Source organism: Salibacterium lacus (assembly GCF_042684865.1).
In the GTDB taxonomy this organism is placed as follows: Bacteria; Bacillota; Bacilli; order Bacillales; family Marinococcaceae; genus Salibacterium; species Salibacterium lacus.
On sequence record NZ_JBHUML010000002.1, the window covers coordinates 501,594 to 730,288 of the forward strand.

238 protein-coding genes, 1 tRNA gene, 1 other RNA gene, 1 pseudogene and 1 riboswitch (2 of these 242 cut by a window edge) are annotated in these 228,695 nt (G+C 49.3%); of the genes and pseudogenes, 70 read left to right on the forward strand and 171 right to left on the reverse strand.

Annotated features, from left to right (window positions below; all coding sequences use genetic code 11):
- The 3 genes from ACFSUB_RS03385 to ACFSUB_RS03395 form a co-directional block, all read right to left on the reverse strand.
- Positions 1-694, reverse strand: partial view of a DUF2777 family protein gene (locus tag ACFSUB_RS03385; RefSeq protein ID WP_380711770.1) — the 5' portion only. The gene continues 299 nt to the left of window position 1, outside the view; the window shows 694 of its 993 coding nt (coding positions 1-694); its start codon is at positions 692-694; its stop codon lies off the left edge, out of view.
- Positions 695-783: 89 nt separating this feature from the next.
- Positions 784-1,728: a hypothetical protein gene (locus ACFSUB_RS03390; protein ID WP_380711771.1), complete on the reverse strand. Its 945-nt coding sequence runs from the start codon at positions 1,726-1,728 to the stop codon at positions 784-786.
- A gap of 27 nt (positions 1,729-1,755) precedes the next feature.
- Positions 1,756-2,805, reverse strand: coding sequence for a toxic anion resistance protein (locus tag ACFSUB_RS03395; protein WP_380711772.1), 1,050 nt, complete (start codon positions 2,803-2,805; stop codon positions 1,756-1,758).
- Between the two features lie 189 nt (positions 2,806-2,994).
- On the opposite strand from ACFSUB_RS03395, the gene ACFSUB_RS03400 reads away from it, so the two are divergent.
- The 5 genes from ACFSUB_RS03400 (at position 2,995) to kapB (ending at position 11,074) form a co-directional block, all read left to right on the forward strand.
- Positions 2,995-3,408 carry a DUF2203 domain-containing protein gene (locus ACFSUB_RS03400; protein ID WP_380711773.1) on the forward strand — a complete coding sequence of 138 codons (414 nt, stop codon included), beginning with the start codon at positions 2,995-2,997 and terminating at the stop codon, positions 3,406-3,408.
- Between the two features lie 15 nt (positions 3,409-3,423).
- A complete protein-coding gene (locus ACFSUB_RS03405) occupies positions 3,424-4,212 on the forward strand; it encodes an NRDE family protein (protein WP_380711774.1) in 789 nt (262 codons plus the stop codon).
- A 215-nt stretch (positions 4,213-4,427) separates the two neighbouring features.
- Positions 4,428-9,023, forward strand: coding sequence for a glutamate synthase large subunit (gene gltB / locus ACFSUB_RS03410; RefSeq protein ID WP_380711775.1), 4,596 nt, complete (start codon positions 4,428-4,430; stop codon positions 9,021-9,023).
- A gap of 39 nt (positions 9,024-9,062) precedes the next feature.
- The gene (locus ACFSUB_RS03415) at positions 9,063-10,547 is read left to right on the forward strand and encodes a glutamate synthase subunit beta (RefSeq protein WP_380711776.1); all 1,485 of its coding nucleotides are present in this window, start codon (positions 9,063-9,065) and stop codon (positions 10,545-10,547) included.
- Entirely contained in the window at positions 10,508-11,074 is a 567-nt protein-coding gene (gene kapB / locus ACFSUB_RS03420; protein WP_380711777.1) for a sporulation phosphorelay system protein KapB, read from the forward strand. The genes ACFSUB_RS03415 and kapB overlap by 40 nt, the downstream gene beginning before the upstream one ends.
- A 145-nt stretch (positions 11,075-11,219) precedes the next feature.
- Here kapB and ACFSUB_RS03425 read toward each other — a convergent pair whose 3' ends face one another.
- Entirely contained in the window at positions 11,220-12,929 is a 1,710-nt protein-coding gene (locus ACFSUB_RS03425) for a PucR family transcriptional regulator (protein WP_380711778.1), read from the reverse strand.
- 160 nt (positions 12,930-13,089) lie between these two features.
- On the opposite strand from ACFSUB_RS03425, the gene ACFSUB_RS03430 reads away from it, so the two are divergent.
- The 6 genes from ACFSUB_RS03430 to ACFSUB_RS03455 all read left to right on the forward strand — a co-directional run bounded on the left by ACFSUB_RS03430 (position 13,090) and on the right by ACFSUB_RS03455 (position 20,838).
- Entirely contained in the window at positions 13,090-14,304 is a 1,215-nt protein-coding gene (locus tag ACFSUB_RS03430) for a cystathionine gamma-synthase family protein (RefSeq protein WP_380711779.1), read from the forward strand.
- A 20-nt stretch (positions 14,305-14,324) separates the two neighbouring features.
- Positions 14,325-15,551 (forward strand): M20 metallopeptidase family protein, encoded by a 1,227-nt coding sequence (locus ACFSUB_RS03435; RefSeq protein WP_380711780.1) that lies wholly within the window; start codon positions 14,325-14,327, stop codon positions 15,549-15,551.
- Entirely contained in the window at positions 15,551-16,591 is a 1,041-nt protein-coding gene (locus ACFSUB_RS03440) for a homoserine dehydrogenase (RefSeq protein ID WP_380711781.1), read from the forward strand. The genes ACFSUB_RS03435 and ACFSUB_RS03440 overlap by 1 nt, the downstream gene beginning before the upstream one ends.
- 27 nt (positions 16,592-16,618) lie before the next feature.
- A complete protein-coding gene (locus tag ACFSUB_RS03445) occupies positions 16,619-18,061 on the forward strand; it encodes an aldehyde dehydrogenase family protein (protein ID WP_380711782.1) in 1,443 nt (480 codons plus the stop codon).
- 81 nt (positions 18,062-18,142) lie between these two features.
- Positions 18,143-19,354 carry a M24 family metallopeptidase gene (locus ACFSUB_RS03450; RefSeq protein WP_380711783.1) on the forward strand — a complete coding sequence of 404 codons (1,212 nt, stop codon included), beginning with the start codon at positions 18,143-18,145 and terminating at the stop codon, positions 19,352-19,354.
- A 116-nt stretch (positions 19,355-19,470) separates the two neighbouring features.
- Positions 19,471-20,838 carry a TRAP transporter large permease subunit gene (locus ACFSUB_RS03455; RefSeq protein ID WP_380711784.1) on the forward strand — a complete coding sequence of 456 codons (1,368 nt, stop codon included), beginning with the start codon at positions 19,471-19,473 and terminating at the stop codon, positions 20,836-20,838.
- Between the two features lie 44 nt (positions 20,839-20,882).
- Here ACFSUB_RS03455 and yidD read toward each other — a convergent pair whose 3' ends face one another.
- Positions 20,883-21,134 carry a membrane protein insertion efficiency factor YidD gene (gene yidD, locus ACFSUB_RS03460; protein WP_380711785.1) on the reverse strand — a complete coding sequence of 84 codons (252 nt, stop codon included), beginning with the start codon at positions 21,132-21,134 and terminating at the stop codon, positions 20,883-20,885.
- A 120-nt stretch (positions 21,135-21,254) separates the two neighbouring features.
- Positions 21,255-22,142, reverse strand: a complete 888-nt coding sequence (dapA, locus tag ACFSUB_RS03465) for a 4-hydroxy-tetrahydrodipicolinate synthase (RefSeq protein WP_380713171.1) — start codon at positions 22,140-22,142, stop codon at positions 21,255-21,257.
- A gap of 143 nt (positions 22,143-22,285) precedes the next feature.
- A riboswitch (Lysine riboswitch) is annotated at positions 22,286-22,469 on the reverse strand.
- Between the two features lie 212 nt (positions 22,470-22,681).
- Between dapA and ACFSUB_RS03470 the strand changes: the two genes are divergently transcribed.
- The 6 genes from ACFSUB_RS03470 to ACFSUB_RS03495 all read left to right on the forward strand — a co-directional run bounded on the left by ACFSUB_RS03470 (position 22,682) and on the right by ACFSUB_RS03495 (position 27,018).
- Positions 22,682-22,954, forward strand: a complete 273-nt coding sequence (locus ACFSUB_RS03470) for a hypothetical protein (RefSeq protein WP_090925935.1) — start codon at positions 22,682-22,684, stop codon at positions 22,952-22,954.
- A gap of 49 nt (positions 22,955-23,003) precedes the next feature.
- Positions 23,004-23,399, forward strand: a complete 396-nt coding sequence (locus tag ACFSUB_RS03475) for a type II toxin-antitoxin system PemK/MazF family toxin (RefSeq protein ID WP_090925936.1) — start codon at positions 23,004-23,006, stop codon at positions 23,397-23,399.
- Positions 23,400-23,524: 125 nt separating this feature from the next.
- On the forward strand, positions 23,525-24,280 hold the full coding sequence (nfsA, locus tag ACFSUB_RS03480) for an oxygen-insensitive NADPH nitroreductase (protein ID WP_380711786.1): 756 nt from the start codon (positions 23,525-23,527) through the stop codon (positions 24,278-24,280).
- A gap of 179 nt (positions 24,281-24,459) precedes the next feature.
- A complete protein-coding gene (locus ACFSUB_RS03485; RefSeq protein WP_380711787.1) occupies positions 24,460-25,629 on the forward strand; it encodes an alpha/beta hydrolase in 1,170 nt (389 codons plus the stop codon).
- 263 nt (positions 25,630-25,892) lie between these two features.
- Positions 25,893-26,585 (forward strand): hypothetical protein, encoded by a 693-nt coding sequence (locus ACFSUB_RS03490; protein WP_380711789.1) that lies wholly within the window; start codon positions 25,893-25,895, stop codon positions 26,583-26,585.
- 121 nt (positions 26,586-26,706) lie between these two features.
- Positions 26,707-27,018, forward strand: a complete 312-nt coding sequence (locus tag ACFSUB_RS03495) for a hypothetical protein (RefSeq protein ID WP_380711790.1) — start codon at positions 26,707-26,709, stop codon at positions 27,016-27,018.
- Positions 27,019-27,054: 36 nt separating this feature from the next.
- Here the strand turns inward: ACFSUB_RS03495 and ACFSUB_RS03500 are convergent, their stop codons facing one another.
- Together ACFSUB_RS03500 and ACFSUB_RS03505 are read right to left on the reverse strand one after the other, a co-directional pair.
- A complete protein-coding gene (locus ACFSUB_RS03500; RefSeq protein ID WP_380711791.1) occupies positions 27,055-28,395 on the reverse strand; it encodes a YjiH family protein in 1,341 nt (446 codons plus the stop codon).
- Between the two features lie 146 nt (positions 28,396-28,541).
- Positions 28,542-29,321 (reverse strand): HAD family hydrolase, encoded by a 780-nt coding sequence (locus tag ACFSUB_RS03505; protein WP_380711792.1) that lies wholly within the window; start codon positions 29,319-29,321, stop codon positions 28,542-28,544.
- 482 nt (positions 29,322-29,803) lie between these two features.
- Between ACFSUB_RS03505 and ACFSUB_RS03510 the strand changes: the two genes are divergently transcribed.
- From ACFSUB_RS03510 to ACFSUB_RS03540, 7 genes are all read left to right on the forward strand, one after another.
- Complete coding sequence (locus ACFSUB_RS03510) at positions 29,804-32,644, forward strand: 2-oxoglutarate dehydrogenase E1 component (protein WP_380711793.1); 2,841 nt, start codon at positions 29,804-29,806, stop codon at positions 32,642-32,644.
- Between the two features lie 13 nt (positions 32,645-32,657).
- Positions 32,658-33,947 carry a 2-oxoglutarate dehydrogenase complex dihydrolipoyllysine-residue succinyltransferase gene (odhB, locus tag ACFSUB_RS03515; RefSeq protein WP_380711794.1) on the forward strand — a complete coding sequence of 430 codons (1,290 nt, stop codon included), beginning with the start codon at positions 32,658-32,660 and terminating at the stop codon, positions 33,945-33,947.
- 301 nt (positions 33,948-34,248) lie between these two features.
- A complete protein-coding gene (locus ACFSUB_RS03520) occupies positions 34,249-34,560 on the forward strand; it encodes a hypothetical protein (RefSeq protein ID WP_380711795.1) in 312 nt (103 codons plus the stop codon).
- A gap of 261 nt (positions 34,561-34,821) precedes the next feature.
- Positions 34,822-38,328 carry a helicase-exonuclease AddAB subunit AddB gene (addB, locus tag ACFSUB_RS03525; RefSeq protein ID WP_380711796.1) on the forward strand — a complete coding sequence of 1,169 codons (3,507 nt, stop codon included), beginning with the start codon at positions 34,822-34,824 and terminating at the stop codon, positions 38,326-38,328.
- Positions 38,321-42,004: a helicase-exonuclease AddAB subunit AddA gene (addA, locus tag ACFSUB_RS03530; RefSeq protein WP_380711797.1), complete on the forward strand. Its 3,684-nt coding sequence runs from the start codon at positions 38,321-38,323 to the stop codon at positions 42,002-42,004. Before addB ends, addA begins: the two co-directional genes overlap by 8 nt.
- On the forward strand, positions 42,001-43,164 hold the full coding sequence (locus ACFSUB_RS03535) for an exonuclease SbcCD subunit D (protein ID WP_380711798.1): 1,164 nt from the start codon (positions 42,001-42,003) through the stop codon (positions 43,162-43,164). Before addA ends, ACFSUB_RS03535 begins: the two co-directional genes overlap by 4 nt.
- Positions 43,164-46,574 (forward strand): AAA family ATPase, encoded by a 3,411-nt coding sequence (locus tag ACFSUB_RS03540; protein WP_380711799.1) that lies wholly within the window; start codon positions 43,164-43,166, stop codon positions 46,572-46,574. Before ACFSUB_RS03535 ends, ACFSUB_RS03540 begins: the two co-directional genes overlap by 1 nt.
- 359 nt (positions 46,575-46,933) lie before the next feature.
- Here the strand turns inward: ACFSUB_RS03540 and ACFSUB_RS03545 are convergent, their stop codons facing one another.
- On the reverse strand, positions 46,934-47,266 hold the full coding sequence (locus ACFSUB_RS03545) for a hypothetical protein (RefSeq protein WP_380711801.1): 333 nt from the start codon (positions 47,264-47,266) through the stop codon (positions 46,934-46,936).
- Between the two features lie 325 nt (positions 47,267-47,591).
- On the opposite strand from ACFSUB_RS03545, the gene ACFSUB_RS03550 reads away from it, so the two are divergent.
- From ACFSUB_RS03550 to ACFSUB_RS03580, 7 genes are all read left to right on the forward strand, one after another.
- Positions 47,592-48,026 carry a hypothetical protein gene (locus tag ACFSUB_RS03550; RefSeq protein WP_380711802.1) on the forward strand — a complete coding sequence of 145 codons (435 nt, stop codon included), beginning with the start codon at positions 47,592-47,594 and terminating at the stop codon, positions 48,024-48,026.
- Positions 48,027-48,305: 279 nt separating this feature from the next.
- Positions 48,306-48,794, forward strand: a complete 489-nt coding sequence (locus ACFSUB_RS03555) for a hypothetical protein (RefSeq protein ID WP_380711803.1) — start codon at positions 48,306-48,308, stop codon at positions 48,792-48,794.
- Between the two features lie 373 nt (positions 48,795-49,167).
- A complete protein-coding gene (locus ACFSUB_RS03560) occupies positions 49,168-50,385 on the forward strand; it encodes a NupC/NupG family nucleoside CNT transporter (protein ID WP_380711804.1) in 1,218 nt (405 codons plus the stop codon).
- A 101-nt stretch (positions 50,386-50,486) separates the two neighbouring features.
- On the forward strand, positions 50,487-50,930 hold the full coding sequence (locus tag ACFSUB_RS03565) for a GNAT family N-acetyltransferase (RefSeq protein WP_380711805.1): 444 nt from the start codon (positions 50,487-50,489) through the stop codon (positions 50,928-50,930).
- Complete coding sequence (locus ACFSUB_RS03570; protein ID WP_380711806.1) at positions 50,927-51,130, forward strand: DUF6501 family protein; 204 nt, start codon at positions 50,927-50,929, stop codon at positions 51,128-51,130. The genes ACFSUB_RS03565 and ACFSUB_RS03570 overlap by 4 nt, the downstream gene beginning before the upstream one ends.
- Positions 51,131-51,185: 55 nt before the next feature.
- Positions 51,186-51,578: a hypothetical protein gene (locus ACFSUB_RS03575; RefSeq protein ID WP_380711807.1), complete on the forward strand. Its 393-nt coding sequence runs from the start codon at positions 51,186-51,188 to the stop codon at positions 51,576-51,578.
- 243 nt (positions 51,579-51,821) lie between these two features.
- Positions 51,822-52,655, forward strand: a complete 834-nt coding sequence (locus ACFSUB_RS03580) for a S1C family serine protease (RefSeq protein WP_380711808.1) — start codon at positions 51,822-51,824, stop codon at positions 52,653-52,655.
- A gap of 69 nt (positions 52,656-52,724) precedes the next feature.
- Here the strand turns inward: ACFSUB_RS03580 and ACFSUB_RS03585 are convergent, their stop codons facing one another.
- A complete protein-coding gene (locus ACFSUB_RS03585) occupies positions 52,725-54,326 on the reverse strand; it encodes an ABC-F family ATP-binding cassette domain-containing protein (RefSeq protein WP_380711809.1) in 1,602 nt (533 codons plus the stop codon).
- A gap of 209 nt (positions 54,327-54,535) precedes the next feature.
- On the opposite strand from ACFSUB_RS03585, the gene ACFSUB_RS03590 reads away from it, so the two are divergent.
- The 3 genes from ACFSUB_RS03590 to ACFSUB_RS03600 all read left to right on the forward strand — a co-directional run bounded on the left by ACFSUB_RS03590 (position 54,536) and on the right by ACFSUB_RS03600 (position 57,844).
- Positions 54,536-55,417 (forward strand): TetR/AcrR family transcriptional regulator, encoded by an 882-nt coding sequence (locus ACFSUB_RS03590; RefSeq protein ID WP_380711810.1) that lies wholly within the window; start codon positions 54,536-54,538, stop codon positions 55,415-55,417.
- Positions 55,418-55,436: 19 nt separating this feature from the next.
- Positions 55,437-56,849 carry an MDR family MFS transporter gene (locus ACFSUB_RS03595; protein ID WP_380711811.1) on the forward strand — a complete coding sequence of 471 codons (1,413 nt, stop codon included), beginning with the start codon at positions 55,437-55,439 and terminating at the stop codon, positions 56,847-56,849.
- Between the two features lie 188 nt (positions 56,850-57,037).
- Positions 57,038-57,844 (forward strand): uroporphyrinogen-III synthase, encoded by an 807-nt coding sequence (locus tag ACFSUB_RS03600; RefSeq protein ID WP_380711813.1) that lies wholly within the window; start codon positions 57,038-57,040, stop codon positions 57,842-57,844.
- Here the strand turns inward: ACFSUB_RS03600 and mobA are convergent.
- The 3 genes from mobA to modA are packed head-to-tail and all read right to left on the reverse strand — an operon-like array spanning position 57,835 to position 59,889.
- A complete protein-coding gene (mobA, locus tag ACFSUB_RS03605; protein ID WP_380711814.1) occupies positions 57,835-58,416 on the reverse strand; it encodes a molybdenum cofactor guanylyltransferase in 582 nt (193 codons plus the stop codon). The genes ACFSUB_RS03600 and mobA overlap by 10 nt on opposite strands.
- Positions 58,417-58,429: 13 nt before the next feature.
- The gene (modB, locus tag ACFSUB_RS03610) at positions 58,430-59,092 is read right to left on the reverse strand and encodes a molybdate ABC transporter permease subunit (protein WP_380711815.1); all 663 of its coding nucleotides are present in this window, start codon (positions 59,090-59,092) and stop codon (positions 58,430-58,432) included.
- Positions 59,092-59,889 (reverse strand): molybdate ABC transporter substrate-binding protein, encoded by a 798-nt coding sequence (gene modA, locus ACFSUB_RS03615; protein ID WP_380711816.1) that lies wholly within the window; start codon positions 59,887-59,889, stop codon positions 59,092-59,094. Before modA ends, modB begins: the two co-directional genes overlap by 1 nt.
- 208 nt (positions 59,890-60,097) lie before the next feature.
- On the opposite strand from modA, the gene ACFSUB_RS03620 reads away from it, so the two are divergent.
- From ACFSUB_RS03620 to ACFSUB_RS03640, 5 genes are all read left to right on the forward strand, one after another.
- On the forward strand, positions 60,098-63,424 hold the full coding sequence (locus ACFSUB_RS03620; protein WP_380711817.1) for an ATP-binding protein: 3,327 nt from the start codon (positions 60,098-60,100) through the stop codon (positions 63,422-63,424).
- A gap of 2 nt (positions 63,425-63,426) precedes the next feature.
- Positions 63,427-64,125 (forward strand): response regulator, encoded by a 699-nt coding sequence (locus tag ACFSUB_RS03625; RefSeq protein WP_380711818.1) that lies wholly within the window; start codon positions 63,427-63,429, stop codon positions 64,123-64,125.
- A 126-nt stretch (positions 64,126-64,251) separates the two neighbouring features.
- On the forward strand, positions 64,252-64,398 hold the full coding sequence (locus tag ACFSUB_RS03630) for an anti-repressor SinI family protein (protein WP_380711819.1): 147 nt from the start codon (positions 64,252-64,254) through the stop codon (positions 64,396-64,398).
- A 165-nt stretch (positions 64,399-64,563) separates the two neighbouring features.
- Positions 64,564-64,923 (forward strand): hypothetical protein, encoded by a 360-nt coding sequence (locus ACFSUB_RS03635; RefSeq protein ID WP_380711820.1) that lies wholly within the window; start codon positions 64,564-64,566, stop codon positions 64,921-64,923.
- A gap of 54 nt (positions 64,924-64,977) precedes the next feature.
- Positions 64,978-66,237: an ArgE/DapE family deacylase gene (locus ACFSUB_RS03640; RefSeq protein WP_380711821.1), complete on the forward strand. Its 1,260-nt coding sequence runs from the start codon at positions 64,978-64,980 to the stop codon at positions 66,235-66,237.
- Positions 66,238-66,271: 34 nt separating this feature from the next.
- On the opposite strand, the gene ACFSUB_RS03645 is transcribed toward ACFSUB_RS03640, so the two are convergent.
- The 3 genes from ACFSUB_RS03645 to ACFSUB_RS03655 form a co-directional block, all read right to left on the reverse strand.
- Positions 66,272-66,778, reverse strand: a complete 507-nt coding sequence (locus tag ACFSUB_RS03645; RefSeq protein ID WP_380711822.1) for a cupin domain-containing protein — start codon at positions 66,776-66,778, stop codon at positions 66,272-66,274.
- Between the two features lie 48 nt (positions 66,779-66,826).
- Positions 66,827-67,135, reverse strand: coding sequence for a hypothetical protein (locus tag ACFSUB_RS03650; protein ID WP_380711823.1), 309 nt, complete (start codon positions 67,133-67,135; stop codon positions 66,827-66,829).
- A gap of 105 nt (positions 67,136-67,240) precedes the next feature.
- Positions 67,241-67,501: an HPr family phosphocarrier protein gene (locus ACFSUB_RS03655; protein WP_380711824.1), complete on the reverse strand. Its 261-nt coding sequence runs from the start codon at positions 67,499-67,501 to the stop codon at positions 67,241-67,243.
- A gap of 402 nt (positions 67,502-67,903) precedes the next feature.
- Between ACFSUB_RS03655 and ACFSUB_RS03660 the strand changes: the two genes are divergently transcribed.
- The 3 genes from ACFSUB_RS03660 (at position 67,904) to ACFSUB_RS03670 (ending at position 70,815) form a co-directional block, all read left to right on the forward strand.
- Positions 67,904-68,800, forward strand: coding sequence for a 5'-3' exonuclease (locus ACFSUB_RS03660; protein WP_380711825.1), 897 nt, complete (start codon positions 67,904-67,906; stop codon positions 68,798-68,800).
- The gene (locus ACFSUB_RS03665; RefSeq protein ID WP_380711826.1) at positions 68,800-69,651 is read left to right on the forward strand and encodes a CvfB family protein; all 852 of its coding nucleotides are present in this window, start codon (positions 68,800-68,802) and stop codon (positions 69,649-69,651) included. The genes ACFSUB_RS03660 and ACFSUB_RS03665 overlap by 1 nt, the downstream gene beginning before the upstream one ends.
- Positions 69,652-69,720: 69 nt before the next feature.
- Complete coding sequence (locus ACFSUB_RS03670) at positions 69,721-70,815, forward strand: NAD(P)/FAD-dependent oxidoreductase (protein ID WP_380711827.1); 1,095 nt, start codon at positions 69,721-69,723, stop codon at positions 70,813-70,815.
- A 65-nt stretch (positions 70,816-70,880) separates the two neighbouring features.
- Here ACFSUB_RS03670 and ACFSUB_RS03675 read toward each other — a convergent pair whose 3' ends face one another.
- The gene (locus ACFSUB_RS03675; RefSeq protein WP_380711829.1) at positions 70,881-72,443 is read right to left on the reverse strand and encodes an FAD-dependent oxidoreductase; all 1,563 of its coding nucleotides are present in this window, start codon (positions 72,441-72,443) and stop codon (positions 70,881-70,883) included.
- A 74-nt stretch (positions 72,444-72,517) separates the two neighbouring features.
- Positions 72,518-73,267, reverse strand: a complete 750-nt coding sequence (locus ACFSUB_RS03680) for a sulfite exporter TauE/SafE family protein (protein ID WP_380711830.1) — start codon at positions 73,265-73,267, stop codon at positions 72,518-72,520.
- Positions 73,268-73,453: 186 nt separating this feature from the next.
- Here ACFSUB_RS03680 and ACFSUB_RS03685 point away from each other — a divergent pair, with 186 nt between their 5' ends.
- The 3 genes from ACFSUB_RS03685 to ACFSUB_RS03695 all read left to right on the forward strand — a co-directional run bounded on the left by ACFSUB_RS03685 (position 73,454) and on the right by ACFSUB_RS03695 (position 76,162).
- A complete protein-coding gene (locus ACFSUB_RS03685) occupies positions 73,454-75,505 on the forward strand; it encodes a catalase (RefSeq protein ID WP_380711831.1) in 2,052 nt (683 codons plus the stop codon).
- 122 nt (positions 75,506-75,627) lie between these two features.
- Positions 75,628-75,834, forward strand: coding sequence for a hypothetical protein (locus ACFSUB_RS03690; protein ID WP_380711832.1), 207 nt, complete (start codon positions 75,628-75,630; stop codon positions 75,832-75,834).
- A 172-nt stretch (positions 75,835-76,006) separates the two neighbouring features.
- Entirely contained in the window at positions 76,007-76,162 is a 156-nt protein-coding gene (locus ACFSUB_RS03695) for a hypothetical protein (protein WP_380711833.1), read from the forward strand.
- A gap of 150 nt (positions 76,163-76,312) precedes the next feature.
- Here the strand turns inward: ACFSUB_RS03695 and ACFSUB_RS03700 are convergent, their stop codons facing one another.
- The 3 genes from ACFSUB_RS03700 to ACFSUB_RS03710 all read right to left on the reverse strand — a co-directional run bounded on the left by ACFSUB_RS03700 (position 76,313) and on the right by ACFSUB_RS03710 (position 78,879).
- Positions 76,313-77,149: a protein-glutamine gamma-glutamyltransferase gene (locus tag ACFSUB_RS03700; protein WP_380711834.1), complete on the reverse strand. Its 837-nt coding sequence runs from the start codon at positions 77,147-77,149 to the stop codon at positions 76,313-76,315.
- Between the two features lie 98 nt (positions 77,150-77,247).
- Entirely contained in the window at positions 77,248-77,790 is a 543-nt protein-coding gene (locus tag ACFSUB_RS03705; RefSeq protein WP_380711835.1) for a phosphoribosyltransferase family protein, read from the reverse strand.
- Between the two features lie 12 nt (positions 77,791-77,802).
- Complete coding sequence (locus ACFSUB_RS03710) at positions 77,803-78,879, reverse strand: NCS2 family permease (RefSeq protein ID WP_380711836.1); 1,077 nt, start codon at positions 78,877-78,879, stop codon at positions 77,803-77,805.
- 237 nt (positions 78,880-79,116) lie between these two features.
- On the opposite strand from ACFSUB_RS03710, the gene ACFSUB_RS03715 reads away from it, so the two are divergent.
- The 9 genes from ACFSUB_RS03715 (at position 79,117) to ACFSUB_RS03755 (ending at position 88,665) form a co-directional block, all read left to right on the forward strand.
- On the forward strand, positions 79,117-79,569 hold the full coding sequence (locus ACFSUB_RS03715) for a MarR family winged helix-turn-helix transcriptional regulator (protein WP_380711837.1): 453 nt from the start codon (positions 79,117-79,119) through the stop codon (positions 79,567-79,569).
- A 117-nt stretch (positions 79,570-79,686) separates the two neighbouring features.
- Entirely contained in the window at positions 79,687-80,301 is a 615-nt protein-coding gene (wrbA, locus tag ACFSUB_RS03720) for an NAD(P)H:quinone oxidoreductase (RefSeq protein ID WP_380711838.1), read from the forward strand.
- Between the two features lie 280 nt (positions 80,302-80,581).
- Positions 80,582-82,447, forward strand: coding sequence for an assimilatory sulfite reductase (NADPH) flavoprotein subunit (locus ACFSUB_RS03725; protein ID WP_380711839.1), 1,866 nt, complete (start codon positions 80,582-80,584; stop codon positions 82,445-82,447).
- A 23-nt stretch (positions 82,448-82,470) separates the two neighbouring features.
- Complete coding sequence (gene cysI, locus ACFSUB_RS03730; protein ID WP_380711840.1) at positions 82,471-84,192, forward strand: assimilatory sulfite reductase (NADPH) hemoprotein subunit; 1,722 nt, start codon at positions 82,471-82,473, stop codon at positions 84,190-84,192.
- Positions 84,193-84,286: 94 nt separating this feature from the next.
- A complete protein-coding gene (locus ACFSUB_RS03735; protein ID WP_380711842.1) occupies positions 84,287-84,478 on the forward strand; it encodes a YfhD family protein in 192 nt (63 codons plus the stop codon).
- Positions 84,479-84,610: 132 nt separating this feature from the next.
- Entirely contained in the window at positions 84,611-84,877 is a 267-nt protein-coding gene (locus tag ACFSUB_RS03740) for a hypothetical protein (protein WP_380711843.1), read from the forward strand.
- A 149-nt stretch (positions 84,878-85,026) separates the two neighbouring features.
- Positions 85,027-86,559 (forward strand): BCCT family transporter, encoded by a 1,533-nt coding sequence (locus ACFSUB_RS03745; RefSeq protein WP_380711844.1) that lies wholly within the window; start codon positions 85,027-85,029, stop codon positions 86,557-86,559.
- Between the two features lie 95 nt (positions 86,560-86,654).
- The gene (locus ACFSUB_RS03750) at positions 86,655-87,851 is read left to right on the forward strand and encodes an MFS transporter (RefSeq protein ID WP_380711845.1); all 1,197 of its coding nucleotides are present in this window, start codon (positions 86,655-86,657) and stop codon (positions 87,849-87,851) included.
- Positions 87,852-88,050: 199 nt separating this feature from the next.
- The gene (locus tag ACFSUB_RS03755) at positions 88,051-88,665 is read left to right on the forward strand and encodes a cell wall hydrolase (protein ID WP_380711846.1); all 615 of its coding nucleotides are present in this window, start codon (positions 88,051-88,053) and stop codon (positions 88,663-88,665) included.
- Between the two features lie 89 nt (positions 88,666-88,754).
- On the opposite strand, the gene ACFSUB_RS03760 is transcribed toward ACFSUB_RS03755, so the two are convergent.
- On the reverse strand, positions 88,755-88,964 hold the full coding sequence (locus tag ACFSUB_RS03760) for a small acid-soluble spore protein Tlp (RefSeq protein ID WP_380711847.1): 210 nt from the start codon (positions 88,962-88,964) through the stop codon (positions 88,755-88,757).
- Between the two features lie 145 nt (positions 88,965-89,109).
- Between ACFSUB_RS03760 and ACFSUB_RS03765 the strand changes: the two genes are divergently transcribed.
- Positions 89,110-89,751: a LysE family transporter gene (locus tag ACFSUB_RS03765; RefSeq protein WP_380711848.1), complete on the forward strand. Its 642-nt coding sequence runs from the start codon at positions 89,110-89,112 to the stop codon at positions 89,749-89,751.
- Here the strand turns inward: ACFSUB_RS03765 and ACFSUB_RS03770 are convergent.
- Positions 89,748-91,085, reverse strand: coding sequence for an amino acid permease (locus ACFSUB_RS03770; protein WP_380711849.1), 1,338 nt, complete (start codon positions 91,083-91,085; stop codon positions 89,748-89,750). The two genes, ACFSUB_RS03765 and ACFSUB_RS03770, sit on opposite strands and share 4 nt — an antisense overlap.
- A 185-nt stretch (positions 91,086-91,270) precedes the next feature.
- Here ACFSUB_RS03770 and ACFSUB_RS03775 point away from each other — a divergent pair, with 185 nt between their 5' ends.
- Both ACFSUB_RS03775 and ACFSUB_RS03780 read left to right on the forward strand, forming a co-directional pair.
- Positions 91,271-91,954 (forward strand): DUF421 domain-containing protein, encoded by a 684-nt coding sequence (locus ACFSUB_RS03775; protein ID WP_380711850.1) that lies wholly within the window; start codon positions 91,271-91,273, stop codon positions 91,952-91,954.
- Positions 91,955-92,038: 84 nt separating this feature from the next.
- Complete coding sequence (locus tag ACFSUB_RS03780; protein WP_380711851.1) at positions 92,039-92,470, forward strand: cupin domain-containing protein; 432 nt, start codon at positions 92,039-92,041, stop codon at positions 92,468-92,470.
- Between the two features lie 752 nt (positions 92,471-93,222).
- Here the strand turns inward: ACFSUB_RS03780 and ACFSUB_RS03785 are convergent.
- The 7 genes from ACFSUB_RS03785 to ACFSUB_RS03815 form a co-directional block, all read right to left on the reverse strand.
- The gene (locus ACFSUB_RS03785) at positions 93,223-93,714 is read right to left on the reverse strand and encodes a metal-dependent hydrolase (protein WP_380711852.1); all 492 of its coding nucleotides are present in this window, start codon (positions 93,712-93,714) and stop codon (positions 93,223-93,225) included.
- Between the two features lie 42 nt (positions 93,715-93,756).
- Positions 93,757-96,228 carry a DNA topoisomerase IV subunit A gene (gene parC / locus ACFSUB_RS03790; protein ID WP_380711853.1) on the reverse strand — a complete coding sequence of 824 codons (2,472 nt, stop codon included), beginning with the start codon at positions 96,226-96,228 and terminating at the stop codon, positions 93,757-93,759.
- A gap of 3 nt (positions 96,229-96,231) precedes the next feature.
- Positions 96,232-98,196, reverse strand: a complete 1,965-nt coding sequence (gene parE / locus ACFSUB_RS03795) for a DNA topoisomerase IV subunit B (protein ID WP_380711854.1) — start codon at positions 98,194-98,196, stop codon at positions 96,232-96,234.
- 196 nt (positions 98,197-98,392) lie between these two features.
- Entirely contained in the window at positions 98,393-98,815 is a 423-nt protein-coding gene (locus tag ACFSUB_RS03800; RefSeq protein WP_380711855.1) for a CoA-binding protein, read from the reverse strand.
- 25 nt (positions 98,816-98,840) lie between these two features.
- Complete coding sequence (locus ACFSUB_RS03805; RefSeq protein WP_380711856.1) at positions 98,841-100,373, reverse strand: ABC transporter permease/substrate-binding protein; 1,533 nt, start codon at positions 100,371-100,373, stop codon at positions 98,841-98,843.
- Entirely contained in the window at positions 100,374-101,438 is a 1,065-nt protein-coding gene (locus ACFSUB_RS03810) for an ABC transporter ATP-binding protein (protein ID WP_380711857.1), read from the reverse strand.
- Between the two features lie 126 nt (positions 101,439-101,564).
- Complete coding sequence (locus ACFSUB_RS03815; RefSeq protein WP_380711858.1) at positions 101,565-103,079, reverse strand: carboxypeptidase M32; 1,515 nt, start codon at positions 103,077-103,079, stop codon at positions 101,565-101,567.
- 120 nt (positions 103,080-103,199) lie between these two features.
- Here ACFSUB_RS03815 and ACFSUB_RS03820 point away from each other — a divergent pair, with 120 nt between their 5' ends.
- Positions 103,200-103,505 carry an iron-sulfur cluster biosynthesis family protein gene (locus tag ACFSUB_RS03820; RefSeq protein WP_380711859.1) on the forward strand — a complete coding sequence of 102 codons (306 nt, stop codon included), beginning with the start codon at positions 103,200-103,202 and terminating at the stop codon, positions 103,503-103,505.
- A gap of 2 nt (positions 103,506-103,507) precedes the next feature.
- Here the strand turns inward: ACFSUB_RS03820 and ACFSUB_RS03825 are convergent, their stop codons facing one another.
- The 10 genes from ACFSUB_RS03825 to ACFSUB_RS03870 all read right to left on the reverse strand — a co-directional run bounded on the left by ACFSUB_RS03825 (position 103,508) and on the right by ACFSUB_RS03870 (position 112,917).
- Positions 103,508-103,699, reverse strand: a complete 192-nt coding sequence (locus ACFSUB_RS03825) for a hypothetical protein (RefSeq protein ID WP_380711860.1) — start codon at positions 103,697-103,699, stop codon at positions 103,508-103,510.
- A 62-nt stretch (positions 103,700-103,761) separates the two neighbouring features.
- The gene (locus ACFSUB_RS03830) at positions 103,762-104,901 is read right to left on the reverse strand and encodes a THUMP domain-containing class I SAM-dependent RNA methyltransferase (protein ID WP_380711861.1); all 1,140 of its coding nucleotides are present in this window, start codon (positions 104,899-104,901) and stop codon (positions 103,762-103,764) included.
- A gap of 100 nt (positions 104,902-105,001) precedes the next feature.
- Positions 105,002-105,390: RNase P RNA component class B (gene rnpB, locus ACFSUB_RS03835), an RNA gene on the reverse strand.
- Between the two features lie 73 nt (positions 105,391-105,463).
- Positions 105,464-105,865 (reverse strand): reverse transcriptase-like protein, encoded by a 402-nt coding sequence (locus ACFSUB_RS03840; RefSeq protein ID WP_380711862.1) that lies wholly within the window; start codon positions 105,863-105,865, stop codon positions 105,464-105,466.
- Between the two features lie 21 nt (positions 105,866-105,886).
- Positions 105,887-106,210 (reverse strand): cell division regulator GpsB, encoded by a 324-nt coding sequence (gene gpsB / locus ACFSUB_RS03845; protein WP_380711863.1) that lies wholly within the window; start codon positions 106,208-106,210, stop codon positions 105,887-105,889.
- Between the two features lie 96 nt (positions 106,211-106,306).
- A complete protein-coding gene (locus ACFSUB_RS03850; protein ID WP_380711864.1) occupies positions 106,307-106,870 on the reverse strand; it encodes a DUF1273 domain-containing protein in 564 nt (187 codons plus the stop codon).
- Positions 106,871-107,035: 165 nt separating this feature from the next.
- A complete protein-coding gene (locus ACFSUB_RS03855) occupies positions 107,036-108,280 on the reverse strand; it encodes a ribonuclease H-like domain-containing protein (RefSeq protein WP_380711865.1) in 1,245 nt (414 codons plus the stop codon).
- Positions 108,264-110,561 carry a DEAD/DEAH box helicase gene (locus ACFSUB_RS03860; protein ID WP_380711866.1) on the reverse strand — a complete coding sequence of 766 codons (2,298 nt, stop codon included), beginning with the start codon at positions 110,559-110,561 and terminating at the stop codon, positions 108,264-108,266. The genes ACFSUB_RS03855 and ACFSUB_RS03860 overlap by 17 nt, the downstream gene beginning before the upstream one ends.
- Positions 110,562-111,033: 472 nt before the next feature.
- Positions 111,034-111,945, reverse strand: a complete 912-nt coding sequence (locus tag ACFSUB_RS03865) for a chemotaxis protein (protein WP_380711867.1) — start codon at positions 111,943-111,945, stop codon at positions 111,034-111,036.
- A gap of 165 nt (positions 111,946-112,110) precedes the next feature.
- A complete protein-coding gene (locus ACFSUB_RS03870) occupies positions 112,111-112,917 on the reverse strand; it encodes an ABC transporter ATP-binding protein (RefSeq protein ID WP_380711868.1) in 807 nt (268 codons plus the stop codon).
- A gap of 352 nt (positions 112,918-113,269) precedes the next feature.
- Here ACFSUB_RS03870 and ACFSUB_RS03875 point away from each other — a divergent pair, with 352 nt between their 5' ends.
- Positions 113,270-114,202: a glycine betaine ABC transporter substrate-binding protein gene (locus ACFSUB_RS03875; protein ID WP_380711869.1), complete on the forward strand. Its 933-nt coding sequence runs from the start codon at positions 113,270-113,272 to the stop codon at positions 114,200-114,202.
- Between the two features lie 407 nt (positions 114,203-114,609).
- Here ACFSUB_RS03875 and ACFSUB_RS03880 read toward each other — a convergent pair whose 3' ends face one another.
- The 14 genes and pseudogenes from ACFSUB_RS03880 to ACFSUB_RS03945 all read right to left on the reverse strand — a co-directional run.
- A complete protein-coding gene (locus ACFSUB_RS03880; protein WP_380711870.1) occupies positions 114,610-115,479 on the reverse strand; it encodes a dipeptidase in 870 nt (289 codons plus the stop codon).
- A gap of 409 nt (positions 115,480-115,888) precedes the next feature.
- Entirely contained in the window at positions 115,889-116,227 is a 339-nt protein-coding gene (locus ACFSUB_RS03885; RefSeq protein WP_380711871.1) for a cyclic-phosphate processing receiver domain-containing protein, read from the reverse strand.
- A gap of 98 nt (positions 116,228-116,325) precedes the next feature.
- Positions 116,326-119,997, reverse strand: a complete 3,672-nt coding sequence (locus ACFSUB_RS03890) for a dynamin family protein (protein ID WP_380711872.1) — start codon at positions 119,995-119,997, stop codon at positions 116,326-116,328.
- 66 nt (positions 119,998-120,063) lie between these two features.
- Complete coding sequence (locus tag ACFSUB_RS03895; protein WP_380711873.1) at positions 120,064-121,281, reverse strand: EAL domain-containing protein; 1,218 nt, start codon at positions 121,279-121,281, stop codon at positions 120,064-120,066.
- A 93-nt stretch (positions 121,282-121,374) separates the two neighbouring features.
- On the reverse strand, positions 121,375-122,283 hold the full coding sequence (gene metA / locus ACFSUB_RS03900) for a homoserine O-acetyltransferase MetA (RefSeq protein WP_380711874.1): 909 nt from the start codon (positions 122,281-122,283) through the stop codon (positions 121,375-121,377).
- Positions 122,284-122,419: 136 nt separating this feature from the next.
- On the reverse strand, positions 122,420-122,932 hold the full coding sequence (locus ACFSUB_RS03905) for a DUF4352 domain-containing protein (RefSeq protein ID WP_380711875.1): 513 nt from the start codon (positions 122,930-122,932) through the stop codon (positions 122,420-122,422).
- A 75-nt stretch (positions 122,933-123,007) separates the two neighbouring features.
- Positions 123,008-123,832, reverse strand: coding sequence for an ammonia-dependent NAD(+) synthetase (gene nadE, locus ACFSUB_RS03910; protein ID WP_380711876.1), 825 nt, complete (start codon positions 123,830-123,832; stop codon positions 123,008-123,010).
- A 51-nt stretch (positions 123,833-123,883) separates the two neighbouring features.
- Positions 123,884-124,201, reverse strand: a complete 318-nt coding sequence (locus ACFSUB_RS03915) for a hypothetical protein (protein WP_380711878.1) — start codon at positions 124,199-124,201, stop codon at positions 123,884-123,886.
- Positions 124,202-124,276: 75 nt separating this feature from the next.
- Positions 124,277-124,693 (reverse strand): acyl-CoA thioesterase, encoded by a 417-nt coding sequence (locus ACFSUB_RS03920; protein WP_380711879.1) that lies wholly within the window; start codon positions 124,691-124,693, stop codon positions 124,277-124,279.
- Positions 124,694-124,712: 19 nt separating this feature from the next.
- Entirely contained in the window at positions 124,713-127,043 is a 2,331-nt protein-coding gene (locus ACFSUB_RS03925; RefSeq protein WP_380711880.1) for an AAA family ATPase, read from the reverse strand.
- A 57-nt stretch (positions 127,044-127,100) separates the two neighbouring features.
- A complete protein-coding gene (locus tag ACFSUB_RS03930) occupies positions 127,101-127,607 on the reverse strand; it encodes a VanZ family protein (RefSeq protein ID WP_380711881.1) in 507 nt (168 codons plus the stop codon).
- Positions 127,608-127,808: 201 nt separating this feature from the next.
- Positions 127,809-130,547 carry an aconitate hydratase AcnA gene (acnA, locus tag ACFSUB_RS03935; RefSeq protein WP_380711882.1) on the reverse strand — a complete coding sequence of 913 codons (2,739 nt, stop codon included), beginning with the start codon at positions 130,545-130,547 and terminating at the stop codon, positions 127,809-127,811.
- 141 nt (positions 130,548-130,688) lie between these two features.
- On the reverse strand, positions 130,689-132,119 hold the full coding sequence (gene selA, locus ACFSUB_RS03940) for an L-seryl-tRNA(Sec) selenium transferase (protein WP_380711883.1): 1,431 nt from the start codon (positions 132,117-132,119) through the stop codon (positions 130,689-130,691).
- An 80-nt stretch (positions 132,120-132,199) separates the two neighbouring features.
- Positions 132,200-132,391: pseudogene (locus ACFSUB_RS03945) on the reverse strand (Rdx family protein); the annotation flags it as partial.
- Between the two features lie 158 nt (positions 132,392-132,549).
- Here ACFSUB_RS03945 and selD point away from each other — a divergent pair.
- Positions 132,550-133,602 (forward strand): selenide, water dikinase SelD, encoded by a 1,053-nt coding sequence (gene selD / locus ACFSUB_RS03950; RefSeq protein WP_380711884.1) that lies wholly within the window; start codon positions 132,550-132,552, stop codon positions 133,600-133,602.
- Between the two features lie 172 nt (positions 133,603-133,774).
- Here the strand turns inward: selD and phnC are convergent, their stop codons facing one another.
- The 5 genes from phnC to selB form a co-directional block, all read right to left on the reverse strand.
- The gene (gene phnC, locus ACFSUB_RS03955) at positions 133,775-134,524 is read right to left on the reverse strand and encodes a phosphonate ABC transporter ATP-binding protein (protein WP_380711885.1); all 750 of its coding nucleotides are present in this window, start codon (positions 134,522-134,524) and stop codon (positions 133,775-133,777) included.
- Between the two features lie 23 nt (positions 134,525-134,547).
- Positions 134,548-135,309 (reverse strand): phosphonate ABC transporter, permease protein PhnE, encoded by a 762-nt coding sequence (gene phnE / locus ACFSUB_RS03960; RefSeq protein WP_380711886.1) that lies wholly within the window; start codon positions 135,307-135,309, stop codon positions 134,548-134,550.
- A 30-nt stretch (positions 135,310-135,339) separates the two neighbouring features.
- Positions 135,340-136,272, reverse strand: a complete 933-nt coding sequence (gene phnD, locus ACFSUB_RS03965; protein ID WP_380711887.1) for a phosphate/phosphite/phosphonate ABC transporter substrate-binding protein — start codon at positions 136,270-136,272, stop codon at positions 135,340-135,342.
- Positions 136,273-136,396: 124 nt separating this feature from the next.
- A complete protein-coding gene (locus ACFSUB_RS03970; RefSeq protein WP_380711888.1) occupies positions 136,397-137,422 on the reverse strand; it encodes a glycosyltransferase in 1,026 nt (341 codons plus the stop codon).
- On the reverse strand, positions 137,406-139,322 hold the full coding sequence (gene selB / locus ACFSUB_RS03975; RefSeq protein ID WP_380711889.1) for a selenocysteine-specific translation elongation factor: 1,917 nt from the start codon (positions 139,320-139,322) through the stop codon (positions 137,406-137,408). Before selB ends, ACFSUB_RS03970 begins: the two co-directional genes overlap by 17 nt.
- Before the next feature lie 136 nt (positions 139,323-139,458).
- On the opposite strand from selB, the gene ACFSUB_RS03980 reads away from it, so the two are divergent.
- Together ACFSUB_RS03980 and ACFSUB_RS03985 are read left to right on the forward strand one after the other, a co-directional pair.
- Positions 139,459-139,554: transfer RNA gene (locus ACFSUB_RS03980), tRNA-Sec, on the forward strand.
- A 212-nt stretch (positions 139,555-139,766) separates the two neighbouring features.
- Positions 139,767-140,792 carry a tyrosine-type recombinase/integrase gene (locus tag ACFSUB_RS03985; protein ID WP_380711890.1) on the forward strand — a complete coding sequence of 342 codons (1,026 nt, stop codon included), beginning with the start codon at positions 139,767-139,769 and terminating at the stop codon, positions 140,790-140,792.
- Between the two features lie 56 nt (positions 140,793-140,848).
- Here ACFSUB_RS03985 and ACFSUB_RS03990 read toward each other — a convergent pair whose 3' ends face one another.
- The 29 genes from ACFSUB_RS03990 to terL all read right to left on the reverse strand — a co-directional run bounded on the left by ACFSUB_RS03990 (position 140,849) and on the right by terL (position 163,943).
- Positions 140,849-141,598 (reverse strand): hypothetical protein, encoded by a 750-nt coding sequence (locus ACFSUB_RS03990; RefSeq protein ID WP_380711891.1) that lies wholly within the window; start codon positions 141,596-141,598, stop codon positions 140,849-140,851.
- Between the two features lie 130 nt (positions 141,599-141,728).
- Positions 141,729-141,938, reverse strand: a complete 210-nt coding sequence (locus tag ACFSUB_RS03995; protein WP_380711892.1) for a hypothetical protein — start codon at positions 141,936-141,938, stop codon at positions 141,729-141,731.
- Positions 141,939-141,968: 30 nt separating this feature from the next.
- Positions 141,969-142,757: an N-acetylmuramoyl-L-alanine amidase family protein gene (locus tag ACFSUB_RS04000; protein WP_380711893.1), complete on the reverse strand. Its 789-nt coding sequence runs from the start codon at positions 142,755-142,757 to the stop codon at positions 141,969-141,971.
- Between the two features lie 90 nt (positions 142,758-142,847).
- The gene (locus ACFSUB_RS04005) at positions 142,848-143,069 is read right to left on the reverse strand and encodes a hypothetical protein (RefSeq protein WP_380711894.1); all 222 of its coding nucleotides are present in this window, start codon (positions 143,067-143,069) and stop codon (positions 142,848-142,850) included.
- Positions 143,070-143,178: 109 nt separating this feature from the next.
- A complete protein-coding gene (locus ACFSUB_RS04010; protein WP_380711895.1) occupies positions 143,179-144,198 on the reverse strand; it encodes a S8 family peptidase in 1,020 nt (339 codons plus the stop codon).
- Between the two features lie 46 nt (positions 144,199-144,244).
- Positions 144,245-144,637 (reverse strand): hypothetical protein, encoded by a 393-nt coding sequence (locus ACFSUB_RS04015; RefSeq protein ID WP_380711896.1) that lies wholly within the window; start codon positions 144,635-144,637, stop codon positions 144,245-144,247.
- Positions 144,631-145,176 (reverse strand): DUF4376 domain-containing protein, encoded by a 546-nt coding sequence (locus ACFSUB_RS04020; protein ID WP_380711897.1) that lies wholly within the window; start codon positions 145,174-145,176, stop codon positions 144,631-144,633. Before ACFSUB_RS04020 ends, ACFSUB_RS04015 begins: the two co-directional genes overlap by 7 nt.
- A 20-nt stretch (positions 145,177-145,196) precedes the next feature.
- Complete coding sequence (locus ACFSUB_RS04025; protein WP_380711898.1) at positions 145,197-146,078, reverse strand: DUF7483 domain-containing protein; 882 nt, start codon at positions 146,076-146,078, stop codon at positions 145,197-145,199.
- 21 nt (positions 146,079-146,099) lie between these two features.
- Complete coding sequence (locus ACFSUB_RS04030) at positions 146,100-146,675, reverse strand: putative phage tail protein (RefSeq protein ID WP_380711899.1); 576 nt, start codon at positions 146,673-146,675, stop codon at positions 146,100-146,102.
- Positions 146,662-147,747 (reverse strand): baseplate J/gp47 family protein, encoded by a 1,086-nt coding sequence (locus ACFSUB_RS04035; RefSeq protein WP_380711900.1) that lies wholly within the window; start codon positions 147,745-147,747, stop codon positions 146,662-146,664. The genes ACFSUB_RS04030 and ACFSUB_RS04035 overlap by 14 nt, the downstream gene beginning before the upstream one ends.
- Positions 147,747-148,187, reverse strand: coding sequence for a DUF2634 domain-containing protein (locus ACFSUB_RS04040; protein WP_380711901.1), 441 nt, complete (start codon positions 148,185-148,187; stop codon positions 147,747-147,749). Before ACFSUB_RS04040 ends, ACFSUB_RS04035 begins: the two co-directional genes overlap by 1 nt.
- The gene (locus ACFSUB_RS04045) at positions 148,187-148,642 is read right to left on the reverse strand and encodes a DUF2577 family protein (RefSeq protein ID WP_380711902.1); all 456 of its coding nucleotides are present in this window, start codon (positions 148,640-148,642) and stop codon (positions 148,187-148,189) included. Before ACFSUB_RS04045 ends, ACFSUB_RS04040 begins: the two co-directional genes overlap by 1 nt.
- Positions 148,642-149,691, reverse strand: coding sequence for an XkdQ/YqbQ family protein (locus tag ACFSUB_RS04050; RefSeq protein ID WP_380711903.1), 1,050 nt, complete (start codon positions 149,689-149,691; stop codon positions 148,642-148,644). The genes ACFSUB_RS04045 and ACFSUB_RS04050 overlap by 1 nt, the downstream gene beginning before the upstream one ends.
- Positions 149,691-150,395 (reverse strand): LysM peptidoglycan-binding domain-containing protein, encoded by a 705-nt coding sequence (locus tag ACFSUB_RS04055; RefSeq protein WP_380711904.1) that lies wholly within the window; start codon positions 150,393-150,395, stop codon positions 149,691-149,693. The genes ACFSUB_RS04050 and ACFSUB_RS04055 overlap by 1 nt, the downstream gene beginning before the upstream one ends.
- Before the next feature lie 3 nt (positions 150,396-150,398).
- Positions 150,399-152,501 (reverse strand): hypothetical protein, encoded by a 2,103-nt coding sequence (locus ACFSUB_RS04060; RefSeq protein ID WP_380711905.1) that lies wholly within the window; start codon positions 152,499-152,501, stop codon positions 150,399-150,401.
- A gap of 167 nt (positions 152,502-152,668) precedes the next feature.
- Positions 152,669-153,076, reverse strand: coding sequence for a phage tail assembly chaperone (locus ACFSUB_RS04065; RefSeq protein ID WP_380711906.1), 408 nt, complete (start codon positions 153,074-153,076; stop codon positions 152,669-152,671).
- Positions 153,077-153,134: 58 nt separating this feature from the next.
- Entirely contained in the window at positions 153,135-153,578 is a 444-nt protein-coding gene (locus ACFSUB_RS04070; protein WP_380711907.1) for a phage tail tube protein, read from the reverse strand.
- 29 nt (positions 153,579-153,607) lie between these two features.
- On the reverse strand, positions 153,608-154,678 hold the full coding sequence (locus ACFSUB_RS04075; RefSeq protein WP_380711908.1) for a phage tail sheath subtilisin-like domain-containing protein: 1,071 nt from the start codon (positions 154,676-154,678) through the stop codon (positions 153,608-153,610).
- Positions 154,679-154,744: 66 nt separating this feature from the next.
- The gene (locus ACFSUB_RS04080; RefSeq protein WP_380711909.1) at positions 154,745-155,236 is read right to left on the reverse strand and encodes a hypothetical protein; all 492 of its coding nucleotides are present in this window, start codon (positions 155,234-155,236) and stop codon (positions 154,745-154,747) included.
- Positions 155,237-155,241: 5 nt separating this feature from the next.
- A complete protein-coding gene (locus tag ACFSUB_RS04085; RefSeq protein ID WP_380711910.1) occupies positions 155,242-155,628 on the reverse strand; it encodes an HK97 gp10 family phage protein in 387 nt (128 codons plus the stop codon).
- 21 nt (positions 155,629-155,649) lie between these two features.
- Positions 155,650-155,967, reverse strand: coding sequence for a hypothetical protein (locus ACFSUB_RS04090; RefSeq protein WP_380711911.1), 318 nt, complete (start codon positions 155,965-155,967; stop codon positions 155,650-155,652).
- A 15-nt stretch (positions 155,968-155,982) separates the two neighbouring features.
- Entirely contained in the window at positions 155,983-156,363 is a 381-nt protein-coding gene (locus ACFSUB_RS04095) for a hypothetical protein (protein WP_380711912.1), read from the reverse strand.
- A gap of 17 nt (positions 156,364-156,380) precedes the next feature.
- Positions 156,381-156,605, reverse strand: coding sequence for a hypothetical protein (locus tag ACFSUB_RS04100; RefSeq protein ID WP_380711913.1), 225 nt, complete (start codon positions 156,603-156,605; stop codon positions 156,381-156,383).
- 14 nt (positions 156,606-156,619) lie between these two features.
- A complete protein-coding gene (locus ACFSUB_RS04105; protein WP_380711914.1) occupies positions 156,620-157,369 on the reverse strand; it encodes a hypothetical protein in 750 nt (249 codons plus the stop codon).
- Between the two features lie 362 nt (positions 157,370-157,731).
- The gene (locus tag ACFSUB_RS04110) at positions 157,732-158,766 is read right to left on the reverse strand and encodes an SU10 major capsid protein (RefSeq protein ID WP_380711915.1); all 1,035 of its coding nucleotides are present in this window, start codon (positions 158,764-158,766) and stop codon (positions 157,732-157,734) included.
- A gap of 83 nt (positions 158,767-158,849) precedes the next feature.
- Positions 158,850-159,581 (reverse strand): phage scaffolding protein, encoded by a 732-nt coding sequence (locus tag ACFSUB_RS04115; RefSeq protein WP_380711916.1) that lies wholly within the window; start codon positions 159,579-159,581, stop codon positions 158,850-158,852.
- Positions 159,582-159,663: 82 nt separating this feature from the next.
- Complete coding sequence (locus ACFSUB_RS04120; protein ID WP_380711917.1) at positions 159,664-160,623, reverse strand: phage minor capsid protein; 960 nt, start codon at positions 160,621-160,623, stop codon at positions 159,664-159,666.
- Positions 160,623-162,269 (reverse strand): portal protein, encoded by a 1,647-nt coding sequence (locus ACFSUB_RS04125; protein ID WP_380711918.1) that lies wholly within the window; start codon positions 162,267-162,269, stop codon positions 160,623-160,625. Before ACFSUB_RS04125 ends, ACFSUB_RS04120 begins: the two co-directional genes overlap by 1 nt.
- Positions 162,270-162,281: 12 nt before the next feature.
- Positions 162,282-163,943, reverse strand: coding sequence for a phage terminase large subunit (gene terL / locus ACFSUB_RS04130; protein ID WP_380711919.1), 1,662 nt, complete (start codon positions 163,941-163,943; stop codon positions 162,282-162,284).
- Between the two features lie 210 nt (positions 163,944-164,153).
- On the opposite strand from terL, the gene ACFSUB_RS04135 reads away from it, so the two are divergent.
- Entirely contained in the window at positions 164,154-164,705 is a 552-nt protein-coding gene (locus ACFSUB_RS04135) for a site-specific integrase (protein WP_380711920.1), read from the forward strand.
- Between the two features lie 645 nt (positions 164,706-165,350).
- Here ACFSUB_RS04135 and ACFSUB_RS04140 read toward each other — a convergent pair.
- The 8 genes from ACFSUB_RS04140 to ACFSUB_RS04175 all read right to left on the reverse strand — a co-directional run bounded on the left by ACFSUB_RS04140 (position 165,351) and on the right by ACFSUB_RS04175 (position 169,386).
- Positions 165,351-165,509, reverse strand: coding sequence for a hypothetical protein (locus ACFSUB_RS04140; protein ID WP_380711921.1), 159 nt, complete (start codon positions 165,507-165,509; stop codon positions 165,351-165,353).
- A gap of 19 nt (positions 165,510-165,528) precedes the next feature.
- Complete coding sequence (locus tag ACFSUB_RS04145; RefSeq protein WP_380711922.1) at positions 165,529-165,936, reverse strand: phBC6A51 family helix-turn-helix protein; 408 nt, start codon at positions 165,934-165,936, stop codon at positions 165,529-165,531.
- A gap of 141 nt (positions 165,937-166,077) precedes the next feature.
- Complete coding sequence (locus ACFSUB_RS04150; RefSeq protein ID WP_380711923.1) at positions 166,078-166,215, reverse strand: hypothetical protein; 138 nt, start codon at positions 166,213-166,215, stop codon at positions 166,078-166,080.
- Between the two features lie 21 nt (positions 166,216-166,236).
- Positions 166,237-166,659 carry a hypothetical protein gene (locus ACFSUB_RS04155; protein WP_380711924.1) on the reverse strand — a complete coding sequence of 141 codons (423 nt, stop codon included), beginning with the start codon at positions 166,657-166,659 and terminating at the stop codon, positions 166,237-166,239.
- 383 nt (positions 166,660-167,042) lie between these two features.
- Positions 167,043-167,840 (reverse strand): hypothetical protein, encoded by a 798-nt coding sequence (locus ACFSUB_RS04160; RefSeq protein WP_380711925.1) that lies wholly within the window; start codon positions 167,838-167,840, stop codon positions 167,043-167,045.
- A 138-nt stretch (positions 167,841-167,978) separates the two neighbouring features.
- Positions 167,979-168,506 (reverse strand): hypothetical protein, encoded by a 528-nt coding sequence (locus ACFSUB_RS04165; RefSeq protein WP_380711926.1) that lies wholly within the window; start codon positions 168,504-168,506, stop codon positions 167,979-167,981.
- 116 nt (positions 168,507-168,622) lie between these two features.
- Positions 168,623-169,003, reverse strand: coding sequence for a hypothetical protein (locus ACFSUB_RS04170; RefSeq protein WP_380711927.1), 381 nt, complete (start codon positions 169,001-169,003; stop codon positions 168,623-168,625).
- Positions 169,000-169,386, reverse strand: coding sequence for a sigma factor-like helix-turn-helix DNA-binding protein (locus ACFSUB_RS04175; protein WP_380711928.1), 387 nt, complete (start codon positions 169,384-169,386; stop codon positions 169,000-169,002). The genes ACFSUB_RS04170 and ACFSUB_RS04175 overlap by 4 nt, the downstream gene beginning before the upstream one ends.
- A gap of 139 nt (positions 169,387-169,525) precedes the next feature.
- Between ACFSUB_RS04175 and ACFSUB_RS04180 the strand changes: the two genes are divergently transcribed.
- Together ACFSUB_RS04180 and ACFSUB_RS04185 are read left to right on the forward strand one after the other, a co-directional pair.
- Entirely contained in the window at positions 169,526-169,678 is a 153-nt protein-coding gene (locus tag ACFSUB_RS04180; RefSeq protein WP_380711929.1) for a hypothetical protein, read from the forward strand.
- Positions 169,678-169,845, forward strand: a complete 168-nt coding sequence (locus ACFSUB_RS04185; protein ID WP_380711930.1) for a hypothetical protein — start codon at positions 169,678-169,680, stop codon at positions 169,843-169,845. Before ACFSUB_RS04180 ends, ACFSUB_RS04185 begins: the two co-directional genes overlap by 1 nt.
- Here ACFSUB_RS04185 and ACFSUB_RS04190 read toward each other — a convergent pair.
- Positions 169,842-170,096, reverse strand: a complete 255-nt coding sequence (locus tag ACFSUB_RS04190) for a hypothetical protein (protein ID WP_380711931.1) — start codon at positions 170,094-170,096, stop codon at positions 169,842-169,844. The two genes, ACFSUB_RS04185 and ACFSUB_RS04190, sit on opposite strands and share 4 nt — an antisense overlap.
- A 143-nt stretch (positions 170,097-170,239) precedes the next feature.
- Here ACFSUB_RS04190 and ACFSUB_RS04195 point away from each other — a divergent pair, with 143 nt between their 5' ends.
- Entirely contained in the window at positions 170,240-170,611 is a 372-nt protein-coding gene (locus ACFSUB_RS04195; RefSeq protein ID WP_380711932.1) for a hypothetical protein, read from the forward strand.
- Here ACFSUB_RS04195 and dcm read toward each other — a convergent pair.
- From dcm to ACFSUB_RS04355, 32 genes are all read right to left on the reverse strand, one after another.
- Positions 170,589-171,782, reverse strand: a complete 1,194-nt coding sequence (gene dcm / locus ACFSUB_RS04200) for a DNA (cytosine-5-)-methyltransferase (RefSeq protein WP_380711933.1) — start codon at positions 171,780-171,782, stop codon at positions 170,589-170,591. The two genes, ACFSUB_RS04195 and dcm, sit on opposite strands and share 23 nt — an antisense overlap.
- Positions 171,783-171,807: 25 nt before the next feature.
- Positions 171,808-172,365, reverse strand: coding sequence for an AAA family ATPase (locus ACFSUB_RS04205; RefSeq protein ID WP_380711934.1), 558 nt, complete (start codon positions 172,363-172,365; stop codon positions 171,808-171,810).
- On the reverse strand, positions 172,344-172,547 hold the full coding sequence (locus tag ACFSUB_RS04210; protein WP_380711935.1) for a hypothetical protein: 204 nt from the start codon (positions 172,545-172,547) through the stop codon (positions 172,344-172,346). Before ACFSUB_RS04210 ends, ACFSUB_RS04205 begins: the two co-directional genes overlap by 22 nt.
- Positions 172,544-173,086 (reverse strand): hypothetical protein, encoded by a 543-nt coding sequence (locus tag ACFSUB_RS04215; protein WP_380711936.1) that lies wholly within the window; start codon positions 173,084-173,086, stop codon positions 172,544-172,546. The genes ACFSUB_RS04210 and ACFSUB_RS04215 overlap by 4 nt, the downstream gene beginning before the upstream one ends.
- Before the next feature lie 21 nt (positions 173,087-173,107).
- Entirely contained in the window at positions 173,108-173,602 is a 495-nt protein-coding gene (locus ACFSUB_RS04220) for a 3D domain-containing protein (RefSeq protein ID WP_380711937.1), read from the reverse strand.
- Positions 173,595-174,272 carry an FAD-dependent thymidylate synthase gene (gene thyX, locus ACFSUB_RS04225; RefSeq protein ID WP_380713172.1) on the reverse strand — a complete coding sequence of 226 codons (678 nt, stop codon included), beginning with the start codon at positions 174,270-174,272 and terminating at the stop codon, positions 173,595-173,597. The genes ACFSUB_RS04220 and thyX overlap by 8 nt, the downstream gene beginning before the upstream one ends.
- A 66-nt stretch (positions 174,273-174,338) precedes the next feature.
- Positions 174,339-174,536 carry a Lar family restriction alleviation protein gene (locus ACFSUB_RS04230; protein ID WP_380711938.1) on the reverse strand — a complete coding sequence of 66 codons (198 nt, stop codon included), beginning with the start codon at positions 174,534-174,536 and terminating at the stop codon, positions 174,339-174,341.
- Positions 174,537-174,639: 103 nt separating this feature from the next.
- Positions 174,640-175,317 carry a dUTP diphosphatase gene (locus tag ACFSUB_RS04235; protein ID WP_380711939.1) on the reverse strand — a complete coding sequence of 226 codons (678 nt, stop codon included), beginning with the start codon at positions 175,315-175,317 and terminating at the stop codon, positions 174,640-174,642.
- A gap of 345 nt (positions 175,318-175,662) precedes the next feature.
- A complete protein-coding gene (locus ACFSUB_RS04240; protein ID WP_380711940.1) occupies positions 175,663-176,328 on the reverse strand; it encodes a PhoH family protein in 666 nt (221 codons plus the stop codon).
- Between the two features lies 1 nt (position 176,329).
- A complete protein-coding gene (locus tag ACFSUB_RS04245) occupies positions 176,330-176,623 on the reverse strand; it encodes a hypothetical protein (RefSeq protein WP_380711941.1) in 294 nt (97 codons plus the stop codon).
- Between the two features lie 15 nt (positions 176,624-176,638).
- Entirely contained in the window at positions 176,639-177,622 is a 984-nt protein-coding gene (nrdF, locus tag ACFSUB_RS04250; RefSeq protein ID WP_380711942.1) for a class 1b ribonucleoside-diphosphate reductase subunit beta, read from the reverse strand.
- Complete coding sequence (gene nrdE / locus ACFSUB_RS04255) at positions 177,610-179,703, reverse strand: class 1b ribonucleoside-diphosphate reductase subunit alpha (RefSeq protein WP_380711943.1); 2,094 nt, start codon at positions 179,701-179,703, stop codon at positions 177,610-177,612. Before nrdE ends, nrdF begins: the two co-directional genes overlap by 13 nt.
- The gene (nrdI, locus tag ACFSUB_RS04260; RefSeq protein WP_380711944.1) at positions 179,700-180,065 is read right to left on the reverse strand and encodes a class Ib ribonucleoside-diphosphate reductase assembly flavoprotein NrdI; all 366 of its coding nucleotides are present in this window, start codon (positions 180,063-180,065) and stop codon (positions 179,700-179,702) included. The genes nrdE and nrdI overlap by 4 nt, the downstream gene beginning before the upstream one ends.
- Positions 180,062-180,301, reverse strand: coding sequence for a hypothetical protein (locus tag ACFSUB_RS04265; RefSeq protein WP_380711945.1), 240 nt, complete (start codon positions 180,299-180,301; stop codon positions 180,062-180,064). The genes nrdI and ACFSUB_RS04265 overlap by 4 nt, the downstream gene beginning before the upstream one ends.
- On the reverse strand, positions 180,288-180,464 hold the full coding sequence (locus ACFSUB_RS04270) for a hypothetical protein (RefSeq protein ID WP_380711947.1): 177 nt from the start codon (positions 180,462-180,464) through the stop codon (positions 180,288-180,290). The genes ACFSUB_RS04265 and ACFSUB_RS04270 overlap by 14 nt, the downstream gene beginning before the upstream one ends.
- Before the next feature lies 1 nt (position 180,465).
- Positions 180,466-180,660 carry a hypothetical protein gene (locus ACFSUB_RS04275; protein WP_380711948.1) on the reverse strand — a complete coding sequence of 65 codons (195 nt, stop codon included), beginning with the start codon at positions 180,658-180,660 and terminating at the stop codon, positions 180,466-180,468.
- The gene (locus tag ACFSUB_RS04280) at positions 180,661-180,816 is read right to left on the reverse strand and encodes a hypothetical protein (protein WP_380711949.1); all 156 of its coding nucleotides are present in this window, start codon (positions 180,814-180,816) and stop codon (positions 180,661-180,663) included.
- A 1-nt stretch (position 180,817) separates the two neighbouring features.
- Positions 180,818-181,321, reverse strand: a complete 504-nt coding sequence (locus ACFSUB_RS04285) for a crossover junction endodeoxyribonuclease RuvC (RefSeq protein WP_380711950.1) — start codon at positions 181,319-181,321, stop codon at positions 180,818-180,820.
- A gap of 14 nt (positions 181,322-181,335) precedes the next feature.
- Positions 181,336-181,497 carry a hypothetical protein gene (locus tag ACFSUB_RS04290; RefSeq protein WP_380711951.1) on the reverse strand — a complete coding sequence of 54 codons (162 nt, stop codon included), beginning with the start codon at positions 181,495-181,497 and terminating at the stop codon, positions 181,336-181,338.
- 1 nt (position 181,498) lies between these two features.
- On the reverse strand, positions 181,499-181,687 hold the full coding sequence (locus tag ACFSUB_RS04295) for a hypothetical protein (protein ID WP_380711952.1): 189 nt from the start codon (positions 181,685-181,687) through the stop codon (positions 181,499-181,501).
- 1 nt (position 181,688) lies between these two features.
- Positions 181,689-181,844 carry a hypothetical protein gene (locus ACFSUB_RS04300; RefSeq protein ID WP_380711953.1) on the reverse strand — a complete coding sequence of 52 codons (156 nt, stop codon included), beginning with the start codon at positions 181,842-181,844 and terminating at the stop codon, positions 181,689-181,691.
- The gene (locus tag ACFSUB_RS04305) at positions 181,845-182,504 is read right to left on the reverse strand and encodes a hypothetical protein (protein ID WP_380711954.1); all 660 of its coding nucleotides are present in this window, start codon (positions 182,502-182,504) and stop codon (positions 181,845-181,847) included. It lies immediately after the preceding gene.
- Positions 182,505-183,179 (reverse strand): hypothetical protein, encoded by a 675-nt coding sequence (locus ACFSUB_RS04310; RefSeq protein WP_380711955.1) that lies wholly within the window; start codon positions 183,177-183,179, stop codon positions 182,505-182,507.
- A 371-nt stretch (positions 183,180-183,550) separates the two neighbouring features.
- Entirely contained in the window at positions 183,551-183,961 is a 411-nt protein-coding gene (locus ACFSUB_RS04315) for a hypothetical protein (protein ID WP_380711956.1), read from the reverse strand.
- Positions 183,962-183,965: 4 nt separating this feature from the next.
- On the reverse strand, positions 183,966-184,172 hold the full coding sequence (locus ACFSUB_RS04320) for a hypothetical protein (RefSeq protein ID WP_380711957.1): 207 nt from the start codon (positions 184,170-184,172) through the stop codon (positions 183,966-183,968).
- Positions 184,173-184,184: 12 nt separating this feature from the next.
- Positions 184,185-185,063: a DHH family phosphoesterase gene (locus tag ACFSUB_RS04325; protein ID WP_380711958.1), complete on the reverse strand. Its 879-nt coding sequence runs from the start codon at positions 185,061-185,063 to the stop codon at positions 184,185-184,187.
- Positions 185,064-185,067: 4 nt separating this feature from the next.
- A complete protein-coding gene (locus ACFSUB_RS04330; RefSeq protein ID WP_380711959.1) occupies positions 185,068-187,878 on the reverse strand; it encodes a DNA polymerase in 2,811 nt (936 codons plus the stop codon).
- Between the two features lie 33 nt (positions 187,879-187,911).
- On the reverse strand, positions 187,912-188,304 hold the full coding sequence (locus ACFSUB_RS04335; protein WP_380711960.1) for a hypothetical protein: 393 nt from the start codon (positions 188,302-188,304) through the stop codon (positions 187,912-187,914).
- Between the two features lie 2 nt (positions 188,305-188,306).
- Entirely contained in the window at positions 188,307-189,800 is a 1,494-nt protein-coding gene (locus ACFSUB_RS04340; RefSeq protein ID WP_380711961.1) for a hypothetical protein, read from the reverse strand.
- 66 nt (positions 189,801-189,866) lie between these two features.
- Positions 189,867-190,670: a single-stranded DNA-binding protein gene (locus tag ACFSUB_RS04345; RefSeq protein WP_380711962.1), complete on the reverse strand. Its 804-nt coding sequence runs from the start codon at positions 190,668-190,670 to the stop codon at positions 189,867-189,869.
- Positions 190,671-191,100: 430 nt separating this feature from the next.
- The gene (locus ACFSUB_RS04350) at positions 191,101-191,673 is read right to left on the reverse strand and encodes a hypothetical protein (protein WP_380711963.1); all 573 of its coding nucleotides are present in this window, start codon (positions 191,671-191,673) and stop codon (positions 191,101-191,103) included.
- Positions 191,674-192,119: 446 nt separating this feature from the next.
- Positions 192,120-192,593, reverse strand: coding sequence for a hypothetical protein (locus ACFSUB_RS04355; RefSeq protein ID WP_380711964.1), 474 nt, complete (start codon positions 192,591-192,593; stop codon positions 192,120-192,122).
- Between the two features lie 295 nt (positions 192,594-192,888).
- Here ACFSUB_RS04355 and ACFSUB_RS04360 point away from each other — a divergent pair, with 295 nt between their 5' ends.
- Complete coding sequence (locus ACFSUB_RS04360) at positions 192,889-193,104, forward strand: helix-turn-helix domain-containing protein (protein WP_380711965.1); 216 nt, start codon at positions 192,889-192,891, stop codon at positions 193,102-193,104.
- Here ACFSUB_RS04360 and ACFSUB_RS04365 read toward each other — a convergent pair.
- The 23 genes from ACFSUB_RS04365 to ACFSUB_RS04475 all read right to left on the reverse strand — a co-directional run bounded on the left by ACFSUB_RS04365 (position 193,088) and on the right by ACFSUB_RS04475 (position 206,336).
- The gene (locus ACFSUB_RS04365) at positions 193,088-194,053 is read right to left on the reverse strand and encodes a toprim domain-containing protein (RefSeq protein WP_380711966.1); all 966 of its coding nucleotides are present in this window, start codon (positions 194,051-194,053) and stop codon (positions 193,088-193,090) included. The genes ACFSUB_RS04360 and ACFSUB_RS04365 overlap by 17 nt on opposite strands.
- A gap of 114 nt (positions 194,054-194,167) precedes the next feature.
- Entirely contained in the window at positions 194,168-195,487 is a 1,320-nt protein-coding gene (locus ACFSUB_RS04370) for a DNA helicase (protein ID WP_380711967.1), read from the reverse strand.
- Positions 195,488-195,609: 122 nt separating this feature from the next.
- On the reverse strand, positions 195,610-196,206 hold the full coding sequence (locus tag ACFSUB_RS04375) for a hypothetical protein (RefSeq protein ID WP_380711968.1): 597 nt from the start codon (positions 196,204-196,206) through the stop codon (positions 195,610-195,612).
- A gap of 20 nt (positions 196,207-196,226) precedes the next feature.
- The gene (locus ACFSUB_RS04380; RefSeq protein WP_380711969.1) at positions 196,227-196,499 is read right to left on the reverse strand and encodes a helix-turn-helix transcriptional regulator; all 273 of its coding nucleotides are present in this window, start codon (positions 196,497-196,499) and stop codon (positions 196,227-196,229) included.
- Between the two features lie 44 nt (positions 196,500-196,543).
- Positions 196,544-196,747, reverse strand: coding sequence for a hypothetical protein (locus tag ACFSUB_RS04385; protein ID WP_380711970.1), 204 nt, complete (start codon positions 196,745-196,747; stop codon positions 196,544-196,546).
- Positions 196,748-196,770: 23 nt separating this feature from the next.
- The gene (locus ACFSUB_RS04390; protein WP_380711971.1) at positions 196,771-197,568 is read right to left on the reverse strand and encodes an ATP-binding protein; all 798 of its coding nucleotides are present in this window, start codon (positions 197,566-197,568) and stop codon (positions 196,771-196,773) included.
- 6 nt (positions 197,569-197,574) lie between these two features.
- Positions 197,575-197,880 (reverse strand): hypothetical protein, encoded by a 306-nt coding sequence (locus ACFSUB_RS04395; RefSeq protein ID WP_380711972.1) that lies wholly within the window; start codon positions 197,878-197,880, stop codon positions 197,575-197,577.
- 396 nt (positions 197,881-198,276) lie between these two features.
- Positions 198,277-199,188: a hypothetical protein gene (locus ACFSUB_RS04400; RefSeq protein ID WP_380711973.1), complete on the reverse strand. Its 912-nt coding sequence runs from the start codon at positions 199,186-199,188 to the stop codon at positions 198,277-198,279.
- Position 199,189: 1 nt separating this feature from the next.
- Positions 199,190-199,414, reverse strand: coding sequence for a hypothetical protein (locus ACFSUB_RS04405; protein WP_380711974.1), 225 nt, complete (start codon positions 199,412-199,414; stop codon positions 199,190-199,192).
- A complete protein-coding gene (locus tag ACFSUB_RS04410) occupies positions 199,408-199,824 on the reverse strand; it encodes a hypothetical protein (protein ID WP_380711975.1) in 417 nt (138 codons plus the stop codon). Before ACFSUB_RS04410 ends, ACFSUB_RS04405 begins: the two co-directional genes overlap by 7 nt.
- Positions 199,811-200,047, reverse strand: a complete 237-nt coding sequence (locus ACFSUB_RS04415) for a hypothetical protein (protein WP_380711976.1) — start codon at positions 200,045-200,047, stop codon at positions 199,811-199,813. Before ACFSUB_RS04415 ends, ACFSUB_RS04410 begins: the two co-directional genes overlap by 14 nt.
- Entirely contained in the window at positions 200,044-200,232 is a 189-nt protein-coding gene (locus tag ACFSUB_RS04420; protein ID WP_380711977.1) for a hypothetical protein, read from the reverse strand. The genes ACFSUB_RS04415 and ACFSUB_RS04420 overlap by 4 nt, the downstream gene beginning before the upstream one ends.
- Positions 200,233-200,676 (reverse strand): hypothetical protein, encoded by a 444-nt coding sequence (locus tag ACFSUB_RS04425; RefSeq protein WP_380711978.1) that lies wholly within the window; start codon positions 200,674-200,676, stop codon positions 200,233-200,235.
- A gap of 238 nt (positions 200,677-200,914) precedes the next feature.
- Positions 200,915-201,274, reverse strand: a complete 360-nt coding sequence (locus ACFSUB_RS04430) for a hypothetical protein (RefSeq protein ID WP_380711979.1) — start codon at positions 201,272-201,274, stop codon at positions 200,915-200,917.
- 138 nt (positions 201,275-201,412) lie between these two features.
- Entirely contained in the window at positions 201,413-201,694 is a 282-nt protein-coding gene (locus ACFSUB_RS04435; RefSeq protein WP_380711980.1) for a hypothetical protein, read from the reverse strand.
- A gap of 16 nt (positions 201,695-201,710) precedes the next feature.
- Positions 201,711-202,118 (reverse strand): hypothetical protein, encoded by a 408-nt coding sequence (locus ACFSUB_RS04440; RefSeq protein ID WP_380711981.1) that lies wholly within the window; start codon positions 202,116-202,118, stop codon positions 201,711-201,713.
- Between the two features lie 4 nt (positions 202,119-202,122).
- Positions 202,123-202,539, reverse strand: coding sequence for a hypothetical protein (locus tag ACFSUB_RS04445; protein WP_380711982.1), 417 nt, complete (start codon positions 202,537-202,539; stop codon positions 202,123-202,125).
- Between the two features lies 1 nt (position 202,540).
- Positions 202,541-202,855: a hypothetical protein gene (locus tag ACFSUB_RS04450; RefSeq protein WP_380711983.1), complete on the reverse strand. Its 315-nt coding sequence runs from the start codon at positions 202,853-202,855 to the stop codon at positions 202,541-202,543.
- A 73-nt stretch (positions 202,856-202,928) separates the two neighbouring features.
- Positions 202,929-203,261 (reverse strand): hypothetical protein, encoded by a 333-nt coding sequence (locus tag ACFSUB_RS04455; protein WP_380711984.1) that lies wholly within the window; start codon positions 203,259-203,261, stop codon positions 202,929-202,931.
- Positions 203,262-203,282: 21 nt separating this feature from the next.
- Positions 203,283-203,957: a hypothetical protein gene (locus tag ACFSUB_RS04460; RefSeq protein WP_380711985.1), complete on the reverse strand. Its 675-nt coding sequence runs from the start codon at positions 203,955-203,957 to the stop codon at positions 203,283-203,285.
- 21 nt (positions 203,958-203,978) lie between these two features.
- Complete coding sequence (locus tag ACFSUB_RS04465) at positions 203,979-204,833, reverse strand: hypothetical protein (protein ID WP_380711986.1); 855 nt, start codon at positions 204,831-204,833, stop codon at positions 203,979-203,981.
- Positions 204,834-205,105: 272 nt separating this feature from the next.
- Positions 205,106-205,471, reverse strand: a complete 366-nt coding sequence (locus tag ACFSUB_RS04470; RefSeq protein ID WP_380711987.1) for a helix-turn-helix domain-containing protein — start codon at positions 205,469-205,471, stop codon at positions 205,106-205,108.
- 430 nt (positions 205,472-205,901) lie between these two features.
- A complete protein-coding gene (locus ACFSUB_RS04475) occupies positions 205,902-206,336 on the reverse strand; it encodes a YueI family protein (RefSeq protein WP_380711988.1) in 435 nt (144 codons plus the stop codon).
- 136 nt (positions 206,337-206,472) lie between these two features.
- Here ACFSUB_RS04475 and ACFSUB_RS04480 point away from each other — a divergent pair, with 136 nt between their 5' ends.
- Positions 206,473-206,901, forward strand: coding sequence for a DUF2621 domain-containing protein (locus ACFSUB_RS04480; protein ID WP_090926106.1), 429 nt, complete (start codon positions 206,473-206,475; stop codon positions 206,899-206,901).
- A gap of 39 nt (positions 206,902-206,940) precedes the next feature.
- Here ACFSUB_RS04480 and ACFSUB_RS04485 read toward each other — a convergent pair whose 3' ends face one another.
- From ACFSUB_RS04485 to ACFSUB_RS04515, 7 genes are all read right to left on the reverse strand, one after another.
- Positions 206,941-207,444, reverse strand: coding sequence for a CcdC family protein (locus ACFSUB_RS04485; RefSeq protein ID WP_380711990.1), 504 nt, complete (start codon positions 207,442-207,444; stop codon positions 206,941-206,943).
- Positions 207,445-207,628: 184 nt separating this feature from the next.
- Complete coding sequence (locus ACFSUB_RS04490) at positions 207,629-207,853, reverse strand: YneF family protein (protein WP_380711991.1); 225 nt, start codon at positions 207,851-207,853, stop codon at positions 207,629-207,631.
- A 117-nt stretch (positions 207,854-207,970) separates the two neighbouring features.
- A complete protein-coding gene (sirA, locus tag ACFSUB_RS04495; protein ID WP_380711992.1) occupies positions 207,971-208,399 on the reverse strand; it encodes a sporulation inhibitor of replication protein SirA in 429 nt (142 codons plus the stop codon).
- A 226-nt stretch (positions 208,400-208,625) separates the two neighbouring features.
- A complete protein-coding gene (gene tkt / locus ACFSUB_RS04500; protein WP_380711993.1) occupies positions 208,626-210,623 on the reverse strand; it encodes a transketolase in 1,998 nt (665 codons plus the stop codon).
- A 197-nt stretch (positions 210,624-210,820) separates the two neighbouring features.
- A complete protein-coding gene (locus tag ACFSUB_RS04505) occupies positions 210,821-211,060 on the reverse strand; it encodes a DUF896 domain-containing protein (RefSeq protein WP_090926034.1) in 240 nt (79 codons plus the stop codon).
- 131 nt (positions 211,061-211,191) lie between these two features.
- Positions 211,192-211,863, reverse strand: coding sequence for a YneB family resolvase-like protein (locus ACFSUB_RS04510; RefSeq protein ID WP_380713173.1), 672 nt, complete (start codon positions 211,861-211,863; stop codon positions 211,192-211,194).
- Between the two features lie 4 nt (positions 211,864-211,867).
- Entirely contained in the window at positions 211,868-212,077 is a 210-nt protein-coding gene (locus ACFSUB_RS04515) for a hypothetical protein (RefSeq protein ID WP_380711994.1), read from the reverse strand.
- Between the two features lie 163 nt (positions 212,078-212,240).
- On the opposite strand from ACFSUB_RS04515, the gene lexA reads away from it, so the two are divergent.
- Positions 212,241-212,864: a transcriptional repressor LexA gene (gene lexA, locus ACFSUB_RS04520; protein ID WP_380711995.1), complete on the forward strand. Its 624-nt coding sequence runs from the start codon at positions 212,241-212,243 to the stop codon at positions 212,862-212,864.
- A gap of 503 nt (positions 212,865-213,367) precedes the next feature.
- Here lexA and glnA read toward each other — a convergent pair.
- The 5 genes from glnA to ACFSUB_RS04545 form a co-directional block, all read right to left on the reverse strand.
- Positions 213,368-214,714 (reverse strand): type I glutamate--ammonia ligase, encoded by a 1,347-nt coding sequence (gene glnA / locus ACFSUB_RS04525; protein WP_380711996.1) that lies wholly within the window; start codon positions 214,712-214,714, stop codon positions 213,368-213,370.
- A 75-nt stretch (positions 214,715-214,789) separates the two neighbouring features.
- Positions 214,790-215,188 carry a MerR family transcriptional regulator gene (locus ACFSUB_RS04530; RefSeq protein ID WP_380711997.1) on the reverse strand — a complete coding sequence of 133 codons (399 nt, stop codon included), beginning with the start codon at positions 215,186-215,188 and terminating at the stop codon, positions 214,790-214,792.
- 92 nt (positions 215,189-215,280) lie between these two features.
- Positions 215,281-216,555 (reverse strand): methionine gamma-lyase family protein, encoded by a 1,275-nt coding sequence (locus ACFSUB_RS04535; protein ID WP_380711998.1) that lies wholly within the window; start codon positions 216,553-216,555, stop codon positions 215,281-215,283.
- Between the two features lie 16 nt (positions 216,556-216,571).
- Positions 216,572-217,819, reverse strand: coding sequence for a GTPase HflX (gene hflX, locus ACFSUB_RS04540; protein WP_380711999.1), 1,248 nt, complete (start codon positions 217,817-217,819; stop codon positions 216,572-216,574).
- A gap of 4 nt (positions 217,820-217,823) precedes the next feature.
- On the reverse strand, positions 217,824-218,738 hold the full coding sequence (locus tag ACFSUB_RS04545; RefSeq protein ID WP_380712000.1) for an AAA family ATPase: 915 nt from the start codon (positions 218,736-218,738) through the stop codon (positions 217,824-217,826).
- Between the two features lie 130 nt (positions 218,739-218,868).
- On the opposite strand from ACFSUB_RS04545, the gene ACFSUB_RS04550 reads away from it, so the two are divergent.
- On the forward strand, positions 218,869-219,864 hold the full coding sequence (locus tag ACFSUB_RS04550) for a tyrosine-type recombinase/integrase (RefSeq protein ID WP_380712001.1): 996 nt from the start codon (positions 218,869-218,871) through the stop codon (positions 219,862-219,864).
- Between the two features lie 84 nt (positions 219,865-219,948).
- Here the strand turns inward: ACFSUB_RS04550 and hfq are convergent, their stop codons facing one another.
- From hfq to miaB, 7 genes are all read right to left on the reverse strand, one after another.
- Complete coding sequence (hfq, locus tag ACFSUB_RS04555) at positions 219,949-220,203, reverse strand: RNA chaperone Hfq (protein WP_380712002.1); 255 nt, start codon at positions 220,201-220,203, stop codon at positions 219,949-219,951.
- Positions 220,204-220,234: 31 nt separating this feature from the next.
- Positions 220,235-221,182 carry a tRNA (adenosine(37)-N6)-dimethylallyltransferase MiaA gene (gene miaA, locus ACFSUB_RS04560; protein WP_380712003.1) on the reverse strand — a complete coding sequence of 316 codons (948 nt, stop codon included), beginning with the start codon at positions 221,180-221,182 and terminating at the stop codon, positions 220,235-220,237.
- Positions 221,183-221,536: 354 nt separating this feature from the next.
- Positions 221,537-223,408 (reverse strand): DNA mismatch repair endonuclease MutL, encoded by a 1,872-nt coding sequence (gene mutL, locus ACFSUB_RS04565; RefSeq protein WP_380712005.1) that lies wholly within the window; start codon positions 223,406-223,408, stop codon positions 221,537-221,539.
- Between the two features lie 15 nt (positions 223,409-223,423).
- Positions 223,424-226,036, reverse strand: coding sequence for a DNA mismatch repair protein MutS (mutS, locus tag ACFSUB_RS04570; RefSeq protein ID WP_380712006.1), 2,613 nt, complete (start codon positions 226,034-226,036; stop codon positions 223,424-223,426).
- 100 nt (positions 226,037-226,136) lie between these two features.
- On the reverse strand, positions 226,137-226,703 hold the full coding sequence (gene cotE / locus ACFSUB_RS04575; protein WP_380712007.1) for an outer spore coat protein CotE: 567 nt from the start codon (positions 226,701-226,703) through the stop codon (positions 226,137-226,139).
- 295 nt (positions 226,704-226,998) lie between these two features.
- The gene (locus tag ACFSUB_RS04580; protein ID WP_090926049.1) at positions 226,999-227,430 is read right to left on the reverse strand and encodes a RicAFT regulatory complex protein RicA family protein; all 432 of its coding nucleotides are present in this window, start codon (positions 227,428-227,430) and stop codon (positions 226,999-227,001) included.
- A protein-coding gene (miaB, locus tag ACFSUB_RS04585) for a tRNA (N6-isopentenyl adenosine(37)-C2)-methylthiotransferase MiaB (protein WP_380712008.1) crosses the window boundary here: on the reverse strand, positions 227,430-228,695 show its 3' portion. It continues 354 nt past the right edge of the window; 1,266 of the gene's 1,620 nt are visible here — the last part of the coding sequence; its start codon lies beyond the right edge, outside the window — the gene reads right to left on this strand; the stop codon is at positions 227,430-227,432. The genes ACFSUB_RS04580 and miaB overlap by 1 nt, the downstream gene beginning before the upstream one ends.

A 228,695-nucleotide genomic window follows, 5' to 3' on the forward strand; every position in this document is an offset into this window, starting at 1 on the left:
GGGATGGATGTTCCAGTTCATTCAAAAGAATGGTGAAAGGCTGGAACTGCTCGGTGTGAATACGGACATTGTCCCCTTCATTCAAAGTGACCGAAGCTCCCGTTTCGTCTTTGAACGTGAAGTTCCGGCTGTGGGAGACTGGATGCCATTTGCCTTGAATCTTCACTTCGAATTCAAACGGGCATCCTTCCAGTTCCAGTTCATCTCCATAAATGGGTTCATAAAGAAACGGATGGTCCTGCTGTTTTTTTATACGGTACGTGACATAGGCAGGTGCCTGTTCTTCATTTTCCTGGTTATTTTCCACAGGTGTTACCGGTTCTTCTTCAAATGATGCTTTCACTTCTTTCCATGTTTCTGCTTCAGATGTAAAAGCAGCGGCCGCGGCATGAAGATCTTCGATAACCTGCTTTAAAGCAGTCTTAACGGTGGAATCAAAATTCTCTTCCGGTTGGTCTTTGCTGGTGTCAATTTTACTGCCGGGCACGACTATGCTTTGTTCTTTCATTTGCAAAATAACGTCAGATCGATGAACAGCAGGTACTTCAAACAGGCCTGTAATGGTCACTTTTCCGGACCATGTCTTTTTCGGCGGCGTCTGGACTTCTTCCAGTCTGCCGTAATACACCCCGTCTTCTCCCTGGTCTACGATGACCGTGCTGCCTATATGCTTGGAAGCTTCTTGGCGATTCATGGTACCCCTCACTTTAATAGTAACTTTTCGTTCGATATCTATCTTTATTATACGCAATCGAGTGCAGATTCAGCAAGCCTGACAACCGTTTATTCCGAAGGGTTGTTCTTTCTTTGTACTGGATATCTGCGTTCATTCAGTTCAATAAGCTGTTCCATCTGCTCCACTTTTGTGTGCTCGGTTTTTTCCCGCAGCTTTCCTACGTTCACTTCCATTTTGACGAGAGCTTCATAAAGCTGTTCTGTCTGTTTTCCCCGGTTATCGGAGGAAAGAGATAAAAAGGTGTCCACCAAAGAGGGGATATCTTTGGTGAGCATACGTTTTATGGTGTATCTGTCTTCGACATCAAGTGTATCAAACAAATCACCTGTACGCCGTATTTCTTCCATAAGACTGGAGAGGCGGTTATTGATTAAGGCGGGCAGTTCCTGCCATGATTCGGTCTTCTTCTTTTCAAGCTCCATCAATTGATGAAATGGTTCCTCACCGGAGTGAATAAAATCTTTTTCTCCCGATGGTTCGCCGTCTTTGTGTTCTGCGGCGCCGGCTGCAGGGCTTTGATTTTGAATCAGATCCCCGAGCAGTGCATCATCGAGCTGCTCGAGCTTATCAAAAATACCCTGGAAATACGTGGATTGCTGAATGCTGCGGACAAAAGTCTGTCCGTTTTTAATATACTGCACCGTTGCCTCTTTACATCGTTTCTGCCGGTTTTTGGGAAGGTAGGATTTACGGAAATATTCAATAACGATTCTCTTCTTAATGGCAGCCTTGGATTTATGGTTTTCGTAACTTAACAGCTTCATCCGTTTCTGATTCACTTTGAGACGGAAATGAAATGTGTCTCCGTTTTTTTTGAAATTCTGAGACGATTTAATCTGCCTGCCGTATTCAATTAAACGATCCAGAGCTCCCTCCGTTTCCTGAACGATGACAAGACCGTGCGCATCAGAAAAAATATGATCATCCACCGGCCGCATGCGGTCCGGCAGAAACCGTTCCAGCCATGGATGCAACAGCCAGTCTTTAGCCAACTTGAATCACCTTTTTCGTATAAACTGTTATTCGAGTAACTTTGTTCTCATTTCTTCATTAAGTTCATCGAGTTCCTGGATGAATTTCTTACCGGACTGTACGATACGTTCGTTGGATTGTTCTGTCATTTCAATAGCGGCGTTAACGTCCTCGTAGGCTTTACGGAATGTTTCAATCGCAACAGCCGGTTCCTCAAGAGTTTTCAGGGTGTCTTCGGTATTTGATTTCAGCATTTCAGCATTGCTTAAAATCATGTTTTCCGTCGCTTCGTTGACGTTCTGGACCGCATTGATTACTTTCCGCTGGTTGCCGAGGGCAAGCTGAATGGAAGCTGTCACTGTGATAATATTTTTGGTCATTGTAATGGCATTGAAAATCGCTTCTTCCAGCTTTTCATTATTATCAAGAATCAGATCAACGGAAGCAAGGGACTGCTGCAGCACCATAACTGCCTGATGCATGTTTTTGACCCGTGTTATTACTTTTTCCTGGCCTTTCTGCAGCGGGGAGGGATTATCTTTCCACTCGTCTTTGGTCATTTCCTGCTCCAGCATTTCATTAAGCTGGTTGCCCGTTTCAATCTGTTTTTGGAGTTCTGTAATTCGTTCTTTCGCCGTTTCTTTCAGCTGTTCGAGCATCACATTGTCTTCCTGGAGCTTATCACGGCCGGAAAGCAGAGCTTCGATAATGTTTTCCACCTGCGCTTCCACCGTTTCGTATTTTCTGGCGTATTGCTCCATTGGACTTCTTCCGAGCAGTTTATTCCATGTTTTTTTCAGGCGGCCTTCTTTGAGGTACTCCGGTTCAAGTTCGCTGACCATTCCTTTCAGCTCATGGAGTTTCTCCGGAAGTTCATTGTCTTTTTGATTCATCATTTCCCGGACCGGCCGCTTCAGTGCATCAAGAGATTCACCGGCTTTTTTCTGTTCCGTCTCGCCAATGCTTCCAATGGAGGAAAGCAGATCGTCGGAGTCTTTCTCCTGTTTGAAGCGTTCCAGGTATTTTTCCGCTTCATTCACGGTTTCTTTGGCACTTTCGGATAAAACAGAGTTATTCTGTTCATTTTCACTGGTCATAGGGCTTCCCTCCTGACAAAGAATCGATTGGATTCTGTTTTCCGATCATTGATTATGCTTATGTCTATATTATATCATTTTTTGACGATCTTCGTAGCACATTGCTTTTCATTCCTCCATAATTTGTGTACGATAACATTTACAATTAGATTCAACATTACAGTATTTAATCGTAGAAAGGAGGTCAGAATGTTCAGGAAATATTACGGCTTAAGGGAAGCCAATGCTGTTCTTCCGGATGTTCGGGAAGACATTGTCCATCTGCAGCATCTGCAGCATGAATACAAAACCAGTTATCATCACCTTCAGGCTGTAAAAAAAGGGAGACTGCAGGAAGGTATGAAGTACAAGGAAGACATTTTTGTACTCGAAACCACCATTGATTTTATGGAAATTCAGGCTCTTCAGTTGATACACCAGCTGGAGTCCTCAGGCATCTATATAAAAAGTATTGAAAAGGGCATTGTTGATTTTCCAGCACGCCTTCAGGGAAAATCTATTTTTCTATCATGGAAACAGGGGGAAGAATATATCTCCAACTATTATGAGTGGTCCGAATCGATCGAACATCGAAGAACTATTGGTGAAACCGACGATGACTGACAGGAGGCAGGACAGATGTGTCTGATAGGAATAGGATACCGGGTTCATCCTGATTATCCATTGATTGTTGCAGCAAATCGTGATGAGTTTTTTGACAGACCGGCCGCTCCCCTGCATTCCTGGCCTGATTCACCAATTATGGCGGGAAAAGACCTGCAGCAGGGTGGTACCTGGATGGGGGTGACAAAGAGCGGACGATTTGCTGCTGTAACCAATGTGAGAGATCCGGGAGAAACAAAAGCGCCCAAATCCCGTGGTGAAATGGTGAAGAACTTTCTCGAAACAGATCATCCGGACCATTTTTTTGAAAGCCTGCAGCAAAACCGGCACCAATACGGCGGGTATAATATAGTAGGCGGCAGTCCGGCCGGTGTCTGCTATGCGACAAACCAGACACCGGACAAAAAAACGGACCTTTCCCCGGGAATTCACGGGTTAAGTAATGCATTTTTAAACACACCATGGCCGAAAGTGGAAAAAATCAAGTCGGATTTCTCCAGACTGCTGAAGACGTCCGGTTCATCGCTTGGAACGGAAGATTTTTTTAAGGTGTTATCCAACTCAGATGAAGCAGATGCCGGTCAGCTTCCGGACACAGGGGTGGGTGATACCCTTGAAAAAAAATTGTCACCACTGTTCATAAAAATGGAAGGGTATGGAACACGTTCCCAGACAGTGTTTATGCTGTCGAAGAAGGGAGATGCTGTTTTGGAAGAAAAGACATACCTTGAAGATGCTGAAATATCGGAACATACAAGATTTGAATGGAACGTGGAAGAGAGTCATGCGAAGAGAAACGATTGAATATTTTTTCTTCATATATTATAATTATGCATACTCATTTCCGTGTTTTGGTTAGTTGAAACACAGCAGTGACGCAAAGAAACCGTTTACAAAGACACAGATCTTTGTTATATAATTTGCCGAAATGTCAGAAAAATGATATGCTTTTGTATATTACTTTTTAAAAAGAGAGAGCTGCCAACGGTCAGCAAGATTTGAAAGAGGTGGAGAAGGTAATGACACAGCCTTATATCTCACAGAGAACAGGCCTTTATAGTCCCGATTTTGAGCGTGACAACTGCGGGATCGGGTTTTTAGCCAATATAAAAGGGAAAAAATCACATGATATAGTAGAGAATGCCCTGACGATCCTGGCAAACCTGGAACACCGGGGTGGTCAGGGAGATGAACCGAACACAGGAGACGGAGCGGGGATGCTGCTGCAGCTGCCCCACCAGTTTTTCCAAAAGTGGGAGGCGAATTTGTCGTTCACCCTTCCGGAAGAAGGGAATTACGGCGTCGGTATGATGTTTCTTCCGGCCGAAGAAACAAGGCTCCGCCGGAGCATGGAAGAAATAAACACTATTATTGAAGAAGAACAGGGACTGCTCGGCTGGAGGGAAGTCCCGGTAAATGACAGCATGATCGGAAATGCTGCGCTGAAAACGAAACCGGCTGTGTTTCAGGTGTTCATCGAACGTGTTGGAGCGGAACTGTCACAGGATGACTTTGAAAGAAAGCTCTATGTTATCCGCAAGCGGATAGAAAATGAAGCTGGAAACGCCGTAGAAGAAGGGGATTCTTTTTATTTTGCGAGCCTTTCTTCACGTACCATTGTATATAAAGGTATGCTCACTACCGAGCAGCTGCCGCAGTTTTATTATGAACTGCACGATCCGGCGTTTGAAACGTCTGTGGCTATGGTACATTCCCGTTTTTCAACAAATACGTTTCCAAGCTGGGAAAGAGCGCATCCAAACCGCTACCTGATTCATAACGGGGAAATTAACACGATAAAGGGTAATGTGAACTGGATGCATGCCCGGGAAGCTGTCGTACGTTCCGAGAAATTTAAAGAGGACCTGGATAAAGTTCATCCGATTATTGATCATCACGGCAGCGATTCCTCGATGTTTGACAATACATTTGAATTTCTGACGCTGGCCGGACGTTCCATGCCTCATGCGGCGATGCTTATGATTCCGGAGCCGTGGCAGAATAATGATCACATGCCTGAGGATAAAAAAGCGTTTTACAAGTTTAACAGTACGCTGATGGAACCATGGGACGGCCCGACGGCGATTGCCTATACAGACGGCCGGAAAGTGGGAGCCTGTCTGGACCGGAACGGGCTTCGTCCGGCACGTTATTACGTCACAAAAGATGATCATATTGTCATGTCGTCTGAAGTCGGTGTCCTGGACCTCGATCCCGAAGATATCCTTTACAAAGAACGACTTCATCCCGGCCATATGCTCGTTGTAGATATGGAAGAAGGACGTATCGTTCCGGACGAAGAGATTAAGCACGATATTGTGACTCAAAACCCATACAAAGAATGGGTGGAAGAGTGCCTGACAGATCTTGAAGATGTTATGGAGAGTCGTGAAGTATACAACACGGATTTTGATCATTTGAAAGAGAGACAGATCGCGTACGGATATACGTATGAGGAACTCGATAAATTAATCAAGCCTATGGCTGCCGGCGGTCAGGATCCGGTAGGTTCGATGGGATATGACTCTCCGCTTGCTGTTCTATCGGAGAATCCCCAGCTTCTTTATAACTATTTCAAGCAGCTGTTTGCCCAGGTAACGAACCCTTCCATAGATGCCATTCGTGAAGAACTGGTTACTGCCGTAGGTACAACGATTGGAACAGAGGGAAATCTTCTTCATCCGGAACCGGAAGGCGCCCGTCACCTGTATCTGAAAACGCCGGTTTTGAATAATGAAGATTTTGCCAAGCTTCGTTCTAATAAGATTGAAGGATTTCAATCCGTAACCCTCCCGATGGTCTTTGATGCATCCGAAGGGAAAGGGGCTCTTGGTCCTGCACTTGAAAGTTTGTTTGCGTCTGCAGATAAAGCTGTGGATGAAGGTGCGACACTTATTATTCTCAGTGACAGGGATGTAGACAGCAGCCGGGCGCCTATTCCGGCGCTGCTCGCTGTCGGAGGCCTGCATCACCACTTTATCCGTAACGGAATGCGGACCCAGGTAAGTATTGCAGTGGAAACGGCGGAACCACGGGAAGTCCACCATTATGCAGTGCTGCTCGGTTACGGGGCGGAAGCAGTAAATCCGTACCTGGTATTTGACAGCATTGATGAAATGATCAGGGACAACTGGCTTGAAGACACTTCTTATGTAGAAGCTGTGCAGGATTATATTAAATCGGCAACCAAAGGAATCATGAAAGTATTATCGAAAATCGGTATTTCAACGATTCAGAGTTACCGCGGCGCTCAGATTTTTGAAGCAGTCGGAATTGCTCCGGAAGTAGTGGACAGGTACTTCACCTGGACTCCTTCGCGCATCGGCGGTGTCACACTGGATATGATTGCTGAAGAAGTCCTGATCCGTCACGGCAAAGCCTATACGGAGCAGGAAGGCGCAGACAGGACCCTCGAGCCGGGTGACGATATGCAGTGGAGACGAAACGGGGAACCTCATCAATACAACCCGCATACCATCCACATGCTTCAGCATGCGGCAAAACAGAATGATTATGAGCTTTTTAAGAAATATTCAAAAGCGATCAATAAACAGGAGGACAAACAGACGACCCTGCGCGGGATGCTGGAATTTGAAACCGAAGGAAGAAACCCGGTATCTCTGGATGAAGTAGAATCGGCCGAAGATATCGTCAAACGGTTTAAGACCGGAGGTATGTCTTTTGGTGCCATTTCCGAAGAAGCGCACGAAGCCCTGGCGGTTGCGATGAATAAAATCGGCGGAAAATCCAATTCGGGTGAAGGCGGGGAAGATCCGGACCGGTTTATACCGGATGCCAATGGAGATTCAAGACGCAGCTCGATTAAACAGATTGCATCCGGCCGCTTTGGGGCGACAAGTCATTATTTGGTTAATGCAGATGAAATTCAGATAAAAATCGCCCAGGGGGCGAAGCCGGGAGAAGGCGGCCAGCTCCCCGGAAACAAAGTATATCCCTGGATTGCCAAAGTCCGTGGTACAACCGCGGGAGTGGGGCTCATTTCACCGCCGCCGCATCACGACATTTATTCCATTGAAGACCTGGCACAGCTTATTCACGACTTGAAAAATGCCAACCCGTCCGCGACGGTCAGTGTGAAACTGGTATCGGGAACCGGGGTCGGAACCATAGCCGCAGGAGTGGCGAAGGGACGCGCCGACGGTCTGGTCGTGAGCGGCTATGACGGCGGAACCGGAGCAGCGGCGAAAACGAGCATTAAACACGCTGGTCTGCCTTGGGAAATAGGGTTGTCGGAAACGCATCAGACCCTTGTGGAGAACAACCTTAGAAACCGCATTAAAGTTGAAACTGATGGTAAATTGATGACCGGCAGAGACGTGGCCGTTGCTGCACTGCTTGGAGCAGAAGAGTACGCTTTTTCGACAGCGCCGCTCGTTGTACTCGGCTGTGTGATTATGCGTGTATGCCACCTGGACACCTGTCCTGTAGGGGTCGCAACACAGAATCCGGAACTGCGGAAGAAATTCATGGGCAGTCCGGACCACGTGGTCAATTTTATGCACTTTGTTGCTGAAGAGCTTCGTGAAGTGATGGCGGAGCTTGGATTCACAAATCTGAATGAGATGGTTGGAAGAACCGACATGCTGAAGCAGAAAGACAGCGTGAACAACTGGAAAGCCAATGCTGTAGATTTAACCAATCTCCTGTACCGTCCGAAGAAGCTGGATCAGTCCAAACACTTCGGACACCGGGAACAGGACCATCAGCTTGAAGAATCTCTGGATGCCACGACACTTTTGAAGGCAGCAGACAATGCTATTCAGAATAAAGAACCGGTATTTGGCGAATTTGCCATCCGCAATACCGATAGAGTGACCGGAACCATTGTAGGAAGTGAAGTAACCAAACGTTACGGTGTGGAAGGTCTTCCGGAAGATACTATCCGGTTCACGTTCCGGGGATCCGCCGGTCAGAGTTTCGGCGCTTTCCTTCCAAAAGGAATGACGCATACCCTCGTCGGCGATGCCAATGATTATTTCGGCAAAGGATTATCCGGAGGAAGAATTATCGCCTTTCCTCCTGAAAATTCAACATTTGCTCCGGAAGAAAGCATTTTGATTGGAAATACAACCTTTTACGGCGCTTCTTCCGGTGAAGCCTATATACGCGGAGTAGCAGGAGAACGCTTTGCCGTCCGTAACAGCGGTGCTGATATAGTCGTGGAAGGACTCGGTGATCACGGCTGCGAATATATGACAGGCGGAACTGTCGTTAATCTTGGAGCCACCGGTAAAAACTTTGCCGCCGGCATGTCAGGCGGAACGGCCTATGTTCTGGACCGGGACGGGACACTTGCTTCGTTTTGCAATCAGGGAATGGTGAACCTGGAACCGGTCGAGCAGGAAGAAGATATAAAACGTCTGAAAAGTATGATTGAACGTCATGTTTCGTATACAGAAAGTTCTCTGGCAGAAAGCATACTGCAGCAGTGGAAGAACATGCTTCCAAAATTTGTGAAGGTTATTCCATATGACTACAAGCACATGCTGGCCTCTATCGAAAACGCCAAAAAAGAAGGGCTGACGGAAGAAGAAGCCATCATGAGCGCGTTTAACGAAACGAAGACAGCTGCAGCCCGCGTGGGAGGAAAATAACAGACGGCATCAAGATTTATTACGTTTGGAGTGAAAGATATGGGAAAAACGACAGGTTTTATGGAGTATGAAAGGGAAGCTCCTCCGAAAGTAAAACCGATGGAGCGTATAAAAAACTGGCAGGAATTTCAGCTTATCATGCCCGAAGAGAAACTGCAGGAGCAGGGTGCGCGCTGCATGGACTGCGCGATCCCTTTCTGCCAGGCCGGAACTACAATGGAAGGATCAGGCGAGATTGGCTGTCCGGTCTATAATCTGATTCCGGAATGGAATGATCTTGTATACCGCGGGCAGTGGAAAGAAGCATTGGCCCGCCTGCATAAGACAAACAACTTTCCGGAATTTACCGGAAGAGTCTGTCCGGCGCCGTGTGAAGGATCCTGTACAGTAGCTTTGAACGATGATCCTGTAACCATCAAATCCATCGAGTTTAATATCGTGGAAAGAGGATTTCAGGAGGGCTGGATCACCGCGGAACCACCTAAAAAACGGACCGGAAAGAAAGTCGCGGTTGTGGGTTCCGGACCTGCCGGCCTTGCAGCTGCCGCCCAGCTTAATAAAGCCGGTCACCAGGTTACTGTTTTTGAAAAGGATGACCGTATCGGCGGTCTGTTGACATACGGCATTCCGGATGTCAAACTTTCCTACCATATTATTAAGAGACGACTTGATATAATGGAAGAAGAAGGCGTTGAGTTTGTCACAAATGCGGATATCGGATTGAATTATCCGGAAGAAGATTTAAACCGGGATTTTGATTCTGTCATTCTATGCACCGGAGCACAGGTACACCGTGATGTGCCTGCAGAAGGCAGAGGTCTTGACGGTATTCATTATGCCATGGATTTTCTGCGCTCAAACACAAAATCACTGCTTGATTCCGAGCATGAGGATGACGACTACATCTCTGCCGAGGGCCGGGATGTCATTGTCATCGGGGGCGGTGACACTGGTGTGGACTGTATTACGACGTCCATCCGGCATGGTTGTAATTCTCTGATTCAATTTGATATTCACCCGGAAAAAGGAGCCGCACGTCCTGAAGACAATCCATGGCCGTTATATCCGATTGTCTACGGCCGGGAAGAAGGCCATAAAGAAGCAGAAGCTGTTTTTGGTGATGATCCCCGTACGTACAAAGTCATGACAAAGAAATTCGTCGGTGACAAGAATGGCCGGGTGAAAGAGCTGCACACGGTGGATGTAGACACAGTATATGAAGACGGGAAAAAAGTCAGAAAAGAGATCCCGGGGACCGAACGTGTATGGAAAGCAGATCTTGTATTTCTCGCCGTAGGTTTCACCGGCCCGGAGCAGGACCTGCTTGAAAAAATGGAAATTGAAACAGACGAGCGGAGCACGGTGGATGCAGAATACGGAGTGTACCAAACCAGCAAAGATCATATATTTGCTGCCGGAGATAACAGAAGAGGGCAGAGTCTGGTTGTATGGGCGATTCACGAAGGTCGTGAAGCAGCACGTGAATGCGACAGACATCTTATGGGCACGACAAACCTGCCGTAGAAAAAGGGACGGGCGCCAAGCCCGTCCCTTATTACAAACATCTAAAAATTTCACGTACCGTAATTATATTAGAAAAAACAGAGACAAAAATGTTAAACTATAAGGGAAATATAGTGAAATACATAGAAAAAAGGAGCAATTTCATGACAAATTCTTTTATAAAAGCTTCTTACAAAACAGGGGTTTATGCTGGAGAGAAGATAGATGAAAAAAATGATAAAACGCTGATGAAGGTTGCTGCCGTATTAAAACACCCGATGCAGGGCGATCTTCATCAGCCCAGACAAGTCGATGTCCCGCTTTTTCACGAGAGAAAAGCTCTGTCTGAATATGAAAAAGTGTGGGTTCCAACCCCGAATGTAAAAGCTTTCGATGAAGAAATTCCACCATATCGTGAGTCTTTAATTAAAGCCGTTGGAGAACTGGAAAACGATCTTGCACGCAGGAACGATCATTATTCAGCCAAATCACTTGAAACGCTGAAAGAGCTGAAACGGGACTACCGCATCGAGCAGGATGAAAGATGAGAGTAATAGGAAACGAACATAGCAGCACCATTGATAAAAAAACGCTTCCGATTACCTGAAAAGGCAGTCGGAAGCGTTTCTTTTTAAGATGTCTTTATCAACAGACAGTCCCCTGATTAACGATTGAAGATTTTCCAATCGTTTTTCATTTATCCGCAGGCTTTTTTTCGGAGGCGGCACTTATATTATAGAGACGGATGGAGAGATCGATTAAAAACCAGTCATCGGAATCATCAAGACTGCAGCTGGTCATTTTTTCAATCTTTCTCAGACGATAGGTTAAAGACTGCCGGTGCAGATTTAAGTCTCTTGCGGTCTGACTTATGTTTCCTTTGTTCCGGTTAAATACAAGGAGCGTGTGAACAAGATCAATCCCGCGCTGGCGGGAGTAGTTTAGAATCGGTGCAATAATTGCTTCTGTAATACTGCGGAGTTCTTCATTTTCGGTAAGGGCGAGAAGGGCACGATCAAATCGTGTGTTGGCATATGTTGTAACAAAACCGGTGCCTTTTTGGCGGCGGCCGATATCAAGAGCCGAACGTGCCTCATTATATCCTTCGTGAAAAAAGTCATCTCCAAATGTTTTCGCAATACCCCAGGACATTTCAAGAACCGGGTGTACCTGCCGCATCCGGTATTCCAGCAATTCGATAAATGGATACGCTGTTTCGACTCCTTTTTCCGTGTGGGTTTCTACGAATATGATCAACTCTTCTTTCTGGAAGGTGGTCATCGTCCCGACATGAAGCATTCGTCCTGTATGGTACACTTCTTCTTCCAGCCATTCTCCCAGCTGCCTGACCCAATTTTCAAAAGAGGTCACGGATGGTTGTTGTTGATCGTAAAGGTAATCCAGCTGCTCCGGTCGGGCAATGATACATAAATAAGGGACGTTTAAATGGTACCCGAGGGATTTAGCCCTCGATAATGCCGCATCTCTCGATTCAAATGTTCCTTCAGCCAGGCTCCATACAAAATCATTTTTCAGTCTCATTTCTGTTTCCACAGCGGCCTGATCATGCAGAAAACACAGTGCCGAGGTTGTGACAGCATGTTCAAGAAGGATTAACATATTCTCCTCATAGATATCATCTTCAGGGAGCTGTTCGGGCCATTCGATTAAGATGAAGCCCTGGATTTCTCTGGCACCCTGCACTGTAAGCTGCAGGGCTTTGTTTTGGTCCATATGAACCCAGTGCATCTTGTTCGGAAGTGCTCCTGTATCATAAGCTTCTTCCATCTGAAAGAAAAGGGGGTCTCCGTGCTGTTGAAGATGGGACCTCCAACTATCTTCAAGGTTTTGTGCTCCGCTCGTTTTGGCTTTCAGACCTCCCCGACGATCCGCGATAAGAGCCGGCATCCTTAGACGCCGGGAAAGGTAAGCTGCGATCTCTGCTGTTCCTTCTCCATTCAATATAATCTCCAGAAGTTCTCGTCGAATTCTATCGGAATACTCCACAAAACTTCGCTCCTGCTGATGCAGAGCTGTTGATATGGCATGGCTGACATCTGCAAAGCGGACTTCCCATGGCAGCTCAACAAGAGGAAACCCCCGGGACTGGCAGTGTTCAATAACAAGGGAGGGGATTTCCATTAAATACCGCCCTGTAGCAATAATAAGTGCCGCCGCATTGGAATTCATGACTTCTTCTGCAAAGGAGAGAAGTTTCTTTTCATCATGTTCGCACCCAAATGCGGCTGTCAATACAACTTCATTGATGCGTACAAAGTCTTCAACCGGGAGCTCGATAATAGATACCCATTCCACCGGATTGTTCAATGCGGCTGGTGTTTCTGTTTTCGTATCTGCGCTTCTGAGAACCGGAAGTTCAAGCATTTCCTGTACACTGAACATATTGACACCTCCCGTTCGACCAATGTGAGAAAATATGTTGTGCATTATGGTGAAACAGCACGAATTACTTTTATACAACTTGGTGAATGGAATCTTTTCCTTTCTATCGTATGATAAAAATAGGTAAAAAGAAAGTATGACGTGAAAGGAAGTGCGAGCCATGAGAAACGAACAGAACCGGATCATTCAACAGTCAACCAAAGCCGTGTGGTCCGGCGAGAAAGAATATAGAGCCTACGGAGCAACACAGGTGCCTGTGGTACACAGTGTCGCTTATTCCTATGATGATCTGGATCACTGGTACGATGTGGCTGTAGGACGTGAAAAAGGTCATATCTACGGTAGAAACACGAACCCGACAGTGGAATCGTTTGAACAGAAAATACGGGATCTTGAAGGAGCAGAGGCTGCGACGAGTTTTTCCACCGGAATGGCAGCCATAAGCAACTCCCTGTCTACGTTTTTAACTCCAGGGGACCGGATTGTCTCCATGAATGACACGTACGGCGGGACAAATAAAATATTCAGTGAGTTTCTCCCCCGGCTTGATATTGATGTCAGCCTTTGTGAAACAGGTAATCATGAAGAAATAGAAAAAGAAGTACGTAAAGGATGTAAGATTCTTTATTTGGAAACGCCGACGAATCCAACCGTTAAAATCACAGATATGCAAAGAATGGTACGGGCAGCCCGGGAAGTTGGTGCCATGGTCTTTGTTGACAATACATTTGCTACTCCAATCAACCAGAATCCGCTGGAATATGGGGTGGATCTCGTTATTCACAGTGCGACAAAATTCCTCGGTGGTCATGCCGACGCCCTTGGAGGAGCTGTGTGCGGCAGTCGTGATCTCGTAGAAAAGATTTTTCATTACCGTGAAATTAACGGGGCGACAATGGATCCGATGTCGGCCTACCTGCTGTTAAGAGGAATGAAAACACTTCATCTTCGTTTGAAACAGTCCTGTGATTCCGCGATGACCATTGCCCGGTACCTGAAAAACCATGACTTGGTGGACGATGTCTTTTATCCAGGCTTAAAAGACCACCCGGGACACGATATCGCCGCCCGTCAGATGAAACAGTTCGGCGGCATGCTCAGCTTTTCCATGAAAGGCGGAATGGAAGCAGTCCGGGATTTTCTGCCGAAGCTGCAGTACGCCAACCGCGCAGCCAATCTAGGTTCTGTCGAAACAACAGTCGGCCCGGCAAGAACGACAAGTCACGTCGAAAATACACCGGAAGAACGGGCGGAACTCGGAATTCCGGAAAGTCTCGTCCGGTACTCTGTCGGCATTGAAGACCCAGATGATTTGATAGCAGACCTGGAAGCGGCTTTTGATTCTTTAAAAGAAACAACTGCTCCAAAAGAGTAACAGATAAAGGGGGCTGCATCATGCATTCCGAGCATTATCTCTACCAGAAAGCAGCATCGATGCAAAGCGAGCTTTCCTCATGGCGGCAGCATTTTCACAAATACCCTGAACAAAGTTTTCAGGAAGAAAATACAGCAGCCTTTGTCGAGAAAGAACTGCGCAGAATCCCCGGAATGGAGGTTTTTTCCGGAGAAAAGGGAACCGGGCTGAAGACCGGAGTGGCCGGGGTTCTTAAGAAAGGAAGCGGGCCGGCAGCTGCACTTCGGGCTGATATGGACGCTCTGCCGATTCAGGAGGATAATGACACATCTTACCGGTCGGTTCATGATGGCGTGATGCATGCCTGCGGACATGACGCCCATACTGCCATGCTGCTCGGTGCTGCCCGTATTCTGGCAGAAGAAGACAGTTTCGGGGGTACGGTGAAGTTTATTTTTCAGCCTGCGGAGGAAATGACAGATAGAAACAAAAAATCCGGGGCTCCCTACATGATTCAACACGGGATACTTCAGGACGTCTCTGTTGCTTTTGCCCTTCATATGGACCCGGAATACCTTCCCGGCACTGTCCGTCTGCACGAAGGGCCGAGCATGGCAAATGTAGATACCTTTCAGGCGGAAATACTTGGAACAGGAGGGCACGGGGCTTATCCGCATCTTGGGACGGATCCTCTCTGGATGTTGTCTTTTGTCATACAGGCTGTGCAGGGGATAACTTCGAGAAAAACGTCCCCGCTTTCTCCATCGGTCATCAGCATCGGTGAAGTGAATGCTGGATCTTCTACCAATGTGATCCCGGATCAGGTGAGGATGCAGGGAACGATAAGAAGCTACGATCAGGAAACGCGCCTACACCTGGAGCAGGAACTGGAACAGGCCTTCTCGATTGTTGAAGCAATGGGCGGGACGTACCATCTCCAAGTGGATAAAGGGGAACCTGCTCTGCAGAACGATAAAATGGCTGTTCAACTGTTTGATGAAACGTTACAGAATATATTTCCCCATTATTCTATTTTACGGCAGCCGTACGGTCTGGGGGGCGAAGACTTTGGTTACATGGCTGAGAATGTGCCGGCTGCCATGCTTTTTCTGGGTGCAGGTTTTGAAAACAATCAGCAGAGGGGTCTGCACATGCCTCGTTTTGACCTGGAAGAAGAAATGCTGCCGGTCGGTGCTTCCCTTCTTGCAGGCACAGCGCTTCAGTATTTTCAACACAACGCAAAGAATGAGGAAGGGAGTGGAATGTAATGGCACATAAACTGGCTTTTATCGGATTCGGCGGTGTCGGCCGGGGGCTTGCTCAAATCATCCAGGAGAGGGAAGCTTCTCTGAAGAAAAAATACGGAACGGATTTTCAGATGGTCTCTATCGCCGATTTATACAAAGGATCATTGCATCACCCGGATGGTTTGAATATACAAGCTGTGTTCGATTCCCTTGAAAAAGACGGAACCCTTCATCATTATCCGGATCAGGAAGGATTGATCAGGGGTTGGGATAGTCTCACTACAATTGAACGATCAAACGCGGATACGATGGTTGAAATCACATTCACCGACATCCAAACAGGACAGCCGGCCATCGATCACTGCAAAAAAGCGTTTGCCGCGGGGAAAAATGCCGTCATGACAAATAAGGGACCTGTTGCTTTAGCTTATTCAGAACTACAGGAAATGGCGGCGCAGCATAATGTCCAGTTTAAGTTTGAAGGCACGGTTATGAGCGGAACCCCCGCGATCCGAATGCCTCTCACCTCTCTGGCCGGAAACGAGATCAGCGAAATACGGGGCATATTTAACGGTACCACCAACTACATCCTTTCGCGTATGGAAACCGGAATGGCGCTCGACGATGCACTGAAAGAAGCGCAGGAGAAGGGATATGCAGAAGCGGACCCGACAAGTGACCTGGAAGGTTGGGATGTTCTCTACAAAGTTATTATTCTGGCCAATGTTGTCATGGAGGCCGGATTATCTAAAAAGGATGTATTCTGTGAAGGCATCACCGGACTGTCCCCGTCTGATGTTCAGCAGGCAGCTTCTGAAGGTAAAAAGTGGAAGCTTATCGGCAAAATCAAAAACGAAAAGGGCACCGTTTCGGCTTCCGTTTCACCTGAAAAAGTGCCGCAGGATGATCCTCTCGCCGGGATATCGGGATCTCTGAATGCCGTCACGTATGACTGTGACCTGTCAGGTCCGGTAACGCTGATGGGAGCGGGGGCAGGTATACCTGAAACCGGTTTTGCCTTATTAATTGATTTAATCAATATAGAACGTAACCATGTCTAACACTTCACATGAAAGGTGGCGGGTAACATGGCAGAACAAATAGGGAAACAAAAAATGCTGCTGGCAGGAGAATGGGTGGAAAAATCGGAGGAGATTGAAGTACGGAACCCTGAGAACAATGAAATCATCGGTACGGTTCCGGCCGGTTCCGCTTCCGATATGAAACAGGCAATCGAACTTGGCCGGGAAGGTGCACAGACAGCTGCCGATTTATCGGTCCGGGATAGAATGGACATCCTGACGAAGGCGGCTGATTACATTGAAGCACATCTTGATACGTTTGCTTTAACCATTGCTATGGAAGGAAGCAAAACTATCAATGAAGCCAGAAGTGAGACGACAAGAGCAGCGGAAACGATCCGAATCAGCGCTGAAGAGGCGAGACGTCTCACCGGAGAATCCATCAACTTCGACCAGATGCCTGGTAATACAGACCGGATGGGGTATTATTTCCGCTTTCCAGTTGGAATTATTGCGGCGATTACACCCTTCAATGATCCGCTGAACTTAATCGCTCATAAAATCGGACCTGGTATTGCAGCAGGCAATGCCGTCATTATTAAACCGGCAACGCAAACGCCGTTAAGTGCCGTTAAGATGGCGGAAGCATTTATGAGTGCCGGTCTACCGCCTAAAGTGCTGAGTGTAATTACCGGCCGGGCGAGAGATATCGGAGATGTCCTTATTGAAAGCCCGGACGTTAATATGATCAGCTTTACAGGCGGAATGGAAACCGGAGAAAGCATCGCCAAAAAAGCAGGATTAAAACGGTTGTCCATGGAACTTGGCTCCAATTCTCCAGTTATTGTAAGGGCGGATGCCGACCTGGATGCCGCAGCAGCATCCTGTGCAGATGGCGCTTTTGCAGCTGCGGGGCAAAACTGCCTTTCGGTGCAGCGGATTTATATCGAAGAAGAAGCTTATGATTCTTTTCGGTCCCGTTTTCTTCAGGAAACAGCTGACGTAAAAACCGGCAGTAAATTGTCGGAAGATACAGACGTGGGGCCGCTGATTAATGAGAAAGAAGCCAAACGAGTGGAGCGTTGGATAGAGGAGGCAGTGGAAGCCGGGGGTACCATTGCTGCAGGCGGTACCCGCAGCGGAGCTTACGTGGATCCAACTGTCCTGGAAAATGTTCCGGACGACGCTCTTATTGTTAAAGAAGAAGTATTCGGCCCGGCCGTGCTGCTTTTTAAAGTGAAGCATCTTGATGAAGCGATAAAACGTTCCAATGATGTCAACTACGGTCTGCAGGCCGGGATTTTTACAACCAATATCAATGCCGCCCTGAAAGCTTCGAAAAAACTTCATGTCGGGGGCGTTATGATTAATGACAGCAGTGACTTTCGTATTGATGCCATGCCATTTGGCGGTGTAAAAGGTTCCGGCCTTGGACGCGAAGGCGTAGAATATGCAATAAAAGAAATGTCAGAAGAACGAATTGTCGCCTTTAAATGGACGGACGAATAAAATAACAGGTGGGAACGGCGGTCTATCAGTCCGCCCTCTTTGTCACATGTTGAAATGAACAGTCGGGAAAGGGGTGGAAATGTGTTTTCCAATGAAGAATATTTAGTGAGAATGAATCAAACGAAACAGAAGATGATGGAATATGGTATTGAAGTGCTTCTCGTATCCAACCCGTCCAACATGTTTTATCTGACCGGTTATAATGCCTGGTCTTTTTATGTACATCAAATTCTTGTTGTTATGATTGATGAAGAACAGCCGATCTGGATCGGCAGGGAAATGGACGCCCACAGCGCCCAGGTTACAACTTGGCTCGATGACAATCATATCATTCCGTATCCTGATGAATTTGTACAGTCAACGATTAAACACCCTATGGATTTTGTTGCAAACATTCTGACCGAAATCGGACAGGGCAATCGAAAGATCGGTCTTGAAATGGACGCTTTCTATTTCACGGCGATGTGTTACGAACGAATCATGCAGGGGCTTCCAAATGCTGAATTCCGGAATTTCAGCACACTTGTAAACTGGGTGAGACTTATTAAATCCGACACGGAAATCGAATGCATGAAAAAGGCATCCAGAATTCTGGAAAACGCAATGAATGCAGCATATGATACAGTAGATATCGGTATTCGCGAAAATGATGTAGCTGCCGCCATCTACCAGGCCCAGATCAGCGGCACTTCAGATTTTGGCGGGGATTATACATCCATTGTTCCAATGATACCGTCAAATGAAAATACAGCCAGTCCGCATTTAACCTGGACGGATAAACGATATCAATACGGAGATTACATGACCATTGAAATAGCCGGCGCCTACAAACGTTATCACACTCCTATGGCAAGAACGCTTGCTATAGGAGAAGCACCGGATAAAGTACAGGATCTCGCCGATGTTGTCGTAGAAGGAATAGAGACAACGATGGAACATATTAAACCGGGGATTACGGCTGAAGAAGTAGAAGATATCTGGAGCAAAACGATTGCAAAACGAGGCTATTTCAAAGAATCACGGCTGGGATATTCCATCGGGTTAAGTTATCCGCCCGATTGGGGAGAGCACACGGTCAGTTTCCGGAAAGGAGACCGGACGATGATGCAGCCGAACATGACATTTCATCTAATGCCGGGCATCTGGCTTGATAATTACGGGGTGGAAATCACAGAATCCATCCGTATCACGGAAAATGGCTGTGAAACATTCGCCGATGTCCCAAGAGATCTTCATATAAAAAAACCATCCCAGGTTAGTTCGTTTACCTCGGAGAAAAACCAGACGACGTAAACTTATCTGCTCTGCAGGCCAACGGCACTGCAGAGTTTTTTTTCGCAGAGCCGATGGTGGAAACAGGAAGAGCATGATACGATAGGTGTGGATGGTACACGAAAGAAGGGAAAGTCATGAAAAATAACTACCTCGGGACGACTTCCTTTGCCGCGGTCGTTTTGTATCTGTTTTATGTATTTGTTTCCGCAGCAGCCGTTCAATATATATTCAGCGGTGTGGCAGCTGTGCTTTTGTTTTTCTCCTTATTTAAAATGAGTCCGCTGAACCGGAGCGTTGTTCTTCTCCTTCTGCTTATTGGAAGCAGTCTTTTTTATTTCTATGACACTACGTATATCGAAGTATTAACAAGCTTCGGTGAAAATATGAATCTGCTTGCTCTGTTTCTGCTTATACCATTACTCGGTATTCTTATGTCGGAATCGGGATACCTGCAGGCACTGCAGGCTTTTTTTCTGGAACGGGAAAAACGTCACGCTTCCCACCCTTACCGAATGGGATTTTTATTGACCGCCTCCATGGGGTCGATCTTAAATCTAGGGTCGATGCCGCTCGTTTATAACATAGGATATGAAAGTTTCTCTTCATTTGAAAACAAACGGTTTGTGATGATGCTGCTCAGGGCCTTTGGCTTCTGCATGTTGTGGTCTCCCTATTTTATTAATGTCGGATTAATCCTGAGTCTGTATGATCTATCCTGGACCCGTATCGGCGGTCCGGGTTTGGTACTGGCTCTTATTTATGCAATGTGTATCCCGCTGTTTTTCCGTCAAACAGTATTTTCGGATGAACGAAAGATAATAAATCAACAGCCTGAGGTTGCGGATACAAAGACAGTGAAACATCGTTTAGTCATGCTGGGAGGTTTTGTTCTGGTTCTGCTCATTCTCTCGTTTGCGGTGGAATCCACATTTTCTATCTCGATGCTTGCTTCTGTATCTCTTATTGCGCTTTTTTTACCGATTATCTGGTCGGCTTGTACAGGAAACAGTCGTACATATATTCAATCTGGAATGCAGCATGTCAGGAATTCTTTCGGGCGGCTGTATAATGAAATAGGCATTTTTATAACGGCCGGCTTCTTTGGCGAGGCGCTGTCATTGAGCGGGGCGGGGGAATGGTTGTCTACGATGATGCTGAAAGGGTCCGGAGGAATTATTCCGGTTTTGATCCTGATGCTGATCGCAACGGCTGTGGCTCTGGCTTTTGTTGGGATCCATCCGGTTATCATTGTCCTTGGGTTCGGAAGTTCCCTGCACCCGGTACATTTTGGAGTGGAGCCGGCATTCATGGGACTCATGCTGCTGACGGCATGGATGATGGCGGTGCAGCTCTCTCCATTTTCCGGATCCGTGTTAATGGCATCCAATCTCATGAATGAGACACCTTGGAGTGTCATTCGTAAAAACGTACCGTTTATCGCAGTTATGACTGTAGTCATGACAACGGTACTCAGTGTTATGGAGTGGTCCGGCCTGCTGTGACAAGAAGGTTATATGGGCTTTTTCTCCTGAGTGACAAAAAACCCTCACTCTGATCCTTTGATGTCGTGCTCCTTCCGGTTTTTTGGCGGAGGTACCGGATCGAAACCACCCGGATGGAAAGGATGGCACTTACTTATCCGTTTTACCGTCAACCACAACCCTTTCCACGCACCGTGTGTTTGAACAGCTTCCATCCCGTACTGGGAACAGCTTGGAAAGAAACGGCAGGAAGGGGGAGTGAAGGGAGATATAAATGTACGGTATCCTTTAATGAAAAGAAGCAGCATTTTTTTCATTTACAGACCTCCTTTTGCATAAAGAAACTGCGGTTCCGTAGCAACGGGGACCGCAGTTTCTTCTGATTGGCGTACTGTATCCAGGCACCACCGGCCATAAAACACTCTTGTAATGAAGTATCAGCTCACAAAGAATGTCGTTTTCGGCTGCAGGGAAGACCGGAGGACGTTTAGTTCTTCCTCTTTGAGACGTATCATAGGGAGCCGGACGTCTGCAGAAATAACGCCCTGAAGCTCCAGTGCCGCTTTAATTGGGGCCGGACTTGGCGCAATCGTGAAGGTTTTCATCCTTGGAATCAGTTCACGGTGGCACTTCGACGCATATTGGGGATACCCATTCACAAAGCTTTGGACCATATCCTGCATTTCGTTGCCGAGAACGTGTGATCCAACGGAAACAACTCCTGTGCCTCCGATCGACATGATAGGCAGCGTCAACGTATCATCGCCGCTGTATACATGAAAATTATCGGCCGTGTTTTCGATAATATGGGCAATGGCGTCCAGGTCGCCGCTTGCTTCTTTTACGGCAGTAATATTGTCGATGCGGGATAGTTCAATAATGGTTTCCGGATCAAGACCTGCGGCACTGCGGCCCGGGATATTGTAGAGCATAACAGGAAGGTGCGTAGACTCTGCGATTTTTTTGAAATGAAGGTACATTCCTTCCTGAGACGGCTTGCTGTAGTAAGGAGTGACAAGCATAACGGCGTCTATGCCCGTTTTTTCAGCGTACTTTGTAAGCTCAATTGATGCTTTGGTATTGTTACTTCCCGTGCCGGCAATGACCGGGACACGTCCATTTACTGTTTTGGCAGTGTGTTCAAAGAGTGTCAATTTTTCTTCGGTCGATAATGTCGGAGATTCTCCGGTTGTTCCTGCAATCACCAGGCTGTCCGACCCATTTGAAATCAGGTGGTTCACAAGTTTTGTTACAGCGCTGTAGTCCACTTCCTCCTGTTCATCAAAAGGAGTAACCATAGCGGTGCTTATTCTTCCAACGTTCATTGTATCCATCACCCTCCGCATGAGATTGAAGTAGTTCGATTATGACAGACGGATGAGGGCCGTTCCCGCAAACTGCTTTCGCACATGAAAAAAGCAGCAGTGGGAGGGTTCCCATTGCTGCATGAACGTTTTAAACCGTTTATGCGTGAGATAGCCCTCCATATAACGCGAGACGCATTATATGACAGTTACGTATTTGTTCAATACATAACCAGCTGCAAGCTTATGAGAAGCCTTCAGCTTCGGCGGATTCCCCTTTCAACGGGTTCACAGGATCTCATACTCCTCCAACCGCATACTGATGGTTTCCGCACCTCTAACCTCACTTCTCTTATAGAAGCAGGAATTTTATTAAACTACAGTAACCTTAACAGATTTTCTATCTGACTGCAATCTATTTTTGATTACTGCCATTTCGACAGCTGAAAATACATGATAACCAGAAAATCTACATTTTTTTTAAAAATACTTTTATTTTAAGACAAGATTGCTTTATAATGATGAGTGGGAATAAACCATCCATGGGGGGCTGTCTGGATATGTCTCAACTTCAGCAGATTGCACTGGAGCTTCCAGAAGATTTATATTCTGAAATAGAGCATTTAAGTGAAGAAGAGAAAGATTCCTTCTTTCAGGAAGTGCTGCAGGAAAAGATCGACCAGCGGAAATCTACGGATTTTCATTACCAAATGAAACAGGGATACTTGGAGATGGCTCAAATTAATATGCAGCTTTGCAGGGAATTTGAAGAAGCGGAAGAGGAAGCTCTCCTTGAAGGGGAGAAATTAATTTATTCAGACGATGATGAATAAAACATTCCTTTTCGGCATATCCTGTAAACGGGACCGGTGAAGGAGGTGAATGGATGATTTGAGCGATACGAGTCATAATCATCACCAAACCAAAAAAGTAGTAAAGCGTGGAGACGTTTTTTTTGCTGACCTTTCACCGGTGGTAGGATCGGAACAAGGCGGTGTAAGACCTGTGCTGATTATACAAAATGACATCGGCAACAGGTTCAGCCCAACCGTCATTGTTGCGGCCATTACAGCACAGATAAAGAAAGCAAAACTTCCAACCCACGTGGAAATCGACGCAAAAAAACATCGGTTTGACCGGGACAGTGTTATTCTGCTGGAACAGATACGTACTATTGACAAACAGCGGTTAACAGACAAAATCACCCACCTGGATGATGATACGATGGAACGGGTGAAAAAAGGAATTGCAATTAGTCTCGGCGTAGAAGAGATGTAACTTATCAGGCTTCATGAATAGTCATACATAATGCAGAAAGAGAGCATGCTTTCCGTTTTCGGGGAGCATGCTCTCTTTGGTACAATGATGACGACAATGGATGACGAGAAAAGAGGGAATAAGAGATGAATGATGTAATACAAACCATTCTGGGTCATCGTTCCATACGCCGGTTCAAAAATGAGCCATTGACGCAGGAAGAAACAGATCAGATTATCAGGGCAGCTCAGGCAGCCTCCACATCAAGCTTTTTACAGGCTTTCTCCATTATAGGGGTGACAGATAAATCCAAAAAAGAAGAGATTGCCGCATTGGCAGGAAATCAGAACTACGTCGCAGAGAATGGTTTCTTCGCCGTATTCTGCGCTGATTTTTCCAGACATCAAACCGCCGCATCGCTGCACGAACAGGACATCCAGGAAGCGGTCGAAAGCACGGAAGGATTCATGGTGGCGGTTATTGATGCTGCACTTGCCGCCCAGAATGCAGCCATAGCTGCCGAATCCATGGGGCTTGGCATCTGTTATATAGGAGGACTGCGTAACAATCTGAAATCTGTCAGTTCGCTGCTTGAAACGCCGTCTCACGTTCTTCCTCTGTTTGGTATGGCAGTGGGACGTCCGGCAGAGCAGCACGAACAGAAACCGAGACTTCCCCAGCAGATGGTGTATCATGAAAACACATACAACCTGGATAGTGATGAACTGAAGAAGCAGCTCAAGAACTATGATGAAACGATTCTTCACTACTACCGCGCCCGTTCATCCGGCAATAAAGAAATTACCTGGACCAGCCAGGCAGCATCCACTCTGGCTCACTCCAAACGACTGTATCTGAATGCTTTCACAAAAGAAAAAGGATTTTTGAATGGACGTCCATAGAACGTCGCCGCCAAAAAAGCGTGCTCCCAAAAGAAACACCCGCATATACCTGCAGGTGTTTCTTTTTTTGTCTAATGATAAGAAACTGTGAAATAATATGATGGAATGTAAAGATTATTTTAAGAATGTAGTTATAATTAATATACAGCTGACTGTTGCATCAGGAAGGAACGATAATCATGTGGAAAAAGGGACTGAAGACCGTCGTTATCTTTATGCTGTGTTTTGCTGTGGTAACGGTTTGGTCCGTGGAGAAATGGTCTCAAACCGTGCAGGGGGATCTGCCTTCCAAAACTGCCGTTATTTTGCATGCTGTAAATCATAATCTTGTCTCTCTGGACACCAACATTACCGTGCCCGATTTTCTCACTCCCGGAAGTTCAAAAAATGACGGGGTGACGATGGAGCGCGAGGACACCACGATAGCTGCCGGTAGTAATGCCGAGATTCCAGTAAGAGTGTACAGCTATTCCAATACAGAAAATGCTCCAGTCATTGTTTACTATCACGGCGGAGCTTTTTTAGAAGGGTATGGCAGCCTGGAAACCCACGAGAATATCATCCGCTCCCTTGCGGCCAGAACCGGAGCTGTCGTAATCAGTCCGGAGTACCGTGTGGCCCCGGAATATGAATTCCCGACTGCTGTTGAAGATAGTTATAAAACGCTGCAGTGGGCCGGGCGCCATGCTGCTGAATACGGGGGGGACCCTGATAAGATTGCTGTTGCAGGGGATAGTGCCGGAGGAAATCTTGCGGCTGTGACTGCCATGAAAGCAAGGGATGAAAATGGTCCGGATCTGTTTGCACAGCTCCTGTTTTATCCGCTGACCACCTTCCGGGATGTAAATTTTGAATCGAGAATCACGTATGACAGTGGGTATTATCTTCTTTCCCGGCAGGTGATGTTAAAAGCAAGAGAAGAATATACACCGAAGCAGCAGATGTGGGATAACCCTTACACATCCCCGCTTCATGCAAAAGATTTAAGCGGCCTGCCTCCGGCCTATATCATCACAGCAGAGTACGACCCGCTGCGCGATGAAGGGGAAAAGTACGGCGAAAAACTTCATAAAGCAGAAGTTCCTGTCCAAGCCGTAAGATACCGGGGAACGATGCACGGCTTTATATCATTCTTTCAGATTATGAGCAGGGGGGATCGTGCACTGAATAAATCAGCCGCTTTTCTCAATAAAGCATCTTCCGGCGATGTTGCGCATCAGAAGACGTATACCGTCTCCAAGTATAACGGCCCCTCCGGACTGACATGGTTCCAGGAAGAAGCAGAGGCCCTTGCGATAGGGGCATTTCTAGTAGGGAAAAGCACGCTTAACCGGGTGATGAATAAGTAAAAAGGGAGGTGTCAAAAAACGGACACCTCCCTTTTTTCATTCCCTCTATTTCATTCTCAACAAACATCAGAAGGTATTTGAAAGCCTGAATCCCGTTCAGGAAGGAAGAGACCTGAATACATCAAAAATAATTAGAAAAACTTTTAAATACTCGGTTTTATTTTTAATCCTGGTATGATACACTCATTTTTGGAAATCGACAGAACGGTTTTGTGACCGCTGTGTCAGGTATAGAGAAAATAAGAGTGGAGGGAGGCTTTCAAATGTTGAAGGCAGTAAAAGAAAAGGTTGCCCACCAAAATCTTGTCCGGGCAGAAGGAACAGCTCAACGCATGGAAACGTTCACAGAAAAGCAGAAACAGCAGGCACGCCTTAGAATCAAAGAAGAAGAAAAATGGAACCACTTTCTTCATCAGGAAATAAAAACGTACCTTTACACTATTCATCCATCGTTTCTACTTCATCCTGATGCTGCCCGGGCTCTTCAAAATAGATTGCTTGCCCGCTCGGAAGAAAAACGGATGATCTCACTGCACGTCACGAGTGAAGTGCACCTGGCGCTGGATTTTTATCAATCTGATTTGGTTTTCTTTATTCAGGATCTTGAAACGAAAGGCTTTCAGCTTTCGGGAAACGAAGAACGTTTTATGAAGGCTCTGCATAATAAGTTGAGCGAAAACAATTACCACATCTATTTTGAACGTTTCGGAGACTTTGCAGCACAGGCCCCAACCCTGGAAGAAGCACTGCTTTGCTATCTGGATACCGCCGGTTCTCAAAACAAATACGGAAGCGGGAGAATGGATTTTCTCGTGAAATATTTAATCAATAAAGAACTTCTCGTTCCTGAAATGAACCATAAAAAGATGAGAAAACTGATAAAGTCACTGGAGCACAGTTATTCCGGAAAAACCAGGAAAATTTCTTCGAAAAAAAGCACAAGCCGTATCAGCTGATAAAACAGGCAGACCCGTGCCGCTTTGGGGTCTGCTTTTTCAGGACAGAAATATCTTTTCGTCTAATCCGCGTTATGGGAAAATAAGATTAAATACGAAATACACGGGAGGAGGGAGAACTATGCAGCAGCCGACGTCTGAATTTTTTTCAGAAAAACTCCAGGAGACCAAGGAGCAGTTTGAACGGACCATAGACTGTAAACACACAGAATTTGATGATCTGTACCCGTATATGAACGAGCAGCCGCAGTTCTTTTGGTATAAACGGTATGTCGCCTGGCAGGATCTTCTTACTATTGTCCGTATGGCAGAGGAGCTTGACATAGACTGGCAGCACCAATTTCAGAACAGCCAGGTCTCCTTTATCAAAAATAAAGTTCTCGATGCCAAAGTTCTTGATGAATGGTATGGTAGAAAACGAACAGAAGCGTAAAAAACCCGGATGCCGATGGAGGCATCCGGGTTTAGTTTAAAAGATAAGGTGGGCGCAGCCGATAATAATCGGCAGAGTGATAATGGTGCGTTCCAAAAAGATGAGCACCAGATCGGTAAAGCTGATCGGGAGTTTAGAAGCGAGCAGAAGACCGCCGACTTCCGACATGTAAATCAATTGCGTCACAGAAAGCGCAGCAATAACAAAACGTGTTAATTCGCTTTCGATCTCCGCTCCAAGAATGGAAGGAAGCAGCATGTCAGCAAAACCGACAAGCAGTGTTTCAGACGCCTTTGCAGCTTCAGGAACCTGCAGAAGATCAAGAAGCGGAACAAACGGAGATCCAATGATAGCGAAGAACGGTGTGTTCTCTGCAATGACAACGGCTATGGTACCAAGAGCCATCACAACCGGTAGAACACCGATCCACATATCAAGGACGTTTTTCACGCCCCCTGATAAAATCGAAGAAACTTTATTCCGGGCAGCTTTACGGGACGCTTCTTGAAATCCGTACTGAAACACATTCATCGATTGCGGACGCGTCTGCTCCTTGGAAACCGAACTCCCATCAGCGTAAAGATCCTTTTTCCGGGACAAAGGCGGTATTCTCGGCATAATCAATGCTGCGGCAAAACCTGCCACTACAATCGTCACGTAGTAAGGGATGATATAGGAAGTCAAATTCATATCGGACAAAATGACGATACTGAACGTAATGGATACAACGGAAAAGGTTGTTCCAATGACGGCGGACTCCCGCTTCGAATAGTGTCCCTGTTCGTACTGCTGATTCGTTAACAGAACGCCGATCGTCCCATCACCCAGCCAGGACGCTGCACAGTCAATAGAGGACCTGCCGGGCAGCGTGAACAGAGGACGCATGATAGGTGATAACACCGCGCCGGAGAATTCCAGCAGGCCGAATTGAAGCAGTAACGGCAGAAAAAGCCCGGCAAATAAAAACACCGTAATCAAAAGAGGGATGAGAGATTCAAGCATCAAACCACCGGTAGCCCCTGATATGAGCCATTCCGGGCCTAAATCAAATACCACAATGACAGACAGAATAAAACCAAGGATACGAATAAACAGCCAGGTGCGGTCGACAGCGAACAGTGATTTCATGAAATCACTTTCCGGAGGCCGCACCGCAGCAATCAGCGAACCAACCACCGCAATCCCTATAAAAAGAGAAGCAGCAACGGGAAGAACCGGTCCGGCCCATCTTTCCAGCAAACCGGCCAGGGCAGCTACCGGAATGGTGATCTCTCCGTCAATCCGCATCGGAATCATAAAGAGGAAAATACCAACCGCTGAAAACAAGAGAAAGCGTAAAGGTGACGTTTCTTTTTGTGTATGTGTGTTATTGTTCATTTCATGTTCCACCTCTTACTTTATTAGCGTTGTTATTGTATAAATACATATCACAATGTATAAAATTACAAACGTAATTATATAGGAGGTGGGAACGGTATACAATAGGAAATATAAATTTCAAACAATTACTGTGCGAAGTTACATTACAAGACAGTAGAAAGATCTGTGAGAGACTGAATTTCATGGTCGAAATGAATACCATGCTCAGGTTCTTTTTCTGTGCGGTTGAGCCATACGCTTCGTATGTCCGCCTTATTGGCGCCGTCGATATCGGTCAAAAGGTTGTCACCGATCATGACTGCATCTTCCGGTGCGGCATCGAGCAGTCTTAAAGAGTGTCTGAAGATGGACGGATCCGGTTTGCCAAAACCAAACGCCCCGGAGACAACAATATAGTCAAAATAGGGGACAAGCTGCGGGGTCATTTCCAGTTTGGTGTTCTGAAGCGAAGGCGCCCCGTTTGTAAGAAGCAGCAGATGATAGTCTTTTTTAAGCTCTGCCAGCATTTCAAATGTATCCGGATAAACATAGGGAAGGTGCCTGCGGTGATAAGGGAACCGCACCGCGAGACGGCTTCCAAGTTCTGCATTCTCGATACCGTGCCGGCGCAGGGATTCGATCCATGTTCTTTGTTGATAATCAGGCATTTCGCTGTTCATTTTGCGGAACCCTTTGTCTATTTTATCCGGGAATGTCCCCCAGAGACCTTCAAATGGGTTGATTCCGATTTGTTGAGTGAATGAGTAGGATTCGTATTCTGCATACAGCTGCTCTGCCGTTTCCCGTACAGTATTTTCAAATACTGCTGGATCTACACCGGTTATCTCTCCGGCTTCCATACAGACCGCCCTTAATGCTTCCTTCACGCTTTTTTTATCCCACAGCAGAGTGTCATCCAAATCAAATAATAGAGCATTTGCCATGATAGACTCTCCTTTCTTATTCTTTGTGTTATTATAACCTCCGAAGTCGGTTCAAGCATCAAAGAATTTTGACAGGGGTCTTTTCATATAAAGGAAATGATGTACAATTATGATTAGACATTTGCCAGCTTCGGAATGCCTGATACTGTAAAAAAGCAGAAGAAGTTTCTTTCGATTGGCAGCAGAACTGGATTAACGGATGTGTATCCGGTTACCCAAAAAATTTTTTGTACAAAATTACACCTGGTTTCTTCATATTTATCTACGTGGACGATGTGACCTTATTATTAACTGCACAGCTTTTGAGAAGCCTTTACCCGCATGTTAAAATAAATTGTAGCGTTAAAGAAAGAAATGAAGCAGGTTTGTAACTAGTGAGAGGGGGGAGTGGAAAACATCCGCCTTGTATACTGTCATCATGCCAAATCATCTACATATTTTTCAAAATCCAACTATCACGTACCATTTGGAGGTAGAGCCAGATGAGCAAAAACGAAGCCAGGCAGGAACCATGGGAAGAATTTTTTGGTCCGAACCTGGGCTACTTAATGGACCTTTATGAACAATACAAAGAAAACCCGGAGTCAGTTGATGAAGAAACACGGAAGTGGTTTGACACCTACGGAGCTCCTAAAGAACAAACCATGCATACGAATGAAGCAGTCATGCCGGCATCTTCTGACTCAACAGCGTCGGAAAGAGACATCATCAATAAAACAGCAGCTGCTGTAAAACTGGCAGATAATATCAGAATCCACGGGCATCTTTCAGCTGATGTTAATCCACTTCAGGAACCCGGCGGTGAGACATCATTTCTGAAAAGTGAAGAATACGGCTTATCGGAAGAAGATCTCGAGCGGATGCCTGCTGATTTATTCTGTCCGGATGCACCTGACCATATTGAAAACGGACTGGAAGCGGTGAACCACTTAAAGAGAATGTACACGAGATCGATTACGTTTGAATTCGATCATGTTCATGACGTGGAAGAACACCAGTGGCTGAATAAGCAGGTGGAATCAGGCGGGATATATCAATCCCTTTCTGAGGAAAAACGGAGAAAAGCGCTACAGAGTCTCACCAATGTAGAAAGTTTTGAACAGTTCGTCCACAAAACATTTACAGGACAGAAACGTTTTTCGATTGAAGGGTTGGACACTCTCGTTCCCATGCTGGATGATTTTTCTGAAGATACCATTAAGGACGGAGCCCAGGATGTGATGATCGGCATGGCCCACCGCGGCCGGCTGAGTGTACTTGCTCACGTTCTCGGTAAACCTTATGATCTTATTTTTTCAGAGTTTCAGCATGCACCGAATAAAGATCTTGTTCCGTCCGAAGGGTCTATCGGAATCAATTACGGATGGACAGGGGATGTAAAATACCATCTCGGTGCCCACAAAAAAGTGGAGCAGGAAACGTTTGAATCCCGAATCACTCTGGCTAACAATCCGAGCCACCTTGAGTTTGTCAATCCGGTGGTTGAAGGGTATGCCCGGGCTTCCCAGGATGACAATTCCCGTCCCGGCTTCCCGCAGCAGGATACTTCAAGAGCAGCAGCTGTGCTGATTCACGGCGACGCTGCGTTTCCGGGAGAAGGCATTGTGACAGAAACACTGAATATGAGCCGTCTGAAAGGATACCAGACAGGAGGTACCCTGCACATTATTGCCAACAACCAGCTTGGTTTTACCACAGATACTCATGATTCCAGATCAACAACTTATGCCAGTGACCCTGCAAAAGGTTTTGAAATTCCTATCGTTCATGTCAATGCAGATGATCCTGACGCCTGTATGGCAGCTGTGAAGCTGGCTTATGAGTACAGAGATCGTTTCAGCAAAGATTTTCTGATTGATTTAATCGGCTACCGCAGATTCGGCCACAATGAAATGGACGAGCCGGCATCGACACAGCCGCATATGTACGAGGTGATTAAACAGCATCCAACCGTACGGAAAGTCTATGCGGATGAACTCGAAAAAGAAAACATCATGAGCAGCGAAGAAGCCGACAAAATGAAAGAGGATGCCCAGCAGTTCTTATCCTCCCAGTATGAAAAAGTAGCTGACGCCATGCAGGGAGAGCCTCAGGAAGAAGAGATTCCAGAAGAAGTGGAACGCAGACTTCCTGCTGTTGATACCTCGTATGATGCTGACGAACTGAAACAGATTAATGAAGAACTGATTACATGGCCGGAAGGATTCAGTGTCTTCCCGAAACTGAAAAAAATACTGGAACGCCGCCATGGGCAGCTTGAAGAAGGCGGAAAAGTTGACTGGGCCCATGCAGAAACACTTGCGTATGCCACTATTATTGCCGACGGGACGCCGGTACGCCTCACCGGACAGGATACCCAGCGCGGAACATTTGCACAGCGCCATCTCGTGCTGCATGACTACAAAAACGGAGATATTTATTCGCCGCTTCACACACTCTCTAAGGCGGATGCCTCCTTTGCGATTTACAACAGCCCGCTTTCCGAGGCTTCCATTGTCGGTTTTGAATACGGATATAATGTTCACGAACCGAGCTCCCTTGTTTTGTGGGAAGCGCAGTTTGGGGACTTTGCCAATGCCGCTCAGGTAATTTTTGATCAGTTCATTTCCGCCGGCCGTGCAAAGTGGGGACAGAAATCCGGCATTGTATTTCTGCTTCCGCATGCCTATGAAGGGCAGGGCCCGGAACACTCCAGCGCGCGGCTGGAACGTTTCCTGACACTGGCTGCTGAGAACAACTGGAATGTAGCAAATCTTACAAGTTCAGCTCAGTACTTCCATCTCCTGCGCCGGCAGGCTGCGACACTTGGAACAGAAGAAATGAGACCACTCGTGCTTATGACACCAAAGAGCCTTCTTCGGAACCAGAATGTTGCGTCTGCACCGGAAGAATTGACCAATGAATCCTTTCATCCGGTAATGGAAGAACCACTGACCGGAAAAGACAAAGACAGCGTGAAGCGGATTATTTTTGCTTCCGGTAAAATAGCTGTCGATCTTCATGAAGCAATAGATGAAGATAACGTCCCGGACTGGGTGCACATTATCCGGGTGGAAGAATTGTATCCTTTCCCAGAAGAAGAAATACAGCAAATTCTGGCACGATATCCGAATGTCAAGGAGATACGCTGGGTACAGGAAGAACCAAAAAACATGGGAGCCTGGAGTTATATTCAGCCGTTTCTGCGCGGTATCGCACCGGAACATGCAGAAACCGGTTATATTGGAAGAAAAAGACGCTCCAGTCCGTCTGAAGGCGATCCAAAAGCACACAAGAAAGAACAAAGCCGTATCATTAACAATGCCCTGACAGGAAAAGAATAAGGAGGACTCATTCATGGCGGAAATTAAAGTACCAGAGCTTGCGGAATCCATTACCGAAGGAACAATTGCAGAATGGCTGAAACAGCCGGGCGATGCAGTCGAAAAAGGTGAAAACATTGCTGAGCTTGAAACCGACAAAATCAATGTGGAGATAACATCCGAATATACCGGTGTCATCCAGGATTTGTCCAAAGAAGCAGGTGAGACGGTGGAAGTAGGCGATGTTATCGGTCACATCGATGAAAACGGACAAGCATCCGGATCTGCCGGAAGCAGTGCTGCGTCTGCAGAAGAAAGTGCACCGGAGAAAGCTCCGGAAAAAGCAGCAGAACCGGCCGAAACAACATCAGCAGCAGAAGAAGAAAGCAGTGACGAACCGGATGACAATTCCGGAGAACGCCCTGTAGCATCTCCTGCAGCACGTAAAATGGCCAGAGAAAAAGGTCTGGATTTAAATGCAGTACCGACGAAAGATCCTATGGGACGGGTCAGAAAAGAAGATGTAGAAAACTATGAAAGCAATAAAGCCGCAGCTTCTTCCGCCAAACAGCAGACATCAGCCAAGGAAAGCGCTCCGGCACCAAAAGATGAATTTGATGGAAAACCGGTGGAACGCAAAAGAATGTCAAGACGCCGTCAGACGATTGCCAGCCGGCTTGTTGATGTGCAGCAGAATACAGCAATGCTCTCCACATTTAATGAAATTGATATGAGTGCCGTCATGGATATCCGTAAGCGCTGGAAAGAAACATTCCAAGAGCAGCATGACGTCCGGCTCGGTTTCATGTCTTTCTTTACTAAAGCAGTGATCGCCGCCCTTAAACAGTTCCCGCTTCTCAATGCCGAAATTGACGGCAATGAAGTTATTGAAAAGCAGTTCTATGACATTGGTATGGCTGTCTCCACTGAAGATGGTCTCGTTGTGCCTGTTGTAAGAGAAGCGGACCGTAAGTCGTTTGCTGAACTGGAACAGGAAGTCATGGATCTTTCTCTGAAAGCACGCGACAATAAACTGGGACTGAAAGACCTGCAGGGAGGTTCCTTCACGATTACAAACGGCGGTGTGTTTGGATCACTGCTCTCGACGCCGATTTTGAATGCTCCGCAGGTTGGTATACTCGGCATGCACAAGATTCAATGGCGCCCGGTAGCCATCGATCAGGAAAACATGGAAAACCGGCCGATGATGTACATCGCGCTGTCTTATGACCACCGTATCGTAGACGGTAAAGAAGCCGTCAGCTTCCTTGTTAAAATCAAAGAACTTCTTGAAAATCCGGAATCCCTTATGCTCGAAGGCTGATATATCCCAAAAAGAGCTGTCCTGAAATGGGCAGCTCTTTTTTGTTGAATGCTTTTTCACAGCATACTTGGGGCGGGGAAACGAGTGGTGTTTCCATTCACCCATGACTATTTTTCAATCTATATCAATCTTTTATATAAGTGACATATATCGATGAAAAGCCACATCACTCGATGAATGGATAATACATAAAAATAAATTAAAATTACTCCTTGTATCTATTGATAAATACGTGTATCTCTGTGTTATAATCATAGTACACAAATCATTTGAGACGATTTACAAGGGGGAGGTCCTGAAAATGAACCGCATTAATTTGGACAAAAAATCGGCAGCATGGATAAGTAAAAATGGTGGTGTAGTGTGCTTGTATCCATTTTATCCTTTCAGTCATAATAAAGAGCGCGGACCTCTGGACGTTATGATGTCATTTGAAAGTCCTGTAACAGAAATGGATTATGAAGCAAAGACCTGCCACAGCGGGGCCGTACTTTATATTCATCGTGATCTGGAGATTAAACGGGAGCTTCGCATCAGAATCAACGGATTCGGACCGTTTCAACATCTCAGCTGTTCAGGGATCAAGCATTTCAAGAAGAAATCAGGAGCCTGAAAATTGTTAAAAAACAAAGATTTCTGATTCCAGGCGGAAATCAGAGGGGATGTTGTCTCGGTTATTCCCTCGTGAAAAAGACTGTTCCTGCATAGGCGGGGGCAGTCTTTTTTTACGCGGCCGGCAGTACCATACAGCAGCGTGATTCCGTCCTTCATACGTCAAGACTTTATCTTTCCTTCATATTTGTATAAAATAAAAAAAGCGAACATATGATTTCCGTTGGTGTTATAATACCTCAAGAAGTCAGGGGGAAAAATCATGACCGTGCGTTTTTTTACTGGAAGAACAGGGACAGGGAAGACGTCCGCCATTCACAGTGAGATGATTCATTCATTGCAGAACAAAACGGCACCGGATGCGTCTATTATCTATCTTGTGCCGGATCAGATGACCTTTCAGGCAGAACAGAATCTCGTTTCAGCATTAGGTGACGGATTTACCAATCTAAAAGTGCTGAGTTTTTCCCGTATGGCCTGGAACGTACTGCAGGAAACCGGCGGCATCACCCGCACGTATCTGCAGCAGCACGGGATTCATGTACTGATTCGTAAGATTATTGAAGAAAATAAAGAAAAATTCCGTCTGTATGAGTCCGCTGCCGGCAAATCCGGCTTTATCGAGCAGATGGAACAGTTTATAACTGAATGCAAACGACAGATGGTATCCATGCCGGGACTTTATGAAAAATTGGAGGAACTCGATAACAAAGAGGAAAAAACCGGCCGGGACAACGTGCTTTCCGATAAAATTCACGACATCCTGACCATCTGGGAAAATACCGAGGAAGTTCTCAAAGGACAGTATGCCGGTGCAGAAGATTACCTGCAGCTGCTGGCGGAAAAGGTGAAAGACGCTGCGTTTCTGCAGGATGCCGATATTTATATTGACGGCTTTCATTCCTTTACACCACAGGAATACAACGTATTGCAGTCTCTTTTTCAATCTTGTTCCCATATGACCATCGCGTTGACGATGGACCGGCCTGAGCCTGAGCAGACACCGTCGATGCTTGACTTGTTTTATCAACCAGAGCGTACCTATCAAAAATTGTCGGCCCTGGCCGGGGAGATAATGTCGGACGAAGGGCAGACCATTCATTTTTCTGTGAACCGGAAACACCACAGCAGAGGACTTTTTCATCTGGAACAGGCCTTTGAAAAAAGACCCGTACAACCGAGTGTGGCCGGTAACGACATTCATCTTGCAACAGCGGTAAACCGGCGGACAGAAATCGAAGCCGCTGCTCGTGAAATTAATGAGCTCGTCCGAAGCGGATACCGTTATAAAGACATTGCCGTTGTGAGCCGCAATTCGATGGACTACAGCGAAATGATGCAGTCTGTATTCCGCGATTACGATATTCCTTTATTCATGGATGAAAAACGCCCGATGCTCAACCATCCGGTGGTCGAATGCCTTCGTTCCTCCCTGGAAGCCCTGTCGCTTCGATGGAGATACGAACCATTGTTCCGGGTATGGAAAACGGATATGTTTTTTGACTTGGATGAAGACTGGAGGCAGGCAAAAGAAGAGCTTGATCGTCTGGAGAATTATGTTCTGGCATACGGTGTTCAGGAAAAACACTGGAAGCAGGAAGAAGACTGGTCCTATACGAAAGCACAAACCACTTCAGAAGAAGGTGCTAAAGCCGTGCAGGACGTTTCTGCGGAAGAGCAGTTGAACCACTCCAGAAGACGCTTCGCATCCCCGCTTTTAAAGCTTGAAAAGGAGATGAAAAAAGCTAAAACAGTAAAAGACTACTGCGTCGTCCTGTATACCTTTATGGAAGAGCTTTCGATTGCTGAGAAAATTGAAAAGGTACGGGATGAGGATCTCGCAAAACAGGACCTGTCCAAAGCGGGCGAACATGATCAGGTTTGGAACGCGGTCATGGATTTACTCGATCAGATGGTGGAAATGGCAGGAGAGGAGAACGTTTCATTTGATACATTTTATCAAATGATGGAAACCGGTTTTCATTCCATGTCTTTTGCGATTGTTCCTCCAGCGGTCGACCAGGTGACCGCCGCTGACATGGAACGTTCCCGTGTAGGAGACGTCCGTGTCTGCTTCATTCTCGGAGTGAATGAGGGGATTCTGCCCGCCTCCTTTGAAGAAGAAGGTCTATTATCGGATGAAGAGCGGCAGTGGTTTGCTCGCGAAGGTATAGAACTTGCTGATGATGCGGGAACAAGACTGTTGAATGAATCTTTTCTCATTTACCGGGCCCTCACCCTTCCTCGTGAGAAACTGTATATCAGCCGGCCGCTGGCAGATGAAGAAGGGCAGTCGCTGCAGACGTCGAGACTCATCACTCAGCTCCAGAGCCTGTTTCCCGAGCTTGAAGATAAGCTCCTCTATAATGAACCACAGGAGTATCCGGAAGAGGAACAGGAGGCTTTTGCCGGCGCCAACCGGAAAACCCGCTCCTTTTTGACGTACCAGCTGCAGCGCTGGAAACAGGGCTATCCTGTAGCTCCTGTCTGGTGGGAGGTTTACAACTGGTTCACTGCCAATGCCGGTCGTTCCTCTGTCCAGATGATGGTCAACAGCTTGTTTTTTACGAATAAAGCAGAGCCCGTTCCCCCGCAGTTGACGAAGCAGCTCTACGGTGAGACGCTGAAAACAAGCGTTTCAAGGTTCGAACAGTTCGAGTCCTGTGCGTTTGCCCAATTTGCATCCTACGGCCTTCGTCTTCGGGAACGTGAACTGTACAAACTGGAAGCCCCTGACATCGGGCAGTTATTTCACGGAGCACTGAAAGAAATGAGCGAACAGGTCCAGAAATCCGGACAAGAATGGGGCAGCCTCTCGAGAGAAGAATGCCGCTCCTATGCAAAACAGTCTGTCGGACGTGTTGTACCATCGATACAAAAAGAAATCCTGCTGAGCAGCAGCCGCTACCGTTATCTGCAGCAAAAGCTTGAAAACACCGTCGTCCGGGCGGCTGATATTCTGCGGCAGCAGGCCGGCGTGTCAGGGTTCACACCGATGGGACTGGAACTTGGATTTGGTCCGGGAGAAACACTGCCTCCGCTCAGCTTCACCTTATCAGACGGCACGAAAATGGAAGTCGCGGGCCGCATCGACCGTGTGGATGGCGCCGAAGGAGAAGACGGCTTCTATGTCCGGATTATCGACTATAAATCCGGAGCCAAGGATATCCGCCTGTCTGAAGTGTATTACGGTCTGGCGCTGCAGATGCTCGTGTATCTCGATGTGGTGCTTTCCTTTTCGGAAGAATGGATCGGCCGGGACGAACTGAAACCAGCTGGTGTGCTTTATTTTCATATTCACAATCCATTTCTGCAGGCATCCGGGAGAATGGATCCGGATGAGCTGGAACAGGAATTTTTTAAACGGTTTAAAATGAAAGGTCTGCTTATGGCTGAAGAAGAGCCGGTACGGCTGATGGATACTTCTCTTTCCACCGGGTATTCGAATGTGGTGCCGGCAGCAATCAAAAAAGATGGTTCGTTTTACAGCAATTCCTCTGTTCTTCAGGGTGGGGAGTTTGAGGCTATGCGCACATTTATCCGCTCCAAACTCCAACAGGACGGCGAAGCGATCATGGGAGGAGCTGTGGACATTCAACCATTTAAAAGCGGACAGGCAACGGCCTGCATGTATTGTCCCTTTAAACCGGTTTGTCAGTTTGACACGTCATTTGAATCAAACAGTTACCGACAGCTTCGTACCAATCAGGAGGAGATTGTGTCCCATCTTTTCTCCCTGGAGAAGGAGGATGATGTAGAAAATGAATAAACCTGAAAAGCCGCTTCATTCCGGCTGGACAGATGCCCAGTGGGAAGCTGTGTCTGCATCCGGAGCGGATATGCTCGTTTCGGCAGCGGCCGGAAGCGGAAAAACCGCAGTGCTCGTCGAAAGGATCGTTCATAAAATCACGGATCCCGCACAGCTTGCTGATGTAGACCGGCTGCTTGTTGTTACCTTCACAAAAGCAGCGGCGGCCGAAATGAAAGGGCGGATTTCGACAGCACTCGGCCGGGAACTAAACAAACATCCCGGATCCCTTCATCTTCAGCGCCAGCTCTCCCTTGTAAACCGGGCTCAGATCTCCACTCTGCATTCATTTTGTATGAGTGTCATCCGCAAATACTATTATAAAATAGACATCGACCCCCAATTCCGCATTCTCGATGAAACCGAAGGCGAATTAATGCGGGATGAAATAATGGATGAAATTCTGGAAGAAAAGTTTCACGAACCGGACAACGAAGCGTTTCTCGAGGCGGTGGAGCGATTCAGCAGCGACCGCAGTGACGAAGGAGTGCGCCGCGTCATCCGCCAGCTCTTCCAGTTTTCAAGAGCTCATCCGGATCCTGATCAGTGGCTCTTTCAAACCGCCGGGAATTATAAAATTCCGCCGGAAACCAGCTTAGAAACGACGGAGTGGGGCAGGGAGATACTCGAAGATGCCTCCGTCCGCCTCCGTTCCTCTGTGGAAAAGCTTGAACAGGCGGAAGTCCTCTGCCGGCAGCCGGGAGGCCCCGCCGGCTACCTTGCCAACCTGGAAGAGGACAGGCAGATGCTCCAGCGTTTCCTTGATACACCGGACTGGACAGGTTTATACGAAGAACTTCAGGCTGCGGCATTTTCCAAACTGAAGACGATAAAGAAAAACGAAGACGTGGAGGAAGACATCCAGACCCGTGTCAAAACGCTCCGCGATGAAGTAAAAAAAGAAATCCGCGCCCTGCAGAATGAAGCGTTCTCCCGGGCACCGGAAGATCTTCGCAACGATATTCATGATATGGCCGGTTCCATCTCGGTGCTGACGCAAATGGTCAAGGAATTTGCCGAAAAGTATCAGGAAGCAAAATCGGCGAAAAACGTCGTCGATTTTGCCGATCTGGAACATTTATGCCTCCGCATCCTCCGCATGGAAGGATCAGAAGCAGCAGAGGAGTACCGGCATTGGTTTGACGAGATTATGGTCGACGAATACCAGGACACCAACCATACCCAGGAAGCCATTCTGCGGCTCATCGCAAAAGGACGCAATCTGTTTTATGTCGGGGATGTGAAACAGAGTGTCTACCGGTTCCGCCTGGCTGATCCCGGCCTGTTTCTGGAAAAATACAACACTTATACACGCAGCGGTGACGATCCGGGCCGGCTCGTTCATCTGGATCAAAACTTCCGCAGCCGCAAAGAAGTCATTCAGGCTGTCAATTTTGTGTTCCGCCAGCTTATGGACGCTTCCACAGGTGAAATGGATTATGATAAAACAGCGGAGTTGAAAACAGGAAATCAAGATTATCCGGATACTGCAGCGGCACCGGAACTTGCACTCATTAATAAAGGAACCCCGCTTTCCGAAAACGCTGAAACCGATACAGAAGAAATGGAAGACCTTGAAACGGCTCAGCTGGAAGCAAGGTGGACCGCACAGAAAATCAAACAGATGCTTGACGAAGGGTATCAGGTGCTTGATAAGGAAACCAAACAGATGCGGACCATGACGTTCCGGGATATTGTTATTTTGATGCGCTCCATGAGCTGGGCCTCCACTTTCATGGAAGAATGCAGGCACGAAGGCCTTCCGGTTCACGCAGAACTAAGCGGCGGCTATTTTGAAGCAGTAGAAATTAATATTATGCTGTCGCTGTTAAAAGTGATTGATAATCCCAGACAGGATATTCCTCTTGCTTCAGTTCTCCGCTCGCCGATTGTCGGTATGAAAGAAGAAGATCTTGCCGCGGTGCGGACGACCGACAAACAGGGGAATTTTTACGATGCTCTTACAAAAGCCGCTGTTTCCCCGGCGGACTCGGTCTGGAAAGACAAAGCTGCATCCTTCCTTGAAAAACTCCAGGACTGGCGGGAACGCGCCAGAGGTGAAGCATTGTCGGAATTTATCTGGGATCTGCTGCAGGAAACCGGCTATTATGATTTTGCCGGCGGACTCCCGGGCGGCAGGCAGCGCCAGGCTAATCTGCTGGCCTTATATGACCGTGCCAGAACATATGAAAAAACATCGTTCCGGGGTCTTTTCCGGTTTCTTCGTTTTATCGAACGCATGCAGGAGCGCGGGGATGATCTTGGGACGGCACGTGCGTTGAGTGAACAGGAAGATGTCATACGGCTGATGACGATTCATAAAAGCAAAGGGCTTGAGTTTCCAATTGTGATACTGGCAGGAATGAACAAAATGTTTAATTTTCAGGATTTAAATCAGCCTGTGCTTTTTCATAAAGAGCTCGGAATCGGCACCCGTCATATCGACCCCGAGAACAGGGTCATGACAGAAGCGGTCCCCCGTCTTGCTGTTAAAATCAGAAATCACAAAGAAAGTATTGCGGAAGAAATGAGGATTCTCTATGTCGCGATGACACGAGCACGGGAAAAATTAATCATGACCGGCACATTGCGTAAGGCAGAAAAAACAATCGACGAATGGGCGGCCGGATACAATCATGATCAAACCGTGCTTCCGGAATGGAAACGACGGAAGGCAAAATCATTCCTGGACTGGGTCGGGCCGGCTGTCTTCCGGCACCGCGCTGCGGCGGACTATCATCCCGGACCATCAGAAGAAGCGCACCAGGAACTGTATCATGACCCTGTCCCCTGGAACATTCAATTGGTGGAGCGGGCAGAACTTCCATCTCAGGAAGAGGACGCTCCGGAAGCGGACCAAGCGGTGGAAGACGCTTTATTCAACATGGAAGCCGTGCCGATGTCATCAGACCTCCAGCACCGGGTGGATGAGCGTTTATCATGGAAGTATCCATACCAAAGTGCTCTTTGGACCCGTTCCAAGCAGACGGTCAGCGAGTTCAAAAAGTCCGTGCAGGATGAATACAGTGAACCGGTGTATCAACCGGCGTTTCATTCGCAGTACGCGCGCCGCCCCTCGTTCATGCAGGAAAGCGACCTCCGCCCGGAAGAAAAAGGAACAGCCCTTCACACCATGATGCAGCATCTTCCGCTCGATAGAGAGTTGACTCCGGCATTCTGCCGCACGTTCGCTGAACAGCTCGTTGAAAACGAACTGTTAACCGAAGAACAGGCAGCTGTCATTCATACCGACGAAGTGGCCGCTTTCTTTCAGACGGTAATCGGCCGGCGGATGCAGGAGGCACCTCGTGTTTTCCGGGAAACAGCTTTCACCTACGGCAAACATGGGACTCCCGAACACGATCTTGTTCTGCTGCAGGGTGCGGTGGACTGTATTTTTCAGGAAGAGGATGGCACAACCGTTCTTCTGGATTATAAAACAGATGCGCACGCCGGACGGTTCCCCGGCGAGCCGCAGAAAGCAAAAGCAAGGATGAAACAAAAATATCAGTCCCAGATCGACCTTTATCTTGAAGCTGTGTCAACCATCTTGGACACACCGATTCAGGAAGCATACATTTATGCCTTTGATGGAGGGGAATGGATCGATATGAAAGAACAGGAGTCCACGCTATGAGAATACTCCATACAGCCGACTGGCACATTGGGCGGACGCTGGAGGGAAGAAACCGTCTGACAGAACATACCGCCTTTCTCGAAGAACTCGAAGTCATTATCCGGGAGGAAAAAGCAGACGTGCTTCTCGTTGCCGGAGATGTTTTTGACTCGGTCAATCCGCCTGCCGACGCAGAAAGCTTGTTTTATGAAAAAATGGCGGCCATCAGCAGCCGCTGCGGTATTCCCATCGCGGTCATTGCCGGAAACCACGATCATCCGGAACGGCTGGAAGCACCGCGCCGGCTGGCTGCCGCGCAGAATATCCATATTCTCGGATATCCCGGCCGAAAGCCGCTTATGATTCCAGTGCAGGAGGAGATTCTTCAGCTGGCGGCCCTGCCGTATCCATCCGAAGCCAGGATGAAAACGTTATTTACAAGCGACCCACAGGAGTCGAAAATACGACAGGCCTATCAGAAAAAGGTACGGGAACTGTTTGATGCGATGACAGCTTCTTTCCACCCTGGACACATCCGTATGGCAGTAAGCCACGTGTTTGCCGCCGGCGGAACAGAAAGTGAATCCGAGCGGCCGATCGAAGTAGGGGGGGCTTACACGCTCTCCTCCGGTGCATTCCCCACCGATGTGCAGTACACGGCGCTCGGCCATCTGCACCGTCCGCAGAATATTCACCATCCTGATTATCCGGTTCGTTATGCCGGATCGCCGCTTGCCTTCAGCTTTTCCGAAGCCGGTCATCAAAAGTCGGTCACGATAGTGGATGTTCAGGCGGGCGAGCAGATGGCTGATATTCGCGAGATTCCGCTCTCCAGCGGGAGCCCGCTCGTTCAATGGAAAGCCGAGGGCGGGATGGACCAGGTGAAACAATGGATAGAGGAGAAGAAAGACCGGGATGCATGGGTGGAACTGCAGCTTCATCTGGAAGACACCCCATCTATGGAAGATATTCAGCTTATACGGAAACATCATCCCGGGATTGTGCATATTCACCCTGTTTTTCCGGAGAAACAGGCTGATTCGCCAACCGAAAACAGGAGCAGTCTGCCGATAGATGCCCTTTTTCAAAAGTTTTATGAAAAACAGACAGGGGGAGCGTCGCCGGACGAGGAATTGGTTCAACTATTTATGGAATTGGTTGAGGAAGGAGACGAAGAGTAATGCGTCCGCTGGAATTATCACTAAAGGGTCTGCACAGTTTCCGGGAAAAACAGACGGTTGACTTCACCAGTCTTACCGAGGAAGGAATTTTCGGCATTTTCGGTCCGACCGGCAGTGGAAAGTCTTCCATTCTGGATGCGATGACACTGGCATTATACGGTAACGTTGAAAGAGCGCCGAATAATACAAACGGTATTATCAATCAGGGGGAAGATGAGCTGTATGTTTCTTTTACGTTTCAGCTCGGGAACGGAGCTGATCACTCCGTATTGAAAGTAGAGCGGAGCTATAAACGTTCCGGCGGACACCATGTCAAAACAGCTTCAGCCCGCCTGCATGATTTGACCGGGACTCCATTAATACTTGCGGATAAAGCTAGTGATGTGAATAAAGAAGTAGAAAAACTGCTCGGATTATCTATTGATGATTTCACGCGTGCCGTTGTACTTCCTCAAGGGAAATTTTCCGACTTTCTAACACTTCGGGGCAACGAACGAAGATTAATGCTGCAGCGCATCTTTCAACTCGAAAAATATGGGGATCAATTAATTAAGAAGGTAAAAACAGGCTTGCAGAATGCCGTTCACGGCAGGGAAAAAATAGAATCCGAGCAGCAGGGGCTCGGCATGGATGCCGCAGCCCTGAAGCAGGCGGAAAAGGAAGCAGATTACTGGGATGAACGGATGCAGTCGGTACTGGCAGCAAGAGAAGTATTGGAAGAAATGTGGAAGGAGAGCAGCCAGCTCCGGGAATGGGAACAGGAATGGAAAGAAAGCGTCCGCAACATCGAAGAACTTCTCGCCGAAAAAGACGCAGTAGATGAGCAGCGCAGACAGCTTGAACTTTCCGAAAAAGCGGACATACTGGTGCCTTACGCAGATAGTGTCATCGAAGCATCGTCGGAAAAACAAAAATGGATAGCAGAAGAAAAAGAAACCCGAAGCCGCCGCGATCAAGCCCGCGTGCAGTATGAAAACATCTCGCAGGAAATGGAAACGTTCAAAACGGAAAAAAATCAGGCCGACGAACGGCATCGTCAGCGCGAAAACGAAGTGGATAAAGCAGAGGAACTACAGCGGAACACAGCTGATTCCAAAAAACAGGAAGAGTCCCTTCAAAAGCAAAAAACAGACATAGACAAACGGCTCCATGCCCACAAAGCAGAAGAAGAACAAATGCAGCAGGATCTGGAGAAATATGAACAGGCCGTGCGGCGTTTTCAGAATGAGCTGGAGCAGCTGGACAAGACCATGGAAAATCCCTATACACTGATGGAAGCGAAAGATGCCAAACAGCATATCGTTCAGCTCGAGCATCAATACGAGACCCACTCCAGCGAAAAGCAGGAGGAAAACAAACAGGAACTTTCTCTGAGCAGTGCATTAAAAGAGAAAAACCGAGAGACGATAAACGCCCAGAACCGGCTTCTGGAACGGTCCGGGCAGCTGCTCTACTGGTACAATAAATGCACGGATGAACGGCATTGGCTCGAACAGACGATCCATCATCTCGGTAAGTGGTCCGATTCCTGCCGCAGGGAAGCAGATCATATTCAAAACCAGGCGGCAGCAGCCGATCTTGCGCTGCAGTTAGTGTCCGGTGAAGCATGTCCGGTCTGCGGCTCTGCTCATCATCCCGATCCGGAACAACATGGAAGCACCGAAAAAGATGTACAGCCTGTACTGGAACAAAAGAACAATCTGGATGACTGGATCCAGCGTCTGAAATCGATGGAAGTACAATGGAGAAACCGGCAGCACCTGCTCCAGCAGTTATCCGCACAAACAGCCGGCATGATGCTCACCCCGGTACACAAAGCAGAAGCGGCGCAACGCCGGGAAGAAGACTTTTTCCTTCCTGTAATAGAGCAAAATAACAACTGGGAGCAGAACTTACAAAAGAAGATGCAGGAATGGGAACGGGAAGAAGACACGATAGCATTCATCCAGCGGGATATAGAAGCGAAAAAGAATGAACTCCAGCAGCTCTCTGTCGAAAAAAGGGAACTCCACCACCAATGGAAAGCAGCAGGTACCTCCCTTCAGAAAAAACTCGATCAGGCCGATGCGCTCTGGAATCAGATTCAGGAAAAGAAAAAAGAATGGCACCAGACGTATCCCCGGTTTGACTATGAAACCGTGGAAGAAAAGCAGCGTGAACGCATGAAGCAGGATGAACAGAGACAAGCACTTCAAAAAAGAGTGGAAGAAGGGGCAGCCTACGTACAGAGCCATCAGCAGAAACTCCAGGAAAAACGAAATGCTCTTCATACTGCCACAGTAGAACAGAAAGAAACAGACACAAAGCTTGAACAGGTATCGTCGTATATCCGCCAGCAGGAACAACAGATTTATCAGTGGCTGCAGGGCGAATCTGTCAAAGATGCACGCGCTTCCCTTGAACACGAAGAACAGAAATGGAAAGAGCAGGAGCAGCACCTCTCCAAAAGACTGGAACAGACAGCTTCTGAAAAACAGGAAGCAGAAAATGCTCATTCCATCGCTCTTCATGCCGTCCAGGAAGCAGAAAAAAGAGAAGAAAACAACACACGGAAATGGAAAGAGCAGACGGCGCTTTACGAGGAAATGCCAAATGATCCGTCCAGTATTAAAGAGTACGTACTGCCCGAAGATGAAAAAACAAACATCGAGAAAAGAATCAAAAACCATGATCATTCGCTCCATTACTGGAGAAAAGCCAAGGAAGAGCTAGAACCGAAAATTTCCGGCCGGACAGTCTCCGATGAAAACTGGAGGAAACTTGATCACGCAAGAAACAGTGCGGTCGAACTGGTCGATTACACACGGGAAAGACGGGCCGCCGCTCACGAAACAATGAAAACGATAAAACAGAAAAAAGAACGTTATGAAGCTTTGGAGAAAAAGCGGAAAGAATGGGAGGCAGAAGCGGAAAAATACCGCAGACTGGACCATGTTTTCCGCGGAAAAGGATTTATTGATTTTCTCGCCGAAGAACAATTGGAGCAGGTAACCCGGACAGCATCTGAGTGGCTGCGTCAGCTGACCAGGGGAAGGTACACCGTAGAACTTGACGAACAAGGAGCATTCATCATCCGGGATGAAACAAATGCTGGTTTAACACGACCTGTTTCCTCGTTATCCGGTGGCGAAACATTTTTGACAAGTCTTGCGCTTGCTCTTGCATTGTCTTCATCCATCCAGTTAAAAGGGCGCTATCCGCTTGAATTCTTCTTTTTGGATGAAGGATTCGGCACGCTTGATCAGGAACTGCTCGATACCGTCATGACAGCACTCGAAAAACTACAGATGAATAATCTTGCGGTCGGCATCATCAGCCACGTGCCGGATATTCAGGAACGCCTTCTTCATAAATTGATAGTGAAAGAAGCACAGCCCGGCGGACAGGGAAGCAGAATCGAAAAAGTTTAAGTCATAGATATAAATGCATATAGTTTACTGTAATTTAATTATGTAAACTTAAAAACTCAAACTATCTGTTATTTAGAAACCGGCTGTATATTCATGCAGCCGGTGAGGATGAATACAGGGGGGCACTGTATCACAAATTATGGGCGGATTGAATAATTTATATAAGACAAAGGGGAGAACACACATGGATAATAACAAATTGGAGAAAAGGCTGGCTGTCGTTTGCCTTGTCGCTGCCATTCTGCTGCTCCTCTCCCTTATTCGCAGCTTTCCGGGCCTTTTTTGAAATCTTCCTGACTGTGTAATGAGCAGCATAACAATACCATTCAACCGCCTTATTCTGCGGAAAACTTTCGATATCACTCAAAATACAGGGAATAATGATACCGGCATCCAGGATTGAAGGGGGCACCGCAGGACGGGCACTGATATCCGCTTTCCAGATAATCTCGTATGGGCAGGCGTGCGGCACATATCCCGCACAGTACAGCTTCCAGATGAAACTCTTCCCGCGGCCATCGCTGCGGCGCCGTGTGGCACAGTTCCTGATGACACTCATAACAACAGTAATAAGACTTACAGCAGTAACACTTCACAGCGATCACATCGTGATGCTCGTGATAGTGGGTGCACCTTGTTTCATGATCCATGTCGACTCCATATACGATCTCATCTTTTATCATGATTTTCATAAAAACCTCCTGCAGCAATGTTATTGAAGGTTTAACGATTTAAAATAAGGGTAATATAATTAGGCAAAATACACAATGGCGTACGTTTTCCAGCCTGGAATTTTTATAAAAAATTGTTGACCTGCTGGATTAAGTAAATTATTATGTAAAGGTAGACACATTTACCCCTTTAATATGTGACAAAAGTTAGAATTTTTGTTCAATTAATCGACAATGTTTCTCAACTGTGCTATAGTACAGATGTGACACATTGTTCAGAATTTACAAAACCCCCGTTTCAATCGCAGATATATCTGGTGTAACGCAATAATTAAGGAGGGATACGATGCCTGTTAAAGAGAATCAGGAAACGCTCGTACGTACGAAAGCAAGAGAGCTCTGCAGTGCAATGGAGCTTAGAGGATGGGCAAGTACAAAGTTTGTACCGACTCCTCCTTATGGATACACACTGATAAGCACAACGGGATGCCGCGCATGGTTCGGTAAACGGTGGGGAATGATCTGCGACGATAGGGAAGACCATCTCAAAGTTGTACTGGATGTTCCACGGGGTAAAGTAACAGAAGCGGAGTTGAGCCAGAGAACCGCTTTACCGATCACTGGAGAAAAAGAAGACATCAGCTCGGTTGAGATTATTGACAACAGGGACCGGGATACTATTGTCCTTTACCTTTACGTCTCTGAACTCAAAAATCTTGAGTTCAAAAATAGTGAAATAATGGAGATTGTCAGTGATGTGCGCCGCTGGGCATGCCTTTAATTCCTTTAACCATGCGTCACCCTTTCATGGGTGCGCTTATTTTTTGTTATATGCTGCTTCAACAAAACTTTTCTCCTGTAGATGACAGGAAAGCTTAAAATGCGGAGGGCGTGATTTCCCCTTATGCCCTGAAGAACACAGGACACAAATAATGCATCCGGTCTTCAACTGTTCAGGGCACCCGCGCTTTTCTTATGAAAAGAGTAGGAAACTGTTTTTAAACATGTTACAATAATTTAAACTGTACTTTTAGACAAAAATCGAAAGACGGGGTGCGGAATGAAAGCGTATCGTCGTAAATTTTTCTATTTAGGAGTAAACAATAAAACACTGGAACCTATGAGCATGGATAGAATCCGGCAGGCCGGATTTGATTTAACGGTCAGCAAAACAGATCTCCCTTACATGATCAGTTTCTGCAGAGAATGGCGCGGTTTTTTTGAAGAAGCTGCCCGCGGCGTCCATCCGCTGTACCGGCCCTATATTGAAGAGGCTGCTTCCTTTTTTGATGAACAGGTGGAACAGATGACGCTGTGCACAGCCCCCCACCACGATTCCACGTCGTATATCCTTCCATTCACTGATCTTGTGGCATCGCTTATGCTTGCCTATAACGTTTTTGACAAAGTGCTGGAAGAATACGAAAACATGCCTGCTCATTTTGAAACAGCGTTGAAGTACTACAGGCAGTTTGCCGTGAAATCAGACTCCGATAAATCCCAGTTTATTTTGAACAATCTCCCGGATCTCCGCCTGAGTGTTGAATGATTTCCGGCCGGCCTCTGATCTAATCAGAGGCTTTTTTTTATAGGGGAAAAATCAATGTAAAAAGAAATGGAAGGAGGTGGTGAGGTGTCCGCCCGAAACCAAAAGGGGAGATTGGAAGGTGGAATATTCTTATATTTCAGCATCTTTCTTTTTTCATAGAATGAAAGAAATTTTTACGAATTCATATGATTTTCCCGATTTAAATTCCGCATTCCATACCAATTGCTTAAAATGGTGAAGTTTTCTCCCGTTCCTTTTTCCTATATATTATTTACTTTTTCGTGGAAATTTGATAAGTTATCTATGTCCTTTCAAAAAGAGGGAAAGCGTTTCCTCATGCGGGGAGGATAATTAAATAAAGAGGGGTGAAACAATGAATTTTTTATGGGGACTTATGGGTATTGCTTTCATTCTATTTCTGGCATTCCTTTTTTCCGACCGTAAAAAATCAATAAGTCCACGTACCATTCTCGGCGGACTGGCTTTCCAGCTGTTTTTTGCTTTCATCGTGCTGCAGTGGGAGTGGGGACGTAAAGCGCTGGAAGGTTTGACAAAAGGGGTGCAGGCTGTCATTGACAGTTCTAACGAGGGAATTACCTTCCTTGTCGGCGATCTGCTCGCGTTGGATAATGTCGGCAGTGTATTCGCTTTTGAAGTGCTGCCTATCATTATTTTCTTCTCGTCCTTGATAGCGGTTCTTTATTATATCGGTGTGATGCAGATCTTAATTAAGATTATCGGCGGATTCTTATCTTATGTACTGGGGACCAGTAAAGCAGAATCGATGTCGGCAGCGGCTAACATTTTCGTCGGCCAGACGGAAGCTCCGCTTGTTGTACGCCCGTACCTTTCTGATATGACCCGTTCCGAGCTTTTCGCGGTCATGACCGGCGGTCTGGCCTCCGTTGCCGGTTCGGTACTGTTCGGTTATCATGCGCTCGGTATACCACTTGACAACCTTCTTGCCGCAAGCTTTATGGCAGCACCGGGCGGTCTGATTATGGCAAAAATCATGTTGCCGGAAACAGAAGTGTCAGCAACGAGTGACACCATCACAATCGAAAAAGACACCGAATCCCAGAACGTCATCGACGCGGCGGCGCGCGGGGCTTCCACCGGTGTGCAGCTTGCGTTGAACGTCGGTGCAATGCTGCTTGCGTTCATCGGACTGATTGCTGTTATTAACTTGATTGTCGGCCTGCTCGGCAGTGCAGTCAATATTGATAATCTGACGCTGGAAATGATTCTTGGTTATATATTCGCCCCGGTTGCCTTTATGATCGGCATACCTTGGGGAGAAGCTCTCCAGGCCGGAAGCTTTATCGGACAGAAACTGGTCGTAAACGAATTCGTTGCTTACGCCAGCTTCGCTCCACAAATCGATTCATTTACTGAAAAATCACAAGTCGTCATCACCTTTGCGTTGTGTGGTTTTGCGAACCTTTCCTCAATGGCAATCATTCTCGGCGGATTTGGGTCTCTCGTTCCGGAAAGACGAAACGAACTCGCCCAGCTGGGACTGAAAGCGGTACTTGCAGGGGCTCTTACCTCTCTTCTCAGCGCCGCGATTGCCGGAATGTTTGTTGTATAAAAATCTGACCGCAGCAGCGCCTCTACGGAGAGCGCTGCTTTTCTTGCCAAAAGATTTGATTCCTGATATGCTTTTAGAAAATCGACTGGAGGGATCACCCTTTGGAAGAGCTTTTTGATGAAGATGATGTGCGCGGTGTTTTCTTTCTTATCCATCAGCTGCGTCCCCGGCTGCACGAAGAAAAGTACATACAAGCGGTCCGCCGGATGCAGCAGGAAGGATACCGCCTTTTCGCATGGAAGGAAGAGGGAACGTTCACCGCAACGGCAGGGCTCAGATTTCAGGAGAATTTATATAACGGCCGGCATGTGTGGCTTGACGATTTTGTTACAGATGAACGAAAGCGGTCCCAGGGTATCGGCAGAAAAGCTCTGGCGGACATTGAATCGTTTGCTGCGTCGCACGGGGCTGAGCGCGTCGTATTATCTTCCGGGCTGCAGCGGACCCTGGCGCATTCGTTTTACGAGGATAAAATGAATTACGGGAAGAAAAGCTTTGTATTTGCTTCCCCGTGCCTGGACGAAAAGGGGGGAGACCAGCGATGATCCATCTAAAATGGACGGAAACAGAAACGATAAAGCAATTGCGCTGCAGACACGTTAACGCAAAGAAATATCAAGTGAACAATGTCCTGACTCCGGGGGAGGTATATGACGTTAAAAATGAAACGGAAGAGTTTTATTTCATTATAGACGATACCGGAAAAATCGGAGGATTCGAAAAATACTATTTTGAAGAAATCTGAAATGATGAACATAGGATGTTTTGAACAAACTTATAAATGAAAAAGGTTGATGTAGATGAGTGTCTGGTACAAAATCAGCAGAATCTTCAAGCCGAGAGAAGAAACATCCGAAGAACCTAAACACCAGGGGTTGAAAACAAGGTATTACGCCGCGACGTTCAACAGAATCTTTCGAAACCTGGAACAGCTGCCGGAAACGAGCGGGAAAATCAGCAAAGTCATAAAAGCAGACCAGGAACGCGGGGAACTTTTTCTGGAAGCCGCCGAGGGGAGAGACCGGTTTGATGTGATTATCACCATCGTTCAGGTCGGCCCAAATGAAACGGCCGTGGATATTGTATCTTCCATCCAGAAAAAATCGGGGGACCGCGGGAAGAACTATCCGGTTATCCAACATGTTCTTCAAAAGCTCGATCAGTCGTTTCCTTCTATCAAAAAGACAAAATAAAAGACACGGTGAAAAGCTGTCCTGCAATCAACAGGACAGCTTTTTTGTGCGGACCCCGCAAACCCTTATATACCAGGTGTTTCACAACTGTGTACTTCTCAGAGAGACACATATATACTATATGATATATCGGTATAACGATATTATAATATATTTACTATACTGATATATAAATGAAAGAAGGTGTCTGGACGGCCTGTTGTGTTGTATAGTGGAGACAGGGAAAGAACAAAGGAGAATAGCATGAAAAAAAGACACAAAGATACGTTGGAAGAGATGCATGATAAAGCATTTGAAGATCTTTCCTATGAAGAATTTCAGGAGGCGCTTGAAGAAGAGCCGAAACAGCGTACGATAGAAAAACGAAAGCGCAGGAAAAAGCATAAAGGCATAAAATGGACAGCTTTTGTTATTGCAGTTATGCTCATTTTTCAGACATCCGCGATGTTATTTGATACATTCCGTCTTGATGTTTTCAGCTTCCTGCAAACGTCTTACCGGCTGTCACAGGATGAACAGATTCAGGACTGGAAAGAATCGGTCGTCACAGTGCAGGGAGATGGGAAATATATCCGGACGCAGGGGACAGGGTTCTTTATTTCTGAAGACGGCCTGGCATTGACGAATCACCATGTGATTGAAAACCAGGATGCCATCGCGGTAAGCGCCCAGGGCGGGGAGATACACGAAGGGGAACTTCTGGCTGCTGATGCCAAAAAGGATCTCGCGCTTCTCGATATAGAAGGAAACGGATTTTCCCCGCTTCCACTTCAGGAAAAAAACGATACTCCGGGAGACCATATCTATGTCATAGGGAACCCGCTCTCTTTTACAAAAATCGCGAATGAAGGTAAGGTATTGACTCCACAGGAAACCGGAGGTGATAAGATGGGGCTTTCCGCACCTATTTATCAAGGGAACAGCGGAAGTCCGGTTATCACCGGAGAAGGAAAGGTCAGCGGGGTCGTGTACGCTAAAAGAACCGGCGCCGGTACTGAGCAGGATACAATCGGACTGGCGGTTTCTGCTGAGGAAGTGAATGCTTTTCTTGAGGAACATGATGAACATCTGGAGTAAGGATATGAAACAACGTAAAAAGGCTGTCTCCCCCGTTATCTGCAGGGGAGACAGCCTTTTTTGCAGCAGTTATTTTTTCTGAAGCTTATGGTCTTCAATATATTCATCATACGTCGTCTGCTTATCGATTACGCCGTCCGGGGTAAATTCAATAATCCGGTTTGCAATCGTCTGGACAAACTCATGGTCGTGGGAGGAAAACAGAACCGCGCCGTTAAAGTTGATAAGCCCTTTGTTCAATGCCGTGATGGATTCCAGATCCAAATGGTTGGTCGGCTCATCCATAATCAGCACATTGGCGCCGCTCAGCATCATTTTAGAAAGCATGCAGCGTACTTTTTCTCCCCCGGACAGTACTTTGGCTTTTTTGAATACTTCCTCACCGGAAAAGAGCATTCTGCCAAGAAAGCCGCGGATGAACGTTTCGGTTTGATCATTGGGGGAGTACTGACGAAGCCAGTCCGCAAGATTCAAATCCACCCCATCGAAATATTCCGAGTTGTCTTTTGGGAAATAGGAAATCGAGGTCGTCAGTCCCCATTTATAGGAACCGCTGTCGGGCTCCATTTCACCGGAAATGATTTTAAACAGCGTTGTCTTTGCTATTTCCTGATCTCCAACAAAAGCAGCTTTTTCGTTACCCCGCAGCGTGAAATTGACGTTGTCAAGAACTTTCACCCCGTCAATTGTTTTGCTGAGGTTTTCCACGACCAATAAATCTTTCCCGACTTCCCGGTCCGGCTTGAACTGAATAAACGGGTAGCGCCTCGAGGAAGGCTTAAGATCATCGAGTGTGATGTTATCAAGCATTTTCTTTCTTGATGTCGCCTGCTTTGACTTTGATTTGTTCGCACTGAAACGTTCGATAAACTCTTTCAGTTCTTTAATCTTTTCTTCTTTTTTCTTGTTTTCTTCTTTTGCCATCTTCTGGGCGAGCTGACTGGATTCATACCAGAAGTCATAGTTTCCTATATACAGCTCGATTTTACCGTAGTCAATATCTGCAATATGCGTGCAGACCTGGTTTAAAAAGTGACGGTCGTGGGAAACAACGATGACCGTGTTTTCAAAGTTGATTAGAAACTCTTCGAGCCACTGCACCGCCGCGATATCGAGGTTGTTGGTCGGCTCATCAAGCAGAAGAATGTCCGGGTTACCGAACAGGGCCTGGGCCAGCAGGACTTTTACTTTTTCAGAGCCGGCCAGTTCCGACATTTTCTTATCGTGGAGATCTTCGCCTACACCAAGACCACGCAGGAGCTGAGCAGCTTCTGTTTCGGCTTCATAACCACCGAGTTCGGCGAATTCGCCTTCGAGTTCGGCCGCTTTCATTCCGTCTTCATCGGAAAAATCCGGCTTCATGTAAATCGCATCTTTTTCCTCCATCACTTCATGAAGGCGGGCGTGTCCCATGATGACAACATCCATCACCCGTTCTGATTCATAAGCAAACTGATCCTGTTTCAAAACGGCGAGCCGTTTTCCTTTTTCCATTTGAACATGGCCGCCCGTAGAATCAATTTCGCCGGAAAGTATCTTAAGAAACGTCGATTTTCCAGCGCCATTTGCGCCTATGATTCCGTAGCAGTTTCCGGGAGTGAACTTAATATTTACGTCTTCAAACAGTTTTTTATCTCCAAAACGGAGCTCTACATTCTGACAGTTAATCAACAGCATTCATCCTTTTCATTAAACTAATTGTTATGATAACACATTTCCACCCGGGAATACGAAGGGGGAGAACAAGATTACCTTGTCCATTTTCAAACTCATGTTTTGACATGCGGAAAATGGACCTATAGAATATAATAGGTTGTTGAACTGATCAGTACTTAAATGACTATACGGTCAGCGCAAGTAAGAAAGGGAGCAATGTGCAGATGGATAAGCATGAAGCCATTATACAGACAGCGCTGCAGATGTTTTCGGAGAAGGGGTATTTTTCCACGTCCGTCCAGGAAATTGTCTCCTCCTGCGGGATATCAAAAGGCAGTTTCTACAATTATTTTGCCTCCAAGGAAGATCTTTTAATTGAAGTCTTCCGCTACAATCATCAGCAGATATTAAAAAAAGCGGAAAACCTTCATATGGATGAGACCCTCTCCGTGAAGAAGCAGTTAATCAAAATGATCAGTATGGAACTGGAAGGGATGGCCGACAACCGCGAGTTTTTTCTTCTTCTTCAAAAAGTGGTATCGGTGCAGGAACACAAAAAGCTGATGCCGCTCATGAAAAGGACAAAAGCAGCGATGATCAGCCTTCATAAAGACTGGCTTCTGAAAGTTTACGGAGAAGATATCCGGACACAGATATGGGATCATGTGCTGTTTTTGCAGGGAGCGATGAAAGAATATATAACACTGCTGAAAGAGCACGATACATCTTTCGACCCGGAAAAGTTTGCCGGCGGAATCATCTCAAAATTGGACATTCTGGTTAAATACGGAAATAATCTGGATCCTATTTTAACAGATGAATGGATGAGCGAATACGTAAAGATTGCCGAGCATCCGGATATGAAGACATCAGAAGAAAAACGTGAAGATCAGCTGACTTCCGTAAAAACCCAGATTCATCATTTGTCTGAAAGCAAGAGCATTAAAGAAGAACTCACAAACGCTGTTCTTCTTCTCGAAGAAGAATGGAAGACTCCGGAGCCCCGGTCCTTTTTGATGAACGCTCTTTTTGATTTTTTAACCCGGCCGGGGCTGGAGAAACAGGTGAAAACACTAAAAGACTTTTATCATCCCACACAAAATTAGAGTAAAGAAGGAAGATAGTATGACGAATCAACATGAAGAAAACAGCCAACAGGGAATGAAAAAAATTCCCATTATGGCCGTCCTTCTGGTTGGAGCCTTTGTGGCTATATTGAACCAGACACTGCTGGCGACCGCTCTGCCTCCGATTATGGAGGACTTGAACATTACTGAGAGCACGGCGCAGTGGCTGACGACCATTTTCATGCTTGTAAACGGAATTATGATCCCTATCACGGCATTTTTAATTGAAACATTTACAACAAGACGCTTGTTTATTACAGCTATTTCTACGTTTGCTGTCGGAACACTGATCTGCGGCATTGCACCGAACTTTTCGATTTTAATGGTCGGGCGGGTTGTTCAGGCTTCTGCTGCAGGTATCATGATGCCGTTGATGCAGACGGTAGTTCTGCTGATTTTCCCCGTTGAAAAAAGAGGGCAGGCGATGGGATTTCTCGGCCTCGTTATTGCTTTTGCGCCCGCTATCGGCCCGACATTGTCCGGATTCATGGTCGACCATTATCACTGGCGGACCCTCTTTTATATTGTGTTCCCGATTGCAGTTATTGATATTTTCGTGGCATATTTCGTTTTGAAAAACGTCACCGAGCGTCATTTCCCGAAAGTGGACGTTATGTCGATTCTTTGGTCCACCCTAGGGTTTGGAGGTATTTTGTACGGCTTCAGTACTGCCGGAAACACAGGTTGGGTGAGCGCCCCCGTTATCGTTTCCATGGCAGTCGGCGTGGTGGCATTGATCATCTTCGGATCCAGACAGCTGAAACTGGAAGAACCGATTCTTGAGATCAGGGTGCTCCGCTACAAAATGTTTACGCTCACGACAGCAGTCGGTATGCTTGTCTTTATGGCCATGATCGGTGCAGCCACGGTTCTTCCGATTTATATGCAGAATTACCGTGATTTTACCGCCACCGAATCCGGGTTGATGATGCTTCCCGGCGCTGTGCTGATGGGACTGATGTCCCCCATCACCGGGCGTATTTTTGACAAAGTGGGAGCGAAATGGCTTGCCATTACCGGCCTGCTGCTTGTCACAGTATCCAACGTCATGTATACCGTGCTTTCCACAGAAACGTCCTTTGTTTACATGACCACATTTTACGCCATGCGGATGTTTGGTGTGGCAATGGTTATGATGCCGGTAACAACAGCCGGACTGAATGTACTGCCGCGGGATTTGATTCCGCACGGTACGGCGATGAACAATACGCTGAGGCAGGTAGCCGGATCCATCGGTACCGCACTTCTTGTTACGGTTATGAGTACCGCAGCACTGAATCAGGGCGGATCAGCACCGAATATGGAAGGATTGATTCACGGAGTCAACGTGGCATTCTGGGTGGCTTCCATTCTAGGGGCCCTTGGTTTTGTCCTCAGTTTCTTTATCAAGCACCAAACAGCATCCGAATAAGTATACCAGTACACAAAGAGCCGGTCTCCACAGAAAGACCGGCTCTTTGTGTATCCATATTTATAAACCATGGCAGGAAATCTGAAACCACAAGATGGTATAATAGAAACATGCATCCTGAAACCTATAAGGCGTCCTGATCGTTACTTATCGTGACGCTTCCAACGTTTGATCAAGGAGGAGATACCATGGCGGAAAAACTGAGAGACAAAAAGATAATGCTTGCCGCTTCCAGAAAAACAGAAGAAATGACGGCACTGATTGAAAAGCAGGGGGGAGAAGCAGTCGTCTGCCCGCTACAGGGAACAACATTTCCAGCAGAAGACGAAGTCCGGCCGGTGCTGCAGAATGTGATGGAGAAAAAACCGGACTGGTTTATTTTCACGACAGGGATGGGAACCAACAGTCTGTTCGAATTCGCAGAGAAAGCGGGGGAGAGGGAGGCATTTGCCACCTCTGTCAAAAGAGCTTACGTGGCCGCAAGAGGATATAAAACAGCTTCCGCCCTGAAACAGATCCAGCTTGTCCCGGACGTACGGGATGATGATGGCACGATAGACGGGCTTATCCGGGCGCTTGAACCAATGGATTTCCACGGCAAGACAGCGGCAGTTCAACTGCACGGTATCGCGTCACCGAAACTGAATGCGTTTCTTTATAATAAGGGCGCAGCAGAGATCGTGGAAGTATACCCATACAAATATGCCGCTCCGGAGGAAGCTGTCCTAGAGACGGCACTTACCAGCATTCTGGCAGGATCATATGATGCGGTTTGTTTTACAACACAGATGCAGGTCCACTCCCTGTTTTGCTATGCCAAACAGCACCATAAAGAAACGGAGCTTGCCGGCATGTTGAGGAACACCACCGCTGCGGCAGCTGTTGGAAAAGTGACGGCAGAAGCGTTAAGAGAAGAGGGAGTGACAAGAATTGTGGCGCCCGAAAATGAACGAATGGGAGCAATGATCATGGAACTCGGCTCGTTCTATTCCTGAGAATGGTTCCAGTCCGTTTTCCTGTTAATATTAATAAACGCAGGTTCCGTGTCAGAAAAAGAAAGATAGAATGGACGGATCCGCTCGAGAAGCGGCTGCATGCTTCGCTCTCCTTCCTGCAGCACACGCTCTGCCTGTGCATATACATGACGGTGGTAAATGCCGTGGACAGGGTGGATGCGTCCGCCCGAGACAGGGATAAGGGCATGATAGTCCGGCATCCTGCGGGAAGCGTGCCAAAGCATGTGCCTCACAAATCCGGTATGAACCCAGGGAACATCGGCGGGCAGCATAAAGATGGATTCAAACGCAGGAAGCATTTCTATCGAGCTGTACAGGCCGTATAACGGTCCTTGATATTGCTCCTTTTCAACGAGAATACGCGCAGCCGGTTCCGTCGGGAAGAGAGGGGAAAGTATCTTATTGGTCAACAGATACGCCGGCAGGCCCGCCGACAAAAAGGGGTTTAGACTCCGTTCATACAGGTACTCCCCCTGAAACGTTTCAAAGATCTTCTGCGTGCCGTAACGAGACGATTTCCCGCCGCACAGTACCACCCCTGCTATTTTCATGCGGTACCCCTCCTTAGATGCTCCATTTTCTCAGTACAAACAATAATGAAAATGAAAGAACCACTACCGACGCCACCCAGGCCCATGCCAGGGTCATTTGATTTGCTTCCATTGCTGTAAAAACGGCAATCGGCACGGTCCGGGTGACGCCGGGAAGGTTCCCGGCAAACATGAACGTCGCCCCGAATTCACCAAGCGCTCTCGTGAAACTGAGAATCACGCCGGAGAGCACCGCCCGGAAACTGAGCGGCAGGGAGATATAAAGAAACACCTTCCACTCACCGGCGCCGTCGGTCCGTGCCGCATGTTCAATATTTTCATCCACCTGCTGAAGCCCGGTTTTTACGGATTGATACATAAAGGGGAAAGCTACAACAGCTGCTGCGAGTACCGCAGCCCACCACGTAAACATCAGGGACTGATTAAACAGAGTTTCAAAGATACGCCCGACAGCATGCTGGTTTCCAAAAATAATAATAAGCAGAAATCCCGTCACCGTCGGGGGAAGGACCGTTGGCAGTAAAAAGATAGTCTCAAGAAACGTTTTACCGAAAAATGTTCTGCCTTTCATGAGGCCGGCTGCAGTAATGCCTCCAAGCAGCACAACAACCAGAGCAGCAGCTGCAGTTTGAAGGGAAAGGAGCACGGGGTCCCAAAAAGAAATCATATACAGCATTAGTTCATCGTCTCCGTTTCAAATCCGTACTCCGAGACAATGGCCGGTATTTTACCACCGGCCAGAAAAGCAAGAAGTTCCTGCGATGCTTCTTTCTGTTTCGTCCCCGTCACAATACCTGCCGGATAAATAATCGGCGTGACCGCGCCCTCTTTTATTTCTTTCACTACCTGTACCTTGCTGGACAGAAGGGCATCCGTCTTATAAACAAAACCCGCATCTACATTTCCATTTTCCACGTAGGTTAAAACCTGGCGGACATTTTTCGCCCGCACAAGCTTATCTTCGATTTCGTTCCATATCCCGTAATACTCGAGTGTCTCTTTAGCGTAAGCACCAGCTGGAACACTTTCCGGAACGCCGGCAGCTGTTTTTAAGCTGCCGGCTGTCAGATCCTTCACTCGGGTAATAGACGAAGAATCTTCTGCCGGAGTGATGAGCACCAGTCGGTTTTTCATCATATTCTGTGTATCTGCTTGTCTCATCCGGCCCTCTTGAATCAACTCTTCGACGTGCTCTGCAGAAGCCGATATAAACATATCGACAGGTGCTCCGCGCGCAATCTGCTGTTTCAGCGAGCCTGACGATCCAAAGTGAAAAGTGAGTTCAACATCGGGATGATCGTTCTCAAACGCTGCTTCTATGTCTTTCGTCACATCCTGCAGGCTGCTTGCTGCTGCGACCACCAATTCCGTCTGACCATCCCCCTGTGCCGGTTCCCCGTCCCGGCAGGCGGAAAGCATCATCAGGATCCCCGGCAGAAACAGAGCATTTCTTAACAATCGTCTTCCAGCCAATGGTGAACCTTCTTTCCTCCGGATTTTTCTAAACGTTGTTCTATATCTAATCATATCTATCAGCATGTTTCAACCCCAGGCCCCCGTTGAAAAGGCTTTACTAAATAAAAAATTCACAAATAGTGTGATTATTTATCAAATGTAACTACATTTTCGGCCGGGGATTTAGTATGATTTGAATATACATCGCAGGAAGGGAGGAAGTAAAATGGCAAAAAAGCCTGTCATCATTATTTCTATCCTCCTTTTCAGTCTGTTTTGGACAGGCAGCAGTGCAGCAGCAGTTGAGCTGGAAGAGGGAAAAGACCGCTATGACATCCCGGGCGATATGGAAATCCTCGAAGACGAAGACGGAGAGTGGACGATGGAAGACGTCACTTCAGCGCCGGCTGCAGAGAAGTTTAAAGACAATACGGCAGCCATACCAAATTACGGTTACACCGATTCAAATTACTGGGTTCGTTATGAGGTGTACAATGCATCCGGGAACACAGACTGGGTACTGGAAATCGCCTATCCTCCGCACGACTCCATCTCCTTGTACGAAGCAAAAGGAGGAAGGGCCCGCCTGATTGAAAAGGGAGGCGATCTTCAGCCGTTCCATGACCGTTCCCGCGACCATCGCAGTTTTGCGTTTGATCTATCGGTTCCTTCGGGTTCCAGTGCCGTCTACTATCTGAAATTTGACACTCAAGGGGCGATGCAGCTTCCCATTACATTGTGGGAAAAGGACGCTTTCGCCGAAAAGAGCCAGATGGAATACCTGATTCTCGGGTTATATTACGGGCTGGCCTTCGTCATGATTTTATATAACCTTTTTTTATATTTGTCCCTGCGCTTTCACAGCTATTTATGGTACGTCCTGTTTATTTTAAGTCTTGTTTTTACTCATTTGACGCTGAACGGGACCGCCTATCAGTTTCTGTGGCCGGAAAGCAGCTGGTGGAACAACCGGGCCATCGTGTTTTTCATGGGGGCCTCGCAGGCGTTTGCCCTGCTGTTTGCTAAAAGCTTTCTCAATGTAAAAGAATCGATGCCGCGGCTCAACACGCTGCTATCAGTCACGGCTGTATCTCAGTTTATGATTCTCGGTCTGTTGATGATAAGTTATACGCTGGCGTTGAACCTCATCATTTTCTCTGCGGTGCTGCTTGTGATTATCGTATTGACAACCGCGGGAATACGCTGGAAGCACGGGTACCGTCCCGCCCGCTTCTTTTTTATCGGATGGGTCATCTTTTTGATAGGGGTAATGATCTCCTCGCTTGCTGATGCCGGTATGATACCCGTGACCTTTTATACAAAATATGCGTCCCAGATCGGAGCGGCGCTGGAAGTAGTGCTGTTCTCCCTTGCCCTTGCCGATAAATTCAATACGCTCCGGACAGAAAAAGAGAGAGCCGAACGGGAAGCCAGGGAAAGCCGGGAAGAAGCGGTGGAACAGTTAAAAAAAGCAAATCGGCTGAAGGATGAATTTCTGGCTGATACGTCCCACGAGCTGCGAACTCCTCTGCACGGTATAATAGGAATTGCTGAATCGATATATGAGGGAGCCGCCGATACCTCCACCACTGGACTGCAGCGGCACGTATCCATGATCATCCGAAGTGGAAGACGCTTGTCCAGCCTCATTGACGATCTGCTGGATATGAGCAGACTGCGGCATAAAGAAATGGACATTCACCGCGTCCCGGTTTCGTTATATGATACTGTGCAGGTGGTACTTTCCATATCCGAACCGCTCCTGCATGGAAAGCGTGTCTCCGTCATTCATCGTATTCCAGAAGGTCTCCCTCTCGTTTATGCCGATGAAAACCGGCTGCAGCAGATTCTTCATAACATCATCGGCAATGCCGTGAAATTTACGGAAGAGGGAACGATTACCATCAGCGCGGTGAAAAGTGGCACCAACATCAAGTTAACGGTTCAGGATACCGGAATCGGCATGACAGAAGAAGAGACATCGAACGTGTTTCAGGAATTTGAACAGGGCGCTTCAACCCGGGAACAGCATCCCGGGGGTACTGGTCTGGGGCTTAGCATTACAAAAAAACTGGTGGAACTGCACGATGGTTCGATCCATCTGGATTCAAAGAAAAACATAGGGACGACCGTCACGGTTTTTCTTCCGCTATCCCGTGAATCCGGCTCCGTGCCTACTGTCCGTAAATCTCCTGTGCTGCCCGCAGGAGAGGCCGGCGCCGCCTCTTTTACAATGACCCATTCTGTTCCACTGGAAAAAGGCCGTATTCTCATTGCCGATGATGAGCCCGTTAACCTTCAGGTGCTCTGGAATCAGCTTACCGCGGACGGTTACCAGGTAACAGCAGTGAAAAACGGGCGGGAGGTCATGGAAATAATGGAAGCGGACAGCCGTTATGATTTACTTATTCTTGATGTAATGATGCCGGAACTGTCCGGGCTGGAAGTCACGCACCGGCTGCGTGAACGTTTTGGTCTCACAGAAATGCCGATCCTCATTCTTACCGCCCGCAGCCAGCTGGAGCATCTTGTTGCAACGTTTGCCGCAGGCGCCAATGATTACCTGGCCAAACCGTATCATAAAGAAGAATTAGCGGCCAGAGCGGAGACACTGGTGGTTCTCTCCCAGGTTATGAAAGAAGTACAAGAGAAACAGGCTTCACTCAAACAGGTGAATGAAGAATTGGCTGGTTTGAATCTGGAACTGGAATACCGGGTGAAACGAAGAACCGTCGAGCTGGAACATAAAACCGATGAACTACTGCGTATGGAACAGTCACGCCGCCATCTCTTAACCAATATTTCTCATGAACTCGGCACGCCGATGACGTCACTGCAGGGATATGTCAAAGCAATGATGGACGGCGTTATTGCTGCGGGGGACCCCAGGTATTTAAAGCTGATATATAAGAAAACTTTATTTCTTGACCGTCTGATTCAGGACTTATATGATTTATCAAAACTGGAAGCCAGACAGGTCCGTTTCCACTGGGACTGGATCAGTATCCCGGTGTTCATTTCCAGGTTTTTATCAACATTCAAAGAGGAAGTGGAATCCCGCCGGCTGATCTTTTCCCTCGAGGACAGAACGGATGATTTTAATAAGCAGGACTACCTGTTTACGGATCTGGATCGTCTTGAACAGGTGATGCTCAATCTAATTCAGAATGCCGGGAACTATACCGAAAAAGGGGACTCCATCCGCGTTGAAATCATGCCGTCGGTCTGTTTTACCACCGGCAGCAGTGATACAAAGCGGAGCCGGCCGGAATGGGAAAACCGACAGATAATCATTGGCATCCATGACAGCGGACACGGCATTGCACCGGAATCGCTCCCCTATATCTTTGAACGTTTTTTCCGCGGCGAACCATCCGGAAATAAAAGCAGTGGAAGTACCGGCACCGGCCTTGGTCTTGCTATATCCAAAGAAATCATCGAGTATCATAATGGAAGGATCTGGGTCCAAAGCCGGGAAGGGGAAGGAAGTTCCTTTTTCTTTATGCTTCCTCTGTATCCCGGCCCAATGACAACATATGAAAAGGATGGGTAGCGATGGAGAGGAAAAAGATACTGATTGTAGAGGACGAAGAGGACATCCGCAATTTAATTACACTGTATCTGGAAAGCCGGTATGAAATAATCAGCACTTCCAGCGGCAGCGGCGTTCTTTTGCTGCTGGAGGACCACCACCCCGATTTGATTCTCCTGGATGTCATGCTTCCCGGCAAAAGCGGCATGGAAATCTGTGAAGAAATACGGGAAACGGACAGGGAGACCCCGATATTGTTTTTAAGCGCGAAACGGGAATTTGAAGATAAAATCCAGGGGCTTGAAACCGGAGCCGATGATTACATTACCAAACCTTTTGATCCCGGAGAGTTAATGGCAAGGGTGCAGGCTCATCTCCGCAGAAATGACATCAATAATCAGCAGGGCAGCCAGTCGGATCATATACTAAGCACTGGGAGTCTCGAAATTGACCTGAACAGTTATACACTGAAACGAAAGGGAGAAATCCTGCACCTTTTTGCAAAAGAAATGCAGCTCCTGCTTGTGCTCGCCCGCCACCCAAACCAGGTATTCAGCATCGAACAACTGTATGACAACGTATGGGGCACCGACCGTTTCGGTGATTTAAAGACCGTCTCCGTTCATATCAGCAGGTTAAGAAAAAAAATTGAAGAAGATCCGTCCCGTCCGGTATATATTAAAACGGTCCGTGGATTCGGATACAAGTTTCATAAACCGTGAGAAAAATTTAAATTTTTCCTGCTGTTTTACCCCATTTTAACCTGTTCTCTTTATTATTAGATTGAGAGAAAAGAGAGCTTCGTGAAAAAACAGCAGGACAGAATTTATCATTCGGAGGAGATAGAAATGAGCCAACCACATTATCATACTCCTTTAGACAGGGAATGGGTGGAATTAATGAAAATGGCAAAAGACGCCGGCATTACGAAAGAAGAAGTACAAATCTTCCTGCAGAAACAAGGTGCCTCCCGGAAAGCATCCACCGTCCGGTAACATACGTTTCCTGCTGATTTTTAGAATCCTCAGGACTGCTGCGTCAAGGGATTTCTTTATGCCTGGAGAAGGGTTGGACGGACTTGTGTCCGCCCGCCGTTTTTTTTTTGATTAAAACGGAACACATAAGGGTATAGCTTCTGTAATGAAAGGAGGAGTTCTCTCATGACTACAAGCATGCAGGCCTATTTTTTTACAGAGAATGACGCCGAAGATGTCCGGATGAAACTTCAGAAATTAAAAGTTCAACAGGTGATGGTGGATGAAATTCCGGGGCACACGGATTATAATCTGCTCATTCCGCTTCAAAGCGGAAGCACCGGTTCCGGAGGCGGCAGTGTCATTCCGGGAGCTGTGCCGTTTAAAGAAGGCGGAGATGAAGAAACGGATCCCGCTGCCGGCAGCAGGAAGTTGAACCATATCGTTGAATTTGAGGTGGATGACAGTGAAATCGAGGACGCTTTGACTGTCATTCAGGAAAACAACGGGTACATGGACAAAAACACCATTCCGGGCGCTGAATGATATTTCAGCGCTTCTTTTTATTTACAATTGAACGAGAAGTAAAGGGTGATAAAAGTGGAAAAGCAGAAGCATATGCTGACAACAGAAGAATGGGTCGACCACCTTTGGGAAGAGGAGAAAACCTTTCTTCAGGAAATAGGAAGAATCCCAAGCGAAAGCGGCAATGAAAAGAGACTTCAGCTGTTTTTGGCGGATTACCTGGAAAACGAGCTGGGAATGGAGACGGCATGGTTCACCCCCGATATAAAGAAATTGTCCCGCCATCCCGGATTTTCCCCGGTGGAATGGGGGTATGAGGGAAGTCCGAACGTCATCGGCACAGTGCGGGGAAAAGCCCCTTCAAAAGGAAAAAGTTTAATCTTTCAGGGCCATGTTGATGTCGTCAGTCCGGATCCGGTTTCGATGTGGTCCTGTGATCCGTGGGGGGCGCTTCAAAAAGATAACAAAATGTATGCCCGCGGCATTCTCGATATGAAAGCCGGAGTAACAGCCATGATTTTTGCCTATAAAGCTCTTCAAGCCGCCGGCTGTGAACCAGCATCTGATTTCATGATTCAGTGTGTCGTGGATGAGGAACGAACCGGCAACGGCGCTCTGGCCGCTCTGGAGGAAGGATACACAGCTGATGCGGCACTCATCCCCGAACCGTTTGGTCAAAACGCGTCGACAGCGCAGCTGGGCAGCATCTGGTTCCGGATTACGCTGGAGACTGCTGAAGAAGTGAATGTGGCTGAAAAAGGCATGCTTTTTATGCAAACCCTGGAAGCGTATGAAAACGAAATCAACCAACGCCGCAGACCAGCTTCTTTCAGTGACCATGAAAAACCGGTGGAAGTATGCATCGGCACCTTTAACTCTGGTGATTTCCCTTCCAACGTACCTAAAAAAGCTGTTCTTGAATGCCGCTGCGGAGTCTTTCCGGGTCATGATCCGGCAGACATGAAGGAGGAAGTGAAAGAGCGGATACTCACAGCAGCCCGGAAAGATTCCTGGCTTCAGCAGCATCCGCCGGATATCACTTTTTTCGGTTTCCATGCTGAAGGAATGGAAATAGAAAATGACCAAACCCATTTTTTCCATACTCTGGATGATGTTCACGAAAAAGTAACGAACACTCCTGCAGGCAGACAGGCCCTTCCCGTCACGACGGATGCCCGTTTTTTCAACCTCTATTATGATATCCCCGCCGTCTGTTACGGGCCGGACGGAGGTAATATTCACGGTGTGGATGAATGGGTTGATTTAGACACCATGAAAGAAGTGACAAAAGTGTATGCTGCATTTCTTGCAGACTGGTGCGGTGTTGTCAAATAAGAAGGAGAGCGGCAGATAACTTCCGCTCTCCTTCTTATTCTTCATGCCACACCTCCAGTAAAGGACCTTCTGTTCCAAATACAGGATCCTGATCAGGAAGCGGCACCTCCTCGATGTCTTTCAGGACGCCGGGGCGCTCTTCCGGTGCTCCTATTTTCAGGTTGTAATCCATTCCGAATGGATAGGCCCCGACCATTTCAAACTCAAAACTCGAACTCATTTCTTTGTGCCCGGTTCCGGCCGGCAGAACAACCACATCTCCTTTTTCAAGGTCAAATGTTGTGCCGTCTCTGCCGCCGAGTTTGATGGAAACTTGTCCATTCAGCACACCAAGAACTTCATGGGCGTTGCTGTGATAGTGATGATAGTCAAATACGCCGCCCACCCAGCTGTTTGTCCAATTATGGCGTTCAAACGCGGGACGGATATCGTTTGGGTCTTCGGCGAATACGCCGGAATAAAGAATAACGGGGAGGTGCTCATTGTTGGGAATTTCCCCGTCATCTTTAAACCGCATCGGTGTCACTTTTTGGTGCTTCATTGTTTTCTCTCTCCTTAAGAAAATAGTTCACAGGGACTATTTCCTGTTTCACCGTGCATCAAACGGGTTATTTTTTGTATAACGGGATGCCGTATGAGCGAGGTCATCGTTTCCATATAAGGAGAGCACACCAAATAAGGTATCATCAGCAATCGTTTCAGATTCTTCTTTCGGAACGGTTAACGCCAATGCTTCTTTTAAAAGGGGATTGTCTTTCTGCTCCGGATACGTCTTTGTATAGAGATCCAAAGCATCCAGATCCTTATTGACACACCACTGGGCAAAGACAAGAATCATCATTTTTTCGTCTTGTTTATAGCTTTCTATGATCTGCTCTTCCATATCTTCGGGTTTCATGATAGGACTCCTTTTTCTTCAGCATAACAGCTGCAGTGCCGTACCGCCAGCATGAAGAAAAAGCAATAAAAAAAGCAGCGCGGCAGCTGCTTTTTTCTGTAGACTTTACGCATGGGTGAATAAATGTTTGATATCCTGCACGGCCTGTCTGGAATCGTGTCCAATGGCGCGGAGTGTTACATTTTCGGAAGGACTCAGAAAAGAGGATAACCCTAAAATGCTTTTGCCGTTGACCGTTTTGCTCTCTGACTCCAGCACAATGTAACTTTCGTATCGGTTGGCCCGGCTGGCTACCATTTTTACGTTGTCGAAATACGTCTTTTCCTCCAGCTGGATGGTGGCCGTGGATTCCAGTTTATTACTCATCGTATCACCTTTCTTTTGTGTGATTTTTCAGGAAGGACGACCCTTCCATTGTTCAGGAAAATACCACCAGATACCGCAGGAAACGTTTCGACAATTACATGGTGATCCCTCCTTTATCTGCACGCATACGACAGACGATATGCTTTATCTCCGGCATGTAGAATCAAAAAGGAAATGCACCCTTTTGTTCTTCTTATTATATAACAGAGCTTTTTCTTTATCTGCTTTGTTGTCACATAACCTTCCATAAAAACAAAGAACCGGAAGATTTTTTCTCATAATACTCGTTTGTTTGAAGAGGTTATGTGACAAAAGAAAAACGGAAATAAAAGAAAGCTGCTGTATTCATTTGGCGGAATACTTTTGTTCTATGCTATGATCAAGGAGATGGGAGAGGAGAAAATGAAAAATAACCACGTTCTGCTTATAGACGGCATGGCTCTTTTATTCCGAAGTTTTTATGCCACGTCGGTGTATGGAAATTATATGTATAACAACGAAAATGTTCCGACAAACGCCGTTTTCGGGATGCTGAAACATTTTCTGAAAGCGGTGGAGACGTTTCAGCCCAGCCATATCGTCTGCTGCTGGGATATGGGGAGTACGACGTTTCGAACCTCTATGTATCCCGACTATAAGGCAAACCGCTCCAATCCGCCGGAGGAACTGATTCCACAGTTTGATATGGCAAAACAGGCGGTATCTGCTTTTAATGTTCCCAACATGGGAGTTCGTTCGTTTGAGGCTGATGACTGTATCGGCACGCTTGCCAAGCAGGCGGCACCTTCATCTAAGGTTACTGTTCTCACAGGCGACCAGGATCTTCTGCAGCTGATCGGTCCGTCTATCGACATTGCCGTCATGAAAAAAGGGCAGGGGCATTACGCTATGTTCAATGAAAACAATATGATGGAACAAAAAGGGTACCGGCCTGAACGTATCGTTGAGATGAAAGCTCTGATGGGAGATACTACCGATAATTACCCGGGTGTGAAAGGAATCGGCGAAAAAACGGCTCTGAAACTTCTGAACGAATATGGTACACTTGACACCCTGCTCGAACAAAGGGATGAACTGCCTCAAGGAATCAAAAACAAAATAGAAACTCATCTGGACATGCTTCACCTTTCGAGAGAACTGGCCTCGATTCGTACGGATGCTCCAGTGGAATACAAAGAAAAGGAAGCCCTCTGGACGGCAGAGAAGGATCAGGCTGCTGCTGTTTTAACAAAAATGGGAGTAAACCTGTCCGTGGATGCTGCGTTTTTAGAAGGGCAAAGAAAGCAGGTTGAAAATTGATGAAACATGGAATCATTGCAACAGCTTACGTAAGCAGAAAACAACAGAACGGTTATCTCGTGGAAGTGGAGGGAGCCGCGCTTGAACTTCCCGCTGCACAGGCCGTGCGCAGTCTTTCTGCCGGAGAGCATACCGACATTTTTATATATACCGATAAAAAAGGGCAGCCGGCTGCTACCATGCACCTGCCGGAGGTTACGGCGAACACGTATGGATGGGCTGCGGCAGCCGAGGTGGTGCCCGAGCTTGGGGTGTTTGTGGACTTGAATCTTCCTCACGATATTCTCGTACCCAAAGATGATCTGCCGTTCATGAAAAATGTATGGCCGGAGGCCGGGGATCACCTGTATGTCATACTGAGCACAGATAAGCAGGGAAGGCTGCTGGCCAGAACCGCGGGAGAAGAGACGATGCTCGAAACGGCCGCCCCGGCGCCGGAGTCTCTTATCAATCATAACCTTACCGGATGGGTATATCGTGCGGGCAAAGCAGGATCTTTCATCCGGACCGAAAACGGACACCGTGCGTTTTTACATCCTACTCAGCGGATGAAAGAACCAAGAATGGGAGAACGGGTGGAAGTCCGTGTCGTTGACGTGAAGGAGGATGGAACCATCAATGTGTCCATGTTTCCTGCCGCAGCAGAAAGCATGGACAAAGATGCCCATGCCATCATGCTGCATTTATCCAGAAACCGGGGAGAGATACCTTTCAGTGATAAAAGCAGCCCGGAAGACATACAAAACACGTTTCAAATCAGCAAAGCGGCGTTCAAACGAGCCGTGGGACAGCTTTTAAAACAAGGATTGATTGAACAAACCGATCAGGGTACAATCCGGACCAAAGAATGAACATCAAAACATTTCATAAAAACCTCCAGGTATCAAATACTGACTAAAAAGAGTACCTGGAGGGATCGTATGAAGATTGCCATTATGGGGGCGGGACTGTCCGGTTTAGCTTGTGCCTCCACGCTGGAGAAAAACGGCCTCACCGCCGATATTTTCGAAAAACGAAACCACGTTGGCGACCGATTCATAAACGGGGAAGCCTTTATGTCTTTTCTGACAAAACCGGTTGATGATGTCGTCCGGTATCTATCTGAAGAATTTCACTTGTATGTGAAGCCGGTTTCGGCTATCAGCCGTTTGTCCTTTTATTCCGAGAGGCAGAGCGCTGTGATAGAGGCGCACAGTGGATTCATTACTCTGCGCGGCAGACACCGGCATGCGCTTGAACAGCAGCTGGCAGAACAGGTGAGCTCACGGGTGCATTATCACTCCGAACGAACGTATGAAGCCTTGCAGCAGGACTATACCCACGTCATTCTCGCCACAGGTGATGCTTCTTATGCAGCGAACCTCCGTAATTTCCAGGAGTATTTGTCGGTCTCTTTACAGGGATCCATTCTAAAAGGAAATTTTGAACGGGACCACGTACGGATCTGGCTTGATAACAACATAGCACCGCAGGGGTATGCTTATCTTCTGCCGATTTCGTCAACAGAGGCCAACCTTGTCATGGCTTACCCGGATGCCGCTGCCGGATCGAAAGAACAGACCGAAAAACAATGGCAGCTGCTCCAGGATGCTGCCGGACAAGCATTACAGCAGTCTCTCCACATTGAAGACCAATTTCAGATCAAAAACTACAAAATAGGGATGTGCCACTCCCCACGAATTGGTAATACGTTTTTTGCCGGTAACTGCTTTGGTTCCATTATGCCGTTTTTAGGTTTTGGACAGTTTGAATCCATTCTTACCGGTATATACGCGGCCTTCGATTTATGCGGATACGGAAGATACGAGGAGTTCACGAAGCCGTTACGAAAAAGTTTTCACGACTCCATGGTCCTCCGGCAGGGAATGGAGACACTAAGCAACGACGGCCTTGACTTTATCGTGAAACAATTGAACAGCAGCATAGGAAAACGACTGTTCACCTCCAACCTTAATGTTATCCGGGCCGCAAGTATGCTGCTCCGTCCGTTTACCGGTGGACGAATCCGGAGATGACAATGCCTTTTCTGCTCTTTAGTCATTAAATAAGGCACCTCGATATCAAGGTGCCTTCGTACAGGTTAATATCCGGAATTTTCACTGGTCCAATTGTCGAGCATTGTATGAGGATGCTTTTGCAGCGGTTTTTCGGCAGGTCCTTCAATCACTTCGCCGGTGCAGGAAAAACGGGAGCCGTGACAGGGGCAGTCCCACGTGCGGTCCCCATGGTTCCATTCCACTTCACATCCCATATGCGTACACGTTGTATCGACAATGAAAAGCTCCCCATCTTTATCTTTGTAGGCTCCTTTCCGCTGCCCGTCTGCCATGAACACGGCGGCATCATCCCTTTCCAGCCCCTCGATGGAAGCAGAAGGCATCTCCAGTTTTCCCTTTATCAGATGTTTTGCAACATCCACGTTTTCTTTCAAAAAGTGCTTAATACTTGGATCAGCATAAAATCGTGCCGGAGTATACAGTTCACTATAGGGATTTTCTTTTTTCAGCACGAGATCCCTCAGGAGAAGGGCGGCGCTGGTGCTGTTGGTCATGCCCCATTTGTTGAATCCGGAAGCGATGTACACGTCCGGCCGGGACGTTGTCACTTCGCCGACGTAAGGAACGTTATCTATTGTCGTTAAATCCTGGGCGGACCAGCGGTACAAAATCCGGGGATGATCAAAAAGATTTCCGGCAAACTGCTGGAGCGCCCGGTAATGATCAAGAGTGTTTCCACCCTGACCGCTTTTATGGTTTTCACCACCGATTAAAACCATTTCTTTTCCATCCATGGAGGCAGAGCGCAGGGACCGCACAGGGGCTCCTGCGCTTAAATACATACCTCCGGGGTACGTTGTATCAGTTTGGACAGCGAGTACGTAGGAGCGGTCCGCATGCATCCGTCCCGAATAAAAGCCTGTGCCTTCATAAAAAGGGAAGTGGGAGCAGCAGACAATCGAATCAGCGGTAACATGGCAGTCATTTTCTGTAATAACTGCTTCCTTCTGCTTTTCACGTGCAATGTTAACAGCTGTCGTTTGTTCGTAAATCCGGCCGCCGTGCTTCACGATTTCCTGAATAAGGTGCTTTACGTACTGTAAAGGGTGAAACCGGGCCTGTCCCGGCATGGCCAGAGCACTCTGCACGTTTAGTGATAACGGGATGCTGTCCTTCATGTCCGTGTCGATATGAAGCCTCCGGCAGGCATCGTATTCTTTCTCAAGTCTGCGTGCGTCCTGGTCGGTTTCGGCATACAGGTACGCGGTCTCTGTCTGAAAATCACAGGTGATCTGCTGCTCTTTGATATTTTGTTTAATAAGCTCTAGCGCCTCGATCTGGGATTCATAATACAGCCGTGCCTTTGTTTTTCCCATGTGGTGGGTCAGTTCGTCATAAATCAGTCCGTGCTGGGCCGTGATCTTAGCGGTGGTACGGCCGGTCGTGCCGTTTAATACATAACCGGCTTCCAGTACAACAACGTCCAGTCCTTCCTTTATTAAAAGGGAAGCGGTAGTCAGCCCGGTTATTCCACCACCGACGACCACCACATCGGCAGCGGTATCTTCTTTCAGCTTCCCAAACGAAGGAAGGTCGGTATCATCTCTCCAGTAAGACTCTGTATGCTCCGGCAGCTGTGCAGCCATGTTCCATCCCTCCAGTTTCTGTTCTGCTTTTAGTTTGGCAGAGAGGGGAAGGTTTTATGCCGGATACCCCGATGTTAAGCAATTAACAGCCGGATACCGCCAAATACCGTCAACAGCATAATAATAACTCGAAACACCTGCTGCGGAATAAGGGGCAGAAACTTGATACCAAGAAACGTTCCTATCAGAATAGGGGGAACAAGCCAAAGGTTAAAGGTGAGCGATTCCACCGTAATCAATCCCAGGGCAGCATACATAGGAACCTTGATCAGGTTCACTGATATGAAAAACCATGCACCTGTCCCGATAAATTCCTGCTTTGGCAGGGCAAGCGCCAGTAAAAATATCGCCATTACGGGACCTGAGGCGTTACCAATCATCGTCGTAAAGCCGGCAAGGGTGCCCATTACCGCAACAAACCAGGTCGACTGTGGTATTTTGTCCGCCCAGGAGGTTTTCTGCCTGTCCCCGTAGAACTGAAGACTGATTAACAGCAGAATAAGAATGCCTAGTACGATTTCGAGCGGACGGCCCGTCTGCACATAAAACAGCATGATAAAGCCGGCAGCAAGTCCACCCAGCACCCACGGAAACATGTACAACAGCGTTTTCCAATTGACGCTCCGTCTGTAATACATGACCGCTATGATATCGGCAGTGATCAGCATCGGCAGCACGATGCCCAGGGATTCCCTTGCGGGGAAAATAGAAGCCATGACAGCCACTACAAAAATCCCCATCGTCGGAAGTCCCGTTTTGGAAATTCCGATAAAAATGGAACAAATAATGACAACGATTATAGCTGTTACACTTAAGTCAAACATATGTATCCTCCTCCGACCGTTTATTTTACTACTGCAGCAGAAATCCGGAAAGCAAAAAGGATAAGCAGGGAACAGATTTGTCATAAAACGTTTTCATTTGTTGGAATATTTAAAATTAATTGTTTTGCATGCATCATGCAACGGGTATATGGTGATAGACCATATTAGTTAAGGAGGCTGCACATAATGAGCAACGACCGTAAGTCGACCAGCAACCGTAAAGATGAACAGCTGGAAAATTACCGTACCTACGACCAGGGAAAAAAGATGACGACCAATCAGGGACAGAAGGTATCCGAAGATGAATTTTCGCTGAAAGCCGGGGAACGTGGGCCGACGTTAATGGAAGACTTTCATTTCCGTGAAAAAATGACCCATTTTGATCATGAGAGAATTCCGGAGCGGATTGTTCATGCGCGGGGATACGGGGCCTATGGTGATTTTCATGTGTATGATGATTCCATGAAAGAGTTCACGAAGGCTGATTTTTTAACAGACCCCCAAAAAACGACACCTGTGTTCGTCCGTTTTTCCACGGTGCAGGGCTCAAAAGGGTCCCCGGATACGGTTAGGGACGTACGTGGTTTTGCGACAAAGTTTTATACCGATGAAGGAAACTTTGACCTTGTCGGTAATAACATTCCGATTTTCTTTATTCAGGACGCTATGAAATTCCCGGACCTGGTTCATGCCGTGAAACCCGAACCCCATAATGAGATGCCGCAGGGCGGATCTGCGCATGACACGTTCTGGGATTTTGTTGCGAATAATCAGGAAGCGGCACACATGTCGATGTGGGCAATGTCAGACCGCGGGATTCCGAGGAGTTTCCGCATGATGGAAGGATTCGGTGTCCACACCTTCCGCCTTGTAAACGAAAGAGGGGAAGCACACTTTGTGAAGTTCCACTGGAAACCAAAACTCGGCGTTCATTCGCTTGTTTGGGATGAAGCACAAAAACTTTCCGGAAAAGATATAGACTTCCACCGCCGTGATTTATATGAAGCGATTGAAAATGGTGATTATCCGGAATGGGAGCTCGGCCTTCAGATTATCCGGGAAGACCAGGAATTCGACTTTGATTTTGATATTCTCGATCCGACCAAAGTGTGGCCGGAAGAAGACGTGCCGGTGCAGATTGTCGGCAAATTAATGCTGAACCGGAACGTGGATAACGTATTTGCAGAAACTGAACAGGCAGCGTTTCATCCCGGACATGTAGTCTCCGGTATTGACTTTTCGAACGATCCGCTGCTGCAGGGAAGACTTTTCTCGTACACGGACACCCAGATATCAAGACTTGGCGGACCGAACTTCCATGAACTTCCGGTCAACCGTCCGGTCTGTCCGTTTCATAACAATCAGCGGGACGCTATGCATCGCACGACGATTAATACCGGTCAGGTCAGTTACCACAAAAACTCGCTTGCAGACAATACACCGGAGCCAGCCAGTGAAGAAGAAGGCGGTTATGTTCATTATCAGGAGAAAGTAGAAGGGCATAAAATCCGGGCCCGGAGTGAAAGTTTCAAAGACCACTTCTCGCAGGCGGTGTTATTTTGGAACAGCTTGAGCGATGTAGAAAAAGAACACACGATCAGCGGGTACAGTTTTGAGCTTGGTAAATGTGAAAACCGTTCGGTGCAGCAGCAGATCGTTGATATGCTGACCAACATTTCTCTGGATCTGGCCCGGCCGGTAGCAGAGAACCTGGGTATAGAAATGCCGCAGGAAGGCGGATCAAACATCACAAAATCATCCCCGGCCTTGAGCCAGAAGAATACATCGTTTAAAGCGGAAACACGGAAAGTCGGTGTTATTGTTGGTGATGGCTTTAACGGAAAAGAAGTGAACGATGTCATTGCCGGCCTGAGAAAAGAAGGACTCCATCCGGAGATCATCAGCAGCGCACTTGGCACCTGTAAAGCGGCCGACGGACCTGAACTGGAGGTGCAGCACACCTTCCTGACAGCAGATTCCCTGTTGTTTGATGCACTGTACTGCGCAGGCGGCCAAAATACAGATGAAGCGTTCCGTAAAAAAGCAAAAGACTTCATTAATGAAACATTCTTCCACTGTAAACCAATTGGCGCTACCCATGAAGGAAAAGCCTGGGTTGAGGAGCAGGGAATCGACACGGCGCCCGGGGTGATAAAAGGGGAGGAGCCCGATGCCTTTACCCCGGGCTTTATTGAGGCCGTCGCCTGTCACCGTTTCTGGGACAGACAAGTCATCTGATAAAAAATATGTAGGAACACCGCTCCCGCAGGCGGTGTTCCTTTTTATCGAAATGTGTTATCCTTCATAAAGCAACCTGATAGCATCTGCTAGCAATTTGCTAGCTTTAGCAGGGAAAGAAGGTGAAGACTGTGCCGGAAGACAATAGAATCCAGTTGAACGTACGGGTGGAAAAAGATACGGCCGCAAAATTAGATGAGCTGACCGCGTACTATCAGAAACACACAAAGTACGGCAAAGTTTATAAAGGAGATGTAGTAACCGACATCATCGAAAAATCCTATGAAATGATGGAAAAACAGGTTTCCATGGAGAAGCGTTACAAATAACAGCGAATCTTAACACCTAAAAGAAACAGCGAAGGAGGGTCCTTATGTCCCGCTCATCTTTATCATCGGATCTGGTGCTGTCCTGTGGTTCTTTAACTGGTTGTCAGGGTACCGGAAAAATGTGATATCGTTCACCCTGAATCACCGTTATGATCAGTTGGAGGAATACGGGATGGTAGTGGAACGAGAGCTCACCAGAAGAGGATATGATGCGGTGTATGAAGGAAATAGATATTTTCTTATAGACGGCCGAAGCTATCTGCTCCAGGGCTGTACCCTGCCGATGGGTGGAGTTCCCATGCAGCGAACTGTTTTAAAACCAATGTAAGGAGCTGTATCAAAAGTCTACTACCAGCCAATAAATGTTTCGCTAACGTGCTGGGCATGCGCTACAGGCGGACGCTTTCCGCTCCTGCCCGTGATTATATTCTTTTTATCACAGACAGGGGCTGTACCTTTTGATACAGCCCCATTGCTGCTAATGAAGATAGCTCTGATATCGTTTATATGATATGGATGTTTCATTGTGCTGGATGACGATAACGGAAGGTTTTTGAATCCAGCTGTTGTTCCGGACCGTTGTTTGTGAACGTCTGTAGAGACGGCGGGTGTCAGCTCTGGTGACGACGTTGGTGATATAAGCACTCTGCTCACTGCCCGGTTGACGCAGCTCATTTAAGACCCGGATCATCCCGGCCGCTGTTGTTATCCCGATACCGTGCCCGAAAAACAAATCATTCATTAAAACGACAGCATTTTCGCCCTGCCACTGCGGAGAATCGGAATGAAAATCCGGATTGTTAAAATACACGACGTCGCCCGGGATGTAGAAATCCGTTTGTACGGACTGCAGCCCAAGATCTGTGTCCATATGCCAGCTGTACAAATAAAGATTCGGAAAAAGCCGGTTGAACGCCGTCTGTCCAATTGTCTGCAACGCAGCATAATAAAAAACGATGATCATGGCTGTCGCACATTCAAATCCATAGGCACCGCCGTTGCGGTAAATATCCTGAAGAGCTTCGGCAGGAGAAATGCCGTACCGCAGACGGAGACCACCGGCACTGGTCACATCCCAGTAATCCGGATCAGCATAAGTATCTGCGAACACCTCAAACGATGCCCCGCTCTCCTGTAAAGCTTCCGCTGCATCAATGGTATACCTGCGGTAACGAATGTCAAACCGTAATTCTTCAGGGGAGTTGTAAGAATGGGAGGCAGCATCCTGCTGAAGGTATTCGAGAATCTTTTGTTCTACTTCGTCCAACACCCATCCGGCAGGAGGGTGGAACGGCTCACCGGAAATAACAATCATTCCGTTCCCTCTTTTCTCTGACCCAATTACTACATTCTATGGAACACCATGACCCCGCATGCAGAAAAAGTTCCCGGCTGATTGCGGACTCCGTTCCTTTACTGCGGTGTAAATAAAGGCAGTTTTTCTAAAAAGGTAATGCCGGGCATGTCTGCTGCATTTCCTTCGGCCAGAATGGCTGCTTTCGTCTTCACGTCACCGCCTGCTTTCTCTACAAGGGTTTCAAGTGCCTCCAGCGATTCTCCGGTACTGATCACATCATCGACAAGAGCGATGCGTTTTCCCTGCAGCAGCGCGGCATCGTTTTCATCAAGCACAAGCTGCTGTTCTTTCTGGGTGGTGATCGAGGTGGCGGCGGTGATAAGCGGTTCATTCATATAGGGTTTCACACTTTTTCTTGCTACCACACAGCGGTTCATCCCAAGTTGCTTGGAAAGCTCATGAACAAAGGGGATACCTTTTGCTTCTGCTGTGACAAGCATATCCACTTCAGGAAGTTTTGAGGCCAGCAGCGGCGCGGCTGCTGTGATCATTTCCGTATCTCCCAACACGACAAAACTCGCGATACTCACCTCAGGCGAGACCTGAATGACAGGAAGTTCCCTCGTCAAACCGGCCACCCTCAACGTATACGCAGACATACAATCTCCTCCTTAAAAGCCGAATATTCCAATCAAAAACTCTATAATAATTCCTGCCAGCATACCGAGAAATGGATCTGTTATCGCAGTAACAACCATCGTCATGCCTCCGACAACACCGGTGCCGGCTCCTTCTCCGGCCAGCGCAGCTGCTGCATTGGAAGGCAGCGTGACAATAGCCCCGAGAACAAATAAAAAGCCCGAAATAGAGGCGCTGGGAACATATCGTCCAATTTTGGGAAGCCATCCGGCAAATAGAATAACAGCCATCAGTCCCATCATGAGAACCCCCGACCAAACAGCGTGAGGGGCACTTGCTGTTGCCGAAATAATCACTTCCACCGGAGCTCCCCCAAACAGAGAGGACGCCATGTCGGCAAGGCTGCTGATGATCGTAAGTGTATCAATATCAACGTCCATGCCAGCGATGTCCTGATTAATCCGTCCGAACGCGATATTGGCCCCAATATTCAGACAGACCATGGCCAGCGCCCCGCGGAGCACCATCGGACTGAAAATGATCTTCTGCATGGTAAATCCTTCATTGGGAAAAGTTTCTTCTTTGGCAGCACCTGCATTCCGTTTTTGAAAATACGACACTATACTGGCGAGAATGACAGAGACGGTAATCGTATACACTAAATCCTGAAGTGCCATGTATACCATCAGCGCACTGACAAATGAAACAGTACCTGCGAGGCGGTCGTTTTTTGCCATGTCCCAGGCCACTTTGGAAAGCATAATGCCGACCCCGGCCATCATTCCATTGGTAATTACCGGGCCGATCCAGTCGATCACCCATTCGAGCACGCCCAGCAGTCCAATGACAAGCAGAATGGCAGCTCCTATAAAAATCATGGACAGCCGTTCCCGCATACTGCGGCCCATTGTTCCTGCGACTGCAATCGACTCCGCCTGATAGGAAATGACCGCGGCATTGCCGGCTGCGGCACTTCCGGCAGCTCCAACGACAAATGCCAGAGCTGTCGGAACGGATGCAAATCCAAACGCAAGGGCGAGCAGACCCTGCGGAAGACCATTCAGCACGCCGCTGACTGCAGCCAGGATATCCTTGAAAATCTCAAGCATGTTAAATCTCCTTTCTCTCTAAATAATTGTTCGGTTTTCACGGAACATTTTCCGTAATATAAAAATAAAAGTACGTCATTTGATAAAATATCACACTTTAATTCCTTCGACAATATTCGGAGAAAGAAAAACGGAAGGATCCAAGAAGTAATTCTTGAAAAGTAAGGTTTCATTATATTATAATATATTCAATTAAAGATATTTTAATTTGAAATATTATTAAAGGTGATGGTACAAATGAGTCACCCCGAAAACAACATTGACGTTTCCTTGAAAACGATGGTTGTATTATCCAAAGCTTACCATTCCATAGAGAAGACCCTTGCGCAGGATATGAAAAACCATGGATTGAATCCCAATGCCTTTGCAGTGCTTGAGCTGCTGTATCATAAGGGGAGTCAGCCGATTCAACATATCGGCAAGCGTATCTTAATGACAAGCGGCAGTATGACGTATGTCATCGATAAACTTGAAAAGCAGGAGCTTCTCTCAAGAGAGCGCTGCCCAAACGACCGGCGGGTTATTTATGCCGTGATTACACAGGAAGGGAAAGCATTGATGGACCGCATTTTCCCAAAACATGCGGCACGCATCCAGGAATTGTTTTCTGCTTTATCCGATGAAGAAAAGGAACAGCTTATCCCGATGCTGAAAAAATTGGGAATGGCTGCGGAAGATCACTCTGTATAGGAGGTGATACATACTACACCGGTTGGAAGAAGATCATAAAGCATTCCATTGAGGAGGACACAAATAACTACCATGGGATTATTTGATATGTTTAAAACGAAAAGGAGCGATGAAACAATGACAGCAGTTAACATAGCCATCGTATATTACAGTTCCACAGGTACAAACTACCGGATGGCCAAATGGGCCGAAGAAGCTGCCAAAGAAGCCGGTGCCAACGTTTATCTTGCGCGTACAACAGAACTTGCACCGCAGGCAGCCATTGATTCCAATCCGGCATGGAAAGCCCATCTTGAAGAAACGAAAGACGTACCGGAAGCAAAACCGGAAGACCTCGACTGGGCGGACGCGATTCTTTTCAGCATGCCGACCCGCTTTGGAAACGTACCGGGACAAATGAAACAGTTTCTTGATCAGACCGGCGGGCTATGGGGAGAAGGAAAACTCGTTAATAAAGTCGTCAGCGGCATGAGTTCTGCCATGAACGACCACGGCGGACAGGAAGCTACCGTAAAAAGCCTGTACACAACGATGATGCATTGGGGTGCGATTATCGCAGCACCTGGGTACAGTGATCCGGTCACTTTCAGCACCGGCGGCAACCCGTACGGTACATCGGTAACGGTTGACGGCGAAGGCCAAATGAAACTGGACATCGAGCCTGCTGTGAAACACCAGACGAGAAGAACCATTCAGGTAGCATCCTGGGTGAAAAACGGTCAGGAGCAATAAACGTCTGAACCACCGAAGCACCGCTTTCCTGAGGGATGGCGGTGTTTTTTTATGCAGGTACAGCAGACGGTGTATCATTTATTAATTTTTGCTATAAGTTTATTTATAACTTTAAATAGAAGGAATTTCGGCAAAGCCCGAAAACCAACTTGACAGATAGGGATAATGGATATAGCATGAACACTAATCAAATGGCGGCTATCATAGTATTTCCCTTTCATATATACATAGTGAAAGAAAAACTGGGTTACCCATTAATCCTTTGTGAGGTGAATAATCATTGGATCTTCAAGTAAACAACAGCCCGTTCAACCAAGATCAAATCGATCTCTTAAACCGTCTGCTGCCAACTCTCACTGAACAGCAGAAAATCTGGCTCAGCGGTTATATCGCAGCTGCACCTTCCGCGCTGTCCACTGAAACAACCGCTGCGGCGCAGGCTCCGGCTGCCCAAGCGCCTCTGCAGGCCGAGCCGCAGGAGCCTGAGGTATCAAAAGAGGTGACTATTTTGTTTGGCTCCCAGACCGGCAACGGTCAGGGGATTGCCGAAGAACTTTCCGGAAAGCTGGAAGCCCGGGACTACAATGTTACCCTTTCTGCGATGGATCAATTTAAAACAAATGCACTGAAAAAAGTGGAGAACCTCTTTATCATTGTCAGCACACACGGAGAAGGAGATCCACCTGACAACGCCATTTCGTTTCATGAATTCCTACACGGCCGGAAAGCACCGAAACTGGAAAATGTCCATTATTCGGTTCTGGCGCTCGGCGACACATCGTATGAGCATTTCTGTCAGACCGGCAGGGAGTTTGATAAGCGTCTGGAGGAACTTGGCGGCGACCGGCTGTATGACCGGGTCGAGTGCGACGTCGATTTTGATGAAGATGCTGCGGAATGGGTCGAAGGTGTCGTTGAAACATTAAATAAGGAAGTGGAACAAAGTAAAACACAGGTTTCTCAAGCCGTCCCCCAACCGGTGGGCGCAGGTGCTCCGGCACCGGCTGAATCGAAGCCGGCCCATTCCAGAACCAATCCTTTTCAGGCCGAACTGCTTGAAAATATCAATCTGAGCGGCAGAGGATCCAATAAAGAAACGAGACATCTGGAACTGTCACTCGAAGATTCCGGTCTTGAATTTGCTCCCGGCGACAGCGTCGGGGTGTATCCGGAGAATGAACCGGAGCTCGTGGAAAAGCTCATGGATGAAATGAGCTGGGATCCGGATGAACTCGTTGTTGTCAACAAAAAAGGAGATACAAAAACGGTCCGGGAAGCTCTTACAGGTACGTATGAAATTACCGTCCTCACGAAACCGCTTCTTGAAAAAGCAGCACCGCTTTCAGATAATGAAAAGCTGCATGACCTGGTGAAAGAAGGAAACGAAGATGCATTGCGCGAGTATATTTACGGAAGGGATTTAATAGACCTTGGAAGGGACTTTATGCCTTGGAATGTGCCGGTCAGCGAGTTCCTCCCGATTCTCCGCAAAATTCCGCCGCGCCTTTATTCCATTGCAAGCAGCAGTGAGGCCAACCCGGAAGAAGTGCATTTAACGATTGGAACTGTTCGGTATGATGCCCACGGCCGCAGTCGGACAGGAGTCTGCTCCGGACAATGCGCAGAGAGGGCTGCAATTGGGGAAAAACTCCCTGTCTTCATCCAGAAAAATCCGAATTTCAAACTTCCGGAAGATACGGATACGCCGATTATTATGATTGGTCCGGGAACCGGAGCGGCACCGTTTCGAGCATTTCTTGAAGAGCGGGAGGAACAGGAAGCACAGGGGAAATCATGGTTCTTTTTTGGAGAACAGCATTTCTCGACGGATTTTCTGTACCAGGTGGAGTGGCAGCGCTGGCTGAAAGAAGGCGTATTGACAAAAATGGACGTAGCATTCTCCCGCGATATGGAGGAAAAAGTGTACGTGCAGCACCGCATGCTTGAAAAGAGCCGGGACTTCTATGCCTGGCTCATGGATGGCGCGATTGTGTACGTGTGTGGAGATGAAGAATATATGGCAAGTGACGTGCACGAGGCGATGAAAACCATTCTGCAGCAGGAAGGCAGTATGAGCGAAGAGGATGCAGACGCCTATCTGGAAGATCTGCAGCAGCAAAAACGCTATCAGCGTGATGTATATTAATCAGTGAGGGAAGGAGAACCACCATGGAAAACAAACAGACAACTCCGATCCAGCAGGGCCCGCCCAGTGACAATGAACGAATAAAACGGGAAAGTAATTACCTCCGCGGTACGATCGAAGAGTCTCTGGCCGATCCTCTCACGGCTGATATATCGGCTGATGACGCCCAGTTAACAAAGTTTCACGGCAGTTACATGCAGGATGACCGGGACCTTCGAAACGAAAGACGCAGACAAAAGCTTGAACCAGCCTACTCCTTTATGGTGAGAGTGCGGCTTCCAGGAGGGACGGCCACGCCGGATCAGTGGCTCACGATGGACCGTATTGCACATGACTACGGAAATGGTACGCTTCGGCTGACAACACGGCAAACCTTTCAGATGCACGGCATTCTGAAGTGGAACATGAAAAAGAACATGCAGGCCATGAATGACGCCATGCTCGATACGATTGCAGCCTGCGGCGACGTAAACCGCAATGTGATGGCTGCTCCTAATCCATATGAGTCCGATGTTCATGAAGAAGTACAGGAAGCTGCCAAAAACATCAGCGAACATCTTCTTCCGCAGACAAAAGCGTATCACGAAATCTGGCTCAATGAAGAAAAAGTGGTGGACAGCTCAGAAGAAACGGAGCCATTGTACAAAGACGTATACCTGCCGCGTAAATTTAAAATCGGCATTGCCGTGCCGCCGTCTAATGATATTGATGTATTTTCACAGGACATTGGTTTGATTGCCATTGTCGAAAATGGAGCCCTGCAGGGTTTTAATATCGCTGTCGGAGGCGGTCTTGGCATGACACACGGAGAAACAGACACCTACCCGCAGCTGGGACGGGTGATTGGATTCTGTCCGGCGGACCATATCGTGGAGGCATGTGAAAAACTGCTGACGATCCAGCGGGATTACGGCAACCGCTCCAACCGTAAAAATGCACGGTTTAAATATACGATCGATGCACGGGGGCTCGAATGGCTGCAAACGGAATTAACGGAGCGGCTCGGCTGGAGTCTGGAAGAGGAGCGTCCGTATCATTTTGATTCAAACGGGGACCGCTACGGCTGGATGAAAGGAAGCAACAACCGCTGGCACTTGACGCTCTTCATTGAAAACGGTCGTATTAAAGACACAGAAGAGTATCAGCTCATGACAGCCCTTCGGGAAATCGCCAAGGTTCATACCGGTGAATTCCGTCTCAGTCCCAACCAGAACCTTATCATCGGGAACGTGACGAGCCAGAAAAAGAAAAAAATTAATGAACTCGTCGAGCAGTACGGTCTATCCGACGGAGAGAGAGACTCAGCTCTGCGCCGAAACGCCATGGCATGTGTAGCATTCCCGACATGCGGGCTTGCAATGGCCGAATCCGAACGGTATCTCCCGTCCCTTCTTGAAAAACTGGAAGCGACGATGGATGAAGCCGGGATCAGGGATAATGAAATCACGATCCGCATGACCGGCTGTCCGAACGGCTGCGCCCGGTCCACCCTTGGAGAAATCGGCTTTATCGGGAAAGGTCCCGGCAAATACAATTTGTATCTCGGCGGCGGTTTTGCCGGGGAACGTCTGAATAAACTGTACCGGGAAAATATCGGCGAAGAAGAAATATTGAATATTCTCCAGCCGATGCTGCGTGAATATGCTACAGAACGCCAGGATGGCGAACCTTTCGGCGATTATGTCATCCGCGCAGCATACATTGACGCTGTGGAGGACGGACTTCAATTTCATGCTTCTTCCTGATTCGTTAATGGTTACAGGGTTCCAGATGGAGCCCTGTTTTTTTGTATAGCAGACATCGAAGCGGAAAACCTAATATCAAAAGGAGGTTGTGCATATGACAAGAGGACAGACAAGAAACAATCAGCATAAATCGAAGGCCAAATTATCCCAGACACCGCAGAAGGATATTAAGCAGGATGGCATAGATGTGGAATTCTCAGAAGAAACAGCGGATCTTGAAGACAAAGAATCCCAGCAGCGATCCCGTGCCGCAGATCAGCGTGCCCAACAACATGATCATTCTTAAGTCTGTTTTAAAAAGCAGCAGAAGCCGATCATGGCAATATAAGGTATGATAATCTCACGGTCCCCTGTTCAAACTACAGATGTGGGGACCAATTCTCCATGCTTCACTTCGAAGAAAAAGGGGAATAAAAGCATGTATAACTTTCGCTGGAATGTTCCTTTCATGCAGATGGGCCGCCGACGAGGCTTTATGGGATGGAACAATCGAAGAAACCGAAACTGGGGAAGATGGAGCATGTTCATGACATTGCTCGGTGCCGGCGCGGGGGCAGCCTGGTTCGGTCTGACCCGCCAGGAACAGGCCGATGGTGAAAAAACGGTACAGGAACGATTCACAGACATTCCCGACCGTACAGAAACAGCTTTTGCACGTGAATTCATGACAGATGAATCAGAGTAATAAGGGAAAAGGAACAGAGATCAGGAACAACTTCCTGATCTCTGTTTATTTACAATCATTTTATTATGTTAATTAAAATTGTGGCACGTAATCAAGGTATAAATGTGGAAACAAAAAACATAATAACAAAAAGGAAGGAGGAAGGAGAAATGAAGAATAGTGCCGTCGGGTGGGTTTTTTATATAACAATCGGTATTTTGGTTTTGGCGGTCATTCTGGGGGCGGCAGCACCTCATGTGCTTGAAGGTGTAACAGCATCGGCCCAGGCTTTTATATCGGAACGCTTCGGCTGGTATTATTTGATTGTTGTTTCTCTATTTGTCCTCGTATGTCTGTATATTATTGTAAGCCCCTATGGGAAGATAAAGCTTGGAAAACCAGACGATAAACCGGATTATAATATGGTTACGTGGTTTGCGATGTTATTCAGTGCAGGCATGGGGATCGGGCTTGTGTTCTGGGGAGCAGCGGAACCGATACACCACTATGCGGTGAATTCTCCTACAACCGATGTAAAAACGCCCGAAGCCATCAAAGAGGCGATGCGGTTTACTTTTTTCCACTGGGGCATTCATGCCTGGGCTATTTACGCGGTTATCGCGTTATGTCTTGCGTATTTTAAATTCAGGCGGGGTGCAAGCGGAACCGTGAGCTCTTCCTTAAATGTTTTGATGAATACAGACGGAGCACTTGGTAAAAGCATTGATATTATCGCTGTCACAGCAACGGTAACCGGTGTGGCTACGACACTTGGGTTCGGAGCCGTGCAGATCAATGGAGGCCTGTCGTTTATCACCGATCTTGGCATCGGGTTTTGGATTCAGTTTGCCATTATTGCGGTTGTCACTGTTTTGTTTCTGATCTCTGCCTCGACCGGACTGAACAAGGGAATACGCATATTAAGCAACACCAATATGGTTCTTGCCCTGCTGTTATTCGTCTTTATTCTGATTGTCGGGCCGACATTGTATATGCTGAACTTATTCACGAATACACTTGGAACATACATTCAAACCCTGCCGGCCATGAGTTTCCGCATTGCACCGTTTACAGAGAACGCAAGAGAATGGATCAACGACTGGACGATTTTTTACTGGGCATGGTGGATCGCCTGGTCCCCTTTTGTAGGTACATTTATTGCGCGGGTTTCAAAAGGCAGGACCCTGCGGCAGTTTACAGCCGGTGTGCTGTTGGTACCTCCTCTTGTCACCTTTTTGTGGTTTTCGGTATTTGGAGGTGCTTCGATTTTATTGGAATCAGAAGGCACAGCGGCCATCTCCGAATTGGCTGAAGAAGAAGCATTATTCGGGGTCTTCGAGCATTATCCTTATGGCATTGCAATGTCCATCCTGGCGATGGGATTGATCAGCGTCTTTTTTATCACATCAGCTGATTCGGCTACATTTGTACTCGGAATGCAGACTTCAAACGGAACCATGAATCCTGCCGTCAAAGTCAAATTCACATGGGGAATTATGTTATCCGCCACAGCTGTCATTCTGCTTTATTCCGGCGGGCTGCAGGCACTTGAAAATACAATGATTGTCGCTGCTTTCCCTTTTTCCATCATTATGATCATGATGGTGCTGTCGTTACTTAAGGCATTAAAAGAAGAAAAACCCGCACTGCAGGCCGAAAAAGAGAGAAAAAAGAGCAGAAGAAATAAAGAAAATAACGAATAAAAGAGAATCTTTTGTATTATAAGGTTCGTACATTTATCCTTTCCTTCTTCAAAGAACAGGGCTGAGGGTTGAAGGAAGAGAGGTGGAGAAATAAGATGGAAGATAAAAAATGGGACTTGATGGCACTGGCCTCCATTCCTTTCATGATGACGCTGGGAAATTCAATGTTCATCCCGGTTCTGCCGGTCATTGAGCGTGAAATCAATATCACTGCGTTTCAATCCAGTTTAATCATATCGGCATATTCTATTACAGCCATTCTCTGTATTCCGGTATCGGGGTACCTTTCGGATAAATGGGGCAGGAAAAAAATAATGGTTCCGAGTCTGCTGGTGGTTGCTGCAGGTGGGGCAGTATCGGCTTTTGCTGCCTGGCAGCTGGATAAGCCTTATCTCCTTATTCTGCTCGGGCGGATCGTGCAGGGAGTTGGTTCAGCCGGTGCATTCCCGGTCGTTTTACCTACTGTGGGTGATATATTCAAGGAGGAAGAGCAGGTAAGCCACGGACTGGGAATAATTGAAACAGCGAATACACTCGGAAAAGTATTAAGCCCTATCATCGGAGCACTGCTGGCTGTCCTGGTGTGGTATATGCCTTTTATGTCTGTGCCGGTGCTTTCCATGGTCTCGGTTCTACTCGTCTGGTTTCTGGTGAAAGTTCCCCAAACGAAGCAGAAAGAGGATAAACCTTTCTCCGTTTTTCTCACAGGTATTAAAAAAACCTTTCATTTTAACGGGCGCTGGCTGTATACTGTTTTTTTCATCGGCGGCATATTGATGTTCGTTTTATTTGGCGTGCTGTTTCATTTATCTTCTCTGTTGGAAGATCAATATTACATAAAAGGTGCTGTTAAAGGCTTGCTGCTGGCCGTTCCGCTTCTCTTTTTATGCTCGATTTCCTATTTAAGTGGAAAACTGATCGGGGAAAACAAACAAAAAATGAGAGGATTTATCCTAATCGGCGCTGCTCTTACGACCATTTCTTTGGTTTTTGTAAAGGAAGACATGAGCTTAATATGGCTTCTGGCTCTTTTATCTTCTGCCGGCATCGGGATTGGAATGGCTCTGCCCTGTCTTGATGCGCTTATTACTGAAGGGATTAAAAAAGAAGAAAGAGGCCTCGTAACTTCCTTTTACAGCAGCATGCGGTTTGTTGGAGTAGCTGCCGGCCCGCCGGTCACCGCCTTACTGATGAAGCATCAATCTGATGTCATTTATTTTGTTCTGGGCGCCGCTTCCTCCCTTATCATCGCTGCCGCTTTTGCCGGGATCAGACCATCAAAAAACTCATAATTTCCCTGACAGGCGAATGTACTAAATGCCTTCAGCCGGGAATTCGTTTTACAATTGGACCGCTTCTTTTCCTATCGGTTCTTAGGAACAGCAGAACGCATAATATGAGACTCGCTTCTTATTTTTTGCTTCTGTATCCAAATTCATGTTTATGAATAATGCAAAAGGGGGAGATGGGGTAGCGAAGGAGGTTGATGATATGAAAAAAATCATTGCTGCAGGTTGGACTATTTTATTATTATTCGTTTTTGTCCCGCAGGTGGAAGCACAGGAAGGTTTACTGCAGCAAGAGGAAGAAGGTCCTAAGGTGACGGAGCTGCAGCAGTCATTAGTTCATATGGGATATTTACATACCAATCCCACTGGTTATTACGGTCCCTTAACAAACAACGCGGTACAGGAGTTTCAAAGCGACTTTGGTCTGGCTGTCGACGGGAAAGCCGGGGAGAATACCCTGCAAAAATTAAATGAAGTAAATAAATTGGCCCGGGTCGTTCACGGGGAAGCCAGAGGTGAAACGTTTAAAGGTCAGGTGGCTGTGGCTGCTGTCATTCAAAACCGGATTCAATCCTCTGAATTTCCAGGAACAATAGAAGAAGTGATTAAAGAAAAAAACGCGTTCACGGCAGTGCAGGATGGCCAGTATAATTTAGCACCCGACCGCACCGCTTATCGTGCTGTGAAGGAAGCTTGGAACGGTTATGATCCATCTAAAGGGTCACATTACTATTACAACCCTGTCCTGGCTACGTCAGATTGGATTTGGACGCGGACCGCAAACCTGCAAATTGGAAAACATGTATTTGCTGATTGACACCGAGACACAGGAAAGAAAGGTAATACTTCTTTCCTGTGTCTTTTTTTCTTCATTTTACCAGGTTTGAATAAGTACTCCTGGATTTTTCATTCCTCATCGTTCACGGACTGCTCCATATTCTCGATATTTTCTCTACGATGTTCATTTTTCTCATTAATATTCTGTTTTTCCTCTTCACTCAACGCTTCTCCGTGTTCTTCCGCGAATTCTTCTGTTGTGTGCAGATTCTCTTCTGTCTCATTAATGTTCTTTTCCACTGTTTCTTTTCTTCCGGCAGTGCGTTTTGATTCAGCCATTTGTCTTTCCCTCCTTTTATCTTCACTCGTAGTATGTGAAAAAACAGAGAAGCTATATACCATGTAAAAAGAAAAAAGTAGTCGTACAAGCTTCCATTCCTAAATATACTCTAAATAAACACTGTATAGAGTAGGAGATGCTCCAATGAGTGTATTCTTTAGTTATATTTTATTAGGGATAACGCTGGCGGCTCCTATCGGCCCGGTAAATGCAGCTCAATTAGACAAAGGGATTAAAAGTGGGTTCTGGCATGCCTGGGTTGTTGGAGTAGGGGCTATGATTGCCGATGGATTGTACATGCTTTTCGTTTACCTGGGAGTTGTTCATTTTTTAGAAGTCCCGATGGTGAAAACATTTCTCTGGTTGTTTGGATTTTTTATTTTGGTGTATATCGGAGCAGAAAGCGTAAAAGGGGGGAGTGGGGCGCTCACGGTTACGACCCGCCGAAGCAGTCCACCCCTGATCCATTCTTTCAGCTCTGGTTTTTTTATGAGCTTATGCAACCCATTGTCCATCGTTTTCTGGATCGGAATTTACGGTTCCATTGTGGCAAAAACGTCAGCTCATCAAAGCATTGAACAACTTTGGCTGTACAGCGCTGCCATTTTTATCGGTGTATCCTTATGGGATGTCACGATGGCAGGGATGGCCAGCGGTTTTCGAAAATATTTGTCGGAACGTATGCTGGGTTTGATTTCAACCGCCTCAGGCATATGCTTGATTTTGTTCGGTATTTATTTTGGGTGGGAAGGAGTGAAAGCCTTGCTGGAATTTCGCCGTCATTAAAAAGGGGAAGGAGATTGACGGGCCCAGATTCTTTTCATGATTAGTACCACCACGGCAAGAATGATCAGAAACCCCAGGCTGACAAAAAAACCAGGACGGCTGGATTTATCCAGCAGCGTTCCGGTGACTGCGCAAAGGATGAGAGCAAGTCCGCCCAAACGCTGTACATGGCTGAACCCTTTTATAACAACCAAGCGGTTTGCATACAGTAGAATGAAAAACCAGTTGTATAGAAGCATCAACCCGGCGGCAGTGGTCATATATTCGTATATTTTTTCAGGCAGAAGTAGAGAGAAAAAAATGGATACAAGCATCCCGGCGACAGTCAATCCCAGGGCAGGCAGATGAAGATCTATCATATGCTGCCCCTTTTTTTGAAAGAAAGAAGGGGCATCACCATCCTCTGCAAGGGTGACAAGCATGCTCGTTACGGCAAACAGGGAGGCAGCCATAGTGGAGAAGCCGGCTATGATTAACGCTCCGTTAATCACATCTGCAACATACGGAAAATTATACTGATCCAGAGCAGTAACAAACGGGCTTTCATCAGCATGGAACGCGTTCGAAGAAGTTAAAAGCAGAGCCATTCCCAGTGATATGATATAAATCGAAGTAATAACTGCCAGCATAATTTTCCCTGATTTAGGAGCTTCCTTTTTATCGTTCAGCCGGACCGCCATCATACTCATAATTTCAATACCTCCAAAGGCGTAAAAGGCATAAATCAGAGAAGCCCAGAGACCTTTTTTGCCATGTGGGATAAATTGCTGCCCTGTTTGAGGAAAGAAAAGCGGGTTCTGACTGCTGTGAAATGAGCTGAATATGGCAATTGCAGCCACAACAATAAACATGAGAATCGCTGCAATTTTCACCACTCCAAAGATATTTTCGATCCGGTCAAATCCTTTCGCTCCCGTTAGGACGACAAGGATTCCAAGAAGAGAGTAACCCGCGGCAAATATCCATAATGGAACACCGGGAAACCAGTATCTCGAGAAAATAGATACAGCTGTCATTTGACTTCCCATGATCAGCATTTCAGCTCCCCAATACACCCATCCGGAACTGAATCCCGCCCAGCGCCCATAAGCTTTTCTTGCATATGTATGAAAGGCTCCTTTTTGCGGATCCTTTCTCATAAGTGCCGCCAGAAAATGATACACCGAATACGTGCCAAAACCAGCCAGCACAAAACTAATAAGGACAGCCTGTCCTGCCATGGATATAGCCAGACTTGCTCCTAGAAAATACCCTGTTCCGATCGTACAGCCGACACCAATCAGCGATAGTTGCCACCATGTCAGGCCGCTTTCTTCTTTGTTCTTCATTGTCATGTTTCCTCCTTCCCCGTCCACTGATATTAGTGTTGATGTTTTGTGATTCTTTATTCGATTTTGTTTGGAATAAGAAAAGCAGCACCATTTCATTGTTTTCACACATAAATTTGCTATTTTAGAGTCAATCTAGTAAAAGAACGACATTCATTTTTCATCTTGAAGCTGATGTAAAAGGTGGTTGTATGCTTTCTTTTATTGGATCCCTGCTATTTTTATTTTTTACAGCGATTCTGGTTGTCCGACTTATGGGAAAAACAGCGCTTGCCCAATTCACGCCTCATGATTTCACAGCTATATTTTTCATCATTGCCATGGCAATGAACCCAATTGATGCTGACAGCATAGGGAAAGCCCTTGTTGGTATTCTACTCATCATCACCCTTCATCTTTCTTTTGCGAGGTTGAGTTTATACAACCACCTTAACCGTTTTCTTATCGGAGAGCCTGCGATATTGATCAAGCACGGGAAGCTGGATCGTTCGAATCTAAAAAAAAGCCGATTTTCCCTTGCTGAACTGCTTTCGAGCGTACGAAGTCAGGGGTACAAAGATTTAACCACCATTCAATACGCCATTCTTGAGCCAAACGGCGCCATCAGCGTGCTCCCAAAAGAGAATGCGGCGCCGGTTACAAAACAGGACATACGTATGGAACCGGAGTACCAGGGATTCCCCGTAGCAGTGATTGTGGAAGGAGATATTCAGCATGAACATTTAAAAATGATTCATAAAGACGAAACATGGCTGAAACACGCGGTAAAAAAAGCAGGTTTTGGCAGTATCCGACACGTGTTTTTTGCCGTCGTTAAGGATCCGGAACATTCCTTAATTATAGATGATGGACACGGAGTGATCAGGAAGTATTAATCACGCTGAAATAAGAACCTCCATGCACTCTCCCTGGGCGTGCAGCATATGATATAGAGACTGCCGAAAAAGGGAGGGCTCAATATGTACTCTTATAGATATCCGCATGATTATGGATCCAATCCATATATCGTTAATATCAAAGAAGCAGCGATACAAAATCGAACATTCCGGACAGCACTGTGGACAGGAGATCATCTACAGGTGACGGTTATGAGTATCCCAGCTGGAAGCAGCATCGGTCTGGAAGTACATTCTGAAGTGGACCAGTTTTTAAGGATTGAAGACGGGGAAGGCCTTGTCCGGATGGGGAATTCAGCGGACAATATTTTTTTCCAGCGGAGAGTATTTGATGATGACGCTGTTATGGTACCAGCAGGTGTATGGCATAATTTGATCAATACAGGATATAAACCGTTAAAACTTTATACCATTTACGCGCCGCCTGAACATCCATTCGGAACCATTCATAACACGATAAACGATGCCGCTGCAGCTGAAAAAAATCATGACTGATACAAAAGACGGCAGGAATGTGGTATTTAATATCCGTTCCTGCCGTTCAACAAAATAAGTGTATAGGGAGGCAGGGGAATCGAAAGAACAAAGCACCTCTCTTCAGCATCTGTTTTTAGTTTACATAATATATATTATAGGAAGTTAAATAGAAAAAGTTTCTTTTGTATCAAAATATAAGATGACTTCAGTTTTTGAGACGAAACCAATTTTTCAGGATACGGATCAGGGTTTACATACTATTCTTCTGCTGCTAAGGTTTTTTTCAACCATTCGGCTCCAAATATTACGACCTTTTTAGTTTGTTCCCTGATGTCATGATGCCCAAAGGCGATATGCTGTCCACTTCTACAGGTATCTGGGAAAGATTGATATGTATTATGAGAATAATGATCTTCATCATACGTGTCTCCAATAAGCAGTTGAAAGAAAGTTGTCTCCTCCTCCCTTTTCTCTGTCCGATCTAAACCGAACAAAGTTCTTCAAGCGTTTCGTTTCCCCTTATCGTTCACACCAAATTGAAAGGACGACATAGATAATTCTTCCATCTTCTCCCCTTCTTCATAAACATTCATGATCTATCGTTGTTCACTGTCTGTCCGTTCTTTATGATAACGTTTTGCAGCAGAAGAACGAGGCAGACGTAACCTGCGGCAAAACACGGTGAGCACCGACGGACCGATAAATACCGCCCTCGCACGCCGGATTTCAAGCGTACAAGGGCGGTAAAGTAAACCGGTCTCCACAATACATTAGATAATATGCATGCCGGAATATACAATCCAGCAGAGCATGAGAAATGAGATGGTCCCTTCTCCGGTAATTGACCCTGTTTTCGTCGTAAGCGGGAAAGAAATTTTCTGCTTTACCGGATACAGAATATGGATGCCCTGCGGGGTCATCATATCAAGCAGCAGATGACTGACTGCACCGGTGGTGATCCCGTACTGAACAGCCATCCCCCAGTCATAAGGAATCAAACCTGCGCAGAAATAGAGAGCTGCCACAAATAGTATGCTGTGTGTAATCGTCCGGTGCCCGAATACTTTCTGTATCATTGTAGAGACCGGGCGGGTTCTTCTTCCAATCCATGAAAACGGCTGGCAGATATCGGGTAACAGCCCGCCGCCCGTAACAGCAGCCATATAAACAGCTGCTTCCGGTCCGGGAAAAGAAAGAGATCCGGCCCAGTATACCGCAGTTCCTGCGGCTAACGCGCCTATTGTGTGTGTACCTGCGTTCATGATGTCGTGTCCTTCCATTGTTGTATTGCGGTATTCTGCTTTTTAGTTACTTGATTCCTTATTCCCTTCGTTTGCTTTCTGCAGAGACTGATAATCAAGAGCCGGCCAGGCATCCGTAACAGTTCCGAGTTCTTTTGTGTCAATAACAAAGGAACCATTGCTGTACCGGTCACTTCGGCGCATGCTGCCTACGTCTTCAGTCTCCATAGCGCCGGTTTCCGTTAGAATCCGCAGTCCGTTTTCTTTTCCATCCAAAGGCTGCAGACTCGAAATGAAATGAGGGTTCTGTTTTAATTCACGAAGCATGACAAGTCCCCGTTTTGCCCGGCTCGAGGTATCAAATTCTTTCAGCGGCATTTTCTTCACAGCCCCGCGGTGTGTGACCACAACAGCTTCCAAAGGACCATCCGTTGATAGTGCAAAGCCGTTTACAACGGTATCGCCCGCTTTTAAGTCCATTCCTTTCACTCCCGCGGCACGCTGTCCGACCGGTGTCACTTCTTCTTCTGCAAAACGAAGGCCGTAACCAAAGTTTGAGGCTATGAATATTTCATTCGATCCATCTGTTATATCTACATTGATGAGTTTATCGTTTTCTTTCAGTTTCACGGCCACAAGCGCTCTGGAATAACGCTGTGCCTGATAGGCGGAAAGCACCGTCTTTTTCACCATTCCGTTTTTTGTGAAGAACATAAGATAATGTTCATCACTGAATTCCGAGACAGGAATGACCCTCACAAGGGAATCTTCCGCTTCAAGTGGAACAATGTTACCGATGTGCTGTCCGTTGTCTTTCCAGCGGATATCAGCAAGCTCATGAACCGGCATGTAAATGTACTGTCCTTTTTCCGTGAACAAAAGCAGCGTATCTGTCGTGTTCCGCTCTTCCACATACAAAAGGTCATCCGTTTCTTTCATGCCGGGGGGATCCTCGTTAGAGGCAGAATAGGACCGGTAGCTGGTTCGTTTGATATATCCTTCTTTTGTGGCGCTGACAATGACATTTTCTGCCGGAACCATGACTTCAAGGTCTATTTTGAGTTCTTCAATTTCCTCTTCAATGACGCTGCGCCGTTCATTGTTATATGTTTTTTTCACATAAGCGAGCTTGTCTTTAATGACTTTAAGCAGTTTCGACTCACTGGCTAAAATGCCCCGCAGTTTGTCGATCTGTTCTGCCAGGTCTTCCGCCTCTTTTTCCAGAGTCGTGATATCTGTGTTTGTCAGCCTGTAAAGCTGCAGGGTGACAATCGCTTCGGCCTGTTCTTCGGTAAAATCAAAAGACGCTGTCAGGTTGGTTTTGGCATCCCGTTTATCATTGGATCCTCTTATAATCTCAATAACCTGATCGAGAACGGAAATCGCTTTTTTCAACCCTTCTACAATATGCTGGCGTCGTTCCGCCTTGTCGAGTTCATATTGGGAACGGTTGGTGACGACCTCTTTCTGATGGGAAATATAGGCCTGCAGCAGTTGTTTCAAGCCGAGAAGCTGCGGTGTTTTATTATGGATGGCCACCATGTTGAAGTTGTAGGACACCTGCAGATCGGTGTTTTTATATAAGTAATTCAACACGCCCTGCGGATCTGCGTCCTTCTTTAGCTCAATCACGATACGAAGACCGGTCCGGTCCGTATCATCCCGGACTTCCGCAATCCCTTCCACTTTCTTGTCAAAACGAATTTCATCCATCCGCTTCACCAGGTTGGATTTCACGACTTCATACGGAAGTTCGGTTACAGCAATCTGCTTTCTTCCGCCTTTCAGCGTTTCAATCTCGGTTTTCGAGCGTACGACCACTTTTCCTCTGCCTGTTTCATACGCTTTTTTGATACCGTCGGTTCCCTGAATAATACCGCCTGTCGGGAAATCCGGTCCTTTCATAACCGTCATCAGATCATCCACTGTACAGGCAGGGTTATTGATTTCCATCAGCGCCGCGTCGATGACTTCCCCGAGCTGATGCGGCGGGATATCCGTCGCATATCCCGATGATATCCCTGTAGATCCATTTACAAGCAGGTTCGGATACATCGCAGGAAGAACAACCGGCTCCTCTATCGAATCATCAAAGTTTGGAATGTATTCCACCGTGTTTTTTTCGATGTCCTGCAGCATTTCCACTGATATCGAGGAAAGCCTTGCTTCCGTATAACGCATAGCCGCCGGCGGATCTCCGTCAATGGAACCATTGTTGCCGTGCATTTCAACAAGTGGATGACGTCCCTTCCACTCCTGGCTCATCCGCACCATCGCTTCATACACAGAGGAATCGCCGTGCGGATGATAATTCCCGATGACGTTTCCGACTGTTTTCGCTGCTTTCCGGAACGGTTTATCAGCGGTATTGCCGTCCTGCAGCATCGCATAAAGAATACGACGCTGCACCGGCTTCAGTCCGTCTCTTGCATCAGGAAGCGCCCGCTCCTGAATAATGTATTTACTATAGCGGCCGAAGCGGTCGCCGAGTACTTCTTCCAGTGGTAAATCCAGGTGTTTTTCTGCCTCGGTCACGATTTACTCCTCCTCCGTCACATGAAGGTTCTCATTTTCCAAGATATTTTCGTTCTCCTGCATGCCGAATTCAACATGGGATTCAATCCATTTACGCCTTGGTTCCACTTTGTCGCCCATGAGCGTCGTAACACGTTTATCGGCACGTGCAAGATCATCCACCGTCACCCGGACGAGCGTTCTCGTTTCCGGATTCATCGTTGTCTCCCAGAGCTGGGTGGCATCCATTTCCCCGAGCCCTTTATAGCGCTGAATGGCATAGCCTTTGCCGACATTTGATATGGCTTCGGCCAGCCCTTCTTCGTCCCATGCGTATTCCATTTTCTCTTTCGCTCCACTGCCTTTGCTGACCTTATATAACGGCGGCAGGGCAATAAATACTTTGCCGGCTTCGACAAGCGGCCGCATGTAACGGTAGAAAAAGGTAAGAAGCAGCACCTGGATGTGCGCCCCGTCCGTATCAGCATCGGTCATGATTACAACTTTATCATAATTACTGTCTTCCAGGGAGAAATCCGTGCCTACACCGGATCCGAGCGCATAAATGATCGTCCGGATTTCTTCGTTTTTCATAATGTCATCAAGCTTTGCTTTCTCTGTGTTGATGACTTTCCCGCGTAGCGGAAGAACCGCCTGAAACTTCCGGTCCCTTCCCTGTTTGGCTGATCCTCCGGCAGAATCCCCTTCGACGAGATAAAGCTCATTGTTCTCGGTGTTTCTGGACTGGGCCGGTGTCAACTTGCCGCTCAGCAGTTCTTTTTTGCGGCTTTTTTTGCCGCTTCGGGCTTCTTCTCTTGCTTTACGCGCAGCCTCTCTCGCCTGGGCGGCTTTCAATGCTTTTTTGATCAGCATCGCACTGGTCGTGGGATTTTCTTCAAAGAAATACGTCAGTTTTTCCGAAAAAATCTGATCTACGGCGGATCTTGCTTCGGGCGTGCCGAGTTTACTTTTCGTCTGTCCTTCGAATTGAAGCTTTGCCTCCGGAACGCGGATCGCAATAACTGCCGTAAATCCTTCTCTGATATCCGAGCCATCCAGGTTTTTATCTTTCTCTTTCAGGAAGTTCATTTTTCTCGCATATTCATTAAACGCCCTCGTGAGAGCTGTTTTTGCGCCGGATTCATGGGTTCCGCCGTCTTTGGTACGTACGTTGTTTACAAAAGACAATATGTTGTCTGTGTAGGCATCGTTAAACTGAAAAGAAAGTTCGAGCTCGATTTCCTGGCTGACTCCTTCAAAATACACGACGGGATGGAGCACTTCCTTGTCTTCATTCAAATATTCAGTAAATGCCTTAATTCCCGTCTCATAGACAAATGTCTCCGATACCGGTTCGGCTTCCCGTTCATCGGTTAAACGGATGGAAACACCGTTAAGCAGAAATGCAGCCTCACGCAGGCGCTCGGCAAGCATCTCATACTGATAGGAAGTGGTGGTGAAAATCGAGCGGTCCGGCTTAAAACGAATCGAAGTTCCGCTCTTTTTCGTGGTCCCTTCTTCTTTCAAAGGACTTACCGGTTTCCCGCCGTCTGCAAATTCCTGCCGGTACACACCACCGTCTTTGTGAATAACGACGGTGAGCCATTCTGAAAGGGCGTTAACAACAGAAGCTCCCACACCGTGAAGACCTCCGCTTGTGACGTATCCGCCCTGTCCGAACTTGCCGCCTGCGTGAAGAACGGTGAAGATGACTTCCGGCGTAGATCTGCCGGTCCGGTGCATTCCGGTTGGAATACCTCTGCCGTAATCGGTAATGGAAACACTGTGATCGGCATGAAGGGTGACATCTATCACGTTTCCGAAGCCTGCCAGCGCTTCATCCACGGAATTATCAAGGATTTCAAATACCAGGTGGTGCAGACCGCGGCTGTCGGTACTCCCGATATACATCCCCGGTCTTTTACGGACCGCTTCCAGTCCTTCAAGAACCTGTATCGCATCATCATTATAATCAAAGGTCTGTGTCAATGACATGTTCCCCTTTCTCTTGCAAGCAAACCTGTATTCTACACTATAACACATAAATCCAGAACATACGTTTTATTTTTTATAATCTGAAAACAAAACCCGGCAGAAAATATCATCTATCCAACGGACTGTTGTTCTTTTTCCGCTGTGCAATGAGAAACGCTCATCTGCAAAAAGGATGAGCGTTTGTCTATCCTCAAGATAACCGCGCAAGTTCAATCTTGATACACTTATCCATAATGACCGTCATCCCGGCCTGCTCAGCAATCCTTGCAGCTTCCCCGCTCACCAGATCCAGCTGGGTCCAGAACACATCCGGAACTACCGGCATCGCAGCAGCTTCTGCCGCAACTTCCGGGAGGTGTTCTATGCGCCGGAACACATTGACGATATCAACGTGTTCCTCAATATCACCAAGCCGGGCAGCTGCCTTTTCTCCGAGCATCTCGCGGGCGTTGGGATTGACGGGTATAATGCGGTATCCCGCCTCCTGTGCCGCCTTACTGACCTGCCAGGAGGTCCGGGAGGGTTTATCGGAAAGGCCGACAACCGCAATCGTCGTACTTCTCTTCAATACAGCAGCTGTTTTGTCTTCGGAAGGATTCTGAAACGTAACCACTTCACATCTTCTCCTTTTCTATAGATTAGTCAAAAAATCCATTATCCGTCAAGTAGTCTCTTGCAACAATGCTTGGATCTGCGTCATTATAATCGACCTTATAATTCATCTGCTGCATTTCTTCATTCGTGATTTCACCTGAGAGCTGGTTTAAAACAGCCTCGATTTCAGGGTGCGATTCCAGTGTGTTCTGTTTCATGAGCGGAGCACCCTGGTAGGGTGGAAACAGATTTTTGTCGTCTTCCAGCACCCGGAGATTATATTCCACGATATCGGCACTGGTGAAATAGGCGTCAATGAAATCCACTTCTCCTTCCTCCACCGCACGGGCTCGCAGTCCTGCGTCCATCGTCTCCACATTCTCAAACTTTAATCCGTACACATCCTGAATGCCGGGATACCCATCCTGGCGGTCGGCAAACTCAAACGTAAATCCGGCCGTTAATTCATCGGTGTACGGCTCCATGTCGGAAATCGTTTCAATCCCGAGGTCCCGGGCCTGCTGTTCTCTCATGGCCAGAGCATAGGTATTATTAAACTGCATCGGTTCCAGATACGCCATATTGTACTCTTCTGCCATGCCTTGGGCCGCCTCTTGGTATACTTCTTCCTCCGTACTACCTGAAGAAGGGGATTCATCCAGCAGAGCGGCCATAGCCGTGCCGGTGAATTCAGGATATATATCAATCTCATCCACCTGCAGCGCATTAAAAGCAGCATCAGTGCTCCCAAAACCGGACTGCACCTTCACATTCATATCTGTCTCATTTTCAATCAAGTGATGGTACATGTTGGCGATAATTTCCGGTTCCGCCCCCAATTTACCTCCTATAACAAGATCAGGCTTTTGATTGAAGGAAAAAAGCGGCGCAGCCACCACAAGAAGAGCAGCGCCGAGCACAGCAGCAACCGGTGTTAACGCTTTTCCCTGAGACGTTTTTTCCGTCACACGTAGTATAAAATCAAAAAACAGGGCAAGCAGCGCAGCCGGAACAGCTCCCAGCAGAATATAGGCATTATCCGCCCGGTCGATTCCGGTCATGATGAAATCACCGAGTCCGCCCGCACTGATAAGCGCGGCCAGGGTCGCGGTTCCCACAATAAGTACCATGGATGTCCGGATCCCTGCCATAATAACCGGTATTGCCATCGGAAGCTCTACTTTGCGCAGGCGTCGAAGCGAAGACATCCCCATGCCGGTAGCGGCTTCTTTAATCGCCGGGTCGACTTCGCTGATGCCGGTGTACGTGTTACGCAGAATAGGAAGGAGTGCATAAGCTGTAAGAGCAACAACAGCCGGAAATGTACCGATTTTATTGAGAATAAGAATCATAAACCCGAGCAGGGCCAGACTTGGAATCGTCTGCAGCACTGCTGCTGCTCCAATAACCGGCTCTGCCGCTTTCTTTTTTCTCGAAAGATAAATCCCAAGTGGAACCGATATGAAAACAGCGCACAGCAGCGCCAGAAGTGACATATGTATGTGCTCCCAGAGCAGTGTCCAGAACATATTCTGCCGGTCCTGAAAAAGATCCAGCATTTCCTGGAGAATTCCCATCTATACGGACTCCTTTCCTGATTCAATATGAAACTGCTGCATGTAGCGGACAATATCCTTATAGCTCAGCACACCGATCAGTTTTCCATTTTCAATCACCGGCAGCGCATCGACATCGGTCTTCTCGAAGTACTCTATCGCTTTTTTCAACACCGTCTCCGGGGACACTGTGATGGAGTGATCTTCTATTTTTCCTTCTCTGCTGCGTCCGAGAAATTGGTGATCGCTGTCGAAAATATAAAGCGGAGCCGGATATAGAGGAATGTTCGGAAGATCGGACACATTGGCGCTGTGTTCGCTCTCTGGATTCATCATCTTTTTGACAGGTGCGTCCCACTCATTGGTCCGGTCTCCAATGAAATCCTGAACAAAGTCATTGGCGGGATGATGAGTGAGTTCATGCGGCGTGCCGGTCTGGATGATCCGGCCCGTTTCCATCAGGCAGATACGGTCCCCGATGGCAAGAGCCTCATCCATATCGTGAGTGACAAAAACGATTGTTTTTTGAATCCGCGACTGCAATTCCTTCACGTCTTTTTGCAGCTGTTCTCTTGTGATGGGATCGAGCGCGCTGAATGGCTCGTCCATAATCAGAATATCAGGGTCCGCCGCAAGCGCCCGGACGACCCCGACACGCTGCTGCTGTCCGCCGGATAGTTCTTTTGGCATCCGGCGCCTGTACACAGATGGATCAAGCTCCACCATGTTCATCAGCTCATCCACCCGCTCGGAAATCTGATTTTTGCTCCATTTACGCATTTCCGGTACCACAGCGATATTTTCTTCAATCGTCATCGTCGGAAATAACGCAATCTGCTGCAGCACATACCCAATATTCCAGCGCAGTTCCTGGAGGTTCCAATCCTTTAACTCGACTCCCTCGATGTGGAGTGTACCCGATGACGGTTCTATCAGTCGGTTGATCATTTTCAGGGTCGTTGTTTTCCCGCATCCACTGGGGCCAATCAAAACAAACAGCTCCCCCTTTTTTATTTCAGCCGTGAAATCATCAACAGCTTTTGTTCCATCCGGAAAAGATTTTGTAATGTTTTCAAATGTAATCATCGTACCGTTCCCCTCTTATCATCAATAAGTAATCTGTGATACCTGTTCATATCACATTTCTGGACTTTTTAAACCCGCTGCCGGAAAGGCAGGTGTAATACAGGGCTCCTTTCCGGAAGCTCATGCTTACAGCGAATACAGGCTGCGGTATTTTGTTTCCAGGTAATCAAGCAGGTAATCCGGATTAATGGATTCACCTGTTGCCTCTTTTATAATTTCCGCGGGTGTTTTGCTTTTTCCGTGTTGGTGTACATGGTTTGTCATCCACTGTTTAACCGGAGCGGGATCTCCTTCACGCAGATGTGTGTCAAAGTCAGCAATATCACTGCGGACAGCGTAATAAAACTGAGCGGCATACATATAGCCGAGCGCATAGGAAGGAAAATAACCAAAAGCACCAAAGGACCAGTGTACATCCTGCAGCACCCCGCTGCTGTGATCCGGGGGCGTGATACCGAGATATTTCTGCATCTTTTCGTTCCAGATCTCCGGCAGATCCTTCACTTCAATGTCGCCGTTTATCAACTGTTTTTCTATTTCATAACGAAGCATAATGTGGAGCGTATACGTGAGTTCATCAGCTTCGATTCGAATAAGGGAAGGTCCTGCAGTATTAACCGCACGATAAAATTCATCCAGTGTCACATTATCAAATGCATGGCCCGCTTCTTCCCGGAGCATCTCAAAGTTATTTTCCCAGAAAGCTTTGGAACGGCCGACCATGTTTTCCCAGAATAAAGACTGCGATTCATGAATCCCCATGGAAGCTCCATCACTGAGTACGGTGGACTTCCATTCCTGCGGAAGATTCTGCTCATATAAAGCATGACCGCCTTCATGAATGGTGCCAAAAAGCGCGGTTCTAAAATCCCTTTCATCATAGCTTGTCGTCACACGGACGTCTGAAGGATTCAGGCCGAGAGCAAACGGATGGGCCGTTTCATCGAGCCGGCCTGCTTCAAAGTCATACGTCATCTGCCTCAGGATGTTACTGCTGACCGCCGTCTGTTTCTCTTTGGAAAACGGTTCAAACAGAAAGGAGGTGTCCGGTTTAACGGGCGAAGCAGCAACCTCATCCACAAGCGGCTGCAGCCGTTTATGCAGGCGGCTGAACACATCATCCAGCACCTCTGTTGTCATATCCGGTTCATAATCTACCAGAAGAGCATCATAGGGGTGTTTCTCGTATCCCCAGTATTCGGCAAACCTCCGGCTGAAATCCACCAGTTTTTCAAGATACGGACGAAGCATCTCAAAATCATTGGCTTCTTTTGCTTTTTCCCATACTGCTTCAGATTTCGCTGTTAAAATGCTGTATTCCTGATACTCCTCCGACGGAATCTGGACGGAACGGTCATACTGTTTTTTCAGTTCCTCCGCAGCTTTGCGGATCCAGGGCGTTACGTCTTCCTCTTTACAGGCCAGAATATGTTCGAGAAAATACGCGGTTTTATCAGAAGTCGTTAATTGAAAAAGTTCCGTCGACAGTCTGCCGACGGCTTCTGCGCGGTCGTCTGCCCCTTTATCCGGGATTTTTGTTCTTGCATCCCATTCCATCAGGCCGAGAGCCTGTTCATAAGCATTCATTGTATACATATGTTCAAGAAACTGCTGTTCGAGTTGATTATTGGTTTGACTCATTATTCCATGGCTCCTTTTTCCTCGTGTTACGGTAAGCGTATCATAAACGTCTGTCGTTATCATTTTTGAAAGTCCGCGGATTCCGTGTTATAACAGACAAGGAAAGGGAGGAGATATGTAGTGGCCTCATTTACTGTAAAAAAAGAAGCAGCCCGGTTGTACAAACAGGAAATGGAACTTGCAGAAGGGGATTATATACGGCTCTTTGTGAGGGTTGGAGGCGTAGGGTCCGGAGGTTACTCCATGGGAGTGGCAAAAGAAAAACCTGAAGCAGGATCCGATGTGCTTCAGGCAGATGGCATTTATTTTTTTGTGAACCCGCAGGATCAATGGTATATGAACGGAATGGTGGTATCCTATGATCCACAGATTGATTTACTGATATTTGAAAATCCCAATATACAGGATGTTACCAATCCGCGTTGACATCAAGACCATCTTCGGTACAGGTGATAATCCCAAGCTCGGTCAAGCTGTTTTTTCGCCTGGTTGATGGCCTGTTCCTTCGGTTCAGGCGATGCAGGTTCTTCCGGAACGTTCAACATTTTTTCCGCGTTTCCGATTGCCTGTTCAATCTTCAATAACGTTTGCAGGTCCTCTGCGTTCTGAATATAATGCAAACCTTTTCCCCTCCCTGAAACATACTACTCTATAAGCATATACAGCAAAGGGGTCCATTATGCTATTTTTTTGGCGGACGCTGTCCCCAGAATTGATAATAATCGGTCTTGATTTTCCCGTTATACAGCTTCCTCTTTTTTGTGGCACTGCTTCCGTAAAAGCTTTCAAAGGCTTCGTTGGAGGTAAGAATGTAAACAGACCATGTATCAAGTGGACGAAATACTCGTCCAATGTCTTCGTATAAAGCTTCCACTTCTTCCTTGCCGCTGAGGCGTTCTCCGTACGGCGGGTTGGATACAAGACAGCCGTACGGTTTGTCCGCTGTGAAGTCAACAGCCTGCATCTGTTTGAAATTCACTACCCCGTAAAGTCCTGCCTCCATGGCATTTTCGCGGGCCAAGTCCACAATACGATGGTCAATGTCCGACCCTTGTATATCAAGCGGCTGATCATAATCTGCTTTGTCTTCAGCCTCTTCCCTTGCCTCTTTCCACATGTCCACTCCAAGCCACTGCCAGGACTCAGCGGCAAATTCCCGGTTGAATCCGGGGGCAATCTGCTGGCCGATCAACGCGGCTTCAATCGGTATCGTTCCCGATCCGCAAAAAGGGTCGGCAAACGGACGATCCGGATGCCAGTTCGTCAGCATCACAAGCGATGCCGCCAGTGTCTCCTTCAGCGGAGCGGTATTCTGGACACTGCGGTAACCGCGTTTATGCAGACCTGCTCCGGACGTGTCGATGGTAAGGGTGACGGTGTCTTTGTGGAGCGCAGTTTCTATTTTGTATAAGCCTCCGTTTTCGGGAAACCACTCTTTTTGATATGTTTGCTTCAGCCGTTCGACGACAGCTTTTTTGACGATGGACTGACAATCAGGCACACTGTATAGCGTTGATTTTACCGAACGGCCGACCACCGGGAATTCCGCATTTGCCGGAAGAAGGGTTTCCCATGGTACGGCTTTTGTTTTTTCAAACAGTTCATCAAACGACACGGCGGTAAACTCGGCAGCTTTGAGTTTCACCCGGTCCGCTGTCCGAAGCCACATGTTTGTTCTTGCTATCGCCTGGGGTGGAGCCTGAAATTCAATCCGGCCGTTCTCTACCTGAACATCGGTATAGCCGAGTGCTTTAACTTCCTGGGCAACCAGGGATTCCAGACCCATCGTTGCGGTTGCTATTAAGGTGACGTATTCACTCATTGCATCTGCTCCTCTATTTTACGGCTTTTCCCATCTCGTTTTTTATTTCCTTTTATAAAGAAAAAACCCCTGTAAAAGGGGTTGACCGATGCCGTGACATTCATATAAGCCATGTTCTGTTCCGTTGTGCTTCCGGCGGTTATTCACCTCGCACTCCGGCTGCAGTCATCTATCTGCAGAGACATGATCTCTGCCCTTTCTTTCCGTTGATTTCCTTCCGAAAGGTTCCCCTACCAACATTTGGGTTTCCCGCTCGAGGGGTTTACCGCGTTCCACTCTGTTTGTTTCCAAACAGACTACGTCACTGTGGCACTTTAAAGGTATTACGGCCATATCCAGGCAGGACACAGGCCGGTTCCCCGCCATCGATCCGGGCACCGCCGGACCGTCCCGGCTTATTGTTTCGCCGGGCACGAACACTACAGCCGTCTCAGGCTGTGCGAGCATGGACTTTCCTCTACGCAATGCAGCGCAGCGACTGCCTGAATGTCAGCAGCATCATTTTACGGCACAATTATTATATCCTTTTGAGTCCGGTTTGACAAGCCCATATCAGTAAAATTCAGAAGGAACTTTTGTTCATCCTTACCGCTTTTTTCGACAGCTGGTCAGCGGTGCGGTTACGGGTGGACGGAATCCATTTGACAAAGCAGAGGCTGCACTGCTCAAGCAGCTCCAGCACTTCTGCCAGCAGTGGTTTATAAAGCGGATGCCTGGTGTGCTGTTTTTCCACTGCTTCATCCACGAGCTGGGAATCTGTATGAATCGATACACCAGCCCATTCTCTTTCCACACATATTTTCAAAGCTTCCCGTAATGCGGCAAACTCGGCTTCGTGATTGGTCATTGTTTCAAGCGGCAGGGTGTGATGCTCGCTTTCTTCTCCCGGACGTACAATAAAAATACCGGCGCCGGCCGGACCGGGATTTCCTGCACTGGCGCCATCAATGAACAGTTTGATCAAATCTGATCCCCCGCCGCTTCATTATTCATATGATTTTTTTCCGAATACCTCTTTTTCAAGATTGGAAAGACGCTTTAAAATATCATAATTTGTACCGCCGGTCTGAGCCATTCCCTGAGCAGGTGCTTCTTCCTGGGACTGACTGTTAGCCCGTGTTTCACGGCTGGAACCGGCCCGGGCCTGTTCCAGCTGCTGCTCCAGGTCCCGCACCCGTTGTTCGTACGCTTCATAATCCTGAATAACGGTGTCAAGAAACTGATCCACTTCGTCTTTATTATAGCCCTTCATGCTGCTTTTAAAATCCTGATCCAAAATATCTTTTCCTGTTAATTGTATATTATTCATTATATCCTTCACCCCGAATACCATAGCATTTTGATAGAAGTTGATATTCTACATTTTTTCAAACCTTCACTGAAAAGTCAATTTTCATTCGTTTTACTATTCCATGTCATCAGACATCCGCAGCATTTCTTCTTCCACCGTCTGCTGCAGATCATCCGGAGTGATGCGGTACACAGGATAATGTCCGGAGGCCGCTTTACGTTCTGCCGCGTCCAGGTAATATTCCGGGCTGCCCGGCTGTTCTTCTGTGTATAACACGAGCAGTGCATCGGTTTTCATAATGATAAAGTCGTTTTTGGCGCGGAGCTGTCCGGGATTTTCATATTCTTTTTTCGAAACGGCTTCGGCGTAGTCCGCCTTGGCGATGATTTTTTGATACCGCTCCCGGGCGTGGTCGGGCCAGATGCTGTCCTGATGAAGAAACGGCGGCAGGACGGCCAGGCGGATATTCAGCCCTTCTTCTTTCAACTCAATCACCACTTCCGCTGTCCACTGTTCCACCCCGGGCTGACCGGATACCACCACCCATTCCAGCCCTTCTTCCAGAAACCCGCCGATTTTTGCCTGTATGGTTTTCTTTATATAGGTGATTTCCTCAGCATCCGGGCTGAAAATCCCGAGTTCACGTGGTTTATACCCGCTTACCGCAAGCACTTTCATCCTTATTTCCCTCCGTTTTTTTCACCCTGCCCCGGCGGAATGTTTTCTTTTTCGACAATACCTTTCATCGTGGACGGAGTAAAGAGTAAGCCGCATTGTCCAAAAATGCGGATTCAGCACGGATGACAGAGGTTTATGCGCTTGCCCGGGAAATAATCAAATGAATCATTTCCCCGGACGTATTTTCCCGGTGAGACGTTTTCTTCGTTTCTCCAGATCATCCCGAAGCTCTGTGTTTTTGGCAAGAGTGAACGCCTCCTCCGTAAAATAAAGAGCTTTCTCTGCATCTTTATACTCGTGTTCCATATATTTGGCCAGTTCCACCGCTGCATCGGCAGCATGTCTGCCCCGGTGCTTCCATACGTTTTCCAGGTATGGCAGAGCATCAGCCGTCTGTTTCTGTTTTTTCAGAACAAGAGCAAGAGCATACGCATAGCCGGCATCCCACTCAGTTGACGTACGGATGGCTTTTTGGTAACACCAGGATGCTTTGCTCCATTCTTTCATCTGTTCAAACCAGCGTCCGATTTCATATGTTTCCTCCGGGGTCGTCCCTCCTTCGAGGACACGTTCAGACAGTTCGATATAGAGTGAAATGAGAGAGAGCACATCCTGCTCATTGTGTCCGATCACCCCTTCAATAAAGGCAGGATCCTGTTCCTTTAAATAATCGAAGTACAGCATCGGAGCAAGGTAGCCCGGGGTGTCATTTTCCCGGTGGAGACCGAGGATCTCTTCTTCCACCACAGACAGGCGGCAGGACGGGAGTACACGCTTAAACAGGCGGCGCGCTGCGTGAAGCAGGTCAAAATGTCCAAACTCAGGCAGCTTCGGTACTTCATGGCGGACGAATGTATGCCTGGTTTTCACCTGCGGCCAGTCGAAGGCCTTTCCATTATAGGTAGCGAGATGGTGAATGGAATGTTCCATCTCTGTTAAAAAGTGATAGTAAAAGGCGGCTTCTGATTCCGGCCCGGGCAGAAAATACTGCGTCACATGCACGCGGTCCTCTGAAAGCCATGCGCCGCCGAGCAGATATATCATATTCCCGGCACCGCTGTTGAGCCCCGTCGTTTCGGTGTCAAAAAAAAGAAGATCCTGAGGCCGGCGCCCTTCCGGCTTCAGAGGATGATCCGCTGTTTCCTGGGCCCACCGGTCGAACACCTGAAAAATGTCACCGAGACGGCGGCTGCCGTGCCGGTCATCAAGGCTGTACTGCTCCTCACGCCGCAGTACATACTGGTCATCAAGATACAGCGGGACAGCGTTCATGTTTTCCCATTCCGTTTGAAACGGAATGTCCTGCTGATATTTCGGCTGCTGCTTTTCCTGTTCAGGTTCTGCCGGTGTCTCTGTCCCGTCATGACTCATATGATGTTTCATCCGGTTCAGCTTATGCTTCAGCTTCAATCTGCTGTTCCTCCTCTAAGATACGGATCAGGCGCAGCGACAGCCTCTTGGCTTCTTCATCAAGGTTCAGATCAGAACCAACACAGGACGGGCATCCGGAAGTGCACGGGCAGGAGCGGATCAGCTTTCTGCAGTCGTTCAGAATGTTTTTAATATCTTTGTGGACAGCCGAAGACAAGCCGACCCCGCCGGGATACCTGTCATATAAAAAGATAGTGGGACGTTCAGAATGGGTCGCTTTCATCTGCGGCACAACGTGGAGGTCACTGCGGTCGCACATTACGTGGATAGGTGCAGTATGACGGAGTACGTTGGCGCATCCTATCAAGGCCTGTTCAAGAGAATTCCTCCCAAACTCCTTTACTGTCTCTTCGGGAAAACTGATCCAGCATGCGTTGGTGTGCAGTTCTTCTTCCGGAAGATGAATCGGACCGGACCCGACGTTTTCAAACGTCGTCATTTTTATTTTTTTGAAAACCGTGGCTTTCGCGTTGACCATGACATCACCAAAGGCTGTCGTGAAAGACGGGTGTTCAGATTTTCTGTCTTCTTCCAGCACTTTCAGATCAACGGCAAGGTTGGCGTCGGTGTAGTATTCCACCTCCACCTCTTCCACGTAGGCCTTCTTTTCCTCCCAGTCGAGCTCCCGGACCTGGTACTGAATACCCTGATGCAGGTAGACGGCGTTATCATGAAGAAGTGTCATCGCGCTGAACCGGTCCATTTCACCTATCACTTTGGCCGATCCGGTTTGTGTCTGGTCAATAATGACAACATTTTCCTGGGAAGCGGAACGGAGGCTGACACCGTGAGCCGGAAAGGCATCATTCATCCAGTACCATTTATGTCCCCTCTGGTGAAGCACCTGTTCTTCGGACAGGTAATCAAGCACCTCCTGTATGTCAACGCCGTCGAATGTTTCTCCTTCCTGAAACGGCAGTTCAAAGGCCGCACATTTCACATGATCGACGAGAATGATCAGGTTGTCCGGATCAATCCGCGCTGACTCCGGATTCTGTTCCAGAAAGAAAGACGGCTGCTGGATCATATACTGATCGACCGGCGTAGAATTTGCAACCATTACAATTAAAGACTCGTCCTGTCTTCTCCCGGCACGCCCGGCCTGCTGCCAGGCACTTGCAACCGACCCGGGGTACCCCGTCATGAGGCAGACCTGCAGCTGGCCGATATCGACCCCGAGTTCGAGGGCGTTTGTACTCACAACTCCCATGACATCGCCGGTACGGAGACCATGTTCGATTTCCCGGCGCTGTTTTGGAAGATAGCCGCCGCGGTAGCCTTGTATCGTTTTGGGACCAAGTTCCTTTTTTACGAGCTCCTGGAGATGAGTTAAAATCACTTCCACCGTAACCCTGCTTCGTGCAAACACAATCGTCTGAATGTTCTCTTTTAGAAAGCGGGAAGCAAGAGCATTGACTTCCGATACCGCCCCTTTTCTGATATTCAGTGCTTCATGAACAACCGGAGGGTTGTAGAACACAAAATGTTTTCTGCCGCGGGGGGCCCCGTTTTCATCAATTAAGTGAAACGGGCTGCCGGTTAACGATTCCGCCAGTTCACGAGGATTGGCAATGGTAGCGGAAGTACAGATAAACACCGGGGAACTTCCGTAATATTCCGCGATTCGTTTCAGACGGCGGATCACATTGGCAGTGTGACTTCCGAACACACCCCGGTACGTATGAATTTCGTCAATGACGATATATTTCAGATTTTCAAAGAGAGATACCCATTTTGTATGATGCGGAAGTACTGCCGAGTGAAGCATATCCGGGTTTGTCATAACCACGTGCCCCGCTTTGCGGATCACCTGTCTGATGCCCGCATCGGTGTCCCCGTCATACGTATAGCTTCTGATATCCTCCCCCATGTCCGCGATCAATTCATTCATCTCACTCTTCTGGTCCTGGGCAAGTGCTTTTGTCGGGAATAAATACAACGCCCGGCTCTCTTTGTCCTGAAGAATGGACTGCAGCACAGGAAGGTTGTAGCAGAGCGTTTTGCCGGAAGCGGTGGGAGTAACCGCCACGGTATTCCGGCCTTCCGAACCGCTTTTTTGCAGCGCCTCCGCCTGATGAATATACATCTCTGATATACCGCGCTGCATCAGCGCCTGTTTCAGTCTGTTATCCAGTGTATCCGGAAACGGCGACGTTCTGGGCGGCTTTTCTTCTATCGTATGCCAGTATTCGATCCGGCTGCTGATCTCCGGGTCGTTTTTCATCCAGTTCATTACTTGTTGAAGGTTCTGCTTCTGCATTCATTCGTTCACCTCTATAGTTTCATTATACCGAATATACGTTTGATTTCCAACGCATCGACACCGATAAATGAATCTTTATATAAATACTGTCCTTCTTCAAGTTATTTGTTCTGTATTAGTACAGTTAGTAAAAAAAAAAACAATAACGGCATCCCGTTATTGTAAAAGAGTAGAAGATTATATCCTGGTTTTATCTAAGGGTGTGATAGTCGTTGATCATCTCGAGAACGGTTTCTTCCTCTTCCTGAACTTTTTCTTCCTGCTGTTTCATCCTTCTCTCCATCAGTTGCATCACGCTCATCACGCCTCCATCTTTTAAATTGTTATAGTGTACTTCTCATTATACAAAGTTGTTATAAAACAGTCAACTTCTTTTTCAGAAATTTTCTAACACATCGATAATTCATAAGTACAGCGCATTAAAATGTCCTGCAGTAGTATACTGCAGGACATTTTAATAACAATTAGTCTACTCTTCATTCAAAATCATGGAGTCGATATGGTCCACCAGATTTACAATTTCCGGTTTGCTGATCTGGGCATCTGCCCCTACTTTTTCTCCTTTGTGGTAAAGGTCATCTGTGATCAGAGAGGAGAAAATGACGACAGGGAGCTGTTTTAGAGCCGGATGATTTTTAATCTTGTGTGTCAAATGATGCCCGTCCATTTTGGGCATTTCAAGATCTGTAATAATAAGATCCGGAAGGCCTTGTGTGTTTTCCTCCATCGATTCAATAAAGTCCCAGGCTTCTTTGCCGTCTTCATAGACATGGGAATTCACGTAACCGGACTCTTCCAGAACATCTTCAAGCATCTGCCTGAGTATCGGGGAATCTTCCACAATCATCAGCTGCTTCCGGGTCCGGTCTTTATATTGAATGCTTTTCGCCTTAGGCATACTGATCCCGGATTCCGGTGCAATATCCATTACAATCTTCTCGTAGTCCAGCAGCAGAGATATGTTTTCCTCCATTTTTACGATGCCGATTGTATTGGCGTCGTGGCCTTGGGACAGTTCCCCCGGCTTTTCAATCTGTTCCCAGGAAATCCGGTGAATCCTGGAGACAGAATGCACGTGAAACGCTACTTTCAGCTGGTTCAGCTCTGAAATAATGAATTTATCATTTTCAGGATCTTCCGACGGGGGATACCCGAGCACTTTGGCCAGGTCCACCACTGGAATGACCTCATCTCTAAGCCTTGCCACCCCCTCGAGGTGTGCGTGACGGTTCGGCGTTTCCGTTACTTCCACCGGCTGTATAATCTCTCTTACCTTTAAAACATTAATTCCGAACATACCGCTTCCTACGTTGAACATTACAATTTCCAGCTCATTTGTACCGCTTTCGAGCAGAATATCCGTTTGATTTGTAAGTGCCATGCTTTTACCCCCAACTGTTCATACAGCATTAGTACTTTTGTCTCTATTTTACCGGATTGACAGCGAACCGCAAGATATATTTTAATTTTTTTCGGTAAAATAGAACTTTACTACTGATTTTTCGGTCTCGAAAAGGTGTTCAAGCGCTGGATTCTATGTTGATTGTTAAGAGAACTGGTTTCTTACGAGAAGCCAGGGGCGCTCTTCTTCCCAATGCACTCTGCCGTTCACTTCAAAGGTGTTTTTGATATTGCTGTCATTCAACACCGTTTTTTTCTCCCCTTTTTGAACGATTTCAGCATTTTTCAATAATATGATGTTGTCCACTGAAGCGGGTATTTCCTCTATATGGTGAGTGACATATAAAAGGGCCGGAGCGTCTTCAAGGGACATGAGGGCCTCAACAGAGGATAAAAACTCTTCCCGCCCTTTGACATCGAGTCCTGTACAGGGTTCATCAAGCAGTAACAATTTTGGTTCGGCCATCCATGCTCTGGCAAGCATCGTTCTTCGTTTTTCACCTTGTGACAGGCTGGAAAATGTTCGTTGCTGCAAACCTTTGATTCCGAAAAAAGACATCCAGGAAACTGCTTTTTCCCTATCTTCCTCGGTTGTTTTTTCAAAAAGACCGACCGAAGCATAAAGACCGCTCAGCACGACATCAAGCGCGCTGTCGCTTGCACGGGTCCGGTAACGATCATCCAGTGCGTCGCTGACCCAGCCGATTTCACGGCGTAATGTTGGAATATTTATTCTGCCGTACTGCCCTTTCCAGCTTGTCACCGTTCCGGATGTCGGCCACACGTAACCTGCGATAATCTGCAGAAGTGTTGTTTTACCGGAACCATTCAGTCCCAGCAGTCCCCATTGTTCTCCTTTGTTCATTTCAAAAGTGATGTTCTTGAGCCTTGATTTGCCTCCGGAGGTGACATCGACGTGGTCGAAGGTTAGAAGCGGTGAAGAATCATTCATAGTATCCCTGCCTTATTGGTTGCTGATTTTTTTCTAAGCGTAACAAATTCAAGTGTTGATTTACAGAACAACCCTCTGTGAATAAAGAATTTAAATTTTTCTATACTCTATCATGAAGGAACTGAGAATCTATTTCCCTTGTACATATATTTGACTTTTATTGAAATCGTGTTAAATTAAAAGTGTTAAAAAAATATTTAATTAATCTAACAATCTTAACAAAAGGAAAGGGTGAAATGTTAACATATGTGTTAAGATTATCATTTCCGGGTGATTGTTTAGACGTCACACCGTCAACCATTGTATTTTGCTGCACTATGTACATCACTAAATTGAAGGAGGATCCATAAATATGTGGAAACGTACTATGCAATCTGTAACAGCTGCACTGATGCTGACTGGACTGGCTGCCTGTGGCAGTGATAGTTCAAGCGGTGAAAATGAAAATACAAATGAAAATGAGAGTGAAAATGCAAACGGTCAATCGGGATCGGAAGCGGACAGCAGCAGCGAAACCCTGCAGATGGGCCAGATCAACTGGGCTGAGAACATAGCCGTGACAAATATGTGGAAAGTTATTCTGGAAGACAGAGGATACGACGTGAAATTTAATAATCTGGATATGGGAACAACCATGAAAAGCGTGGCTGAGGGAAGTCTTGATATCAGTCTTGAAGTATGGCTTCCTGTTCAGGATCAAAATTACGTGGAAGAATACGACGATCAAATTAACTTTGCTGACGTGTCCTGGTATGATAACGCCAAAGTTGGTCTCGTCGTTCCAGAATACATGGAAGACATAAACAGTATCGAAGATCTTAATGCAAATGTGGAAAAATTCGAGGGTGAGATTGTTGGTTTTGACCCGGGTGCCGGTACAATGGAAGTGACAGAAGAAATGATTAACGAATATAACCTGGACCTTGAACTGTTCCCAAGTTCAGAGCCTGCCATGCTGGAAGAAATCAATCAGGCCATTTCCAGCGAAGAACCTATCGTTGCTCCACTGTGGAAGCCTCACCGGGTTTTTTCCCAGCATGATCTGAAATTCCTCGAGGATCCAAAGAACATGTATGGCGAATCCGAACAGATTTATCATGCGACCAGACAAGGGTTTGCAAAAGATTATCCAAAACTGGATCAATGGTTTAAAAACTGGAAAATGAACGATGAGGATATAGGTACATTGATGACGGCGGTAAATGAGGCGGAAAAACCGCTTGACGGCGCCGAAAATTGGGTGGAGAATAACCAGGATCTCGTGAACGAATGGGTAGAAGAATAATAATACGGCCCCGGCGGTGCAAATACTCCGCCGGGGCCGTTTTTATTGATTAACAGCAGTCGCTGTCTGGAGCGCCGCTCATGACGAGTCCGGGCTCCCCGTCTTCCGACGATTCAATATCGAGGGTAACCCCCTCCACGTGCGGAAGAATCTGCTGTTCAATTGCTACCTGGATACCATTAATCTCTCTTTTTTCGTCGTCTTCTGCCGGCTCATCCAGAGCCAGACCTATATTCGGTCCGCTTCAGCCCATACCGGAGAATACGACACGAATCGCATTCATGTCATGTTCTTCCATAACACCTTCGAGAAATTGTTTTGCTTGATCTGAAATTTCCATGTGTACTCACCTCTTTCTTGTTCCCCATTGTAGAGGAAACGTGCCTGTTTGAAAAGAACGACGCCTATTAAAAATGCCGGTGCCGGAAGCGGTGAAAATTAGCTCCTGCTATCCCTTTTACCGTGTCCTCATGAAAGCGCTGGAGCAGCCATTCCAGCAGATCAGGAAACCCAGCTGGAGATTCCATGCCGGTCGCCGTGTTGGCAATACCGTCAAAGTCAGAACCAAAACCGGTAATAGAGGCTGCCCCTAAACTGCAAAGATGTTCCACCTGCCTTCCAATATCCGAAAAATCCGCCTGGTCTGTACCATTTATGAAAAACGGATAAAACGTAAGACCGATAAATCCTTCCCGATGTACAAGGGCACGGACCTGCTCATCCGTCAGATTGCGGGGGTGATCGTGTAGCGATCTGACATTCGTATGGCTGACTGCTGTTTTACCGGCATATTCGAGAGCCTGCCAGAAACTCTGTTCATTGAGGTGGGCCGCATCCAGTACAATGGAGTGGTGATTCATCCATTCAATGATGTTTTTCCCCTTTTCCGTTAATCCGAATTGATTCGACTGCTCGCTGCCGGCTGCAAGCTGATTTCTTTCATTCCAGGTCAAGCCGGCCATCTCCAGACCGGCTTCTTTCAATCTGGCCCATTCTTTCAGATCGTCTTCAATAAGGGAGGCTCCTTCCAGAGACAGCATATAATCCGGATGCTGCTCATTCGGGTTCTGTACCGACTGCGTCATTTCCTGAAAAATCCGGAGTTCTTTATTCAACAGAGCATATTGTCTGTTCTGCGGCAGAGAAGGAGGAACAAAAAGAGCCGCATTCTGGAGATTCACTCCCCCTTGACGAAGAGTGCCTGCGTTGACAACAGAAGCAGTATTCTCCGCTGCTTTCCAAAGCACATCACAATGTGCGTCTGCAGTAAACATCATCTATCGAATCCTTTTTTGTCATGGTATGCAGGGAGTACTTAAACCTTTCTTATCATTTTCAGGCCTGCTGCCACCATTTCGTTCTTATTTTTCACCATCCAGCCGAGTGTTGGATGATAATCGAGAGAGGGCTCGGGTTTAAGATGAAACAAAGACGTTTCATCCGTAAAAGCATAGACCGGTGCTGCTGTGTCATTTTGAGTTGGTTCTTCCAGAACCAGACGTACATCTACGTCCCCAGCTCACGAGCCGGACCACGCTGCCTCAATTCTCAGAGCAGCCGGTATATGGAACTTTGCTGCAGCATACTCTGCTCGGTCTGTCATGTTCATACGTACCATCTTTTATCCCCCCTTCCGTGCAGCCGGAATAAAAAAGCCGCCTGCAGCGCAGACAGCCTTTCTGCTTTTTATGAAAATGTCAACGGCAGTGGTCTTAATGTTACTTTTACCCTTTCAGGTATGTTTCCTTTTCTTTTTCCTTCGAGTAAGTGCTGGTACATTTTTTTCCCAGCGGCAGCATTCGCTGAATGTATTGTAATTCGATCCGGGTATTGATTATTTTCCAGCAGGTATAATACAACTTCAAATCCATTACTTTTCTTACTGCCAAGATCATGATCAAGTGACAGATGAGAAACATGCTGGTCATCTTCAAGCAGCAATATACATTCTTCTGCTGTTTTAACAAGAATATGATCTTCAGGTCCAGGTCTCACATCGTCAAGGAAAATATTTCGTCGTTCCATTCTAATCATCCTTTACTGCCTTGATAACCTTGGGAACTGATCGATAGTGATACCTTCTTATTCTATCCTATCAAAATTCCGACATAAATCCAACAACACTATAACAATTTCTGGAGACCTTCCACGGCTGCTGTCAGCTGTTTTTGCATTTTGGCGTCCTGCCTTTCGTAGAACGACTCGTAAAGATCATCTGCCAATCTTTCATACCATTTCAACACTTCTTCCCATTCCGCTGTCATCCACTCTGCATACCGCTTTTTCAGTTCATCCTGGTATTTTTTTATATAGTCATCTCCGTGGGGACGCAGCACCTGTTCCAGTTCATCCTTAAGCTGTTTGTATTCTCCCTGCGTGAAAAAATCACGATAGGAACGGTATTTTTGTATAAATGGTAGATTCTTCACGGCTTCTGGAGGAAAAGAGTGAACATCTGCTTCCGGTATCTGCTGCTTTCTGTCTTTTTCTACAAAGGCTTCTGCAAGTTCTTCGGGAAATGCGCGGGCAGCGTCTTCCTGGAGACTCTTCCATTTTCGGTTCAGGAAATATTCCATCCGTATCATCGTCGCACGTACTTCTTCAGCAAACAAATGAAACAATAAAGTGATGAGCTCGTTGACATACCGGTGCAGCTGCGAAGAGAAATTTTCTTTTTGAAAACGGCCTGCATTCAATAGTTCTTTATACTCATCAAAATACCGGTAAAACACACGCTGTTTGACGTAAAACATCAATTCATCCAGTTCCTGCTCCACTTCTTTCCTGTCAATGGATATATCATACTGCTGGATCCATGTTTGAAAGGCTGTTTTTTTCTGCTTCACCTTTTCCTTTTCGAGCTCCTTCTCGTTCTCTTTCTGCTGGAGAAAAAGCTGTTGATTTCTCAGTGCTCCGACAGCAGATTCTATTTCCCGGTACAGCTCATTCTGCAGTGTTTGCTGCAGATGTTCTTCCGTGAAAGCATGGAACAAGTCGAGAAAGTTCGGCAGGCCGGATGTCCGCGCTTCTCCCCGGAGGGCTTTCCCTGCCGAAACCGGGTAGACCCACGGAGAAGCAATTCCCATCCGCTTGAGCTGATTGGCCGAATAACTCAGCACGTCCTGTAATTCCCTTTCAGAAGAAGCAAGATCCGCTGCGTTAACAAGAAAAAACATTTTATCATAAGAGAAATATTCTTTCGTCCGGCCGATCTGTTTTAAAAATTCCTGATCCGCCTTAGAAAAAGCATGGTTATAATAGCTGACATAAAGGAGGGTATCGGCTTCTTTCAGTTCACGAAATGCGGTCTCTGCATGTCGTCTGTAAACCGATCCAATGCCCGGAGTGTCTGTCAATATGTATCCGGAGCGGGTAAATGCGCAGTCGAAATATATCACAGCTGTATCGATGAGCAGTAGTTCTTCCTGGCGGCCAATCCTGTCCTTGTATGTTTTTTCATTCGTTATCTGATGCCGCCCCAGCCAGCTTTTGTTCGTCGAAGCTGTCTGATAATACATGTCGAGCAGATTGATTTCATCGGGATGTAAAAGGTCCAGTACAGCAGAGGTTTCCAATGTGTCCTCTTTTGTTTCTTTCTCCTTCTCCTCAGGCAGAAGCCGGCTGTTTTTCATATCTTCTTTTTGCTCCGGCCAGTCCCGGAATGTTTGCAGTTCATATCCAGCCCCACTCAGGATATCGTTCATGTCGTCAGTGATTCCTGCCTCTGACTTGTAGAAGAGTTCAACACTTCGATGAGGATGTTCAAGGTCAGGGGATTGTATCCGCTGCACACAGGCTGTCGTCGGACTCGCAGCAGCACCCAGCACCGGCTCGCCCAAAATCGCATTGGCAAGTGTAGATTTCCCCGCACTGAAACTTCCAAAGAGAGAAACCCGCCAGGTTTTTTCCCGCATCCGTTCTGCTTTTTTCTGCAGAGAATCCATCCGCTGCTTCATCTGCGGCATGTCCTGTATAAGAGAAACGGCCTGATCAGCCAGACGTGCTGATCCAAGGGTTGACTGCCGGCATGAAAAACCGGCACCACCCGAAACAGGCGGGTACAGCGTTCCGATGCTGATGGATGGCGTGTCGTAAACTATTGAAACAGGACGGCCGACTTCCTTCTTAGATGTATCAAAAGAAGCATCCACCCGAGGCACGGCACTATTTTCCAGCCGTTTCAGGTAATAATCAGCCGTGCCTTCAAGCCATGATAGCTTTTGATCCATTCGAGCGCGTATTTCCCGGGCTTCAAGCCAAAGCCTGTATTCTTTTTGAAGTCGTTCTGTTTCTGTTTTCTGGATGATACCAAGCGCGCGTTTCCACTCAGGCATCCATTCCCGCAGCAGTGCTTTATAATTTTTGCGCAGCTGCTCCGCAAGGTTCCGGGAGAATACGGCGCTGTAGTTTTCCCCGTGCCGGGAGCCGCTGCGCTGGGCTTCGGTGATTAATGCTTCATCCGGCTCCCGGTACAAAGAAAACAGCGTTTTTTTATGCTCCTGCTCTTGCAGATTGTAATACTGCATAATCTGCCGCATGTTCTGCTGAAGCGGAATGTCAATATAGTTCTGTACGTTTTCCCGGAGATTATCGAGCAGCCGTTTTTTGGTTTCTTCGAGTGCCGCATCCCCCCGTTTTGGCTGCAGCCATTTTTTCCAAATAGAAGTTTCCTTAAGAGAAATAAGATATTCTTCTGCTGCATTTCTTGTATGATAAGGAGTGATTTTGGCATTTTCGAAGAGACGATCCACCATCTTCATGACATAATATTCAAACTGCCGGTCCCAGAAAGGCACCGATTGAATACGGGTATCCAAGTCTGTTATCACCTGGTCGATTTCACGTGCGCTGTGCTTGGCTCTCTCGTTTTCCTGATACGAGGTTTCTTTTGATGTGTGATAACGGACTGCCTCTTCCACGATGCGGTATGTTTCAAGGGCAGCGTGCTGGTTCATCAAATATCCGGCTTCTTCCTTACCAAGATGAAAAAGCCGGCAGAGGGAAGCCCATTCCCCGGGTGAAGCATCGGGAAATTTGGCGGAAACGTAATACACGTCTGACACGTAAACCCGGCGCCTTCTCCACGAATCCATAATGTTTTGATGAAACGTTTCAAATGACTGTTCCTGCTCATCATGCTTATCCACTTGGTTCACAATCAATCTGGGAGATATGCCGCGTTCATTGATTTCTTTTAAAAGACCCTCGTTGCCGGCGGATTCCACCTGTTGATAATCGGTAACACAGCAGACGATATCAGCCTGCGTAAACGAGGAGAGGGCTTTCCTGCGATGCAGTGGATCTGTGGAATCCATACCGGGCGTGTCCATGATTTTGACATGCCCGGGGAGGTGGATATCCGGTGATTGAATGGACAATTCTTCCACATGACCGGAAAGAAACCAAGGGCGAAGATCTTCACCGGACGGGATCTCGTTCCACTGCCCTGTCTCTGCATCGCGATATTGATAGAACGTTTTGATGCTGTACTTAAGGTGAACGATATTGGCACTCGTCGGCACAGGGTGGGAAGGCAGAATATCCGAATCCATGATTTGGTTAAGAAGCGTGGATTTGCCGGCGGAAAAATGGCCGCAGCAAGCAATCGTCAAAAAGGTATCGGAGAGCTTTTCCGCAGTCGACGCTGCCTGCTGTTCCAATCCCGGCATGTGCTGAATAAGCGGGTCATGCTGCAGTTTAAAAAGCAGGCTGTCTAAGACGTCTTTTGGAAATTGATAATGATCAAAATAGTCCATGCGTTCCTTTTTTCCCATCCACTTTTCTTTTCGGGCCATCGATGGCATCCCTCCTTCTGTCTGCGTGCTGCCAATAGAAAAACCGGCTTGTGCTGCCGGCCGGTTTCACAGTAAAAAATCTTTTTCAAAGAGGTAGGAATAGGGGATATCAACAAACACATACAAATTTTCATTAATTGGATACGAATAAGTGCGTATACGTTCCTCCTTATGAATATCTGTATAAAGGTCTGAAAGAATTCCCTTTTTCTCAATGTTCATCCGTACAATATTTTCAAGAAAATAAGGACGCCAGCTCCAGTTCCGGTTCTTTTCTTCAAACTGATACTGCCACGTTCCTTCTTCATCAAGAAATGCGTTCCCTGACTGCTGGAACCCTTCATAATTACACAGGTATACCCGGAATGAAAGGTCTTTCAGCCCCTCAGCGATATGAAGGGTTAATTCATCAATATCTTCCGGGTTCTGTTTATCATTTACCGCCTGCTTCAGACGTTTGGATAACGTGTCCGTCAGTTCTATCTGTGCTTCGATTTTCTTTTTTTCAAAGAATAAAAAATCATTAAAATGCTTTCTCAACGTTTTTGCAAACGTCATTTTATCAAGAAACGAAGGCGCCGGTCGACCAAGATAGGAACCTTGAAAATAACGGGCACCGTGTTTCCATGCAAAATGCAGCTGATTGAATTCATTGATATTTTCAAAAAGAAGCGATGCCCCGATTTTTCCGGACAGTAGAGAAAGAGAATGCAGGGCCTCCCTGTACATTTCAGGGAAAGATTGATCAGCAAGAAATCCCAGATCCACTTTTACAATATCGGGGTTAAGATAGGAGATTTCTTCAAGCGGCGCACTGCTGCCACCGACATCATCAAGAGCTGTACGTATTCCCATGCTTTGTACGTATTGGATAAAATGCTTCAGCCGGGAGAGATCCCCTTCGAACTCGTGTTCTTTGCACTCAAGGACGAGCCGTGAAAAAGATAACCCTTGTTCTTTGTAGGAAGACAGTCTTTCAAAGAAGTGCTCACCGCCGTCAGCCAGAATCAAATCTACATCTATGTTCAGAAAAATTAATTCACTGCGGTCCTCTTCCAGAAAATACGTAAGAGCCTGATGATGAATTTGTTCTTCTATCTCCCGCCTATATTCTTCCGGGATGGATTTATCCTGAAAAAATGGACGGAGGCTCACTATGCCTTCTTCATCCTGATAGCGTCCCAGGACTTCATATCCTGTAATTTCCTGCCTGTCCGCACTTATAATGGGCTGCAGGTGAGGCATAACATTCTGTTTATTCATTACAATATCAAGTGCATCCATCTTGATCACCTTTACTTTTTGTACAATCTGCTAATCTGAAAAACAGAAAGGTCTGTATAATCGTACTGTTATACAGACCAAAGGAGAAACAAGTTACGCAAAATCATACGGAGTCTGCTGGTACACAAAGTAGTTCAACCAATTTAAAAACAATAAATTGGAATGAGCACGCCAGCGCAGCGGTGGATGCATCAGATGATTGTCTTCCGGGAAATAGTTGTCGGGCAGCTTAGTGGAAATACCGCGCCGTGCATCTCTTTCAAATTCGTCCCGAAGCGTTTCTGCATCATATTCGCTGTGCCCCGTAATGAAAATCTGACTGCCATCCTTGGAAGCGGCCAGATAAACCCCTGCTTCATCGGATTCAGACAAAATGTCGAGCTCGGGAACCTGCTCCACATCTTCTCTTCTCGTTTCGGTATAACGGGAGTGCGGGGCATTGAATATATCATCAAATCCCCGCATCAGGCTGTGATACGGTTTGTTTATATGATGCTGGAAAACGCCGAACAGTTTTTTATCCATCGGATGTTTTGGAACTCCGTAGTGATAATACAGGGCTGCCTGAGCTCCCCAGCAGATATGCAGTGTGGATGTTACATTGGTTTTACTCCACTCCAGGATTTTTTTCATTTCATCCCAGTAGTCCACCTGCTCAAACGGAAGTTTTTCAACCGGTGCTCCGGTTATAATCATACCATCGAACGTGCTGCTGCTGATTTCATCAATCGTTTTATAAAACGAAGTCAGGTGTTCCTGCGGTGTATTCTTGGAGCGGTGGGTGTCCGGGTGAAGCAGGGAAACATCAAGCTGCAGCGGTGTATTCCCAAGCATTCGTAAAATCTGTGTTTCAGTCGTTTCTTTTAAGGGCATCAAATTTAGAATAAGAATTTTAAGAGGGCGGATGTCCTGAGTATAGGCGCGACTTTCATTCATCACGAAAATATTTTCCTGGGTTAATATATCTTTTGCCGGTAAATGATCGGGTACTTTAATTGGCATACGTCTCTCTTACTCCTTATTCTTTTTCTATTTCTGTCGTCTTCTGCTGCATAAACTTTCTTAATTCTACAAAATATCATGAAATAGAAAAAGAATCAATCGACGCGAAAAGAGCATCATACAGATGGAGACTGCATCAGGAGCCGGCAGAACTATTTTCAGAGGTTGTAAGATTCCATGCAGCAAGTCCACTCCCGCTGTGATTGGTATAAGAAAGTTCGTAATGGCTGGAATCATTCACTTCAAACGCAAGGGTCCCTCTCCGGAGTCCTCCTGCGCGGATTTGTCCGCCTACGAGCCGCTTATCGTCATAGGAGGACAAATTTTCATACGTATGTCCGTCTCCGTCCGTTACGAGTATATTAAAAAGCGGGATTTCCTGCGGCTCCTCCGCCAGATTCCGAAATGAAAGGTCTGCGACCAGAACGCTTGATTCCTGTTCACCGGAAAAGTAGGCATCATGGACTGTGATGCTGAAGTTACCGACTTCAGCGGTTTCACCAGTCTCAAGTAGTCCGCTGGAACTGGCGGAGGCTGTCTGTTCTAACGATTGCTGATCTCCTGCTGTGCGCTGGGACTGAATAAACATTCCGCTGAAAATACCAAGGACAAGAACGAGTCCCAAAAGCAGCCATAGTTTTTTATCCATTTCCTTTTCTCTCCATTTCTTCCGGTGTATCTTTGACATGCACAAAACAGCGGATAGTACTCCGCGCGCTGCGCGTTATTTCCACCAGTTATCATGAACCGTGACCGGAAGCTGTCTTTTATGTTCGGTTTGTTTGTAGCGCCGGATGATCTGGTTTTTCACGTCTTCATCAATGTCTCTGCCTTCAAGAAAGTCATCTATTTGATCATAGCTGAATCCAAGGGCTTCTTCATCCGGAAGACCTGGTTTGTCGCTCTCAAGGTCTGCAGTAGGAACTTTTTCAAATGTAGCAGCGGGAGCCTCCAGTATTCGAAGAAGCTCTTTGCCCTGCCGTTTATCCAAACCATACAAAGGAGCTACATCACAGGCCCCGTCTCCGTGTTTTGTATAAAAACCGGTCAACGCTTCCGCTGCATGATCTGTTCCAATAACGAGGCAGTTGAATGCAGCGGCAATATCGTACTGCACTTTCATACGTTCCCTCGCTTTGGTATTTCCTTTGGTAAAATCGCTCATTTCCTTTCCTACTGCTTCGCGAAACGCTTCTTCCGATGCATCCACAGCTTTTTTAATGTTGACGGTGATCGTCGATTCGGGATCGATGTATTCCATCGCAGCTGCAGCATCTTCTTCATCAAACTGTATCCCGTATGGAAGACGAAGGGCTGCGAAAGTATAGGACTTAGTTTCTTCTTTATTCAGCTCCGTTACAGCCATCTGTGCTATTTTTCCCGCAAGCGTGGAATCCTGACCTCCTGATATGCCGAGCACGTATCCATCCATACCTGTATGTTTCAAATAGGATTTAAGAAAGTTTTTCCGTTCTTCTACTTCTTTTTCAGAATCTATAGAAGGTTTTACTTCCAGTTCCTGTATGATTGTTTGTTGATCAGCTTCCATCGTTTTCCCTCCTGTATCCGTCTCTGTTTATTTACCTGTTGTAGTCATGTTTTAAACATAATCGGCAGATGTTTCTGTAAAGCGGTGAAGCTGGGAGAGCATCCCTTCTTTTTTCATGATACCGACCTGGGTGCTGCCCAGCAGATCAAAATGGGGATAGGCTTCGCGGTTATGAATCCACTCCGGCTTCAGACCGTACTGCTTCCCCCATTCCGCCAGTTTACGCACATCGCTGCAACCTGCCTTTGTCACTGAATCATATTCAGGAAAGCGTTTATCATACCAAAAATGTGTGATGAACGCGATCTCCCCGTTCTGTACGCTTTCTTTCCATTCATTCAATTCCCTTTTTGTAATTCCAAACGCCAAGGTTCTTCCCCCTTTCTGTTATATCACATATAAGATGTGTCTTTGCCGGCAAAGGTAGAAAATATGACATTCCCTTTATTTCTTGTGCTGTTCATATGCTTCATGCCAGGCAGGGAGATGTTTTCTTATCGACAGCGGACGAAAAGATTTCTGATCTACACATACATGAGTGCTCGTCCCCTCTGCACAGCGCAGACCTTCTTCGTTGATGATGGAATAACCATACATGACACGGACGCCGTCATATTTTTCGATCCACGTATGGAGCTTAATCTGATCGCCATAACGGACCGGTATCTTATAATGCAGATCGATGTTCGTAACAGGAGAGATGACTCCTGCTTCTTCAAGTTCTTTATATGTAAAGCCCAGCTTTTTGATTAAGTGAGTACGTCCAAGTTCACACCAGACGACGTAGTTCGAGTGGTGTACAATGCCCATCTGATCCGTTTCTACGTACCGCACTTCAATATCAGTCACCGTTTCCTCCATGAAGTTATCCTCCCTTTTCCTATTGCTTATTCTCCCAGGCAGCCTTGACATCTTCCATAGTAAGAAGCCGGAGTTTTCGTTCTGTATCCGCCTCCTCCTGTGAAATACGAAGGGCCTGCTGCTGAAATAATTCTTCGCTCACATCTTCTGCCATCCTCGCATTTCCGGATGTATCCACTTCATTATACATAGCAGCAAGTTTCTCCTGTGCTTTCTCATCCATTACATATCCGTACCGGCTGCAGTACTGCATGGTGATCTGGAGAAGGTCTTCAGGTGAAAAAGACGGGAAATAGAAAGATTTTTTAAAGCGGGACTCGAGCCCCGGGTTAAGCTGAAACAATTCTTCCATAGGAGCGGGATATCCCGAAAGAATGACAACAAGATTTTCCTCGTGTTTTGTCATTTCTTCGACCAGCGTATCCAGTGCTTCCCTTCCAAAATCGGTTTTAGCGGCACCACCCAGTGCATAAGCCTCATCTATAAAAAGAACGCCGCCGAGTGCTTCGCGCACTTTGCGTTTTGTTTTCACGGCTGTCTGTCCGGTATATTCTGCTACAAGATCGCTTCTTCCTGCTATCATCAAATGGCCTCGTTTCAACAGTCCCAATTCCCTCAGGATGCCGGCGTAAATATTGGCTACTGTTGTTTTTCCCGTTCCGGGCGGGCCGTAAAAAACCGTGTGAAGCTGAATCGGCGCAGCGGGAAGATTTTTCTGTCTGCGCTGATTCTGGACCTGGATAAAAGCAGCCAGTTTCTTCATTTCCTGCTTTACATTTTCCAGACCAATCAATTCATCCAGCTGCTGCATCGGCTGTTCTTTTTTTTCATGACGTTCTTCCATGACAGGATCTTTCACGTCTTCCGCCGTTAGAATGGCAAAGTCGTCAATCGAGCCATTCGGAGCGTGGCCTACCGATGCTCCTTTTTGAAAAATGGCATCCATAATAATGTCTTTCACCGATCTGGCGTTTCCAAAACTTTCATCCACGTGAGCATTCTCGATTCGTTTCTGTAATTCCTGTCTGCCGTCCTCTCTCAATACAAAATCGTTATCCATCGCCGTCTGTTCGGCAATACGGATTAATTCATCCATCGAATAATCAGGCAGATGGATATGGTTGGTCTCAGGAAAGCGGCTGCGAAGACCGGGGTTAGCACGTAAAAACTGCCTCATCTCATCCGGATAACCTGCCATAATAACCGCAAACGTACCTGCATATTCACTGCTTGTCATGGCTGTTATTAAGGTGTCTATGGCAGTCTGCCCAAAATCATGGGACCCCATTCCATCCCGCTTCAAGCTGTAAGCTTCATCAATAAACAGTACGCCCCCTACTGCTTCTTTGACAAGGTTCATTGTCTTCTCTTCGGTCTGTCCGACGTAAGCACCGACAAGATGAGAACGGTCTGCTTCCAGCACTTCACTGCGCTGCAGCAGACCGAGTCTTTTATATATCGCAGCCAGCAGGTGGGCAAGCATGGTTTTGCCGGTCCCTGGGTTCCCGGTCAAAATCATATGAAGACTTCGTTCATCATGAAGGCTGTATCCTTTTTCTTTTCTGATTCTCTGGTACTGCAGATAATGATACAGACGGTGTACCCGGTGTTTAACACTTTCCATTCCAATGACCTGATCCAGTGTTGTAAGCGGATCCTCTTCTGCCCGGGAGGACAAACTCTCGTGATTCATTAACTCCTGCCAGCGCCGGCTGTATTCCAACAGTTCATTCAAAACCGTTTTCATCTTCTTCACTTGCTCCGGAGAGTAAAAAGAACCGGATACAGTATGAAGATATTCCTCCGCAGCTTCCTTTAATTGATGGTAACCGGAAAAAGCCTCATCCAGCAGATGGCGGATCGCAGTGAGATCTACATCATAAGCCTGTGCCGCCTCTTCAAGATAATCATCTGGATAATCCAGCCATTCCTTTATTCCTTTCAGATTTTCTATCTCGTGGTTTGCTGCATGCTTCAACTGTTCTGCAGCTTTTTTTCTGGCACTGCTCTGGTCCGTTTCCCTAATGGAAGGAAGAGGATACGTGAACACAGCATCTTTCATCGTAAAGAGCTGCTGCACTCTGGAAAGACTCTTCAGTACAGGTTCATTGCTGAAAAGTCTTTCTCCTTTTTGCAGCCAGCTTTTTACGAGTGGGTCAAACTGCTGATACTGGGAAAACCGGTCCCGCGCCATCAACCCGTACAATTTTGAGGCCAGCTTTCTCTCTTTTTGATGATCTTCATTTAACTGATGAAGCCATTCCCGAATGTCTTCAAGGGACATAAAAACCCGGCCTGCTTCCCAATCTTCAGCTGTCGACACGGCCTTTTGGAATTCCTTTTCATCCAATCTTTCCCTCTCCTTTCTTCCTCAAGGATTTCATTCATTCAAGAGCTGCCGTTCAGGTTACATATTATCCTTCTCAAGTTCTCTTGTCTGCAAGCGCGGCAGCCTCCTGCCGATAACCATAATAAGCAGAAGCCCCATTACACCTCCAACAGTATTTAGAAAAACATCGTCTACATTTGCCACACGGTGGGTGAAAATGTATTGGTTTATTTCAATAAATAAAGAAAGAAGGATGGATAAACCCGGCACCAACCACCATACTTTTTTACTATGTATCAGCAGTAATGCCGTTAATACTCCGAAAGGGGAAAACATTACAATATTACCTCCCAGAATGACGACAGGGTCTACTGGATCCGAGCTGTATACTGCGATACTGTAAATGCTGCGGAAAAATTCCAAATTGTAGTTTCTGCCCCCTGGTCCTACAGGTCCATATGAAGAACCATGATTCCAGGCAAACAGTGTAACATAAAATAAAACGGCCAAGTAAAGCAGAAGCAGTATCATAATGACCGGCTTTGCTTTTAAGACGTGCCGTTCTGTCTTATTTGAATTATACATATTTAAACATCCCATTTGTCCACTCCTGAAAATTCACTACCTGTCCCTTTTACTATTATCTGTTCTGCCTGCCTGTTTGACAAGTGAAATGCTGGATTTTATTTTTTAGATGCTATCGGATTTTTATATATTATTACGGTACGTGAAATTTTATTGAAGGGAGGGGAAAACCGGGTCCCGTAAGACCCGGCAGGATTTCTGTTACACTCTCTTTTCCTGTTCCACTTCTGCAAGTTTGTCACGAAGGACGAGCTGCAGGATACCGCCGTTCCGGTAATAATCCATTTCCACATCACTGTCAAAACGGGCAACCGCCTTGAATGTCGTGGTTTTGCCGTCAGGTGCAGAAGCTTCCACTTCTACAAGTTCGTGCGGCGTGACATTATTATCAACCTTCACGTTGAACGTTTCTTCCCCGGTGAGTCCTAATGTTTCAGCGTTCTCCCCTTCCTGGAACTGAAGCGGCAGTACGCCCATCAATACCAGGTTACTGCGGTGAATCCGTTCAAAGCTTTCGGCGATAACCGTCTTGATGCCGAGAAGGTTGGTTCCTTTTGCGGCCCAGTCGCGTGAACTTCCCATGCCGTAGTCCTTGCCGGCGATGACCATCAGGCCGGTATTATCTTCTTTATATTTCATGGCGGCATCATAAATGGCCATCACATCACCGGTCGGCCAGTATGTTGTATACCCGCCTTCTGTACCGGGGGCAAGAAGGTTTCTAATACGGATGTTGGCAAACGTACCACGCATCATGATTTCATGGTTACCACGTCTTGAACCATATGAATTAAACTGGGATGGTTTCAAGCCTTTATCTGTCAGGTACCTGCCGGCCGGGCTGTCTTTGGCAATCGCTCCTGCCGGAGAAATGTGGTCGGTCGTAACCGAATCCCCGAATTTCCCGATGACACGCAGATCGTTCAGCGGCTTGATATCATCCGGTTCTTCCGACATTTCCTCAAAGAACGGAGGATTCTGAATGTAGGTGGATTCGTCATCCCAGTCGTACAGTTCAGGGTTATCGTCGGATTGAAGTTTATTCCAGCGTTCATTATTGTCAAACACGCTCTCATATTCATCTTTAAAAAGCTGCGGAGAAACGTTCTCATGAACAAAGTTCTTGATTTCTTCAGCGGAAGGCCAGAGATCTGCAAAATATACATCGCTGCCGTTTTCATCTTTACCGAAGGAATCATGGTTCATATCAAAGTTCACATTTCCCGCCAGTGCATAGGCCACAACAAGCGGCGGAGATGCCAGGTAGTTGGCTTTGACGAGCGGATGAATACGTCCTTCAAAGTTACGGTTACCACTGAGCACGGATGAAACAAGCATGTCGTTGTCGGCAATGGCTTTTTCAATTTCTTCCGGAAGCGGACCGCTGTTTCCGATACAGGTCGTACAGCCGTAGCCGACAAGGTTAAACCCAAGTTCGTTCAGATACGGCATCAGCCCGGCATCTTCAAGGTAGCGTGTAACAACTTTAGACCCCGGCGCGAGGGAAGTTTTTACATATTCCGGAACATCGAGTCCTTTCTCCACGGCATTTTTCGCCAGAAGACCTGCTCCGATCATAACATAAGGATTCGATGTGTTCGTACAGCTTGTGATAGCCGCAATCGTTACGGCACCTGTTTCCATTTCAGACTCTTTGCCGTTTGGATGGGTTACTTTCACTTTCTTATCCACATCTTCCGGTGCCAGTCCGAATCCCTGGTTTCCGGCAGGGGCTGTCAGCGCCTCATTGAATGTCTTTTTCATCTCGGACATTGGAATGAGATCCTGCGGGCGCTTTGGTCCCGAAAGACTCGGTTCAATCGAAGAAAGATCGAGTTCCACCACTTTTGTGAATTCCGGTTCTTCCGCACCGTCTTCATAGAACATGTTATTGGCTTTTGCATAAGCTTCCACCATATCAATGTGTTCTTCGGAACGGCCCGTCAAACGCATGTAATTCAGCGACTCCTGGTCAACCGGGAAGAACCCGCAGGTCGCTCCGTATTCCGGCGCCATATTGGAAATGGTGGCACGGTCCGCCAGCGGCATTTCTTTCAGGCCGGGACCGAAGAACTCGACAAACTTGCCTACTACGTTTGTTTCACGCAGAAGCTGTGTCGCTTTCAGAGCCAGGTCGGTAGCAGTGGCGCCGTTTGGCAGAGAACCTTTCAGGCGCACGCCTACGACTTCCGGTGCGGGGAAATAAGAAGGCTGCTGCAGCATGCCTGCTTCCGCTTCGATACCGCCGACACCCCAGCCGAGAACACCAAGTCCGTTGATCATTGTTGTGTGGGAGTCTGTTCCGACAAGTGTATCCGGGAAAGTGTCCACCTCACCGTTCTCTGTTTCCTTCGTGTGAACAACAGACGCCAGATATTCCAGGTTAACCTGGTGGACGATACCGGTAGCGGGCGGAACAGCGCGGTAGTTATCAAACGCTTTCGTTGCCCAGCTGAGCAGCTTGTAGCGCTCTTCATTGCGTTCAAATTCCAGGTTCATATTCCGTTCCAGTGAATCCGGAGTACCAAAGCGGTCTACCTGGACGGAATGGTCAACGACAAGGTCAACCGGAATAGCCGGGTTGATTTTGTCGGGACTTCCACCCATGTCGGCCATTGCTTTGCGCAGGGAAGCAAGGTCCACTACTGCAGGTACACCGGTGAAATCCTGGAGGATAACACGGGAAGGTTTAAACGGCACATCTTCTGTGCCTCCTTCGTTTGTTCCCCATCCTGCAAGACTTTCTACATGTTCTTTTTTGATGACTTTGCCATCGAGCTGTCTAAGTAAAGACTCAAGCAGCACTTTCACCGAAAACGGAAGCTTCGAAACATTACCGTTACCGGCTCCCTCCAGTGCTTTAATGTCATAATAGTGATACGTTTTTCCGTTGGACGTAAAAGACTTACGGGCATTAAATACATCCTGATAAGCACTCATATGTAGTCCCTCCTCTTATACTATGATAGAACAGAAACGAAAAAATGTCGAAATAAATGATTTCCTCTTTCTGTTTGTCAAAAAGCCAGGGCTTTCCCTATTTAAGAATAGCAAAACTCATATCAAATATAAATAATTTTTTTAGAAAAAACCATTTTCCAAATAGGGCTTTCCCTGTTTTTCAAGCCTGGAAAGTGCTGAGGCAGCGACTTCCATTTCTTCCTCTGTAAGAGTGCGCACATCAAAAAGAATTTTCTCCTCTTTCACCCGGACTACAATCGGTGGATCAGAATCCATGCGAAGACGTGAAGCCGCTTCTTCAGCCGATATGGATGACGGCGTAACGGCGACGACAGCCGTTGGAAGTTCAACTTCGGGCATCGTCCCTCCTCCTACTTTGGAAAAATCATCTTCAACAGCCGCTTTCCAGGTTGACAGCCCGAGAGAAGCCAGAAATGTTCCGGCCCGCTCTTTCACTTCTTCTTTTGTTTCCAGTACCATACGGACGGCCGGTATATCTCTTTCCCTTTTTGTAATGTAGGCTTTTAATGTTTCCTCAAGCGCTGCGATCGTCATTTTATCGACGCGGAGAACCCGCGCCAGCTGGTGTTTTTTCAGACGGTCTATCCATTTCTTCCGGCCTGCTATTATTCCGGCCTGCGGACCTCCGAGAAGTTTATCCCCTGAAAAGGTCACCAGGTCGGCACCGGTGGCAAGCGCTTCTTTTACGGTAGGTTCCGATCCGATTCCGTGCTCTTTAAAGTCATACAGAGCGCCGCTCCCCAAATCCTCGTAAACTATCATTTCTTCCTGTTGTGCTGCGGCTGTCTCTGCCAATTCCGAAAGCGGCACTTCTTCAGTAAATCCAATCGTTTTAAAATTACTGGTATGCACCTTCATAAGCATCGCTGTATCCGGGCCGACTGCCTGTTCATAGTCACGCCGGTGGGTTTTGTTCGTCGTCCCGACTTCCACAAGTTTTGCTCCGCTTTCCTCCATAATGGAAGAGACACGGAACGAACCGCCTATCTCAACGAGCTGTCCACGTGAGACAATCACTTCCTTTGTTTCAGCCAGTGCTTTTAACACCATGTAAACCGCAGCCGCGTTATTATTGACCACCATTGCCGCTTCCGCACCGGTCACAGTCTGTATCAAATCTTCGAGAATATCATGCCGTGATCCGCGGCTGCCCGAAGCAATGTCGTATTCAAGACTTGAGTAGCCGGCGGCTGCCTCTCCCGCTTTTTTGACCGCTCCCATACTCATGCTGGCCCGTCCCAGATTCGTATGGAGGATAGTACCGGAGGCGTTGATAACACGCTTCAGACGGCTTTCACCAAATGCGTGAAGGCGGTTGGATACCTGCTCAAACAAATAGGTTTCAACCTCTTCCCGGGAAGAAAGATCAGGACCCGACTCCTGCAGCCACCCTTCTCTCAGCATTCCTATTTCCGTACGGAGCCAATCTGTCAATAGACGTTCATTGCCCAGTTCTTCCTTTACCTGCTGAAACCTCTCCTTTTTCTGCAATTCGTGCACAGGCGGTATCCATCTCAGCTTTTCTTTCACGTTCGGTTCACCTGCTCTTTCAGGGTCCTATGCCGAAAAAACGGCCGGCTTGCTTCATAACCCGCTCCATCTGTCAACCTTCATCCGTGCTTTCTGCCTATTTCTTCAGCCAGTTCCTTTTCGTCCGGAAATGTACCGGTTTCTTTTTTGGAATAAACAATGTTGTTATCTGCCGTCACTTCAAATACACCACCGGAACCAGTGACCAATTCTATCGATTCGATGGCTGCTCCATGAACGTTATATAGTGTATCCGCGAGACCCACGGCTTTTGGAGCGTAATTTCACTGCATGCAGAATTCAATTCTTATTTTCATCTTCATCTTCCTTTCTGTACCCGCTTTTTAACATCATTTTAGTGTATTGATTGTGTACATGCAAACAAACCAATTATACTGATAATAATGAAGTCAGCAAGGAGGTGGATGAAGTGAGCAGAGAAGAAAACATTAAATTGACCAGCCTTTCCACTAAAGCTGGATGAGGATGCAAAATCGGTCCTGAGGACCTGACGCAGGTACTGCGTCATTTACCACAAAGAGAAAAAGACCCCAACCTCATTGTAGGGGTGGATACATCCGATGATGGCGGCGTCTATAAACTAACGGACGAGATCGCCCTCGTTCAGTCCGTCGACTATTTCACACCAATCGTTGATGATCCTTACATGTTCGGCCAGATTGCCGCGGCAAATGCATTAAGTGATATCTATGCAATGGGAGGCAGACCGACCACTGTTCTTAACATCGTCGGTTTCCCGATTAATGACCTGCCTGACGATATTCTTGCCGGAATAATGAAAGGTTCTTCCGATAAAGTGGACGAATCCGGAGCCGCCATTGCAGGCGGACATTCAATCGATGATCAGGAACCAAAATACGGCCTTGCCGCCACCGGCATCGTTCATCCGGACAAGGTATGGACCAACAAAGGGGCTCGTCCCGGTGACGTGCTTGTGCTGACGAAGCCGATTGGTGTCGGTATACTCACAACGGCTATTAAACGAAACCGCATCACCCCCGAACAGGAAGAAAAAGTGACCAGCGTGATGGCGGAGCTCAATGATACCGCCGCCGAAACATTAAAGTCTTTCGATCCGCACGCTGTGACAGACGTGACGGGCTTTGGGCTTCTCGGCCATGGATTTGAAATGGCCGATGCCTCCGATGTAACATTCACTTTCCACTCCAGTGATGTGCCTGTTCTTGAAGGAGCACGTGAACTGGCGGAACAGGGAGTGATGCCCGGAGGTTCAAAGGCCAATGCATCGTATCTGAAGGAACAGATATGGAAAGACGAAAGCGTCTCCGAACTCACCGCCAGCATTCTTTGTGATGCGATCACGTCCGGCGGACTACTTGCTGCCATGAACCCTGAGGAAGCTGAGCAGTACGTGGATGCCATGCACAAGCAGGGAAAAACCGAAACAGCCGTCATCGGTACGGTTGAACAAAAGAAGAACCACGCCATTCAGGTAAAATAAGCATGGCAGAAAACAAAACCAGAACAAAACGACCTTCCTGGGCCACAATCAATGAAAGGCCCGGAGTATAAAAGGCACTATAGAAAAAGGCTTCCGACTATCATTTTTGATAATCGGAAGCCTTTTATTACAGGTCCATCTGCTTTCGCAGGTGCTGCTTCGGTTTTTCTTTTCAGATATGAATTGCTTTTCCGTAAATCATCTCCAGGTTTTTGCTGTCCAGTTCATCCGGGGGGCCGTCATAAATTATTTCCCCGCCGGCAAGGCCGATGACCCTTGTTGCAAAGGACTTGGCTAACGCAACATCATGAACATTAATGAGCGACATCAACTGTTGTTTTTCGTGTATATCCTTCAATATGCCAAACACCGACCGGGCCGTTCCCGGATCCAGGCTTGCCACCGGCTCATCTCCAAGAAACACCTCCGGTTCCTGCATAAGAGCGCGCGCAATACCAACGCGTTGTTTCTGCCCTCCGCTCAGCGCTTCCACCCGGCGACCGGCTATATCAACCAGTCCTACTTCCTCGAGAACGCGTTCGGCTTTTTGCTTTTCACTCTGACTGAAAAAACCGACAGCATTCAAAAATGCCCGGCGTTTTCCAAACAATCCGGTTAATACATTCTGCTGCACCGTCAATCTTGGAATCAGATGAAAATGCTGAAAAATCATCCCTGCCCGGCTGCGCCATGCCCGCTTTTGTGCTTCGAGCATTTCTTGGACATTTTCCCCCTGAATAAGAACCTGCCCGTATGTTACCGGCTGAAGCGCATTAATCGTGCGGATTAATGTCGATTTGCCGGCACCGCTCGGGCCGAGAACGCACACGAATTCTCCCGGCTGAAGCGAAAGATTCACGCCATGCACCGCCGGCTCCTCTGCTTTTGGGTAATAAACTGTCACATCGTCCAGCTCAATCAATCCGATCCCTCTTTTCCATCAGGCTAAATAACACGTTTCCGGACAAAAGCACCGAACAGATCCACTGCAATAACAAGCAGCATAATAAACAGGACTTCAACGGTTACAGCTGTGTAATTAAAGCTGTTGAAATCATTAATCAGCTGCTGGCCGATCCCGCCGCCTCCGATAAAACCGAGAATCAGAGACGTTCGGATGGCCACCTCAAATCGGTAGAAATAATGGGACAGAACGTTCGGCCAGATTTGGGGGACCACCGCGAAAAGATTACCAATCCGTCGTCCGGATCCGACCGATTTCATTGCTTCCTGAGGACCCGGGTCAGCCGCTTCAATGAGCTCCGAGATTAATTTGCCGAGTACGCCGATATTGTGAAGCAGAATCGCGATCACCGCCGGAAACGGCCCGAGACCGAGTGCAACGACGAAGATAAGCCCGAACACAATTTCAGGGATGGACCTTAGAATCGACAGAAAAAAACGAAGCAGGTAATACAAAACCGGATTCGCTGCCGTATTTTTAGCTGCAGCAAAACTGAGGGGAACCGCAGTCAAAAGCGCAAAAAACGTACCGAGAAATGCAATCGCAAGCGTCACCAGTGCCGGATCAATCAAATTCGGGGATATGTCCCACGAAGGTGGAGAGAACTTTTCCCGCACAAACGTAACGGTGTCGCCAAACTCCTGAAATTTACTCCATTCAAATTCGGTTTTGCCCATGCTCCACCACGTAAACACTGCAAGCAGAAGCCCGTATACCCACGCTCTTTTTTTTAACCAGGTCATTTCTTCTGCTCCTTTAACATCAAACGGGCGCTATTCTTCGACACTGTCCATGTTCAGCATGCCAAAATCCGAGGCTGCCTGGGCAATATCTTCATAGCTGCTGTGACCGGTTTCCACAAAGGCCGATGCGCCCCCGAAGATGTCAAGAATCTGTTCATCTTCTATCCCGGTAAAAGCGTCCTGAAACTGCTGTTTTAACTCATCACTCATACCGGAGCGGGCCGCCCAGGGATACTGGTAGATTTGGTCTGATTCCCAGATTTTTTTCACGTTGCTTTCATCAATCGTGCCTGCTTCCACAAGCTCGTTGTAAATGGCGCTGTCAATCGCACCGGCATCCACTTGATTGTTTGCGACTGCATTGGCCGTCACATCATGGGATCCGGTATAACGCACCGAGGCAAAATCATGGTTTTCCTCCGATTCAAAAACCCCGCGGTCTCTCAGTTCAAGACCCGGCATTAACGATCCGGAAGTAGAAGATACACTGCCGAACGCAAAATTAACGTCATCCGGCTGTTCGAGCATTTCATCGAGACTGTCCCAAGGCTTGTCAACATGGGATATAATGTAGGAATAGTAGTACGGTTTACCGTCAATTTCCTGGGTGAGGATTGCTTCAGCTCCGCTTTCTTCATTGGCAATGACGTATGTGAGCGGACCTAAATAAGCAAGATCGATACGGCCGAAATTAAGAGCTTCCACCACAGCATTATAGCTTGGAAAGTGATCCACGGAAACGCTGCGGTCCATGGACTCATTTAACGTGTTCTCGAGCGCATCCAGGCCGTCCTGCATTTCCCCTGCCGACTGGGCCGGTATGACAGCTACTTCCAGTTCTTCACCGGAATCACTGCCGCTGCTGCTTTCTCCCTCGTTTTCCTCATTATCTCCTGTGCCCCCGCCGCATGCTCCGAGCATAAGCGCAAACGAAGCAATTACTCCGATGAATGGCTTTTTCATTTTAATGTACCCCCTGTTTGGTGTCGTTGTTTCATCTATTCGGTTATCGAACAAAAAACGCGCAGATAAAGTATCATTATTTACGGTATATGTAAAGAAATCTGAAACGCCCGGGAGAGGGTGCTCACTGCCGGAGTGAATCATACAGAGCCATGTACCTGGCCGCTTCGTCTTCCGGGTGATGGTACCGGGCAGCGTATTTTTCTGCTTGAGCGGCCGTCCGCCGGTACAATACAGGGTCCTGCATCAACGTCTCGAGAATCTTCACGAAGTCTTCCGGTGTTGAAAACAGCCAGCCGTTTCCGGCGGAATCAATAATGCTTTCATTGCCTCCGTTCCTTCTCGCAAGAGCAGGCACCCCGTGAACCATGCCTTCCAGGAGACTCATCGGCTGCCCCTCCGAGACGGAGGTGTTCAGCACGACATCCGCCCATTGATAAAAAGCCTTCATATTCTTTCGTTTAACAGGCGGATGCCAGGAGAACCAGGACAGCTCCGCTTCCCTTTTCTCCACCTCCTGCTGCACCTTTTCATCCATCCCCTCTCCTACGACCAGCAGCTGAAGGTCCGGAAACCGGGAGATGTTCTCCTGAAGAGCGCCGCATACATAAAATATGTCTTTCACAGGGCGCAGGCCGGCCGGAAGGAGAAGCTTCGGTGATCCCTCAGGTAAGAACCGCGGCGCTTTTGGTTCTCCTTCCGGCAGATCCACAGCCTGGGGTATGACCGTCACTTTACCTGAAAGCCACGGAAAGCCTTTGAGTATTTTCTGTTTTGCATCTTCGGTAAACACTGTTAATGCCCCGGCTTTGGCGAGCAGCTGTTTCATGTCCTGCTTTTTTCCGGCATCCTGCAGATCGATATTAATATCTGTCCCGCCGCTCGTTAACACAAGCGGCTGTTTGATGAACAGTCCGTACGCTTTCACAAACTCCGCGGTCCGCCGTACATGAAGGGCATGCACGATATCTGCTTGTTCAAGCTTTTCATCCAATGGCTCGTCCTCTTCTTCAAATGCATGCACCATGACGTGGTAACCTGCTCGTTCCAGGTAGGTTTTCATGCGTTCAGCGGTGGCTGCGTTTCCTCTTCCGGTGTAGTAATACGGCGTCAGATACAGGACCGAGAGCGGTTTAGATGCGGTTGTCATATGGATGTCTCCAGACTCGTTGTTCATTTTCCCACTTGGTCCACTTCTGTTCATCCAGCCACTCCAGAAAAGGAACGAGAAACTTTCTCGACACCGGCAGCACCTCTTTCGCCTGCTGCAGAGTAAAAGCCTCCGGATAGGAGGCATGAAGTGTTCCCGCTGCCTCCTGCAGTTTCGAAACATCTCTTATATGCCTGTCGTCCATGGGAGACGCCTCCCCGGACTGAAGGAGTGCATAGCGGAACTCGCTTCTTATGTTTTCCGGTATTCCCTGTTCTTCCATGTATTCGTCCCACGGCTTCGGGGCGATACCGTCCTGGTGCCAGCTGCTCCGGGCCTGTTCCATTCTGCGCTCCCAGCCTTTTGGATAGGAAGGAGTATGGGAAAATGCTGCAACGTACTGTTTCTGCCGTAATATTCCGCCCTGTTCCACCGCTTCTTCCAAAAAACGTTCGGCAAGTTCCTTAGGCAGTTCCCCCGATGCCAAAAGAGAAAGTTCCTGTTTATTTTTCCCGATGCGAAGCGGGTACTGCTCGTGAAACGTGTGCAGCTCCGCCAGCATCTCCCCGATGTAGTCATCATAAATCTCCCGCAGCACTGTTTTTTGGTTGTTGTACGTTTTGGCCTCCCCTTTTTGAAGAAGGTCCGCCACAACAGCCCCGGCATCTTCCTGCAGCAGTCCTGTTTCTTTTGCCAGCTCTTCGGTGTTCAACCACTTGTGTTCGCGAAGCGCTTCTTTGACATGCTCTTTAGGAGTGCCCTGCTTTTCCTGCTCCAGCTTTTCGATGGACCCCCGGCCAAAACGCATCCGTTCTGCCTTCGGATTCAGAATCCAGCCTCCTCCAACCGTCTCCATCGGGGAGGGCCTGCGTAAAATAAAACGATCCGCCCTTTTTGTTACGACCGGCTCGTCCAGCACAAGCTGACATAACACTTCCTGTTTTCCGCCGGGTTCGAGCACGTTCCGGTCAAAAAAAACAATCGTGCCGAAAACCTCTGCCGTACCAAGGTGGAGTTTTACCTGTCCGCGCTGTTTCAAAGCATACACCGCTTCTTTTGATGTATAAAGCACCACGTTCAACCGTTCGGTCGTTACGTAATGTTCTGCCGAGACAACAACGTCGCCCCGTTTCAGCTCTTCTTTATCCACTCCGCCTATATTCATGGCAAGGCGCTGCCCTGCGATTCCTTTTGGCACCCGGATTCCGTGACGCTGCAACTGACGGATCTTCCCCTTTTTTCGAAGGGGAAGCATCTGCACCGTGTCTCCTTCTTCAATCTGTCCTTCATACACTGTCCCGCGCACGACGGTTCCCTGCCCATGTACAGAGAACACTTGGTCAATCGGCAGACGGAACGCCCCTCTGGCATCCCGGGCAAAAAGGCGGTCCAGCATATTCGTCATAACCGTGCGCACCTGTTCCACCCCGTTTCCGGTCAAACTGTCGACAAATACCATTTCCGCCTGTTCAAACGGGGTGCCCTGCACTTCCGCACGAATGTCCTCCCCAGCCAGTTCCAGAAGATCCTCCTCCACTTTATCTGCTTTTGTCACGGCGATGAGTCCGCCGGTCACTCCAAGAAGGGTTAATATTTCAAGATGTTCTTTTGTCTGCGGCATCACACCTTCATCGGCCGCGACCGTCAATACCACGGCGTCAATGCCCGCTACACCAGCAATCATCTGCCGGATAAAACGTTCATGCCCCGGAACATCGATAATCGAGACATCCATATCCTCTCTCAGCTGGAGCGGGGCGAATCCGGGTTCTATCGAAACGTTCCGCTCTTTTTCTTCTTTTAAACGGTCCGTATCGTAATTTGTAAGTGCTTTGGTCAGCGCCGTCTTGCCGTGATCAATATGTCCGGCCATCCCAATGGTGTACATACGCTTTGCCATATCTATTCCCGCCTTTTTACTGTCAAGCGCCTTCTTTGTCTTTTATCTTACTACATGTTGAAAACCAACGAAAATAAAACGGAGTTGTTGCATTGTTTTCGAGGAAGGCGTAAAATACGTTCCGTATCGAAAAATTGGGGCCGGTTGCGATGCTGGTGCACGCCAAAGTCTTCAAAACTTCCGGGAGGCGCGTGCCGTCTCCGCTGGGTTCGATTCCCAGACGGTCCCGCCATTTCACGCCTACTCTCGCAAGGGATTCGGCGATTTGGGCGGAGATTGAAGCCGAAGATTTTCCGCAGATTGAATCGGAGATTCCCCGACAGTTTAACCGTTGTAATCCGCCACAACGGCGGAAAACTATTTCGGAAACTATCGGCGGCCACCCCGGAATTATACGATAGAGACGACACCTTCCGCAAACTATTGACGGGAGGTTTTTCGTTTATGGCGCTCAAAGGAAAGGCGCAGCATAACCGCGTGCAGTCGTCGTCGCGCAAACGTAAATTTGGCGTGCGGCGCGGGGTCAACCACAACCCGGCGGCTTATCTGAGCCTGTCGGAGCTGTTCGAGCGATACATGGCGTTGAAGAAAACGCAAGGATTCGCGCGGATGACGATACAAGGGTACTACACGCATTACGATTGGTTTATCGACTATCTCGAAGAGGCGGAAGGGCTGCCGGACTTGGTGAACGAGGATATTACGTCAGATGTGTTCGTTGGTTATATCGAATCGATGGCGGACCGCGGCCTCGCTAAAACGACGATGAACGTTCGCATTCGGACAACCCGTGCCTTTTTGCGGTGGTGTTACGAGGAAGGGCATATCACGGAGCCGATTCACGAAACGTTCAAGCCGGTCAAGGTGCCGGACGACCGCGTCGACGCGCTGACACCGGACGAGGTCAAACGGCTGCTCAACGTCATCGACGACACGCGGTTCGTTGGCTTCCGGGAAATCACGATCATCCTAACGATGCTCGATACAATGGCGCGTGTGTCGGAGGTTGTCGCTATGAAACGGGATAACGTGGACTTACGCGAAGGGATCATCCGACTGGATGCCGACAATACGAAAACGAAGAAAACGCGGCTTGTGCCGTTGTCGCCGCATTCCCTCCGTTATTTACACGAGTACATGATCGAGACGGAGGATTTTATGACCGACCACCTGTTCGTAACCTACGACGGATATCCGCTGGACGCCGCTACGTTCCGCAAAAGGCTCACGGAAATAAAGGAAGAGACAGGCATTACGAACAAGCGCGTAAGTCCGCATGTTTTGCGACATACCGGCGCGTTGCTGTATATTCTCGACGGTGGTGATCCGTTCAGCCTGCAGCAGATTCTCGGACACACGGACGCGTCGATGGTCAAAAAGTACGTCAATATGGCGGACAGCGACCTTATTATGCAACACCGGAAACATAGCCCGCTGAACAGCGTATTTGACCGGAAGAATCGGAAATAAGACAAAAAAAGCGCCCTCCTACCGGCCTAAACCGATAAGAGGGCGTTTGTGTTTCGTTATTTTAACGGAACTTGTAAATCGGCTTTTTCGCCGGTCGGATCGTATGTTTCCGCGTCGAATGGTTTATCCGCGTAGAGGCGTACCCATTCGAGCGCTTCGGCATCGATCGGTTCGTACGATACAAACCCGTAACTTCCTTCCTTCGTAACACCTGCGTGATATTCCCCGGTTAATTCACCGCCGCCGATGTCCGAATCTTTTCCGAGTTGTTTCCCGGTGCTAGTTACCGCCTCGGCTGTTGGCGTAAGGAATAGCGTTTGGTCGGCGTTGTTTGTGACGCTTCCTTTAACTTGTACCGTCCAAAATTCTTTCGCTTCGAAAAATTGCGATCCATTCCCGTTGTAATATTCGTCCGTCAATTTACTCCGGAGAACTTTGACAAATTCGACATCAAAGACCATTCCGCCGGTTTCCAGCGTCCCTACATCATCATTTACTGCGAGTAATTCGACTTCATCGCTTTGTTGGTTCGACGTTGTTTCGCCGACCTCGGTCAGCGTGCCGTCATTACCGGACTCCTCGTCGCCACTTTCGTCGTTACTTTCCGAATTATTTCCGGACGTTTTCTCGGAATCGTTCGTGTTTGCCGGCTGTTCCTCCGCAGTGGTTTCCGAATTATTTCCGCCACTTCCCGATGATTGTTCGGATTCACTTTCGCCGCCACCACCGCCGCACGCAGCAAGCGTCAATGTCGCGGCCAGCCCGAAGGCAAGCGCTAACTTTCGGTTCTTCCGGTGCTTTCGCAAAATGATCGACCCCTTTCGTAGTAATTCTTCGGTACTATATACGCCATTTTACCGAAATTGGTTTCGGATGGCAACGTTTTCCTCGTAATTTTATGTACGCGGACGCCGTAATATGACGCCCGCCTGCCGTTTACTTTTCGTCGCCGTTGTCGCCGCCTTTATCGTTATTCGCAAACACGCCGAATACGCCGAGGACGGTTAGGACGGAATAAATCAGCCCTTCCACCGCGTCATTGACCGCTGTTTCGTCGAGGCCGAAAAAGGCCGCAGCTGCCATGCCGACGATGGCCGCAACAGGTGTCGCCAGCTTTTTGAGATTCTTCCGTTTAAGATTCGCCATGATGATCGATCTCCTTTCGTTAATTCCGAATTATTTCAGCAATTCTCGCGCATAAATTTCGTACAACACGTAAATCGCGTCAGCCTGCCGCCATTCGCCCGCTTTCATTTCCGCCGCGTGCTTTTCGTGAATCAGCCCTTTTTCCGCCAACTGCTCGAGAATGTCGACTTGGCGGCCGTGCCGGGTTTCGTTCAGCTCCATATACTCGCCCTCCTTTGCGCTTGATTCGGCGCTGGCCGGCTTGTACGCTACGCCGAAGTGGCCGCAGATTACCTTTGCGTGCGTTTCCGCGACGCGTTGCCGGTAAGACTCGCGGTCACTGCCGAAGATGCCTTCGAAGTCCTGCGCGTTGTCCATGAAGCCATTTTCCGCAAGCACGGCGGGCATGGCGGTTTCGCGTGTGACGTGTAGGTTCGTCCACTTGCCGCGCTCGCCCGCGTGTGTGCCGCCGCCATGCAGCGCAAAGCCGGCCGCCTGCATTTCCTTCGCAAAAGCCTCCGCCAGTTGCCGGCCGGCTGTCGAGGTGTTCCAGTAGAACGCGCACACGCCGGAGCCGCCGCCCGCATTTGCGTGAATCGACCAAAATAGGTCGATGCCGCGGTCGTTGGCTTTCGTGGTGCGTTCCGACAGGCCGACTTCGGCGCTGTTCGCCGGTTGCGGCAACCATACGCGAAAGCCATGCCGTTCGAGTTCCGCCTGCAACCGCAAGCCGACGTCGGAGTTAAACGAGTGTTCCGCGTAGAATTGGCCGCCGTGTGTGACGCCTTTGCCGCTTGTGTCCGTGCCGTGGCCGATGTCCACGGCGATTGTTTTCGCCATTGACGACCGCCTCCTTTCGTGGTAATGTAAACGCGAGGCCGGCGCTCCGATTCCGTTTCCTGCGGTAGTCGCGGAGCTAACCGGCCTCACCTATATAAAAGCGATAATGATGGGCACCCCTATCGTTCCAACTATCGCAATAATGGCCGTCCATACCCACCGCTTTTCCGTACGGTCCTCGCGCCATTTCGCGTCGTGTTCGTCGAGCCGCTGTTCGACGGCGTCAATTCTCGTATTCGCCCGCTCTGCGTCCGACCGTGCCGTTCGCGTTTCGTCTTCGATGTATTCAACGCGCGTTTGCCGCTCTTCCATCCGAGTGACCCGATCGCGAATATCGTACATGACGTCGGACAGCTTTTCGATGCTTGCCGCTAGTTTTTCGTTGTCTTCCTCCGACACGTTACCGCCTCCTTTCTGTCCGTTAGTCGTCCGCCTGTTCAGCGCGGATTTCTGCGGCTTTTATGGCGCAATATTGGGCGCGGGTCAGCCCGCCATTCGGGTCGAACGAGCCGTCCTCGTAGCCGCTGACAAGGCCGTGCTGGACGCAAAGCTGAATGTCGTCATACGCCCAAAAATCGGCAGGAACGTCCGTAAATTCCTTCGGTTCTTTCACCATTTCGTCGTCCTCCTCCTTCGGATTTTCCTCACGGTCTTCCGATGATTTTTCGTCTGATTCCGGCACATCGGGCAATTCCGCCGGCAAACAAAAAAGACCCGCGCCGTACGCGTAGCCTTCGATTTCTTCGCAATTTTCGCGGATAAACTGCCGGGCGTCCTCCGTCGTCAGCCGGCCTCGGCCGTGCTTGTGGCGCCATTGCACGTAGCAAGCGAGCAGGCCGGAAGTTGCCGGCGCCGATGCGCTTGTGCCGTTAAATTTATGCGGACGCTTCTCGCTATTCAGCACGTAAATGTCCGTCGGCGCAACGCAGTCCAGCCGCTCGCCGCCGTTGCTGTAGTCGGCCATTTCGCCGTCTTCCTCGAGGGCGCCGATTGAAAGCGTCCACTCGAAGCGTGACGGGTAATTGACGCGGTCATCCCCGTCATTGCCGGATGAGCAGACGACCGGTATGTCGAAGGATTCGAGAAATCCGTAGGAATATTCGGCGAGGTGACGGCCGGCGCTTCGCGACACGTTGATGACGTCGATGTCGGCCGCGTTGTCGCGAATCCACTGCCGGCCTTCGTCATTGGACCGGACGAGGACGACCCGCGCGCCGGGAGCAAACTCGTGCGCGCATTGGGCGACGTTCGTGCCGTGGCCGACTACGCTGCCGGCATCGAGATGCGGCGATTCCGCGTAGGACGCCATGTGCGCGTGCGGTGCCGATTTGTCGTCGATGCAGACGAGGGTCGTGCCTGTGCCGGAATAACCGGCGGCGTGCCACGTGTCCGCGTTGACTTTGCGGCGTTCGGCGTCGTTTTGCGTTAGTAATTCGGGCATATTCCACCTCCTTTCGGGAGTTTCGTGTTATTGCGCATAATCCACGCTATCTACTTTTCAGATATTTATATTGCTCATTCGGCGTTTTGCCTTTCAAGTTAGAATCGTGCGCCGCCTCCGCAATCAACTCACTACATATCATTTGACTTGGATTGTTCCATGGCTTATCACCAAACTTAATTCCATACCATATAAACCTTATAACATCATAACGCTTCTCAACATGTTTTATAGCTTCGTCAATATCGCCTTCAACCTCAACGACTTCATAATCTTTAAGGTCAAAATGGCGAATCTGAACCCCCTTTGGAAACCGAGAATCTAAGATATGATAATCGTCTATTTTAATGGCATTATGACTCCATTTTCCGTTTGTGAACCTCTGAATCAGCCGTGATAGTAACGATGTGTTACGAGAGAAGATAACTTCCATCACCATTCCACCGCCTCTACTTCTTCCTTTGTTTCACACGCACTAACTTGGTCACGCAATTCTTTGTTCTTGGATAGAGCATCTTCCTTGTGCTCAAAAGCTTCTCTATAAACTTCCAACCATTCTTCCTTGGTGTGGGTTATATTTTCATCGTTCAATGTTCTCCATACAATTTCATTTATATCGGAATCGCTGTCCAATTGATCTTTTTTTCCTTGCATATTAAGCTGGTCTTCCACTTCTAGTCTGTACTTTTTGCCGTTGCTTGCTTCAAATTTATTTACAATCTCATCTTTACACTCAGAAGATAACTCGCTTATTTTTCTTTCTTTAAAAGGTTCCAGTGGCTTTTCCATAGGATCAATATCAACTATTTCTCCATCTTCAATAACTAATTCCATATAAGGAGCGTGTTCTTTTATTTTTTTTATTAATTCTTGGTTTTCTTCTTTTGTTTCATCAATTACATAATTGCCTTCATTGTACCAATCCGAATCAGGGAAAGTTGAATTAAGTTCAAAACTTTTGTTGCTTTTAATTATCATTGATTAAATTACCTCCTTCTTTAAACTATAGCGTAATAATAATAAACATCGCCATCGTTATTAGCATCTATATTTGCTGAAGATACTTCAAATCCGTTAGATGTAAGACTGATGTTATTCCCGTAAGTGTGACCCCCACTAGCCTCGTGAACAAAAAACTCTCCTGCTCCATCAATCGCAACCCAACCCCAAGCGATACTAGTGTTTACAACATATAGCAACTTTGGTCGGAACCCTATCACTATTGATCGACCATCACTGCCATCCCCTGTATAACTGCCTGTTACATGTTCTATGATTTCTAAATCATCCGTTTTCTGCTTATCGCTTGGACTCATAAAACCTGAAACTTCTGATGTAGCTAATCCATGAACGCTTTCCCCTCTCGACCCTACGTGATTGTTGAACTCTGTTTTTGTTGCTTGTTCATCATTCGTTACATTTTCAATTCCTATATCACTTTTAGATGTAGAAATCTCTCCATCTGAAACACTTATTCCGTCACCAATTTGTACGTGACCTTTACTGTCCTTTGTCGCATCATCGGAAATATGCGCATTAAATTCCGTCTTCGTCGCCTGCTGATCGTTGGTTACATTCGCAAGCCCGACGTCCTCTTTGTCTAGCGTCACCGCGCCCGTCTGTCCGTTTACCGAGTCAACCGGCGGCAACTCGCCTACATTGACCCACGCCGCGCCGTCGTACCGTTTCAGCACGTAGGGCGCGCTCGTCGTATCCAGCCACAAGTCGTCCGCAACAGGCGACGCCGGCGCTGTCGTTCCTTGCGCGATGTCCTTTTGCGCCGAACCATCGACCGCCTCCGCCAGTGCGTTCATATCTCTCGGCACATCAGCCGTCATATTGTCCGTTATTTCCGGCAAATTTAGCTTATCTGTCGCCATTCATCCGCCTCCTTCGTTCATTCATTCGTACTTGTACGCTTTCAATTCCTCGTAAGTAAGCCCGAGCGCGGCCACATCCGCGTAGGTTCCGCCTTCGCTCGCCAACTCGCTGTATAAGAGATACGTAAACTCGAAATTGACCGTCAAATGCGCCGGCACGATATTCCGAAGAGCCTGTTTCGTATCTTCGAGGTTCGGCGGAACGCCACGCGTGCTGATAAACGTAACGACGATATTATAGTTGGCATACTCTTCGGTTACTTCGACTTCCCCGCCGTCATACGATTCGGCAACCTCGCGCACAAACGCTTTCGTCACCGTTCCCTGTCCGCGCTTCTGCGACCGGATAACGCTGCGGCGCTCGTTCAGCGGCTTGTCTTCGTCCGTTCGAATGCCGAAAATATCCTCCCAGTACGCAAGCCCCCACGTTGCTGTCTCGAGATAAAATTGCGCAAGAACGTCGCGGATTTCATCGAAAGCTCCGTCAAACGCGCCGGCCTCAGCGCCGATGATCTCTTGGACAGCCGTAAATTCTTCGTAATACTCCGGCATGTACCGACGTATGGATTCGTTGATATCGCGGTTACGTAACGTCATTGAACGTCACCGTCCCGATGATGGCGACTTCTTCGTCCGCCATTTCGATGTTTGATGTGCCGCCGTTCATCGTGAGGTTGTCGTAGTCGATAATGTCCGGCACATCGAGCAGCAGGGACGCTATTTGCGTGTACCGTACGATCGGGTCTTCGAACGCCAGTCCTTCGAGGTATTCCGTCAGCGCCTCTTCGTAGTCCGCGGTAACGCCGCTGATCGTCGCACCACTCGCAAGCTGTACGTCCGCTGTTACGTCAATAGCGACCTCTGTCGCGGCAACCGTCGTTACGTCGGCGCCAATTGGCCGTTCTTCTTCGATGTGTGTCGATACCTCGTCGACAATGGCGCTGTCCGGAGCTGTACCGCCTTCACCGAGCAGGACGACCTTTACCGTGCCGGCTCCGTTCCATACCGGAAACACTTTCGCATCTGTTACGCCGGATATTTCGCGCGCCCACGATCGGTAGTCCGCCGCATTGCCGGATGTTCCCGGATTTCGCGCTCGATTATAGTACCGCTCCAATAGTGATTCGTCCGACTCTTCATCCGCTCCTCCTTCGAAGGCTTCATCGTTTGTGACCGACAGAACATCGGACAAATCCCCGCGTACAAGCGTAAGCTCACCCGCCGCAACGTTTCCCTCGGCGCCGGCTTCCTCCGCTTCCGCGGCGACTGTGACCGAACCTCCGCCGGCCGGAATCGAAGCGTCCGCCGTTGTTACCGCATATATCGGGTCATCATCGTCTGTGCTGACGCGCGTGCCTGACGGGATATTCTCGGCGTCGTCGCCGGAAAACGTCACCTCGCCGGCTGCTTTCGTCGCCGGATTCGGTTCGACGCCGAGTTCCGCCGCCCGTAATTCGAGGTATTCGCGCGGTGTATTTTCGTTAGCGAATCCGTACGTCAGCACCTGGTCGAGCGCGATATACGCCTTCGCCAACTCGATCGATGCCGGCGAAAGCATATCGTGTACGTGCGACGACTCCCGTTTGTCGAATTCGTCAGATATGTCGTTTTTCATCCGGTCGAGTATCGCTTGCTGTGTTTCGCTCGCATATCGTTCTTCTATCGCCATTAGTTCGCCATTACCTCCTCTCGATCGAAGCCAACGCGGAAGTCGTCGACGGTGATAACGTCAAAGCTGACGAAAACAGCGTCCTTGTCGCGTGTGACTTCGAAGTTTGTTACGTCGGCTATCCGGTCATCGACGACAAGCGCCTCGCGAACCAACCGAGGTATTTCTTCGTTTTTCAGATTATCGGTGACGTTTGCGCCAATCAGCGTTTCTAACTCCGACCCATACGCCGCCGAATATATCGCATACCGAAACCTCTCCGTCATCAGCGTTTTACGGACGTATTGGCGTATGGCACGTTCGCCATCGATGTACCGACCGATTTCGCCTGTTTCGAAGTCGAGCCGCCATGTTTTCGACGGCTGGCGGGTTTCGTTTCCGCTGACTCGCCGGAATCGGTCGTCGTTATTTTCGGTGTTTAGTGCGTCCAATGGCGCCATTATTCGCCGCCTCCTTCCGGTGCTTCGCCCGGCATATCGATGACGTAAAATTCCTTATCAGCCGCCGATATTTCGTGTATCGCGACAATCACCTTCGCGTCAACTTCGAGAGGGCTTGGCAGCGTTACCGTTGCATTTCCGCTGATAGCGTGTGTATGACTGCCGTTCGTCGACGTGCTGCCGCCGCTGTCGCCGGAGTGACTGTGACTGCCGGCTGACTCCGTTGAAATATCGGTGATGTGCGCGGTGATGACGCGTTCCCGCAGGCTTCGCGCGACAATGATGTCGTCTTCTTCGAGGTCGAACGATTCGCCCGCCAGCCGGATGACGAGAGGGTCGATAGAAACAACGCGAGCGAGCGCAAAAGTGACGTCCTTATTATAGCCGGTTGACCGGATTTGGTCGAGTAGTTGCGATGTGCCGCTGCCTTCCGTTCGTTGCGCGTTGACGCTCATTAGGCCGTCCCTCCTTCGTTTGGCGCTTCGTATTCCAGCGTTGGTAATTCCGGCGTGGCCGCAATCGTCAGATCGACCGTATGCTTGCCGTTCGGGTCGAATGAATGTTTATCGGCTGTGACGAAATAGCCGCCGGTGATTCTCGTCATAGGCTCGCGGACATAAACGGCAGTTCCGGCAACCATGTCCGGGTGGCCTAGCGCCGTGACGTCCGCTTCGTCCTCGATCGTGCCGAGGTCGGCGAGCAATTGGTCGGCCGTTTGCGTGTTGCCGGTTGAGTTGTCCGACTTCTTTTCGACGTGCTGCATGAGGCCATACTGGTCGATGAGGGCGTCATTTTTAACGACCTTTAGTTGGAACCCTTCGTCGTTGATTATCTTGACTTGGTTGCGCATCTCTTCGATCGACCGGTTGTTTGACGCGCTCGTCAGGTTCTTTTCGACCTCGACGACTCGTTCCGTTAACTCCGATTTTCTTTGACGCAAAACAAGCTCGCCGTTTACGTTGCGGACAGAGTACCGCACGCCCATTTCCTTTTCGGTTTCCGTGATTGCCGTCTTAATCATGTCCCACAGCGACGTTTCCTTCGTAAAATACAGCTTCGGAATCACGTAGCCGGTGTCTTCGATGACGCCGTAAGGTATCGCGAAGTCATCGCAAAGCCGCTTGACGATGTCGGACGCTCGCCGCTTCTTAAATTTCCGGCTGTCCGCGTTCTTCGTCAGGTAGATGTTCGTGTCAAACGCGGTAAACGAATGACTGCCGGCGACGTCGATGTCGTCCGAAAATACAACGCCGCGGAACCGTTCTTCGTCGCCGACATAAAACCGCACCTCGCCACCAATGCGGATGAATATCGTTCGCGTTCGCATGTCGCGTGTGTTCGACAGGTTAACTTCGAGCGACCGTCGCGGCTTCTTAACGTCGCCCGCCCACGTAACACCGGTCACAATCGGCGTAATGTCCTGCGTGTCCTCGCCGTTGTCGTGAACCACGCGAAAAGAGACGTTGCCGACGCCGTATGCGCCGCCGAAACTTCCTTCCGCCATTACGAATCACCGCCGTTTCCGCTGATTTCCAGCGTCATGCCGGGCGAAAGGGCGTCCGGGTCTTTGCCGATGACGTCCTCATTTTCCGCGTAAATATCACGCCACCTGCCGCCGTCGCCGTAGATGTCGTTCGCGATGTCCCACAGCGTATCGCCGCTCTTTACGTCGTAAGTGTTCGGCTGTTGACGCGGGTCCTCCCGGTCGGACTCCGACGTCGTCGAGACGGACGATGTTCCGGTTTCGGGCGCGGGCTGCTCGTCCTGCCGAACGGAGTTGAACGAAATAAATCGGTACTGCTTGAACGACATTTCGTAATAGATGTCGCCGGGGTTGCCGGCCCGTTCCGGCTCAATCGGAAAATCCCGCAGCGTAACCGCAAGATTGACGCCGGCGCCCGTGATTGTCAGACGGATCGGCCGGCGGGTATCGCGCCAACGCTCGATTGTGTCGACGCATTCTCGTGGCGACGGGAAGTTTTCGTATTCGCAAAAGGACGGATTGTAGTCGCGCGGAAAAAACGAAGAAAACGAGACTTCTCGCAAGCCTCGTTCGCCGATGATCGTGTATTCGCCAATGCGCGTCACCTCTACGTCTTCGTAACCGAAGGGCGACGTAACTTCGATAGTTTCTGGATTGACCGGCAGGCGGAGTTTTTCTTCGCTATTGTTGTACGAGAGCCAAAATTCGATCGGATTATTCGCCATGCGTTACGCGCCTCCTTCCTCTGCTGTCCGTAGTTCGCGCGCAAGGGATTTCGTGATCTTGTCGATGTCGGCTTCTTCGCGGACGTAAAACGTATTGCCGCTGACATTTACGTTGCCTGTTCCGCTTGTCGAACCTCCGCCTGCTGTCGTGTTACCTCGGTAAGAGGCGGCTGTTCCGCCGCTTCCGCCGAATGTCGTGCCGCCCGGGCGGCCGGTATTTCTGCGGTAAGATACGTCGTCCATACCGCCGATTGCGCCGCCGTCGCCACGGAGTACCTTCGCCTCCTGTCGTGGCACGACCATTTCGCCTTTGTGCAGGCGCGCGTGGAATCCGTTGTACGGGACGTTCGTCATGCCGTGCCAGCCGGGTGTTCCGCTGTCGCCGCCGCCCGTCACCGCGTTCCATGCGCCTTGAACCATGCCGCTGCCTGGAATATTAACTTCCGGCATCGAGAAGTTCGATAACATGTCGGTAAACGACTTCCACGCGCCCTTTACGTCGCTGATAAAGCCGAGCAGCGGATCGAAGAAGTTGCTGACCTTTTGACCGGCCGTCTTTAACGCGTCGGAGATCGACTGTTTGACGTTGTTCCATATTTCTTTCGTTTTCGACCATATTTTTTCGAATTGGTTTCGAATTTGTTTTTTCATTGTGAGGATTTTAAACCTCACCCTCGTGACGGCGTTCGAAACGGACTCTTTTACGTTTTGCCATATTTCTTTCGTTTTCGACCATATTTTCGAAAAAGCCGATTTTATACCCGACCATAACCGTTTTACCGCTTTCCGGCCCTCATCCCAGTTATTCCAGAGGTAAATCCCGGCCATGACAAGCCCGGAAATCAGCGTAATAATCGCGCCTATCGGGTTCATACGCATAGCCAAATTGACGAAAAGCATCGCGCCCCGTACGGCCATTAGTACCGTTCGAAGTGTGCGGAAAATAGCTATTCCAGCGGAAACTATTGTCACGATGGTTCCGATTATTTTTATCCCGGCAATGGCGCCAATCAACGTCATAATGGCGGTCTTAACCATGCCGAGGTTGTCTTTCAGGAATGTGCCGGCATCGGCCAGCATATCGAGGCCCTGTTTCGCCGTGTCCGACGTGTTCAGCCATTTTCCGAAGTCCGTAATAATCTGTAGAACAGCCGATGACAACGGGGCCAGCGCGCCCATTAGATCGCGCACGAATCCGACAATATTTCCGATGGCGTCCAGCAGCGTCGGGCCGTTTTTGCGGGCGTACTCGACAAACCGCTGGAAGCCGTCTGATTCCGACAGCCCCGCCGCCCAACTTCGGAACTTTCCGGTAAGGTTTTCGAGGCCGTTTCCGACGTCGGTCGATACCGGCGCGAAGGCTTTCAGGATTTCCATGAAGCCGACGAACAAGTCGCCCGCCACCGTCAGTATCGTATTCAGGCCCTGCGATACAGTGCCGTTCAGGTAGTCGAAGAATGACTGCACCTGATCGGTTTGGAACGATCGGTTAACTCTCGCCAAAAAGTCGCCAAGTATACGGCCTGTTTCGGAAATGGACGGTTTTAACGCCTCCATCGTGTTCCGGATTAAGTCGAGGCCCTCGCGGAACACGCGGAATACCGGCTGCTCAAATCCGGACACAAAATCGTCCCACCACGATTTAAATTCCGTCAGGCTTTTTATCGCGCCTCTTTGTGCGCCGCTAACGCCTTCGAGCGCCTGCTGCAATTCCGCCTGCGCGTCGGCACGGGCGGACGCTGACGAGGCGTTGTTGATTTCGTCCTGCAAATCCGAAATTTCTTCCTGCTTTTCGATGACATTTCCGATCGCGCTCGTAGCCACCGCGCCAAAGCCGACAGCGCCGGCACCGGCCGCAGAAAACGACGACGCAAGACCGAAAAGGGAGACGGTAGCAGGTCCGACGGTTGCCGGTATGCCCGCTAGTACGCCGGAAACTATCGTTCCGACACGCCTAACGCGAGCCATAGCCTCCGCGGTAAATCCGAGCGTGTCGTTGAATTTCTGCATACTGCGGTTGACATCACGAGCGTTTTTCGATACGTTCCGTAGTTTTCCGGACATGCTGTCGCGCAGGCGGAGGTGGGCGGTTAAATCATAAGCCATACGTTAGTTCCCCTCCTTTCTTCTTTCTTCTTCCTCGTCTTCCAACTGCACCATCATGGACGCGAACATCACTTTTTGCTCGTTGTTTTCGAGCCTTGTTACGTGGTGAGGCGGTATATGGTGGCGTTGGAAGATGGCGTGTAAAAGGAAAGGGACGCCACCTCCCCTTATCCGTTTTTTATTTCATCGACCTCTTCCTCGTACGACTCGCCAGTCATGTTGATGCCGGATAGTTCGAGAATTTCCTTGATGAGATGCTGAAATTCACCGGGCTTTAGCGCAGCACGTACAGCCTCGTCTGCCGAGGTTGCGCCGAACGCTTCAAGCACTTGCTTATCGGCAAATTGCGGGTCTTTACAGCCGCGCACAATAGTCAGGGCGTTCGCTTTTTGCTCGTCGTACTCCGTTCGTTGGTTCGACCCTTTTCCGATTTTTCGCGTTGATTCATCGGTGATTTCGTCAACCTCTGCGTTAGTCAACGATTTGACCGTGAAGTTTGTTCCGATACCTTCGATGTATACCTGCTTTTCCGTATTAATCTCGCGCGAAAGCAGCGCGTCCAAGGCGTTACTCATGCCGATCACTCCTCATTTTTAGTAAGTAATGGCGGGGTTTCGACGCCCCGCCTCGCCATTAATTGTCGATAGACTGTACGAGTTCTTCATCTGTGAAGGTGAACGAAAACTCCTGCGTCATAAGCGACCCGTTTTCGGACGAAACCGACGGCAATGTGCTGAATTGCACGCCTTTATAACGCCATCTTTCCGTGCCGCCATTGTCCGGGTCCTCGATTTTGACGTTTAGCTCCGTCACAAACGCCGGTCCGGTATTGTTAAATCCGCTGCGTATCAGATTGATAAACCGCGTGCTTACCTTGTTCAGCGTCAATGTGCCTGTCCGGTCGATTGTCGTTATTTTCTTGCCGAGTCCTTTCGTTCCTGCACGTGAAACGTCCTCGACACTTCCTTCCGCGGTCGCTTCGAATGCCGTCGATTCCGCGAGCCAATTACCGTTCTCGTCGTAGACGAACACCCAATTGCCGTTGACTACGCGGGTTGGATCGATAGGTTGCGCCATGTTATCCGTCTCCTTTCGTTTTTATTGCGTTAGCCCTGCCGGCGAACCGTCAGGAATACGCGTTCCATCGAGTACACGTCCGTATATTCGACGATGAAGAAAGCCGCGTCTTGTTGCGGCGGGTTCTGCGGGTCGACGTAGACGTCCATTTCCGCGTCCTCGTTGCCATCGCCTTCGCCGTCGCTGATGGCGTCGATATTGACGTAATTGTCTTCGAGATGCCGCTTCATCATCGAAATGGCTGTCTGCCGACCTTCCGGCGAATTGTCTAACTGCGCGATAACTTCCGACTGTAGAATCCGTTCGAGGTCGTTCAGAATTGACTGGCGGACGTTGATCGACCGGATGAAGTCGCCGGACGTCGTGATGCCCTTGCCGATTTTTACGTTATCAGCGCCCGCGATAAGGTAAAGCGAGCCGGCTTCGATCGCCGTTTCGCGGTCGGACTTACGCAATCTTGGCGTTACGTCGTCGCCAATGGTCGGCTTGTACGTTGCCGTTTCGTTCAGCGGGATGCTCGCAATCAGGCCGGCCAAGTACGGCGCTAGTTCCGCCGACGTGACGACCGTGCCCGCTTCGTCGACGCCGGTAATTGCGTTAACGACGTAGGCGTCTTCGATTGAACCTGACCGCGTATTGCCGGACGCCAAGTCGGAATCGTCGCCGCCTGCCACGAACGTTACGTGCTTACCCTCATCGCGCCACGCCGTCACCGCCTGCTGAACGGTGTCTTGATTCGTGCTGTCCGATTCCTGATCGAGCGAGATAGCGTTGAATGTTCGGCCTTCCAGCGCGTCGAGCATCGTTTCATACGCGGGGGTGTCAGGTGTTGCCGGCATCGTATAGACGATGACTTTGTTTGCGCCACCCTCGAATGCGAAGTCGATAGATTCCGTATTGCTTTCGCCGAAGAGGTCCGCTGCCTCGCCGTTTGGGTCGGTAATTTCGTAAATGGTTTCGGCCGTTGCCGTGCCGTCAAACGTTAGCAACGGAACCGCGACAATGCCGCGTGGGCCGCGTTGCAACAGCGCCGGCGCGTTATCCTCGAAATTCGTGTAGACGCCCGGCACTTGCGATAGACTTCCTATTTGCCACGCCATTTTTCGTCCTCCCTTTCGTGTCTCTCGTGTTTCACCGTCGTGTAACGGCGTTAAAAAAGCGCCGGCCTACGTAGACCTGACGCCTGCTTCCATAATTTTTTCGTATGCCTGTATGTCGCGCGCCTTTCGGACGACCGTCTGTAGCACTCCGAGGCCGGACTTTTGCCCGCCTTCCAGTTCCGCCACTTGCGATATGCCGAAGTTTCCGACGCGCATATACCTCATGGACCCGTCATTAATCGGTATTACCATTTTCGGGTCGCCTACCGTTAACTTTTCCGCCCGGCCCAACGCTCGCATAACGTTTGCGCTGTCGTTTTCGTCCGTTCCGCTGACGTAGATAACCTGCCAATCGCGTTCGGCCGCATACGTAAGCGACGTTTCTGTCGACGTACTTTCGCCTTGAAACACGATGACGAACGTGTCCGGGTCCGGCTGTTCCGGTATATTCTGCCGGACAAACGTTGCGTCCGGAAATGCGGCGGAAAAGTGCGTAATAATCGCTTCCATTTCGTTGATAATGTCGTCTTCCGTTGCTGTCGGCAAGTGTCCCGCCATTTACGTCACCACCCCTCTTTTTTCGCGGCAACGATGAGTCTACTTCGAATTTGATTACGCCATGCTTCTCGGTTTTCTTCCGCGGTAGTATCGAGATACTTTCGCTTTTTCACCTCGTGCTGATAGTACGAGTAGTTGAAGTCTTTCCGGTACGTGTTCGATGACATTTCGATTGACACGTTACTGCCCGTTCCTCGATCGAGTTTCTGCGATATTTGGCGCCGCAAGAACCCTTTATCTACGGGCGCATGGTCACGCGACTCCTGTTGCCATTGTTTTGCGATGCCTTTTGCGGCCCCTTGCGCCGCTTCCCCGAGCGCATCGTCGGTTCGATCGAGCAACCGCACAAGGCCGCTCAAATCCAGGTCGACTTCAACGCCACCTCTCGGCATAGCCACCGCCTCCTTTCCGCATTATAGATGGATTTTCGTAAGCCAAACGTGACCGCCGATACCTCGTACCGGCTCGATGCTTATCGGCTTCTTTTCGATAGTCCTTCCGAGTTCATCCTCGTAGTACACGGTATCGTCGTATGTCACGTTGACCGTAGCGCCCACCCGTATTTTTGCGGTAGAAACGACTTCATCCCCGTGTTGGTTCGTTACCTTTTCGTGCATTTCGGTCACGCGGGCTTTTACGTCGAACGGTTCGCCGGGATTAGTGCCGCCCCATCCGTCACTCTCGCCCGCTTTCGTAATAGTTATCGACTGGTGTGTCGGTATGATCGCCACGTTACGTCCTCCCGCCTAAATAATCGTCCATTTCACGCCGCGCTTCGATTTCCCGAATCGGTCGTAAATTTCTTTCGGAATGAGATCGCTAAGGTTTGTCGTGCCACCGCCGGCGAAGCTAATGCTGAAATCGTCGATACTGAAATCTTGGGCGCCGCGAATCCGCTGACGCATCGTGTCGTTATATTGCGCGCCAAGCACCGCCGCAAACTCGTACACCGTTTCGTCGTCAATATCGCCGGCCTCCGCCAAATCCGGAAATTCTTCGTTGAGTGTTCGCTGCGCTACGTTTAGCAGCGCCTTTTTTCGGCTGTCGTCGGCCGCGATGAAATCTTCGTTATCAAGCGTGTTTTCGCGGATGTAGTCGGTGGCCGCCGTTACGTCCCACGTTGCCATTTTCGGTCACCCCCGGATTAATTGTCGGAGGCCGACTCCTCCGCAGGTTTTTCGGTTTTCTGCGCCGGTTTCGGCTTGCCGGCCGGCTTGTCGTCCTCGACGAGCGTGACGCCTTTGAGGCCGTCGAGTACGTCCTTCTCGGCTTTCGTTGTCGTTTCGTACTTACCCTCGATAAATTTCCGGCGGACACCGTTCACGTAAAATCCGAGAAACGGCGTGCCTTTCGATTCATATACCGCCATGTTTCGTTACCTCCTTAAGAAGAAAGGAACGTTATGAGGTCGTCGAAAGTTTCATCTTTTCTTTCGGATAAGTCTTTCTCCCAAATAACGTAGAGTTCCATTCCTTCGTCTTCTATTTGTCTTGTCTTTCTCTCGTCCTTTTCTTGTATGCGGTCGTGGAAACGGTGAAATGGTTTAGAAACTCCGTAAATATCCGGGTTAGCATGCCAAAAATCCCCGTTAACCTCCAACGCGACATTGTAATCCGGCAAGAAAAAGTCAATCGTCATACGGCCTACCTCATATTGCGCGACAAACTCAACTCCTTCTTTTTCAAGGAAATGTTCAGTTTCTTTTTCAATCCACGTATTGTTAAATCTCCTGCTGCTTAAGAAACAAGATTTCGAGCAAAACTTTTTAAATTTACTGCTCGATGGGTCAACTTGGGATCGCATTTTACAGAAATAAGTTTCTGTGCATTGCGGACATTCGCGGGCGAATTTCTTTTCAACCCCTAGTCTTTCGATCTCTCTTATCAAGGTGTGTTGTTTCACCTTTAGTCTTTTTGCTATATCTGACATGTAGAGATGCTCGAAGTGAAGAAGAAATTCAATATCCTCTTTTTCTAGTTTTGTCCTAATGCCTTTATTTTCGCTAGGGTTTATAGCTCCGCTCTTGTGGTTGTTTGTCATATTTTTAGACTTCAAAGCGCGCGTACATTCATCACTACAAGCCCTTTTGAATTTTCTTTTATTGGAGGGGTTGTTCTGTGATTTTGTTTTCACATAGAACTCCCTTCCGCAATTTCGGCATGTGTTGATAAACATATTAACCTAGGTTCTTTAGTCTTCCGTGTGCCTGTTCCTGTTCGAGGACTGTCGTGTACTCCGTTTACCTTCGCGTAAGTTCGCTACACTCACGCCGCCTTTCGGCTGCTTACGGTTTCCCGTAAGACGAGACTATATCAAGAACTCTGTGAGTTCCTCCCCGTTTCGAACGCCAATAGCTTGCGTCCTACGGCTTGCGCCTAGTCGTTACACCTTCCGTACATTACGGCTTGGCTCGGTATTGCCGGTAAACATATTACTGCGGGTTCTACCGAATTAGAGGAGTTTCGATGCGCTGTCGCCAACGCAAAGGGCTAAGTTTAACCGACGATCTGACCTTCCGTATAATCACCTTTGTTGCCGAGAAGGGTATGCGTAAATTCACGGCCGGTCATCGGATGAACGTTCAGGCGGTTCGTATCGACAATCATAACTTCGTTTGCGTCTAGGTTATTATCGAGTACAATCTCGGCCTGCCCGAAGTCAGACACGTACTGGTCAACGACCTGACCGCGCGTATTTTCTTCGCGAGTCAGACGAATGTCCGCCTTGTCGAAACCACTGATTGCTCGCTTCTGCTTCGCCGGAACGATGATCTTCCAGTCGCCGGCAGACTTGAACGCGCCCTGTTCGAACTGGTCCTGCATGAGGTCGTTCAGCATGGCGTCAGTCAGCGCGCTGCTGCTTGCGTCCGTAACGTTCGTCTGAATCATGTTTCGAATACCGTTCATCTGACGTACGTAACCGTCGGTATCTTCGTACTTAATGCCGTTGATGATAGCTTTTTCGAGTTGCAGCGCGAGTTCCTCTTGCTTCTTCTGACGCTCGTACTCGTACAGGTCGTCGATGCCATATTGCGAAACAGCCGCAGAAGTACCGGAAATGCTGATTGTTTCGTCGAAAATCTGCATAAGGTTGCTCTTACGCGTGCGGGGTTTGAACCGTGCGGAACGCGCGTCAGCACCTTCGACACCTTCAACGAATTGCACCTCGACATTATCGCCTGCCGTAATAGCAGCCGCCGTAGTATCCGCGTAACCACGTTCGACCGTTAGGTCACTTCCGCTCACGCCGGTTACTTTCAGCAATTCTTCGCCAATTTTAATGACGTGACCTGTACGGAATGGCGTCGGATTTTGAACGGATACAGTCGTTGCACTAACCGTCGCGTCGGATGACGCTGTAGACTCGTCGCCAAACGGTGCGTCCTCTACCCATTCGTGTTTTACGTTATTCAATGGCGTTCCGAAACCAACTCTGTTAAGAATCGGAATTTGGTGCGGACTAAGATACAGAAGTTCGTCCGCGACGGATTCGCGTACACCTACAAGTTCGCCTGTCATAATTTTACTCATGATAAATCGTCCCCTTTTCGTTAATTAATTTTGGCGCCGTGTTTTACGGCATAAAAAATACGCCCGTTAAGGCGTTTTTCGCGTTAGTTAGATAATTCACGTCTTAATTTCGAGGCGTTCATTCGGTCTTGGATTTTGCCGGTCTGTTTCGCCTTTTCTTCCGCTTCTTTAACGAGTTGCTCCGAAGTCTTATCCGTCGCTCTTTCCCCACCGTTATTAGTAGGCGATCCGACGGACTTTTTCGGCTTGCCGCTGTCTTGCTGCGAAAGTAAGAACGGTTTTTCTGATTTCAGCGCGTCAATAACGTCTTTTGTACCGTTGATGTTTCCTTCCTCATCGACTTCTACCGAGGATGTGTCGGCAAGCTGGAACGCGTCATCGACGTACGCAATGCCTTGTTCTTGCGCCTGGCGGATGAAATCGTTATAAATCCGCTCATTCTGTACTTTCGCTTTGTAATCTTCGAGTTCTTGGCGGATTTCGCCCTTTTCCTCTTCGTGCTTTCGCGCCAACTCCTCCGCCCGGTCTTTCTCGGACATCTCCGCAAGCCTGCGTTCTTCCGCTTCTTTCTCGTATTGTTCGGCTTTCTTACGGACTTCGTCGTAATCGGAATACTTCTGACGCTCGCGTTCGAGCCGCTTCGTGATAATGTCGTCGAGTTCCGATTGGGTGAACGTCTTTTCCGCGGTTTCTTCGCTAGTTTCTTCCGTCGTTTCGGACGTTTCCTGCGCGGACTGTTCCTGCTCGTTCACTTCCTCCGTTTGCCCTTCGGTTTCCTGCGTTTGCTGCACGGTCTGTTCGTTTTCTTCTGCCATTTACGATTCCTCCCGTTTTAGCGCCGTCGCGCATATGTTGGTTTCCGTAGCTTTTACCGTCCTCCACGTTCTGGACATAAAATTAGACCCCGTTTTTGTCGCGGAGTCTTTTCGGCAGCAAATCGAAAGTCGGCAACATCGTCAGACTATGCGCGCAGCTCGGATGCCACAGCCCGCCGTTTTTCGATTCTTCGATCGTTGAAAAATCGCCCGGCGCGTCCGACGTTAGCGCAAGGATTCGGCCTTGCCACGGCACACATTTTTCGCAAGCGCCGACGTGCGTGCTAACCACGCCGTACTGTACGCCCTCGCGCAAAGCCTCCGTCCGCTCGCCTTCGACTTGCATTTCGGCCGATTTCGTTCGCACCGCCATTTCGACGTAATCGTTCAGCTTCCACGTATTTCCGCCCCGGTCCGTAATCGCAAGGTTGGCCGACGCACCGAGCCGCCACCGTAAATCGCGTATCTGCGCGCGGGCGCCCTGCTGGCCAGCCTCTCCTTCGCGAATAGTACGTGCCGCCGCCCGGCGGATTTCGCGCTTCACATGCCGGCGTGTGTTCTGCGTGGCGGCGAGTAAATCCTCCGTAAGCGTTTCGCGTGCGTTCGCCAAAAGGGCGCGCTGTTCGTTATTCATGCCGCGATCGCTCCGCAATTTCCGTTTTGCCGCGCCAACCGTTTCCGTGCCGACGTCTGATATCGAAGCCACCGAAGCACCTTCCGCCAACGCCGACGCCCCGGCGCTTAGGCCGGCGGCCGCCGCAATACCGAACGCAAGCAACGCCAGCGCCCGGCCGTGCTCGAACGTTTGCGCCGGAATATCTTCGGCCTCAACGCGAAGGTCGGCGTCGAGGCGATCGAGAACAGCGTTGATTTTTCGAATGGCTGCCCGCTGCTTTTGCCGGTTTAACTCGGCCAACTCGAGGTCACGTAAAATGTCCTCAATTTCGATACGGGCGCTGCCGACGCGTCGAACAACACGCGTAACGTGCCGCTCGATGTCCGCTTCCTCTTCCTCGGTAATTTCGCGCCAGTTGTCGGCCATTAGTTATCGCCTCCCTCGTCGTCGACCGGCGGTGCCTGCCGGAACATTTCGGGATCACTTACGGCCGGGCCGGCTTCATCCTCTTCGTCGTCCTCGATGCGCGCGATAATTTCCTTCGCCTGGCCGTCATCTACTTCGTCCTGCCGCTTAATCGCGGTATGCCGGTCAATTGTCGGCTTGGCGCCTGTGCGGATTTCCATAATTTCCGCGAGTTCTTTTTCGTTCGCCGGAATGCCGTCTTTCCAATGGATTTTCGGATAAACGGGCGTAAAATTCGCGTCGCCGTGTTCGACGTCGAGCTGCTGCGCAATATACAGCGCGTCCCGGACGGCGCGGTCATAGTGCCGCCTAATCCGCTTCACTTTCGATAAGATCGGCATGAACCGCTGTCGTATCGCCGCGCCGTCCGTGTGCGACGTGCCGCTGCCGCCCGATTCCGAGCCGGCCATCGTTGTGCCGAACAGCCACTGCGGCGTTTCCGATTTCATGAACGCAAAGCCGATTAATTCGTCGAGCTGTTTGAACGCCTGATCGAGCCGCGCGTCCCACGTCATGTAGCCCGGCTCCTGCTCGTCCTGTTTGACCGGAATGTAGGCGCCGGAAATCTTCGTCGTGTCGGCGTTGCGGCCGTCGTCGAGGGGCGGTCCGTACGCGGTCGGGTCCATCATCTTCCACAGAATGTAATCGATCTGTACGAGGCGGTCGTTTATCGCGGTCAGCACCGTTTCAATCTTTTCGAGGCCGCCCGTGCCTTCCCACGTTGTATCCTCGGACTTATACGGCACATGACGCACCAGGATTTCCGGCACGCCGGTCGCAACGATGTCCTCCGTTCGGCCGGTCGGTACCTTTTTGCCGATGTAAAACGTCCGCACCGGATATCCGTACCGTTTAACGACGTCATTTTCGTAGGCTTCGAATTTTTCGTGGATAATGAAGCCCGGCAAGTGGCGCTCAACGATGAGATACGGAATTTCTTCGCCGCGCCAATTGACGACGTATTCGATGTACGCAATATTGACCGCCTTGAACGATTTTGCGTCGCCGTTCGATATTTCCGGAAAGACGTCGGTCGCCGTAACATGCTCGATAATCGGCTCCATGTCGGCGTTTTCTTCGAGGAAGGCGTTAAATTCTTCCGCGGAAAGAATGCCGGTCAACTCCGAGTAGTCCTGCCGGTAGCCGTAGCGCACTTTCAGCCAGGAATCACCGCGTATGCCGTTGCCGACCGTTGATTCGTGAATTGTCGTAATAAGATCGTTATTCTCGACGTAGCCGTTCACCGTCTGTTGCCGCGCGCTGTCGTCCGGGTCGCCTGTTTCGAAAGACGGCGTTTCGCCGACGAGCAGGTCGGCCGGCTTTGTCGCGAGGATGTCCGCAAGGTTGACGCCGATGTACAGCTTCGCCAACTGCTCGGCTTGTTCCGGCGAGCTTTTCCGCAGTAAATCCGACGCCCGTTCGTAGATTTCGTTCAGCTTGCCGTCATACAGCGTCTTCATGCGCTTTTGCTTCGAAATCCGTTCGATATGATTTTGCGGCGGAAACTGCTTGCCTTCGTCGAAAAGTTTGTACGTGACGACCGTGCGGAACTCGTCGTTTAGTTCCTCGACGTCGTTGCCGAGGTTTTGGCCGATCCATTTAGGCATACTATCCCTCCTTTATAAGAAAATTGGTTTTGTCATGATTCTTGCTTTTGGTTGCGTTGCGATAGAATTAGCCATCTGCAAAGCGTCCGGCAAGTCGTCATGCGCGTTTGATCCGTACTGTTCGAGTTGTTCTATTAACAAGGCGTGATTTGGATTGAATACAATTTTATGCGTCTCTACATCAGGCTGCATGGCTTCTATCCGCAACTCCTTCCGTGTTCTCTGTGTTATCTTTTCAACGCGGTTATGTGCCGGATATCCGGTATATTCAAGCGCGTCCTTTAACTTGTCCACGAAAAACTCCTGAGCCATTTGTGACTCCGCAGCAATTCCGTCCGGCTGATAGTGCCGTACTTTGTTGGTAATGATTTCAAGGAAGTCGTCCGGCGTTACTCGTTCCCCAAACGCGTCCAGCACGTAAACCACGCCGGTTGTTCGGTCTTTCGCTATCGTCACGCAGGCCGAGTAGTCGCCACGTTGCTTACCTAGCGCAAAGTCGATACCCATGTATATTTCGTACTTATTATGCGGAAATATGTCTTCCGGCGAATAGTACGCAAAGTGGTCCGGATTGAAAATCATCGACTCTTCGTCAACCGGATTGTTCATATACTCCGTATTAAACGCCTTGCTGCCGTTATCCCACTTCCATTTCAGCAATTCGAAAATCGGCCGGGCTTCCGGCCACAACACTTTCACGCCGGCTTCCATGTCGTCCTTATGTTCCGCGTAGTACGCCTCTGCTTTGTCTCGCCGCTTCGGGTCGTTCCGGTCCACGTATATCTTGCGGCACTCTTCCCACAAATCTTCGCGGTCAGGGTGCGACACGATAGCGCGGTAAATCGATGTCCGAAAGTCCGACCGATTATGCAGAATATTCATCAGCAATGAGTCCGGCGCAACGGTCGTACCCATGACGACGAATGCCGTTTTCAGACCCTTCGGATCGCCCAACGGAATGACCACCTGCGAAAACCAATCGCGGAGTTTCTGCCGCTGTTCCGGCGTGGCCGCGTTCGTTTTCGCGTCTTCGAGGTCGTCGCATATGACGAGGTCCGGCCGGTTCCCGTTCCAGTTACGCCCACGCAACGCTTGGCCGGTTGAGGCCGCCTGTACGAGCGACAACTGCCGCCGCCGGTCGGAATCAGCGCCGTCCTTATGCCACGCGATAAATTCCTCGCTGTTATCCTTGATGTTCGCCTGGTCTTTCGGCGACAGCAACGGCCCGAAGTCCTGCCGGAGTTTTTCGTTATGTTTGAGCTGATCCGAAATCCATTCCATGTTGCCGGCCGCCACCTTCGGCGTTTCCGAAATAATGATGATGTAGTGGCGTAGTCGGTAGACGACCTCGTGTATCGGGTACGCCTTCGACAGAAACGACGACTTGGCGTGCGAACGCGGCGCCGCCACCGCCACTTTATCGTTCCGCTTTACGTGACTTACTTCGTTCATAATTTCGCTAATTTCGGCGTGAAATTCCGGCGCATTGCGGGTTACTTTCGCCGTCTTGTCGCCGTAGGCCGGAATCCAGTTGCCGTCGTTTTCCGGGTTAAGGTCGTCGCCGAAGTATTCGTACGCGAAATAAAGGAGGTCGCCCTCGGCGCGGTGTATCCGGCGCAGGCGCGCCCGTTCTTCGAGCAGGCCGGCGTAGTCTATCGCAATTTCGTCCGGCATGTCGTTGACGGCCGGAAACTCGCCCTCGATGTATTCGATTGTTTCCGTGGTTTCTTCGATTTTCCGCGCCCTTGCGTCCGTGTCGAGCCAATTTCCGTTTACCCACGCGATAGTACCGACCTCCTTTCGTGAAATTATCGTTTTACCCCGTTGACTTTTGCGCAAAACTACAGTAAGATGAACGTAACATATTCGAAGGAGTGTTACGTTATGAACGAAGTCCAGCCGATTAAAAGCAAGCGCCATATCAACGCCATTAAGTCCGCCCTGCACGGCCGCAACCGCCTGCTGTTCGTCCTCGGCGTCAACTCCGGCCTGCGGATTTCCGACATGCTGCCGCTGAAAGTCGGCGATGTTCGCGGACAGGATTACGTTGCCATTCGCGAAAAGAAAACGGCCAAGCCGAAACGGTTCGCGCTTAACAACGCCATTAAACGGGAAATCCGCGAGTCCGTGCCGGCCGACGCCGCCGATGACGATTACCTATTCCGCAGCCGCAAGGGCGCCAACAAGCCGATCAGCCGCGTGCAAGCCTACCGCATTCTCGACGCGGCCGTTGAACGCGCCGGGCTGGCCGGCAAAATCGGCGCGATCGGCTGCCACTCCACGCGCAAAACTTTCGGCTACTTTGCGTACAAGAACGGCACAGACATCGGCCTGCTTATGCGCGTGTTCAACCACAGCAGCGAAAAGCAGACGCTACACTACATCGGCCAAACGCAAGAAGACATCGACGACGTTTACGTTAATATTTCGCTATAGCACCGCAACACACCGGGCGCCTTCGTAATGAGGGCGCTCCTTTTTGCGTGCAAATTGACGGCGTGTGGCGTTTTTATGCCGTTCAGGGGCGTAACCCCTTGCGCGGTAATGTGACGGCTCACAGACGGCAAAATTGCGGTTGTATTACGGGGCGTGCGTGTGTTACCGTGGTGTTACGAATATCCAAAGTGAAATTTTAATTTCCGGACCTACGGTCGGCCACCCAGTGTCGCCTCTCGTATAGGCCTTGGGGGGTGTCAAGCAATACTACTTTACACCCGAACGTCTGTTCCCGTAGAACGATCGTTATAGGAACGCTTGTTCGCGTAAGTCGTTCGATAACGAGAACGAACGCGCGTTCGCCTTCGGCTGCATACGCAATACATCGCAATGTATACGCAATGTAACATAATCCCGTTGTGTTACGTTCGGCCGGGCGTCATAACCGCGCAGTGGCGGGCATTATGCGCCATATACCGTAGGCCTACGCACACGCTTCGTTTATGCAGTCGGTATACACCGGCATAGCAGCGTGGAAAATATCGCCATATTCAGACGGTCTGCATACGGTAGTGCATACCGTAGGTTGTTCGACCAGCTTACGTAGGCAAACGGGCGTTCTCCTTGTTCGATATTAAGAACGGGTTACCCGAACATCCGTTCGATTCCGCCTCCTTTTCTCGAAAATGTTCCGGCGGCCGCGCGGTAGGTCGGTGTCGCAGGCATATGCGGGACAATATACGTCCCTATATCGGACATAACCGGACTGCCGATATCAGCCGAACAGGCCGATAATATCCGCATTCCTACCTATATAATTGCGCTACTCATCCGCACCTTGTCCGCCATCCTCGTTATCCTCGTCCTTATATTGCGCTATCTTGTCGCGAATGGACGCGATATCCGTACTGCCGCTGTCCTTCGTCTCGACCTCGTGCTTTTCCGTCAGCAGGCCGTGCGCTTGCAGTAGGGTCCGGAACATTGCGGCATTTCCGTCGGTAATAATATGGTCCGGAATAGACGCCATAACCTCCGGTAGCCTGTCGGTCGTGTCGTTCATTATCTTCCGCTTCAATTCCGCATTAAAGTCGTCGTCATTGCGCCATCTGCGTAATGTACGTTCGTCCACGCCTACCTCTGCGGCTACTTCCGGATATGTACGCCCGCCGCGTTGTGGCATCGCCAGTAACGCAATCGCAGCGTATTGTAGGTCGCTGAGTTGCTTCGCCATGTAATCGTCCTCCTTTCGTCTATATTCGCCAAATCAGCGCCTGTGCGCCGTTCTATGCCGACGCCCTACCGAAGCCCCTTCGCAACCTAGCACGCCATCACACGACGGAAATTTTGCGGAATATGCCCAGCTCCCACCGGACTATCCCCGATCGCCAAACGTACACCCATCGTCCTTGTCCGCAAACACCGCCAGTAGCTCGCATGTGCCGTGGTTGGCCGCAAAATAGGCGCAGTCACGGCAGCGGGTAATCGGCTTGCTTTCGTTGTGTTCCGGCATGGTATCGGCCTCCTTTTCGTTTTATCCGACCATTTCGAAAATGAAATAACGGTCGATGTCGTATTTATCGATGAACTTTTGCGCATCCTCTACGCTGTCAAATTCCGCCCACTTGCCGGACGGATCGAGCAGCATCGTCCATTCGTGAAAGTTCTCGGCGCCAATCCGTTTCGTCTTCGGAAACATCACGAAGTATGTCGGCCCTTCGCCTACCTTCCCTTCGATCAACTCGTCATTCCGCATCTGCCATTCGCGCCTGAACCACGTCCCCATTTCGCCGTCATAACGGATAGGATGGCCGCAAACGTCGTCTGCTTTCGGGTCAACGCCGAGAATCGTGTACATCCTCTCTCCGTCAAATCTCCGCTGGCCTTCGTAAATACGGAGTTGCTTCTGAAAATAATCCGCACACTCAGCCGGTAGCGTAGTGGTGTCTGTCGCCATGTTATCGACTCCTTTTCGTAGGTATTCCGGTAATACCGGTAATTCCTCGCGGGGATTAACATAATCCGTCGGGGAATTAATGGGCCTGCCGGCCCGCAGCCGAGGAAAACCACCTCGACTGCCTAGTATATTAATGCGAGTATCTTTATCGTAATCAATTATTGCGCAAATGTAGTATAGGCGGCCGAGCCGGCAGGCGAAGGCCCGGCGTAAGCCGGAAGGGTCTGACGTCCGCTGACGAAGACCAAGAAGAAATTTTCCGGCCGTAATCGCCAAACTCCCCGCCACGCCAGCGCTCACCGCCATTTTTCGGTGTCCGAATGAGCGCACACTTTTCGGCAAATATTCCGAATGAGCGCACACTTTCGAAGCGCCGCCGCCAATTACCGCCCGTTTTTCACGTTAAACATGGCGGTCAGTGTGTCGTCCGGCTGCGTATTTTTGCGGTAGAACACGTTCGGGTTGAACGTATATTTTTCGCTGCCGCCGACCTTGATCCTCGCAATCACGTATTCTTCGCCGAACGTCATTTTCGGCAGGCGCCGGCTTAACTCCGACGGACTAACGCCGATCGCTTCCGCCAACTCTTTTCGGTTGAACCACCGTATCTTTTGCGGGTCCTCTTCGAACGGATTGTCGCAAAGGGCGTTCGTTTCCATGTGAACGTACGGCAGCATCCGGTACATCAAGCCGATGTCGGCCGCCTTGACTTCGCGGTACACCTGCTTCACCTTCGTAATGTACGATTTCACAACGCCGGGGTCCGAAAAGGCGCCGCGGAAGTGATACCGCTGATTGACGAAATACTCGGCGGTGCCTCGTCCGCCCTCGCCGCCGGCCTCCGTAATGATCCGGTGAGCCTGCGCCGCGTCCAGGAAGTCGTAGAATGTGCTGTTTTTGCGCGACAGGCCGAGCGCCTTTTTCATGTCGGCCGTAGACATTGCGGTCTTGTCCGGCTTAACAATTCGGCCGGTTTCGTACTCGACGCTGCATTGCAGGCGCATGAGGTAGCCGCATTGTGCCGTTGTCAGGACGTCGTATACTTCGTGCAGATTGCGCATGTTCGTCGCGGTAAAATGCCGCTGATCCCGGCCGCGCCACTCGGCCGCCTCGCGCTCCGCCTTAAATGCGGCCGTTTGCGCATGGCTTACGACGCGGTGCGTTAAGGCTGGCGCCGACACGCGGGCTTCACCGGTTTCGCCGTCGACATACGAAAAAACACCGCTGTAATAGCGATGTGATTGTCGGTTGCCTATCGTAATCACCTCCGCAAAATAAAAAGACGCCCACTACTCGGCAGGCGCCGTTGTTACCGTGCTTTATTCGATCTTTTCGCCCCATGCCGCCCTGTCGTTAATCTCCGCTTGCAAATCGGCCGTCTTCGCCTTCCGCAACACATCCGCCACTTGCACGGACTGTATGTCGTCCACTTCGTCACCATTCTGCGCCCACGTCATGTACGTGTAGTCCGGCTCGTCATTCCAGCGGACAACCGTCTCGTGCTGCGTCCAGTCGGCTGCTTCCGCTTCCCTCAGCGCCTGCGTCGCCGCCTTAGCCTCGCGTTGGATCGCCTTAAGACCGCGAATCATTTCGGCCATATCGACCTGCGCGGTAATGTCCGTGCCTTTCGTCGTGTCGGCGAGTTCCGGCGCGTTGGCCAGCGCAAACATGCCGGTAAATTCCGTATAATAGCCGCGTTCTTCGTCGCCGTGCGGCACAGTCGGCGCGAACACCGCCATTTCGTTGTCTTCGCAAATACACTGCGCAAGCCCGCCGCCTGTTGTTGCGATAATGTCGCCCTTTGCGTAATTTCTGCTGCCGTTCGATTCGCGCTCATTGTGCGCCATTCGTAACGCCTCCTTCGTAATATTTTGGCGAGCCTTGCCGCGCGCTGGCGGAGTTTGCTCGCCCTATTTCGTCCTATAAGGCATAGCCGTGAAACTACGCAAAAGTTTACGTTTTCCTAATAATCCCCGCTAATTTCGTGCATCTTCCGGTTGGTGTCGCGCGTCTTCGGTCGATAGTCGGTGCCGTCTTGCCCGATCTCCTCCGTCCATGTATGCGAAATCTCTTCGTCCTGCCTTCGTTCCTGCTGCCTCCCGCTCATAACCGGGTACTCGTTATGCGCCATCTTGTACGAGTCCATGTCCGTCAATTCTTCGCGCAAACACAGCGTCGACAGCCGGTCGAGAAAGTTGGCCGGCGGCATTTCGTCATTCGCCGCAAAGTACCGTTCCGTTACGTCCTCTACCGCGTCGAATATCGCCTGTCTTTCGGTTAGTCGGCCGCCCTTCGCCTGGTCGAATAGTCCGTTGATTTCCTGCGATAGTTCTTCGTTTGTCATTCTGCGTCATCTCCTTCGATTTCTTCGTAATGTATCGCGTAGCCTTCGCCTTGCCACGCCCATGCCTCGTACACTGCCGCTATGTCCGATTCTGCCCTCGCCAGTAGTAGCGATACGGCCGACTTGTCCGATAAATCCATCCGTACTGCCGCCCGTTCTTGCGTCATGTCCCGCACGTAAACGTAATACACCGCCTGCCGCTGCCGCCGCGTAAGCCGCGCCCGGCCGATCGCCGCCCGTAAATCCTCGAGAATCACCGTCGCGTCGTAGTCGCCGAGGTACTGCCGGGCGGCCAGCGCGTGGTGGTCGCGGAGTAGCTTGCGTACGCCCGCCGCGGAGTCCAACGCGTAGGTTGCGTCGTATTTCCGTTCTTTTTCGTGCATGTCGATTTTTGGCGCGCCTATAGTACCGCCGTCCTTCCGTGAATTTTTCGTGTCTATCGATTGACTTGCGTAATCATTCGCGATATACTAGACGTAACAAAGTTGCTAAAGCAACCGAACCACGAAGGAGTGACGCAATATGTCGGTTAACAAAGTCCGCAGCGCCCTGTATTTCGTCAGCCGCATCCTCGGCGACGCCAACGCCGTCAAGCGCGGCAAAGTCGGCAAGCGCATCGCCCGCAGACTCGCCGGCAAAGGTACCGGCCGACTCCTCGGAAAGTTGTTCCGCTAATGAGTACCGCCGATGTCAACCGATTCACCTTTGCGCTGCGTTACCGGCTGTGGCTCGCGGAAGAGGCCGACAAGTACGACGATATCCTCTTCGAATGTGAGCGCGAATTGCCGGCCGCCGATGTTGACCGCTTGACCGACGAAATACTGACCGCCCACAGTCGTTAATTTCCGGCCGAGGGCGGGCTTTTTGCGTCGATAAGCCGGTCTATTTCCTCGATATACTCATACTTTCTGCGCAAGTCCTCGCCTATCTGCGACAGCCTCATCCGCTTGTTGGCGCGCCGCCGTACCGTGCTATTTTCGTCTGTCATACCGAATAATTCCTCGCTTATTTTCGCCTTTTGCCGCTCTAACTTGGCGGTTTCTTTCCGCAATGTTTCCCTGCCTTTCCGGTAGCAATATAACGTCACGTCCACAATATCCGCCACCTTTCGATTAAATTTCCGTAAATTTTTTCGCTCTTTTACGTTTACATTTCGCTCTATTCGCGTATAATGGAGATACGCGATATTATTACGAATACCGCTTCTGAGCGAAGCGAAGAACAGGAGCGATGACCATGACGCTAGAACCCGTAAACTTTCACGCCCGCGCCGGCGCCAAACGCCTGACGATCGACCGGCAGGGCCGCTTGATGCTGTCGGCCGGCCTTCGCCGCGAAATGAATATCGACGCGCAGCTTTCGCCGTGGATAACGGTGCTGTACGACGCCGAGTACGACATTTGGGCGCTGCAAAAGAACGAAAAGTTGAAGCAGGCGCCCGCCGAGTCGACGGCGAAGGTCGATAAGCGCGGCTACATTTCGGCCGGGTCGATCCTGCGCCGCAACCGGCTGGATTACGAGAATGGGCCACTGCGCTACGATTTCGACGGCACCGTGTCGTATTCGGGCGAGTCGTACTTGTCGTTCAAGCGCGTAGGAGCGGAATAATTTTCGCGCCTATCGCCTCGATGACGTTGACGGTGACGGCGTTACCCGCCATTTTGTAGCGCTGGCTGTCCGAAATACCCTCGTCCAGGACGACGTTGTGCGCGTAGTCCGGAAAGCCCTGTAGCCGCCAACATTCGAGGGGCGTCAGTTTGCGAATGCGGTACGTAGGCGGTTCGGCAATGCCCGTACGCTGCCCGTGATTATCCGGAAACCCGCCGTAATTTGCGTCTAATGCCGTACTCACTTCGTCCGGCCGCGCGTGAAATTCGCCATACCGTTTGTTGACGGCGATTTTCGAATCTTCTGCCTGTTCGACTACGCCTTGATTGCACGAAGAGGCTTCGAGTGTCTGCGCAACGCCTCGTCCGACTCGCCCACGTCGCGTCTTGCTATTCGGAAATTGGACGTTAACAGCGTCGCCCTCTTCGGCGAGCGTGTAGCCCTTTTTCGTGGCTTCGTTTACCTCGACGCCCTGTTCCGTCAATTGGCGGACAAGTCCCGCCGTCTTCTCTTCGGAAAGGTAGTATCGCTCGTCAACTTCCGGCTCTAGGATGTCGCGCAATCTCGTTTCTACCGAAAGCTGCTCCGGCCAGTCGAAGTTAAACGTCTTAACATCGTCGTATCCGCTTATTCTGCGCTTGCCTTTCGCGACAACATTCGTGCCGGCTATCGTCCATTCCGCATTATTGACGAGGTCTTCTCGGACTGCTACGATAAAGATACGTTCGCGATTCTGCGGCACGCCGAAATATTTCGAGTTGAGGACGTTGAAGTCGACGCGGTATCCGCACTCGTTCAGCGCCTTGACGATGGTGTCGAGCGTTTTACCGCGGTCGTGGCCGACCAAGCCTTTTACGTTCTCGATAAGGACAGCTTTCGGCTGCTTTTCGTTTGCTATCCGCGCAACATCGAAGAATAGCGTACCTCTTGCGTCGTCAAAACCGCCACGACTTCCCGCGACGCTGAACGATTGGCATGGCGTCCCTGCTACGAGTACGTCGTGTTCCGGGACGTCCTTGGCGTGAATCTCCTTAATGTCGCCATATAAGTCGTCCGCTCCGTAAAGTACCTCGTACGCTTTTTGCGCATACTTGTCGATTTCGCTCGCAAATACGCATTGGCCGCCTAAATTTTCGAGTCCTTGACGAAAACCTCCGATGCCTGCGAACATTTCAACAAACGTAAATTCCGCTATATTAATCGTCCCCTTTCGTTAGTAAACCGCGCATAATCTCGTCAAACTGCGCAAATGCTGCCGCCTGCTCGCCGGAGTTGTCTATCGTGTAGTCCGCGGCAAACTCTCCGATATGACGTTCCGTGGCGTGCTGTAATTGCGCCGTATCGAACGCCTCGCCCGCCGATTCCATGCGCGCAATTCGGGCCGTCTCATCGGCAAATACTTCGATAATGACGTAGCCACGCGCGCGGCAGGCGTCTATTTCGTTCTGCTGGCGGGCGTCCGTAATGATAGGCCGCGCCTTAAATACGGAGGACTCCTGTTCTCGCCGTATTCCATCGAAACAATGCCGTACCCATACGTCCGGATCATAGTCGCGCATGACGTTCATGTGCTGATACAGACCGCGCGGCTTCGGCTCGGCCGGCACCCACGGGTATACTTCGTGTGCCAGCCGTTTTAAGGCGTCGCCGAACGCAAAGCGCGTGAAACCGTATTTTTCCGCGGCGTACCCCGCGATCGTGTCCTTGCCCGACCGCATTTGGCCGGTGAGCGCTATTCCGTTAATTTCGCCCATTCTTCGTCCTCCTTTTCGAGCCAGCAATCGGCGCAAAAGTCGCCTATTCCGAAGTTTCCCGTACATATTTCCGCCTCGTCGTAAATCTCCGCCCCGCACGCGTCACACTCGACAATTTCCGGCTGTGCTTGCGGGTCGGCGAGGCCTTCCGCGAATCGGTCGAGGTTCGGCCGGCCGATCATTGGCGCATCCCCTCCCGAATCGTGCCTGCAACTTCGGAAATGACTTCGCTAGGTTTACGTCTGTTTCCGTGCCTATCGTTCATGTTCACGGTTATGAACATATATTCGGATTCATCTTCGCGGGGCTCGGCGATTTCCGCAACGTCCTCGATGCGCTCTTCGACCGCCGTTAAGTCCTCATCCATTGCGCCCAGCTTGCGTTCTAGCCGCTCGATGTGCGCGTACAGGTCGCTAATTTTCGCCTCCGTCAGCGTGTTCAGGCGGTCGTGCTGCGTTTCCCTCGGTGCGAATTTCGGGCGGAGGACGCGGTATTCTTCGTCGACAATAAATCCGTAATTTCCGCAGGTCACGTCCCCTCCGATACCTTCCTCGGTGACCGCAAATATATCGCCATCTTTGTAAGGGGCACCAAACTGGCACGCGTCTGCATCTACGATAAGTATTTTATCGCCTACTTTTGCGTTCTCATCTTTCGGCAGAATGTCGTAATTCTCTCCGTCAACTACGATTGTATTACTGCTCGTAAATTCCTCCGCCATTCTATCGCTCCCTTTCGGTATTTATTCGTTAATCGTCCGCACCGTCACGTTCTGCCTACCGAAGTCTATCGCGTCATCATAATCCGCCATTAGCACGTCGACCCGCCGGCCATCTATCGCGCCGCCCGTGTCGGCCGCCACCGCCTCAATCTCGCGTCCATCAGCCAACTCGACGACTATCTCCGTGCCGAGCGCAATCACAGCCGGATCGACCGCCACGACCGTTCTGCCTTCATGCTGCGTTGTATTGCGTACGTCGACGCCGGTCGCCGTAATGCCGGTACAGCCCGACGCGCAGGCGGCCGTGTACGCGGTGGCCTCGAATGTGCCGAGGACACGCGTTGTGGCGACCTCTGCGCTAACTTCCGAATCAGGCGCAGGTGGACGGGATTCTTCCGACTCGGCGACGACTACTTCGGCTGCCTGTCGGATCATAACGTCTGTTTCCGTGATATCGCTCATATAAGCGGACATGAGCGCGATGCTTGCGAATAGTGTTGCGCCGATACTAGCCACCGTCCTTTCTCCGCTCTCCTTTCGGCATAAGTTCGCCCACGGCTACCGGAAAATGCGGCTCAATGAGCGTCAGTATCGCCTTTGCGTACGCCTGTATTTCGGCTTGCGAATCCTCCGCGAGCCGTTGCGCAAGAAAGTGGCAGACGGATTGCAGCGATGCTGTCCAGTACCACCGGACGTACATTCCGTAAGCCGGCAGGAATAGGCGCGCTTGTTCCGGTGCGATTCCGATAGACATCGCGTTTTCGTACATTTCCTCGCATTCCTCGATGATTTCGAGAAGCCGTCGCGTGAACATTTCGCCTTCGTACTCCGGCAGGTTTGCGCCGCTGCCTTGCTTCGAGTTTTCCGGCTTACTGCGCCACTCATCCGGTCGCGGCACGTAAAACACCGGCTCCTCCGTGACGTACCTGCGGCTGCTTTCGTTCCACGCGTCGAGCGAATCGCCGGTTCCTTCCTGGTGCGCGGAGCCTACGATGTACTTGAACCATTGGCGGGCGACGAGCAACGGCGCGTGTATCTCGAACTGGGCGATGGCGTGCCGAAAAGGTGACGTGTGTCCTTCTCTCGCAAGAAAAGCGATCAGCCGGCGGTCGCGGTCGGTGAGTTCTGCGGATGCCTTTGCGTAGGACACGCGTGCGCTGTTGACGACGGTTAGGTCGCTTCCCATGACGTCGTTTAGTCGGACATATCCGTGGTCGAGTACGTTTACGTGATTCACGCTGCTTTCGCTCAATTATTCGTCCTCCTTACGTTTGTTCCAAATAGACGCTAACTTCCGAGCGTTGTCTGTCGATACATGTAGGAATGTACTCGGCTGTATGTCGCATTTCCTATTTGCGCATTCAATAATCGGCTTATCTAACGACCACTTCATTATCGGAGTTTTCCCGCAAAATGGACACGGTTTTAGTTGCGGAACGGGTTCGTTCATTATTCGCCCTCCTTGCGATTATCTTTCATATAGTCTGCCGATTTAACTACTCCGTACAGTATAACCGCGACTACGAGCGTAATTATGACGTTGCTCCATATAATCATCCGCTCACCCCGCTACTTCCGAACCCGCCTGCGCCCCGCTCTGTCGCGTCCAACTCGTCGACCTCCGTAAAAGTGACGGGCGGCACCGGCTGAACCCACGCTTGGCAAACGCGGTCACCTTTGCGAACGATGTACGAATCTTCCGGGGTCGGTTCGTGATACCCGATGAGTTCCTCGTCAAGCGTATCTACAGTGTAATCAGACGTATCCGTATATTCCGTGGTATTATCGAATAACATCGCCAATTCCCCGCGAAAATCACTATCGATAACGCCGATGCTGTTCGGTTGGCGCAGGTTTGTCCTTAAACTGACGCCCGACCGTGGCACGATAAACATGACGTAGCCGGCCGGAATTTCGACCGACAGTCCGAGCGGTACCTTTTCGGTAGACCCTGGCTCGATAACGACGTCCTGCGCTGCGTATAAATCGAAGGCAGCCGATCCGTCCGTCGCGTAAGTCGGCAGCGTGGCGTCCGGTGACAGGCGTTTTACTTTTACGTTGACTGGACCGGCGTTTCCGCTGCCGAATTCCGTCATTTTCGCGATTTTTTCGTTTAACTTTTCCCGTAATTCGAACGCCTTGTACGCTGTTTCGTTGAGGTCGACATTTCCGTTTTCCCGCTCGATAAGGTCGTCGAGGATGTCCCCGAGTAGTGTTCGCCAGTTACTCATTCAATCGCGCTCCTTTTGCGGCGAATCGACTGCCGCGCTTTTTAATATCGCCATGATCGCCGTAGCGTCCTCGTCGCGTACGCAAGTCCCGTCCCAAAATTGGACGTAAGCCCCTTCGTGTTTTCCGCCGTGACCGCAACAGGCGTTCATTAGGCCGGGCAGCGTGCCGAGGCAGCCGTCGTGGCCTTCCGGCGTGTTCGCCGCGCCGCAGTGTCCGCAAGGCCTGTCGTGGTTTTCGGATACCGGCTGCTTCGTGTCTTTATACCGGAATACGCCGGCTGCTTCTTCGGTTGCATGTCCGCGGTAATGTCCGATATTATCGCGCTCCTTTTCGACTAATTTACGTCAATCCCACGTCATTTCGTCCGCCTTTTGCGCCAGTCTGCCGCGGAAATTAACGGTCAGCTCGCAAACTTTTGCGTACGGCTCGTCGTGGAACCATTCAAGGTACGGCACGAAGCCGGACTTTTTCGGGTCTTTGAGGTCGCACTGTTTGTCGTGGCCGATGACGATAACAGTCGTTGTGTCATGGCAGCGCGTCAACACCTTTTTCATTTCGCCGCGCGTCAGGTTGGCGGCCTCGTCGATAATCAGCGTGGAGTCCCGGATATTCGTGCCGCGAACGAACGTGTGCGACTTCGCCTCGATCCACGTTTGCGCGTTAATCATTTCCGGATTGCTTTCGCTGTATATCGAAAACCGCGGGTCTTCGCCGATTTCGTCCAGCGCGTCGAGTAGCGGCTGCGTGTACTTCGATTCCTTCTCCTCGACCGTGCCCGGCGTATAGCCGAGCGCGCCCTCCTCGATCGGGCTGAACGTGTAAATCAGCGGCTTTTCGAGCAGCTTTGCGGCTGCTACGGCGAGGGTCGTTTTGCCTGTGCCGGCTTTCGCGTTGACGAACGTAATCTGATTATCGAAGATGCTGTCGACATATTCCCGTTGCTCGTCCGTTAGCTTGTCGGCAAATCCGAAGAACATTGTGCCGCGAATCTCGTCGCTCTTTTTCGCCATATTATTCGCCTACCTTTCGGATTATCGTGATTTCTCCACGCTGATCGACTATTTCGTAGCCTTGCTCGTACACTTCGTTGTAGTCGTCGACGATAGCTTCGTAGCGCGTTTCGATAACTACCGACTGAGTGAGAAACAATCCGCCAATTAGCGTAATGATAATCCCGAGTGTGACGAAGAACGGCTCCTGCCCGTCTATACCGGCGCTGACCGTCGCTACTCCGACAATCAAGACAATTGCCGACGCAACGAACAGCCACCACGTTCCGTACGTAAATTCTGCGACTATTTCCATCGGCTCACCTCCGTTTTATTCGAAAATAAAGTCTTCGTCGCGCAACGGCTCGACCGTCGCCTTTTTGTACCCCGTACCTTTCATCGAAAAGAAGTCGTGGGATTTCGTTTTCGTGTCGAGGCCGTTCACGACGATCGGATTGACGTCTGTTTCGTTGAACTTCGCGTCAAAGCCGAGGTTCATCATCGCCTTGTCCGCGTTATATCGGAGAAACTTCTTCACGTCGTCCGCCAGGCCGACCGCGTCGTATAGTTCTTCGGTGTACTCGAGTTCGTTTTCGTATAACTCGTAAAGCAAGTCGGACACGAACGTTTTCAACTCCGCTTGCTGCTCGGGCGACTGCCGGTTGTATATTTCTTGCGCGAGCAGGCCGATGTAAACGCCGTGGATCGCCTCGTCGCGAATAATGAGATTAATAATCTCACCGGCCTGCATCAGCTTGCCCTGCCCGTAGAAATACAGCGGATAGTAGAAGCCGGAGTAAAACAGGAAACTTTCGAGCATTACCGATGCCGCCATCGCCTTATACAGCGAAATGTCGTCGCCCTCGACTATATTGCGGTAGTGTTCGTCGACAATCTGCGTTTTCCTTTGGAGGTACGGATTCCGCTTGACCCATTCGAACAACTCGTCGATTTTCTCAATCGGCGCGAACGTCAGGAATATATTCGAGTAGGACTTCGCGTGAACGGCGTTTTCCATCATCGTCATGAACGAAATGAGCGCCTTCCGTTGGTGGCCACCGACATGTTCGGCAATTCGCGCCATACCGACGTTGCCCTGCTCCGTGTCGAGCAGCGTAAGTCCGGCAAGAACTCGCATGTACGTTTCCTGTTCCGCCTCGGACAGCGATTCCCACGTTAGTTCATCGTTGTTCAGCGGGATTTCTTCTGGAAGCCAGAACTGCTTAACGTTCTGATCGAAGAACATTTGCGTAAATCCGTCGTCGTGTTCCGCCCAGTTCGCCGCGTCGAATACTTTCTCGTTTACACCTGGCATGATAGGCAGTCCTCCTGTCCGGTATCTCGTGTTCTCGCGTAGTACAGCGTCTTGATTCCTTTGTGGTGCGCGTAAAGATCGATCCTGTTGACGTCTCGTGTCGTTACGGTGTCGTTCAGGAACAGCGTAAACGAAATGCCTTGGTCGACATGGCGTTGAATGGTCGCTATTAAGTCGACGACTTTAAACATGTCCATATCGTACGCCTCTTTGTACAGAAACCACGTCTGCGCGGAAAGGCCGGGCATCGGATAGTATGTTTTCGAATTGCCGTACGTTCGCTCCTCGATGCGTTCCATAATCGGCATAACGCCGGCTGTCGATGACTGCACGTAGCTAATCGACCCTGTCGGCGCGATAGCTAGGCGGTAGCTGTGGTAGAGTCCGTATGCCGCGACTGACTCCGCTAATTCGCGCCAGTCCGCCGGTGTAGGCAGCGTGATCCCTTCGAACAATTCCGCGACCTTTTCCGTTCGTGGCGTGATTTCTTCGTCTACATATTGCGCAAAGTAACTGCCGTCTGCGTACGTTGACCCGTCAAATCCGTAAAACGTTTCGCCTGTTTCTTTCGCTAGTTCATTCGACCGGACGAGCGACCAGTAGTTGACGGCGGCGAAGAATATGTCCGCAAACTCCCGCGCTTGCTCCGATTCATAGGCGATGCCATTTTGCGCAAGAAAGCCGTGCAGGTTCATCGCGCCAAGGCCGACCGACCGCATTTCTTCGTTGGCCTTTCGGACAGCAGGCGCGTTGTCAATCGAGGTGGATTCGGAAACCCGCGTAAGGGCGTCCATTGCCGTTTTGACCGATGACCTTATCGATTTATTGCGCATGATGTTCACGATATTCAGGCTGCCGAGGTTACATGAAATGTCGAGGCCGATGTCGTCCTCTTCGCCGTAGTCGGTGTAGGACGAAACTTTTGCGGCTTCTAGCACTTCGCTGCAAAGATTTGATTTCGTAACCTTTGCGATGTTGTTCAGCGCATGGACGGCATTTACGTTGTCCTCGAACATGATGTACGGATAACCGGATTCACTCCGTAATACCGCCAATTTCTGTAACAACTCGCGCGGATTGATCTTTTCTTTCCGTACGTTCGGATTCTCCGCCAGTTCCTCGTACATGTCGCTGAAATTCATTTCGTCGAGAAACTGCCCGTATTCGCGCTTAACGGAGTGCGGATAAAAGACGTAAGCGTTCCGGTTGTTGCGCGCTAGTTCGATGAATTTGTCCGGAATGACGACGCCAATCGAAAGGGTTTTCGCCCGGACGTCTTCGTCGGCCGATATTTTCTTCGTGTCGAGAAAGTCGTGAATGTCCGCGTGGAATACGTTGAGGTAAACGGCCCCGCTGCCTTGTCTTTGCGACATCTGATCGGCATAGCGGAACGCATTGTCGAGCAGCTTCATGACGCCGACAACGCCTTTTGTCGCATTCTCTACCTTTTTAATCGGCTCGCCTTTCGCTCGTATTTTCGATAGGTTCAACGAAACACCGCCGCCCATTTTCGAAAGTTGCATCGACGTATCAATCGCCTTCGAAATGTCGTTCAGCGAGTCGTTCACTTCGAGCAGAAAGCACGAAACTAGCTCGCCCCGCCGTTTCCGGCCGGCATTCATGAACGTCGGCGTCGCCGGCTGGAACTCCTGCCGCATCATCACATGAAGGTATTCCGTCGCTTTCGCCGCGTCGCCTTTCCCGAAGAACAGCGCAACAATCGTTACTCTGTCCTCGTAGCGTTCGAGAATTTTCGTGCCGTCGTTCGTTTTCAGCGCGTAGTCGTTGTAAAATTTGAACGCGCTCATGAACGAAGGAAACCGGAATTTATAGTCGTAAGCAGCGCGGTATATTTCTTTAACGTCCGCGAAGTCGTACTGTTCGATAACCTCCGGCTCGTAATAGTCGTTTTCGATCAGATAGTCGAGTTTTTCGCGCAGGTCGTGAAAGAAAACGGTATTCTGATTTACGTAATCGATGAAGTATCGGCGGGCGGCCTCCGTATCTTTTTCGAATTGGAACGACCCGCCGTCTTTGCGGATCATCATTTCGTTGTTCAGTTCGATGTATTTTTCCGTCAATATATCGACTCCTCCAATTTCCGTAGTTCTTCCGTGAATATCCGTACGTCTTCGTCTGTTCCCGCTAGTTCGAACGTCAGCAGTAACGGCACATCGTAGTCTTGCGCAATCTGCCGGCCGGCCGCCCCGAAGTTGCCGCCAAAGTTCCGGTTGCCGCTCGCTGCCACACCGCGTAGCCAGTCGCCATTTTGCGCAAGATAGTCGGCAACGGCTGGCGGTACTTGGCCGAACCCTAACGTATTTGTGACGAGAATGAACGGCTCGGCGGCCGGCTGTGTTTGCGTAACGCTTCCGCCCGATATACCGCACTTGGCGAGGAATCGCGGAATGTTGCCGGTCAGCGAATAGTAGACGATATTCACTCGTAACTCCTCCGTATCTGTTCCGCCACTTCCGCCGCCCTTTCCTCGCTCACCGCCCGCTCCAACTCCGCCACGGCCTGCCGCAACAGCTCGCGCTCCTCTCGCAACTCCGTCGTTTTGCGGTAGCGTTCGGCGAGGCGGGCGTCCATGTCCGCTAAGTCTTCGCGAAAGGCGTCGAGCATGTATTCGGTCGGGCTTCGCCGGTCGTTCAGGCCGCCGCCTTTATTCGCCGGCATGGTCGGCCGCCCCTTCCGCGTCCAACTCCGCCAGTTTTCGCCGGTGATATGCCGCAAAATTGGGCGGATAGATGTCCGGCCGGCTTTCGAAAAATTGCGCTAGGACTTCGTGATGCATCCGCTGCTCGACGACCGACAGCGTTTCGGTGTACGTTTTCGCCAAATCAACCGCCTCCTTGTCCGAATACTTGCTGTGCCACATAAACGAGTGGCGTCCCTACCATTGCGATCATGATGACGGAAGTGATGATGAAGTTTGCGTCAATCTCGTCCGCCGTTTTCGCTTTTTCCGAAATAGCCGTAATAGTCAGAATAGAAAGTCCGACCAGCCACGCTAAAGCGAAGTATCCCAGTATCATTTACTCGTCCTCCTCTTCGCGGTACATTGCGATTGCCTCGCCGTAACCGTCCCAATTATCGACGCCGGCCGCTTCCAAGCACGCCAAAAATTCGCCGTCCTCACGTAACATTTCGTATTCTTCCTCCGTAATAACTACCGTTCCCTTTCCTGCCATATCAATCGTCCTCCTTTGCGATTAGTCCTTCGTTAATTGCGTAAGCCAGCGCACAAGCCGCAGCGTCACTTTCGTCGTCCACCGCAAAATCGCCGGCGTATCCGGTCAACCTGCGAACGGCCTCCGCCAATTCCGGCTTTTCCGCTTTGCCGTTGCCGGCCACCGCCTTTTTAACGGAACTTTGCGAAATGGCCGACGTGGTGAACGCGAGGCCGAATTTGTTGAGCGCCCGGTCGCACGCGCCCCATGCGCTGTACACCGGATGGCTCTGCTTGCTCGTGCGGCCAACGAAATCCTCGCGCACAATGGCGTCGAAGCCGCCCGCCGCGTGCGCCGCAACGAAGCTCACCGCCCAGGCGTCGATAATTTCGGCGCGAAGGCCGTGCGGCTGCTTGGCGTTGGTGACGCAGTGGCTTAACGCGAGGATGCGGGGCTTACCCGCCTTGACTTCGACGAGCGCCGCGCCGGGCCGACCCATCGACGTGTCGAAACTTAATATTCGCAAGTCAATCGCCTCCTTTACGCGTCAACGGCAATCGCAATCATTCCACCAATAAACCCGCATATTATTCCGGTTAGCATCGCTAATAACGGTGTTACGTCTATTCCGGCGTAAAACATCGTAAATATCGCAACGACGTCGAGTATAATCATTACCGGTATCCCGATTAGCAGTCCCATATTAGTCGCCTCCTCCCCGTACTTTATCGCTAACTGTCACGTACTTTCCGTCAAATCTGGCGTAGTCCGTGCGGCGTTTCGGCGGCGGGCCGTTGTATTGCGGCTCGAATGGCGTGCGGGCTTTTCGCGCTTCCGCCCTCCGCTGCTTGCGCGGTGCTAGGCCGGCAAATGGCGATGTCTTTTTCGGCATATTATTCGTCCTCCTTCGGATGCTTCTCGTAATCAATCGCATGGACTTCGGCGTATTCCGCGAAAATGTAGTCGGTCACCTTGTCGGTCAGTTCCGCCATGTCGACGTTGTCGGCGTGCTTGACGGTTAGCGTTAGTTGCGTGAGCTTGTCGGCCATTTACTCCGCCTCCTCATCTCCGTTTTTGGACGGGGAAATTACGATCGCTACATTTTCGCCTTTAATCACAAATGGCGATAAATTACCGTGCGATCGAAATGTCACCGCCGGTATTCCCGCGTCCTTAAATACATCGAAGGATTGCGCTAGATATTCGGCGTTAACGTAAATATTGAAATCCTCATCCAAACTTTTATTTGTTTTGCCGATGAATAATTTCGCTTCAATGCCGCAGGATTTCTCCGTCGCCACATAAACGTTATTCTCGTGTGAAAATATCCGCGCTAATGCTTTCGATTTCGGCGTGAATTTTTCCGATAAATGAGGCGGAGCAGTTGCGGCTTGCTGAATTATCTTCACAGCCTTCGCAACGCCCTTAACTTCCTTTATTTCGACCATCCCTTGCGCTGACTGCTCACCAGGAATAATCCGTGTGACATCCGGATATTTCCCGTCAACAAGGTCGCCTGTTTTCGGATTCTCCGCCTTCTCGCCGCCCTCGTATACGTTTTCGGCGATGTATAACCGATGGCTGTCCGTTACGGCGACGTAACCTTCTTCGGAATGATAGGCCGCCTGTAATATCGGACGCGTGTTTCCGGCTGATTTCGTAACCTTTTCGGCATGTTTCATGAAATTTGCGTAGGATATTCCGCTCACCTAGTCCGCCTCCTTCCGGATTTCCTCGATCTCCGCCAGCGCGTCGGTGTAATTCCGCTTCTTAAACTCCGGCAGGCCGCTTCGCTTCACCTTCGCCACTTTTTCGCGAATGTCGGCCAGTTCGTCCTCCGACAGCGACGTCACACACGCCGTCTTGAAGTTGTTGAACGTGAAATTTTCGAGCGACAACGGCGGGGGCGTTTTCGATTGCACCGCATCGAGTATTTCCGCAAACTGGTCGAACACCCTTTCGCGGTCGGCGTCCGTGAAGTAAACGCCGAAGGCGCGAATGTCCGGTGTTGCTTCGTACTCTTCCGGCTCGTACGACCATTTCTTCTTCGCCGCGTTGACGTAGAGGATGACGTAGTAATCAACGTTGTACATCCGGCTGTATACGGCACATTGCGCGACGTGCTTGGCTTCCGGCTCGCGCATCGAGTGTAGCGACGTTTTCGCGGCTGTCGTTTGTTTCGACTTGACTTCGAGGCCCACGCGCAACACTTCGCCTGTTTCCGGGTCAACGTACGTCATAATGCCGTCGCATGTGCCGAAGAGGTAAAACGAGTGGCCGCCGTGCGTCACCGGCGTATTCACCTTCGCAAAATCCTCGAACATCGGTTCACCGCGCTCGGTCCGCTCGAACCGGAAGGTAGCGTCGGGCATATTCCGTTCCATCGCGAGAATATCCCGCTGGATGACGGAGCCGATCGCTGTGCCTATCGCCGTCCAGCGGCCTTGATGTGGCTGCTTCGGTTGGGCGTCCTTTTTTGCGCGCAACTGCTTGAAATACTGCGCTCGCGGGCAGTCGGTGGCGCTCGACGGCGAGAAGTACGGGCGCTTCGGAAAAACGTTCGGGGCTTCCGCATACCATTGCGCTAGTTGCCGGTCGAGGTCGTTGTCGAACGTTTCCGGCCGCGAATACCAGGCGTCGAGTTGCCCGGCAAAGTCGTCGGCTATCGCCTGCGCCTTATCGTGCGGGGCGGCTTCGGATATTTCGTTGCGTAGCGATTGTGCGGCGGTAGTATTTGCGATAGATGATCGCCTCCTTATTTACGTTTACCTTTCGGATTTCCTTCGGACGGTTCCGGCTTTTCCGTTGTATAGACGGTCGTTTCGATTTTCTTCGGATAAACTCGCTCGATGTTCGGCTCCATAAAATCGCCGCCGTCTTGCATTTCGGTTGCCGGCACTTCATCCGATACACTTACGTAAACAAACTCCCCCTCGAAATAATGCCGGAATACGCGAGTCCGGAAATTCGACCAACGGCCGCCTTCCTCGAACGATTCGTCAACTTCGTTGCCTTCCTCCAATAGCTCGACTTTTTCAGAATCCGGCATTTCTGCGATTTCTCTTTCAAAATCATCGCGTGTCTTGTCGAAAAGGCCGTCCATATCATATTTTGCGGAGTTTACGACATGCAACTTGAATACGAGACTTGCGATAGTTTCGTCCATCCGATCACGCCCCTCTCCGATTCATTTTCCGGCTGGCCTGCGCCTGCTTCCGTTTCCCCTTCGCCTGTTGCGCGTCGGATTTCGTCCATTCGCGCCGTAGTTCGCCTGTGCCGCCGCGAGCAATCGCAATGTCGCGGACAGCCGCCGACTGTGTGGCGCTGCGTAGGGCTTTGCGTTGGGATTCCGTCTGTTGCGGGATATTGGCGTTCATGTAATCACGCTCCTATTCGAATAGTTGATCGATAAGTTTTGCGCCATCGACCGGCGCGCCTGCGGCTTTTGCGTGACCTCCTCCGCCGAAGGACTTCGCAATCTCGCCGAGGTTAACGTCGTCCTTGGCCGTGCGGAAGCTGACCGATCGCGCCGGATTAATCATCGCAATTAAGTCGAGGTCAGGCCGTTCCGTTGCGAGCGCGTGGCCGAGTTCCGACTGGTGCTGCTCCGCGAAAACGACGCCTGCCGGCAGGCCGGCGATTTCCTTTACGGTAATTTGATCGCGCTTACTGTCGATATACCTTGCGATGGCTGCCTCGTTTACCTCGAGCAACATTTCGTCAGCCGCCGAAAAGTACGGAAGAGGGTCGACCATAAATCGGCTAATGAATTTGTCGCGGCCGATAAGATAGAAGAGATCGTTCAGCCTTTTCGGGTGATCGTCGTCATACCGCGTTTTCCATTCCCACGTATCGTAACACCGTACGGTTTCCGCGAAAGCCCTTAGCGATTCGTCATCATCGGTCAGTATCGATAGATGCTCGAATAACATGCTTGTTCCGCTCGTTTTTCCGGTGCTGTCTTCGGACTTAACGTACGCCCATCCGTACTTGTTCAGCCATTCCGCCGTTGCGTGGTGATCGATTAGTTGGACGTTATTTTCGTAATTATCTTCGATTTCTTTTGCGACATGCTCATCGACTGAAATATCCGTGATGAAAATGTCGTCGTAATCGGCCAGGCCTCCGTTTGCCACAAATTCCGAAACTACGCTGTCTATTTCGTTATAGTCGCAAAATGTAGCGTCGACACTATCGAACAACCTCATCGCTACAACAGCGCAGCCTATTCCGTCTAAATCCGTATGCGTAAATAATTTTACCGCCAAGTAATCACGCTCCTTCTGCGTTTGGTTCGGTCGTTTGCGAAAACCATTCGTCCGGGTCGTACTCCTCCATCCAGCGATTTTCGATCACGGTGTCCGATTTCAGCGGCACTTCGAGTGACACCGTATTCGTCATGATGTCGTCGTAGAGGGCGACAGTTTCTGGCGTGACGTCGGCCAGCGGCGCGCTGCTTTTCTGTTCGTCGTGCAAGGTCAGGTTAAATTCCCATCCGCGCCCTAGCGTCAATTCGTAATAACTCCGGATCATGCAGAGTTGCAGAATGTTCGCGCCCGACCCTTGTATGCGGTGGTTGAACGCCGCCCGCTCGTCCCGGCCGGTCTTGCGAATCATGTCCCAAAATTCCGTCCGGTCGTTCGACGACAGCTTATACGACTTGCTCGCGAGTTTCGGATCGCTTTTGTCGCGAATACCGCATTTCCGCATTAGCGTGCATAGCCGCTGCCAGTTGCGCCGGTACTCCGGAAACCTTCGCTTCTGCCCGTAAATCGTCGCTGTCCAGCCGTGCTTCCGCAGGTGGTCGAAGGCAGCCGACACCATTTTCGCAAAGCCCGGCAGGATTTCGTCGAACTTCCGGTAAGCCGCTTTCGCCGCCTCTTCGGTAATACCGCGGGCAACCGCCGTTTTGACGAACTGCCCTTCGGCTTGGCCGTATCCTTTCGCGAGGAACATATCCTTCGTCAGCTTTCGGTAAGGAATCGAGACTAGCCCGTCCTTGTACGCCTTTTCCTCGCAAAGTTCCTTTTCGACGTCGAACATCATCGACGCAAATTCGATGTACGGGTCGAGGCCTTGCCGGTACATGTCCGCGAAAATGTGGTCGTTAAATTCGACCACCATAATGTGCGCCTGAATGCGCGGCTCTATCGAGGATAGATCGGAACCGACGAATATCCAGCCTTGACGCGGCATGAACGTTTTCCGGACGCGTAGGCCGTCTTCGTAGCGCGCCGGGATATTCTGTAAATTCGTCCCCTTCTTCACTTTCCGGTCGCAGTCCGCTAACTCTCGCATAATATCGAGAAAGTTATCGTCCGTTACGTTGTCCGGCGCCAGTTCGACCGGCTTGCCGTTGTATCCGAGGGACGCATACCGGCCGGTGGATATCGTTTTGAGCGCGGTGTGTATTCGGCCGGTCTGTTCGAGCGACTTCGGTATTTTTTCGACGAACGTGCCGATCAGCGTTTCGTATTTCGATACGCTCTCCAGCGGCTTGAGCGACTCTTCCTCCTCGAAGTACCGTTCGAGCACCTCTTTCGCGGTGGACCGGCGTTTCGATTTGTCCTTTACGATGTCTTTCGTGCGATCCTTGATGCCGAGAACGTCGTAAATGAGGTACGCAAGGTGATCGCCTGACGACAGGTTAAACTCGTGAATGTAATCCGGCGCGTTCTGCGGAATAGCTTCCGGCAAAGGATTCGACTCGTACCGCTGCACGCGTTCCTGCAACTGCGCGTACTTTTTCGTTTTCGGATTTGCCGCTTTTAACTCCTCCCGGCATTTCGCGAGCATTTCGTCCCGTTTCGCAATTCGTTCCTTTTGCTTCGCCATCCAGTCGCGAATCTTTTCGCCCTTTAGCTGCCGGCTCATCTCGTAAAGGAAGTCGTCGTCGATGCCGTACGTTTCGTACAACTTTCGGCGTTCCTCTTCGAGCTTCGCCTGGTATTCTTCGCGAAGGGCGTTCATTTCCGAAAGGTTTACCTCGAAGCCTGTCCGGGCGATTTCCGTATTAACTTCCGGAAGATACTGCCGGATTTCGAAATACGTGGTCGCCAGTCCGTCTTTTGCGATAAGCATGTCGATCTGCCATTTCGTAAGCAGCCAGCCTTTGTGTACGTCCTTTATCGCGTAAATGCCGGCCGGCTCGATCGGAAACAGCATCGGCGTTGTGTTGCCGAACAAATCTTCGAAGGTCCAGTCGTCCATTGCCGCCGCTTCTTCGCTGATATGGCGCTTATATTTCGTAAATAACGGCTTTAACCCGTACGAATCTTCGTGATCGTTCAATATCTGCATGGCGTCTTGCGAGTTGAACCGAACGCCTGCCGGTTGCAGCCCGTCATTGCGCAAAATACTGATGTCGTATTCCGCGTTGTGAAACGATTTAATGTGCGCGGCATCTTCCGTGAAAGCGCGGATTGCTTCCAGCGCCTTCGATCGCGTACACTGCGCTTCGCCGGTCAAGTGGCCGTACGCAACGTAATAGCCTTCGTTCAGCAACGGCAGCCAAAACGAATAGCCGCCGGACAGGTCGATCATCGTGTCGACACCGGACGTTTCCGTATCCCAAACGGTAAGAGATTGCGCAAAAGGAATGTCGATGCCCCGGCCGGCGAGCTTTTTGCGGATGCCCGTTTCGTTGAAGTACCGCAATACTTTCCGGAACCAGTCGTCGGCCTGCTGTAGCGAAAGCTCCTCGTCCAATCGACGCATCATGACCGGCAGGTCGGCGTCGGTCGTAATAATGTGGTAGTTGGCCGGCTTGCTTTCGGCCAGTTCGGCGATTCGCTGCTCGCGCTCGGCTTCGTGGCGCTTTTGCGTAATTTCGCGGCCCATCGCAAAGACTTCGCCTTTCGTCCACTTGCCGGTTTCCTTGCGGCCGATTTCACCGTTGAAAAAGGCGGACTTTGCGGCGGCAACGAGGCCGCGCTCTTTGTCGGACAGCTTCATCGCCTCGATGCGCTCGAACGCCTGCTCCGCCGTTTCCTGCTGCTTCGCCGCCTTGCGCCGCTGTGCCGCCTGACTGCCGCCGCCCGCGCCGCCGCTATTGTCGCCCGCCGGACTCTGCAATTTCCGCATAGGCATCGCCCTCCTTTCTGCGGCATTTTCGCGCTAATGCGTCAGGACTTCGCCCGGCGATTTCGGCATTTCCATCGCCACCCACCGCGTTTTTGCGTTCATTTCCACGGAAGAATACTCGTAAATGCCGGTTGTTTCCGTAAGGTATATCGTGTCGCCGAGGACGCCGATCATTAAGTCGCAATCCTCCGGCTGATACGGCTCCCCGTTCCCCTTTACCGCGGGAATAACGAAGGAGCCGCCGCGGTCGTTTCGTACTTTCATCGTCTTAATCTGTGCTGTCAGCCGGTTGCCTAACGGATCGAACAGCACGCGGTCATACGTTTCATCGACGACTGGTTTCGCTACCTGCCATCTGTTCGCGAGTAATATTCGGTCGACCGTTAGTTCGCTGACCTCCCCCGTAATCGCGCTCTTGTGCGCCATACTTACCGGCTCCCTTCGACAGTTACGTCTAATTCCTCGATGTTCTGCGTACTTCCGTCCGGCAGCGTTACCTTTACGGCTAGTTGTTTCGGGCCGTCCGCCACTTTTTCGATGTCCTGCGACTCCGCGGAAAAAGTACGGTAACTCGGAAAGTTGACGAAAATAACTCCCGCTCCTCGGTTTATCTCGCGTACCGTCCCGATTTCGTCATTCGTCACGCCGGCACGTCCGCGACTGGTGTTTTCGTCCTCCGGTACGCAAATCCGCACCTTGTCGCCAACTTCGAAGTCGTCGATGGACTTTTCGCAGCAGTCGGCGGCCGGCTTGTCCGCCGCGTCCAGCGGTTCGAGGGCGACGTATTCCCTTTTCGAGATGTAAAACGGAATTTCTCGGACGTGTACTCCTCCTCGCGTATTCGGTACCGGTCGCCTTACCGTAAACACATCGCCATTTTTATACTCCTCGCTCGGCGATGCCTCCGCCTTCACAATCCGAATCTTTTCGCCTTCCTTCGCCGGCCGGTCGGCGACTTCGCGGTAAACGCGGCCGTTGTGCGTGACCGGACGCGGGATTTTGCGGAGGTGTTCGGCATTTCCGTATCCTTCATTTCCGAGACTCCCGGAAACATTTCGCAATTCATACGTATGTTTCCCTGCGGACAGTCCGATAATTTTCACGGTGTCCCCTCGGTGAAATCCGACCATAGCAGAGGATTTTCGAACAACCTCCGCATAGTCGCCGGATTGCAGCGCCGGTTGTTTCGGTCGCCTTGCTTCCGCCACTTCCTCGGCGGTTGCTGGCGTGAGATTTCCGCGGGATTTCCACCAATAGTCCGGAGCCTCTTCGGAAACCAACGTACATTTTAGCGGGGCTAGATTAGTTCCGTCATCTTCGACAATTTTAACGATGTCGCCCCGTTTAAACGGACTTCCGCCTACGACTTTCGCGTAATCGCCCGGCTTTAACGCGGCCTTCTTCCGTAGGTACTTGTGCGAGCGGTAACGGTGGTCGTACATATCCTGTCGGCATCCGTCGTTGTCGTCGAAATGCGGGTCGCCGGCGCTGTCCATCCGCGAAATTTCGTAAGCCTCGCCTGCCGTCACATCGGCAGGGGTATCGGTTACGTCCGTAAACACGATGTAATCGCCAGTTCGGGCGTCCTTCTTCGGGATTTCTTCGTAGCCGGGCGGGCGTTTGCCGAGTTCGGACACTTTGCGGAAAATCGTGAAATAATCATCGTGCAGACCGTTTGTGTCGCCGTCCTCGTCCGATTTTATACGGTACCTGTTCGAATTAGGCAAAGGCTTACCGCTCATTTCGTAGAAACTATTTCGCAAAATGTCGTCGGGAGGATGCTTATTGCCGGTAAGCCCGATGTCCCCGTCCTTAACCGCCGCTTTCTCGTCAATCGGCAGGTACTCCTCGCCATCATACGAAATCCGTTCGACAACTCCGCCCTTTGCATCGATCACCTTTACGCCTGTTAATGCGCTCATTCAATCGCTCCTTTACTCGGCTTTGCGCCGGTTATTATCGCTAATTTTCGCGTGGCTTGCCGGCCGCTAGAAGTCTTCGGTCGGGTCCTCGGCGTCGGCCGCTGGTCCGTCGCTGTCGCCGGCCTCCGCGCTGCTTTCTCCGCTACCTTCCGGCAATACCGATTTATCAACGTAGTTGTCGTCAGCATTCCGAAGAATTTCGATCATGTCGGATTCTTCGCGGAAGTTAGCGAGTTCTTCGTACGGAATGTCCACGTCCATAAATTCCGATGCCTTCTGCGCAATCTCCTCGCCGTCGTCCCCATCATACGTTTCGAGAGTATACGATTTGCCGTCCGCCGACTTCTTGATGACGCAGACATCGCCAATCAGCGAATAGTCCTTCTGAAATTTTCGCGCTCCCTTTTCGGCTTTATCAAAATCGGCAATGACGTTCCCGACGTGGTATTCCTTGAAGTCGATGACGCGCCATTCGTTATACTCCGGATCGAATACCGGAATCATAAGGTACAACTTTCGCGGAGCCTTCGCTTTATCGGAAATGCAGGCGCTACCGTTCGGCTTTCCGTACTTTTCGAAAAGCTGCTCGGCTTCTTCCGGTGTTTCCGGCGCTTTGGTAGGAGAGTTCAGGCACGTATGTTTCTGCACGTAAACCTCTCGCGGTGACCACGACGCCGCTTCATGTACGAAGTAGAAGTACCAAAGATCGGGGTCGCGCAAAATTACGAAGGGCTTGCCGTCACCTTTTAGTTCCTGCGCCTGACTTACGTACCTCGTTACGCCCTCCGGTAAATTGCCGTTATCGCCGCCGTTTGCCGCTTGTTCCCGCTTTTCTTCTCGTTTTTTCAGTTGATCGCGTACGCCTGGCATCGTAAGCATCGCTCCCTTTTCGTGTAATTTTTCGTCGCCTTTTCGGGATATTCCGCAAAAAGACGTAAATATAATCGGCACAAGCGCTGGCCAGCCCGCACTTATCGTTCGCTCCGCTAACTGGCGCGGTGAGAACGTTATGCGGACGCCTGTGCCGCGGGCAACTTTACGCCCGCGAGACGGCAACAACGGAGGGTGGCGCGTCCTCATCTCCGAATGTTGGCGACAGATGCCTGTTCTGTCCTCGCTGTTACCGCCTCGCCGGCGCCTTCACTCCGAGCGAAGCGAAGGAAGCTGGCCGGCCTATTTCCGTACATGCTTCCGCAAAATTTCCGCCGCTTCCGCCCGGCTGTCGGGCATCGCCGCAATGATCGCGACAATCCCGCCGCCGAATATCGCTAGGCCCGTTAGCACTTCCGGCAATGTTCCGTCAAACAAATACGGCCACTCCCTTCAATAGCGCGCTATGTTCCGCCTGCGCCTTCCGTACGTCTTCGTCCAATGTCGCAAGGTGTTCGGTCAGCGCGCTGACCCTCGCCTGACACGCCGCCCGAACACTCTCGGATTTCGTGCGCACCGCCCGCCGCTCGCATTCCGCAATTTCGACGCGAATGTCGGCTTTGTCGAGGCGGGTGCGCTTTTCGAGCGCCCGGAGTTTCCGCTGGCTTTTGCGGATTTCCTTTTCGATAATGCCACGGATAGGATTGCGCAATGCGGCCGGCGCCGATTTATATTGCGGATGGGTCGTGATGACGACGTCCTCATGCCGACCGAGAATGAAGCATATCCGATTGAAAGCGAACAGCCGCGTTACCTTTCCGTCTTCATTCGTGTGTTCGCCGATGAATTGCGCGTCGGCCAGCCGCGACCGAATCCAGCCGTCCGCCTTCTTATGCGGCACGCCGAATTTCCGCTGCGCTTCGTCGATGGCGTGATTCGTGACGACAACGCGGGACTGATCGGCCGCGCCGAATGGTTCGCCGATGGGAATGACGTGGCTCACGCAATCACCTCCGCCCGGATTGCGCGGTGAGTTTGCGCGAAAATGTCCGCCGGGTCTTCGTCCTCTGCGTGGCTGCCGTGATATTGATGCGCGACTAATTCCGGCGTGGTTGCGTCCGGTTGCGCGAGTGTGGCGTGACTTCCGTTATTTCCATACATTTTCTGTCACCTCAATAGTGTAAAATTTTAATAAATGGTTTACTTCCTGAACAATTTACGGTATAATATCGTTAGATTAAGTCAACAATGACTACTACAAAAGGCACACGTGTCATGTTTTGCATTTCACTGTTTTTGTGCTAAAATAATATCGGAGGTTCGTGGGGATGCGAAAGCGGATGGCTGCTTCGCGGCGGCCGACCTAATCGCATTCCCCGTCCTCTAAAGTTATGTCGCGTTGGAGTCTAAGGACTTGGCGGTCGCTCCAACGGTGCCTACTAGGGAATTTCAGGCGCTTAGATAGTCTTGATAGTCTCCAAATTTATAACTATCAAAGTTGCCTGCTAGTTTCCTGAGTTTCGCTTTTACCGTTTTATGGTCTATTCCTAGCGCCTTACCAAGCGATCTATAGGAATCATAATTCGGGAACTCCCTTACGATTGCAGTCGTTAAGGGGTCATCGACCTTGGCAGGGTCACACAAGAAGTCGATCAGTTGCAGCTGGTCGGCTTCATCTTTTTTAAAAAACATTTCCTCTGGAGATTCGTTAGTCGATACCATATTTTCTAAAGGGGCGTTTTCCTCTTCTTCTTCGTCATTACTGTTGTTCGGATGAGGTTTAACTCTTTCGTAGTATGTCCCCTCTTTTCCATCTAGTACATTCAAGCAACCTCGCCTCAGTTTGTAATAAACCCAAGATTCGATAGATTTTTCTTTACCTTCGTCGAAATCCTTAAGTGACTTCACTAAATACTCACCCATGTAGCTCATAAACTCCTCTTTAGGTATGTTTCTACCTGACGAAAAATCCGAGGCGAGTTTATAGATCTGAGGCATGTACTTCGATATGGAATTTTCAGCGTTGATATTAATAAAACCATCCTCCTTTTTATCCTTCTACTATACTATGCCAATCGAATGTGCCGATTGGGGAATAATTTCGCAAAAAATCGGAAAAAGATTTTAATTATATGAAACTATTACCTCCTTATCTGTTATAATGATAATATACTAGAAACCTTCCCTAAAGTAAAGGTTAAAAGTGGAGGAAAATCAAATGAACAAAAAAGAAGTAGATTACACGCCGTTGTTTCAGACATTAGAAAATAGAGGCGTTCAATTGATTGAATTAGAAAAGGAATACGGGTGGTCCCCGAAAGTCACATCGAAATTTCGCAAAAACGAAAATGTAAGCCTTTCTACGCTGCACGATATTTGCGAGTACCTCGACGTCCCTATCGAAAAGGTCGTCCGAATTAACCGTGGCGACTAATCGGCTTCATTTTCCGTACATATTTCGACTTTGTGACGTAAGCCCTAATCGCCGCCATGTCACCGACCTCGTTCGCGTCCTTGTACCGCGCCGGATACCCCGCCACTTTGGCGGCCACGCCCGGATACTTGCGCAATAACTCGATCGCCTCCCGTTTCATCCGCTGCCCTGCCGCGTCATGATCCGCCACAATAACGACAGCCTCCACGCCACTCGCCGCGATAATTTCCGCCTTCTTTTCGTTCATCAGCTCCGCCCCGCCCGTTGCGACCGCCCGCACGCCCGCCGTACGTAGGTACAACGCGTCAATTTCCGACTCAACAAGCGCCACCTCGCCGCCCGCTACCGCGTCTATCCCGTACACTAAATCCCGAATGTTCTCGCCACCTTTCGCGTACCAAAACGCCTTGCCGGTAATACTGCGGTACTTGACGGCGCGACAACGCCCTTTGCGGTCACGCCACGGAAAAGCCACCGCGTTGCCGGCCTGTACGACGCCCGCGTCAGCCGCAGTCTCCGGCGCCACACCGCGGTCTATGACGTAGGCTGGCGCTTGGCCTTGCGGCGGCTGCAACGTCCGCACACGCGCCCGTTCGACGGCCTGCTGGCGAATCGCGCCGAGCGAGGGCAGCGTAAAACGTTCGGCCTGTTCGTCGTCGGCATACACGCCATACTTTTCGCGCAAATAGGCGATAACCTCGTCCGTTGACTCGCCGCGTAACTCAGCGAGCAGCCGCACGAAGCCGCCGCGGTCGCCGGTGCCGCTGTCGCCCCAACTGCCCGCTTTTGCCGACGGCGTGTCGGTGAGGTAGACGTAAAAGGACGGGTGCATGTCGTCGCGAAACGGGCTGGCGCAGATCAATTTTTCCGCCTGCCAGCGCGGCGCCCGCCAGTCGAACGACGCCAGTTCTTCGGATACGTCGACATGTTCGAGTAATTTTTCTGACATTTTCGGCATACCTCCATGCTACTTGCGGTTAATTTCGGCAACAAGCGGTAAATGTATCCAATTCGGCGCGGCCGCTAGTTTGGCGCGAAAATTTTTGTCGAGGCGGACGTTGCGCTAAAACTGCGAAATTGCCAGTTCCTGCGCGTCGATTTCTTTCACAACTCCGACATTCGGATGGTAAAACAGCTCCGCCTCGACGCCCTCGCCGCCATTCCGGCCTTTCCCAACGGAAACCACACCAAGCCCGTCGTTCGTATCAATCGCGAAAAGGTTCGTGCTGTCTTCCGGCAGCTGCGCCGTTTTCTTGACCTCCGACCGTTTCGGCGCCTTCAATTCCCGCACGCCATCTTCGGACATTTCCTTGTCGTCCTCGTCCGCCTGCGTAACGGCATGCGTCACGATATTCAGCCGGCCGGTGATCTTACGCAACTTCATCGACGTATTTTCCGCGTCGCCGCCGGTTTTCTTCGACGTGTTCTTTTCGTAGTCGAGGTAGTAGAACGGGTCGACGACGGCCACATCCGCGCCAAGTTCTTCGATGTCGGCCTCCAATTTGCGGAGGTTGCGCTCGGAAAAGCCCGCTTCGTCCGTCGATCGGAATACCAATTCGCCCGGCAGATACTCGCTCATGCACGAAAGGAATGTCCGGAAGCCGGCCTCGAAATCTTCCGACAACTGGCCGGTCCGCAGCGCCTTTGCGTCGAAGCCGGCCTCGAAATCCATGCCGTCGATGTTCGCCGTGGAAACGCCGTGCCTTGCGGAAATCGACACGTAGGCGCGCACCATGACCTCGAACCACGCCATTTCGAGCGACCAAAACAGAACGGTGGCGCCCTGCATGGCGGCCTCGATCGCCTCCTCCAGCACGATAACGGACTTGCCACGCCCGGTCCGGCCGAACCAGCAGTACATGTTTCCGGACATATAGCCGCCAACTTCGGCATTGACCGTCGGAAACCGGCTTTGCCAAACGGTGAACGACCGGCCTTCCTTGCGCGCTTCGTACTCTTCGAGAAATTTTTCGGTGTCCGCTTTTACCGCCGTTCCGACTTTCTGACGAACGGTTGTTCCCATTCTAATACGTTCAAGCTCGGATTGCAACCGGTCTATTGTATCGATAGCGGATTTTTTATCAAAATTTTTCGCAATATCGCCATCGATTAGTGACGCGATATCCGCTTTACCGGCATGATCCTTCACTTGCCCGGCCAGCCATTCGTAGCTGTCCGACACGTCCGGCATGTACGCCTCGTCGAAGGCCGGCACAGCACCCGCCACTGCCGCGTAGCTTGGCGCCTGGCCGTTAGCTTCCGCGTACGACTGAACGAAGTCATACGCCTGCTGTTCGCCCGGCGTGCTGAAATGCGTTCGGTCGATGCCGTACTTTCGCAAAACGTCCGTTCGGTTTTCGTCGACTACTTTCGAAAGCAGCATATAGCCTGCGTTTGCGTTCGGCAGATTGACCGCCTCCTTTCGCTTGTGTTCCGTTTACCTATCAATCCCCGCCAGCACGAACGCCACTAACAGCAATATGGCGAAGCCTATCGCGCTCACCGTCATCTTTCCGACACCTCCTGCGCCGTCCGTGCCGCCCTCGTTTGTTCGAGCGCCGTCGCCTTGCCGGTCAGCTCGATACGAATTTTGCCGGACCTTTCGATATGCTCGTCATTGCCGAACGCATCGATAAGCCGCATCATATCGCTTAACTCCGCGAGCAGCTCGTCGATTTCCGTCAGCAGGCCGTCCTCCTGCTCGGCAAGCATCGCGTCCGCCCTAGCCGCGTCGTATTCGAGCGCGCCAGCCGCGAAAAAAGCGTCCGACTTGTCGATTTTGTACAGCCATTCGCCGAGGCCAGCGTCATATTGCGCGTGAGTAATCGTGGCGTCCTCGATCGGCGGCTTCACCTCGCCGGAATGCCAGCCTTCGAGTTCCGTCGTCTTGACCGGATCGCCCACGTTGTACTGCTGCGTAAAATGCCGCTCGACGTCGTCAAAGTCCTCGTCGAAGTCCGCTTCGTCTGCCGCAAAAATGGCTTCGAGTTCCGCGGTAACGGCCGCCTCGGCCTGCGCCTGCTTGCGGGTGATGAGCGCAAAAGTGCCGATGACGCCGGCGGTGAAGCCCGCCCATGCCGATAGTGCCGAGTTTATGCCCAAATTTTCGTCCTCCTTTTCGGCTAGTAAAGCCTCTCTACGTCTTCTTTCCGGACATCCAACGCTCGAAATATTTTTTCGTACGTTCGGGCGTCAATATCGAACGTTCCGCCTTCGGCGCGGTGGATCGTTTTTAACCTTACGCCTGAAATATCGGCTAATTGTTTCTGAGTAAGGCCGCGCTCCATACGATAGGAAAAGATAACGTGTCCGAATGTCGCGCCGATGCCGTTGAAAAACGATTCCGTTTCGGGAAGTTCCTGGACAATATCGTCGGTTCGAGTGATGTCGTTCATGAAGAATTGCCTCCTTTCGTATGATTTGTGCGTCGTCGCCGGTATTACTCACGGCCCTCTACTATCCATCCGTTCCTCCTTGCGTATTTCAATTTCCGTGAATATCTTTGTTTCCAATCCTCCCAGTCTTTTCGCAACTGCCCGCTGCATAACGATCCACTATATTGATTTTGTCTTCTTAATTTATCTAACTCTAATATCTCTGCTACCCATTCAGGGACAGCGGGCTTGTACAAGTTTTTATCCACCTTAACCCCTCCTTAAGAACACGTCACTTCCGCGACTTCCCTCGTTTGCTCTCGCCTTCGAACGCCAACTCTACGCACAAGTCCGATATTCTATCGGCCAGCCGGTCTTCGCCGAATATCTCCGGCAGTCGGGCAATCGGCTCATTCGACGTGTACACGGACGGCTTGCGGTTTACAACGCGGTGGTTTATCACGGCATGCAAGTCCGCGCGAAATTGGTCAGAATAGTCACGCACACCAATGTCGTCCATCACCGCAAACTCCGCCTCTTTCGCGTGCTGCATCGCGGTATAGTACCGCTTGGCCGCCGGCTCGGCGATTTCGTCCGGCACACGCGGCCGGTTGAACTCGTTGTAGTCCGCCTGCCACGCGGTCACGTCGAGGAAATAGCCCGGCCGCTTAGCCGGCGTCAGGCCGCGCCGAACGCAGCCGGCGTAGTGATGCGCGATGTATTCGTTCAGCACCGCGCAGGCAGTGCTAGTCTTGCCGGTGCCAGGCGTCGCGCTCACGAGGTACAGCGACTTGATTGGCGCCTCACCTTCGTCAAACTGCCGGTCGAACGTCTCGATATAGCCGTCGATGTTCCGGTACACCTTCGGCTGGCTTTCGCGCGCGGGCGAGCTGACCGCCGTGACCAGCCGGTAATCCTGCGGCACATTGGCGAGCGTGTGCCGGCCGGTGGCGCTGTGCATTTGCGCGTGGGCCGAACACATGGCGTTGCAGCGCGCGGGGTCGCCGGCGGCCTTGCAGCGGCTGGCGAGAATGCAGCGGTCGTCTAGCGTGGGGCTTGCGCCGGCAGCTTCGTTTTGTTCTTTCGTCAAATGGCGTCACTCCTTTCGGCTTACATTATCGGGATGGCGGTAAATCATCGTGATTTCATCCGCCCGACTTACAGGAAGTCCGAACGCACTTTGAATACGAACGGTTCCGCTGTCAGGATTTCGCTCGCCCACACTAATCCATACGGTAGTATCCTCTACTTCCGTTACAAGCGCAGCCATACGGCGGGTTTTCTGTTTGCGCCGAAAAGGGTTAACGAAAGGCGTGTCGTCAAACTCGATAATATCGCCGACTCCGATCTTACTGCGGTCGAACACCTCGCTTGTTTTCGTAAACGTAAAACTTTCGCTCATTCTCCGTCACTCCTTTCTAATCTAGCGTAAGTCTTACGACAATTAGCCAGAATATTACGTACAATCCGGCAACTGTTCCGTACGATAACGCCGGCGCCGGCGAATTAACGCCTTTTATTACGATGGCAAGCGCCGGCAATAACGCGACGAGTCCGAATCCGAAAAGCCTGTCTCCGAAAGCCTCCAATAAAGTTTCGCGTATCCGTAAAATGTCCGCTCACTCCCTTCGGTTTCCCTCGTCAAATTCCGAACATTCGGATGCCTGGCCTATGTCGCGAATCGTCCGCCGGAATCGTTCGCAATATGGCCGGTAGGTGGCGCCGACGGCCGTGCGCGACTGGTTGTCCGGCAGACAGCGGTAATGGACGCATTGCGGGCAGGTGCGCTGATTTTCCGTCATGGCGACGCCCCGCTTTCGTCGCGACTGTCGTCGATGATTTTCGACCGTTTCGCATAATAGGAATAAACGCCTGTATATCCCGACATAATGTCGCGGGCAGATACGGTTTCCTTCGCGATGCAGATGTCTCTTTTTCCGCTCAACACGTCACCTTCCCGCACTTCCGTCGGCTGCGGCGCGTTGACGTATTCGGCCGGCACGTCGAGGCCGAGCGCCCGGCGAAGCGCGATAGCACGCCCAATATGCGAGTTGAAGCAGTCGTCCGGCGAACATTTGGCGATGCCGCGGGCGTATACCCTTCCGGTTACAACGCCCTTAGCCAACGCAACTACCGTTCTTTTTTCGTTGTCCACGACGTAATCGATATCGCAGTTGTACTCAATCCGACAGCCATCTTCATCGCGTATGGTTACGACGATCCCGCCAACCGGCACTTTACGTTCAACTTCCGCCTTCGCCCGCTCGACGACAGAATCCCGGCGTTGTTGCGGCGACTTCTGCATTCTATTTATTCCTTCTTCGTATAATTTCGCAAAATACGCCTCCGCCGCCTCACTAGCGGACTTATCGGAAAGTGGAGCGAATACTCCTTTCTTTTCCGTTCCTTGATCGCTCAACTCGCCCATTTCCGCGTACCCTTGCGCCGCCTCGACTTTGCGCAGTCGCCGCTTTAATTGCGTGATTTCCTGCGCCATGTCCTCGATAATGCCGTAGCCTTCCCCGCTCATACTATCGCTCCCTTTCGATATTCCGTAAATTTCCCGCGCCAATTCCGTTTCGCTGACGTCATTCAACGCCTCCATTTCGCCCGTATATGGCGCAAGGCGTTCCGCGTGGTGTTGCAATAGGGCGCCGCGACTGCCGTAAAATTCGAACGCGTGCTGGATGGCGTCTTCTAGCTTCGTCAAATCAATCGCCCTCCTCGTTATTAATCGGATATAACTCGATGCCATTGTCGTGCAACTCGACCGCATACCCTTCGAAATTGATTTCGCTGCCATTCGCAAGAAACGCCTGCGTGTAACCGCCTTTCCGGTGCGCCACGGCCGATCCCCACGGAAAGTCGTACACCGCCCACGGTTTTAGGCCGGACACTTCGCCCGCTTCGCGCCTGCCTTCTCCGCTCGTCACCATTCGATACCCCCCTCGTCCATTTCCGCCTGTATTCGCTCTTCCGCCTGCTTACGTTGCTGGCCGGCCGTTACGTCCGCCTTCGCTCGCGGCACCTCGTCGCGCCGGTACGCCCACATGAAGCCGAAATTGACGTGCGGAAAGTCGGCATTTGGCGTATGCGTGGCAAGACAGCGGTCGATGAACGCCAGCAGCACGGCATTGCCGAGGTCGGCCTGCGCCTGCTTGAGCTGGCCTTTTTCGGTACGCCACCGCTGGCTGATCGCGCCCTTGCCGAAAGGAATATATTCGGCGTCGAAGAGTTCCGCGTTTTTGTCGATGAGGTAGCGATGCCATGTCGAGCAATTCCACTTGTCAAGCGGAAAGTTTCGCCAGTCGGCGGATTTCGGCTGCTTGCGATTATTTACCGGCATCTCTTATCGCCTCCCTCAGCATTCTATCCGCGGTATATTCGCCGTATTGAATCGTGTTGCTCGGATGCATGGCGATAGCTTGCCGCAACCGCTTATTCTCCGCTTTCAATTCGTCCGCATGGTCGGCCATTTCCGTGTACGCCGACTTCCAAATCCGAAGGTCGTGCGTAAGCCGGTCGATGTGTCGCTGGATTTTGTCGGCTTGATCGGGCGTTCGTTTCATTCGGGCGATACCTCCTTCGTAGAATAAATAACAAATCCGTGCATCATTACGGCCGCATCTATTCCGTTAAACTTCCGAATATCGTCCGCCCTTACTTCGGCACGCGCTTTGCTCGAATACTTTCCGACTATTTTACCGCGGCCTCCGTCCGATATTTTCACGACATAGCGTGATCCCTCCGACATTCAATCGTCCTCCTTTGCGCCAATTCCGAAACTATTCGCTAACGCTGTGTCTTGCGAATCTTGACCGCCATTGTCCGCCCAATTTTCGCTATCCATTCGCTGATCGAAATAACCCTGCGCGTAGGCCTCCGCGTAGATTTCCGCCCGGCTGCGTTGCAACCGCTCAACCTCCGCCAGCAGGCGCGGAATGTCGGTGCGGGCGGTTGCGCAAAATATGGCGTTGTTTCGCGCCTGCTCCTGCGATGTTTCTGCCATATCCGGATACCTTGCGCCTTGCCATGCGGTAAATATTTCTTGCGGATTGTTTCCGGAATCATACGCCGTTACGTTATATTGATCGTCCGTAGGCAGCGAAAATCCTCCCGCATACCAATCGCCGCCTGTCGCCGCCTCCGCCCTTTTGCGGATGGCTTCGAGTTCGTCCTGCGTTACCTTTTCGCTCATTTTACCGCCTCCAATCGCGTTAATTTCCATACGACATCCTCTCCGGCATCACCGCACTTATCGCAAAAACAATCGTAGCAAAGTACATTTCCGTCGATTCTCGGCTCAATCTTCGCCCAAACTTCGTCAGGAACGATGAAGTCCCGGACGTCTCTTCCGCAACATTTGCAAAAGGACGGAATGAGCGTGTGCCGACTCTTCATACGTTTGTATGCGGTACGTATTCGGTAAAATATCGTCACTCTGCCGCCTCCCCTTCGCTTATGTCCGTCACGTCGTCATCTTCGTAAACGTCGCCGCCCCACGCCATACGGCGCGATTCTTCCGTGAATTGTTCGTCCAGTTGCGCCTCGTACGCCTTGACGTGCCTTTTCGTGAGTTCGATCGGGTCGGCGTATACGCGCATGTCTTCTTCGTACTTCGCCCGCCGCTTTTCGCGCAATTCTCCGTCCGTATCGAAAAACGACGGGGTCCACTCTGGCTCTCGTTCGTACTCCGAATATACATCGCGTTTTCCTACGTAAATTTTTACGTCCTTGCCGTATCGGCGGTCGCCTTCTGCAATAACGACTTTATACGTTCCGTGACGGCCATACACCGGATACTTTTCGAAAGTATTTCGATCGTTTCGGCTTTCCGTCTTCCGTTTGCCCGTCGAGGTAACAGACGCAATAGCTACTAAGCACATTACGAATAATACGACTGCGACTGTGGCGATAACTACCGTCATATCCCGTCACCCTTTCTCGTCAAATATACGCCCGCTGTGCGGATTTTCCTCGCCTGCCGACGCGTAACCCTTCGCCGCTGTTAGCGCCGCTCTCAGCCGTTCATTTGCCGAGAATAGCCGGCGGGTTTCCTTCTTAAGCCGCTCGCTCCCCGCCTGCTCTGCCGCCAACTCCGCCTCCAACCGTTCAATGCGCGCCGCGTATTTCCGCAGCAGCTCGACGCGGGTCTGCGCCTGCTGGCGGCGTTCGGCGGCGATGTCTTCGGCGGTGTAGCGTGGCTCGTCCGTCATAGTACCGCCTCCTTCGCTAAAATTCTTCCGATGATCGTTCGTCGTCATCTTCGCATTCCCCCGTTTCTTCGGCCGGCGCGTTGACGCCGGGGATCGTTATTCCGAGAATGTCGAGTGTATCCCGGACACCTTGTCGCTTAATATTCCCGACAACTGCATGGACACCTACGGGAAGATTATCGTAATACTCGCGCAGTTGTTCCTTCGGCGACTTTTCGGTATTATACCCGTTGACAATGGCGCGATAATATTTCGTTGCGTTCGGCTCGGCTTTCCCGATATAATTTCGGATAATGAAGTTCCACTCCGGCACCTCTAACGCCATCTCCCTCTCGGAAACATCGCTTCTCTCCCGTAACAATTCGATTTGTTCCGCCACCTCTTTCGGGATTTCCGGTAATTCGATTGTCTTAGTATTCGTCATATTACTATTCCTCCGTTTCGGCCGGCGCGTTGACGCCAGGTATTGTTATGCCGAGGATATCGAGCGTAGATTCTACGGACATATATCCTTGCCGGAATTGACTTCCGCTGTTTCCTGCGCGTTCTAGCGCAATCTCCTTACGAACCAAATCCCCGTAATACTCGCGCAGCTTGTCTTCCGGCGACTTTTCGATGGTATATCCGTTGGTGATTGCGGCTGTAATCCTGTCGCCGTCCTCTTCGCAAAGTTCCGACCACCGCATACTGCGGCGCAACAAATTGTATCTATCGTACTCTCCGGTCTTAAAGTCGGCCAGCCTGCAAATCATACGGAAATCGTTTCCGTAACACTGCCGTAATTCTTCGACTAACTCCGCTTCCTTACGAGTCAACTCCGGCAGTTCAATCGTTTTCGTCGCCATACTATTCGCCTCCTATTTCGGTATTAGTTCGGCGTGCCTGCGCCCATTCCTCGAAGTCCTCGCCGGCAAATCCGGTCGGCGCCTGCCGGAACGTCGCGACAAAGTCCAGCAGGCACGGCTCGCAAAGGTCGAACGACCAAACGGCGTTGTCGAACTCGCTGCCGTAGCCGAAAAATACGCCGAAATTGTGGACGAGGTTCAACGCGAAAGGGCTATCGTCGTTAGGCGCGTACCTCCCGCCGCATTTGTCGCAGATTTTGGCGGTCAGTTTCGAATGTTCTTCCGTGCGTGTTTCGGTGGTGTATTCCGCTGCCATTTCGTATCGCCTCCCGTGAAATTGTCGGCTGTGCGTGTTCGCGTGGCTTTCGGGAACATTCGGTCGCCGGCGGCTAAGATGGCGTAATTTTGCCGGTGTCAGTCGGCGACAGGCTGCGGTCTATGTCGTCGCGTACCGCCTCCATTTTCGCAACAACTTCGGCCAGCGACGTCGCGTCCGACTGGCGGACGGACAGGTCGAGAATTTGGCGGGCGGCTTGCGGGATCGTTGCGCAATATTTGACTTCGCGCCACCGTTCTTTCGGCGTAGGGTCGGCGCCTTTCGCGGCGCGCTTCGGCCAATCGGGCGCTTTCGTCGGGTCCGCCGTGTATCGTTCGAGGACGATGTAGTTGTGCGCGTCGGACGTGATGCGGTAATCGTCGGTTACGTGAATATCGATAGACATTTCGTATCGCCTCCGTTTAATTTATTTTATTTCGGACAACTTTCTCTGCCGCTCATTCTCGAGCCATTCGAAAAGATATTCGATGAATTTTCGTTCATACCCGTGAAGAATAATCGTCGCATACATCGTGTTCACCGCCCGGTTGTCGTCCTCCGAATACTTAACGATCGTTTTGTTCGGCTTTCTTCGGCCTTCTTTCGCGAAGAATCTCCGGTACTGCGTCGTGTTCGTATACTTTTCTTTCGTCGTTCCGCTCACGTCGGCCAAGTTCGTTACCAACCGGCTAATAGATTCGTAAAGCGCCGTTCCGTTTCGTGTGAAAGCCGGATGCTTCCCGGTGCTGTTTTGACGGTAAAGCGAAACGCCGGGCGCTAGGTGCTTCGAGATAGCCCGTTCCATTTCCGTGCGGATAACGTCAAATTCCCGGTTGATTCGGTCGCGCTTCTCGGTGCTTTCGACGGCTTCCGCGACATTGCCGGGGTTAACCTCTTCGCGGAACGACTGCAATTCCGTCATAAATTCCTCGCGAAGTTCTCGCAATCCTTTTCTCGTTTCGTGGTTGATGCGGGATTCTTGCGCCTCCATGTGCGACCTAAGTTTTCCGACAGATTCCGTAAGTCCGTCAATCCGCTGCATTACCTCCGCTTGATTTTCGTTCGTTTCGGCTTCCTTCTCTTTAAATGAAAAGAATGACATTTTATCTCCTCCTAATTAGAATTAATTTATTTCGGAAAACTCGCCTTCGATAATGTCGCCGCCTCCTGCCGAGCCTGACTCGCGGTACACCCCCTTCGATTCCGTCCGATGGAAGGCGCTCGCTAACTGCCGCCAAAACTCGTCCAGCCGGTTAAACTCCCGCGCAAAGTCCGGATTGGCTTCGACCAGCATCTGAAATTCCGTCAAGTCCGTAAGCAGCCACGAATATTTCTTCTGCCATTCGGACATTTCGTCCAGCGCTTCGTAAATTTCCTCCGCTAGTTTCACGCCGTACGGCTGCTCGCCGCCGTTTTGCGCCGTTTCGAGTTGGTCGCGCAAAGAGGCCGCTTCGCCTTCCGTTTGTTCGGCGCGCTGCCGTGCTTGCTCGGCGGCTTGTTCGGCTTGCTGGCGCTGTTCTTCTGCGCCCTTCGCCCGCTCTTCTTCCGCCTCCTTTTCGCGGAGCAATTCGATGTATTCCTTGCGCGTCGTGATGTCGCCGTCTAACACCGCTTGCTTGGCGGCCGCCTTTTCCGGCGTGGATTCGGCGGACGGACCTGTTACTTCGTATGATAACGATAGAGGTAAGTTTTCTAGCAGTTCTCGTTGATCTCCGTTTTCACAATTTGTTAAAGCGGTGTAACGGCGGATAAGTCTGTAAGCCTGTTGCGGAGCCATTCCGATGAATTTTATCCATTTAACAAAAACACCGTCATATCTACTTCCGGAAAGATTGTCCTGAGCTTCCTTCAACTCCCTCCCAACTTTCGTTTCAGCTTGCCCGACAATCTCGCGCATGTTCGTTTCTTTGGTGCGGAGGAAATCGGCTGTGGTTCGGTCGAGTTCTTCGTAGGAAAATTCCGTTGATAATTCCGACAATGTTTCCGCCTCCTTTTTAAGTTTCATTACCTCGCCTACGCTACCGCTTCGGCTCGGTCGTGTATTACTGCGATTACTCTTTAAAGATTGCGCAAAAGGGATTAATGAGTTATAGGCGGCGAGCGAACTTGTTCGCGAAGCTAAGGGAACGAAGTGACCGCCATGAATTAGTCTAGTTCTTTATGAGTCTAGTTACAGTGAGTCTAGTTCGTCTTACTCTCATGCAAGGGTCCCCCCTATCATTTCAGACACCCTCCCCGGTTACTCTCATGCTACCCTCCCTTAAATCTAGCCGGCGGATCGACAAGAACGTATTTATTGCTCGTTTGCCTTCCGACGTCCGAGTATCTAGTTTCAACGCGGATAAGCTCTAACTCTTGAAGCCGTTTTACCGACCGTCTCACCGTGTGCTCGGAGCAGCACGCCCTCTTTGCGATTGTTTTGACGGAAGGGAAAGCGTCCTTACTCTCGTTATCCGCGAAGGAACAAATGACCGTGTATACGAGCTTGTCCGACCCTCGTTTGATGAACGTTTCGTCGTCGATAACGCATTTCGTAACCATTGCGAAGGGATTCGTTCTTACGTCTCTAACCCCGTCGATATTCAACCGCCTCCTTTTCGTCCTCTTATCAGACATATTAGAGTGAAATTCCGGATTTGGGACAAAATTTCCGAAATAATTTTCGGTGTTACTGTATTATGCGTATGAACTTAGCGGTTTCGCACATTCATATCGAAATTTCTTTTATGTTACCGCGAAAATTTTTCCGCCTACTTCTCTATGCCAATCGATTGTTCCAATTGGGGAATATTTTCTCGAAAAAAAATAACGCCCTCCTTTTGCGGAAGGCGTTCGGGTGTGCTACGATATATAACGGAAGGTAATCGTCCTATGCGGGGCGTCGGTAGACTTACGGGGACTTTTTCGCGGGTCCTTCGGGTGGCGTTGATTTGCCGGTAGATTGACCGGTCAGATTGGACGGAAAAATTGTCGAGCGAACTTCAAAACTTCCGGGAGGCGCGTGCCGTCTCCGCTGGGTTCGATTCCCAGACGGTCCCGCCATTTCCTATCCCAAACCAAGCAATTTCTTCCACCATGGTTTTTGCTCTTCTGCGGGTTTATTCTCTATTTTGGTTTCCTCTACAAATATTTCTTCTTTGTGAACCGCTTCCCCTTTGGCAAGCACAAGCCCTATATCACTTTGTTTATCAAGAGACGTTATACGCTGCGATTCCACACCGTAGGAGGAGGCCAGCTTCGTGTAGGCGGAGACCGCTTTATACCCAAGCTTTCCATTCACAACCATCACCGCATCCGGATGGTCATGAAGCATCTGTTCCACTTCCGGAAACGTTCCTTTTTTCATTACCTGTTTTTTCGTCAACGCAAGCAGCACCCTTTCCCTGAACGTTCCAAGAAACCTGCGTTTTTCATCCGGTTTTAACTCCTTCGGACCATACATACCTTCTTCCAGATAGTCGTTTACATTTTTTTCAGCCATCGTTCTCTCCTTTCTGCCGTTTTCAGTGTACCAGATACAGCGGCACGTATAATATGAAAACAAAAGCCCGGTCTATGTTTTTTTCACCCGTTTATGATAAAATATCGTTAAGATAAACGAAGATGAGGTGAAACAGATGCCTTCTGATATGTTTATGTGGTTTATTGTGGCTTGGTCGGTATTTTTAACGGTCATGATGTTTATCGGCGGGTATTTCATGTTTCGCAAATTTCTGCAAAGGCTCCCCAAAGAAGACGGCCGTTCCATCCTCGACTGGCAGGATCATTACCTCGAAAAAACCATTCATTTGTGGCCGCAGGATAAAAAAGATCTTCTGGAGGAATTGGTGGAACCGGTACCGGAACTTTTCCGCGACACCGCCCGGGAGAAAATTGCCGGTAAGGTCGGGGAAATAGCGCTTGAAGAGCGCGCGCGCCGGATTGATGAGGACCTTTTAATCCGGGGATATATTACAGCCACGCCAAAGCGTGACCATAAATTCCTGCGAAAAAAGCTGGATGAAAAACAAATCGATGTATCCCCCTATGAACATTTATTTCTATAACCGTGCGAAAGACCGCTCCCATCAAACGGAACGGTCTTTTTAATGCGAATGAGCCGGGGCTTGTCCCCTGCTCTGCAGTCTTTTTTTCTTTTCCACCTTTTTAAATTGAACGAGCATGAAAATACGCCACGGAATAATCATGCCGTAGGCAAGAATAAAGAACATTCCCGCCAGCTCCTCTACGTTAATAGCATCTCCTATCAGCAGCTTGAACACGATTCTTGCGGCGAGCAGCGTGAAAAGAAGAAACACAAACGCTTTGGAACGGACCATGTAAATGTCACTGTCCCTTATTTCAAAACGGGAGGTTTTCATGAGAAGCAGGGAGAAGACGAGCCCGACGGTGAATGCTTCAAGAATCTGGGAAGGTTCAAGCCGGGTCGGTTCGTATACAAACATGAGAAAACCAGTGGACATAAAAAATGGCGGCAGAATGATTTTTTTTACCGTTGCCGGTCTCTTGATGGCTTTCATCCGGATAAAAATGGCGGCCAGTGCCACCATCGCTGCTCCGGCAGTGGATAACAGCAGCATGGCATTCATAATTAAGGCCAACTCCCATTCCCTGACTGCCGAAGCAGCAGGGTTATCTACTTCTTATCATTATTTCCATGATACAACGAAAAAAAGCCGGGATGCAATCTCATCCCGGAAAACATCAAGCAGAGGCTGCTTTCCCGGCAGCCGTTTCATACCATCTGCGTCCAGAAAAGCAGCCTCATTTAAGCTATTTTTTATCCTGTTGTTTCTGCATAGCTTTCATCATTTGATTTATCTTCTTCTGTGATGGGTTTTGTCCCATCTGCGTCATCATGACCCGGAGCATCTGCTCATCAATGGGTGGATTTTTCTTTAAGTAATTCATCATCGTTTTGCGGGCAATAAAAAACCCTAATGCAGCACCCGCCAATAGACAAACAACACCGACGAGTACAAACCAAAGCCAGTCCATCCCGTTCATTTCCTCCTTCTGCTACGTTACAGCGATACGTATATCATCATTACAATAATTGACCTCTATCATTATAACGTATCCCCGGGCTGTTGGAAAGAGGAACTCCTTTTTTGCTCATAAAACGGAATAGACCTTAAGTGGTTTCAGCCAACCATACGTTTCTTTTTTCATATTGACCGCAAAGAAGTATGGAGAAATTTTCTTGAAGCAGTCAAACACCTGCCACTCTTCTCTGGCGTCTCCGGCATGATTAAAAATAATCTGCCGGTCGTCCAGAAAAACCGTGCTGCCGGATCGTGCCCGCGTGTAAATGTCACGACTTTTTTTCTGAAATCCTGCTTTTTGTAAATCTTCATCGAGTGAATGGATGAAGTATGGATACAACAGAGGCTCGGTAATATAGTAAATCTGTTTTTCCAGAAGCGGACGTGCCCATTCATAAGCCTGATCGTAATCAAGAAATAAACGGTAGAGCTTGTCCTCGCCCTGGTAATATTGAAGCGCCACTTCTTTTGTAATGATAATCAGTTGATATCTTGTCATGGATATGCACTCCTTTCACCTCTTATCGGGAGCAGCTGCTGGTGTGATGTACAAGACCAGCATAACCAATAAAGTGTGAAAGACCTGTCATTTTCTGAATATAAAAACAACTTTTTTTGTCGAACAGCCCTTTTTTCTCGACGTATCAAAACAACCTGTTGTCAAAATAGAAAAAAGACTGCCCTTCCCCGGAATGTCAGTCCAGGAAAAGACAGTCTCTTTGTTATCACTTGGAGTCAAGAAGGGTTTTCACCCGGGCCGTGACGTTTTCAACCGTGAATCCAAACTTCTCGATGTTCACATCACCTGGTGCCGATGCACCGAAACGGTCAATGCCGAGCACACCTCCATAAGCTCCTGTGTATTTATACCAGCCGTGGGAAGCACCCATTTCAACAGCCAGCGCCGGCACACCTTCGGGAAGCACCTTGCGTTGATAGGAGACCGGCTGCTGATCAAAGGAATGCCAGCTCGGCATGCTGATCACATTCGCCTGAACACCCTCTTTCTCCAGAGCCTGGGCCGCCTTCAGTACAAGGGAAACTTCCGATCCGGAAGCAAGAAGCAGTACATCGGGGGCGGGGCTGGTTTCTGCAAGAATATAAGCCCCTTTTCTGACACCTTCTTCCGCATTTTCAGCCGTGCCGGGCAGTGTAGGCACACCCTGTCTTGTCAGCACAAGCGCTGTCGGAGTATGGGTGCTCTGCAGGGCCGTCTTCCATGCAGCCACCGTTTCATTTCCGTCAGCCGGACGAATCACGTTCATATTAGGAATGGCACGAAGGGAAGATGTCTGCTCAATCGGTTCATGGGTCGGACCATCTTCGCCGACGGCAATACTGTCATGGGTGAATACGTACGTGACCGGCAGTTCCATTAAGGCGCTGAGACGCAGAGCGGGCCGCAGGTAATCCGAGAACACCAGAAACGTGGAAACGTAGGGATGAACACCGCCGTGGAGCTTCAGCCCATTTCCTGCTGCTGCCATAGCGAACTCACGCACACCAAACCAGATATTACGTCCTGCGTAATCATCTCTGCTGAAATCCGTTTCTTCCTTAATCAGCGTTTTATTGGAGCCGGAAAGGTCAGCCGAACCTCCGAATAACGAAGGCACCGATTTTGACAATGCCTGGAGCGCCTCGCCGGATACTGCACGTGTTGCCGCCTTTTCATCCGTGTAGACAGGAAGATGCTGTGCCCAATCGTCAGGCAGGTCTCCCTGAACGGCAAGCCGGAACTGTTCTGCAAGCTCAGGGTACTTTTCTTTATACGTATCAAACAGCTTGTTCCATTCTTTCTCTTTTTCGGCCCCTTTTGCTTTCAGACCGGCAAAGTGTTCTGTCACTTCCGGAGGAATATAAAAGGAATCCTCATAGGACCATTTGTAGGAATCCTTTGCAAGTTTTACTTCGTCTTCACCAAGCGGAGCTCCGTGAGCCGCACTTGAACCACCTTTATTGGGAGCACCGTAACCAATTTCGGTTTTCACCTCAATAAGGGAAGGGCGGTCACTGTCTTTTGCTTCCTGCAGTGCTTTTTCTATACCTGCCAGATCCGTACCGTCTTCAACGAAAACGGTGTGCCAGCCGTAAGCTTCATAGCGTTTCAGAACATCTTCGGAGAAGGCCTGATGAAGATCCCCATCCAGGGATACATCGTTGGAGTCATACATGAGAATAAGACGGCTTAACTGCAGATGCCCTGCAAGCGAAGCCGATTCTGCAGATATTCCTTCCATCAGGTCCCCGTCTCCGCATAATACATACGTGTAGTGATCAACAAGGGAGATATCTTCCGTATTATAGGCTGCCGCAAGATGCCTTTCCGCCATGGCCATTCCGACACCCATGCCGATTCCCTGTCCGAGCGGGCCGGTGGTCGCTTCCACTCCCGGTGTATCGCCAAACTCCGGATGACCCGGTGTTTTACTACCCCACTGCCGGAAGTTTTTGAGTTCATCCAGCGAAAGATCATAGCCGGAGAGATGAAGAAGGCTGTACAAAAGCATGGAGCCGTGACCTGCCGACAGAACGAACCGGTCTCTGTTAAACCAGTCCGGGTTGTCCGGATTATGGTTCATAAAGGTTGACCATAGTTTATACGCCATCGGTGCCGCCCCCATCGGGAGACCGGGATGGCCTGAGTTTGCTTTTTCCACGCTGTCAATCGATAGGGTTCGTATCGTATTGACGGCTAGTTCTTCTACATTACCTGTTGTCATTATGTTCCCTGCCTTTCTTTTCGGAAAGCTTCATATGTATATTGTATCTCTTATCTTATCATAAATGTAAATGTCCCAATGCACAAGCCTCGACAGAACACCAAAATAGAAGTAACCTTAAAAAACCCTGATGAACCAAGCAGCTCATCAGGGTTTTACCGTTTTATTAATCTATAGGCAGTTGGAAGACTTTGCTGTTAACTGCGGTAATGGGGATTATTTCGTTTCGCTTTTTCCAGTTTCTGAGGCGTGACATCATCACCTTCCGGATCCACCACTTTAACAGACTGGAGCTGACTTTTGAACGAGGAACGGAATTTCGCCAGGTATTCATTACGAAGTTCATGCTGCTCGTTTTCTTCCTGTTCTGTTAATCCTGTCGTTTTAGAACGGCGGGCCAGTTCATTGATCCGGTCAATCTTTTCCTGAGAAAGCATAGGCCTAGATTACCCTCCCTTTGCTCCTTAATCATTCCATATTCAATGTAAATCAGAACGTATTGAAATGCAAACGAATCTGCTTACAGTGAGAGTGTATGAATAGCAGTCCGCTATACTGAAAGGCACGTTTATTCCATTTCCTCCTGATTCGATTCATATGTATACTGTCCTTCGATATACTCTTTATATCTCCGGTGGACGGTCGCTTTCGATACAGAATAACCAAGTCCGCGCAGCGTGGCAGCAATATCGTAAAAAGGGAGTTCCCTTCTGCGCAGTCGTATGATTTCTTCAAGCGGCGCTTCGATTTTCTTTCTTCCTCCGCCGCCGTTTTCGGGAAGGTTATCCTCCGGATGATAGCCGGATTCCACCGCGCGCTTCATCCCGCGCTTTATCTTTAGATTGTGGAGCCGCCGCTGCTGTTCTTCCACCATCGACAAAATATCCATCAGCATGGTGTCATTGTCCGACAGCTGCAGCCTTCCTTCATCGCGCACAGTATAAACCGGCACATCCAGCGCGGACAATTGGTGCAAAAGGGCAATCTTTGCATTTCCGCGGCCCAGCCTCGTCTCGTCCTGGACGCAGAGAACATCTGCTTCCCCGGCGCTGAACAGGTCCATCATGTCAAGAAGCCCGTCCCTTTCAAGAGTATAGCCCCCAGCCTCCTCTTTAATCGTCTGCCGGATATGAAACCCATTGTTCTGCGCCAGCTGAAACAGTTCTTCCTCCTGCCGTATCAGGGAGGTCTGCTGTGTCTCTTTTGCAGTACTGACGCGGCAGTATATCATGCAGCTTATCATATTATTCCTTCGCTTTCTCTTCGTAATTTACCGTCCAGTCATAACTCAGTATATCAGACGGCTCCTCCTGTTTTACAGTATCGGCATATCCGCCCGTTTCCTCCGGTGTCTGCGACCATTCCACCACAGCAATAAGCGTAACAATAGAAAGAATAAAAAGCAGCAGAATCATCCATTCCTGTAGGCTGATCCGTTTCCATCCGAAATTCATCTCGACCCCTCCAAATATGAGAATATCTGTTCTGTCATAAACTACTTTCAGTATATAAAGAACTATTGTTCCCGTCAAGGAAAAATTAGAACGGGTGTTTGCGGACGTATGTTTTCCATGATATAATAAACACAATAAATTTATGGAAAAAGAGGTGCACCCTATGCCTAAACTCTCCAAAAGACAACAGCAGATTCTCGACTATATAAAAGACGAAGTGAAACTGAAGGGCTATCCTCCTTCCGTCCGTGAAATCGGTGAGTCAGTCGGACTGGCATCGAGCTCCACCGTCCACGGCCACCTTGCCAGACTGGAAAACAAAGGCTATATACGCCGCGACCCGACGAAACCGCGGGCCATTGAAGTTCTTGAACTCGAAGAGGAAAATTTATCCATATCGGAAAGCCAGGCGGTTTACGTTCCGGTTCTCGGGAAAGTCACGGCCGGGGAGCCGATTACAGCGGTGGAAAACATCGACGAGTATATTCCCCTACCTGATCGTATGGTTTCCGATGAAAAAGTATTCGTCCTGACAATCGAAGGCGACAGCATGATCGAAGCCGGGATTTATGACGGGGATATGGTTATCGTCAAACAGCAGCAGACAGCCGATAACGGGGATATAATCGTCGCAATGACAGAAGAACTGGAAGCAACGGTTAAACGGTTCTATAAAGAAAACAACTACATCCGTCTTCAGCCGGAAAATGCTGCAATGGAACCTATTATTCTGGATAACTGTACCATTCTCGGAAAAGTGTCGGGCGTCTTCCGCACCCTGCATTAATACTTATACCGCCGGATGGAATCATATATCACGCAGCATACAAGCACGTGTCTCAAGCCTCCCCGGCAAAGAAGACACGGTGAGCACCAGCGTACCGATACCGCGCTTGTACTCTGGAGTGAAAGCGTAGTATTTTGACGGACCAACAGCTTAACTATAAAAAAATTCCGAATGATTCTTCTACGAATCATTCGGAATTTTTTTATCTATTGATGGTTTTGTCCCAGACTCTTTTTTATACTGTTCTACTAACCGCAGTATTTTATTGTTTTTCTCTTACCATTCAATCAAAGGAAATCAAATATATAAAAAAGCGGAGGAAAAACAGCTGCGTCTTCTGCCTCAATTCTCTCCTTTCTCCATTGACTCCATGGAGCTTTCTTTTTTTCTGCCTTGATTCTCCGAATTTATCTATCGATTCTCGTTCCAACCACCTCACCTGCACTAAAAACCGGAAACAAAGAAAAACCCTGCCACCGCTTTGGTGACAGGGTTTCTGCTTTTTAATAGGTGGAAAGGAATTGTTCTCTTTCCCAAGGGTGAACCTGGGAGCGGAACATATCCCACTCAATTTCTTTTGCTTCGGCAAAGTGCTCGATGGCATGGGAGCCGATAGCGTTGACGAGTGTTTCATCGCTGAGAAGGTTATCAAGAGCAGCGCGCAGATCTCCCGGGAGATCCTTGATTCCTTCTTCTTCCCGTTCTTCTCTTGTCATAACATAGATGTTGCGGTCTGTTGGTTCCGGAGCGCTCAGTTTGCGCTTAATGCCGTCCAGTCCGGCAGCAAGCATGGAAGCCATTGCAAGATACGGGTTCGCCGCCGGGTCCGGACTTCTTACTTCAATACGCGTACTCATGCCGCGGGAAGACGGAATCCGGACAAGCGGACTTCTGTTACGAAGCGACCATGCAACATATACAGGGGCTTCAAAGCCTGGTACAAGACGCTTGTAGGAGTTAACAATCGGGTTCGTAAGTGCAGTAAAGGCCTGAGCATGCTCAAGGATGCCGGCGAGGAACTGCATCGCTGTTTCACTTAGCTGGGAATCGGTTTTCTTGTCATAAAACGCGTTTTCCTTGCCTTTGAAAAGGGACATGTTGCAGTGCATGCCGGAACCGTTCACACCGAACAGCGGCTTTGGCATAAAGGTTGCGTGCAGTCCGTGTTTTCTTGCGATTGTCTTAACAACCAGTTTAAACGTCTGGATGTTGTCACACGTCGTTACAGCATCCGCATATTTGAAGTCAATTTCATGCTGTCCCGGTGCTACTTCATGGTGGGAAGCTTCGATTTCAAATCCCATGTCTTCAAGCTCGAGAACGATGTCGCGGCGGCAGTTTTCCCCGAGGTCGGTCGGAGCAAGGTCAAAATAACCGCCTTTATCGTTCAGTTCCATGGTAGGCTCGCCGTTTTCATCATTTTTGAAGAGGAAGAATTCCGGTTCCGGTCCAATATTGAAGTCGGTATAACCGAGATTTTCCGCTTCTTTCAGTACGCGTTTCAATACGCCGCGCGGATCCCCTTCAAACGGTTTTGGTTCTTCGCCCGGAGCACCAGGCTCATATATGTCGCAGATGAGACGAGCCACTTTGCCTTTTTCCGGAGTCCAAGGGAATACAACCCAAGTTTCAAGATCCGGGTATAAGTACATGTCAGATTCTTCGATGCGGACGAAACCTTCAATGGAGGATCCGTCGAACATCATCAGGTTGTCCAGCGCCTTGTCAAGCTGGTCATACGGGATTTCCACATTTTTAATGATCCCCTGGAGATCGGTGAACTGCAGACGAATAAATTTTACGTTTTCTTCCTCAGCCATTCTCATAATGTCTTTTTTTGTAGTGGCCATGACGTAATCTCCTCTCTTGTAGATAAAAATGAATATGAAATCCTCCGCCGGACGGCAGAAGAAGGTTCATCAAAACTAATGAAAAAATCGTGAAAGCTGTCCCTGAATCATGGAGGACCTTCCCTGGGGTCCAGCCATCATCACTTCTTTCTGCAGATGGCGCCTCAGTTCTTTGTCGCTCATGGTTTCAGTGTTTTTAAGCGCCGGGGCGGGGTTCTTCTGTTCCTGTTCAACCCGCAGTTCGAAAATTTCCCTGATACCGGAAATATTTACTCCCCGTTCAATCAGGCTTTTGATTTCCAGAAGTTTATCGACATCGTTGAAGGAAAACTGGCGCTGGTTCCCTTCCGAACGGGACGGGTGAACCAATCCGTTTTCTTCGTAATACCGAATCTGCCTGGCCGACAACTCTGTCAGTTTTTTCACAATACTTATGGGAAATAAAGGCATGTTCCGCCGGACATGATCATTCATCTGGCTGCCTCCTTTCCTCATTTAAGTTATGTTTATCTTACACGATGTCAGGTTTTTAGTCAATGACATGTTAACTATTTTTACATGAAAAATTACATGTACTGTTCTGCCGGGACTGCAATCAGTTTTTCCCGGAGCAGCGTCTCAAGTCCGTGCGTCACTGCGTATGTTACATGGGACGTGGTAAGCCCGCCTTGAACATAAGCGCGGTAAGGCGGACGCAGAGGGCCGTCTGCCGTAAGTTCTATGCTCGATCCTTGAATAAATGTGCCGGCGGCCATAATAACGTCGTCCGCGTATCCCGGCATCGGGGATGGCCGGGGCTGTACCATCGCGTCCACCGGTGATGCTTCCTGAACCGCCTGACAGAACCGGACCATTCTCTGTTTATCTTCAAACTCGACAGCCTGCACGATGTCTGTCCTTGTCCCGCTGCTTGAAGGAAACGTTTTAAATCCCGCCTGTTCAAACAGAGCAGAAGTAAAAAGAGCTCCTTTCAGTGCCTGCCCTACAATGTGCGGTGCCATAAACAACCCTTGATACATCTCCGGAAGAGCGTTGAACATCGCTCCGCCCTCAAGGCCTATTCCCGGTGCGGCAAAGCGTGAGGATGCCTGTTCCACGAGCGTTTGTGCCCCGGCGATATAGCCGCCGCTTCGGACGATACCGCCTCCCGGGTTTTTTATTAACGACCCGGCGATCAGATCTGCACCGGCATGACCAGGCTCCTCTTCTTCGGCAAACTCCCCGTAGCAGTTGTCGACAAACACGATAATGTCCGGACGATGCGTTTTGAGATGAGAAATAATATCTCTCAGTCTGGCTATGGAAAGAGACGGGCGGTCATCGTATCCCTTGGAACGCTGCAGAGCAACCACTTTCGTATGTTCCTGCAGACACGCTGCCACCATCCCGGGATCCGGAAAGCCGTCCTCATCAAGCGGCGCAACCGAGCACTCCATACCGTACTCCCTCATCGTTCCCGTTTCCTGATGATTCAGACCTACCGCTGTCTGAAGCGTATCATAAGGCGCTCCTGCATAAAGCAGATGGTCGCCGGGGCGCAGCACGCCAAAGAGTGCGGCGGTAATCGCGTGAGTTCCTGAAATGAAATGGGGACGAACGAGCGCCGCTTCTGTTCCAAATACATCTGCATATATCTGATCCAGTGTTTCCCGGCCGACGTCATCATACCCATATCCACTCGAGGCCTGCTGAATATGAACAGAGGAGGCTTTGTGTTTTTGAAAAATCTGCAGCAGCCGGTGCTGATTGGCCTCTGCTGTTTTTTCCACCGCTTTATATCCTGGTTCTGCCGTTTGTTCCGCCTGTTCCCGTAAAATTTTCACTTTGTCCGTCACATTCATTGGCACTGTTTCCTTTCTATTTCTTCCATTGTTGAAGCGTTCCCTGCACCGGATGATCCACAAGCGCAAAGCCTGTAAATATCATAAACCGGTTGTCATCACTCATCTTTTCGGTATTAACCATGGTCAAACGCTGGATGTCAGCGATTGCCTTTCCTTCTTCCACAGGTACTTTCGCTTTATAATACTGCATCTGCTTTTGCAGTGTCTGCTCCATGAGATGCCGAAGAGACTCGACGTCGGTTTCATCGCGGGCCGACATATAGATAAACGGTTGTTTCGAGCCGGTGGTCACGTACGTTTCATTCATCTGATCTGCTTTATTGAAAACCGTGATAACCGGAATCGTGTGAGCGTCCAGTTCTTCGAGCAGCTTGTCCACTGTGTCGATATGTGAGTCCGCCGATGGATCGGAGGCATCCACAACATGAATCAGTACATCCGCTTCCTTCACTTCCTCCAACGTCGAACGAAACGCCGCAATAAGAGTCGTTGGGAGGTTTCGTATAAAACCGACTGTATCCGTCAGCAGCACCGGGTAACCGGAGGGAAGCTGCGTCTGCCGGGTCAGCGGATCCAAAGTGGCAAAAAGCAGATTTTCCTTAAACGTTTCCGCTCCGGAAAGGCTGCTTAACAATGTCGACTTGCCGGCGTTTGTGTAACCGACGAGAGCAAACTGAACGGCTTTATTTCTTCGGCGCTGTTTCCGGTAGTTTTCCCGCTGCTCTTTCACTTCCTGCAGCCGCGCCTTTAAATCATCCATCCGTTTCAGCAAATACCGCCGGTCCGTCTCCAGTTTTGTCTCGCCGGGGCCGCGCGTTCCAATACCTCCTCCGAGTCTTGAAAAAGATTCTCCCTGACCGGCAAGCCGGGGAAGAAGGTACGAAAGCTGGGCAAGTTCCACCTGAATTTTACCTTCTTTTGTATGCGCCCGGCCGGCAAAAATATCAAGAATCAGCTGGGTGCGGTCGATGACACGAACCGGGATTTCCCGGTCCAGATTCCGGATCTGCCCCGGGGATAATTCATCATTAAACACAATGAGATCCGCTTCCTCCTCTTCCACCGCATGATTGATTTCTTCGATTTTTCCTTTACCGATAAACGTGGCCGGATCCGGTTTCTGTCTGGCCTGGATGAAGCGTTCCTGCACCTCCCCGCGGACGGTGTGAACAAGGGCGGTTAATTCCTCCAGGCTTTTCTCCAGGTCTTCTTCCAAAACTCCCGGAAACCGGCACCCGGCTATTATTACTTTTTCCTTCATCTCTCTACTCCTTTCCTGCCTCGCACATATCTGCTGCTTCAAGTGTCATCAGTGTTTGTTTATTCAACGTCACCGGTTCTTCCAGCAGACGAAGCGCATGGCGTCGGATAATGCGTTCCACCAGGTTTCTCACGTAACGCCCATTTTGACGAAAATCTTCTTCCCGGAGCATCTGAAAATGACGGGACAGTTTCTGCCGCATTCCAGCTGTAGGCTGATACTGTTTTTCTTTCATCAGCTGTTCCGTCAGTGTAAGCATATCAGCTCCGGAAAAATCACGGAATGAAAGCGTATTGGGAAATCGTGAGGGCAGACCCGGGTTCAGCTTTAAAAACTGTTTCATTTCATCAGGATACCCCGCCAGGATCAAAACAAATTTGTGCTGCCTGTCTTCCATTGCTTTTACAAGGGCATCAACAGCTTCCCGGCCGAAATCTTTTTCACCGCCCCGTGCAAGCGAATAAGCTTCATCAATAAATAGAATTCCTCCTTCCGCTTTTTTTACGATATCTTTTGTTTTCTGTGCCGTCTGGCCGATATATTCCCCTACAAGATCCGCCCGGTCCGCTTCAATAAAATGACCTTCCTCCAGAACGTCCATATCTTTGAGCATAGAGGCCATAATCCGGGCAACCGTCGTTTTTCCTGTGCCCGGGTTGCCTGTGAAAAGCATGTGGTAATTCTGGGGGGATACCGTCATTTCCAATTTTCTTCTGCATTCATTCACGTAGACGAGCGCATACATTTCCCGGATAAAGGTCTTCACCGGATTCATCCCGATCATGCCGCTGATCCGCTTTTCTGCTTTTAACAGAGGGTAATGCGCCATCTCCGAAAAGCCTTCCCTTCTTTCGGACGGTTCTATATTTTCCTGATTCAACTGTATTTGAATTTTCCTGCTGTCTTTCATCTGTACCATCACAGTCATCCCCTCTTTCTGAGCACAATATCCTGTGGGCGTCTACCTACACTATACGTTCATCCATAGTGATTGGTGAATCAGGAGTCTGGTACAATGGATACACGACCTTACGGAAAGGAAGAAAAAAATGACGGACAACATGTATGTTCTCCCCGCACCGGCACAGGAATTTCTCGAATTTCTGAAAGCCAGGGGGAGAAAAGACAGCACTATTACCCGTTACCACTACGACCTCGCCGATTTTTTCCGATTTGTTGAAGTGTCTGCCGGAGTGGATCACTTATCTGCTCTGGACGCGGCAGCAACGCGCCGGATTGAAGAATATTTTGCGTTCCTCGCTCAGAGCAGGCACTACCAAAAGCGCACAATAAAACGGATTCACACCGTGCTCAAGCAGCACTTCGAATTTCTTCACAGCACGGGCAGACAAAAAAACAACCCAATGAAAGCGTTCGATCTGGAGGATTTAACCGGGGACGCATTTACCTCCGATGACCTTATCCATCCATCGGAAGAAAAAAAATTAATGGAAACCCTGCAGTCCGACGCCGGTCTGAGTGAAAAGCAAGCAGCGGCACGTCCGCTGCTTGCTCCAAGAAATCTGGTTATTATCCGCTGGTTTCTCTATTACGGGCTTCGTCTGCAGGAGCTGGCTTCCCTTTGTCTGAAAGATATGAATCAAGGACAGGGGCAGCTTTTCATTCCGGAATCCACCGGAAACCCCCGCGTGGTGTCTTTATCCAAAAAAGATCAATCTTTATTGTATCATTATTTTCAGGTTATTCCGAAACCAGTCCGTCCTTTTCTTGAGAATCATCCGGTCTTTGCCGCTTTCGATTTTCAGCGGCGGACATACCGGTGGAGTTATGAAGAAGACCGTCCCAAACAGTTAACCGAAGTAGCTGTTCAGAAAATGATACGCACGGAAAGAAAACGTGCCGGCATTGAGCGCTCCATTTCATCGAAGCATCTCCGCAACACGTTTATTGTGCGTGCGCTGGAATCAGGTCAACGTCCTGAGGACATTAAGGAGACGCTCGGTCTGAACACGGTACTGACATTAACAAAGTACATAGACTACGCCGCCCGGAATAACAACGGTTCCCAGACGAGCAATTTCTAAAAAATGCTCCCGCTGCGCTGTCACGAAAGTCTATATTATGTACACGCATCGAAAAAGCTTCCAGGGAATCCTGGAAGCTTTTGTTTATTTTTCGGTGGCGGAGTCTGCGGATTCCGCTTCTACCTGCAGCGAAATGTGGCGCTGGGGCGCAAAGGTGGAAATCGCATGTTTATAGATAAGCTGCTGTTTGCCGTCGCTGTCCAGTACTACGGTGAAATTATCAAAAGCTTTGACATGCCCCCGCAGCTGAAAACCATTCAAAAGAAAAACAGTGACAGGTATTTTCTCTCTGCGCAGCGTGTTTAGGAATTGATCCTGAATATTAACCGGCTGTTTCATGACATAACGTCCTCCTCATCATACTCTGCCTCTATTCATATCTATTCGACGGCGGATCATATTCTCCTTCTATTAAATGAATCATTTTCTCTATTTTTTCTTCGTGACGGCCGTCGGTCATGTCGAACCAGTTCACATCTTCTTTGTTGCGAAACCACGTCAACTGCCGTTTGGCATACTGTCTGGAATGCTGTTTCAATGTTTCTACTGCTTCTGTGAAGGAGCAGCGCCCTTCAAAGTATGGAAAAAATTCTTTGTATCCGATTGCCTGAGCCGCCTGAACGTGATGCGGATACTCATTATACAGCCATTTTACTTCGTCGATAAGGCCCTCCCTGATCATCTGTTCCACCCTTGTATTGATACGGTCGTACAATACACTGCGTTCCATCGTCAAACCGATCATGAGATGATGATACGGGGCATCGGCTTCTGATTCAAATGACCGCTTCGCCTGTCCGCCGATATGACGGATTTCCAGCGCTCGAATTGTTTGTTTTACATTGTTTGGATGAATGCGGCCGGCACTTTCTTCATCCATTCCGCGCAATTTGTCATGCAGCGCGCGGGCGCCGTGTTCCCGGGCAACCTCTTCCATCTGCCGGCGGAATTCCGGATCGGAAGGTGTATCGTGAAAATCAAGCCCCCGGATAACAGACCGGATATAGAGCCCGGTTCCGCCCGCGATAATGGGAAGTTTCCCCCGTGCATTGATACTTCGGATGCGCTCGGCTGCTTTCTGTTGAAAGGCAGCCGCAGAATATGTATCATCCGGAACACGTTCATCGATAAAGTAATGGGGAATGCCGCGCCGCTCCTCTTCGGATACTTTTGCCGTTCCGATATCAAGACCTTTGTAAATCTGCATGGAATCTCCACTCAGTATTTCACCATCAAAATACGAAGCAAGCCGGATTGCGGTTTCTGATTTACCGACGGCTGTAGGCCCGGCGATAACAATGACTCTGTCTTTTGTCATGACAACTCTCCTTATACATACAGTGCATTCAAACTCCGGAGTAATAAACCTGCTTTCTATTAATGCAGTGGACTCGTCCCTATCTCCCTCCGTCAAAATAAAAATCCCTTTTATAAAAAGGGATCTTCCGGAGGTATAAGAGCAGGCTTTAATGATTGGACTGTGACTGTTTCATAAGATAAACAGCCATCAGGGTACTGATAAAAATAGCGAGGCCGGAAACACTGAGTATCGCAATCAAATCAAAGGCAGTCATGATCCATTTCTCCTTCATAAACCATTTATTTTGCATTGTAACATATAATGTCCCCACAGCACCTCCGGAAATGTGACGAAGATGCAAACATTTTCAAACTACATCACCCGTTTAAACATTTTCTCCATATCATACCCGGAAAAATGAATAAAAACAGGTCTGCCGTGAGGACAGGTGAACGGTGTTTCACAATGACGCAGGTCCTGGAGGAGCGACTGTATTTCATCACCGCGGAGATGTCGGTTCGCCTTAATTGCCCCTTTACAGGACATCAATACGGCTGCTTCTTCAAGCAGCGCAGAAACGCGGATTTTTCTGTCTTCAAGCAGCTGCTGAATCAGCTCCCGTATCGTGTTTTCCTCCTCCCCTTCGGGAAACCAGGCCGGATGCGAGGAGACACGATACGTCCGGAACCCGAACGGTTCAAGGTACACACCTGCCTGTTTCAATTCTTGCTCATAGGTTGTGATGATGCGTTCTTCTGCCGGAGAGAGTTCCAGGGTGATTGGAATCATAAGCTCCTGAATATGGCGGTTGGTTTCTGTGATTTTGTCCCGGAAGTATTCATAATAAATCCGTTCCTGCGCGGCATGCTGATCAATAATATACAGCCCGTTCTCATTCTGGGCGAGAATATACGTCCCGTGAAGCTGACCGATGGGGTCAAGCTCGGGAACCCGGCCGGCATCGGGTTTCTCTGCTTCGGATGTTCCGGAGTCCGCGGCAGAGTGGACTGGGTGTTCTGTGTCAATGGTTTCTTCCGTCCCGGGCGCAGGGTCCGGTCTCAAAGCATAGGCCGGGGCTCCAGCCTCCAGTGCTTCTTCCGGTGCGGGCTGCATCGTGTCCTGCGGCTGTGCACTGTAGGGTGCAGGAGAGACGGTTTCCTGATGACCGGAATGCTCTGCAGATGGTGTATTCCATTCAAGCGGCATCTGTTCTGATTTCGGTTTTTTTGCCCGCGATGTTTCCACTTCCGGAATAAATGTCTGTTTTTGGAGCGTTTCTTTTAAAGCCTGTTCAATAAGAGAGAGCAGTTCCTGTTCCTTGCTGATTTTCACTTCCAGTTTTGCCGGATGAACGTTAACGTCAATCAGCACCGGATCCATTTCGATATGAAGAGCAATCATCGGATGACGGCCGATCGGAAGCAGCGTATGATAAGCTTTTTCCACCGCTTTTACGATGGGGAAATGTCTGACGTAACGACCGTTAATGAAGATGGAAATGTACTGCCGCGAGGCCCGGTTTACTTCCGGCTCAGCCGCCAGCCCCTCAATGCTGTAATCCATCGAAGACGTCTGGACAGGCAGAAACCCTGCCGCAGTACGGCGGCCGTATATCGCCGCAAGCACAGCTTTCATATCCCCGTTTCCGTTTGTGAAAAGGAGCTGTCGTTCATTGTGGGACAACGTGATGGCCACGGAGGGATTGGCCAGCGCAAGACGGTTCACCACGTCTGTAATATTGCCGATTTCGGTATGAATGGTTTTCATGTATTTCAGACGTGCCGGTGTGTTGAAAAACAAATCCCGTACCGTAATGTCCGTTCCTTTCCGGGATTTTGCAGCAGAAAGCGCTATCCGCTTCCCCCCTTGATAACGGATGAGTGTCCCTTCTCCTTCCCCGGTTCCGGTCGTCAGATCAAGATTGGAGACAGCAGCAATACTCGGAAGTGCCTCGCCGCGGAAACCAAGACTCGCAATCTGAAACAAATCCCGTTCTGATGTAATTTTGCTCGTGGCGTGACGGAGAAAAGCCAGCTCCGCATTATCCCGGGTCATCCCGCTGCCGTTGTCCACCACCCGTATTTTGGAGAGACCGCCTTCTTCAATGTCAATATCGACCCGGGTGCTTCCGGCATCCACGGCATTTTCCACCAGTTCTTTTACAATCGAGGCGGGGCGCTCCACCACTTCTCCGGCTGCGATTTTATTGGATAATTCATCGGTCAGTTTTTTTACTTCTGCCATAACCGCCCCTCCTTATCATTTCAATTTCTGCTGATACTCATACAATAATTCGAGCGCCTGAATCGGCGACATATGAAGCACATCCGCCTTTTTCAAGTCCTCGATGATGGGATGCGTTCCGCTTGGCTGCTTTTGTTTTGTTCCACTGGAAGGTGCGGGTTCGAACAATGCGAGCTGTTCCCCGTCTCCGGAGTCCGGCTCAGATGATTGGTCATCTATCTGTACAGGAGCTTCCTGCCCCCGCTCTTTCAGCATTCCGGCATCATTTCCTTCAAACTGATGAAGAAGCGTCTCCGCACGATCCAGCACCCCTCCGGGTAAATCAGCGAGTTTGGCAACATAAATACCATAACTCCGATCCGCCTTTCCCTGCTCCACTTTATGAAGAAACACGATGGATCCTTCTTCTTCCACCGCCCGGACATGAACGTTGTACAGTTTCGGCAGCGTGTCTTCAAGTGTCGTCAATTCGTGATAGTGGGTCGAAAACAGTGTCTTGGCCCCGATCTGATCATGAATGTATTCTACAATAGACTGGGCCAGCGCCATACCGTCGTATGTGGATGTTCCGCGGCCGATTTCATCCAGAAGAATGAGGCTGTCCGGTGTCGCCATCGAAAGCGCCTGCCTGGTTTCCAGCATTTCAACCATGAACGTGCTCTGCCCGGACGTTAAATCATCCGATGCCCCGATACGCGTAAAAATCTGGTCAAATACCGGAAGCTCAGCCTTTTCTGCGGGAACAAAGCAGCCGGCCTGGGCCATGATGGAAAGCAGCGCGGTCTGGCGCATGTACGTACTTTTCCCTGCCATGTTCGGACCTGTAATCAGCTGAATTTCCCTCTGATCATCAAGATCCATATCGTTTGCGACGTATTCTCCCTGGTCCAGCATCTGTTCAATCACCGGATGACGGCCGTCGGTAATAGAGAGCCGGCGGCTGCTTGAGAATTCCGGACGCACGTACTGCATTCGTTCACTCTGTACAGCAAAACCCTGCAGCACATCCATTTCGCTGATAATCCGCGCCGTCTGCTGAAGGGGCTGAAGATATTCTTTGACCTGATCCCTGATTTCAAGAAACAGCTGGTACTCCAGTTCCGTGCTGTGCTGTTCTGCACCAAGAATCATTTCTTCTTTTTCTTTAAGTTCCGGGGTGATGTAACGCTCGGCGTTCGTTAACGTCTGTTTGCGCTCATACCTGCCTTCCGGGAGATAGGGAATGTTCGGTCTGGTGACTTCAATATAATAACCGAACACCTTGTTGAATCCGACTTTCAGTGATTTTATTCCTGTCGCGTCCCGTTCCTCTTTTTCGAGCCTTGATATCCAGTCTTTTCCGTTTCTGCTCGCTTCTTTATATTCATCCAGTTTATCATGCCAGCCTTTTTTAATGAGCCCCCCCTCCGTAATGGAAACAGGAGGTTCCTCCGCCAGACTTTTCTCGAGCATGCCGCGCAGACTGCTGAAATCTCCCGCACGCCCGGTCCATTCTTTCATTGTTTCATTGTCAAGAGAGTCAAGCAGGGAAAACAGGTCAGGCAGCTCCTGAAGCGAACGCCGGAGCTGTACCAATTCCCGGGCGTTCACATTGCCATAGGCGGTTTTGCCGGCAAGACGTTCAAGATCATATACGTAGCGGAGCCTGTCCCTTAATTCTTCCCTTTCAAAATAATGCGCGAGAAAGGATTCCACCACGGAGTGACGTTTTTTCATATCGTCTACTTTTAACAGCGGCTGCTCCACCCATTTTCTAACGAGACGCCCGCCCATGGCTGTCACGGTCTGATCCATGAGCCAAAGCAGCGACCCTTTTTTATTGTGATCCATCAGGGTTTCTGTCAGCTCCAGGTTCCGGCGCGCATGAATATCAAGCTGCATGCTGTCTTTCGGGCGGTACAGATGGATGGGCTGGAGGTGGGATAACGAACGTTTCTGGGTGCGCATAAAGTAATTCGTCAAGAGCGCGAACGCTGTCTCCACTTTTAATCCAGTGTTGTCCGGAAGCAGGGTCTGAAATTCCTGCTGCAGCCCTGTGTTTTCTTCTGTGGAACAGACAATCGATGCGGGAAGAATGCTGCCTGCGTCAAAAAAGGACGGAACAATCAGTTCCTTTATTCCGGTCCGCGTTATTTCACGCTGCCACTGACGCGTGTCTTTATCCAGAACCGCGCCTTCTATTTCTCCTGTTGTTAAATCTGCTTTCACAAAAGAAGCGGTTCCATCCTCACAGGGATAGAGAGCGGCGGTGAAATTATTTTCATCCTCTCTCACAGCACGACCTTCCATGACAGTTCCCGGCGTTACCACCTGTACGACTTCGCGGCGGACCACACCTTTTGCTGTTTTTGGATCTTCCACCTGTTCACAGATGGCAATCTTATATCCTTTTTCGATGAGGGTGGAAATATACTGCTCAGCCGAGTGATACGGCACCCCGCACATTGGGATGTGCTGCTCGTTACTGCTCCCGCGGCGCGTGAGCGTGATTTCCAGTTCCCGGGCGGCCTGTACCGCGTCATCGAAAAACAGCTCATAAAAATCACCGAGCCGGTAAAATAAAAACGTATCTGTATATTGCGATTTAATGTCTTTGTACTGCTTCATCATTGGTGTTTCTTCGGCCACGTCTATTCCTCCACTGCTGAATGATATGTGCACTTATTATATCATACGGCTTCATACGAAAGGAAAAAGCCCGGTTTATTTTAACCGGACTTTGTGGCAATTATTGATCTTTGTCTTCAAGAAAATCCGTATCAATAGATTTCAGTTCTTCTTCTGATACCTGCTCTTCCCATTTTACATTTTTATAATCATCGTCTTCGGCATCGGGATGTATCTGAATACATACTTTCGTTTCTCCTATAAGTTCCGCGGAAAATTCTTTTTCTACTTCCACTTCTACATCTTTTCCTTTTTCCCCGATGGCCGCTTCAATCGTATTGGGCTGCTTTAACGCCCTGGCGATAACATCCACTTCATCGGTAATAAGTTCTTTCTGCTTCATTTTCAATGGTATCAACTCGGTATAGGTGACATTCCCGGTTGTCACATCTGTTTTTGTGTTGTCTTCGTAGGAATACCACACGTTGACATCATAACGGCCGTTCACCTCAATCGAATCTCCTTTTCTGTCCGCGTCGTACTCATGATTTATGATCCAGCAGCCCAGAATGCTGGAAGGTTTTTGAGGGGGTTTTACAACATGAGTATCCCTGCAGTTTTTTTTCCCTTTACCACACACAGCCTTTGTGACGATTTCCCGGTATCTCGCTTCGTTTTCCGACGGCATCGATGACCCTCCCTTTTCTACATAGAAGTGCCATGAAGACACTCCGTGTCATTCTTGTTTAACTATATGCAGGTCCACCGCCTAAGTTGACCATTTTATTTTATGAATTATTAATATTTTGGGATTAAAATTCCTACGGTACGTGAAATTTTAATGAGGGGACGCCGAGGATACAGCGTTATGCAGCATAAAAATCCGGACGATGCCGCATTCTAATGTAGACTGCAGGAGCATCGTCCGGATTTTTTCAGGCCCCGTATTTTTTTGTTTCGGCCTTTTTTCAGGGAAAACGCCGTTACTGCTGTTTCAAATCAAGAAATGGGGATCCGCCGGTCGTTCCTTTTAATTTGTCCCCGCCGGTGGATTCAATAATCTCATCGGTAACTTTGTTGGAGATTGTCGTTGAGACTAATTGAAGGAGCTCGTTCACATCTTTTTGGCTCTGCTGGAACTCCTGCACAATCGGAATGTTTTCAATCTCTTCATTTAGTGCAGCGAGTTCTTCTTCCGCCTGCTTCAATGCCTCTTTTTTCTCGTAATGCTGCAGGTTGACGGCCTGCTTCTGCTTGTTTTTTATTTTCTGAATCAGTTCCTGCACCCTTACATTACGGTTGATCTGGGCTTCGGCGCGTTTAAAAAAGTCCACTTCTTCTGTTTCAGAAATAAGCGTTCCAAGCTCACGGGCTTTGTTCAGTACTTCCTGTTTTGAATAGACAGATTCACTCATTACTTATTCACCTCTGCTGTTTCCACCATTTCGCCGTTAAGCGACCAGGTTTTTGCTTCATGAATGCGGGTATATACAATGCCTCCGATAACCGAAGCCGGACCTCGGAAATTCACCAGCTTATTTGTCCTGGTGCGGCCGGACAATACCTCTGCATCTTTTTTGCTTTCCCCTTCCACGAGTACTTCCACGACCTCGCCTTCGAGTTCTTTGTTGCGGCGCGCTGAAATGTCATTGACAACTTTGTTCAGTCTCGCGAGACGGTCTTTCTTCACATCACGGGGCACGTTGTCCTCAAACTGGGCGGCCGGTGTTTTGTCCCGCGGGGAGTAGATATAGGTAAATGCACTGTCGTAATCCATTTCTTTCATTAAAGAGAGCGTCTCCTGAAACTGTTCTTCGGTTTCATTTGGAAAGCCGACAATAATGTCTGTTGTAAAGGAAGCGTGCGGCATCGCTTCTTTAATTTTGCGGGCCAGTTCAATATATTCTTCTCTCGTATACTTACGCCCCATTAATTTCAGAACTTCGCTGTTTCCGGACTGTACCGGAAGATGGATATGTTCCACGAGGTTTCCGCCTTTGGCAAGCACCTGTACGAGGTCATCGTCAAAATCACGCGGATGGCTCGTCGTAAAACGAACACGCGGAATATCAATCAAGCGCAGTTCATCCATCAAGTCAGCAAGCCCATAATCTTCGTTCAGATCTTTTCCGTAGGCATTGACATTCTGACCGAGAAGCGTAATTTCTTTATACCCCTGTCTGGCGATGTCACGGACTTCGGCAATGATATCTTCAGGGCGTCTGCTTCTTTCTTTACCGCGGGTGTACGGCACGATACAGTACGTACAGAATTTGTCACAGCCGTACATGATATTGACCCAGGCCTGTGTTTTTCCTGCCCGTTTGCGAGGCATATTTTCTACAACATCGCCCTCTTTGGACCACACCTCGATAACCATTTCCTTACCTTGAATGGCATCCCACAAAAGTTCCGGCATCCGGTGAATATTATGTGTGCCGAAAATGAGGTCGATATGCTGGTGCTTTTGCATAATCCGGTTGACGACCGATTCTTCCTGCGACATACAGCCGCATACACCCAGGACCAGTTCCGGTTTCTCTTTTTTCAGGTTTTTCAGGTTGCCGATTTCACCAAACACTTTATTTTCCGCGTTTTCACGGATGGCACAGGTGTTGAGAAAAATGACGTCGGCTTCCTGTGGGTCCTCGGTTGCGCTGAAACCCATCTCTTCCAGAAT

Excerpts from the sequence above, each read along its gene's own strand:
- ACFSUB_RS04545 (WP_380712000.1), bottom strand. The coding sequence starts at position 218,738 with ATGGTACAGATGAAAGACAGCAGGAAAATTCAAATACAGTTGAATCAG.
- cysI (WP_380711840.1), top strand. The coding sequence starts at position 82,471 with ATGGAAAACAAACAGACAACTCCGATCCAGCAGGGCCCGCCCAGTGAC.
- ACFSUB_RS04395 (WP_380711972.1), bottom strand. The coding sequence starts at position 197,880 with ATGAGCGAAAGTTTTACGTTTACGAAAACAAGCGAGGTGTTCGACCGC.
- ACFSUB_RS03765 (WP_380711848.1), top strand. The coding sequence starts at position 89,110 with ATGAGTGTATTCTTTAGTTATATTTTATTAGGGATAACGCTGGCGGCT.
- ACFSUB_RS04290 (WP_380711951.1), bottom strand. The coding sequence starts at position 181,497 with ATGGGACTGCTAATCGGGATACCGGTAATGATTATACTCGACGTCGTT.
- sirA (WP_380711992.1), bottom strand. The coding sequence starts at position 208,399 with ATGACAAGATATCAACTGATTATCATTACAAAAGAAGTGGCGCTTCAA.
- ACFSUB_RS03445 (WP_380711782.1), top strand. The coding sequence starts at position 16,619 with ATGGCAGAACAAATAGGGAAACAAAAAATGCTGCTGGCAGGAGAATGG.
- ACFSUB_RS04235 (WP_380711939.1), bottom strand. The coding sequence starts at position 175,317 with ATGAGTAACTGGCGAACACTACTCGGGGACATCCTCGACGACCTTATC.
- ACFSUB_RS03650 (WP_380711823.1), bottom strand. The coding sequence starts at position 67,135 with ATGAAACCCGAAGATATGGAAGAGCAGATCATAGAAAGCTATAAACAA.
- odhB (WP_380711794.1), top strand. The coding sequence starts at position 32,658 with ATGGCGGAAATTAAAGTACCAGAGCTTGCGGAATCCATTACCGAAGGA.
- ACFSUB_RS03770 (WP_380711849.1), bottom strand. The coding sequence starts at position 91,085 with ATGACAATGAAGAACAAAGAAGAAAGCGGCCTGACATGGTGGCAACTA.
- ACFSUB_RS04410 (WP_380711975.1), bottom strand. The coding sequence starts at position 199,824 with ATGCCGGTAAATAATCGCAAGCAGCCGAAATCCGCCGACTGGCGAAAC.
- nfsA (WP_380711786.1), top strand. The coding sequence starts at position 23,525 with ATGAATGATGTAATACAAACCATTCTGGGTCATCGTTCCATACGCCGG.
- ACFSUB_RS03815 (WP_380711858.1), bottom strand. The coding sequence starts at position 103,079 with ATGAGTCAAACCAATAATCAACTCGAACAGCAGTTTCTTGAACATATG.
- ACFSUB_RS03885 (WP_380711871.1), bottom strand. The coding sequence starts at position 116,227 with ATGGAACGACGAAATATTTTCCTTGACGATGTGAGACCTGGACCTGAA.
- ACFSUB_RS04175 (WP_380711928.1), bottom strand. The coding sequence starts at position 169,386 with ATGCACGAAAAAGAACGGAAATACGACGCAACCTACGCGTTGGACTCC.
- ACFSUB_RS04355 (WP_380711964.1), bottom strand. The coding sequence starts at position 192,593 with ATGGGTGAGTATTTAGTGAAGTCACTTAAGGATTTCGACGAAGGTAAA.
- ACFSUB_RS03735 (WP_380711842.1), top strand. The coding sequence starts at position 84,287 with ATGACAAGAGGACAGACAAGAAACAATCAGCATAAATCGAAGGCCAAA.
- ACFSUB_RS03970 (WP_380711888.1), bottom strand. The coding sequence starts at position 137,422 with ATGACAACCGCATCTAAACCGCTCTCGGTCCTGTATCTGACGCCGTAT.
- ACFSUB_RS03930 (WP_380711881.1), bottom strand. The coding sequence starts at position 127,607 with ATGTATAATTCAAATAAGACAGAACGGCACGTCTTAAAAGCAAAGCCG.
- ACFSUB_RS04195 (WP_380711932.1), top strand. The coding sequence starts at position 170,240 with ATGACGCTAGAACCCGTAAACTTTCACGCCCGCGCCGGCGCCAAACGC.
- ACFSUB_RS04110 (WP_380711915.1), bottom strand. The coding sequence starts at position 158,766 with ATGAGTAAAATTATGACAGGCGAACTTGTAGGTGTACGCGAATCCGTC.
- ACFSUB_RS03715 (WP_380711837.1), top strand. The coding sequence starts at position 79,117 with ATGAGTCACCCCGAAAACAACATTGACGTTTCCTTGAAAACGATGGTT.
- acnA (WP_380711882.1), bottom strand. The coding sequence starts at position 130,547 with ATGAGTGCTTATCAGGATGTATTTAATGCCCGTAAGTCTTTTACGTCC.
- ACFSUB_RS03830 (WP_380711861.1), bottom strand. The coding sequence starts at position 104,901 with ATGAGTGAATACGTCACCTTAATAGCAACCGCAACGATGGGTCTGGAA.
- ACFSUB_RS03850 (WP_380711864.1), bottom strand. The coding sequence starts at position 106,870 with ATGAAAGTGCTTGCGGTAAGCGGGTATAAACCACGTGAACTCGGGATT.
- ACFSUB_RS04140 (WP_380711921.1), bottom strand. The coding sequence starts at position 165,509 with ATGCGGATATTATCGGCCTGTTCGGCTGATATCGGCAGTCCGGTTATG.
- ACFSUB_RS03415 (WP_380711776.1), top strand. The coding sequence starts at position 9,063 with ATGGGAAAAACGACAGGTTTTATGGAGTATGAAAGGGAAGCTCCTCCG.
- ACFSUB_RS04045 (WP_380711902.1), bottom strand. The coding sequence starts at position 148,642 with ATGAGCGTCAACGCGCAACGAACGGAAGGCAGCGGCACATCGCAACTA.
- ACFSUB_RS03805 (WP_380711856.1), bottom strand. The coding sequence starts at position 100,373 with ATGGGAATTCTCCAGGAAATGCTGGATCTTTTTCAGGACCGGCAGAAT.
- ACFSUB_RS03655 (WP_380711824.1), bottom strand. The coding sequence starts at position 67,501 with ATGAGTAATAAACTGGAATCCACGGCCACCATCCAGCTGGAGGAAAAG.
- ACFSUB_RS04040 (WP_380711901.1), bottom strand. The coding sequence starts at position 148,187 with ATGGCGCCATTGGACGCACTAAACACCGAAAATAACGACGACCGATTC.
- tkt (WP_380711993.1), bottom strand. The coding sequence starts at position 210,623 with ATGACAACAGGTAATGTAGAAGAACTAGCCGTCAATACGATACGAACC.
- ACFSUB_RS04310 (WP_380711955.1), bottom strand. The coding sequence starts at position 183,179 with ATGGAACGGAATATGCCCGACGCTACCTTCCGGTTCGAGCGGACCGAG.
- selB (WP_380711889.1), bottom strand. The coding sequence starts at position 139,322 with ATGGCAAAGCGTATGTACACCATTGGGATGGCCGGACATATTGATCAC.
- ACFSUB_RS03620 (WP_380711817.1), top strand. The coding sequence starts at position 60,098 with ATGGCAAAAAAGCCTGTCATCATTATTTCTATCCTCCTTTTCAGTCTG.
- ACFSUB_RS04365 (WP_380711966.1), bottom strand. The coding sequence starts at position 194,053 with ATGTCAGAAAAATTACTCGAACATGTCGACGTATCCGAAGAACTGGCG.
- ACFSUB_RS04170 (WP_380711927.1), bottom strand. The coding sequence starts at position 169,003 with ATGACAAACGAAGAACTATCGCAGGAAATCAACGGACTATTCGACCAG.
- ACFSUB_RS03435 (WP_380711780.1), top strand. The coding sequence starts at position 14,325 with ATGCATTCCGAGCATTATCTCTACCAGAAAGCAGCATCGATGCAAAGC.
- ACFSUB_RS04455 (WP_380711984.1), bottom strand. The coding sequence starts at position 203,261 with ATGTCTATCGATATTCACGTAACCGACGATTACCGCATCACGTCCGAC.
- ACFSUB_RS03535 (WP_380711798.1), top strand. The coding sequence starts at position 42,001 with ATGAGAATACTCCATACAGCCGACTGGCACATTGGGCGGACGCTGGAG.
- ACFSUB_RS03920 (WP_380711879.1), bottom strand. The coding sequence starts at position 124,693 with ATGGAGGAAACGGTGACTGATATTGAAGTGCGGTACGTAGAAACGGAT.
- ACFSUB_RS04345 (WP_380711962.1), bottom strand. The coding sequence starts at position 190,670 with ATGCCAGGCGTACGCGATCAACTGAAAAAACGAGAAGAAAAGCGGGAA.
- ACFSUB_RS04165 (WP_380711926.1), bottom strand. The coding sequence starts at position 168,506 with ATGGCGCACAATGAGCGCGAATCGAACGGCAGCAGAAATTACGCAAAG.
- metA (WP_380711874.1), bottom strand. The coding sequence starts at position 122,283 with ATGCCAATTAAAGTACCCGATCATTTACCGGCAAAAGATATATTAACC.
- ACFSUB_RS04240 (WP_380711940.1), bottom strand. The coding sequence starts at position 176,328 with ATGGCGAAAAAGAGCGACGAGATTCGCGGCACAATGTTCTTCGGATTT.
- ACFSUB_RS04480 (WP_090926106.1), top strand. The coding sequence starts at position 206,473 with ATGCCTTCTGATATGTTTATGTGGTTTATTGTGGCTTGGTCGGTATTT.
- ACFSUB_RS03685 (WP_380711831.1), top strand. The coding sequence starts at position 73,454 with ATGAGCAACGACCGTAAGTCGACCAGCAACCGTAAAGATGAACAGCTG.
- ACFSUB_RS04470 (WP_380711987.1), bottom strand. The coding sequence starts at position 205,471 with ATGTCTGATAAGAGGACGAAAAGGAGGCGGTTGAATATCGACGGGGTT.
- ACFSUB_RS04120 (WP_380711917.1), bottom strand. The coding sequence starts at position 160,623 with ATGGCCGACAACTGGCGCGAAATTACCGAGGAAGAGGAAGCGGACATC.
- ACFSUB_RS04420 (WP_380711977.1), bottom strand. The coding sequence starts at position 200,232 with ATGTCGGAGGGATCACGCTATGTCGTGAAAATATCGGACGGAGGCCGC.
- ACFSUB_RS03500 (WP_380711791.1), bottom strand. The coding sequence starts at position 28,395 with ATGAACAATAACACACATACACAAAAAGAAACGTCACCTTTACGCTTT.
- ACFSUB_RS04515 (WP_380711994.1), bottom strand. The coding sequence starts at position 212,077 with ATGAATTTCGGATGGAAACGGATCAGCCTACAGGAATGGATGATTCTG.
- ACFSUB_RS04280 (WP_380711949.1), bottom strand. The coding sequence starts at position 180,816 with ATGGCAGGAAAGGGAACGGTAGTTATTACGGAGGAAGAATACGAAATG.
- ACFSUB_RS03540 (WP_380711799.1), top strand. The coding sequence starts at position 43,164 with ATGCGTCCGCTGGAATTATCACTAAAGGGTCTGCACAGTTTCCGGGAA.
- gltB (WP_380711775.1), top strand. The coding sequence starts at position 4,428 with ATGACACAGCCTTATATCTCACAGAGAACAGGCCTTTATAGTCCCGAT.
- ACFSUB_RS03600 (WP_380711813.1), top strand. The coding sequence starts at position 57,038 with ATGGCGGAAAAACTGAGAGACAAAAAGATAATGCTTGCCGCTTCCAGA.
- ACFSUB_RS03985 (WP_380711890.1), top strand. The coding sequence starts at position 139,767 with ATGGCGCTCAAAGGAAAGGCGCAGCATAACCGCGTGCAGTCGTCGTCG.
- ACFSUB_RS03520 (WP_380711795.1), top strand. The coding sequence starts at position 34,249 with ATGAACCGCATTAATTTGGACAAAAAATCGGCAGCATGGATAAGTAAA.
- gpsB (WP_380711863.1), bottom strand. The coding sequence starts at position 106,210 with ATGAATAATATACAATTAACAGGAAAAGATATTTTGGATCAGGATTTT.
- ACFSUB_RS03995 (WP_380711892.1), bottom strand. The coding sequence starts at position 141,938 with ATGGCGAATCTTAAACGGAAGAATCTCAAAAAGCTGGCGACACCTGTT.
- ACFSUB_RS03425 (WP_380711778.1), bottom strand. The coding sequence starts at position 12,929 with ATGTTCAGTGTACAGGAAATGCTTGAACTTCCGGTTCTCAGAAGCGCA.
- ACFSUB_RS03490 (WP_380711789.1), top strand. The coding sequence starts at position 25,893 with ATGTTGAAGGCAGTAAAAGAAAAGGTTGCCCACCAAAATCTTGTCCGG.
- glnA (WP_380711996.1), bottom strand. The coding sequence starts at position 214,714 with ATGGCCACTACAAAAAAAGACATTATGAGAATGGCTGAGGAAGAAAAC.
- ACFSUB_RS04440 (WP_380711981.1), bottom strand. The coding sequence starts at position 202,118 with ATGACGAATACTAAGACAATCGAATTACCGGAAATCCCGAAAGAGGTG.
- ACFSUB_RS03625 (WP_380711818.1), top strand. The coding sequence starts at position 63,427 with ATGGAGAGGAAAAAGATACTGATTGTAGAGGACGAAGAGGACATCCGC.
- ACFSUB_RS04180 (WP_380711929.1), top strand. The coding sequence starts at position 169,526 with ATGTCGGTTAACAAAGTCCGCAGCGCCCTGTATTTCGTCAGCCGCATC.
- ACFSUB_RS03775 (WP_380711850.1), top strand. The coding sequence starts at position 91,271 with ATGCTTTCTTTTATTGGATCCCTGCTATTTTTATTTTTTACAGCGATT.
- hfq (WP_380712002.1), bottom strand. The coding sequence starts at position 220,203 with ATGAAACAGCCGGTTAATATTCAGGATCAATTCCTAAACACGCTGCGC.
- ACFSUB_RS03780 (WP_380711851.1), top strand. The coding sequence starts at position 92,039 with ATGTACTCTTATAGATATCCGCATGATTATGGATCCAATCCATATATC.
- ACFSUB_RS04205 (WP_380711934.1), bottom strand. The coding sequence starts at position 172,365 with ATGGGCGAAATTAACGGAATAGCGCTCACCGGCCAAATGCGGTCGGGC.
- ACFSUB_RS03870 (WP_380711868.1), bottom strand. The coding sequence starts at position 112,917 with ATGAATGATTCTTCACCGCTTCTAACCTTCGACCACGTCGATGTCACC.
- ACFSUB_RS03595 (WP_380711811.1), top strand. The coding sequence starts at position 55,437 with ATGACGAATCAACATGAAGAAAACAGCCAACAGGGAATGAAAAAAATT.
- ACFSUB_RS03750 (WP_380711845.1), top strand. The coding sequence starts at position 86,655 with ATGGAAGATAAAAAATGGGACTTGATGGCACTGGCCTCCATTCCTTTC.
- ACFSUB_RS03785 (WP_380711852.1), bottom strand. The coding sequence starts at position 93,714 with ATGAACGCAGGTACACACACAATAGGCGCGTTAGCCGCAGGAACTGCG.
- ACFSUB_RS04505 (WP_090926034.1), bottom strand. The coding sequence starts at position 211,060 with ATGCTTTCTCAGGAAAAGATTGACCGGATCAATGAACTGGCCCGCCGT.
- miaA (WP_380712003.1), bottom strand. The coding sequence starts at position 221,182 with ATGACAAAAGACAGAGTCATTGTTATCGCCGGGCCTACAGCCGTCGGT.
- ACFSUB_RS04230 (WP_380711938.1), bottom strand. The coding sequence starts at position 174,536 with ATGAACGAACCCGTTCCGCAACTAAAACCGTGTCCATTTTGCGGGAAA.
- ACFSUB_RS04315 (WP_380711956.1), bottom strand. The coding sequence starts at position 183,961 with ATGGACGAAACTATCGCAAGTCTCGTATTCAAGTTGCATGTCGTAAAC.
- ACFSUB_RS03740 (WP_380711843.1), top strand. The coding sequence starts at position 84,611 with ATGTATAACTTTCGCTGGAATGTTCCTTTCATGCAGATGGGCCGCCGA.
- terL (WP_380711919.1), bottom strand. The coding sequence starts at position 163,943 with ATGCCGGACGAAATTGCGATAGACTACGCCGGCCTGCTCGAAGAACGG.
- ACFSUB_RS04055 (WP_380711904.1), bottom strand. The coding sequence starts at position 150,395 with ATGGCGAATAATCCGATCGAATTTTGGCTCTCGTACAACAATAGCGAA.
- ACFSUB_RS03905 (WP_380711875.1), bottom strand. The coding sequence starts at position 122,932 with ATGGATAAAAAACTATGGCTGCTTTTGGGACTCGTTCTTGTCCTTGGT.
- ACFSUB_RS03560 (WP_380711804.1), top strand. The coding sequence starts at position 49,168 with ATGAATTTTTTATGGGGACTTATGGGTATTGCTTTCATTCTATTTCTG.
- ACFSUB_RS04450 (WP_380711983.1), bottom strand. The coding sequence starts at position 202,855 with ATGGCAGCGGAATACACCACCGAAACACGCACGGAAGAACATTCGAAA.
- ACFSUB_RS03875 (WP_380711869.1), top strand. The coding sequence starts at position 113,270 with ATGTGGAAACGTACTATGCAATCTGTAACAGCTGCACTGATGCTGACT.
- ACFSUB_RS03675 (WP_380711829.1), bottom strand. The coding sequence starts at position 72,443 with ATGGCTGCACAGCTGCCGGAGCATACAGAGTCTTACTGGAGAGATGAT.
- ACFSUB_RS03660 (WP_380711825.1), top strand. The coding sequence starts at position 67,904 with ATGAAAAATAACCACGTTCTGCTTATAGACGGCATGGCTCTTTTATTC.
- ACFSUB_RS04000 (WP_380711893.1), bottom strand. The coding sequence starts at position 142,757 with ATGGCGAAAACAATCGCCGTGGACATCGGCCACGGCACGGACACAAGC.
- mobA (WP_380711814.1), bottom strand. The coding sequence starts at position 58,416 with ATGAAAATAGCAGGGGTGGTACTGTGCGGCGGGAAATCGTCTCGTTAC.
- ACFSUB_RS03455 (WP_380711784.1), top strand. The coding sequence starts at position 19,471 with ATGAAAAATAACTACCTCGGGACGACTTCCTTTGCCGCGGTCGTTTTG.
- hflX (WP_380711999.1), bottom strand. The coding sequence starts at position 217,819 with ATGAAGGAAAAAGTAATAATAGCCGGGTGCCGGTTTCCGGGAGTTTTG.
- ACFSUB_RS04550 (WP_380712001.1), top strand. The coding sequence starts at position 218,869 with ATGACGGACAACATGTATGTTCTCCCCGCACCGGCACAGGAATTTCTC.
- ACFSUB_RS04475 (WP_380711988.1), bottom strand. The coding sequence starts at position 206,336 with ATGGCTGAAAAAAATGTAAACGACTATCTGGAAGAAGGTATGTATGGT.
- phnD (WP_380711887.1), bottom strand. The coding sequence starts at position 136,272 with ATGAAAAAGCCATTCATCGGAGTAATTGCTTCGTTTGCGCTTATGCTC.
- cotE (WP_380712007.1), bottom strand. The coding sequence starts at position 226,703 with ATGCCGTCGGAAAACGAAGCGAGATACCGGGAAATCGTCACAAAGGCT.
- ACFSUB_RS03545 (WP_380711801.1), bottom strand. The coding sequence starts at position 47,266 with ATGAAAATCATGATAAAAGATGAGATCGTATATGGAGTCGACATGGAT.
- ACFSUB_RS03645 (WP_380711822.1), bottom strand. The coding sequence starts at position 66,778 with ATGAAGCACCAAAAAGTGACACCGATGCGGTTTAAAGATGACGGGGAA.
- ACFSUB_RS04320 (WP_380711957.1), bottom strand. The coding sequence starts at position 184,172 with ATGAACGCCAATATCCCGCAACAGACGGAATCCCAACGCAAAGCCCTA.
- kapB (WP_380711777.1), top strand. The coding sequence starts at position 10,508 with ATGCGACAGACATCTTATGGGCACGACAAACCTGCCGTAGAAAAAGGG.
- yidD (WP_380711785.1), bottom strand. The coding sequence starts at position 21,134 with ATGAAAAAAATGCTGCTTCTTTTCATTAAAGGATACCGTACATTTATA.
- ACFSUB_RS04115 (WP_380711916.1), bottom strand. The coding sequence starts at position 159,581 with ATGGCAGAAGAAAACGAACAGACCGTGCAGCAAACGCAGGAAACCGAA.
- ACFSUB_RS04070 (WP_380711907.1), bottom strand. The coding sequence starts at position 153,578 with ATGGCGCAACCTATCGATCCAACCCGCGTAGTCAACGGCAATTGGGTG.
- ACFSUB_RS04360 (WP_380711965.1), top strand. The coding sequence starts at position 192,889 with ATGAACAAAAAAGAAGTAGATTACACGCCGTTGTTTCAGACATTAGAA.
- ACFSUB_RS03865 (WP_380711867.1), bottom strand. The coding sequence starts at position 111,945 with ATGGCACTTACAAATCAAACGGATATTCTGCTCGAAAGCGGTACAAAT.
- ACFSUB_RS03590 (WP_380711810.1), top strand. The coding sequence starts at position 54,536 with ATGGATAAGCATGAAGCCATTATACAGACAGCGCTGCAGATGTTTTCG.
- ACFSUB_RS04210 (WP_380711935.1), bottom strand. The coding sequence starts at position 172,547 with ATGATCGGCCGGCCGAACCTCGACCGATTCGCGGAAGGCCTCGCCGAC.
- ACFSUB_RS04530 (WP_380711997.1), bottom strand. The coding sequence starts at position 215,188 with ATGAATGATCATGTCCGGCGGAACATGCCTTTATTTCCCATAAGTATT.
- ACFSUB_RS04035 (WP_380711900.1), bottom strand. The coding sequence starts at position 147,747 with ATGGCGATAGAAGAACGATATGCGAGCGAAACACAGCAAGCGATACTC.
- ACFSUB_RS04010 (WP_380711895.1), bottom strand. The coding sequence starts at position 144,198 with ATGCCCGAATTACTAACGCAAAACGACGCCGAACGCCGCAAAGTCAAC.
- ACFSUB_RS04075 (WP_380711908.1), bottom strand. The coding sequence starts at position 154,678 with ATGGCGTGGCAAATAGGAAGTCTATCGCAAGTGCCGGGCGTCTACACG.
- ACFSUB_RS04030 (WP_380711899.1), bottom strand. The coding sequence starts at position 146,675 with ATGACGTTACGTAACCGCGATATCAACGAATCCATACGTCGGTACATG.
- ACFSUB_RS04435 (WP_380711980.1), bottom strand. The coding sequence starts at position 201,694 with ATGACGGACGAGCCACGCTACACCGCCGAAGACATCGCCGCCGAACGC.
- ACFSUB_RS04275 (WP_380711948.1), bottom strand. The coding sequence starts at position 180,660 with ATGATACTGGGATACTTCGCTTTAGCGTGGCTGGTCGGACTTTCTATT.
- dapA (WP_380713171.1), bottom strand. The coding sequence starts at position 22,142 with ATGAACGTTGGAAGAATAAGCACCGCTATGGTTACTCCTTTTGATGAA.
- nadE (WP_380711876.1), bottom strand. The coding sequence starts at position 123,832 with ATGGAAGCTGATCAACAAACAATCATACAGGAACTGGAAGTAAAACCT.
- ACFSUB_RS03555 (WP_380711803.1), top strand. The coding sequence starts at position 48,306 with ATGAAAGCGTATCGTCGTAAATTTTTCTATTTAGGAGTAAACAATAAA.
- thyX (WP_380713172.1), bottom strand. The coding sequence starts at position 174,272 with ATGGGAAGCGACCTAACCGTCGTCAACAGCGCACGCGTGTCCTACGCA.
- ACFSUB_RS04125 (WP_380711918.1), bottom strand. The coding sequence starts at position 162,269 with ATGCCTAAATGGATCGGCCAAAACCTCGGCAACGACGTCGAGGAACTA.
- ACFSUB_RS04245 (WP_380711941.1), bottom strand. The coding sequence starts at position 176,623 with ATGGAAATAGTCGCAGAATTTACGTACGGAACGTGGTGGCTGTTCGTT.
- ACFSUB_RS04060 (WP_380711905.1), bottom strand. The coding sequence starts at position 152,501 with ATGGCTTATGATTTAACCGCCCACCTCCGCCTGCGCGACAGCATGTCC.
- ACFSUB_RS03810 (WP_380711857.1), bottom strand. The coding sequence starts at position 101,438 with ATGATTACATTTGAAAACATTACAAAATCTTTTCCGGATGGAACAAAA.
- ACFSUB_RS04135 (WP_380711920.1), top strand. The coding sequence starts at position 164,154 with ATGAACGAAGTCCAGCCGATTAAAAGCAAGCGCCATATCAACGCCATT.
- ACFSUB_RS04330 (WP_380711959.1), bottom strand. The coding sequence starts at position 187,878 with ATGCGGAAATTGCAGAGTCCGGCGGGCGACAATAGCGGCGGCGCGGGC.
- ACFSUB_RS04080 (WP_380711909.1), bottom strand. The coding sequence starts at position 155,236 with ATGGCGGGACACTTGCCGACAGCAACGGAAGACGACATTATCAACGAA.
- ACFSUB_RS03550 (WP_380711802.1), top strand. The coding sequence starts at position 47,592 with ATGCCTGTTAAAGAGAATCAGGAAACGCTCGTACGTACGAAAGCAAGA.
- ACFSUB_RS04535 (WP_380711998.1), bottom strand. The coding sequence starts at position 216,555 with ATGAATGTGACGGACAAAGTGAAAATTTTACGGGAACAGGCGGAACAA.
- ACFSUB_RS03485 (WP_380711787.1), top strand. The coding sequence starts at position 24,460 with ATGTGGAAAAAGGGACTGAAGACCGTCGTTATCTTTATGCTGTGTTTT.
- ACFSUB_RS04185 (WP_380711930.1), top strand. The coding sequence starts at position 169,678 with ATGAGTACCGCCGATGTCAACCGATTCACCTTTGCGCTGCGTTACCGG.
- ACFSUB_RS04215 (WP_380711936.1), bottom strand. The coding sequence starts at position 173,086 with ATGGCGGAGGAATTTACGAGCAGTAATACAATCGTAGTTGACGGAGAG.
- ACFSUB_RS04490 (WP_380711991.1), bottom strand. The coding sequence starts at position 207,853 with ATGGACTGGCTTTGGTTTGTACTCGTCGGTGTTGTTTGTCTATTGGCG.
- ACFSUB_RS04405 (WP_380711974.1), bottom strand. The coding sequence starts at position 199,414 with ATGGTGACGAGCGGAGAAGGCAGGCGCGAAGCGGGCGAAGTGTCCGGC.
- ACFSUB_RS03710 (WP_380711836.1), bottom strand. The coding sequence starts at position 78,879 with ATGCTTGAGATTTTCAAGGATATCCTGGCTGCAGTCAGCGGCGTGCTG.
- ACFSUB_RS04095 (WP_380711912.1), bottom strand. The coding sequence starts at position 156,363 with ATGGCAACGTGGGACGTAACGGCGGCCACCGACTACATCCGCGAAAAC.
- ACFSUB_RS03895 (WP_380711873.1), bottom strand. The coding sequence starts at position 121,281 with ATGGATGCACTTGATATTGTAATGAATAAACAGAATGTTATGCCTCAC.
- ACFSUB_RS03430 (WP_380711779.1), top strand. The coding sequence starts at position 13,090 with ATGAGAAACGAACAGAACCGGATCATTCAACAGTCAACCAAAGCCGTG.
- ACFSUB_RS04340 (WP_380711961.1), bottom strand. The coding sequence starts at position 189,800 with ATGAGCGCATTAACAGGCGTAAAGGTGATCGATGCAAAGGGCGGAGTT.
- ACFSUB_RS04085 (WP_380711910.1), bottom strand. The coding sequence starts at position 155,628 with ATGCCGAGAGGTGGCGTTGAAGTCGACCTGGATTTGAGCGGCCTTGTG.
- ACFSUB_RS04150 (WP_380711923.1), bottom strand. The coding sequence starts at position 166,215 with ATGCCGGAACACAACGAAAGCAAGCCGATTACCCGCTGCCGTGACTGC.
- ACFSUB_RS04265 (WP_380711945.1), bottom strand. The coding sequence starts at position 180,301 with ATGCCGGCGAATAAAGGCGGCGGCCTGAACGACCGGCGAAGCCCGACC.
- ACFSUB_RS03705 (WP_380711835.1), bottom strand. The coding sequence starts at position 77,790 with ATGTCTGCGTATACGTTGAGGGTGGCCGGTTTGACGAGGGAACTTCCT.
- ACFSUB_RS03890 (WP_380711872.1), bottom strand. The coding sequence starts at position 119,997 with ATGGCCCGAAAAGAAAAGTGGATGGGAAAAAAGGAACGCATGGACTAT.
- ACFSUB_RS03475 (WP_090925936.1), top strand. The coding sequence starts at position 23,004 with ATGGATGATTTGAGCGATACGAGTCATAATCATCACCAAACCAAAAAA.
- addA (WP_380711797.1), top strand. The coding sequence starts at position 38,321 with ATGAATAAACCTGAAAAGCCGCTTCATTCCGGCTGGACAGATGCCCAG.
- ACFSUB_RS04005 (WP_380711894.1), bottom strand. The coding sequence starts at position 143,069 with ATGGAAGAGCGGCAAACGCGCGTTGAATACATCGAAGACGAAACGCGA.
- ACFSUB_RS03635 (WP_380711820.1), top strand. The coding sequence starts at position 64,564 with ATGACTACAAGCATGCAGGCCTATTTTTTTACAGAGAATGACGCCGAA.
- ACFSUB_RS03665 (WP_380711826.1), top strand. The coding sequence starts at position 68,800 with ATGAAACATGGAATCATTGCAACAGCTTACGTAAGCAGAAAACAACAG.
- addB (WP_380711796.1), top strand. The coding sequence starts at position 34,822 with ATGACCGTGCGTTTTTTTACTGGAAGAACAGGGACAGGGAAGACGTCC.
- ACFSUB_RS03880 (WP_380711870.1), bottom strand. The coding sequence starts at position 115,479 with ATGATGTTTACTGCAGACGCACATTGTGATGTGCTTTGGAAAGCAGCG.
- ACFSUB_RS04050 (WP_380711903.1), bottom strand. The coding sequence starts at position 149,691 with ATGGCGGAAGGAAGTTTCGGCGGCGCATACGGCGTCGGCAACGTCTCT.
- ACFSUB_RS04020 (WP_380711897.1), bottom strand. The coding sequence starts at position 145,176 with ATGATAATTAAAAGCAACAAAAGTTTTGAACTTAATTCAACTTTCCCT.
- ACFSUB_RS04370 (WP_380711967.1), bottom strand. The coding sequence starts at position 195,487 with ATGCTGCTTTCGAAAGTAGTCGACGAAAACCGAACGGACGTTTTGCGA.
- ACFSUB_RS03400 (WP_380711773.1), top strand. The coding sequence starts at position 2,995 with ATGTTCAGGAAATATTACGGCTTAAGGGAAGCCAATGCTGTTCTTCCG.
- ACFSUB_RS03470 (WP_090925935.1), top strand. The coding sequence starts at position 22,682 with ATGTCTCAACTTCAGCAGATTGCACTGGAGCTTCCAGAAGATTTATAT.
- ACFSUB_RS04295 (WP_380711952.1), bottom strand. The coding sequence starts at position 181,687 with ATGCCGAAAAAGACATCGCCATTTGCCGGCCTAGCACCGCGCAAGCAG.
- dcm (WP_380711933.1), bottom strand. The coding sequence starts at position 171,782 with ATGTTCGCAGGCATCGGAGGTTTTCGTCAAGGACTCGAAAATTTAGGC.
- ACFSUB_RS03755 (WP_380711846.1), top strand. The coding sequence starts at position 88,051 with ATGAAAAAAATCATTGCTGCAGGTTGGACTATTTTATTATTATTCGTT.
- ACFSUB_RS03680 (WP_380711830.1), bottom strand. The coding sequence starts at position 73,267 with ATGTTTGACTTAAGTGTAACAGCTATAATCGTTGTCATTATTTGTTCC.
- ACFSUB_RS04380 (WP_380711969.1), bottom strand. The coding sequence starts at position 196,499 with ATGAACGACATCACTCGAACCGACGATATTGTCCAGGAACTTCCCGAA.
- ACFSUB_RS03440 (WP_380711781.1), top strand. The coding sequence starts at position 15,551 with ATGGCACATAAACTGGCTTTTATCGGATTCGGCGGTGTCGGCCGGGGG.
- ACFSUB_RS04100 (WP_380711913.1), bottom strand. The coding sequence starts at position 156,605 with ATGGCGGTATATGAATCGAAAGGCACGCCGTTTCTCGGATTTTACGTG.
- ACFSUB_RS03700 (WP_380711834.1), bottom strand. The coding sequence starts at position 77,149 with ATGATTGTTATTTCCGGTGAGCCGTTCCACCCTCCTGCCGGATGGGTG.
- ACFSUB_RS03760 (WP_380711847.1), bottom strand. The coding sequence starts at position 88,964 with ATGGCTGAATCAAAACGCACTGCCGGAAGAAAAGAAACAGTGGAAAAG.
- ACFSUB_RS03405 (WP_380711774.1), top strand. The coding sequence starts at position 3,424 with ATGTGTCTGATAGGAATAGGATACCGGGTTCATCCTGATTATCCATTG.
- lexA (WP_380711995.1), top strand. The coding sequence starts at position 212,241 with ATGCCTAAACTCTCCAAAAGACAACAGCAGATTCTCGACTATATAAAA.
- ACFSUB_RS04065 (WP_380711906.1), bottom strand. The coding sequence starts at position 153,076 with ATGAGTAACGCCTTGGACGCGCTGCTTTCGCGCGAGATTAATACGGAA.
- ACFSUB_RS03580 (WP_380711808.1), top strand. The coding sequence starts at position 51,822 with ATGAAAAAAAGACACAAAGATACGTTGGAAGAGATGCATGATAAAGCA.
- ACFSUB_RS03505 (WP_380711792.1), bottom strand. The coding sequence starts at position 29,321 with ATGGCAAATGCTCTATTATTTGATTTGGATGACACTCTGCTGTGGGAT.
- ACFSUB_RS03495 (WP_380711790.1), top strand. The coding sequence starts at position 26,707 with ATGCAGCAGCCGACGTCTGAATTTTTTTCAGAAAAACTCCAGGAGACC.
- ACFSUB_RS03860 (WP_380711866.1), bottom strand. The coding sequence starts at position 110,561 with ATGCAGAAGCAGAACCTTCAACAAGTAATGAACTGGATGAAAAACGAC.
- ACFSUB_RS03670 (WP_380711827.1), top strand. The coding sequence starts at position 69,721 with ATGAAGATTGCCATTATGGGGGCGGGACTGTCCGGTTTAGCTTGTGCC.
- wrbA (WP_380711838.1), top strand. The coding sequence starts at position 79,687 with ATGACAGCAGTTAACATAGCCATCGTATATTACAGTTCCACAGGTACA.
- ACFSUB_RS03575 (WP_380711807.1), top strand. The coding sequence starts at position 51,186 with ATGAGTGTCTGGTACAAAATCAGCAGAATCTTCAAGCCGAGAGAAGAA.
- mutL (WP_380712005.1), bottom strand. The coding sequence starts at position 223,408 with ATGGCAGAAGTAAAAAAACTGACCGATGAATTATCCAATAAAATCGCA.
- ACFSUB_RS04425 (WP_380711978.1), bottom strand. The coding sequence starts at position 200,676 with ATGAGCGAAAAGGTAACGCAGGACGAACTCGAAGCCATCCGCAAAAGG.
- ACFSUB_RS04460 (WP_380711985.1), bottom strand. The coding sequence starts at position 203,957 with ATGTCATTCTTTTCATTTAAAGAGAAGGAAGCCGAAACGAACGAAAAT.
- modB (WP_380711815.1), bottom strand. The coding sequence starts at position 59,092 with ATGCTGTATATGATTTCTTTTTGGGACCCCGTGCTCCTTTCCCTTCAA.
- nrdF (WP_380711942.1), bottom strand. The coding sequence starts at position 177,622 with ATGCCAGGTGTAAACGAGAAAGTATTCGACGCGGCGAACTGGGCGGAA.
- ACFSUB_RS03570 (WP_380711806.1), top strand. The coding sequence starts at position 50,927 with ATGATCCATCTAAAATGGACGGAAACAGAAACGATAAAGCAATTGCGC.
- ACFSUB_RS03745 (WP_380711844.1), top strand. The coding sequence starts at position 85,027 with ATGAAGAATAGTGCCGTCGGGTGGGTTTTTTATATAACAATCGGTATT.
- ACFSUB_RS03630 (WP_380711819.1), top strand. The coding sequence starts at position 64,252 with ATGAGCCAACCACATTATCATACTCCTTTAGACAGGGAATGGGTGGAA.
- ACFSUB_RS03510 (WP_380711793.1), top strand. The coding sequence starts at position 29,804 with ATGAGCAAAAACGAAGCCAGGCAGGAACCATGGGAAGAATTTTTTGGT.
- ACFSUB_RS04155 (WP_380711924.1), bottom strand. The coding sequence starts at position 166,659 with ATGGCGACAGACACCACTACGCTACCGGCTGAGTGTGCGGATTATTTT.
- ACFSUB_RS04415 (WP_380711976.1), bottom strand. The coding sequence starts at position 200,047 with ATGAAACGAACGCCCGATCAAGCCGACAAAATCCAGCGACACATCGAC.
- ACFSUB_RS04580 (WP_090926049.1), bottom strand. The coding sequence starts at position 227,430 with ATGAGTGAATCTGTCTATTCAAAACAGGAAGTACTGAACAAAGCCCGT.
- ACFSUB_RS04485 (WP_380711990.1), bottom strand. The coding sequence starts at position 207,444 with ATGAATGCCATGCTGCTGTTATCCACTGCCGGAGCAGCGATGGTGGCA.
- phnE (WP_380711886.1), bottom strand. The coding sequence starts at position 135,309 with ATGACCTGGTTAAAAAAAAGAGCGTGGGTATACGGGCTTCTGCTTGCA.
- ACFSUB_RS03695 (WP_380711833.1), top strand. The coding sequence starts at position 76,007 with ATGGTAGTGGAACGAGAGCTCACCAGAAGAGGATATGATGCGGTGTAT.
- ACFSUB_RS04335 (WP_380711960.1), bottom strand. The coding sequence starts at position 188,304 with ATGGCGCACAAGAGCGCGATTACGGGGGAGGTCAGCGAACTAACGGTC.
- ACFSUB_RS03395 (WP_380711772.1), bottom strand. The coding sequence starts at position 2,805 with ATGACCAGTGAAAATGAACAGAATAACTCTGTTTTATCCGAAAGTGCC.
- ACFSUB_RS04300 (WP_380711953.1), bottom strand. The coding sequence starts at position 181,844 with ATGGCCGACAAGCTCACGCAACTAACGCTAACCGTCAAGCACGCCGAC.
- ACFSUB_RS04015 (WP_380711896.1), bottom strand. The coding sequence starts at position 144,637 with ATGGTGATGGAAGTTATCTTCTCTCGTAACACATCGTTACTATCACGG.
- ACFSUB_RS04025 (WP_380711898.1), bottom strand. The coding sequence starts at position 146,078 with ATGGCGACAGATAAGCTAAATTTGCCGGAAATAACGGACAATATGACG.
- ACFSUB_RS04445 (WP_380711982.1), bottom strand. The coding sequence starts at position 202,539 with ATGGCGACGAAAACGATTGAACTGCCGGAGTTGACTCGTAAGGAAGCG.
- ACFSUB_RS04145 (WP_380711922.1), bottom strand. The coding sequence starts at position 165,936 with ATGGCGAAGCAACTCAGCGACCTACAATACGCTGCGATTGCGTTACTG.